The sequence below is a fragment of the Isoptericola sp. MSGPD8_1_ISO-PGPR-S23-394 genome, from assembly GCF_058072785.1.
In genome coordinates this window covers 3,735,905-3,943,748 of the sequence record NZ_CM176517.1, presented here as the reverse complement: position 1 = coordinate 3,943,748, position 207,844 = coordinate 3,735,905, and the positions used below count along the sequence as shown (strand labels likewise).

Sequence of the window (207,844 nt, the reverse complement as noted above, 5' to 3'; positions counted from 1 at the left end):
GGCTGTTCCTCCGGGCGGGGCGTGGTCAGGTCGATGGCGTTCGGCGGCAGTGTCCACACAGTTTTCCACACCCTGTGGAACCTGTGGACATCGGTGTGGACGACGACGGCGACCGGTCCTGCGTGTCGCCACCGTCACGCGGGGCGCAGTTGACCTGACAGGGTCCGACGGCGTAACGTCGGACAGCCGTTCCAGGTACTTTCGCGCGCCTTCCTGCGGGTGCGCAGCCTCGGGTCGGCCCGGTCGTCACACTGCCTGTGCGGGCGACGACCTGCAACCTGACCGACATCGTCGAGGAACTGACGGTGTGCCTCCCCGACGTTTCTTGGAGTACCTCGTGAGCAAGCGGACCTTCCAGCCGAACAACCGCCGTCGTGCGAAGACCCACGGCTTCCGGCTGCGCATGCGCACCCGTGCCGGCCGCGCGATCCTGGCGAACCGCCGTCGCAAGGGCCGCACCGAGCTCGCTGCCTGAGCCGTGCTCCCTGCGGCGCGTCGCATGCGCCGCTCCTTCGACTTCGAACGAGCGGTGCGCGGTGGCGCGCGCGCAGGGCGCTCGACCGTCGTCGTCCACATGGCCCGTACGCCCGACCGGGCGGACGGGCCGCTCGTGGGTCTGGTCGTGTCGAAGGCGGTCGGCAACGCCGTGCACCGCAACCTCGTGAAGCGTCGGCTGCGGGGTGCCGCAGCCGCGCACGTGGACGAGCTCCCCTCCGACGTGCTCGTGGTCCTGCGCGCCCTGCCGGCGGCCGCGGAGGCGGACTACGCGCGTCTCGAGCGCGACGTCGGACGCGGGATGCACAAGGCCCTCGCGCGCGCGACGGAGCGTGTCCGATGACCGGATCCCTCCTCGGCCGCAGCCGGGACCTCCTCAGTGCCGTGCCCACCGCCGTGCTGGTCGGTGCCATCCGCGTCTACCAGTCCGTGGTGTCGCCGATGACCGGCCCGACCTGCAAGTACTACCCCTCCTGCTCGCAGTACGCCCTTGTCGCCGTGCGCACGCACGGGCCGCTGCGGGGGACCGGTCTTGCTCTCTGGCGGATCCTGCGGTGCAACCCGTGGAGCCTCGGCGGCGTCGACGACGTCCCGCCTGCTCGGGATCGCGAGCACCGAGGCGCCCGCACGCACTGACTCTCCCCGGGAGCGCGCCACCCGGGACCCGCTTTCCGACAGAGGAGACAAATGGGCTTCTTCGACACCATCCTGTTCCCGATCCAATGGGTCGTGGCCTGGATCATGTACGGGTCCCACCAGCTGTTCACGACCCTGGGCTTCCAGGACGGCCCGGGCTTCGCCTGGGTGCTGTCGATCGTCGCTCTGGTGATCGTCATCCGGATCCTTCTGATCCCGTTGTTCTTCAAGCAGATCAAGGCTTCTCGTGGCATGCAGATGATGCAGCCCGAGCTGCAGGCGATCCAGAAGAAGTACAAGAACAAGAAGGACCCGTCGTCCCGTGAGGCCATGGGCCGCGAGACGATGGAGCTGTACCGCAAGCACGGCACGAACCCGATGGCGTCGTGCCTGCCGATCCTGCTGCAGTCCCCGATCTTCTTCGCGCTGTTCCGGGTGCTCTACAACCTGCAGCCGATCGCTGACGGTACCCAGGACCCGATCGGCCCCATCGACGCGTCGGTGGCCGCGGACATCGAGCACTCCTCGCTGTTCGGAGCACAGCTGTCCGACGTCTTCATGCAGACGGACGACTGGGGCGCGCGGATCACGATCCTCGTGCTGATCGTCGCCATGAGCGCCACGACGTTCTTCACGCAGCGCCAGCTGACGATGAAGAACATGCCGAAGGCGGCCCTCGAGGGCCCGATGGCGAACACGCAGAAGATGATGCTGTACGTCCTGCCGCTCATCTTCCTCATCTCGGGCGTCAACTTCCCGGTCGGTGTGCTGATCTACTGGACCATCACGAACCTGTGGTCGATGGGCCAGCAGTTCTACACGATCAAGCGCATGCCGGCTCCCGGGTCGGAGGCCGAGCGCGCCCTCAAGGAGAAGCAGGCCGCGAAGGCCGCCAAGAAGGGGATCGTGGCGGAGGAGCCGACGGAGATCGAACCGCCCAAGCCCACCGGTCAGCGGCAGCAGCCCGTGCGGAAGAACCGCCAGAAGAGGAAGAAGTGAGGTCTGCCATGACGAGCGACACGACGCCGGATAGCAAGACGTTGGTCGCGCGCCTCGAGGAGGAGGGCGAGGTCGCAGCCGACTACCTCGAGGAGCTGCTCGACATCGCCGACCTGGACGGCGACATCGATCTGGACATCCGCCACGACCGCGCGGCGGTCGAGATCGTGTCGGAGGACTCGCCTCGCTCCCTGGACGCGCTCGTCGGCCGGGACGGCGAGGTGCTCGAGGCGCTGCAGGACCTGACCCGACTCGCCGTCCAGGCCAGGACGGGGGAGCGGAGCCGTCTCATGCTCGACCTGGGCGGCTTCCGGGCCGCGAAGCGTGCGGAGCTCGAGGAGCTCGCCACAGAGGCGATCCGGCAGGTGCAGGAGAGCGGTAGCACGGTGGAGCTGGCGCCGATGAATGCCTTCGAGCGGAAGGTGGTGCACGACGCCGTCGCCGCGGCAGGTCTGGTCTCCGACTCGGCGGGCACCGGGCCGCACCGGCACGTCGTGGTGCACCCAGCCGCCGCTGAGGTGTCCGGCGACTGAGGCAGGTCCGCGTGACGAGGCCCGTTGTTTCACGTGAAACAACGGGCCTCGTCACGTTCTGAGGAGCGGTGGACAGCGGGGCGACGCCCCCGTGCAGATGACAAGATGGTGGACATGGTGGAGACGGACGACATGATCGGCACGAGCGCCGCGGTGCGCGCGTACTTCGGGGAGCACTACGAGGCGATCTCCCGGTTCCACGCGCGTCTCCGCGACGAGGGGGAGCTCCGAGGCCTGATCGGCCCTCGCGAGGTCGACCGGTTGTGGGAGCGACACATCCTCAACTCGGCGGCTGTGGTTCCGTTCCTCGAGAGCGCGACCTCGGTCGCTGACATCGGGTCGGGCGCAGGGCTCCCGGGCATCGTCATCGCGATTCTCCGTCCGGACGCGACCGTGCATCTGATCGAGCCGATGGAGCGGCGGACGACGTGGCTCGACGAGGTCGTGGCGGACCTGGGGCTGCGGAACGTCGAGGTCAAGCGTGGTCGGGCGGAGGAGTACGACGGTGCCCTCGAGGTCGATGCCGTGACGTCCCGCGCCGTGGCGGCGCTGTCCAAGCTGGCCAGGATCAGCCTGCCGTTGGTTCGGTCCGGTGGCGAGCTGGTGGTGCTGAAGGGTCGCAACGTCGACCGAGAGATCGAGCCGGCGCGCAAGGTGCTCCGAAAGCTGACCGTCGGGGAACCGGAGATCCTCGAGGGTGGGACGGTCGCCGGCGTCGAGTCGACGACCATCCTGCGGATGCGCCGCCGCTGAGAGGCGAGGCGCCACCCTCCTGCCCGACGCGCGCGGGTGGCGTTTCACGTGAAACATCTCCGCGTGCAGCGTGGCACGGCGGCGATGCGGGCCGGTCGGCAGCAGCCGAGTGTCAGCGGCGTCCACACCCGCCGGAGGCCGTAGAGTGAGCGCGGAACTGCATCGACGTGCGACGCGACGTGGAGGAACGATCCGTGAGCATGAGCGCCGACCACCCGGACACATCGTCGGGGACTGGTGGCTGGACCTCTCCCGAGAGCCGCCCCGACGACGTTTCACGTGAAACATCGAGTGCGGGGTGGGGTGCTTCGCTGCGGGACGACCGCGACCAGCACCGTGAAGCCCTCAAGTCCTCGGTACCCGAGGTGGACGAGGACACGCCGCTGGCCGCCCAGCTGGCCCTGGATGCTCGCCGACGGATCGAGCTGGACGGCCGGCGCTTCCCGCGGCCGGAGAGCACCCGGATCATCACGGTCGCCAACCAGAAGGGTGGCGTCGGCAAGACGACGACCACCGTCAACGTCGCGGCCGGCCTGGCACGTGCCGGCCTCAAGGTACTGGTCATCGACAACGACCCCCAGGGCAACGCCTCGACCGCACTCGGCCTGGAGCATCGGGCGGGGACGCCGTCGATCTACGAGGTGCTGGTCGAGAACGAACCGATCGAGTCCGCCGTGCAGGCGTGCCCGGACGTCGACGGACTCTGGGGCGTGCCGGCGACCATCGATCTGTCGGGTGCCGAGATCGAGCTCGTCTCGCTGGTCTCTCGCGAGACGCGGCTGCGCAAGGCTCTCGACCGGTACCTGGAGGACCGCGTGTCCCGGGGGGAGGAGCGGATCGACTACGTGTTCGTGGACTGCCCTCCGAGCCTCGGTCTCCTCACGGTGAACGCGTTCGTCACGGGGCGGGAGGTGCTGATCCCGATCCAGTGCGAGTACTACGCCCTGGAAGGGCTCAGCCAGCTGCTCAAGACGATCGAGCTCATCAAGGCTCATCTCAATCCGGAGCTCGTCGTCTCGACGATCCTCCTCACGATGTACGACGGGCGGACCAACCTGGCTCAGCAGGTCGCGGCCGAGGTCCGGCAGCACTTCCCGGACCAGACGCTGCGAACCACGGTCCCGCGCTCGGTGCGGATCTCCGAAGCGCCGTCGTACGGGCAGACCGTCATGACGTACGACCCCGGGTCGACGGGTGCGCTGGCCTACCTGGAGGCCGCACGCGAGATGGCCGAGCACACTGTTGAGCGCGCTGACCTGCGATGACGCGCGTAGCATCGTGGCAGCACCGTGGACCAGGACGGGCCGCGGGCAGGGAGGACCACCCGGGTGCGACCGGACGACACGAGGTCCCCCCGACACTCGGACGGAACCAGGAGGCTGGTGGATCATGAGCCAGAAGAAGCGAGGGCTGGGCCGCGGACTCGGCGCGCTCATCCCGCAGGGCCCCCCGCAGGAGAAGCCGGTCGATGTCTTCTTCCCGCAGCGCGACGAGAGCCAGGACTCGCCGGGTGCCGTCATGACGGCCGACGAGGAGAGTCACGACGCCGACGGCGGTGCGTCGAACGGAGCATCGGGTGCGGATCGGACGGCACGACGTTCCGCGTCCTGGGACTCGGCAATCGCCGGTGGTCGGCTGAGCATCAACGGGGGGAGCCGGTCGGGCGACGACGGGACCGACCCTGTCGCCGCGCTGGCCGGTCTCGCCGATCGCTGGGAGGCCGAGGCGAGCAGCGCCGGCGGCGCCGAGCAGACCATGGTCGGCAGGATCGAGATCACGGAGCGGGATGCTCCCGAGGACCTTGCCTCTGCTACCGAGACGGCGGGGGAGCCGGACCGCTCCACGGCGGTCCCTGCGGACAGGACCGACGCGGACTCGACGGAGGACGACGGTCTGGTGCCCGTGCCCGGCGCGCGGTTCGCGGAGGTGCCGGTCGACCAGATCCGTCCGAACACCCGGCAGCCTCGCACCGTCTTCGACGAAGGAGAGCTCGACGAGCTCATCGACTCCATCGGCGAGATCGGCGTGCTTCAACCCATCGTCGTTCGGCCTGACCCCGACGCCTCCGACGGCTTCGAGCTCATCATGGGTGAGCGCCGGTGGCGCGCGGCGCAGGAGGCCGGCCTGGCGACGATCCCGGCGATCATCCGCTCGACCGACGACTCGGACATGCTGCGGGACGCGCTGCTGGAGAACCTCCACCGGGCGGCCCTCAACCCGCTCGAGGAGGCAGCGGCGTATCGGCAGCTGCTCGACGACTTCGGGTGCACGCACGAGGAGCTGGCCGCCCGCATCGCGCGCTCGCGACCTCAGATCTCCAACACACTGCGTCTGCTCAAGTTGCCTCCACTGGTCCAGCGGAGGGTCGCGGCGGGGGTCCTCTCTGCCGGTCACGCGCGTGCGCTCCTCGGTCTGACCGACGGGGCGGAGATCGAGCGGCTCGCCCAGCGGATCGTGTCGGAAGGGCTCTCCGTCCGTGCCACGGAGGAGGTCGTCGCGCTGATCACCGAGGGCTCGGAGGAGAAGGCAGCCCCCCGCGCGCCGCGCGCCGGTCAGCGCAGCGAGGCGATGGACGAGCTGGCGATGCGGCTCTCCGACCGGTTCGAGACACGCGTTAAGGTGAACCTGGGCAAGACCAAGGGCAAGGTGACGGTCGAGTTCGCTTCGGTCGAAGACCTCAACCGCATCCTGTCCGTGATGGCACCCGAGGACCCAGGCTTCGGTCCGAGCTGAGTCGGCTCCGCACGCGAAGGCCCGGCATGTTCCACGTGAAACATGCCGGGCCTTCGTCGTCACCGTGAGGGAGTGCGGCCGATACCGGGGACGCCCGGGCTCAGCCTGACCCGCCAGCGCCTGACGGTGTTTCACGTGAAACAGTCTCGTCGGGGGCCGATGCTCGCCCGGGGACCGAGCGTTTCACGTGAAACACTCAGCGTCCGAGTGCCGCGGCCTCGGAACAACCCGAGAGACGACGACGGCGGCACCGGTCGTGAGGACCAGTGCCGCCGTCGTCAGGCTGGCGAGGAGAGAACCCCTCAGGAGAGGATGCCGTCGATCTCCTCGGCCAGCGCCCGCTTGGGACGCGCGCCGATGATCGACTTGACGACCTCGCCCCCGGAGAAGACGTTGAGCGTGGGAATCGACGTGATGCCGTAGGCCATCGTCGTGGCCTGGTTGGCGTCGGTGTCGAGCTTGACGATCTTCACCTTGCCCTCGTACTCCTCGGAGAGTTCCTCCAGGATCGGGGCGACCATGCGGCACGGGCCGCACCAGGTGGCCCAGAAGTCGACGAGGACGGGGACGTCGGACTCGAGAACCTCGGACTGGAAGGTGTCGTCGGTGACGGCGACAGTAGGCATGTGCGCTCCTTCGATGTGCGTGCGGGGTGGTCAGACGGCGTCGAGCGCTGCCGGGAGCTGCTCCGGGTCGGGCGCGGTTTCCAGGTCGGCCAGCTCGGAGAGGTAGCCCTGGGCGTCGAGCGCCGCGGCGCAGCCCGACCCGGCGGCGGTGATCGCCTGGCGGTAGGTGTGGTCGACGAGGTCGCCGCAGGCGAAGACGCCGGGGAGGTTGGTGCGCGTGGACCGTCCCTCGGCGAGGACGTATCCCTCGTCGTCGAGGTCGACCTGACCGGCCAGCAGCTCGCTGCGGGGATCGTGGCCGATCGCGACGAAGAGCCCGGTGACGTCGAGGTCGCGCTCAGCGCCGGTGACGGTGTCGCGCAGGCGCACGCCCGCGACCTTGTCCTCACCCTGGATGCCGACGACCTCGCTGTTCCAGGCGAAGTCGATCTTCGGGTCGGCGAGGGCCCGGTCCGCCATGATCTTCGAGGCACGCAGACCGTCACGTCGGTGGATGATCGTGACCTTCGCGGCAAAGCGGGTCAAGAAGGTCGCCTCCTCCATCGCGGAGTCGCCTCCGCCGACGACGGCGATGTGCTGGTCACGGAAGAAGAACCCGTCGCACGTGGCACACCAGGAGACGCCTCGGCCCGAGAGCTGCTTCTCCTTGGGCAGTCCGAGCTCGCGGTACGCGGAACCCGTGGCGAGGATGACGCTCCGGGTGCGGAACGTCTCGCCACCACCGGTGACGACGGTCTTGACGTCACCCGTGAGCTCCAGCGTCTCGGCGTCGTCCCAGAGCACGCGGGCACCGAACTTCTCCGCCTGCTCGCGCATGGCGTCCATGAGGTCGGGCCCCTGGATCCCGGGCGGGAAGCCTGGGAAGTTCTCAACCTCGGTCGTGTTCATCAGGGCACCGCCCGCGGTGACGGACCCCGCGACGACCACCGGCGCCAGGCCCGCGCGGGCGGCGTAGATCGCGGCGGTGTAGCCGGCGGGGCCGGAACCGACGATGACGATGTCGTGCACGGCGGCGTCCGGGCTGGCCGGGGGCGTCGGCTGGTCGGTCACATCTACTCCTGCGTCTCGATTCATGGCCGGTGCGGACCGGCATCTGGCGTCAACATCACCGGTCTCGGCAATGTTCCAGGGTCAGGACAGCGTGATCTCGTTGAGCTCGAGGCGGTAGCGGTCCGCCTCGTCGGTGCCCGGGAGCTCGGTGATCCACAGCACGAGCGAGTCCACGACCACGGGCTCGTCCAGCTCGATCGTGGTCTCCTCCGAGAAGGAGCCCTCACCGAGCAGGTCCCCGCCGGTCGGGTCGTCGAGGCTGGTCGAGCGGAGCTGCCAGGCCCCGCCCTCGCCGTTGGTGCTCAGGTCGACCTGGGAGACGGGGGCAGGATCCCGGAGCTCGACGCCGTAGCCGGCGCCCTCCTTGAACCCACCCCAGGCGGGGTTGTTGTGGTAGGTCAACGTGAACCAGAACGTCGACGGGTCGGCGTCGTAGGCGAGCTCGACCGCCTCGGGATGTTCACCTTCTTCGCCACCGAAGGGGTCGAGCTGCTCGCCCGACTCGATGATCGGCCGTACCTCGGGCTCCTCGGCCTCGGTGGGCTCGGGATCCGCGGTGTCGCCCTCCGTGCCGGAATCCTCCTCCCCGGAGCCCTCGGTCGCCTCCTGGGACGTCTGGGCCTCGGGCGGGGGTTCGGTGCTGATCGGGGTGAAGGCCTGCGTCATCGCCCAGATGGCCGCGAGCACGACACCGACCAGCAGCACGCCCAGGACGATCGGTGTGGGGTTGACGCCACGCTTCTTCGGGGCGGCCGTGGAGGCAAAGCCTCCGGTGCTCGGGCTCGCCTCCGACGGGGGGACGCCGGGACCGGCGGGCGGTGCCTGGCCGTACGCGCCGTTCGGGGAGTATCCGTCGGCCGCGGGCTGCCCAGGCTGCCCGGGGGGCGGGCCCGGGGGCTGCGCCGGGACCGGCGGCTGGCCGTAGGCGGCCGTCTGACCGTAGGGCGCGGCGGGGCCGGGAGGCGGGGGGACCGCACCGTGGGCGGTCTGCTGCCCGTAGGCAGCACCCGCCGCCGCACCCCCGGCGGCACCGAAGGCGCCGGCACGGGCGATGCGTCCGGTGGACGGCCGACGCACCGGTGGTGCCGGGGGAGGGGTACCGGGGCGCGAGCCGGACCCGGCCGGGCTGCCGGCGCCCAGCACCGACGACCTGACGGGACGTTCCGGCGGAGGCTGGACGAACTGGGGCAGAGCGGCCACGACGGACACCTGCCCCCATGGTTCCAGGGCGGCGACGACCTCTGCCGGGTCGGCGGGAGCCTCGCCCGCGTCGGAGAAGGTGCGGCGGACCAGGTCGTCGATCTCCTGGTCGACGTGCGGCACGAGCTCCGAGACCGGGGCGACGGCACCGTCCGGGCCGGTGCGGGCCGAGAGGGGGCGGACCGCGTCGGGAGCGATCCACGGCACCTCGAGGCTGTCGGCAGCCCACCGAGCGGTGAGAGCGTAGTAGCCGAGCGCCACCAGGCCGCGAGCGTCCGAGGCCGCGGCGTCGGCGTCGGACGGCTCGATCCCGGCGAGGCCGGCGTCGATGCCGAGACCCGTGACGACGACCCGGTGCCCGTCGACGCGGACGGCGTCGGGACGCAGTGCGCAGTGGTGCACGCCCCGCTGCCGGGCGGTCTCGAGGGCGGTCGCCGCCTCGCCCATGAGGGCGCGGGCCTGCTGGGCGTCGACGAGCCCGCGCGAGACGATCTCCGTGAGGGTCTCGCCGGCGAACGGCTCGGTGATGACGTAGGCGCGTTCGCTGGCACCCAGGTCGGCGGACCCGACGTCGAGCACGCGGCACAGGCGGGCGTCCGCGACGAGCGCGGCGCGGCGCGCGGCGTCGAGTGCCGAGGCAGCCTGGGGGCCGTCGACGAAGGTGACGCGGACCGGCCGGTCGAGGATCTGGTCGTGGGCCTCCCATGCTTCCGCCGACGCCAGGTCCGTGCTGGCAGGCCGGGTGAGCCGATAGCGATCGACCATGACGGTCCCGGGCTGGACGGTGCTCACCTGGACGCCTCCGTGGGGGTGTGGTGGGGGAGTGGGCTCCGGCCCGACGAGCCGGTGGTCCGTTCCATCGGACCATGGTAGAGGTCCGCGACCGTCATCCGCCGCTCCTGCCGACGCGCCGCAGGATCGGGGCGAGCGCGTCGTCGAGCTCGCGCACGCGCAGCAGCTTCAGCAGCCCGAGGTACACGACGGCCATCGTGGCGCCGGCCGCCGCGGTCACGAGGACGGCGTACGGCCACGTCGACGACGAGGTCCCGTCCATGAGGTGGACGACGAGCCAGCCGAGGGCACCGGCGACGACGGCGGACAGGGCGGCGCGGACGTACAGGCGCAGCACGCGGTGCCCGTCCATGCCGTGCAGCTTGCGGCTCATGCCGCGCACGCGCAGGAGGAGCGAGACCCACGTCGACAGGGCGAACGCACCGCCGGCGGCGATCGCCCAGGCCGTGACGGGGAGCGTCACGGTGGCGGCCCACAGGGCGACCACCAGGGAGACCGTCGCGATGATCTGGATGACGAACACGCTGCGGCCGTCCTCGAAGGCGAAGTACATGCGGCGCACCAGCACGGTGGCCCCGAGGGCGATGGCACCGACCGCCATCGCCCGCAGCACGGGCGCCACCGCCTCGACCTGGACCTCCGAGGCCGACGGGAGCAACGCCTTGGTCAGGGGGAAGGCGAGCACGACGAGCGCCGTCGCGGAGAACACCGAGAACACGCCGGCCGAGCGCAGACCGAGGGACATGTCGCGCCGCACACCGGGGAGGTCGCCGGCGGTGACTGCCGCGCTCATCCGGGGGAACAGCACCGTGACGATGGAGACCACCACGATCGAGTGCGGCAGCAGGTAGATCGTCATCGCGTTGGTGTACGCGGCGTTGCCGGCGGCCACCTCGCCGGCGGCTACGCCCGACTGTCCGGCGGCACCGACGACGTTGGTCAGGTAGATCACGCCGAGCTGCTCGAGGAGGACGGCGCCGACCGTCCATCCGACGACCTTGCCCGCCGACCGCAGGCCGATGCCGCGTAGGCCGAGCCGGAAGCCCCAGCGGAACCCGGCCCGGCGCAGCGCGGGAACCAGGATGAGCGCCTGGGCGGCGATGCCGAGGGTGGCGGTACCGGCCAGCAGGACGGTCTGCAGGGTGGTCCACCCCCCGACGTCGGTGATCCCCTCGGCGGGCGCGTCACCGAAGAGCAGCAGGAACGCACCGAACCCGATCAGGGAGACCACGTTGTTGGCGACGGGCGCCCATCCGTACGCCGCGAACCTCCCGTGGGCGCTGAGCACCTGACCGAGCAGGGTGTAGAGCCCGTAGAAGAAGAGCTGCGGCAGGCACCAGTAGGCGAAGACGACGGCGAGCTGGCGGGCCTCGGGCGTCCAGCTGTCGCTGAGGGTCATGACGTGCACGACGGCGGGGGCCGCCGCGACGAGGACGATCGTCCCGGAGAGCAGGCCCAGACCCGAGATGGTCAGCAGCTTGTCGAGCCGCTCCCGGGCGTTCGGCGCCTGCATCGACTTCATGATCTGCGGCACCAGGACGGCCTGGAGGAACCCGGCCGAGATGAGGGCGAACAGCATGTTCGGCAGCTTGTTGGCGATGTCGAACGCGTTGGCCGCGGTGCCGACGGTGCCGACGCACGCCACCAGCAGCATCGTGCGCACCAGTCCCGACGCGCGTGACGCCGTCGTGCCCAGGGACATGGCGAGCGACCCGCGACCCAGGCTGGCCTTACGGACCCCGGGCTCGGGGTGGTCGGCGGTCATGCCTCGGGATCCTCCGGTGTGGGCGGTGTCGGTCGGTGGGCGGGCGTCTCCTGCGTGATGGCGCTCTCCGCGTCCTCGGCGGTGGTGCGGCTGTCGGAGCGGCCCCGTCGGACGGTACGCCAGATACCCGCGACGAACAGCAGACCCACCGCGACGGCCATCACCGAGGTCCCGACGGTCTCCCAGCCGGCGCGGACCTGGACGGCGAACTCGGTGGGCGCGGTGACCGGTGCCCCGCTCGGCGCGAGGACCTGCACCTCCAGGTCGACGTCGCCCGAGCCGATGGCGCGCACCCGTACCTCGGCGTCGCGCGACTCCCCGGCAGGGACGACGACGGTCGGTGACGTCTCGACGATGAGGCGCGGGTCGTCGGGCTTCAGGGTCACCGTCACGGTCGCGTCGGTGGGCAGGTCGTTGCGGACGCGGACCGGCAGGTTCCCGGTGTCGCTGATGAGCAGCACGTCGGCGCGGCCGATCACCCGGATCCCGGAGAGGAGCTGGTCGGCGTTCTCCGCGGCGAGCGCTGCCGCGGCCCCGCGGGCGTCCGGGTCGTCGCGGTAGGCCACCGCGAGCGGGGCGACGAGGTCCCGGTCGACGGCGGCCGTCAGCTCGGCGGGGTCGGTGGCGACCGTGGCGAAGGCCATGAGGTCGTCGAGCGTGTCGACCAGGCTCCGCACGACGCCGGGCCGCAGCTCGGCGTCGTCGACCACGCGCTCCTCGAGCGCGGCGCGCGGCGCACCGGCCGGTTCCTCGTCGAGCACCGCGGTGAACGGCACGGTGTCCACCCACTCCTGGTCGGCGAGGGCGGAGGTGACGGCCGCGTAGGTCTCGACGTCCGGGGACCAGCCGCGCGGCATCGCCGCGACGGCGGAGACCCGCGTGCCGGACTCGGCCGCCGTGGTGGCGAGCACCGCCGTGTCGGCGAGCAGCCGCTGGGTGGCCGCCGCCGTCGTGGTCGTGCGGTCAGGGGACGTGCTCGCCGCGAGGGCGCCGCCCAGCGAGGCGTCGGCGACGACGACAGGCACGTCGCCGGCGGCGGTCGCCACGGTGTCGACGGCGGACGCCGCGACCCCCACGGCGGGCTCCAGGCCGTCGGTGACCAGGACCTGCTGCGCGCCGGTCGAGCGAGCGGCGGCCAGGGTCTCGAGGTCGGCGGTGCCCTGGGGCCAGGAGATCGGGACGCCCCACGTGGACGGCACGGACCAGGAGCCGGGCAGCAGCCCCGCGGACTCGGTCGCCGCCCGCAGGCCGCTGGGTTGGACGCCGGCGTGAGCCAGTGCGCCCAGGTCGGTGTCGTACGGGGGGAGGGTGACGACGTCGGCGGCCCCGGGCCGTTCGAGTCGTGCGGCCCAGGACGCGAGCTCGGCGTCGCCGGAGGTGGCCGCCGTCGCGACCATCGCCGGGTCGACGGCGAGCGAGAGGCCGGCGTCGCCGGCCGCCGTGAGCAGCCGGTCGGCGGCCCCGCCCTCCTCTGTACTGTCGAAAAGGGCGGCGTTGTACAACTCAGGGTCGGCCGGGTCCAGGGCCGGTCCGGTCACCGGGGCGACCACCGCGAGAGACACGGGGGCCGGGGCGCTCCGGCCAGCCCGTCCCGTCCCGCCGTCGGGGTCGTACATCAGGAACGAGTGCAGCACGTCGATCGTGCCGCCGTCGTCCATCACCTCCACCGAGAGCTGACGCGGCCCCCACGCCGCGTCGTCGCCGAGCTGGAGCGTGGAGATCCTCAGCTCGAACGTCACCTCCACCGACTCGCCGTCCGGGACGTCGTCCACGGGAAGGCTGAGCTGGCGTGCCGCGGTGCGCGACGAGTCGTCGTCCGCCCAGGTCGTCACGGTGGCGCGCGTCGAGACCTCGCGCCAGCCGACGCCCAGGTCGGCGCGCACGCCCGTGAGCCGTTCCCCGGAGTCGTTGGTGACGCGGACCGTCACGTCCTGCGTGTCGTCCGGCCCCACCACCGCGGGCGTCATGTCCACGATCTCCGCCGTGACGCCGTCGTCCTCCGCGGCGACCGCCCGTCCGTGCAGGGACGGCGCCGTCACGAGGGTGGCGCACACCAGCAGCGCGCACACGACCACGGCGAGGGCGCGGGGCAGTGCCGCCGCAGCACGGGGGACGATCACGCGGTGGCCCTCACTCGACGAGGTCGGGTCGGTGGGTGAGCGCCTGGATCGCCGCCACGGCGAGACGCTGCTCGTTCGGGTAGGCGAGCCGCTCCGGGAGCTCGGCGAGGAGCACCCAGCAGGCGTCCTCGGCCTCACCGTCGGGGTCCCCGGCCGCGGAGATCACGCCGCCCTCGGAGCGCAGCAGGAAGTGGTGGACCACCTTGTGGACGCGGCGGTCCTCCCCGCTGAACCAGTAGTCGATCATGCCGAGCTCGCCGCGGATGGTCCCGACGATGCCGGTCTCCTCCCGGATCTCGCGGACCGCAGCCTCCTCCGGTGTCTCGACGCCCTCGAGGTGACCCTTCGGCAGGCACATCTCGAGCCGTCCCCCGCGGTTGCGGCGCAGGATCACGGCGGCACGGTGACCCGAGGAGTGCCGGTCCACGACGAGACCGCCCGCGGAGGTCTCGTCCACCACGGGCAGATGACCAGCCGGGGAGGACCCGGAGCCGGACGGTACCTGGCTGCCATGCACGCGGGCAGGGTCGACCCGCAGGGGGTGTCCGCCGGGCGGGACGGGCACCGGCACGGGCGGACGCCCGTCGGGAGCGCCTGGCGCCGGTGCCGCAGAAGACATGGCCATACCCTACCGAGTTCGTCGGGGCACCCGGACGTCCCACCCGCTGCAGCACCTCCTCGGTCACACTGGTCATAATCAGGGCAAATCGTACGCCTGTGACCGGCCGGCACCCCGTCGACGCGGAAGCGGCGACGATCTGGGAGGATGGGACGTCGTGTCGACCCCTGCGAATCCCGCCCCCGCCCAGCTGCTGAGCCAGGCCCTGGACGTGCTCACCCGGATGGCCCCCGCGGCCCTGGAGCTCGGCGAGACCTTCGCCGCCGCCGGGCACGAGCTGGCCCTCGTGGGAGGCCCGGTGCGGGACGCGTTCCTGGGCCGCGCGAGCGCCGACCTCGACTTCGCGACGTCGGCGTCCCCGGACGAGACGCAGCGCCTCCTCGCGCGCTGGGGCGACGCGCACTGGGACATCGGCAAGGAGTTCGGCACCATCGGCGCGCGCCGGTCCGCGAGCGGCCCCGACGGCGCCGGGGACGTCGTCGTCGAGGTGACGACGTACCGCACCGACGAGTACGACCCCACCTCGCGCAAGCCGGTCGTCGCGTTCGGCGACTCGCTCGACGGCGACCTGTCCCGTCGCGACCTCACCGTCAACGCCATGGCCGTCCGGCTGCCCGACCTGACGTTCGTCGACCCCTTCGGCGGGCTCACCGACCTCGCCGCGCAGGTCCTGCGCACGCCGATCGTCCCCGAGCGGTCCTTCGACGACGACCCGCTGCGCATGCTGCGCGCCGCACGGTTCGCCGCCCAGCTCGGGTTCGTCGTCGAGCCGGCCACCCGTGCGGCGATCGTGGACATGGCGCCGCGGCTCGACATCGTCTCGGCGGAGCGGGTCCAGGCCGAGCTGTCCAAGCTGCTGTGCGCCCCGGACCCCCGCGCCGGGCTCGAGGTGCTGGTCGACACCGGGATGGCAGACCACGTGCTGCCCGAGCTGCCCGCGCTGCGCCTCGAGATCGACGAGCACCACCGGCACAAGGACGTCTACGAGCACTCGCTCATCGTGCTCGACCAGGCCATCGCCCAGGAGACCGGGCCCGACGGTGCGGTCCCGGCACCCGACCTCGTGCTGCGCCTGGCGGCGCTCCTGCACGACGTGGGCAAGCCGCCCACCCGCCGGTTCGAGCCCGGCGGCGGGGTCAGCTTCCACCACCACGAGGTGGTCGGGGCCAAGATGGTCGCCAAGCGGCTGCGGGCGCTGAAGTTCGAGAAGCAGGTCGTCAAGGACGTCGCCCGCCTCGTCGAGCTGCACCTGCGGTTCCACGGGTACGGCGACGGCGCCTGGAGCGACTCCGCGGTGCGTCGCTACGTCACCGACGCCGGGCCCCTGCTGGAGCGCCTGCACCGGCTGACCCGGGCCGACTGCACGACCCGCAACCGTCGCAAGGCCAAGCGGCTCGCCGACGCTTACACCGACCTCGAGGAACGGATCGCCCGGCTGCGCGAGCAGGAGGAGATCGACTCCATCCGGCCCGACCTGGACGGGACGCAGATCATGGCGATCCTCGGCATCCCGCCGGGCCGTGACGTCGGTGCCGCCTACCAGCACCTGCTCGCGCTGCGCATGGAGCACGGACCGCTCGGCAAGGAGCGCGCGACGGCGGAGCTCACCTCGTGGTGGGAGGCCCGCCAGGGCTGAGCGGGCCTCCCGGTCGTCAGTGCGCGGCGACCTCGGCCGGGGCGTCCGACTTCCGCAGCCGCGTGGCCAGCACGAGCGCCCCGACGACGACGACGGCCGCCACCGTGAAGGCGAGCTGCGCACCGCCGGCGGTGGCCTCGGCCTCCGTGGTGCCCTCGTCAAGCAACGACACCTTGCGCAGGGTCAGCAGCGCGACGAACAGCGCCGTGCCGGCCGCCCCCGCGAGCTGCTGGACCGTCGTGATCGCGGCGGAGCCGTGCGAGTACAGGGACGGCTTGAGCCCGGCCAGGGCCGACGTGAACGTCGGGGTGAAGATGAACGCCAGGCCCAGGCTGAGGACGAGGTGGCCCAGCACCACCCACCACATCGGCGACGTCGGCGACAGGTTCGCGAACAGCAGCATCGCGACGCCGACGGCTGTCACGCCGGGGACCGCGAGCGGCCGGGGACCGACCCGGTCGTAGAGGCGGCCGACGACCGGTCCGAGCAGACCCATCAGCAGCCCGCCCGGCAGCATGAGCAGACCGCTGGTCAGGGCGTCGAGGCCCATCGCCTCCTGCAGCACGAGCGGCAGGCCGATGATCATGCCGAACATCGCGATCATGCTGACCGCCATCACCGACAGGCCCACGCCGAAGCCCCGGGCACGGAAGACCCGCAGGTCCAGCAGCGCCGCGTCGGTCCGCTGCAGCACGAGCTGCCGCCACACGAAGAGGGCCAGGACCGCGGCGCCGCCGACCAGCGGCACCGCCGGGGAGACCGGCATGGCGTGCTGCGCCGCCTCACCCAGCGCGGACAGCCCGTAGACGAGCCCGCCGAACGCGCCGGCCGCGAGCAGCAGGGACAGCGGGTCGAGGCGGGTCTGGGCCCGGTCGGCGACGTCGCGGACCAGCAGCGCACCGAGGAGCAGCGCCACGGCGGCGATCGGGAGGACCACCCAGAAGACCTCGCGCCAGCCGAACGCCGTCACGATGCCGCCCGAGACGGTGGGACCGAGCGCCGGGGCGACGGCGATCACCAGCGAGACGTTGCCCATCACACGGCCACGACGGTGCGGCGGCACCGTGCTCATCACCGTCGTCATCAGCAGCGGCATCATGATCGCGGTGCCGGAGGCCTGCACCACCCGCGCGGCGACGAGCAGCCCGAAGACCGGGGCGATCGCCGCGAGGAACGTGCCCGTGGTGAACAGGGACATTGCCAGGATGAACGCGCCGCGGGTGCCGAGCCGCTGCAGCAGCCATCCGGTGGCCGGGATCACGACGGCCATCGTGAGCAGGAACCCGGTGGTCAGCCACTGCCCCGAGGACTCCGTGATGTCGAACTCGTCCATGACCGAGGGCAGCGCCACGCCCATCGTGGTCTCGTTGAGGATCACGACGAACGCGGACACCAGCAGCAGCGCGATGACCCGGACGTGCTCGCGGGGAAGCCGCTCGGCGGCGGCTGAGCTCGGACCGGGCGGAGCCTCGGTGGTGCGTGCAGACATGCGTCCCCTCCGGTTCGTCGAATGTAGCGACCGCGGGCGACGCTGCGCACGGACGGACCCGTCAGATCAAGGCGTCACCAGGTTGCGATATTCCGCCAGGGGATGCGACCTGTTTTCCGCGACGGACTCATCGGTCGGTCGTCGCGGGGCTCGCCGACACGTCTCCGGCCTCGGCCTCGGGGACGTTGCGCACCACGAGAATGCAGGTGTCGTCCTCGGTGTCGCCGTCGGCGCAGCCCTCGACGATCGCGTCGCGGACACCGACGGCGTCCATGCCCGTCTCGATCTCGCCCGCGCGGCGGTGCAGGTCCGCGAGCTGGAGGCGCAGCGAGCGGTCGCGCCGCTCCACCAGACCGTCGGTGAAGAGCAGCAGGGAGTCGCCCGCCCGCAGGCGGGCCACGGCCTCGGGGAGCTCCTCACCGATCGTCGGTGCGCCGACCGGCGTCGAGAGCGCGCCGTCGAGGAGCTCGACGCTGCCGTCGCGACGCAGGAGGAGCGGTGCCGGGTGGCCGGCCCGCGTGTACGTGACCTGGCGCGTCCCCTCCTTGTCCGGCGGGTCGAGGAGGGCGAAGACGCACGTGGCCATGTCGGCCATGCCGAGCCCGCGTACCAGGTCGTCCATCCCGGTGACCACCTCGGACGGCGACCGGCCGGACCACGCCTCGGACCTCAGCACGGAGCGGAGCTGCCCCATCGATGCCGCCGCGCGGATGTCGTGGCCGACGACGTCACCCACCGACACGGCGACCTGGCCGCTCGGCAGCGGGACGACGTCGTACCAGTCACCGCCCACGTCCGCGCTGGTCGATGCCGGGACGTACAGCGCCGCGCAGTCAAGACCGGGGGCCTCGACGATCTCGGGCAGCATGCTGCGCTGGAGGGTGACGGCCGCGTCGTGCTCGCGGCGGTAGAGGCGGGCGTTGTCCAGGGCCAGGCCGGACCGCGCGCCGAGCGCGACGATGTCGTGGACGTCGTCGGACGAGAAGGCGTCGACGTCGTCGGTGCTGACCACGACCAGCACGCCGATGACGCGGTCCCGGCCACGCAGCGGGACGACGATCGCCGAGCCCAGGCCGAGTCGCCGGAGCGCGGCCAGCTCGTCCGGCGTCGTCTGCGACGGCAGGACATCGACGTCGACGGCGAACGGGGCGGGGACGGTGTTCCGGTCCGCGGCGAGCATGTCGCTGATCTCGGGTGACTCGAACGCCCACCGCTGGGATCGTTCGAGCAGTGCGACGTCCCCGGCGCGGGCCTCGTCGCGGGCCGCGACGTGCACGAGACGCGGCCGGTCCTGGTCGTCGACCACCACGACCGCGCACCAGCTGCCGAAGTGCGGAGCGACGAGGTCGGGCAGCAGCGCGGCGCCCGCCTCCTCGTCGAAGAGGCTGACGAGCGCCTGGGTGATGCCCGCCAGCAGCGACAGCCGCTCGTTCTGCCGCTGGACGACGTCCAGCTCGAGCGCGCGTCGGCGGTCGTCGTGCACCCGGTCGGTGACGTCCGTCTGGATGCCGACGCGGTGGGTGACCTCCCCGGCCTCGTCAAGCACCGGGGAGATCACCACCTGGTTCCAGAACGGCGTGCCGTCCTTGCGGTAGTTCAGCAGCGTCTCGCCCACCGCCTCGCCGTCCTCGAGCGCCGACCGGATGCGCCGTGCCGAGGCGGGGTCCGTCCCCGCACCCTGGAGGAACCGGCAGTTGCGCCCGATCACCTCGTCCGCGGCGTAGCCGGTCGCCCGCGTGAACGCTGGGTTGACCCAGATCAACGGGTCGTCGGGTAGCGACGGGTCGGAGATCGTGAAGCTCAGGTGGCTCGCGACGGCGGCGCGCATCTGCAGACCGTCGGGCGGGGCGACGGGCCCGGCACCCTCCTGCAGGCCCCCGACCGGCAGCAGCACGACGAGGGCACGCCCCGCGAGACGGTCCGGTGCGCCGGTGAGCGGCAGGCCGACCGCCCACGAGACGGTGTCGTCGCCCTCGCGGGTGGAGCGCAGCGCGATCCCGTGACCGTCGCGCAAGGACGCCAGGACCGCCTCGGCGGCCGGTGTATCCCGGCCGGACAGCGGGACGACACCCGCCGCGGTGCACCAGGAGGCGAAGGAGACCGGCAGCCCCAGGCCGCGCGCCAGCCGGGCGGCGACGGGATTGGAGTCCACGACCTGCTGGGTCACCGTGTCGATCAGGAGCACGGCGCTGCCGGTCGGCACCCGCGTGGTGTCCGTGACCGTCGGCAGCAGGGTTCCCGCCGTGTCGAGGAGCGCCTCGGGAGTCGACGAGCTCAGGTCGTCCATGCTGTTCATCCCTCGCCCCGGTCCTGGCCGACGACGCGGCACCCTCCTGTGAGTGCTCATCATCCGGTGTGCGGCGGCGGCTGTCCAGCGTGACCCCGCACGGGAGGGAGCGCCGCAGGTCAGGGCCGTGCGGGCCGTGCGGGTCGAGGTGGTCGCGCGGCGGGTGCGACGTCGCGCGGCGTGCGCGCACCGCAGAACCACATCAGCGCCGCCACCCCCACGTACGCCAGCGCGAGGAGGACGAACAGCCCGCGGGACCATCCGTCGTCGGGCACGGCGAACGCCGCGAGCACGGCGGCACCGACGAACGCGGCGTTGTACATCACGTCGTAGAACGCGAAGGCGCGACCCCGGTAGTCGTCGTGCGTGTCACGCTGCACGATCGTGTCGACGGCGATCTTGGCGCTCTGCGCGGCGAGCCCGAGCAGGCCCGCACCCACCAGGACGACCGTGCGCGTCGGCGTCGTCGCCAGCAGCAGCTGCGACGCGGCGGCCAGCAGCAGCATGCACACGATCCACCCCTGCGGTCCCGTGCGCCGCGACAGCACCGGCGTGATCAGTACCGCGCCGGCACCGCCGGCCCCCGTCATCGCGATCACCAGGGCGAAGTTCGCCAGCCCGGCCGACGTGTCACCCGGCTCGGCGAGCAGGTTGCGCGAGATGAGGATCGCCGCGATGAACACCACCCCGTACAGGAACCGGTGCGCGGCCATGACGAGCAGCCCCTGACCCGGCGTGCGCCGCGCGACCAGGTAGCGGGCACCGTCCACCAGACCCCATGCGACCGCCACCAGCTCGGCGCCCAGCTTCCCCCGGGTCGGGTGCTCCGGACCGAGCTGGTCACGGCCCAGCCGCAACGCCAGGAGCGCGGCGACGCCGAACACGACCGCCGCGCACACCAGCGCCGCCGCGTCGTGCATCCGCCCCGGCGGCAGTCCGAGACCGAGGACGAACCCCACCCCGCCACCGAGGAACACCGCACCCGCGCCCAGCGTCGGGGTCAGCGAGTTCGCCGTGAGGAGGAGGGGCCCGTCGACCACCCGGGGGAGTCCCGCGCTGAGCGCCGCCAGCAGGAAGCGGTTCACGCTCAGGGCCGCCAGGCCGAGGACCACGACCCACGCCCCGCCCGCGCCCCCGAGACCGCCGGCCAGCATCACGGCCGCCATCGCGCCCGTCAGGACCAGCCGGACGGCATTGCCGACCGCGAGCACCTGGCGCCGGCGACACCGGTCCAGCAGGACACCCGCGAACGGACCGACCAGCGTGAACGGGGCCAGCGTGACCGCGAACGCCGCCGCGACCCCCGCGGCCGTGCCGGCGCGCTCCGGGGAGAAGAACAGCAACGACGCCAGACCGACCTGGAACATGCCGTCGCCGGCCTGCGAGACCAGACGGACGGCGAAGAGTCGTCGGAACCCGGGCAGCCGCAGCAGGGCGGCCAGGTCCCGCCCGGTCTCGGTGATGGCTCCCACGCGTGCAGCCTTTCACGTCGGCGTAGTGCTGGGCTGCGCGAGGTAGCGCTCGGACGGCCGAGGTAGCGCTCAGGTGCGCGAGGTAGCGCTGGGCTGCGCGAGGTAGCGCTCGGACGGCCGAGGTAGCGCTCAGGTGCGCGAGGTAGCGCTGGGGTGGGCGAGGTAGCGCTGGGGTGGGCGAGGTAGCGCTGGGGTGGGCGAGGTAGCGCTGGGGTGGGCGAGGTAGCGCTCCGGCCCTCGGAAGCCGAGCGTGCCCGACGGCGGAGGTACCGCCGTCGGGCACGGATGCGCTACGTCGTGCTGGGGTGCGCTACCTCGGCGCAACGTACGCTCGCAAGCTCGCTCCGGACTATCGCTCCATCTGGATGGTCGCGATCGTCCTGCGCTCGCAAGCTCGCTCCGGACTATCGCTCCACCTCACCGCGGATGAAGGCCTCCAGGTGCCGACGGCCCTCGGTGTCCTCCATCTGCACGGGCGGGGACTTCATGAAGTAGGTCGACGCCGACAGGATCGGGCCGCCGGTGCCGCGGTCCTTCGCGATCTTCGCGGCACGGATGGCGTCGATGATGATGCCCGCCGAGTTGGGGGAGTCCCACACCTCGAGCTTGTACTCGAGGCTGATCGGGGCCTCCCCGAACGCGCGACCCTCCAGGCGCACGTACGCCCACTTGCGGTCGTCGAGCCACGCGACGTAGTCCGACGGCCCGATGTGGACGTTGCGGTCCTCGGTCTTGCCACCGAGCGCACCGGTGAGGTTGGAGGTCACGGCCTGGGTCTTGGAGACCTTCTTGGACTCCAGGCGGTCGCGCTGCAGCATGTTCTTGAAGTCCATGTTGCCGCCGACGTTGAGCTGGTACGTACGGTCCAGCACCACGCCGCGGTCCTCGAACAGCTTGGCGAGCACACGGTGCGTGATCGTCGCGCCGACCTGCGACTTGATGTCGTCGCCGACGATCGGCATGCCGGCGTCCTCGAACTTCTTCGCCCACTCGGGGTCGGAGGCGATGAACACCGGGAGCGCGTTGACGAACGCCACGCCGGCGTCGATGGCGCACTGGGCGTAGAACTTGTCGGCCTCCTCGGAGCCCACCGGCAGGTAGGAGACGAGCACGTCGACGCGAGCGTCCTTGAGCGCCTGCACGACGTCGACCGGCTCGCCGTCCGACTCGTCGATCGTCGCGGCGTAGTAGTCGCCGAGACCGTCGAGCGTGGGGCCGCGCTGGACCATGACACCCGTGGGCGGCACGTCCGCGATCTTGATGGTGTTGTTCTCCGAGGCGTGGATCGCCTCGGCCAGGTCGAAGCCGACCTTCTTCGCGTCGACGTCGAACGCCGCCACGAACTCGAGGTCGCGCACGTGGTAGTCACCGAACTGCACGTGCATGAGACCCGGGACGGTGTCTGACGGGTCGGCGTCACGGTAGAAGTGCACACCCTGGACCAGGGACGATGCACAGTTTCCGACGCCGACGATGGCAACGCGGACGGAGGTCATCCTCGCTCCTTGTTTCTCGGGGCCGGGACGTCGTGCGTCCCGACGGTCTTGTCGCGGCTGCTCGCGCGGTCGCGCTCGGTCATGATGAGCCCGTCGAGCCAGCGCACCTCGCGCTCGACCTGCTCCAGCCCGTGCCGTTGCAGCTCGAGCGTGTACTCGTCGAGCCGTTCCCGGGTCCGGGCTGCGGACTCCCGGACCGCCTCCAACCGTTCGGTCAGCCGGGTGCGCCGGCCCTCGAGGATGCGGAGGCGGGTCTCGGCGTCCGTCTGCGCGAACAGCGCGAACCGGACGTCGAAGCTCTCGTCCTCCCAGGCCGCGGGGCCGGAGGAGGCGAGAGTGGTCTGGAGGTGCTCCTTGCCGTCGGCAGTGAGCCGGTACACGATACGCCCGCGACGCCCGGTCAGGGGCTTCGTGCCCGACGACGGACGGCCGGTGGCGCTCGACGCGCCGGCTCGGGCGGTGGCCCGCACGGCGGTGGTCGGGTCCGGGTCGACCGTCTCGATGAGCCCCCGTGTCACCAGCGACTTGAGCGCCGGGTAGAGGGTGCCGTAGGAGAAGGCCCGGAAGGACCCGAGGAGCAGGTTGAGCCGCTTGCGCAGCTCGTAGCCGTGCAGCGGCGCGGAGCTGAGCAGCCCCAGGATGGCCGTCTCGAGGACGTTCGAGCGACTGCGCATCCTGCTGCCCTCCTCCGCGTCGTCCGGCACGTGCCGGCCCGTCACCGGGGCCGACTGCTGACTCGTTGTATCGAGTCGATACATCGTGAGGATAGGACCTACCGGCCGGTGCGAGCAACGGGACGCACGTGTCCGCCGTCGGGGACGCAGATGTGAAGGCCTCGTGGAGCCCGCCGGAGGGGGATGGGGACGGTCGGCGAGGGACCGCGTCAGACCGGGCCGAGCCTGGACAGGCTCGTAGGTCGATCCCCTAGTGTTCCCTGTGGTCACTCGTGCCCGTAGGGGCGGGAAGGCTCCGAGGACCTCCGCTATCGAAAGGCAGGGACGTGGCGAGCAAGGGCAGGCGTCGCTTCTGGAACTACCCCCGCCGGGGTAAGAACCCGGTGCAGCGGTGGCTGCCCTCGTGGCGTGTCGTCGTGGGGTGCATGCTGGGCTGCCTCGCCCTGGGGGCGGGCGTGTTCTTCGCTGCCTGGACGTCGACCGAGATCCCGGACAACCTCGACGACGTCAACCACCAGGCCACCACCGTCTACTACGGCAACGGCAAGGAGATCGGCTCCTACTCGACGATCAAGCGTGAGATCGTCGACTACGACTCGCTGCCCTCCTACGTGGGCGACGCCGTCGTCGCCTCCGAGAACGAGTCGTTCTGGACCGATCCCGGCGTCGACATGAAGGGCATGGCGCGCGCGTTGTGGAACAACGCGACCAGCTCGGGCGGGACGCAGGGCGGCTCCACGCTCACGCAGCAGTACGTGGAGCGGTACTACCTGGGGAGCACCACCGACATCCTGGGCAAGGCGCAGGAGGCGATCATCGCCCTCAAGATCGCGCGCGACCAGCCCAAGGAGCTGGTGCTGGACCGGTACCTCAACACGATCTACTTCGGCCGCGGCGCCTACGGCGTCCAGGCGGCCGCGCAGGCCTACTTCGGCAAGGACGCCGCCGACCTGACGTACTCCGAGTCGGCGATGCTGGCCGGCATCATCCCCTCGCCGGTGAACTACGACCCCTCCGTGCAGCCCGACGTCACGCAGAAGCGGTGGGAACGCAGCATCAACCGCATGACTGACCAGGGCTACATCACCGAGGAGGAGCGGCAGTCCGCCGAGTTCCCCGAGTTCGTCGAGAAGGAGGAGAACTCCAACAGCCTCGGCGGCCAGAAGGGCTACATCATGAAGGCCGTCAAGGAGGAGCTCCTCGCCAACGGCCTCACCGAGGAGGAGATCGAGACCAAGGGTCTGCAGATCTACACCACGATCAAGCCGAAGCTGCAGCGCGAGGCCCGCGACATCGTCAAGGACCTGCCCGACGACGCCAGCAAGAAGGTCCGCGCCTCCATCGTCTCGATCGACCCGTCGAACGGCGACGTCGTCGCTCTCTACGGCGGCAAGAACTACATCAAGCAGTCGCTCAACACCGCGACGGACGACACCGTGCAGGCCGGCTCGACGTTCAAGCCCTTCACACTCATCGGTGCCCTCGAGAACGGGCACGAGCTCACCGAGACGTTCGACGGGAACTCGCCCGGGCACCTCGACCCGGAGGACCCGACGCGTGAGTGGCCCACGAACTTCGGCCTGCACAGCTACGGACAGATCGACCTCGTCAAGGCGACCGCGAACTCGGTGAACACCGCTTACGCCGCGCTCAACATCGAGGTGGGACCGGAGAAGACGGTCGACGTCGCACACCGTCTCGGGATCCGCGAGGAGACCCAGATCGATGCTGTACCGGCCAACGTGCTCGGCACCGCGGCGGTGTACCCGATCGACCTGGCCTCCGCCTACGCGACGATCGCCGCAGAGGGATACCACGTCGAGCCGCACGTCGTCGACCGTGTGGAGCACCGCGACGGTTCGCTGCGCTGGGAGCCGGAGTCGAACCCTGCGAAGCAGTTCGAGCGGGACGTGATGACTGCGGCCACGTACGCGATGACCCAGGTGGTCGAGCAAGGCTCGGGGCGTGCCGCGCTGGAGCTCACCGGACCCGACGGGACCCGGCGCCCGGTGGCCGGCAAGACCGGTACGTCGAACGACAACGTGACGGCCTGGTTCGCCGGCTTCACCCCTCAGCTCGCCACCGTGGTCAACCTGCGCCAGTACAAGAACGTCGACGTCGAGGAGGGCGTCCTCGGCGGTTCCGAACCGATCGACACGTTCGGCGGGTACAACGAGATCACCGGTAGCACGTGGCCGGCCGAGGCCTGGACCGACTTCATGCAGGTGGCGCTCGACGGCCAGGAGGTCGAGGAGTTCCCGCCGTACACGCCGCCGCGACCGTCCTACTCGCCGAGCCCCACGCCGTCGGAGTCCCCGGAGGTCGAGTGGGTCGAGCTGCCGGGCAACCTCGTCGGGATGGACGTCGCCCAGGCGACGACCCTGCTCCAGGGGATGGACCTCAAGGTGTCGACGGCCGCCATCGACGACGAGTCCCCCAAGGGGACCGTGGTCGAGGTGCGCAACGGCGGTGGGCGGATCCCGACCGGGTCGACGATCACGCTGGTGGTCTCGACAGGACAGTCCGCCGAGCCCGAGGCCGTGGCCGTGCCGAACGTGACCGGTCAGGCGCGCACCGCGGCCGAGCAGCAGCTCCGACGGGTCGGGCTCTCGTCGGCCGTCGCGGAGGAGTTCAGCGACCGGCCACGGGGCGAGGTCATCGGGACGGATCCGGGTGCCGGTGCCGAGGTGGAACCCGGCGCGACGGTGACGCTCGTCGTGTCGCGGGGCACCGAGGAGACGCAGGAGCCGGAGCCCGAGCCCACGGCGTCGGACGAGGAGGACGAGCCCGGTCCACCGCCGTCGACGGGGCCTCCGCAGGCTGACGACTGACGACCGAGCCGGCGGGTGACCGACGACACCGTCGGGCCCGCCGGCTCGGGTTCCCGCCGAGGTGCCCGGAACGGTACCCTGGTGGACTGGCCGTGCCTTCGACAGGCGCGGCCGACGCACGCAAGAACCCTCCTGCCACGGACAGACCGTGGCCGCTGAGACCAGAGGAGGTGGGTTGAACACATGCGTCAGTACGAACTGATGGTGATCCTGGACCCGGAGGTCGAGGAGCGCACCGTGGCCCCGTCGCTCGAGAAGCTGCTCACGGTCGTCAAGACCGACGGCGGCACCGTCGACAACGTGGACATCTGGGGCCGTCGCCGTATGGCCTACGAGATCAACAAGCGGGCCGAGGGCATCTACGCCGTCGTCGACTTCACGTCGACGCCGGACACCGCGAAGGAGCTGGACCGCCAGCTCGGCCTGAACGAGGCCGTGCTGCGTACCAAGATCCTGCGCCCCGCCGCTCGCTGAATCCGCTGAACCGAGACACCCCCGGTCCCGTGCGGTCCTCCTGTGGGAGGCTCGTGGTGGGATCTTCCCTGGACATCGAGTACAGCCGAATCTCGCGGACGAACGAAGGAGCTTGGCATGGCTGGTGAGACCGTCATCACGGTCGTCGGAAACCTGACTGCGGACCCGGAGCTGCGCTTCACCCCGTCGGGTGCTGCCGTTGCCAACTTCACGATCGCGTCCACGCCGCGCACGTTCGACAGGCAGTCGAACGAGTGGAAGGACGGGGAGGCGCTGTTCCTGCGCTGCTCCATCTGGCGTGAGGCCGCCGAGAACGTCGCCGAGTCGCTGACGAAGGGCATGCGCGTCATCGCGCAGGGCCGTCTGACGCAGCGGTCGTACGAGACCCGCGAGGGCGAGAAGCGAACCGTCGTCGAGCTGCAGGTGGACGAGATCGGCCCGGCCCTGAGGTTCGCCTCGGCCAAGGTCACTCGTGCCCAGCGCTCCGGTGGCGGCGGCTTCGGTGGTGGCGGGGGCTACGGCGGCAACGCCGGTGGCCCCGGTGGCCAGCCCGGCGGTGGCCAGGGTGGCGGTTTCGGTTCCTCCGGCGGCGGTCAGCAGCAGAACGACCCCTGGGCCACGGCCGGCCCGGCGTCGTCCGGCGGCGGGTTCTCGGACGAGCCCCCGTTCTGATCGCCGCTCACCCCCAGATCAATCCTTGTCCCGGCGGTACGCGCCGCCCGGGACGATCCTGAGTAAGGAGCACTCACCATGGCCAAGCCTGTGGTGCGCAAGCCGAAGAAGAAGGCCAACCCGCTGAAGGCGGCGAAGGTCGAGACGGTGGACTACAAGGACACCGCTCTGCTGCGCAAGTTCATCTCCGACCGTGGCAAGATCCGCGCCCGCCGGGTCACCGGCGTCTCCGTCCAGGAGCAGCGCCAGATCGCCAAGGCCGTCAAGAACGCCCGCGAGATGGCTCTCCTGCCGTACTCGTCGTCGGCCCGCTGACCGGAAAGGATCCAGATCATGGCAAAGCTGATCCTGACCCACGAGGTCACCGGTCTCGGTGAGCCCGGGGACGTCGTCGAGGTGAAGGACGGGTACGCCCGTAACTTCCTCATCCCGCGTTCGCTCGCCACCCCGTGGACCAAGGGCGCCGAGACCCAGGTCTCCGCGATCCGCAAGGCTCGCAAGTCCCGCGAGATCGCCACGCGCGAGGACGCCGAGGCCGCTGCGGCCTCGATCCAGTCGAAGGCGTACACCATCGAGGCGCACGCCGGCGACGCCGGTCGTCTCTTCGGTGCGGTCACGACGGCCGACATCGCCGCCGCGGTGCAGTCCGCCGGTGGCCCGTCGGTCGACAAGCGCAAGATCGAGATCGGCCAGCCGATCAAGTCGACCGGTGTCCACACCGTGTCGATCCGCCTCCACCCCGAGGTGTCGGCCAAGATCGAGCTCGAGGTCGTCGCCGGCTGACGCCGGTCCGATCATTTGAGGGCCCCGGTCCGCTCGCTCAGCGAGCAGGCCGGGGCCTTCTGCGTGCTGGGGGCGCCGCGCTTGTTCGGCACTTCGTGCCTTGTTCGGCAGTTCCAACTGCCGAACGTGACTCAAGGTGCCGAACGCGATCGGGGCTGTGGATAGCGGACTCGTGATTCGCGGCGCTGGGCCAGGCTGTGAGCATGCCGTCCGAGATCCTCGTGGCCCGTGAGCACCTGCCGACCGCGCTGCGCACCGCGCGCCGTGCCGGCGAGATCGAACGGATCCGCCGGGGTGCCTACCGCGTCGTCCCTGACGACGGCAGCCGTCGGCCCGACACCTGGTCGGCCGCGCGCCGGCTCCAGGTCGACCGGGCGCGCGCCCTGGGTCGCCAGCTCCGGACGGCGCACTGGTTCAGCCACCAGACGGCGGCGATGCTGCACGGGCTGCCGCTGTGGCGGCTGCCGTCCGAGACCCATCTCCTGCAGACCTATCGGGCGTCGTCCCGGGCGGCGGCGGACGTGCGCCGGCACTTCGTCGAGGTGCGCCCGTCCGACGGTGGCGAGGTGCTCGGTCTGCCGGTCACCACCCTCGAACGGACCGTGGCCGACTGCGCGACGACGCTGCCCCCGCTCGACGCCCTGGTCGTCGCCGACGCCGCCCTGGCGCGGGGGCTCGACCGTGACCGCAGCGTGCAGCTCGTCCTGGCGCGCTCGCGCGGGGTGCGGCGGGCGCTCCTCGTCCTCGACCTGGCGGACCCCGGTGCCGAGAGCCCGTGGGAGTCGTGGCTACGCTACGTGGGGCACTGGGCGGGCCTGCCGCGTCCCCGTACGCAGGTGCCGGTGAGCACGGCGATCGGAGACTTCCGCGTGGACCTGGGCTGGGAGGCTCACGGCGTGCTCGCCGAGTTCGACGGTCTCGTGAAGTACCGGGCCGGTGCGCTCGGTCCGGACCACGACCCAGATCGCGCGCGGATCGCCGAGAAGCGCCGGTCCGACGCGATCGCCGAGTCCACCGGCACCCGGCCGCTCCACGTGACGTCCCGGGACGCCCCCGACCCGCAGGCCGTGGCGGACCGCCTGGTGGCGCGCTTCCCTGCCGACATGCGGCGTGCGGCACGCAGGAATCCGCTGCTTCCCCGGCCGCGATGAGACCGGCACTCCTGCCTCGTTCGGCACTTGGTGCCTCGTTCGGCAGTTCCAACTGCCGAACGTGACCCAAGATGCCGAATGAGCACCGCTGTCAGACGCCGGTCACCATCCAGTGGTCGCCGCGGGCCCGCAGTCCCGTGGTGAGGGCGCGGGCCAGCATGAACACCCCGGCGAACGCCGCCCACAGCCAGGCGAGCCCGACGGCGCCCGCGGGCGCCCAGGCACGGACCGCCAACGCGCACGGTACGTAGAGGACCAGCGTGAGCATGCCGGCCCACGCGAGATAGCGGCCGTCGCCGGCCCCGATGAGGACACCGTCGAGCACGAACACCCAGCCGGCCATCGGCATGAAGACCCCGCACACGACCAGGCCCACGGTGATCGCGACCCGGACCTCCGGGTCGGGGGAGAACAACGGCGCGAACCACCACGAGGACACCGCCAACACGACGCCGATGGTGGCCCCGGCGCCGACGCCCCACTGCAGGCATCGCCGCAGCACGGCACGCACACGTTCGATATCGCCGGAGCCGAGTCCGTGACCGACCAGCGCCTGGGCCGCGATCGCCAGGGCGTCGAGGGCGAACGCCGCCAGCCCCCACAGGCTGTTGATCACCTGGTGCCCGGCGAGAGCCACCGCACCGAGCGACGTCGCGGTCCACACCGTCAGCAGGATCGCGAGGCGCAGCGAGACGGTGCGGACGAAGAGCGGGGCACCGGCGACGGCGTTGGCCCAGATCCCGGCGCGGTGCGGGCGCAGCGACGCCTCCCGGGTGCGGGCACCGGCGACCACGACGGCGGCGAGCACGACCGCCATCAGCAGCTGCGCCGTCGTCGTCGCCAGGGCGGAACCGGCGATCCCCATCCCGACGCCGTAGACGAGGGCGATCGAACCCACCGCGTTGAGGACCGCACCGCCCGAGGCCACCCACAGGGGGGTGCGGGTGTCCTGCAGGCCGCGCAGCACGCCCGTGGTCGCCAGGACCAGGAGCATCCCGGGGAGCCCGGGGGCGGACCACCGCAGGTAGGTCGTGGCGTGCAGGGCGATGTCGTCGGAGGCGCCCATCGCCGTGACGGCCCACGGCGCGGCGATCCACAGGAACGCCGCGAGGAGGATGCCGAGGCCCAGGGCGAGCCACATGCCGTCGACGCCGGACTGGAGCGCCTCGCGGTCGTGCCCGGCGCCGAGGCGACGAGCCACGGCGGCGGTGGTCGCGTAGGCGAGGAACACGCACAGGCCGACGAGGGTGATGAGGAGCGTCGACGCGAGCGAGAGGCCGGCGAGCTGGGCCGTGCCGAGGTGGCCGACGACGGCGCTGTCGACGAGCACGAACAGCGGCTCCGCGACGAGCGCACCGAGGGCGGGCCAGGCGAGCGCGAGGATCTCGCGGTCGATGCGGCGCAACTCACCCCACCTTTCTTCTCTCCACAGCCTGGGTACGACGTCGATGCAGGTCAGGGACCGATCCAGAGTTGTACACAGGAGATGTCCCCAGTTGTGCACAGGGTTGTCCACCACCGGTGCACAGGCCTGGGCAGTCCTCCACAACCCTGTCCACAGTTGTGTCCACAGTGTCTTTTGCGCGGTGTCCCGGGCGCGCCTAGCGTCGTCCCGGGTGTCAGAGGTGGACTGTAGAACAAGGTCGTGAGGACCGGTCGAGCTGCCCGGCTCGGGTGTGGTTCCGGTGCGAGCCGGGGGAGGTGGAGACATGTCGATCGAGGAGCTCGAAGCGGACTACGCGCCGTCACGAGGAGGCTTCGACCGCACCCCACCGCAGGACGTCGACGCCGAGATGAGCGTGCTCGGCGGCATGCTGCTGTCCAAGGACGCGATCGCCGACGTCGTCGAGCAGATCCGCGGCAACGACTTCTACCGCCCGGTGCACGAGGCGATCTACGACGCGATCATCGACCTGTACGGCCGCGGTGAGCCCGCCGACGCGATCACCGTGGTCGCCGAGCTCACGAAGCGCGGCGAGATCGGGCGGATCGGCGGCGCCTCCTACATCCACGACCTCATGGCCGGGGTGCCCACGGCGGCCAACGCCGGCTACTACGCGCGCATCGTGCAGGAGCGGGCCGTGCTCCGGCGGCTCGTCGAGGCCGGGACCAAGATCGTCCAGCTCGGGTACGCGACCGACGGTGGGGACGTCGACGCGGTCGTCAACAACGCCCAGGCCGAGATCTACGCCGTCACCGAGCGCAAGACGTCCGAGGACTACGCGCCGCTCGCCGACATCATCGGCGGGGCGATGGACGAGATCGAGGCCGCGGGGAACCGTGGTGAGGGCATGACCGGGGTGCCCACCGGGTTCGCCGACCTCGACCGGCTCACGAACGGGCTGCACCCCGGGCAGATGGTCGTCGTCGCAGCGCGACCGGCCATGGGCAAGTCGACGCTCGCCATCGACATCGCGCGGTCGGCGTCGATCAAGCACCAGAAGACGTCCGTGGTCTTCTCTCTCGAGATGAGCCGCAACGAGATCACGATGCGTCTGCTCTCCGCCGAGGCGCGCGTGCACCTGCAGAAGTTGCGCAACGGGTCGCTCGGCGACGACGACTGGCAGAAGCTGGCCAAGGTGATGGGCAAGGTCTCCGAGGCGCCGCTGTTCATCGACGATTCGCCCAACATGTCCCTCACCGAGATCCGCGCCAAGTGCCGGCGGCTGAAGCAGAAGCATGACCTCGAGCTCGTGGTCATCGACTACCTACAGCTCATGACGTCCGGCAAGAAGGTCGAGTCCCGCCAGCAGGAAGTCTCCGAGTTCTCGCGCGCGCTGAAGCTCCTCGCGAAGGAGATCGAGGTCCCGGTCATCGCCCTGTCCCAGCTGAATCGTGGTCCGGAGCAGCGGCAGGACAAGAAGCCGGCGATGTCGGATCTTCGTGAGTCGGGATCTATCGAACAAGATGCTGACATGGTTATTCTTCTGCACCGTGAAGATGCTTACGAGAAGGAATCGCCACGAGCTGGTGAGGCGGACCTGATCGTTGCGAAGCATCGTAATGGTCCGACGGACACAATTACTGTGGCATTCCAGGGGCACTACTCCCGGTTCGTTGACATGCAGGTGTGAGCCATTGTTGTTGTCGAGATGCAACCTAGTTTGACCGATCCTACGGCTAGTTAAACTGGCTGTAACGAGATTGACTCTTTGCTTGGACTTGACGGTAAGTGCCAGATGGCACGTATTTGTGCGCCAGGGTCCTGGCGGGGATGCTGTTTTCGATCCATCGCGAGCAAAGCTGACTACCCGCGGATGCGCTGCGGCAGGCTGTGGCCCCCGGGCGATGGACGGCCGCGCACGATCATCGGCGGCTGTCGTGACACCGGTGCAGTCCCACGACGGGCCGCGCATCGGCGCTGGACGACCGACGAATTACGCCTGGCGCCGTGATCAGGGAGGTACTCGTCAGGGGGGCCCGGGGGGAAGTTGCGCCGGCGCGGTGTCAAGGCGGTAATCGCCCAAGCTGTCGGACCAGCAGGCAGAACGTCGCAGGCGCGGCTGCGTGGACTGTGGGCCGCCGAGACTCGAAGCCGAGGCCTACAAGCGACGCGCCGTCGTCGAGCGGTCCTTCAACCTGCGCAAGCAATGGCGGGGCCTCGCCACCCGCAACGACAAGCGCCGCGACGTATCGAGCGGGCGCGGTACTTGGCGCGATCGGGGCCCGGCTGTGTGCATGGTGACCTGGGTCAGTACTCGCGCGGGTGCCACGTCGACACTTCTCCGCCGGGGGCACAGGCGATGAGGAGCCCGTCGTCAGAACTGATCTGCCAGGCCTCATAGTGGTCGTCGGGCTCGACGAGTAGCGCGATCTCGGTGAAGCGCAGGGTGAGGCTGCCTGCGAGCACACCGACCTCGAGCAGAGGCCGACCGAGGCATGCGAGCAGGGCCGTTGCGACGTGAGGATCGGTCCACTCATAGGTCGCGACTCGACCTTCAGCAGGGGAGACCACGCCGACGACGGACTGTTCGACATGGACCTCGTGGCGGACCGAGGCGACGTCTTCGCCCCAGAACGAGAGCCGGATGCCGTTGATCGCGATCGCGAACTGCGAGAGGGCCATCCCGCGCAAGCTGTCTTGCGCCATGCGGTCCGCGACCGAGCTATCCGAGATCACCCGAACAGCATCTCAGGCGCTCAGCACAAGCATCCCCATTGCCCCAGGAAGCGTGCGCGCATCGCGCAGTCTGGTGACAGGTCGACTAAGGCTCGCGATCGGTGCCCCCGCCCATGCCGCTGGTCGGTAGCTGTGGATGGCGGATGAGGTGGAATCGCAGGGCCTTGCGGCGGCGGCGGAGCTCTGGCCGCGCTCTCTTGGCCGCTGCCGCAATCTCCTGATCAAGGGTATCCAGCTCGCGGATGAGCTCAGTTCGCCGGCGGCCGTACCTCGATTTGCACACTGCGCTGCAGAACGCGCCTGGCCGCCCTGCGACGGGCAGCGGGCACATGTTGGTGCAGTACGGGTTCATGCAGCGCAGTGGTCGATGAAGCGGGTCGGTAACCACCTAGGGATCCTCCAGCCAGGAAGTATGTTGCTGACCAGCAGCTACGCCGCACAATACCTCAGTTGCGTGCGATTCCTTCCCTCACTGGTGGACGGTTCGCAGCACTAGGTGGACGGTTCGCAGCATCTAGCCGAGGAGTCGCAGGCAGTTCTGGGTGCGAAACATCTCTATCGCTCGGCGCGGATTGGGTCTAGGCTCGGGGGAGCCGCCCAATGGGTGGCCGAGCTGTGCGTGAGAACGCAGGAGGGGTGCCGCTGCTGTAACAGCGACACCCCGGTGACGGCTCTGATGTGTCCGTGGAAGACGAAGGGCCGTCGTGGCCAGTCTAGGGTGCGCGATGCCCGCCGTACATGGAGTACGCGCGGGCCATCTTCGCGTCCCAGACCCCCTGGTGCGGCCGCTTGATGGAGGTGTCGTGCGTGAGTGCGGTATGGACGATCCGAACAGATGGTGTCGAGCAGATCTGGGACTGGCGGGACGGCCCGCCCCCGGTACGCGCGCTTGAGCCTGCTCGACGCACGAGGGCCGACGCGATGTCGCGACATGCGCCGGTGCACATGCACTGCCAGACGACCGGCTCGGTGCTCCGTCTCGACTCGGGCCTGGAGTATGAGCAGGCGCGGCAATTGGACCGCGACCGCGTTGTCACGTGGATCGTCGCCCAACCACTGGAGCTGATTCTCGAGAACGGTGCCAGGCACGTCCCTGACCTTCTCGCTGAGCATCGGAGCGGGCGCGTCGTCATCTGGGACGTGCGTCCTGAGGCGCGTCAGGACGAGACGTTCCAACAACACGCGGAAGCCACGAGATCGGCATGTGAGGCGGTCGGGTGGCGCTATGCGGTCCAGGGCGGTGAGAGCATGCCGACGCGACTGAACCTTCTGTGGCTGGCCTCGTTCCGTCGCCCCCCAGGCTGGCCACACCACGCCGACCGGCATCGCCTTAGGCGCCTGGCCGCCTCGGGTGAGGCGAACGTCAGCGACCTGATCGGCCTAGACGATGGCGACGGCCACCTCACGGCGCTGATGTGGCATCTGGTGTGGTCCGGTGAGCTGCTACTCGATCTCGACGAGCCGATCACGTCCGAGACCATGGTGGGCGTAGGTGAGGTGGCCGATGCGTAGCAACCGGGTCGAGCTGACAGCTGGTGCCATGGTCCTGACCGATGACGGCACTGCCGTGGTGCTCCACATCGATCGGGCGGGAGTTGAGCTACGCGATGTACGCGGGGGAGTGAGCTTCGTCGATTGGCCGGACCTGCGCACCATGGAGCCCGTCGATGGAAGTGGCTCTGTTGGCGAGGTCGCGACCCTCGGGAGCTTTGCAGAGGTGTGGAACCGCGTGGACGAGGCGGCCAGGACCGAGGCGCTGCAGCGCCTCGGGATCGTGCAGGAGATCACCACGGGCTACCGACACGGCCACCGGGAGCTCGCCCTACCGGAGGAACCGTCCGAACTGTTCGATCCGGCCCTTGGGACTTCGCTCACCGAACGCTGTAGACGGATGGCCGCGCGGCTGTCGCATGAGTCGCAATCTTCCAGGGCTGCAGCACCCGCGAGCGTGGTGTCCGCCAGCACGGTGCGGCTGTGGCTGCGGAATTGGGAGACCGGAGGGTTGATCGGTCTGATGGATGGCCGGCGCGCCAAAGCCGTCGAGGTGTTCGCGACGATTCCACTGGAGTGGCGCCAAGCTGCCCAGGATGTGATCGCTGGCTTCGACGGTGATGTCTCGACCGTGAGCCTGCGCGAGGTTCACCGTCGAATCAAGGTGCAGTTGCGCGAGAATGGTCTGGATATCGCGGCTCCGCAGCGGGCGGCTGGTAAGTACCTCAGCCACCTGATGCGCTCGCGTGGGGGCAACACACGGGCGCAGCGATCCAACAAGTTGCGAGGTGTTGGGGGTACGGAATCTTTTCCCGCGATGGTGCCGGGCCAGGTGGTCGCGATCGACGTCACCCGAGCGGACGCGATGGTGTGGTGCCCGGTGCGGGGCGGCTCGTGCAGTGTCGAGATCATCTCGGCGATGGACATGGCTACCCGGGTGATCCTCGCGCTGCGAGTGGTGCCGTTGAGCGCGGACTCCCACGACGCCGCGATGCTCATGTACGACGCCATGCGTCCCTTCTCTCAGGTGGTCGAGGGCACCGAGGTCTCGGATTGGGCCTGGGCCGGCGTCCCGCAGAAGATCGATTTCTACACCGATGAGCCGGACGCGGATCCGGACTGCTCCGGCATCGAGGTGTCCTGCCCCAGGACCTGCCGGCACATGCACACCGCGCCGGGCCTGCAGGGCACGCACATGGTGCCGGGAGTGCGGCCCTCGTCGGTTCGATCCGACCATGGGTCGATCTTCGTGTCCCAAGTCTTCCGAGAGCTATTGGCCAGGTTCGGGATCGACTCGCCGTTGTCGCGTAAAGGCCGCCCGATCGACAACGGTATTCTTGAGCGCTATCACGAGACGCTCCAACGTGGGCTGCAGCAGTTGTCTGGCTACAAGGGGCGCAACGTCGCCGAGCGAGGCCGAAAGGTCGGAACCCCAGGCGGGCACAAAGCTGATCCACTCTTGACGGCGCCCGAGCTCGAACGGTGGCTGCGGCGTTGGATCGTGCTGGACTACCACCGCACACCCCACAGCGGACTGCGCATCCCTGGTGCGGAAGGCACCGACGTGCGCCCGATCGAGTTGTTCGATGCGCTCTTGAAGCTGACCGGCCGACTGCACGTTCCGCAGCGCCCCGACTTGATCTACGACTTCTTGCCGGTCCGGTGGGGTACCGTAAACTCAAGCGGAGTCGAATTCAATGACCTGGTGTACGACTGCCGAGAACTCGATGGATATCGCCATGCCCCCACGGGTATGTTCCGGGCCCAGGATCGGGCGATGCCGTTTCACTACGACCCGCACGACGTCACTCGGATCTGGTTCCGACATCCCGATACCGGCCGCATCGTCGAGGTCCCGTGGCGCAAGGCGCACCTAGTGGACGCCCCGCTGACGCAAGCGCTGGCTCGCGAGATTCGCGCCCTGGCGCAACGGCGCCCAACCGGCGCACGCCTGAATCGGAAGGTCGCTGAGGACGAGATCATCGCCGAGCTCGGCACGCTACTGGACGGCGTGGTTCCCAAGGCATGGCGCAAGCGGATCGGTGCAGCGCGGATGCGATTCCACGCTTCTCGTCGCGGCCACACCGAGGCCGAGGCCGCAAGTACCGTTGCAGACGCGGTGGCACACGCGGCAAGAGGAGACGATCTGACTCCGCAGGAGCCTCGGCGTGCGGAGGAGGCGGACGACTACTCGATCTGGGCGGAGTACTGGGACTTCGACCCGCCGCCTCCCTCGGCGGGGGATGCCGCATGAAGGCCGAGCTGTGGCACGAGCATGCGCGGGAGACTCGACGGCGGCGCCCGGTAATGATGACCGTCGAGCAGCTTCGCGGGTTGAGGCCGACGGCGCGCCGACGGGAGGTTCGGGACCGACGTCTCTGGATGCGGGGGCAGCAGTACGACTGGCCCCAGAAGGGCCGCGTCGAGAGGCTCCTGACTGAGTGCGTGGAAGACAATGAAGTACTCGGCCATGGGGCGAAGGACATCGTCGCCCTCGACGCTCTCAACGGGGTCGGCAAGTCCACCTTGGTGCGGTCGTGGGCGATGGGCCTGTACAAGGAGATCATCGGCACGGCGCTCCAGTCTCCTCAGGTTCCGGTGTGGGAACCACGTCCGGGGGTGCGGGCCAGTCATGTGCCCATCGTGTGGGTGAATCTCTCGTCAGCGACGACTATCAAGGATTTCAACACGGCGATCTTGGCGTACCTCGGATATCCGGTCGACGGCACGATCCGTGCGCTGAACCAGCGCATTTATCAGGCGATCGACCTGCATCGCGTCCGGGTGCTGATCGTCGACGACGCTCACCTGCTCAAGACCGGTGCTCAGCCGGGTCGCGACGTGCTCGACCACATCAAGCACGTGAACACGGAGTTGGGAGAGCGAGACGGCACGGTAGTCCTGGTGGGCGCGAGACTTGCCGATCACCCGATCCTTGAGGATCCGCAGATCCGCAATCGTCTGCGTTACGAGCGCATCAAGCCGATGGGTGTCGACACCGCCGAGGCGCGCGCAGCGTGGCAGGAGTTCCTGTACGGGATCGAGCAGGCCGTCCTTCCCTTTCTTCCGGCAGCGCAGCCGGGACTGCTCGCCGGCAGGCACGCCCCGCACATCTGGCGTCGCACCCAGGGATTCGTGGGCGACGTTGCTGAGCTCGTGACTCGTGCGGCCCTCAGTGCCGCCGAGGACGACCTGTGGACGATCACGCCCAAGCATGTCGAGGAAGCCGAGCTCAAGGAGCGGGCCAAGCGCGAGGCGCTTGACGTCGCACGGCGGGCTAGGAAGCCGCGGGCGCGGCGTTCGGCGGCGGCATGAGTCTGCTGCCCGTTCGGCCACAACCAGCGCCGGGGGAACACCTGCACTCGTTGGCCGAGCGGACCATCCGACTGAACACCGCGCAGCCGGCCGCGATGCGACTGCGCGCTCAGATCCGGCGAGAAGCACCCAGTGCGGCCTTCTACTCTGCGCTGTCCGCAGCCATCGGGACCGCGGGCCCGGTACTGCGTGACATGACCCTGGAGATCTACCCGAATTCCCTGGTGGGGCATGGGAATCGGCGCAACGCGACCGCGCGGACGTGGCGGCTGCCCGGGGTGCGCTGGTCGTGCCCGGCATGCACCGCACGCAGGGGCGTGTTCCTGCGGGACTGGCAGCTCGCGGTGCACCCGCTCTGCACCGGCTGTCCGAGGCTGCTGCAACTCTCTCCCCGAGATGGCACCTACGACGCCGGTCTGGTGCCTGACGATGACGCGCTCGGGGTGCAGGAGCGCATCGCGTATCACCTGCAGGTGCAGAGGAGCTCGACCACAGTGCTGCCGCACTTCCGGGCGGTCTACCGGCTCACCACGCTGTTGGCGACCACTGCGGACGATGACTGGCCGCCCGTGTCGGGGTGGGAAGCCGACGTGACTCGCGTAGCGGGGGAGAGGTACCGGGACTGGGCCAAACGTCCGCCACGCGACCCCGCCCAGGCCGTCCTCGTCCTGGAGGCGTGGCGCGGGATTGAGTCGCCCTCTCGTGGTGGGCGCCTCATGACTGAGGGGTGGCAGCGCCTGCGCGAGCACTCGAACCCTGCCGTGCGCGCGCTGGAGGACACCTGGCATACCGTCCTGCCACGCCCACCGGCGCCCTCGATGCGACTACCCGGAGCACCAGTCGAAAGAGCCTCCTGGGAAGAGGTCGAGCGTCTCGCCACCGACCTCGAGACGATGACGAGATCGTCCGGGTTAGGGCCGCAGCACGTACCGGCATGGCTCACCCTGGACGCCGAACGGTTCGCGCCGCCACCGGCCCAGTGGGCCTTGCGCGCAGAGCTCGCCGTCGTGACACGGGCGCTCCTGGCGAGCCCGGGACGGGCCAAGGCCTCGGCATTTCGTGCCAAGACCGAACTGGGGCTGCCCAGGGCACATCTTCCCGTGAGCCGATGGGTGCAGGAAGAACGGGGCATCACTCCAAAGAATGCTGAGCTGGTCCGCGACTTCGCGAGACGCCTGGTCACCGAGGACCTCGTGGACTATGCCGAACGGCGGCGGCATCTCGTCTGGGGAGCCGACTCGCGACGCCAGCTCCGCGCCGTGATGGACCTGTACGCCATCCCCGGAACCCTGACGGCCACGTGGGGATGGATGTGGATCTTCCTCACTCGCGGGCCACGCTCCACCCGTCGGGCTACCGATGCTGCCTGCGTGCTCGACGAGCGCCTTGATCCTGAGCAGCGGTACCTGCTGGCGGACGCAGCTCACGAGATCCTCGCCGAGGTCATCGATCCGACCGGGCTCACCGCCTCAGGTGCGCACGGGGCGCCTGACCGGGAGAGGGAATCGGCTTGAACGGGCTCCCCATCCAGTACGGGCCCGGCCACGGCCAGCCCGTCGATGACTGGCTGGAGCATCTCGCGCAGGACAACGGGATGACGAGCGCGCACCTATGCGCCACGCTGCGCCGCCACGGCGCCACCACCAGATTCCTGCCTGTTGCGCTGACAGAACCGACCGCGCGGACGCTGGTGGCCCTCACAGGCACCCTGATCGGCGCAGCCCGGGCCGCGACATTGAGCCGGTACGACGGAACAGGGGCACTCGATCTTTCAGGCTTCGACCCGACGCGGTGGACGACATGGCGACGTGTAGCGGCCCGCGGATGGGTCCACGCCACCGGCTCATCCGCATGCCCACGATGCCTGAACGACGACGGACTGTGGCACCTGGGATGGCGCCTGCCCACGACCACGATCTGCACGCGCCACCACGCCTACCTGATCGACGCGTGCCCGGACTGCGGCCGGCGCCTTCTCGACCATGCCCACACCCCGCTACGGCGCGCAGCCGGCACCCGCTGCCTCAACCCCATCACCGGCCGCGACGGCTGCCAACAGGACCTCCGCCTGGTGGACACCGAACCAGCGCCCAGCAAAGCAGTGGCACGACAACAACGCCACGACACCGCACTCGCCCGCAACGATGTCCAGGTGCTCGGCCGTCCCGTGCCTGGCAAGCAGTATTTGCAGGACTCTCGAGCGCTGGCGGTGCTCCTGCTACACCTGGCGCAGCGCCCCGGTGCCGAGCTCCTCGCCGGATGGTCCGAGCAGGTCCGCGCTGAGGCGGCGGGCCGGACGCGTTGGCACCTGTGCCCTCCGTCGGCGTCGCGGCTGCGTTCCGCGGTGCTCGACACCACCGATGAGCTTCTCACCCTGCCCAACGTGGAAGCTGCCACCGAGCAACTGGCCCCATGGGTGGAACTGGTCCCACCTGGGCCGGAATCGCGCCTCGGGTGGCTGGCCGATCACACCCGGATGACTCCCACGCTGACGCGCCTGGTCATGGCGACGCTCGCACCCCATCGACGAGTCAGCCACGCCCTAGCAGCACGCCCACGCCGCCTCGATCAGAGCACGATTCCCCAAGTCCTCCCCGCCGATCTCTACCACCAGCAGGCGGCCGGCCTGTTCACGACCCGGGAACACACCCCCCGCCTGTTCCTGTCGCTGTGCCTGGCCCGCAGATCCGGTGCCGGCACGTGGGCGGAGGCTGCCACGCTACTGGGCCTCGATCCAGATCTGGGGACCCGCACGGCACGAGCGGTCAGCGCCCGCAGCACCCTCGATCCCCACGCCCTGACCGAGGTCCTCGACCGAATAGCCGAGCTGCTGGGCATCGACTACTGCGCCCGGGAGGAAGTGATAGGCCGGCTCGCCCGACGTCGTGCCTGGTTCGAGGACTGGAGCGCCGAGCACCGTCCCGGCACCCGCGCCGAGTCCCATCGCTTCGCCGTCACGTGGCTGTGGGAGCACTGGGCCCACGCCCTGGTGACCACGAGTCCGGGCTGGCCAGCCCCGCCGGACCGGTTCGAGCGCGCGCTGTACCGGCAGTTCGCCACCTCGCTACGACAGCCCGCCACCGATGCACTCACCGACCTCGCACACCAGACCGTCCAGCAGGAGCAACGATGACCACACCCCCCGAAGGCCAACACGACAGGGACTCCTCGACCCCGTCGCACGGGTCGATCCTGCAGGACGGGTCTGTGCGCGATGACGTCGCCCGCGCGGTCGTACGGTTCGTCGCGGCCTACCGTCGCACCCACCGCAAGGGACCGACCTGGCGCGAAGTCGGCGAACACATGGGCTGGAGTCACGGTCAGGCGAGCTTCGCGATCAACCGCCTGCGTTGGGAGCGGATCCTGTACGCCACCCGCGAGCCGCGCTCCTTGCAGCTCCACGCGCGGATCACGCCGCGCAAGCGACCACGACGCAAGCCAGAGAGCCGTGACGAGCCCGAGCGGACTCCCGCAACTGAGCCGAAGGACCCGGCGCCATGAACGCGGGCGGAGAACCACAGCCCGACGAGAGCTTCACCGCAGTCGGCTCCGACTCGCGGCCCGCTCCGTTGCTCATCGTCGACCTCGACGGCGTCATCAGCCCGTACGGCACCAGCCCTCACGACGGACTGCGCCTTGCCCGAGTTGGCGGGCACCGCCTGCTCTACCGCCCAGACGTCATCGACGGACTCAACGCGCTACACCGCACGGGGACAGCCCACCTGCGGTGGCTGACCAGCTGGGGCAACGACGCCCGCACCCACGTGGCACCAGCGCTCGGCCTGGTCGACTTCCCTCTCCTGGCGGCCCTGGACCAGTCAGCCTCTCAGGGCCGGTGGCCCAAGCTCGACGCGATCCGGCGCCACGTCCCACCGGGAGGACGCTTCGCCTGGGTCGACGACGACCTGACGCCCGCCCACCAGCGCGAGACCCGCAGAACCTACGGGACGCGTTGCCTGCTACTGCGACCAGCGCCGACGGTCGGGCTGACCGCCGACGAACTGGCCCGAGCCCGTGGCTTCCTGGAGAACGCATGATTGCGCCGGGTTCACCGGATGTCGCCAGCCTCACCAAGAATCTGGCCGCCGCCATCTGGGCGGAGCTCGTTCTTGGACCACCCGCGCGGATCGAGCCTGCCTGGCACCGCGATGCTGCCTGTGGCGCAGACACCCGCTTCCATGCCCCGGACGGGACTGGCAGCCTGGCCGCGCTACGGCGAGTGTGCTCCGAGTGCCCGGTGGCCACCGACTGCCTGCGCGAAGCACTCCAGACCGAGAGATCTCGCTACGTCAGCGCCGTCGGCGTCCGTGCCGGACTGACCCCGAGCCAACGGGACCGCCTGCGTCGAGGGTGAGGACACCCGCGCACCAGGGCTGCCACAAGATGCTGGCCGGCAGCTGCCATGCGCGTGATGCTGGCAACGGGCCTCACGCCAGCGGGAAGAATGTGGATTCGCTGTGGGATCACCGTGGCTGTTATGAGCCATAGGCGTAGTGTCGATCCCATGGACGACAGCATCAGCGACCGGGCGCACGCGATTTCGATGCAGATAGACATCCACGATCTGGTGCGAGCGCTGAACGAGAACCTCGGGCCGACGATCACGCAGACGATCGCCGGCGCGAAGGACCGCACGATGCCGAGCAAGTGGGCCAAGACCGGCGGGCCGACGCCACGCCTTGACGCCCAACGCAGGCTCCGCCTGGGCTATCGGGTCTGGTGGACGCTACAGAGCCGCCAAGGCCCAGCCACAGCCCTTGCCTGGATCGTCGGCGCGAACCCCCGACTCGACGAGAACATCCCGCTCCAGTACATCGTCGAGGAACGCGCACCCGAAGTCCTCGGAGCAGCACTCGCCTTCGTCGAGGACGTCTACGCACCCTGACGGGGCATCGAGGGCTTGCGGGCAGGAGTCATGGCCCACCAACCGTTGCATCAGCCCCCGGTTGCCTCGGCTGCTGCCGTGTTCGCTGGCACGAGCGCCAGCCGCAAGCCCAGTACCGCGGCGAGTCGGAGGAGCGTGTCACGAGTCGGATTGCCCAGTCCACGCTCGATCCGGGAGACCTCCGCCTGCTGAACGGCAGCCAACTCAGCCAGTCGCACCTGCGTCAGGCCCGCGGCTTCGCGAGCCGCGCGCAGCTCGGCTCCAAGTGCGACCTGCGCCGCGAGTTCGGCATCGACCTGCTCACCTAGATTCGCTGCGATCCGGGCAGCGTCAGGGCTCCATGCCTGGCGAGAGCGGGACGCCAACTGCTCGTACGGACGGGTAGACATGTCTCGCCTCCTGCGGCACGAGAGGTTCGCGCCGACTCGGCGATCATGTCGCATAACACATAGAACTTGCCACCTGAACTAGGTGTGATGCCCAGTCACGTTGTTGTCTTGTACTACCGGTAGGTGGGTTGCTCGTCGACCTTGAACCAACCCTCGCTCCTGGCAACGCTCAAGAGAGAGTCGCGCGACTTCACACCATCACGTGCAGGCGGCGTGCCGTTGCTCGCGGGCGAGGTATGACCGTTGCGACGCTCAATCAAGGAGCTGAGCTGGGCGCCGCCCCCATTGGCTTCCACGGGGCGCGCGCTGAGCCAGCCAGACGCCGTCACGGTTTCAGCCGGCGCGTAGGACCGCTCGCTTGCGCTGCGGCGAAAGCTCTTCGAGGCCGGCTTCCAGCGTCGGCAGCAGTTGGGAAACGACTGCTCCCGATGCGACGCTCCACAGGGCGAACGACCACTCTGCACGCCCGAGGTCGTCGTCCTCGATGACCTTCACCTGCGCCCGCCACCAGGCGGCGTCGTGGGCGTGGGCGCGCGTCTGAGCGAGCAGTTCGGAGGGGTGGCCGCTCGACCCGAACGCCGTCGCCCCCGGCCGCTTGGTGTATCCCAGCCGCATTGGGGAGGCGGCGCCGATGATTGCGATCTCGGACGCGAGCCAGCAGTGTCCTGCGTGTGCGTGCAGCGCAGCGGCGGTGTTCTGCCAGGGGAACGTGCTGCCTTTGTGCCCTGCCTTGAAGGCCCGATGCTTGGCGATCGCGGCGTACGGGGAGCGAGCCTTGCCGAGCTGGCCGATGGCGTCGCTTCGCAGCCGGTCGGCGTCGCTCGAGGCGGCGAACCCTGTCTCCGACGCCGCGAAGAAACTGCGCGGTGCGAGCGCCGCAGCAACCTGGGCCGGCATCGACCGGACGGATGTCACGTTCGCGCATTGTCCGTCGAGTACGGCGGCGAGCAGGTCCCTCTCGAGTGGGCTACCTGGTGGCGGGAGGAGTCCCGTACTGAGGAAGGCTTCGGCTGCGCCATCGGACAGGTCAATCCCGTCGAGGTCTGCGGTGCGCCCGGCTGCGGCTTCGCATCGCGCCGCCAGCGCCAGCCAGGGCTTCTGGCGGGGTGTGCCGACTGTTTCTGCGAGGCTGGCGTACCACCACGCGGCGAATGCCTCGCGTTGGTTCAGTAGCTCGCGCAGCGCCCGCGTGTACAGCTCGTTGGTCGGGTCGGACGGATGCTGCGCGAGCAGCGCAGTCAGGCGCGCCCACGTCGGGTCGGTGTCTCCGTCCGCAACGTACGGGAGCTGCGGCAGAGCGACAATGTCTCGCCGGTCGAGCGCAGGCAAGAGTACGGCCAGCCCGGCATCCGAGCAGAGGGCTGCGATGACCTTGCGGGCTTCGCGGGGGCGACGTTGGAAGACACCGTCGGTGAGCAGCGCCCACGCGGCGAGGAACGATGCGGGCGGTGCACCCGAGGACAGTTCTTCCTCGATGCCGGCGGTGAGCGCGAAGATATCCCGGTCTTTCGCGTTGCCGCCGTAGAACCGGGCGGTGTTCAGCCAGTACGGCCGGCGAAGCAGCTCGCGCAGGACGGTGGTGCTATCGAAGCCGGGTACGCCTTCGCCGGCGTTCCGGTACAGGAACCGGGCGGCGAAGTACTCGCGCAGCGAGAGGACCTCGAACTCGAAGGTTCCGTCGACCTTGCTGGTCAGGGCCCGCAGGCGGTCGCTGGCGCCCTCGAACAGCGAGTCGACGACCGACACTGGGTTGCCATAGGTCATCTGGAAGTGCCGGATCGCCGCCTTGAGGTCTCCGACGCCCATCCGACTGTTAATCGGAGTCTGCTCGGTGTGGGCGTGCAGGTACCAGCCGAGGAAGGGGATGATCTCCAGCAGTTCGTCCTTGTGGTCGCGTACCGCCTTCGGGTGCTTGTTCGCTTCGCGGGCCAGCAGCAGGTCGACGTACTTGTCGTACAGGTCGGTCCGCTGGGTGGGGGTGGCGAAGCCCTGCTGGTGGATGAGGTCGAGCAGGATTGTGAGCTGCATGGGGTTGCCCGCCAGCTCGTCGATGTAGGGCTCCTGGCTCTTGTCCTTGAACCCATTCCGCAGCGTGCGTCCGTCCTTGCCGCGGATCCCGCGCACCGCGCACCACTTGCGCAGGTAAGTATCCCGTTGCTGGGTGGTCAACTGATTGAGAGAGATGACCTCGAAGTGCTTCGCGGATGGCTCGGGCAGTTCTCCGGCGCTCGGGCGCGTGGTGACAACCACCTGGGGTGGGACGAGGTAGGACGCAGCACGTGCGGCGAACTTGTCGATCGCGGCGACCACCCGGCCGCGCACTGCGGGGCTGCCGACCTCGTCCAAGCCGTCCAGTACGACGAGGCTCGGCACCCGGCTGAAGATCCCTTGGACGTCATCGGCCGTGACGGAGGCGCCGCCGCCCTCGTGGGTCATCAGGTCGGCTAGGAAGCACTCGACCGTGGCATGCGCTCCCTTACGCGCCTTGTTACGGCTGCGTCTTTGGTCGTCCGTGTCGCTCCACACATCGACGCCGCTCATCCAGCGTGCGTAGTCACTGAGGTCGAGCCGAACGGGGAAGCGCGGCTGGTGCGGGATAGGGAGCTTCGCTGGGCGCTGCGCCTGTGGCAGGAACGGGCTTCGGTGCACCTGGCACAGGTATTGGCTCAGGGTCGACTTTCCCTGCCCAGGGGCGCCGCGTACGAGGGTGAAGGGCGTAGTCGCGCTAGCCAGGTAGTCGGCCGCGCCGCCGAGTGAAGGAGACGCGAGAGCCTGGGCGGTCCGGATGGACGGGGTATGCACCCGATCGGCGGTGACATCGACGAATAGGTCCACCACCTGCTGCCGGTCGACGTCGGATTGGCTGAACTTGACCTGCCTGTCCTCTTCCCACTGTGAGGCAACGACCTTGCGGACGAGTTGGCGGGTGCCCTTGTCCTTGCTCGCGTCGGCGTGCTCAGTGATCAGGTACCGCACCAGGTCCCAGCCAGCCAGCATCTCTGCGTAGGCCCACTTGGTCGCTGTCGGAGCGTTGTCGACCCACCCGTTCAGTGCCTCGCGCCAGAAGCACGTCATCTCTTCGAAGCCGAACGTCTTCGCGTGGGCTTCCAGTTTCCTATTGAGTGTGTCGAACGTGCCGACACTGGGCTTCGCCGTGCTCGGGACGTTCGTGATCAGTGCATACCGGCGGACTCCTTCTGCGGCGAGACGGCGCAGGCTGTCCTCCTCGTCTCGCACGACCTGCTCGAGCCATGAGACCGGGTCCTTCTCCCTGCCGTTCACCGACCACTTGACCTGGTAGATCAGGAGCTGTCCAGTCTCGTCACGGCGCAGACCGTCGCGCCCGCCGTCGGCCTGGCGCAGGGCCATTGGGGTGAACCCAGGAAACTGGTCGGCGAGCAGCGCGCCGGCGAGCTGCTGGAAGTCGTGGTCACCGAGGCGCTCGAACAGGTACTTTTGCCGACTCTCAGGCACGGGTCCTCCCTTGGATCTTGCATGCTCGCGTCCCCGACGGTACCGGTCGCATCCGACAGACATGGCCTGTAGCGACACTGCTGAGACGGTGGACGCAACGACCCAGTTCGCTGGCTGCTGGGTCTCCCGGCACAGGTCTCGGGTGACCACGGACCCGCTCTCTTGCCTCGGCAGCACCTTCGCCCGCTCCGGACGTCTCTCGGCACTTGCACTCGTCGTCGTAGGCAAATTCATGGCCGATTACGCCCACACAGATTCGACCGCCCAACAGCAGCTGGACTACCTCTGCTACTACTCGCAGCCGACTCCGTCGCCGTCGCGGTCGAGGTGGCTGGCGTAGCCCGGGTCGCCACGGTGGACGGGAGCGGCGCCGGCGTCGCGGGCGGCGGTGCAGTTCTCGTAGTAGACGGACTCCACCTCCGGCTCTGGCTCTGGCTCAGGTTCGGGTTCCGGCTCGGGGGTGGGTGCGGGCTTCTCGGTCACCTTGACCTTCGGAGCGAGGCCGCCCTTGGGCAGGGGTTCGTCTTGGCACTTCGGCTTCGAGAGCACGCGCTCCATGGCGTCGTGCTCGGCCTGCGTGACCCACAGCTTGTAGGTCTTCTTCACCGCGATCTGGCGGGCGACGTACTGGCAGCGGAACGCCTTGTTCGACGGCAGCCACGTCGCGGCGTCACCGTCGCCCTTGGCCGCGTTGGCCGGCCCGTCAACGGCGAGGAGGTTCAGCGGGTCGTTCGCGAACTGGCGCCGGGCCTCCTCGCTGATCTGCTGGGCGCCCTTCTGCCACGCGTCCGACAGCGCGACGACGTGGTCGATCTGCACGGCCGTCGAGGTCGACTGCCCGCGCTGGAACGCGATCGCCGTCGCGGTGAACGGGTCGGCCAGGTTGCCCGTGAGCACGACACAGTCCTGAGTCCCAGGCTTGTAGGTTTCGTCGGTCAGGTCACGGGTCAGGATGTCGTTGCGGGTGTCGCACCCGTTGCGGTCCACGTCCGCCCACGCGGCGCCGAACTCGTCGCGGTCATAGCCCGTCTTCGGAGCACGCCCCTTGACCTCGAGGTCGTCCAGCGTCGCGAGGGCAGTGCCCTTGCCCGCCTTGATCTTCGTGCCGTCGTCGGCATTGGCGTCCGCGGCCTCATCGCTCGACTCTTCGGCGTCACCCTCGTCGGTCTCACCATTGGCGGCGGCGGACTCCGAGGTCTCGCTGTCCATCGTCGAGTTGTCCGTGGCCGCAATACTCGGCTCGGACAGCGCGCCCGTCGCGGAGTCTTCGAGGTCTGCGCAGCTCGACAGGCCGAGTGCCAGGATCGTGGCGAGCCCGATCGAGGACACGAGGTTCCTGCGAACGAGCGGTTCGACTGATGGGCGACTCACGATCGACGGCTCCCTGCGTTGGGTGTTGAGCCGATCAGTATGCCGGGGCCATCGCCCGAGCCGACCCGTATGCCCAGATTTCACCCGGTCGGATCTTGGGCTTCCGTACCTCCTTCGCCCGGTGCGCTGCTCGCCCCACGACCTCTCGGTCTGTCGCGATGAAGTCGTCCGTTGCAGTGGAGGGTTCCGACCTGGGCGCTGCGTCGGTCCAAGCACCGGGTCCGCGTGAACCATCGCGGTTCTGCTGCCGCAGCTGGGGGCCCGCTTGCTGCGGCTCCATGGGTCGGGCCTCGTCGCTTGCGTCTGCTACCAGCCGGTCCCGTCGATCTCGCAGAGCTGGTAGGCGTTGCCGAGGTCGTCGTAGATGGTCCCCGTGCGCAACGCGAGTGAGGTATCGCCAGGGCAAATACCAATCCCGGTGCCACTGAGCTCTGTCAGTACCAACGCGCGTTCGAGGTCGCCGGCCGACTGCCCTTCGGGACCTGCCGGCCCCGAAGGGCCAGGGGGACCCTGGAGCCCTGGCTCGCCGCGCGGCCCCTCGGGCCCGGGAGTCCCGGGAGAGGACTTGGCGGACGCGACCGCGTACCCCACGAAGCCCCCAGCCACGGGCCCGAGGGTCACCGAGCAGATGAGTGCAGCGATAGCGAGGCGCCGGCCGTCGGAAGGAGCCATATTGGGCACGCTAGCGATTGAACCGTGCGCATGGACGACGCCAGCCGGGTGAATCCGCAGCACCACGATCGTCACTCGAAGGTGCCGTCACAAGCACTCCGGGTCTGGTCAGGTCCGCTCGCGCTGCTTCTGCGGTCCAGGTGACGGCCGCTTTTGAACCAGGGCCGAATCAAGGGGCAGGCAGGGTCGGCACCGGGCGTTGCGCGCCGTCGAGGAGGTCGGTGCATGAGCACTCCGAACAACCGGCGCCGCGAGCCGGGAGACATTAGCGGTGAGGCCGTCCTCGTGTGGCTCGGCGCCGTGACCGTAACCGACGTCGTCCGAGGACCGGGTGCGCTCGGCGTCCACCTGGGCGCGCTCCTGCTCGGCCGGCTCGACAGGGGACCGCACCGCGGCCGTGTTTGCTCCCGTGTCCTCGGCGTCGAGGCCATCGCGGGTGCGCAGCTCTTCACTCATGTGCTGCTCAGCCCGGACGGCTTCGGGGTCCCCGTGAACCCACGCGCGGGCCACTGGTAGGTGGGCCCGATCTGCTCGGCACCCGCGCGATCCCACCAGTCCCCGCGGTGCACGCGCGCGAAGTCAGTACGGGCGGCGCGATGCTCGGTGTCCATGTCTGAGCGCAGCTCGCGTGCTCCCTGCTCGCTGGTGGCCTGCGCGCGCCGTAGGGCGTCCTCGTGGGCGCGGGCAAGGCGTTCACCCACCTGACCAGCAGCGGAGACCAAGACGCGCAACTGGCCCTCGAACGCTTCCTCGATGCCGTCTGATTCGTCGACCATCGCAGCTGTCCCTTCCTATCGTTCGGGGCCTCGGTCCGGGCATCGTGTGGTGGTCTGTCGTGTGCGCTGGGCTTCGACCTGGTTGGGCACCAGCGAGGGGAGGTTCCCCACATTCGGTACGACGCCGCTTGTAGGGGCAGCGCCCCATGCCGCGTGTGGGAGCGCTTCACCGGCCCCTCGGCGAACTCTTGCAGAGTAGACGTCCCTTGTGTAGTTTTTGCTCATTCATCGGACAGAGGTGTCCAGGGGTGATGAATCAACCTGAGGGATGAAGGTTTGCGTCAACGACTGGTCCAGCGGACCACTGGTGTTCTTGTCGGTGCTGGGCTGGTGAGCTCGGTGGGTCTGGTGGGTGTCGCCGGATCGGCGGGCAGCGCGTCGGCTGCCGAGGTTGCCTGCCTGTCGTCGGTAGCAGACGTCGACCTCGCGGTGGAAACCGCGGAAGCATGCGGTGCGGACGTGGAGGTCACGTCGTTGCGCACCGAGTGGGACACGGTGTATGCCTCGGCGGAGGGCGGGACGCGGGTCGATACGTCGGTGGGTGCGGTGCGCACGCAGGTCAATGGCGGCTGGTCGGCGATCGACACCTCGATCCGTCCGTCCGGGTCTGGTCGGTTGGAGGTCGTGGCGCCGGCGTTGCCGATCTCCTTCTCTGACGGGACACCGGGTCAGCCGTTGGCCACGATCGAGCGTGACGGGCAGGTGTTGGAGTTCGACGTGCCGTTCGAGCTGACCGAACCGGTGGTTGACGGTGATCAGGTGACCTACGCGGAGGTTTTGCCGGGGGTTGACCTGATCGCGTCGGTCGACCCGGACGGTACGGGCTTCTCGGAGGTGCTGCGGGTGGCTTCGCCGCAGGCGGCGGCGAACCCGGTGCTGGCCGAGCTGGACTTCCCTGTGGTGGTCTCTGAGGGGTTGGAGGTCGTACCGGCCGAGGGCGGGTTCACTGCCACGGATGCTGCGGGCGAGGCGGTGTTCACGAGTCCGGCGCCGTTGATGTGGGACTCGGGTGAGGCTGCCGGTTCGGTGGAGGGCGAGCCGGCGCCGGTCGGGACGCTCAGCTCGATCGATGACGCTACCGGCGAGACGGGCGGCGAGCAGGAGGACGGGCTCTCGGTCGATACAGGTGGGGTTGACCCGACGCGGGCACCTGCGCAGGACAGCGCGGTGGCGCAGATGCCAGTCGAGCTCTCGACGAACACGGTGACGGTAACTCCGGATGCGGACCTGTTGTCGGATCCGGAGACTGTGTGGCCGGTGTTCATCGATCCGTCGGTGTCGGGTTCGCGTCATGAATGGACGGCGATCCGCGCGGGCATCTCGTCGAACTACAAGTTCTCCGGTGACGAGGGGATGGGGTTCTGCGACGTGTCCACGAGGTCGTCGTGCGGTGAGGACTTCAAGAGTCGCCTGGTCTGGGAGTTTCACAACGTCGGTGGCGGCGTCATCCAGCCACTGGACAAGTCCGATCTGATCTCGGCGACGTTCAAGGCGTACGGCACGCATTCGTTTAGCTGCAACGAGTACTCGGTGCGTGCCTACATGGTCAAGAACATCGGGCCGGGCACGACGTGGTCGTCCAACACTGGCTGGACGGAGGGGAACTTTCAGCAGCGGCAGATGGTGGCGCACCGGTCGTCGTGCCCCTCGTCGAGCATGAAGCCTCACTGGGTCGAGTGGGACGTAATGAATGCTGCTGAGCACCTGGCCGATGAGGGCGGGTACCTGTCGATCGGGCTCAAGGCCGCCAAGGAAGACACGATGAGCCGGTGGAAGCGGTACAAGTGGGACGCGAAGCTGTCGATCAAGTACAACCAGGCGCCGAAGAAGCCATGGAACCTGGAGGTCCAGGCCTCAGGGGACAACGAGCCCCTGGCATGTGGTTCGAGCACATGGATGCGCGATACGACACCGACGATGCGGGCCAACATCGGAGACCCGGACGGCAACCGGGTGCACCACAACTTCAACGTCAAGACCTCCGGTGGATCGCTGGTCTACAACGGACCGACGTCGGGATCGTCGTACGCGAACGGTTCGCAGGTATCTCGCACGGTCCCCTCCGGCGAGGCGCTGGGCACCGGTAGCTACAAGTTTCAGGTCCAAGCCAAGGACACCGGCGGGCGGTGGGGTCCCTGGGCGTACTGCTCGTTCAAGATCGACGTGACCAGGCCCAACACACCGACGGTGACGCCGGTCGCGGGGCAGCCTGCGGTGTATGAGCCGAACGTCGAGACCGGCGGCATCGGTGTACGCGGCAAGTTCGCGATCGGCAACAACGGCTCGAGCGACGTGAAGTACTTCAAGTACTCCTGGGACGACGCCACGAACCTGAACAAGACGCTCAGCGGATCCTCGGGCACGATCGCCTACGACCCGACCACGCCGGGCCCGCACACGCTGCGGGTGAAGTCGATCGACCGGGCCGGCAATGCCAGCGACGTTCGCACCTACAAGGTCGACGTCTCACCGCCGCGTGAGGACGCGGCCTGGGAGCTGAACGAGGGCTCGGGCGCCACGGGCGGCGACTTCTTGCAGCGCCAGGACCTCGACCTGAGCAACACGGGCATGTGGATCGACGGGCCGTTCATCGGAGACAAGCCTGAGGATCGCGCGTTGCAGTTCGACAGCACGTCGGACACGGCACAGACGCTGGGCCCCGTGGTGCGCACAGATGGCAACTTCGTGGTGGGTGCGCACGTGCGGCTGGACTCGCTGGGTTCGTATGCGGCCGCGGTGAGCCAGGACGGTTCGCGCGATTCTGGGTTCAAGCTCGGGTATGCGCCGTCGAGCGGTTGTCCTGGCAGTGCGCCGGACGGGTGCTGGCGGTTCAGCATGCACGCCTCTGATGGTGGGTCGTTGGTCTCGGCGCATTCGGACTTCCAAGTCGTGACCGGCAAGTGGATGTACCTGGTGGGCTACTACGACCAGGATGCGGATGAGATCGCGGTCAAGGTGTGCGATCCGGCTCCGGTGGATGATGACCCGTTCGACGGGCAGGACCCGGTCCGGTTCGACACCGTGACGGCTGCGTTCACGACGCCGTGGTTCGCCAAGGGGGCGTTCCAGGTCGGGCGGGGCAAGCATCTGGGTGAGCACACCCAGTACTGGCCCGGCGCGGTGGACAACGTGCGGGTGTGGGAGGGCCAGAAGCTCGACGCGGATGACGCCAAGGTGCGCCGCATGTGTGAGGGCGCCCCAATGGTCTCGACGGTTCCTCGTGAGGACCCCAACGACCCGACGGAGCCGTGATGCGCCGCCAGCAACAACGTGATCTGACAGTGCACGGCACGGCTCGAACCGGGCGAGGTGGCCCGATGAAGGGAAGCATGATGGCGCCGAGAGCCCGGCGGGTCACAGCAGGAGCAGTCACCGGAGCGTTGGTCGCGACGTTGTTGGTCGCGATGCCGACAGCGGCCAGCTCGGAGGAGCTGACACGCGCAGAACTGGCGGAGCGTGCTTCGTGGAGCGAGGAGGAGCGCCGCGCCCACGGCGAGGACCTGCTGCCTGAGTTCGAGGACCTGGCCCAGGTGCCGTCGACCACGGTGAAGAACGCCGGTGCGCCGAGTGAGGTGGAGCCGATGCTGTCGGCGGCGCCGGGTGAGGTGTCGTGGCCCGGCAAGGGCGTGGCGCAGGTGGGCGTCGGTGCGGCCTCGGAGCGTGGCAAGGTCGGCGACCTGCCGGTCGCCGTCGGTCCGGCCGAGCGCGACAAGGGTGAGAAGGCCGGACGCACGTCGGACGGCGAAGCACCCAAGGCCGAGGTCTCGGAGCAGGTGCAGGTCGAGGTGTTCGGGCGCAAGGCTGCCCGCTCGGCGGGTGTGGCCGGTGTGCTGCTGCAGGTGCGAGACACTGCTGGTGAGGGCGGCCCGTCAAGCGCTTCGGAACGCTCCGGGCGGAGCCGGCAGCGGTGCAGGGTGTCGAGCTGAGCGTGGACTACTCCGACTTTGCTGACGCCTACGGTGGTGGCTGGTCGGACCGGTTGCGGCTGGTCGAGCTCCCGGAGTGTGCGCTCACGACGCCCGATGAGCCGGAGTGTGTGGTCGGGGAGCCGGTGGAGTCGGTCAACGACCCGCACGAGCAGACGGTCACAGCGACGCTGGTCGAGCCGACCTCAACGGTGATGGCGTTGGCCGCAGACACGTCGGGCTCTTCGGGGGACTGGTCGGCGACGTCGTTGTCGCCGTCGGCGTCGTGGGGCGTGGGGGGCAACACGGGCAACTTCTCGTGGTCGTACCCGTTGCGGGTCCCGCCCGCCCCGGCTGGTCCGCAGCCCGACCTGGCGCTGGGGTACTCCTCGGCGTCGCTGGACGGGCGCGTGGCCTCGGCGAACAACCAGTCGTCGTGGATCGGTGACGGTTGGGACATGTCGTCGGGCTACATCGAGCGCAAGTACGTGCCGTGTGGCAGCGATGACGGCGACGGTGCGAACAACTCCTCGCATCCGACCGGGGACCTGTGCTGGGACTCGGACAACGCCACGATGTTGTTCGGTGGCAAGGCGGTCGAGCTGGTCAAGGACAAGACCACGGGGGACTGGCTGGCCGAGGACGATGACGCGACCCGCATCGAGCGGCTGACCGGCGGGCAGAACGACGACAACGACGGTGAGTACTGGAAGGTCACCACGACCGACGGCTCGCAGTACTTCTTCGGTCGTGGGCAGCGTTCCGGGTCGGATGACACCCAGCTGAACTCGGCGTGGACGGTTCCGGTGTACGGCAACCACGATGGCGAGCCGTGCCATGCCTCAAGCTTCGCGGGGTCCTCGTGCCGGCAGGCGTGGCGCTGGAACCTGGACTACGTCGTGGACACCTCGGGCAACACGATGACGTACACCTACGGGGTCGAGACGAACCGGTACGGCAAGAACGACAACTCCTCCAGCGTGTCCTATGACCGCGGCGGGTGGCTGAAGTCCATCGAGTACGGCCAGCGCAAGGGATCCGAGACGCAGTCCAAGGCTCCTGTGCGGGTCGACTTCAGTGTCGCGGAACGGTGCCTGAAGACCTCGAGCCAGGACTGCGACACCCTCAACGACGACTCGGCCTCCGACTGGCCCGACGTGCCGGCAGACCTGATCTGCTCCTCGTCGAGCTCGTGCCCTGATGCGACCTCGCCGGCGTTCTTCACGCGCAAGCGGCTGACGACGGTCACCACGAAGGTCCTGCAGTCCGGGTCCTACCAGGCGGTGGACTCCTGGTCGTTGTCGCACACGTTCCCCGACCCGGGCGACTCTGAGGACCCGATCCTGTGGCTGGACAAGGTCACCCATGCGGGCAAGGTCGGCGCCACGACGACGCTGCCGGCGGTGGACTTCGGTGGCGTGCAGATGGCGAACCGGGTCGACCCCTCGGGCACCTTCATGCCGATGAACCGCTTCCGGCTCGCCACGATCCGCTCGGAGTCCGGGGCGATGACCACGGTCACCTACTCGGGCGAGGACTGCACCACCAACGACCTGCCCTCGGATCCAGCGACGAACACCCGCCGCTGCTTCCCGGTGCGCTGGACGCCCGAAGGATTGACCGAACCGATCACCGAGTACTTCCACAAGTACCTGGTCACCGCCGTGGTCGACGACCCGCGCGGGTTCCTGCCCGAGCAGGTCGAGACAACCTACGACTACATCGGGGGCGCCGCGTGGCGCTACAACGACGACCCGATGGTCAAGAAGAAGGACCGTACCTGGGGACAGTTCCGCGGGTACGCCACAGTCGACGTCACCCAGGGCGAGGCGGGTAGCTCGACGCCGGGCCGCACCCGAACCCGGTACTTCCGCGGCATGGACGGTGACCGCGACACCTCGGGTGGGACGAAGTCTCGAAGCGTGGACGGCATCACCGATCGTGATCAGTTCGCCGGGATGGTGCGCGAGCAGATCACCTACAACGGCACCGGCTCCACGGTCGTGGAGAAAGTGGCCAGCACCCCGTGGCGCTCGTCACTGAAGGCCACGGACGCTGACGGGCGCAAGGCCTACCAGGCGAGCACCAAGGAGATCGTGACCACCACGGTCGCGCCGAGTCTGCCCGACGGTCAGCGAGTGACCAAGAAGGTCAACACCTTCGACAGCTACGGCATGATCACCCACGTCGACGACCTCGGCGACACCAGCACCTCGGCCGACAACGAGTGCACCCGCATCACCTACAACCGCAACACGACCAAGCACATCATCAATGCCGTGCAGCGCACCGAGACCGTCGCGGTCAAGTGCGCCACCACGCCCTCGCGGCCGGCCGACGTCATCTCGGACACCCGAGACTGGTTCGACGGCTCCGGGTATGGCACAGCACCGACAAAGGGCCTGGTCACTCGCTCCGAGATGCTCAAGGCATACTCTGGCAGCACGCCCGCCTACGTCCCGGCCGCGCGGACCACATATGACGCGCTCGGCCGCGTCACGTCGGTCAAGGACGTCCTGGACCGCACCGCCAGCACCACTTACACCCCTGCCGGGGCAGGAGCGGTCACGTCGGTCCAGACCATGAGCCCCGACCCTGACGGGTCGGGGCCGCTGAGCGCGCACGTGACCACCACGGACATGAACCCGGCATGGGGTGTGCCCGTGAAGGTCACCGACCCCAACGGGAAGGTCACCCAGGCGACGTACGACGCGCTCGGACGCCTGACCAAGGTGTGGAAGCCCGGCCGGGACAAGGGCTCTGACACCCCGCACGTCGAGTACTCCTACACGGTGCGCTCCAACGGCAACAACGCGGTCACGACCAAGACCCTGGACGCGAACAACAACTACCGCACCTCGGTGGCAATCTACGACGGACTACTGCGCGAGCGGCAGACCCAGAGCGACGGCGCCAACCGCAACACCGGCGGCCGGGTCATCACCGGCACCGTGTACGACTCACGCGGGCTGGTGGAGTACGAGATCGCCGAGTGGGCCACGAGCGGGGCGCCGGCGACCACGGCAGTGGCTGCCACCGCTGCCGTGCCGACCCGCACACACTTCGACTACGACGGCGCCGGACGCGTCACCGATGAGATCTTCGAGGTCAACGAGGTCGAGCAGTGGCGCACGACCACCAGCTACGGCGGTGACCGAGTCACGGTCGACCCCCCGGCCGGTGGCACTCCGACCACCTCGATCTCCGATGCCCGCGGACGCACCACCACGCTGCGTCAGTACCTTGGAGGATCGCCCAGCGGTTCCCACCAGGACACCAGCTACGACTACGACAAGACCGGCAACCTCACCGAGGTCAGCGACGTCGAGGGCAACGAGTGGACGTATGAGTTCGACTTGCTTGGCCGTCAGATCGAGGCGACCGACCCGGACAAGGGCACCACGACGTCCACGTTCGACGACGCCGGACAGACGCTGACGACCACCGACGCGCGCGGTGAGACCCTCGCCTACGTCTACGACAACCTGGGGCGCAAGACCGAGCGACGTAGCGGCTCTGTTACGGGTGACCTGCTGGCCTCCTGGGAGTACGACACCGTCGCCAAGGGGCAGGTGACCTCGAGCACCCGGCACGTCGGCTCGGCCAAGTACGTCACCGAGGTCACGTCGTACGACGACGCTTACCACCCCTCCGGGCAGAGCGTGACTCTGCCCTCGGCCGAAGGAGCCCTGGCCGGCACCTACTCGGCGAGCCTGCACTACACCGACTCGGGCCACTACCGCGGTGCCGCGCTGCCAGACCTGGCGAACCTCAACGCCGAGAACGTCGTGACCTACTACGACGAGGCCGGCATGGCCGAATGGATGTCCGGCGGGGGTGGCAAGGGCGTCTACGTCGCGACCACCCGGTACACCTCGACCGGGCAGATCGAGGCGATGGACCTGGGCAACACCCGCTCCTTCGTCGTGACCAACGACTACGACCCCGGCACCCGTCGGCTGACCAGCATCAGCCTGGATCAGGAAGGTGTCTCCGGTACCGACCTGGCCGCGAGCTACACCTACGACGATGCGGGCAACGTCACCCGCATCAACAACAACGCCACCGCTGCTGGCGCCCCGGCGCGCGACACCCAGTGCTTCGACTACGACGGGCTGCGCCGCCTGACCTCGGCCTGGACCCCGTCCAGCGGGTCATGCGCTACCACCAAGTCCGTGGCGGGGCTCGGCGGGCCGGCCAAGTACTGGACCGACTACACCTACGACCCCATCGGCAACCGCACCCAGGTCACCGAGCACACCACTTCTGGTGCCACCACGGCGGACTACACCTACCCCGACGCCGGGCAGGCTCGACCCCACGCGGTCACCGAGGTCACCCAAGGCAGTGATGTCAGCACCTACACATACGACGAAGCTGGCAACACCACCGAGCGAGACCTCACAGGACAGACCGCACAGACCCTGACCTGGGACCCCGAGGGCGAGCTGACCGAGGTCACCCAATCGGGCAAGGCTGCGGCGAACTTCGTCTACACCGCCGACGGTGACCGACTGATCCGCAAGCAAGACGACACCACGACGGCCTATCTACCTGGCGGACAGGAGCTCACCCTGACGCCCGGTGGTACCAAGAAGGCGACGCGCTACTACTCCTTCGCCGGCCAGACCGTCGCAGTGCGCGACGGCACTGCCTTCGACGACGTGTCCACCCTGGTCGGGGACCACCACGGCACCGCCGGACTGTCCATCACCAACGTCAGCGCCACCACCACACACCGCTACAGCACACCGTTCGGCGACACCCGCGGCACCACCCCCGCCACATGGACCGGCGACCACGGCTTCCTCGACAAACCCGAAGACACCACCGGCCTGACCGCCATCGGAGCCCGCTACTACGACCCTGACCTGGGCAGGTTCATCTCCGTTGATCCGGTCATGGACCCTTCGGACCCCCAGCAGTGGCACGGATACGCCTATTCGAACAACAACCCCGTCACTTGGTCCGACCCCACAGGGATGTGGTGGGAAGCCCTCCCGGTCGACAACCGCGTCAAGGCCGGTCCTGTCACTGCGTCGCGGGACTCCGCAGATGGTCTCCTCGGCGGGCCTTCATGCCGCTACGCGTCCTGCGACGGGCTCGCAAATGGTGGTGAATTCGAAGACCCCTACTTCAGCAACGGAGCTGGCTACGAACTCCAGCAAGCCGTCACAAAGGCGCGCAACACTCGCTTCAATGAAGAACTAACACCTGGCACCCTGGAGACCTTGGCTGACATTGCTCAGGCTCAGGCATATACCGCACCGCAATGGGTGCACACGGGACTCGACACAGTTGGATTGGTGCCAGGTGTGGGCGAGCCGGCTGATCTCGTCAACTGTCTCCTTTACGGGTCAGGCGGCGACACGACCAACGCCGGAATCTCATGTGGCGGCGCGGTCACGGGCATCGGATCTGCGGCCACCGGTGGAAGACTCATTGCCAAGAGTGGTGCCGACGCTGCGCTCGGCAACATGCCCGCGCTTCCCAAGGAGCTCGCCGGAGGAAAAGCCGAGGTTGTCATCTATAAAGGAATCGATGACAGCGGAACCGAGGTCTATGCCGGAATCACCAACAACTTCGAAAAGCGATCGTATCAGCATCGCGACCGAGACTTCACTCCCGCGAAGATTAGCGACGAACTTCTTACGCGTGGTGAGGCTCGTTCAGTCGAGCAAGCGCTCATTGTCCGCGCCCGAGAGGGCGGGCTGAACTATCAGAATAAGAGAAACGAAATATCGCCGAAGCACGATTACTACCTCGACGCTGTAGTATGGGGAGAATCATGGCTCCAGCAGAGAGGGTTGTAGTGGTAGACACTCGCACCAACCTCAAGGTCCTCAAGCCGTCGCGCAAGAAGGTTCGGCGTGGCGACATGTTCCGCATGCAACTTCCGGATAACACCTACCTGTTTGGCAGGGTGATCGGCACGCCGGAAGACACTGACGCGCCACTAATCGGGCCTATATACTTCATATACATCTACTCCTACCGGTCCACCACAGGAGAATTGCCTGAGCCTGGCTATTTGAGCCCCAGTGCACTGCTGATCGCACCAGTATTCACCAACAGGCTAGCTTGGACCGATGGCGTATTTGAGACTATTTGGTCTGCAACGCTAACCGACGAGGATAAACTCAATCAGCACTGCTTCTGGACTCCCAATCCTGATCGCTACTACGACGAATTCGGGAATGAGTTGGCGGAACGCTCGGAGCCATGCGCGTTACTTGGCGTGACAAGCTATAGGACAATCGACGACCGCATCAGCAAGGCGCTTGGCATTCCGCCCTTCACGGGGCGGGGCTGACCTAACCTGACGTCCGCGAGGGATTTGATGTACCTCGGTTGCCACTAAACTTGGAGCATTTGACCCTCCTATCGCTGAAGCCAATTCGCCTGCATCTGCCCAGCTCGGGCACCGGCGCTGGCCGTCTGAGAGGCGGTAGGTGTTCTGCGGGGTGTACTCGTGCCCCTGCGGGCAGTGGGTCTTGGCGCGCTGGTGCTCGGCACCGTCCCTGCGCGCGAGGTCTCCGTTGCGTCGCAGGCGACGCGCGTGGATCCGGCAGAGTCCTGAGCGTGCCCCCGCCGAGTGCCTGCATCCCTCGACGGGGCAGGGCAGCGGTGTCCGGGGGCGCCGGTAGGACGCCTCGATTTCGGCAGCGAGTTCCGACGTGATCTGCCAGCGGGTGCCGGTCCTGGTGAGTCCTCGACGCCTGAGCGCCTTGCGGAGCGCCTCAGGGCTGATGTCGAGCCGCTCGGCCAACTCGCGCGGCGTCTTCACCTCGTCCATACCAGGCAGGGTGGTGCGCCCGTGATAGCGGATCCGGGCACCGCTGCTGGTTGTGGCCCGTACCGTCTTCACCAGGCATCGCGCGTCCAGCCGTGAATCGCTCAGAGTCGTGTTCGCGGAACGGTGCCCCGTGCGCCATCGGCACCGACGCTGCCGTCAGCGACACGCATCCGGTGGTGCTGCCACAATCGCCCCCGTGACTTCCTCGCCCCGCTTCCTGACCGTGAAGAACGTCGCCGACGAGCTCGCGATCACTCCCGCCCAGGTCTACACGCTCCTGCGCTCCGGAGATCTACCGGCGATTCAGGTCGGACCGAAGAAGGTCTGGCGCATCGAGCGCACCAAACTCGAGGAGTACATCGACGGCCAGTACGCCGCGGTGCGCGAGGCAGTTGAGCGCGGCGAGGTCGCCGAGGAGGAAGAGGACGAGTAGTGGCATACCCGTCTCGCCCCGTCCTTGAAGTCCTGGCACAATTCCGCGGCGACCTGAAGAACGGCTACAACCTGCACCAGCTGCGATGCTTCGATGGCTTCGTCGCCGAGCAATACACCGCCGGCCGCTCCCTGCGCGAGATCGGCGAACTGACCGGACGCACGCAGACCGCCGTGCGTCGCAGCCTCGACCGCACAGGGACGGCGCGCCGGGAGCGAGGCGCCCGGCGAATCAACGACGCGACGTAGGCAGAGCCGCCGGAAGACGTCCGCACAGCAGGGTGGACGGGTGAGCCGACTCGTGCCTCTTCGTGCCGCGTGCACTGAGATCGTCAACGTCGACAGGGGGCGCCGGGGCGCCAGGGCCCTCACTCCCGGCGGGTGTCAGCGCGCTTTGGTTGCGCGCATCCAGGTCATCTCGGTCCCGCTCAGCTTCGGTCGCCCGGCGGCGATCCATGCCGGTTCGTAGAGCTCGGTCAGTCCGCGCCAGTGCGGGTCTGCAGGGTCGCGGAGCTGCCAACCGAGCTCCTCGAGCCGCAGGTCTCCCTTGCGGCGGTTGCAGCCCCAGCAGGCAGTGACGAGGTTGTCCTCAGCCACGGGATCACCGCCGCCTGCGATGGACTGGACGTGATCCAGTGTGGCGGAGCGTGAGACGAAGGCGGGGTGCGTCTGGTCGGACTTCCAGTTCGGGTGCATGGGGAACTCGTCCGGGAAGAGCCTCGACAACAGCCGCATGACCGGGGTGAGGACGGTCTTCTCTCCGCAGTAGCGGCACTGGTAGCAGTCGCGCGCATAGATCCCCGCGATCACCGACGTCGTGGGTATTCGTTCTGGGCGCTGCGGCACAGGCTCGTACTGGATCTCTTGCAGCACCGACCGCGCGCCCTCGAGTTCGCGATCAGCCACGTGTTGCAGCGCTCTTTCGAGCGTCTCGGGGTAGGGGTCGTCAAGCTGGCGAGGGCGAGGCGGACGCGGTGCGTTCGCGGATCCCTGGTCCATCAGCCGGCTCTCCAAGCCACGGCATCGAGAAGACGCAGATCCGTCAGCCGAGCCATCACCTGGACCGCAGTGTCCTCGTCGGCGGCCAGCCGGGCGCACACTTCGGCGAGTGCCCGGGCGTTGCTCTCGTCGATGAGGTCCTCGCGGATAGCTGCCCAGTTCAGGCGTCGAGCGCCGAGGCTCGGGTGACGGCGAGCAGCCTCGACTGCAGCTGGCCCGTAGGCGGCCAGAAGCCTGCTGTCGAGGATCGGGACCAGAGCAGGGCGCTTGAGGTGCAGCACCTTGTGAACCTTGGCGATCGCCACGCCCCTCGGTGCTGCGGTACCGAAGTGTTCGTAGAGGGCGATGGCTGCCGTGTACAGCCCGTCATGCTCGGCGGGGTCCGCGTCTACCAAACTCGCGTCGGCAGGCACCGCGCTCCACGGGGCACTGCCGGCCCGCTCGACGAACCAGGCGCTCTCAACTTTCGAGATGCGGCTCGCGATGATGCGCGTTCGCGTCACCTCATCCGCGCTCAGAACGTCGGCCTGGCCTGAACCGCCCAGGTCGTACCTCGCGACGGTGCCGCCGTAGCGACGCGCGTACTCAGACAATTCCGTGAATGGGTCGGCGACCGTGGTCCCGGCGACTGTCATCTGCGACGGCATGCCACCACAGTGCCAGAACGACAGGTGCGCCGTCCGCATCTCTCGCCACGCTGCAGGGGCTTCGCCCTCGTTGAGGCCTGCACGGACGCCTTCCAGCAGCTATGCGGCGCCGAACCGGATCCGCGCTGCGGACGACTCGGCTCCCCCTCGCTGCCGACCGAGCCCGAACGTGTCAGGGCTGGGGCGCGTCTGTTTGCTCGACGCTGAACTGTCCTGCACGCAGCAGGCCCACTACTGGAGCCGGGACTTGGATGCGCGACGCTCCAGCGAAGACCGCTTCACGCAGGAACGGGTAGACAGCCATGATGCCGACTTTCTCGACGAACTCGGTCTTGAGCGCTCTCGAGATGTCCAGCTTCTGTTGGGCGGTGTATACCACCGCGGAGTCGGCCACCAGTTCGGCTTCGGCGGTGCGCACAGTCATGCGTGCACGCACCTCCATCGCGTTGTCGGCCTCGCCGAGCATGACCTGAAGTTGCTGGGCTGGCTCGCCTTGGTCGACTCGCCGGGCGGACGATTCGTAGGGGCGTACCTCGGTCAGTTCGACCAGGTCGACCAGCTCCAAGATCGTGTCGACGTCACGTGTGCTCACGCCGCGGCGCCGATGTTGGAGAAGATTCGGTCGGCGCCCGCGATGCGCTCCTGGGTGGTGTCGGGACCCATGTGGACCTCGAAGGTGTGCCCGATCGGCTGGAACGGCTCGGCCATCTCCACGGCACGGCGGGAGGTCTCAATCTGTCCAGCGATGCAGGCGTGGTCGGCGCGGGTGGGGTAGGCAAGTTCGTCGCCGATCGCGGCGAACGTGGAGGGATGCACCTCGCGCAGCCAGTCGAGCACCTCGCCCCACAGCCACAGGCCTCCGCCGGCGAAGAAGTAGGGGGTGGGGAATGGAGTCTTGGCCTGCCGGTCACCGCGCGTCCAGTTACCGACTGCTTGGGGGGTCACGCCTGTGCGTTCGGCGATGTCGCGGCGCGTGACGACGTCCTCAATGCAGCGCAGCACCGTGCCGCCCGCTTGCTCTACGGCGATGCGAGCGTTGGTCGCTGCGCCAAACCCGGTCTCCCCGAACCCGGACACGGTGACGGTGGTGGCCGGTCCGAACGCTGCGATGGAGGCGTCGGTCTGCTCGACGATGGCGTCCTCGACCTCGTCGGTGAGACCGGCGACCTCGAACGTGAACTCGTACTCTCGATCCGCCATAGGCCTAGTACCGCACCACCTAATAGGTGTTGTCAACATGAAACAGGGGTGCGGGGCGGAGATCACATCAGACCGTGGCGGTCCGGGCACTTCGCGGCGTCACGCTCCAGTCGCCGAGCGGCCGTACCAGGGCTGCGGGGGGTGCCATCGACCCGGAGCCATCCGCGCGTGATGGAGTCCTCGGTACACGGGCAGTAGATGCGGAACTTGTGGCCCTGCCTGCGCAACCGCCATCCCGCAGCCATCAGAGCTTTGACGACATCGAAGACCTCGCCGTCGATCTCGCGGCGCACCGAAGCGGCAGAATCGATCCAGTCACCTGAACCCACCGTGTCCACCCGTCTTCGAACACCGAACATTGCCGCAGGTCACACTACCGACCCGGTACCGACAGTTCCGCCCGCAGGTCGTGGGGAACGGGCAGCAGCCCATGCCAGCACCTCCAGCAAGTACTTCCCACCCGCGCAGTAGCCGCTGGGCCGCTGGGCCTGGCGAGCTGGGACCGGAGTGGGTGAAATCTGCGGGAGCGCATGCGAACACGACGCCAGCGGGACTTGACCCCGGCTCTCGGCTGTACCGTGACGAAGGGGGTCGATCCTGATGACAATGGTGTCCATGCCGGAGCAGGCAGCGGCAAATGACGAGGTCGTCGACCGTGGCGGGTACAGGCTCGCGCTGCGTCCGGTCTCGGCTGGGTGGCGGACAGCTGTTGCCGACGAGGCCGCGTCGTGGCTGCGTGAGAAGAGCATCGACCTGGACCTGACGCGCGACGCACGCGCCACGGTCGACGGGCGTCTGATTCGGGCGATGCACCACCGCAACAGCGGCATCGATGCCTTCCTGCTCTCGATGACCGAGACGAACGATGGCGGCACGTTCGTAACGACGGTCCTTGCCATCGACGACCCCGAGGACCCGTGGCTGATGGTCCGCGTGGCTCGGGACCGCCCTGGACTGGTCCCAGCGCCGCGCCTCGCCGGGCGACTACTCGAACGCATCGAGATGCATGATGGCGGGCACCCACTGGCGGCCTCGCCGCAGTTGGTGCACCCAGGAGCTCTCGATGACTTCGTCGGACGGCTGATCGACCCGAAGCGACGTGGAGTAGTGCTCGCGATCGGCTCCGGCGACACGATCACCCCGGCATTGATCACACCGAAACTCGCGGCGTGGACCCGCAACACCATTGGTCTCGCCGCGACCTTCGTGCTGACTCCCGATGCGACCACCGAGTTCGCCCGACTCGCCGGCTCGTACAGAGTGCCGGAAGGCACCATCCGCACCTTCCGGCGGGGCGTGGATCTGGCCGCGCCCTCCCTCTCTCGCACCCACCGCATGCTGTCACCGCGCACCGTTGCCAATAGCGAGGACTGGCGGGTGCGCAAGCTGCTCACCTCATTCGTCCGTACGCCCCTCAGCGTTCAAACTCTGCCGTCGAACTTGGCGCGTTGGGACCGGACCTTTGATCGGCTCCTGAATCGAGAGATGACCAGCCGGATCGTTGTGGCACGTCCACGCCCGTCGGGGCAGGCCGTCACGCAGGAGACGGCCGAGCTTGAACGGGTACGTATGGCGCTCGGCGTACCGGACCTGGCGGACACGACGCTTACGGACCTAGTGGAGGCGGCCACCGCGCCCGTAGTCGACCAGGCGGCCGTCGATGAGATCGACAACAAGCTCCAAGACCTGCAATCGGAGAAAGAGTCCCTCGAAGACGAGCTGGACACATCTCGGAAGGCCGAGTGGCAGGCGCGCCAGGAGGCAGTCGAAGCAGATGAACGCGCGTCTGAGGCCAGCTTCGCCCTGCGGAAACTGCAGCGTCTTCTTCGGGAACGCGATCTCGACCCGTGGTCCATGGCGACGGAGGCTGAGCAGCTCGCGCCCGATGCTCCCGGACCGCCAGGATCGTGGAGCGACCTGGCTGACCGGGCTGGCGAGTGGTCCGAGTTCGGAGTTCTCATCACGGCTGACGACCGCTGTGTGCGTGAGATGGACGCTATCGACGACGACGGTCGCGCACTGAACGCGGTCCACGACGCACTCTCCGCGCTGGCGGGGTATGTGCGGGCACGGCGTTCCGGTGATCACGAACAGGACTTCGGTCGATACCTGGAAGCGCAGCCTGCGGGATACGCCATGTACCCACCCGGCCGCTTCGCCCCGACGGAAACCGGATGGACCAAGCAGCACTACGGCCACGAGCGCGAGCGGCCGGTCCCCACATGGGTGAACTCAGCGGGCATCGCCACGATGAACGCGCACCTGCGGCTGACGAAGATTCCGAAGAAAGACCCGCGGGTCTACTTTCTCGAGGCGGTCGACCCTGACGGCCGTTTCGTCGTGATCGTTGGCTACATCGGTCCACATCTGACGAACCGCGCGACCTCTAGCCTGAACTAGCACGTCGCGGAGCCTGCCTCGGGTGCTCCGCGCCCGCAGAACGGCAGGTGCCACAGGTCGGAGCCACGTGTCCGTGCTGCAGTTCCACCGGGCGGCCCCAGATCCGATTGGCTGTCGCTCCAGCGATCAGTTCCGGTTCAGGCCGTGCCTCCGCGTGTCCAGGACGTGCTTGAAGTGACTCTCTGTCTGGTCGATCACGGGCGTCGGCGTCGCTGGGTCGAACACCCGCAGGATCGAGAACCGGAAGGTCGTCGGGTCGAGACCGCGCAGCTCGACGTTGCCGCCGTGACCGTTGGAGGCATAGGCGCCCCAGCGCTGACGGATGCTCTCGGCGCCGTCGGCCTTGCCGATGTACTGACGGCCGTCGCGTGTGTCGGTGATCAGGTAGATCCCCACCACGGAGGACAGCGCCGTGCGCCACGCGGCATAGCGGTGCTCTCGCATCACAGCCTGAAGCTGCGTGATCGAGGGCCAGCCGATCGAAGCCGGGGAACGGGACGGGCTGGGAGTCCGCGATCTCCAAGACCGGGTAGCCGGCAGCTGTGGGCCCGTTGAGTCGCCAGGTGCGTGGAGATCGCCAGCCGATGACGAGGCGTTCCTTGAGGTCCTCCATATGGTCGGACTGGACCAGGTCGAAGGTCCGTCGCTGGCCGTCGTTCGAGGTCTCGCCGCGGTGCTCGACTACCGACCACAGGCGGGCTTGGGTGCCACCTTCGGGGATGAAGACGATCCAGAAGCGAGGCGGGTTGGCCGGGAACTGGCGCGGGTTCGCGGATTGGCTGGCGGTGTACGCGAGGATCTCGTCGTCTGTCGAGTCCGCGTGGATGCCGCTGGTCGCGGTGTCGTCGTGCTCCTTGACGTAGGCGTGGCGTATCACCAGAGCGTCGGCCGGGCTGATGCCGGCAATGCGAAGGATGGGTTCGAGCGTCAGCGTCACGACGGGCCTCGTTTCCACACGTTTGGCGGTGGGTGTACGTCGACACATCTTCTCAATGGCGCTTCCGTGTCCTGACCAGGCCCGCCAGTTAGAGTGGTCTGCCCGGCTTCCGTGGAGTCCGCTGGACCCGGGGCTCAACACTCGAATGGACGGGCGACTCATCTGTCCCGGCGGGCTCCGCGTGGATTGGGCCGTTATGTGCCCACGACGTCGATTTCAGGGGGGTCAACGGTGAGCGGTCGCGCACCTGTCAGGGCTGGTGAGAGGGTGTCGTCGTGATCAGCGACGAGCCGCTGTACCCGTGGGCGACGTGTGGGCGGGAGGCGTTCGACCGTGCTGTTGAGCTGCTGCTCCAGCGCAAGCACCAGGGCGGTCCAGGGGTCGCGCAAGGCGTGGACGGGCGAGGTGGTGACGAGGGCATCGACGTCGATGTCACCGAGCCGGACGGCACCATTTCCACGATCTACCAACTCAAGTACTTCCCTGAGGGCTTCTCTGGCGGGTGGGCCAAGACCCGCCGAGCGCAGATCCGCAAGTCGTTCAACTCCGCAATGAAGCACGACCCAACAACGTGGGTGCTGGTGATCCCCGGCAAGCCGACACCGAAGGAACGCACCTGGGTCCGCAAGCTCAAGGGCGATCACAAGGCGCGCGTCGAAATCTTGGGCCGGGACGGGCTCGACCACCTGCTCGTCCAGGCGCCAGACATCCTTCGTGAGCTCACGAACGGGCCGCTCACCGAGGCACTGCGGATGGCTGGCAACGAGCACCTGGCGCTGAACACGGCTGCCGACCTGGAGAAGGTCGCCCGCGACTTCTCCCAGCGTGTGAACTCTCGCAGCGCCTTCTGGGGCTCGGACATGGTCCTGGGCGCGGACGGGTCAGTGACCCAGCGCCTGGTCGCCAAGCGCCCGGACGCGCACGAGAAGGAACCGCTATCCGTCATACCCCAGTTCAAGCCCAACGCTGCTGGTGAGGAAGCCAGGGCCAGGCTGGAAGAACTGCACAGTTTCGGAGGGGCCGGCCTGCGCATCAGCGCCGACGCCCTGGTGTCGGTGAAGATGGAAGGCCCGCAGTGGTTCAACCAGGACATGACCGACGTAGCCGAGGTTGGCTTCGGGCCGGTCAACATGTCCAGGGAGATTACCATCGAGCTGCGGGCGGTCACCGCCTCGGGTGCCACCCTGCAGAGCCTGGACGGGCGGTCTCGGATGAGCCGCGGAAGCGGTGGGAAGAAGCTGTGGGTCGAGCTTGCTTGTGGTCTGAGCTTTGAGTTCGTGATGCAGGACTCCGTGGAGAAGGGCTCCGCGACGGTCACCTCGAAGCTGGAGGGTCACCGCATCACGGACGTGGCAGAGGCATTGAAGTTCATGGACAGGTTCGTCCCGGGCAGAGAGCTCAGCCTTGAAGTATGGGCCGACGGCAAGCGCCAGTTCATGTTCCACATCCCCGACGCGGTGTTCAACGGTCTGAGCCCAGATGGGTACACACGCCAGCTGATCGAGGACCTGACGGTGGTGTCCCGACACTTCTCGGTCCCGCTGAAGTTGCCGAACGAGTTGACCTGGGCGGAGCGTGAAGAGATCCGCAAGGCCCGCCTGGTGGTCGACGGCAAGGTCATCGCCGAGCGCGACTTCGGGAACCTTGACGTGGTGCTCAGCGGCAAGACCGCAGACTCCATTGAGGACATGATCCAGTCCGAAGCCATGATGGTGGTGGTCGAGACCGAGGTGCACTACCTGGTCCAAGGACACAAGTTGCCTATCCGGGCCAAGATCTTCCACCCGCGGGCGCAGTACAACGAGCCCCAAGTGGTGCTCGACGCGCTGCAGTCCGGCACCGCCGAAGGGATGTCCGCACGCATCCGGGGCGTCGACGGCACACCCTTCCGGGTCTTCCTGGACGACCACCCGGACCGCGACCCGCACCGGCCACTGGCCGTGGAGCCACTGGGAATCATCGAACCCGAACTGTTGCGCCCCAGGTTCAGTGGAGGCTCTGGTGTGCCGTAGCAGCATGCGTAGCTCAAGGTGTGGGCGAGCCGCCGAACGCGTGGACGCCGTCGCCCAGTAGGTTAGTCGCCGTGATCTTCAAGGTAGCCGCAGAGTCCAGTTCGCCGTGGTGGGACACCAGTATCTTCGGCGTTGTCGTCGGCACGGTCCTGACCGGGCTGTTGGCATACGTGCTCGGTATGCAGAACGCTCGGATTCAACGCCGCGAGGCAGCGCTCCAACGAGACTTTGACCGGGTGGAAGCCCGTCGTGAAGGGCGCGGTGAAGCGGCTTCACGCCTCATCGCCGCGGCGCTCAAGAGTGCTGATGCGGCCGTGAGGTTCGAGGTCGAGCACGGCGGAGCCTCGCCTGGGGATGTTTTTCCCGAGGAGATGAGCGAGAACGATGTGGACCTCGCATTCGCGGAGTTCTCGATTCAGGTTCCCGATGCCACCGGTGCCGTTGGCAGCGCGCTGCGAGACAAGGTCTACATGCTGGCTTGGGGCTGGAACCCCACGGCTAGGGTGGCCGGAACCGCGACACACACGGATGTCCAGGATGCGGTTACTGTGCTTCGCGAGCACATGCGCGCACTGCTGGGAAACGACGTCTGAGCTCAGCCGATGACGGTGCCTTCGGCGCGCAGCCGCCTTGCCTCAGGGGTTCGCGATATCGCTCATGACGCGCATTGGCGCACCCGCATCCACGTCCGGCGAGGCTCGGGGGTTCGCCCTCTCGGACCCGCCAAGTCAGCCATACTGCCGTCATGGCAATCATATGGAGCAGGTTGCACAAGGTCCTTGGCATCGAGTCACCACGGCAGTTGGAAGCAGCCGACATCGCACGTGCCATCGACCAGAATCTTGCTGAGGATGCCGCACTGGACTCCAAGGCGCGCTGGCGAGTAGAGAACGCGGCGGACAGAGACAGGTCACAGACCGAGACCGCGAAGAACATCGCCGCGATGTCCAACACCGGCGGCGGAGGCGGTCTCAACTGGTCGTTGCAACACCGGGTTGGTCAGGTGGTCGAGAGTAGTTGGTCGAGTTTCTCGGCGGGGGTGGCCCAGCCGAGGGTTTGGCGGGGTCGGGTGTTGAGGGCGTCGGCGACGTCGTCAAGGTCGCTGGCGGGGTGGGCGGACAGGGCGGTGCCTTTGGCATAGTAGTCGCGCAGTACGCCGTTGGTGTTCTCGTTGCTGCCGCGTTGCCAGGGTGAGTGGGGGGACTGCTGCACGGTGACGTGTAGCCGGTAGTTACCGTCGCTACGGTATCCGTTGAGCGAGGCGTTGGTGGGTTTCGATCATGCCGCCAGACTTGGGAGATCACGGCGCGTCACCACCATGAGGTCTATTCAAGTGAGCTCGCGGTGTCGTTCGCGCAGCCGACCGGGTTTGACGCATATACTCCAGCGGATTCTCGAATTCTTCGACGAACCTGGCGACGACTGATCAGCTTGTCGCCTCGGCTGGCGTGGCCGCGATCGTTCGCTATGGCGAAGGTCCTCTAGGGCGCGGAGTATCAGTTCCCTCGAGCGGCGGCCATCAGGGGTGCAGAGTTCTCGATGATCGTCCGGTCTCCGGAGGAGCTGGTTGTCAGTCCGGTGTCCGCGGGGGCGAACGCGGAGCGAGCGAGCTCGGTCAGGACGATGGCGCGACTTTCGGTGTCTTCGGCCAGCGAAGAGGCCATCAGGGCATAGGTGTCCAGTGCTGCCATGCGTTGCTGGTAGGAGGACTCCATGTGCCGGTGCGCCCGGTAGTTCTTCGAGCAGAACGCTGCGGCGTAGGACAGCACGCCGATCGCCAAGGCCTTCGTGGCAAGCATGGCCCCGATCTCTTCCCAGGACTGAGGGTTGCCGCTTCGAGCGAGCGTCTCCGCGATTAGCCACGCGACGACCAGTGCCAGAAGACATCCGGCGACCGCCACACCCCGGAGCCAGCGGGTGGCCGCCTCGCCTTGGGCTTTGGCCTGCTGCTCATAGTGCTCAGCGAACCGGCCCACGCCGACGCGGTCAACGAGCTCCTTGGCCCGCGTTTCCAGGCGCTGAAACTCCTCCGCCGTGGTGGTTGCCTTCTGCTGGATTTGCGACGCTTCGAGCAGCCTCCGCCCCAGCTCGGTCGCGTCGCTGCGGAGCTGGGGGCGAACAACCTCCGCCAGTCGGTTGGCGCCGTTCTCGATCGCGCTCATCAGCTGGTGCCATGCCGGGTCGTGCGGGCCGTCAGGTTTGCGTGCTTGCAGCTTCTTGAACTCCGTGACGGCTCCACCGACTGTGGTGAACACGTCGGTTGCGGCCTGTCGAGCAGACTGGGACACCTCTGCCGTAGGTTCTTGGTCGAAGGCGTACAGGACGCCGCGGATCGCCTGGTACTTCTCGATGGTGAGCTTCGTGGTGGCGTCGTCGTGGCCGTCGGTGAAGACGTCAGCTACCGCAGGTATCGCCGACCAGTCTCCGTCTGTTACAAGGCCCATCTTCGCTCCTTCGTCAGGTCTCGATGAGGCGACGCTACTGCGGTCGGGGTCCCAACAGGCCCTCAAGGATGCGCTGGCGACGAGATCGCGCGTTCCGCCTGCCGACGGCGGGCGTGCAACCTACTTTGCGCACCCAACGCGACACGCCCGAGATCGCGCAAGGTAGGCAGGCGTGTTCACGCAATCTGCGCTGCACGTCGACAGTTGTGTCGACGTGCGGCGCAGATTGCGCAGACACGCCTGCCTACCTTGCACGAATTCGGGCGTGTCGTGGGCCGTGCGCAAAGTAGGTTGCATCGTGCCTGGTCAGCCGACCACCGCGGTCAACGATTCGAATTTCGCTATCTCAGCGCTGATACACGCTACTGTCCATGCTGAGTCCGCCGCCGAGGCCGGGCGCTTCAATGAAGGACCCGTGAACTCTCACGCCACCGCGCAGAAGCGGGTGGAACTGCTCCGACATCGGTTGACTCCTGATCGCCAAGACCACGGGCGGCGGCCCTACCTTGACGAAGGGCGCGAGCTTCAGAGCCACTCGCACACGGGCGCTACGGAACGAACTGCGCTGTGGCCAGTGACCTCACGGGCACGTGTCCGCGCAGTGATGGAGCACGGCCGGACGGCGGACTCAGTGCAGCTCGGTGGCCGCTCCGGGCATGCGCAGGACGCAGCGCTCGTTGTCCTGCATTTCGCACAGTAAGTCGTAGCCCTGGGCGGGGCTTAGGGGCTCATCCGATCTGAGGGTGTAGCAGCGGTAGCGTGACCGGGTCCGGAGATGGGTCGAGGTCCCCTGATGATGGGGGTTCTGACACCAACCCATCCAGAAGACCTCGACGTGAGTGACGCTACCTTCCACACCCCTGACCTGACCACGTTCTGCCGCCTGGACAAGCTCGGTCTCGTCGTGACCGGACAGCACCTGGAGCCCGACCGCGCGGTGCTGGAGTGCCGCGTCGTGACGCGCGAGGACGACGCGTTCTGCCGCGGGTGCGGTGCCGAGGGCGTCATGCGTGACACCGTCTCGCGGCTGCTGGCGCACGAGCCCTTCGGGTGGCGGCCGACGACGCTGCTGATCAGGGTGTGCCGCTATCGCTGCTCGGGCTGCGCCCGGGTGTGGCGTCAGGACACCACGGCGGCGGCGGAGCCGCGGGCGAAGCTGTCGCGGGCGGCGGTGCGCTGGGCCCTGGTCGGGCTCGTCGTTCAGCACCTGACCGTGGCGCGGGTAGCCGAGGCCCTCGCGGTGTCGTGGCACACCGCGAACGACGCCGTCCTGGCCGAGGGACGCCGCCTGCTGATCGACGACGAGGCCCGCTTCGACGGCGTCACCACTGTCGGCGTCGACGAGCACGTCTGGCGGCACACTCGCCGCGGGGACAAGTACGTCACCGTGGTCATCGACCTGACCCCGATCCGCAACGGCACCGGACCGGCCCGCCTGCTCGACATGGTCGAAGGGCGCTCCAAGAGCGCGTTCAAGACCTGGCTCGCCGCCCGCCCGAAGACCTGGCGCGACGGCGTCGAGGTGGTCGCGATGGACGGCTTCACCGGCTTCAAGACCGCTGCGGCCGAGGAGCTGCCCGACGCAGTCGCGGTGATGGACCCCTTCCACGTGGTGAGGTTGGCCGGTGACGCCCTGGACCGCTGCCGCCGCCGAGTCCAGCTCGATCTGCACGGCCACCGCGGCCGTGCCAAGGACCCGCTCTACCGCGCCCGGCGGACCCTGCACACCGGCGCCGACCTGCTCACCGACAAGCAGACGACCAGGATCGAGGCGCTGTTCGCGATCGAGGAGCACGTCGAGGTCGAGGCGACCTGGGGCATCTACCAGCGCATGATCACCGCCTACCGCCACCCCGACCGCGCACACGGCCGCGCCCTGATGACCGCCGTGATCGACTCCCTGACTCGCGGCGTCCCGGCCGTACTCACCGAGCTCGTCACCCTCGGCCGGACCCTCAAGAAGCGCGCCGCCGACGTCCTCGCATTCTTCGACCTGCCCGGCTCGAGCAACGGACCGACGGAGGCGATCAACGGCCGACTCGAACACCTGCGCGGCTCCGCCCTCGGCTTCCGCAACCTGACCCACTACATCGCCCGATCCCTGCTCGAGGCCGGAGGCTTCAGACCACTGCTACACCCTCAGATCGGATGAGTCCCATAACTCTCATCCTTCCGGGGAATGAGAACCTCCAACAGGCCCGTCACGAGACAATCGTGAGGAGAACACCACGGCAGCAGCCGAGCTCGGGATGATGACGGTGCTGTATCGCGACGCGGTCGGGCTGGAGATGCTTGCCCCAGTTCTCGGGTTCTCGCTCCTGTCCTGAGATTCGAGTGGGACCGTCGAACTCAGCAAACCTACCGATCACGTGACAACTGCGGCATTTCGCGCGACCGTCGCCGCTTCGATAAATTCACGCGGGTGCATCCGACGCGAGCACCCACCCGCTGATACTGTGGCCGCGGAGGTCGCAAGCATGGAAGTGGTATATCAGACCGGCGGAAACCGTGTTGTCCTGAATCCGGCGCTTCTCGTGATCGCATGCGATCCACGTGCGCTCGAACCGGTGATGGACTATACGCCCCCAGAGCAAGCGCTGTTCAGCTCCCTCCGCAACTTCACGTTCTACACGACGTGCCTGCGCGTCTATCCGCGCAAAGCACAAGACCGGGTCGTCATCCTCGCTCCCGACATCGTCGAGTCACAGACGGGCCTCGTGCAGGGGTATCGCAACGAGACAGCGAAGCGCTGGGGCCTTGCGGCCGCGAACGAGGCTGCGACCAACGTGGTCACGACGTATCAGATGGTCGGGATCGACGGTGCGTCGGATCCCGCGACCCTGGCAGCACAGCGAAACGCATTCCTGGACAACCCGCCCTCATGGTGGCCGTTCCAGCCCGGCTGGTACGAGGTCGTGCAGGTCGACGAGAATCAGAACGGCGCGATCCGCCCGGCCGCGAATCCGTTGTCGACACCGTATTTCGATCAGTTCCCGGGCGGCGCGCTCGACGCCGGGGCTCCGTGGCGATGGCTCGACATGCAGGGCGCGAACGACACGGTGTACGTCCACGCGTCGACCTGCTTCGAGTCCGTCCTGCACTGCTGGTCGTACCTGAACATCCTGTTCGGCGCGAAGCCGGAGCTCATGTCGACGGCCAGGGACAGTTCCATCGTGGTCATTGGGGCGGGAGTGAGCGGGCTGCTCTTCGCGGAACGCTTCATCGACGCGGGATACACGAACGTCACGCTGCTGGAGAAGACGAACCGCTTTGCTGGAAAGACGCATTCGTTGCAGGTGCCCGACCAGGGCGGCACGACGATCGCGGAGCTCGGCACCTGCTACCTGTCGCCGGCGTACGACGACATGGCGCAAGCGCTCTCGAGGTACACCGTGGGCAACGCCCGCGTGGCCGTCGCGCACGGGTCCGAACGAGGCATCGTGGTCGGCACGCCGCCGAACGAGACGGTCATGACTTTCAGTGAGTACGGACTCATGGTTGCCTGCCAGTACCTCGGCTACGGATGGCCGTGCAGCGCGGCAGACCAGGACCGCGCCTACGCTGACCTCGTGCTCGCCGCCGGGATCTACGTCGGTCTACGTCGCGAGATCTTCGGCTCCTTCGATGGCGTCATGCCGACCTCGAGGCCGGTGGGTGACCCGTACGGGGTCTTCTCGAAGACCTTCGCGCAGTTTCTCGACGACCACAAGATGGGCGCCCTCAAGGGCTATCTGATGTACGCCTATCAGGTGCAGGGATATGGCGATCTCGACAAGATCCCCGCGTACTACGGTCTCGTCTGGGTCATGCCGGACATGGCGTGGCCCTTCGGCGAGTCGAGCGGCGTCACGGCCTGGCAGAAGGGCTGGGAGGACGTCTGGGACCAGATCGTCCAGAAGTGCAACATGAACATCACGTTGAATGCGGACGTGGTCAGCATCCGCCGCTGACGACGGGACGCGGTCGACGGCGGCTACTCTCGGCGCATGCGCAACGCGACCCTGCGACGGATCGCGCGGAGCGTCGCCGTCGTCGCCGCGATCCTCGCGATCGCCGACGGCTTTCGCTGGGGCAACCGGTGGTACGTCTCGACGATGTTCGGCGGTGCCGCGAGCGGGGACGACATGGCGGCGGAGAAGCTTGCGGGTGCGCACGGCGCCCTGGTCGCCGGTCTGTGCTGGCTGAGCCTCGCGACCATTGCTGCTGCGGTGGGGTGGCAGCTCCGCGTCGTGCCCGTCCGGGCGGCACAGGACTGACCTCTCGCGGAGGTCTTCGAGCTCACCGGTCAGCGCGGACCTCGCGTGCACACGCTCGAGCGGCGGACCGCGAGCGTCGGGTCGAGCATCACCCGGTGTGTCGGGCGTCGTGATCCCTCGGTCAGTCTGGCCACCATGTTCTCGATCGCCAGCCGACCGACCTCCTCCTTCGGCGGACGCACCGCCGTGAGCGGGGGATCACCGAGCTCGGCGACCTCGTCGTCGTAGGCGACGATCGCGAGGTCGTCCGGTATCCCGACGCGGGCCTCGAGGCAGTACTGAGCGAAGCTCAGCGCGAACGGGTCGGAGTGCACGACCACTGCCGACGTCCCGGTGCGCCGGATGTCGCCGAGTGCCGCCGCGAGGAGGTCGGTCCGGCCGGGGCGGTCGAAGCCGTCGGTATGGCCGACGACCTGGTCTTCGGGTGCCAGCCGGAGCGTGCGCATCGCGTCGCGCCACCCCCGTCGGAGCGCACGTGAGGTCGTGGTGCCGGCGATTGACAGCAGCCCGATCCTGCGGTGCCCCTGCCGGTGGAGGTGCCACACCGCCGTCGCGGCCCCCGACGCATGGTCCGACGCCACCCACTCGAGGCTCCGGAAGGGGCTGATCTCCGGCGGCCGTCGGTCGGCGAGCAGGACGGGGATCTCGAGCCGGTCCAGCCAGTCCAGCAGCTCGGTGACACGCGGGCCGCGCATCGTCGGCGTGACGACGATGCCGTCGATGCCGGGGGTGTCGGCCAGACGGCGGCACTGGTGCAGATCCTCGTCGGGGTCGTAGGCGGTGGTGCGGATGACGAGCCGGACCTGCGCCCGGGCCGCGGCGGCGCGGGCACCGGCCACGACACGAGGGAAGTAGTAGTCGAGCTGCGGGACGACGAGGCCGATCGTCATCCGCGAACCGCGGCGGCCGGCCCCCGCGCCAGCCGGTAGCGGGTCGGTCCCTGTCGATGTGTCGGGAAGGGCCGCGCCACCGTGGACGCGCACGAGCAGGCCCCTGGCCGCCATCGCGTTGATGTCGCGCCGGACCGTCATGGCGGACACGCCCAGCCGGTCGGCGAGGGCGGCGACCGTCACGGTCCCGTGCGTGCGCAGGTCTCGCAGGATGTGCTCGCGGCGTGCCACGCCGAACCCGGGCCCGGAGCGTGCTGCGGCCATGCCAGGAAGCTCCTCACGGGATCTGGATGTTCGAGTGTGTTCATACCCACCTCGTCCGTGCGAAGCAACACCGCACGCGCGCGAGACTCGTCCACACGCCGACCGAGGAGGAGATCACTGTGTCAGAGCCGGTGGACGAGACCGTGGCCCGGTTCGGCCGGAGCGCGCTGGACTTCACTCCCTGGGCCTTCTGGACCGAGGCCGACGACGGGCAGCGGGAGACCCAGCGCGACCTGCAGGCAGGGCTGACCACCGGCCGCGGCTACGTGTTCGGCGAGGCGTGCTTCGTCTCCGCGCTGTCGTCGGTGACCAACGACGCCCTGTCGCTCGGCGACCGCACCTACGTCGCCGCGGGCGCCTACCTCAGCGGCACGCTGCGGACGGGGCGCGACTGCAGCATCAACCCGTACGCGGTGGTGCGCGGTGACGTCCGGCTCGGCGACGCCGTGCGCATCGGGGCGCACTCGTCCGTGCTCGGCTTCAACCACTCGATGGAGCCCGACGCCGAGGTGCACCGCCAGCCGCTGACGTCGGTCGGGATCACCATCGGTGACGACGTCTGGATCGGCTCGCACGTCGTCGTCCTCGACGGCGTCACGGTGGGGGACCAGGCCGTGCTCGCGGCGGGTGCGGTGGTCACCAAGGATGTGCCCGCGGGCGCGGTCGTGGGCGGCAACCCGGCACGGCACATCCGGTGGCGCGTGCCGCCGACGACGACGTCGGGACCGGCCGGAGGGCTCGCTCGGGCGGTCCGAGACCTCGCCGAGCGCGCGCGGGATCAGGCCGCCGCCGTCCTCGACCGGTGCTGGGACCCCGCCACCGGGCTGTTCGCGGACCAGCCCGGCGCGGCCCCCACGGTGCGTGCCCAGTGCGATGCCGTGGAGATCGCGGACCTGCTCCTCGACGGCCCTCCGCCGCAGCTTCCGGCGGCCGACCAGGTGGAGCGGCTGCGGTCGTGGCAGGACCCGGCGACCGGGATGGTGGGCGAGCTCGGGCGCGACGCCGAGGGCGTCGTCGTCCGCCCCGGCCCTGTGCCGCTCGCCCCGCGCGGGAACCTGTTCGACGCGGCGACGGGCTACCACGTGCTGTCCGTCGGCTACGCGCTCGACCTGCTGGGCAGCGGCTTCGCCCACCCGGTGGCAGTCGTGGCGAGCGCCGGGCCCGACGACGTCGTCGCCGGGCTGGAGCGTCAGAGCTGGGCGACCGGAGCCTGGTCGGCCGGCCACTGGGTCGACATCCTCGGCACCGCGATGCACTGGAACCACCGCCAAGGGGTCGACGGCGTCCGGGGAGCACGCGAAGCGCTCTGCGGATGGCTCGTGACACGGGTGGACCCCCGGACGGGCATGTGGGGCTCGGCCGACGGGCCGGGCGGCCTGCTCGAGGTGGTCAACGGGTACTACCGCGCCACGCGGGGCACGTTCGCCCAGCTCGGGCTGCCCGTCCCGCACGCGGAACGGGTGGTCGACACGGTGCTGGAGCACGCCGGGGACTCCCACCTGTTCCGGTCCGACCGCCAGAACGCGTGCAACGTGCTCGACGTCGCACACCCCCTCTGGCTCACCCGCCACTGCGGTCACCGTGGCGAGGAGGTCGCCGCGGTGGCGCGAGACCTCCTCGAGCAGGCGCTGCCGCGGTGGCGGGACGGTGAGGGGTTCGCCTTCCGGGCACCGCACCGCACGACCGCCGGTGTCGCCGCGACGGCCCCCAGCCTGCAGGGCACGGAGATGTGGTTGGCGATCCTGTGGCTCCTCGCGGACCTCGCCGGAGTCGCCGACGAGCTCGGCTACCGGCCGCGTGGCGTGCACCGGCCCGAGCCCGGGTCCGGCCCGCCGTCCGGCGACGGCGGCGCGTCACGGCCGGTGCGCGTCAGGTGAGCTCCAGCCCGCCGTCGAGGGTGAGGACCTGCCCGGTCATCCAGGTGGTGCCCGGGTCGGCGAGCCGGAGGATCCACTCGGCGACCTCGTCGGGCTCGCCGCGTCGGCCGAGCGGGATCTGCTGAGCCTCTGCCTCCTTGATCTGGCGCACGGTCGCGTCGGGCAGCCCCGCGGCGGCCAGCGCCTCGCTCTCGGTCGGCCCCGGCGCCAGCGCGTTGACGCGCACGCCCTCGGGTGCGAGCTCCAGGGCCCACGAGCGCGTCAGGTGCTCGACGGCGGCCTTGGAGGCGGCGTAGTGGGCAGCGCCGGGCAGCGGTCGGTGGCCGAAGGTGCTGGAGACGTTGACGATCGTGCCCCGCCGACGGCGCAGGTGCGGCAGGGCGGCGGCGGCCAGCACGCTGGGAGCGGTGACGTTCAGGGCGAACAGGTCGGTGATGCGGTCGGCCCGGGTCTCGGCCAGCGGCATCATCGCGGTGGCGCCGGCGTTGTTGACGAGCAGGTCGATGCGCCCCCAGCGGGACGCGGCGGCCTCGACCACCTCGCCGGGCCCCTCCGGGGATCGCAGGTCGGCGGGGTGGACGGTGATGCCGGGGTGCTGGGCCGCGGTCTCGGCCAACGCGTCGCGGCGCCGGCCGACGCCGAGGACGTGGGCTCCGGCGCGGGCGAGGGCGATCGCGGTGGCGCGCCCGATGCCTGATCCTGCGCCGGTGACGATCGCGACGCGGTCGGCGAAGCGACCCTGCTCGGCCTGATGAGGAGGTGCGGTGCTCAACTCGACTCCTTGTTCGATGTTCGTAGAACGTCGAACAAGTTACCATGGACCCATGCGGACAGCGCCCCACCCAGCAGCCGAGAACCTGGCGTTGCCCGAGGTCATGGCGGCGCTCAGCGACCCGCTGCGCATCGGGCTCGTCCGGGTGCTGGCCGACGACGGCGAACGGGGCTGGGGCGAGCTGCGGGTGCCGGTGGCCAAGTCGACGCTCAGTCACCATCTGCGGGTGCTGCGCGACGCAGGAGTGACCCGGACGCGCCAGGAGGGCACGCGCTGCTTCGTCCGGCTGCGTCGCGAGGACCTGGAGTCGCGCTTCCCCGGTCTGGTCGACGCGGTCCTGGCGGCAGCCGACGCCGACGGCGTGGGTGACGGCGTCGGGCTCGTGGCCCGCACCGTATGACCCACCGGAGCGGACGCCAGGTTGTCGCCATGACCAGTCTCGGTGCGAGGCCCGACGGCGCCGGTCCGGTGCGTGACCTCGGTGCGGACGCCGACCTCGACAACGTCAACGTCGTCAAGAACGACGACGTACCGGCCCGACGAGATCCCCGACCCCCACCCGGATCACCACCCCGGGTAGGGTGCCTGCGCCTCGGACCGCCGCTGCGGGAAGGCCGCCACCGTGAGGCGACGCAGTCCGGTCGCGAGCACGCGGTAGGCGCAGAACCCTCCCGCTCGGACCCTCGAAGTCGTCACGTCGACGGTCACGACCCGGCCGGGCGCTTCGAGCAAGCGGGTGAACGTCGAGCCGGTCGGCGCCCCGTCCGCACCAGCGCCCGGGCCGGTGTCTGCCTGCGTCCGTCGTCGCACCTGCCTGACCACGTCCGGGTCCAGGCCGTACTGGACGTGGCACATCGGGTCGATCATTCGGCGCCGATCGGCGAAGGCCGCACCGTAGTGCCGCTGCGGGTCGTGGGCCGCCAGGCCGGCCACGCCGCCGTTCCCCAGCTCGGGGGCACGCCGGATCAGGCTGTCCGGCCGCGCCAGGTCGCTCGCGGAGGCGTGCTGGACCAGCGCCTCGCAGACGGCGCCCTCGGCCGCGACGGCGGGGTCCTCGTGGCATGCGTACCCGAGCGCGACGACGTCCTGCTCCCGGTCGTCCGCGACGGCCAGCCGCACGGGGGCGCCGGACGGTGACGGGACGGCGAGGACGCGGACCGCCACAGGGGCGGCGTCGTCGCGCACCTGCGGCGGCAGCGCGACGGCGCGCAGGGCAGGCCCGTCGTCGTTCCACCAGCGGGCCACGGCGTCCTGGGCCAGCAGCCGCCCCGCGGCACGGTCCAGCGCCTCGCCCCGGTCCTGGCCCGCCTCGAGGCCGACGAGGTTGTGCCCGTTCGTCGCCGCCAGCCCGACGAGCCGGCTGGCGAGGTAGCCGGCGTGCACGAGGCTGAACGGGACCCAGCAGGGCGCCGTCGTCGCACCGAGGTGCTCGGTGCCCTGCAGCCACCAGGTCGGGGCACCGGGCGCGACCGGGCGGAAGGGGAAGCCGGGCAGGGTCTGCAGTGCTGGGTCGTGCGGCCGCCACTCCCCGACACCGAGCAGTCGCTCCCCGGCGTCGCGCAGCTCGCGGTCCGTCGCCCGGCGCAGGTCGCCCTGGCCGAGCCAGGCCCCGCACAGGTGCGCCAGACCGGACAGCACCGCGGCACGCTCGGCGTCCTGCCCGTCGAGCGCACCGGCCGGGGCGAGGAGATCGGGCTGCCAACGTGGGTCGACGCTCGCCAGGGTGGGCAGCTCGGCGTGCAGGTGCACGAAGGCTCGCGGGGCCCGCGTGTCCGGCGTGCGGCGCACCACCCGGCGGAGCAGCCCCGTCACCGGGTCGACGGCGGGTGGCGGCTCGACGATGTGCGGCTCCCAGCCGCCGGAGGTCCAGCGTTCGAGCACGCCGGGGGCGGGACCGGTCTCGGACGTGTCCGACGGCGGGTCGTGCCGAGGCGTCGAGGGCCAGCCGTGGACCACCTGCACCGGGTCTTCGACGAGCGCCTCCGCCTGGTCCGCGTCGGCGATCGTCGCGCGCAGGAGGTCGGACACCGTCCTGGCGAGCCCGGCGGCTGCACCGGCGTGCAGACGGAGGCGGTAGGTCGTCCCGGCGAACGTCCAGCGGACCACCCGCCCGGGCCCACCGCCTGCCCTGTCCGTGCGGTCGGGACGGCCGCCGTCCAGCTCGGCCGCGATGCGGTTCAGGTGTCGCACGCTCGTGGCGACCGCGTCGGCCCCGACCGGAGGCACGGCGGGCGCCGCCGGACCACCGCCGTCCGTGAGGGTGGCGAGCGCGGACCGTGCCGCCTCGCCGTCGAGGTCGTGCGGGCCGACGCCGAGCACCCACCGCCGGCCGTCGTCCCGGGCGACGACCACCCGCTCGTCGTCCAGCCGGTGCACCGCCAGGCTCATGCGTGCGGGACCGGGAAGTAGTTCAGCTCGGACTCTGCCAGGGCCGTGGTTCGCCAGCCGAGCTCCACCGCGAGGTCCTGCACCCGGCGACCACCGAGGAACGGGAACGCCGCCGGAGCGTTGCCGACGGTACCGGGCACGATCGCCCGCACGACCCGCATGCCGGTGGAGGCGACGTCGGGAGAGGTGATGTCGACGACGATCACCTCGTGCCCGGCGGCCTCCAGGGCGGCCTGGTAGGCGGCCGGTGTGCGCTCGGGCAGGGACGGCGTGTCGGCGAGGGTGCGGGTGACGGGCCGCTCCAGCAGGGGCGCCACCCGGGCGACGGCGCGCGGGTCGAGGTGCACCTGCTGCTGGACCATGAGGTCGTCGCAGTCGCGCATGTCCGGGCGGTACGAGTCGAGGTACCGGCGGTCGGCGCGCCACGGCTTGAACGATCGGCTGTTGAGCTCGCCGCGCCGCATGGCGTCCCAGTGGGCGCCGTCGGCGCGCAGCAGGTCGCGGCTGCCCTCCTGCAGGGTGCAGGCCTCGGTCCATGCCTTCGACGCCGCCGCCTCGGGCGTGTGCCGGCAGGCGAAGCCGACGTTGACGAGCGTGTCGACGTCGTTGTGCAGCACGCCGGCGGCCACCGGCACGTCGAACTCGTTGTCCAGCATGATCAGGCTGGGCCGCTGGCCGTGCTCGGCGGGGACGTCGTCCCACACCCGCGCCAGGTCTCCGGGGTCGGTGGCGTCGATCGGGTGGGCGTTGAGCCACCACACCATGGTCGCGTGGCGCTCGATGATCTCCTCGAGCGCGGAGGTGACCGCGTAGTCCAGGGTGGGCCCGGCGGCGATGCCCGCGAAGGGGCAGAAGTTGGTCACCGGGGCGGCGGAGTACCCGGCGGTGAACCAGTTGACGTACACCATGCTGGCGGGGACGAGGAGCTCCTCGCCGGTGGTCAGCGACCGCCCGGGCACCCAGTGCATCGCCAGGTCGGGCGTCATCCGGACGAACGGGAACCCCGGCGTGTCGTACTGCGCGTCGGAGTAGAGCACCAGCGACGCAGGGTCGAGGGCTCGCGTGCTGCGCCGGCGCAGGTTCGTGTAGCTGTCGAACGTGACCGGCAGCGTGTCGAGCAGGTTGCCGCAGTACCGTTCGGCGGCCTCGCCGACGGCGCTGGCCCGGGCCTGCACCGGGTCATCGAACGCCGACCCCTGGCAGGAGGTGTTGTTGGCCCAGCGCGAGACACGACGCATGTTGCACACGTCGCTCTGGGCGGTCGCCAGCGACGGCGGGAGGCTGGGGTGGTGCGTGACGTCCCGGGTTCGCTGCACCAGACCGGTCACCGGGTCGACGAGGTCGTCGATCGTGTGCGACCGCGAGCCGCTGAGCACGCGTGCGGGCAGCGGCAGCACCGGGTGCACGCTCACCGTGCCGTCGGTGGCGATCTGCCAGACCTGGTCGCCCACGGGGTCGCGTGGAGGGCCGTCGAGTCCTGCGCCACCGGGCCCGTCGGCGTCCCGCGGGTCCCCGTCACGTCCCCGCGAGGCCAGCAGCGCCAGGGCGGTGCGCAGCGCGTCGCCGAGATGACGGGGCGGGCTGCCGGCGTCGCCCCCGACGGCGGGGGACCGCAGCGCGCGGTGTGCCTCGGCGTCGTAGGCGGCAGCGGTGCGCCGGTCGGCGAGGTCCTCGTAGCTCGCGCCGAGGCCGGGTGTGACGAAGGGGCCGAGCCAGATGACGGACCGTGTCACCTCGAGGGCGACCCACGGGGTGCGGGCATCCGAGCAGAGCCGGTCCAGGGCGACGAGCGTGGCGTCGTCGCCGCCACGGACGGCGTACACGAGGAGCTCGCCGGTGCGGAAGGCCCGGTGGACCACCCGTTGCCAGTCGGTCGCGGGCACGGCGCGGACCGGGAGGTCCGGCTGTTCGGCCGCGCCGACGGCCTGGAGGGCGGCAACGACGTCCGGGTCGCCGGTCAGCAGCAGGTCACCGGGCCGGGCGTCCGCCCCGTCGAGGTCGTCGTCCGCGGGCGGGAGCTCGCCCAGGTCGATGCTGCGCGCACTGCTGGGGGTGAACGCGCCGTCGCGGTCCAGCACCTCCCGCAGCACGGCCGTGGCTTCGTCCCAGCCCTCCGGCAGGGCGGGGCTGGGCTGCCCGGTGGCCCAGGCGTCGACGACCTGCAGCACCTGGCCCGCCGGGACGTCGAGCACGAACGACGAGCCTGCGGGCGTGGTGACGAGGCAGCGGTCCGCCGGCAGCGGGCGGACCTCCACGCGGGGGGTGAGGGTGACCGAGGGGGACGGCACGGGTGGGGTCCTTTCGGGGCGGACGGCGGGGACGACGGCGCGGGGCGGGCAGGGCGGTTGCCCCCGGCACACGGCCGGGGGCAACCGTCATCTGGTCAGGACCAGGCGAACGCGGTCGAGACGTGACCGTGGTTGTTGGCGTTCGGCGCCAGGATCTGGTCCTCGGACCGCTCCGTCGCCACCTCGATGAGGGTGATCGTCTTCATGGGTGATCGTTCCTTCCTTCTTCTCGGAACGAGCCGACCGGGACGGCCGGCTCGGGTTCACCGGCGACGCTCTGAGCGAGCAGGCGCCGGTAGCTGGGTGAGCTCTGCAGCAGCTCGGTGTGGCGGCCGTCGGCGACGATGCGGCCGTCGGCGAGCAGCACGACCCGGTCGGCACGTCGGATCGTGGAGATGCGGTGGGCGATGACGAGCGTGGTGCGGCGCCACCGCGCGACGGTGTCGGCGAGGTCCTGCTCGCCGACGGCGTCGAGGTGCGCGGAGGCCTCGTCGAGGATGAGCACGGCCGGATCCCGCAGGAGCGCCTGCGCGACGGACAGGCGCTGGCGCTGCCCGCCTGACAGGGTCGAGCCGCGGTCGCCCACGGGGGTGTCGAGGCCGCCGGGCCGGTCGCGGAGCGTCTCGGCGAGTCCGGCGTCGTCGAGCGCCCGCCACAGGTCGGCGTCGGTGGCCGTGGGGGCTGCGAGCAGCAGGTTGCTACGGACGGTGCCGCGAAAGACGAACGGGTGCTGCGACACGAGCGCGACCCGGCGGCGCACCTCGTCGGCGGCCAGGGAGTCGATGCGTCGTCCGTCGAGCAGGATCTGGCCGGCCTGCGGCTCCCACAGGCGGGTGAGCAGCCGGGCGACGGTGGTCTTGCCGGCTCCGGAGCCTCCCACGACGGCGAGGTGCTGGCCCGCCTCGACCGCCAGGTCGAGCCCGTCGAGCACGACCGGCCCGTCGGTGTAGCCGAAGCGCACGCCGCTGAGCTGCAGGCGCCCGCGGGGGGACGACGGCGGGTCCGCGGACGCGCCGGGCACGTCGCCCCCGGACCGGGGCGCGTCGGGCACGGTCGCGGTGCGACCGGCCGTGGTCCTGGCCCGGTCGCCCTCGTCGACGAGATCGAGCACCCGCTGCGCCGCGGCGGACATCTCGCCGAGGCGTTGCACCATCGCGAAGGCGCCGGCCGCGGGAGCGACCGCCGCGGCGACCAGCACCGTCGCCGGCGGGATCAGCACGGCGGCGACCTCCCCGGCGAGGGAGCCCTGCACGAGGGAGGCGAGGAACAGCAGGCTCGTGGCCGCCACCACGAGGTCCGCGAGAGCCGACTCGCCGGCGGAGCGCAGGGCGAACCGGCGCTTCGCGACCTGGACAGCACGGGTGCCGGCCAGCACCTGGGCGCGGTGGTGTCGTGTCAGGTCGAGCGCGGCCAGCTCGCGTCGCGCCTGCGCCCCCTCGAAGGCGACAGCCTGGAGGCTGCCGAGCTCCCGGCGGATCTCTGTGCCCTGGCGCCGCTGCAAGCCCGCGAACAGCCACGGGACGGCGAGCAGGAGCCCTACGCCGGCGGTGACGATCAGGCCGCGCGGACCCACCATGGCCACCAGTGCCACCGAGACGAGCACCGGGGAGACGACGGCGTTGACGCCCGCGCCGAGGGTGTGGGCGTAGAACCACTCCAGGGTCTCGACGTCGTTCATCGCGGTCCCGGCGACCTCGCCCGCCCGGCGCCGTCCCGACCGGGCCGGGACGATCTGCTCCACCGCGTCGTAGACCCGCACCCGCAGCGCGTCGATCACGCGGTAGGCGAGCACGTGGCTGAGCCAGGACTCCACCCAGGTCAGCACGGCGACGGCGATCACGGCGGCCAGCAGCGCGACCAGCAGCACCCCCACCGGCGACGTGGACGAGGACGTCACGAGCGCGGCGACGGCGGTGCTGATCCCGGCAGCGGCGGCCGTGGCCAGCTGGAACCCGGTCATCGCGGCGGTCGAGCGCAGGAACAGCGAGCGTTCTCCGCGCACCTCACCGAGCAGGCGCAGGACGGGTCCCAGCAGGGTGCCGGTCGTGTCGGTCGTGGGTGCGGCGCTCATGCGGCGACCCCCTCGGACTGCGCGGCGTGGAGCCGCGCGAAGAGGCCGTCGGCAGCGACCAGCGCGTCGTAGGTGCCGTCCTCGACGACGCGGCCCCCGTCGAGCACCACGATCCGGTCCGCGTCACGGACCGCGCTCAGGCGGTGGGCGATGATCAGCAGGGTCTCGGCGTCGTCCGCGCCGCGCAGCGCCGTGAGCAGGCGGCGCTCGCGGTCCGCGTCGAGGGCGGAGGACGCCTCGTCGAGGACCAGCACGGCCGAGCGGCGCAGCAGCGCCCGGGCGATCGCCACCCGTTGGCGCTGACCACCCGAGAGCAGACCCCCGCCCTCACCGACGGGGGCGTCGAGACCTGCGCCGGTGGGCCCGACGAGCTCCGCGGCCTGCGCCTGCTCCAGCGCGGCGGCGAGCTCGGCGTCGTCGGCCGCGGGGGCCACGACCGTCAGGTTGTCGCGGACGGTGCCCGCGAACAGGACGGGCTCCTGGGAGACGAGCGTGACCGGGGGCATGCCGTCGGCGGCGCGTACGGCGACGGTGCCGGACTCGGGTGCGAGGAGACCGAGGACGAGGTTCGCGACGGTCGACTTGCCGGCGCCGGACGGGCCGACGACCGCCGTCGTCGACCCGGACCGCACGCGCAGGGTGAGGCCGTCCACGGCGGGCTCCTCGGCACCGGGGTAGCGGACCCGGACGTCGACCATCTCGACGGCGGCCTCCGGGTCCTGCGGCGCACCGATGGCCGTGCCGGCCGGGCGCGGGCGTGACGCTGCCGCCTGTGCCGGGTCGGCCAGCTGGTCCAGCAGCCGGGAGCCGGCCGAGACGCCGAGGTAGCCGGCGTGCCAGTGGTTGGCCAGGTCCCGGAACGGGCGGAACACCTCGAACCCGATGAGCGTCACCGCGAACAGGGAGGGTGCGGCAAGGTCGCCGGTCGTGACGCGCAGGACGCCGACGGCGAGCACCAGCGCCGGGCCGGCGACGAGCAGGAACCCCGTGAGACCGGACTCTGCCAGGGACAGGCGCAGCTGGCGCAGGGTGGACCGCAGCAGGCGTGCGCTGCCGGTGACGAGCTCCTCGCGCCGTCGGCCCGAGGCGCCGAGCAGCTTGAGCGTCTCCATCCCGCGCATCGAGTCCACGACGTCGGCGTGCATCCCGGCGTACGCGTCCCAGTGGTCGTCCCCGCGCGACCGCAGCGCCCGGTCCCACAACCGGGGCAGGAGTGGCACGACGACGGCGGTCAGCCCGGCGGCGAGTCCGACCACGGGGTCGATCGCGACCAGGATCGCCACGGCGGCCGCGGCCGTGACGGCCGTGACGAGCACCTGGGGCACGTAGCGGGTGACGTAGGGCTCGAGGTTCTCCACGCCGTCGACCAGCAGGGAGTGGCGCCCGCCGAGGTTCTCGGTGGGGCGGGCGAACGGGCCGCGGTCGGCGTCGGCGTCGAGCAGGGCCGCGCGCAGCCGCTGCTTGGTCCGGCCGGCGAGCGCGTGGGCGCACAGCTCGCGGAGCGCGGTGGCGGCGGGCCGGAGCAGGAGCGCCGTGGCGAGGAGCGCGAACGGGCCCGTCAGCGCGGCGAGGTCCTGGCCCGCCAGGATCCCGGCGAACAGGCGCGACATGGCGATCGCCTGGGCGATCGCCAGGGTGCTGAGCGCGAGCCCGACGGCGGCGCAGAGCAGCTGGCCGCCGGCGACGGACCGGGTGAGGCGGAGGAGGCGGAGGTGGATCATCCAACCCTGCTATCGTGAGAGTGAGAATCGTTCCCAACTTCGGACGGAGTCCTTTGTACACGATCGACCGTGGTGCGGGCCACAGATGACGGTGACCGAGACCTCGTTGGCGGCGGCGGCCGGGGCGACACGCCGACGGCACGGCGCGCTGCTGACCGTGCTGGTCGTGGCCCTGGCCGGCGTGTCGGTGGTCGCCGTCGGGATCGGCCCCGTCACGATCCCGCCGTCCGTCGTGACCGACGTCGTGCTGGGCCACCTGGGCAGGCGCGACCCCGGCGGGACGACCGCCACGCACGACTCGATCGTCTGGCTGATCCGGGTGCCCCGCGTGATCCTGGGCGCCGCCGTCGGGGCCGCGCTCGCCACCGCGGGCGTCGTCATCCAGGCGCTGGTGCGCAACCCGCTCGCCGACCCCTACCTGCTGGGCATCTCCTCCGGGGCCTCGGTCGGCGCGGCCGCCAGCATCCTGTTCGGCGTCGGGGGAGGGGTGCTCGCCGTGACGGGCAGCGCGTTCGTCGGTGCGCTGCTCGCCATCGTCCTCGTGCTCTCGGTGGCCCGGATCGGCGGCCGGCTGATCACGTCCCGACTGGTGTTCGCCGGGATCGCCGTCGGCTTCGCCCTGACGGCGCTGACCAACTTCCTCGTGTTCGCCAGCGAGTCCCGCGAGGGCGCCCGCGCGGTGATGTTCTGGACCCTCGGATCCCTCGCGCAGTCACGCTGGTCCGCGGTGCCCCTGGCCGTGCTCGCCGTCCTGGCCGGCGTGGTGATCTTCGTCGGCTGGGCGCGGCGCCTGGACGCGCTCGCCATCGGCGACGACACCGCGCTCGCGCTGGGCACCCACCCGGCGCGGTTCCGGTCCGCCGCGGTCGTCGTGGTCAGTCTCGTCGTGGCGGTCGCGGTGTCCGTCTCCGGGCTGATCGGGTTCGTCGGCCTCGTGGTCCCGCACATCGCGCGACGCCTCGTCGGCGGCAACCACCGGATCGTGCTCCCGATGTCCGCGGTTCTCGGCGCCCTGCTCCTCGTCTGCGCCGACGCGCTGGCGCGGACCGCCTTCGCCCCCCGTGAGCTGCCGCTCGGCATCCTCACCGCGCTGATCGGCACCCCGCTGCTCATCGCGCTCGTCCGCTCGTCCCTCACCCGCTGAGGACCGACCCATCCAGGAACGGAGACCCCTCATGTCCCCTGCCACCCTTCGCCGTCGCGGGCCTGCCGTGCTCGGTGCGCTCGCTCTGACCGCGCTCGCCGCCTGCTCGACGGACGCCGCCGCGGGCAGTGACGGCACCGACGCGACCGCGCCGTCCGCGGCGCCTGGGAGCACGGCCACCGAGTACCCGCTGACCGTCCAGAACTGTGGCGAGGAGCTCGAGATCACCACGGCACCGCAGGCGGTGCTCACCATCGGTACGTCCGCCGTCGCGCTGCTCGACGCGGCGGGAGCCTCAGACCGGATCGTGGCGCGTGCCGGCGAGTTCGGCGCGGAGCTGCCGGCCGACCTGGCCGACCCGCCGACCGAGGCACCCGTCCTCGACCCGTTCGACCCGACGATCGAGGTGATCGTCGGGGCCGAGGCGGACATCGTCGTCGGCTACGGGCTCTTCAACGCGGCGGTCGAGGACGTCGAAGCAGCCGGCCTGGCCAACGTCGTCATCGACGGCGAGTGCAGCCACGACGCAGCGCTGACCGAGAGGACCGACTTCGAGGCGGTCTTCGACGACGTCGAGCGGCTCGCGACCGTGTTCGACACCCAGGAGCAGGCCGCGCAGAACGTCGAGGCCCTGCGCGCCGAGCTCGACGACCTGACCACCTCGGCCGGTGAGCGGATGGTCGCCGACGAGACCGCCGCCGTCGTCTACTACTTCTCCGACGAGGCCACGATGTCCGCTCGCGGCGGCCAGGGCATCGCCGACGACGTGCTCGCCCGGGCCGGGTTCGAGAACGTCTACGGCGACGAGCCCTCGGTCTACCTGGAGGCGAACGTCGAGACGCTGCTCGACGCCGACCCCGACGTCGTGGTGCTGGCGTACGGCCTCTACGGGGAGAGCTACGACGACGCGCTCGCCACGTTCCTGGGCGAGCCCGGCGCCGAGGACCTCTCCGCCGTCCAGGAGGACCGCGTCGTCGGCGTGCCCGCCGCCGACCTCGCGCCGGACCCGGGCGCGGTGCGAGGTCTCGAAGCGGTGCTCGAGGGCACCGGCGCGCTGGAGGGGTGACGCCCTCGTGATCGGTACGCGAGGGCTGACCGTCCGGTACGGCCGGACGGTCGCCGTGGCGGACGCCGACCTGGTGGTCGCCGACGGCCGCACGCTCGGTCTCATCGGGCCCAACGGCTCCGGCAAGTCGACCATGCTGCGCACCATCCTCGGGGCGATCGACGGCGAGGGGACGGTGGCCGTCGACGACGACCTCGTGCGCGACCTGACGCCGCGGCAGCGAGCCGACCGGATCGCCGTGGTCGCGCAGGAGGAGCCGAGCGGGTTGCCGTCCACCGCCTGGGACTCGGTGCTGCTCGGCCGGTCGGCCCGGATGTCGGGGTGGAGCCGATACCGGCCCGACGACGAACGCGCGGCGCAGGAGGCGATGGACCGGGCCGGCGTGACCCACCTCGCGCACCGCCACGTCGACGACCTGTCCGGCGGTGAGCGGCAGCGGGTGCTCATCGCCCGCGCGCTCGCTCAGGGTTCCACCCACCTGTTGCTGGACGAGCCCACGAATCACCTCGACGTGCGGTACCAGCACGAGATCCTCGGCCTCGTCCACGGTCTCCCCCTGACCACCGTCACGGTCCTGCACGACCTCAACCTGGCAGCGCGCTACTGCGACGAGCTCGTCCTGCTGCAGGGCGGTCGCGTGGTGGCGGCGGGGGTGCCCGCCGACGTGCTGGTGCCGGAGGTGCTCGAGCCGGTGTACGAGATCTCCGTCCGCCGGCTCGACGTCGACGGCGTGCCGCAGCTCGTGTTCGGGCTCGGCGCGCCACGGCCGCAGGTCCTGTGACGCCCCGGAGCGGTGCGGCTCCCGTCCCCAGGTCCGGTGCCCGCCGACGTGTCGTCGCCCGGACCCGGGCCCGTCCGCACTAGCGTCGGCACGTCCGGAACCTGCCGGACCGACGAGGGAGGACGAACGATGGGTCTCTTCGGCCGCCGTGCAGCGCGCCACGACCGTCGCCCGGCCGGGGCGGACCGCGTCGCGGGTCGCGCCCCCGGCCCGCACGAGGCGCACGGGACGTCCCGGCTCTGGTCGGACGGGTTCGGCCGCGTGGGGACGCGGTCGCTGCAGGTCCTCGCGGTGATCGCGGTCGTCGCGGTCCTGGGGTTCGTGGGCACCCGGCTCACCCTGGTCGTGATCCCCGTGCTCATCGCGCTCGTGCTGGCGGCGGCGATCTCCCCGCTCGTCTCGCTGCTGCGCCGGCGTGGCGTGCCGTCCCTGCTCGCGACGTGGATCTCGCTCCTGACGCTGGTCGCCCTGCTGGCGGCGGTCGTGTGGCTGGTCGTGCGGGCCGTCGTCGACCAGTGGGACGAGCTCCAGCGCCAGGCCCTCGACGGGTTCGAGTCCCTGCAGACCTCCGTCCAGGGCCTGCCGTTCGAGATCTCCGAGGAGCAGATCACCTCGGTGCAGGAGTCCGCCGCGGGACTGCTGCAGTCCAGCGCGGTGGGGTCGGGGGCCATCGCGGGCGTCTCCCAGACCGCCGACTTCGTCACCGGCTTCTTCATCATGATCGTCGTCCTGTTCTTCTTCCTCAAGGACGGCCCGGCGATGTGGGAGTTCCTGCTGCGGCCGTTCGAGGGTCGGGCCCACGAGCGAGGGTGGCGCGTCGGCACTGCCACCGTGAGCACGCTCGGTGGGTACGTGCGGGGCACGGCGATCATCGCGGTCGTCGACGCGATCGGCATCGGTATCGGCCTCGCGATCATGGGCGTCCCCCTCGTCGTGCCGCTGTCGGTGCTGGTCTTCCTGCTGGCCTTCATCCCGCTGGTCGGTGCCACCCTGGCCGGCATCCTGGCGGCCCTGGTCGCGCTGGTCGCCGTCGGGCCGGTCGAGGCGCTCGTCGTCGTCGGGATCGTCGTCGCCGTGAACCAGCTGGAGGGCACGTTCCTCCAGCCCGTGGTCATGGGCCGGACGCTGCGCCTGCACCCGCTGGTCATCCTGTTCGCCCTGACCGCCGGCACGGTGCTCGTCGGCATCACCGGCGCCGTGCTCGCCGTCCCCGTCGCGGCATCGATCTGGCGCGCCATTCAGGTGTGGGACGGTCCGAACCTGCCGGCACGCTTCGCCCGGCAGAAGCGCACCGAAGAGGTGTGAGCTGTCGGCCACCGGACCACGGCGGACGGTGCACCCCGTGGAAGGAAGGGTGACGTGAGCCCCGCGAGCGACCCCCCGAGGCGGCGTCGCCAGGGGCGTCCGCCCACGGTGACGATCGCGGACGTCGCCCGGGCGGCCTCCGTGTCGACGGCCACGGTGTCCAACGTGATCAACGACGTGCCGCGGATGTCGCAGGCGACGAGGCAGCGCGTCCTGCAGGTGATGGACGACCTGGGCTACCGCCCCGACCCCACCGCGCGGAACCTGCGCGCCGGGCGCACCGACGTCGTCGGCCTGCTCGTGCCGGAGCTCGACCGGCCGTACTTCGGCCAGCTCGCGACGGCGATCGCCGACGGCGTCGAGGCCCGGGGCCGGCGCCTCGTGCTGCAGCGGTCCGGGACCGGCGCGAAGGAGGTCGAGGCGGCGGCGTTCGCCCGGCTGCGGATGTACGACGCGGTGATCATCAGCGTGGTGGGTCTCGACGCGGCCGAGCTGGAGCGGCTGAACTTCACCACGCCGGTGGTGCTGGTGGGGGAGCGGCCCGTGTCACGCGGGTTCGACCACGTGATGATGGACAACGTCGCCGGGGCGCGTCTCGCCGTCGAGCACCTGCTGGCGGGCGGTGCCCGGCGGGTGGCGCTCCTGGGCGGGGGACCGGGGGACGACCCGCAGGGCATGGTCGCCCAGCGGTACCGCGGCTGGCGGCGGGCGCACGAGGACCGGGACGTCGCGGCCGACCCGCGCCTCGTGATGACGGTCGAGGCGCTCGACCTCGAGGGCGGCCGGCAGGCGGTCCACGAGCTGGCACGGGCCGGCGTGCCGTTCGACGGCGTCTTCGCCGTCACCGACGTCGTGGCCTTCGGCGCGCTGCGGGGCCTGGCGGAGCTCGGGCTGCGGGTGCCCGACGACGTCCAGGTGGTGGGGTTCGACGACATCCTGGAGAGCCGGTACTGCGTCCCGTCGCTCACCACCGTCGACGCCGGACGGGACGCGATCGCGGCCGCCGTGCTCGACCTGCTGGACGCCCGCATGCGGGAGGTGCGGGAGGGCACCGCGGGGGCGGCCGGCGACGAGCGGGGGGCTCCGCGGGAGATCGTGGTGCCGGCGTCGCTGGTCCACCGCGAGTCCACGCGCGGCTGATCCCGCCGTGTGCGGCGCGACGCTTGACAGAGCCGCCTCGGCAGTTAATCGTTACACCACCGGTACGCGCAGCGCCGTGCGTACCCGGCCGCCGCCGTCCGACGAAAGGCACCCATGAGCACCGTCCGCGCCGTCATCGACCTCGACCTGCCCGGCCCGCGCATCTCGCGGCACGTCTACGGGCACTTCGCCGAGCACCTGGGCCGGTGCATCTACGGCGGCTTCTACGTCGGCGAGGACTCCGACGTCCCGAACGAGCGCGGCCTGCGCACCGACGTCGTCGAGGCCCTGCGGGCTCTGAGCATCCCGAACCTGCGCTGGCCGGGAGGGTGCTTCGCCGACGACTACCACTGGCGGGACGGCATCGGCCCGCGCGACGAGCGCCCGCGGATGGTCAACTCCCACTGGGGCGACGTCGTCGAGGACAACTCCTTCGGTACCCACGAGTTCATGGACCTGTGCGAGCTGCTCGGCACCGACGCCTACATCTCGGGCAACGTGGGTTCCGGCTCGGTGGCCGAGATGAGCGAGTGGATCGAGTACCTGACGCGCGCCGACGACTCGCCGATGGCGGACCTGCGACGCCGCAACGGCCGCGACGAGCCGTGGAAGGTGCCGTTCTTCGGCATCGGCAACGAGGCGTGGGGCTGCGGCGGCAACCTGCGCGTGGAGCAGTTCGCGTCGCTGGCGCGGCAGTACTCCACCTACGTGCGCAATCACGCAGGCAACGAGGTGTACCGGATCGCGGCGGGGGCCTCGGACGCCGACCTGCACTGGACCGAGGTGCTCATGCAGTCGTTCGACGCGCTCGACCGCCCCGAGGAGGCGGACGCCCCTGCCGGGCCGTTTCAAGCGGTCTCGCTGCACTACTACACGATGACCGGCCCGTGGGCGGACAAGGGCTCGGCGACCGAGTTCAGCGAGGACGAGTGGTACCTCGCGCTGGAGCGGGCCGGCTACATGGACCAGCTGCTCGCCCGGCACGGGCAGGTCATGGACCGCTACGACCCGCACCGGCGCGTGGGCCTCGCGGTGGACGAGTGGGGCACCTGGTGGAACGTGGAGCCCGGCACCAACCCGGGGTTCCTGTACCAGCAGAACACCCTGCGCGACGCGCTGGTGGCCAGCGTCCACCTCGACGCGTTCCACCGGCACGCCGACCGGGTGGTCATGGCGAACATCGCCCAGACCGTCAACGTGCTGCAGGCGATGCTGCTCACCGACCCGGAGTCGGGCGCGCTGGTCAGGACGCCGAGCTACCACGTGTTCGAGATGAACACCGGCCACCACGACGCCGACTCGCTCGACGTGCACCTGCAGGGCGTGCCCACCCGGCCCGGCGAGAAGGGCGAGCTGCCGCTGGTCTCGGCGTCGGCGTCCACCCGCGGCGACACCGCGCTGGTCTCGCTGTCCAACCTCGACGCCGACGCCGAGCGCACCGTCGTCCTCGACCTGCGCGGCCGCGACGTCGTCGGTCACCACGCCCGCGTCCTGACCGCCCCCGAGCTCGCGACGCACAACACCCCCGACGCGCCCGACGCCGTCGCCCCGGTCACGCTGGACGCTGTGCGCCCGCACGAGCGCGGTCTCGAGGTCACCCTTCCGGCGCACTCGTACACGACGGTCACCCTGGACCTGGCGGGAGCGGACGAGGGCTGAGCACCGCACAGGCCCGGGCGCTCCCCAGGATCGAGTTATATAATTTCGAGGAGCGGTTGTTGAAAGTTATATAACTCCCCATACTGGGGAGCATGGAGGCGCAAGAGGTGAGCCGGGCCATCGCCGGCGGGGAGACGCTGACCGTCGAGTTCAAGGGCGAGCGGCGTCAAGCCCTCTCGGACAAGGAGCTCGCCGAGGCGGCGGCTTGTCTGGCGAACGCAAGCGGCGGTGTGCTGTTCGTCGGCGTGGAGGACGACGGAAGGATCACGGGCGCTCGTGCGCGCAACGGATCCCGTACCGATCCGGTGCGCGTGCAGGCTGTCATCGCCAACAACACGATTCCCCCACTGGCGACGCGGGCGTCCGTCGTCGAGCTGGACGAAGGCCAGGTCTTGGTGATCGAGGTCGAACAGGTCGCGACACCGGTCGGGACCAGCCAGGGCAAGTACACGCGCCGGGGCCTTCGGAACGACGGAATGCCCCAGTGCATGCCCTACCCGCTCCACGAGATGCTCAGCACAGCGACGAGTGTCGGCGAGACCGACTATGCCGTCCTTCGCGTGCATGGCGTCACATGGGACGACCTCGATCCCGCAGAGTTCGACCGCTTCCGCCGCCTGGCGGGCAGCCAGTCGGGTGACAACCTTCTCGCGACGATGTCCGACGTCGAGATCACCCGGTCGCTCGGTGTCGTCGAGGCGGACGGGCCGACCCCGGCTCCTCTCATGGGTGCCCTGCTGCTCTTCGGGACCCGCGGTGCTCTCGCACGGTTCGTGCCCACGCATGAGGCCTTCTTCCAGGTCATGCGCGGTTCAGCGATCGAGATCAATGATGAGATCGGGGGGCCCCTGCTCGCCACCGCGGAGGAGCTCTTCTCTCGGTTCGCCGCATACAACTCCGAGGAGGAGATCGACGCCGGCCTCGTCCGCATCTCCTTGCCGCGTGTTCCCGAACGGGCTCTGCGCGAGGCCGTCGCCAACGCCCTCGTGCACCGGGACTTCACCATGATGGGCGCGATTCGCCTCCAGGTCGGCGACGATGCCGTCACCGTCTCGAGTCCCGGCTCATTTCCTCGAGGAGTGCGTGTCGAGAACCTTCTCGACAGCAGCCGGCCGCGCAGCAGGTCCCTCGCCGATGCGTTCAAGCGAGCCGGCGTCGTCGAGCGCACCGGCCGTGGGATCCCGCGCATGTTCGAGAGCGCGCTGCGCATCGGCCGTGACGCCCCCGATTTCTCCCGGAGCACGTCGGACGCCGTCGTCGTCACATTTCCCACCCGCGCGGCAGACGCATCACTCGCCCGGTTCGTGTTCGAGCAGGAATCGAGCCGGGGAACTCCCTTCCCGCTCGCTGATCTCCAGGTGCTGCACGAGCTCCGCCGGGAAGGTGATCTCAGTGTGCGCGGGGCGGCGCTCCTGCTGCAGAAGACGGAGACGGAGGCCAGAGATGCCCTGACCAGGATGCTCGAGGCAGGGCTGGTCGAGCCTCGTGGGGCTGGCCGGGGTCGCCGCTACCATCTGTCTGCCGCGACCTACCGCTCGCTCCGATCCGACCCCGACTACGTTCGCGTCCGGGGCTTCGACAGGATTCAGCAGCGTCAGATGGTGCTCACCTTTGTCCGTGCCCACGGGCGAATCACGCGCGGCATCACCGCAGAGCTCTGTGCGATCGCGCCGACCGAAGCGTCAGCGCTCCTGCGCGCCATGGTCGATGACGGGGAGCTGGAGCTGCGCGGTGAGCGCCGCGGCGCGCACTACGTCCTCACCGAGTCGAGCGACTGAGGCTCCGTACGAGGCCGACGACCTTCGTCCGGTCGCCGGGGCACGGACCCGGGCGCTCTCATCTTCTCCTCAGAATCACCTGTCAGACTGCCTCGTCAGCCCGACAGGAGGAGCAACATGTCCAAGCTCTCGAAGGCGTTCTCCCTGGCCAAGAAGGCGTACGACGCGCACCAGTCGTCCTCGCGGGGATCTGGTCCCACCGCGCGGTCCGGGCCGTCGGACTGGCGCTCGGTGCTGGAGAGCGCCGTCGGTGGCGGCTCCCGCCCGTCGGCCGCCCCGCCGTCGTCGTCCGCAGGGAATCCCCGCACGAACGTCCCCGACGCGGACCGGCAGGCCATCGCCCGCTACGACTACCTGATGCGCACGGCCGAGCCGCACGAGGTCGAGCAGGTCCACGCCGAGGCGTTCGAGCGCCTCACGCCGCAGCAGCGCGAGGCGGTGCTGCAGCGCATGCGGGCCGACCTGCCGGCGAACGAGCAGCCGCGGTCGGCGAGCGTGGCCGACCTGTCTCGGGCAGCCGGTCGGTCCGAGGCGCGCCGGCCGGGCTCCATGCGCGCGATCCTCGCCAAGGTCGGGACCGGTGGGGCCGTGGCGGGTGCCGCCGTCGGCGCCGTCGGGCTCCTGGGGGTGGTCGCGGCCGGCGCTGCGGTGAGCAGCGTCGCCGGGCCGCTCCTGGCGGAGGCGGGGAACCTGGGGGTCGACTTCGACTCGCTCGCCTCGGGGATCGACCTGGGTGCGCTCGACGTCGGTGCGCTCGACGTCGAGGGCCTCACCTCCCAGGTCGGCGACGCCGGGACGGAGGCGGTCTCGGGGATCGGCGACCAGGTCTCGGAGGCCGGTCAGTCGCTGTCCGACCTCGCGGGCGGGTTCGACGTGCGCGACCTGTTCTGACGCGGGCGGCTCACGAGCCGTCGACGAGCAGGTCGACGGTGACGAGCACGTAGTCCTCGTCGCGCAGGTCGTCGATGATCTTCGGCACGGCGTCCACCGTGGTCGGGTGGATGTCGTGCAGGAGCACGTTGCTGCCGTCCTGCACCTGGTTCGCCACCTGACGGCGGACGTCCCGCGCGTCACGGGACTCCCAGTCCCGGCTGTCGAGGCCCCACAGGACGACGTCGAGTCCGGTGCGCGTCGCGAGCGATCGGACACGGCCGTCGACGTCGCCGTACGGGGGTCGCAGCAGGAACGGGGTGAACCCGGTGGCGTCGGTGACGGCGTCCTGGGTGCGGCGCAGCTCGTCGCGCACCTCGGCGTCGTCGAGGGTCGTGAGCTGCGGGTGGTTCCAGGTGTGGTTGGCCACCAGGTGCCCGCCGTCGACGACGGCCTGCGCGACCTCGGGCCGGGCGGCGACGTTGTCGCCCACCATGAAGAAGGTGGCGGGGGCGTCCTTGCGCTCGAGGATCCGCAGCAGCCGTCGGGTGTCCGCCACCGGGCCGTCGTCGAAGGTCAGCGCGACGCACTGGTCCACCCGGCAGTCGACGCCGTCGTCCCGGGCGTCCGCGCGGCTCTCGTCGACGATCTGGTCCAGCCGGTCCGTCCACAGCGACTCCGTGGTGCCGAGCAGCGTGTCGCGCAGGGCGACGGCCTCGTCCGGGTCGACGGCCGCGACCCCGGCGTCGAGGACCGTCTCGGCCTCGGCCACCGCCTCCTCGAGCGGTCGGAGCGTGCTTGCCCCGACGGTCCCCTCGAGGTCGGTCACGGCATCTGCCGCCTCGGTGGTGGCGGTCCGGAGCTCGTCGTGGGCCCACTGCCGGCGGGCCTCGACGACGGCGTCGCGCGCCTCGGCCACGTCGTCCGCCGCGGCGTCGAGGTCGGAGGGTGCCGGGTCGGAGCTCTCGACCACCTCGACCTGCACCCGCGGCAACGTCTGCGGACGGAACGGGTTCGGCCGGGTGACCTCCTCGACGGTGCGCGTCGTGACGGGGTAGGTCACCTCGGCGTCGCGGAGCCTGCCGGCCTCGTCGAGCGCGTCGGCGAGCGGTGCGCGGACGGCGTCGTCGGCCACCTGGCCCTCGCTGTCCGTGAGCACCGGCCGGGCCGCCTCGATCGCGTCGTCGAGGGCATCGAGGCTCGCGGTGTAGTCGGCCTCGGCGCGGGCGCGGGACGTCTCGGCCTCCTGGGTGACGCGGGCCACCTCGGCCTCGTGCTCCGCCGCGGCGTCGACCCAGGCCCGGTGCTCCAGCACGCCGACGACGACGGCGCCCACCGCGAGGAGGAGGACGACCGCCGCGGCGATCCACCACGCCGCGCGGCGACCCCGGCCGGGCGGGCGTGCGGCCGGCAGCTGTTCAGGGTCGGGTCCCGACGTGCTCACAGGGCGATTCTCTGGCGTCCGAGCCGTTCGGGCCAGCCCGGACCTGTCACGGCACGAGCGTGGACTCCCAGTGCCACGGCTCGGGCTTGGACCCACCGGGCTGCGCCCAGTCCGGGTTGACCCAGCCGAGGGCGGGCGCGTGCTCGTGGAGCCATGTACCACGCTCGCCGGCGTAGGTCTCGGGGCAGAGGTCGACGGCCAGGCCCCAGCCGTGGTTCGAGGTCCCCGGCGTGGCGGCCAGGTACCCCTTGGCGGCCTTCGTGGCGACCTGCTGGTCGTAGGAGCGGTAGCCGTCGGTGACGCACATCGGCTCGCCGAACCGTGCGGTGTAGAGGTCGTTCAGCTCGGCCAGGGAGCGGGCGACGTCGGCGCGGACGAGCACGGCGCCGTCCCACGGCGCGCAGAGCTGGTCGCTGGGCAGGCGCCCGTTCGACCAGCCGTCCTGGACGGGGGTGTCGCACCCCGGCGGGTTCTCGGGCGTGGGCTCCGGGGCGGGCTGGATGGTGCGGTCCTTGCGGGGGACGCGCTCGTCCGTGCGGGACACGGCCAGGTCCCGGTCCACCGTCACCGCGGGCGCCTGCCGCGCTGCCGGCGCGGCGGCAGCCCCTGGAGCGGCCGCTGCTGCCGGAGCCGCCGGCGCGGCGGGCGCGGTCGGGGCGGCCTGGGCGACGGGTGCCGGTGCTCGCGTGGTCGTGGCGGCGTCGTCGGTGGTCGTGGTGCGGACGACCGGTCCGGCCTCGGCCAGGTAGGTGCCGCCGGTGGCGAGCACCAGGGCGGCGGCCGCGGTGAGGGACAGCGTGGCCCGGGGTGCCGCGGAGGAGCGTCGCCGGGGCTTCTCGGCGAGGTGGCGACCGCGGACGGGTTCGCGCCGGGACCGGCGGGTTCCGGCCGGGGCGGGACCCTGCTGTGCGTGCTTCATGCTGCCGGTCCAGAGGTCCGACGGCGGTGGTCCGGTGGTGCGGCTGCGCGCGGGCACGCGTCGTTCATCGGTGCTCTCCTGACGCCTGCGGGGTTAGCTGTCGGGTTCGGGTCGGAGACTGACCCGGCCGGCGGCGCCGGCTTCACCCCGAGGGCGCTCGTGACGCCCGTGAAGTGGGTCCCCCGTCCCTGTCTGGTCCTGGAGCAGCGGATGGTGACAGGGCTCGGCGGCCCATCCGTGCACCTCGCGGGCGCGAGGTGAGGAGACCATATCCCCTGCGTGCGTGATTGTCACGAATCTGTAACGGTGGTGGTCAGCACCATCGAGCCGCCGTCGAACCGCGACCGTCCGCTCCCTGCCGGGGACCGGTCCGGCAGTGTGACGGAGGTCTCTCTTGACCTCAACGATGGTCGAGGTCCTACGGTCGAACAGTTCCACCCCGCCACGGAAGGACGGATCCACGATGACCGGATACACGCTGCCTGACCTGCCCTACGACTACAGCGCGCTCGAGCCGCACATCAGCGGCAAGATCATGGAGCTCCACCACGACAAGCACCACGCCGCCTACGTCGCGGGGGCGAACACGGCGCTGGAGAAGCTGGCCGAGGCCCGCGAGTCCGGCGACCTCGCCACGGTGAACCTCCACGAGAAGAACCTCGCGTTCCACCTCGGCGGGCACACCAACCACACGATCTTCTGGCACAACCTCTCGCCCGAGGGCGGCGGCGAGCCCGAGGGCGAGCTGGCCGAGGCCATCAAGGACCAGTTCGGCTCCTTCGCCGCCTTCCAGGCCCACTTCGCCGCCACCGCGACCGGCATCCAGGGCTCCGGATGGGCCGTGCTCGGCTGGGACTCCCTCGGTCAGAAGCTGCTGATCTTCCAGCTCTTCGACCAGCAGGCCAACGTCCCGGTCGGCATCGTCCCGCTGCTCATGCTCGACATGTGGGAGCACGCCTTCTACCTCGACTACCTCAACGTCAAGGCCGACTACGTCAAGGCGTTCTGGAACATCGCCAACTGGCGCGACGTCGCCGCCCGCCTCGACCGCGCCCGCACCCAGACCGCAGGCTTCATCGCCTGAGGCCCACCCGTCGAGCGTCTCTGTTCCTCCCGGACCTACGGCTGATCTCGGAGGAATCGAGACGCTCGACCGGTCTTCGCCTCCCGAGGCCCAGCGAACCGGTGCCTGCCAACGACCAGGAGGCATGCACCGGTAGGCCCCCCGGCCCCGCGACGACACGGTGTCCGCACCCAACTGGTTCGGGCGCGGCTACGCCATCGCCTCGACCGTGCGGGTGGTGGCCGGGCCGGAGATCTCGATGTCGCGCAGCACCTCGGCGTCGGTCAGCGCCGTGCGCAGGTCGCGGCGGACCGCCGGGTCGTCCACCCGACCCTTGCGGGCGCGCGGGGCGGGCCTGCCGTCGTCGATCACGGCGGCGAGCGTCTCGGAGCTTGCTGCGTACGCTTCCTCGGCCTCGGCACGGGAGTCCTCTGCCGTGGCGTCCAGGCGCGCGACGTCACGCGGTGAGCGACGTGTCTCCGCAGAGGTGCACGGGCATGCCCAGACCGGCGAACAGCGCCGCCTTGGCAGTCAGCGCACGGTCGGCGGTCTCGGCGTCGGTGGCGTAGGCGACGTTGAGGTGGTTGGCCTTGTGCCGCGCCATGAACTGGTCGCGGCTGACGCCGTGCAGGACGGCGTGCATGATCGGCCACTCAGGGTTGGTGGCCTCCTTGCGGCGCCGGGTCTCATGCTCGGGCAGCTCGACCACGGAGGCGCGACCGAGGTCGACCTGGAGGATGCCGTCGGCGATGTAGACGCGGGACCACACGATCTCGCCCGGTCGGCAGACACCGTTGACGGTGGAACCGCCGGCAGGAAAGAACACCGGGTCCTGACGCCATCCCTCGGCTCCGGAATAGCCGCCGGCCAGGTGTGATGCGGGCACGGAACCGGAGATCTCGAAGACCCAGACGAAGCGCCCGTCGTACTCCTCGCCCCAACGGACGTCGTGCAGCGTGGTGGCAGGGTCGAGGCCCATCGCGGTCCAGATGCGATTGGTCACCAGAGCATCGACGGCGACACCTTCGTCCGCCTCGTTGAAGTGCGGCAGGGCACGACCTTCCCAGAGCACGCGCTGCCCGTCACGGGAGCGCACGGGGGGCCGCTGGACGTTGTTGAGCAGGCCCTCGGCCAGGTCCGACGCGGGCGAGAGATCCTTGAGTCCCTGCTGGTACTGGATCCCGACGGCGTCCAGGCCGAAGTCGTCCGCGATCCGCAGCGCGGCGATGTACATCTTGTGCTGCCATCGCAGCTGGGAGGCGGTGAGTTCCGTCTTCTCGTCGGTGCCGAGCCGGAACGTCATCCCGGCGTCCTCCAGCCAGCGCTGGACGGCGTCGGCCTCGGCGTCGGGGACCCGCTGCATCTCCGCCCAGAGCGCCGACTGGGACAGGCGCTCCTTGTAGATCCCGATGCGGTTGAGCAGCTCGTCGTCGAAGATCGCGTTGTACATGCCCATGCAGCCCTCGTCGAAGACGCCGATGATGGCCTTCTCGCGCAGGAGCTGGGCGGACAGGACCTCGCCGAGCTGCGTCTCGGGAGAGTCCGGCAGCGTGGGCAGCGGGTGCACGTGCGAGGTGTCGTGCTCGATGGTCCCCGTGGTGATCCACGAGCTGACGGAGTCCTGGAACCACTGGTCGCTACCGTCCACGGTCCACACCGTGGAGTACGGACGTCCCATCTTGGTCATGCCGGCGTTGAGTCCGAGCAGACCGACCAGCCCGGGCCAGTCACCGGCGAAGTTGGCGACGGTCAGGATCGGTCCCCGATGAGTGCGGAGGCCGGCGAGGACGTGATGGCTGTACTGCCACACGGCCTGCGCGACGACGAGAGGTGCGTCCGGGGGGATCGTGGCGAACACGTCGAGCCCCATGCGTTGGGAGCTGATGAAGCCGTGACCCGTGGCGGGGTCGATCCCGTTGGCCCGCGAGACCGTCCATCCGTGCCGGGCGAAGGTTTCCTCGACGATGCGTTCCAGCTCGACCTGGGTGGGCCAGCCGGCGACGTTGGCGGACTCGCGCAGGTCTCCGGAGGCGACGAGGTAGACCGTCCTCTCGGGAGCAGGTGACTCGGGCAGGAGGTCGGGGACGTCGTAGCTGGTGGTGCTCATGAGTGCTCCTTCGGGGCGTGCCGTGATGGTGGCGGGCGGCGCGAGTCAGCGCGACAACGCGTGCACGACGTCGCGCGTGGCGGGGTAGAGGTCGCGGTAGTGCGCGTACAGGCGGTCGTAGGTGTCCCGCTGGGACAGGTCGGGCTCGCAAGTGGCGGCCGGCGGGTTCCACCGGGAGGCGTCGACGTCGTCGACGAGCCCTGCGGCGAGCATGGCGGAGCCGTAGGAAGCGCCGATGGTGCTGGTCGGCAGGACCTGCCGCAAGCCCGTGACGTCCGAGACGATCTGGGTCCACAGGCCGCCACGGGTCCCGCCGCCGACGGCGACGACACGGTCGATACGGGCGCCGGCGGCCTGCATGGTCTCGATGTTGTGCCGGACGCCGAGGGCGGTGGCCTCGAGCGATGCCCGGTACAGGTCGCCGCGGGTGTGCTCGAGGGTGAGCCCGACGACCACGCCGCGTGCCTTCGGGTCGAGGAGCGGGGTCCGCTCACCGGCGAAGTAGGGGAGCATCAGCAGACCGTTCGCGCCAGACCCGGACACGGCTGCTTCGGCGGTCAGCGTCGTGTGGTCGGAGCCGGTCAGGTCGCACACCCAGGAGGTCAGCGCCCCGGAGGTCGCCAGTCCGCCGGCCAGGTTGTGTGCCCCGGGGAAGGCGCCGAGGGTGCCCCACATGCTGGGCGAGCGCATCGGCTCGTCGACGGTCGCGACGAGAAAGGTGGTGGTGCCGTACATGATCATCAGGTCACCGACGTTCTGGGCATCGACGCTCACCGCTTCGGACCACGCGTCGATGGTGCCGGTGGTGACGGGCGTGCCCGCGGGGACGCCGGCGATGGCGCGCTCCGTGGTGCCGGCCTGCTCGCCGGGCCATCGCAGCCGCGGCAGCGGGAGTCCGGGGGCGACGTGCTCGGCCCACTCGTCGATCCACGAGCGCGACCGCGGGTCGTACAGAGGCGTGCACTGCGACGCCGAGTGATGGTCGAGCACGTAGGCACCGGTGAGCCGGTGGACGAGATAGCTGGCCGGCATGAGCAGGTGGCGGGTGGCGGCGTAGGTCTCCGGTTCGACGTCGCGCAGCCAGGCGATCTTCGGTCCGGCGGCCTGCGACGAGAGGGCGGATCCGCAGCGACCCAGAATCGCGTCCGGACCGAGTGCGCTCTCGATGCGGACGATCTGCTCCGTGGCGCGTGTGTCGACGCCGTAGAGAATGGCGGGACGCAGCGGGGTGCCGTCCTGGTCAGCGGCGACCACGCACGGGCCCATCCCGGAGACGCCGAGGGCGGCGACCCTGGCGTCGGCGGGGAGGCCGTCACGGCTTTGCGTACCCGGTGCGAGGTCCGCGGTGAGCTCGGTGACGATCTCGACGAACTCCTGCCACCAGATGGCGGGGTCCATCTCCACGTGGCCGGGCGCCGGGCGCTCCACGGTGTGCTGTCGGGAAGCGGTGCGCAGGATCACCCCGTCGGCGGCGGTGAGGACCCCCTTGGTGCTCGAGGTGCCGACGTCGACCCCGACGAAGAGAGGAACTGACATGGCGACAGCATTGCAGTAATCGATTACAGTAGCAACCGAGCGCTGCGGGTCCGACGATGCCGTCGTTCAGCAGGTGGTCGGCGTCGCCTGCACCACGAGCTGGACCGGAGCGTCCTCGTCCCTCAGGCGCTGCAGGAGCAGCCGCGTGGCCGTCGTGCCGAGCTCGCGCGGTGCGAGCGGGACCATCACCAGGTCGCCGGTGCGCGAGGTGGCGAAAGGCAGCTCGCCGACGATCCCGATCCCGAGCGCCGGTCCGTCGCCCGCGCGGGCCCGGGCCCGGGCCTCCGCAGGTGAGGGGGCGGGCGCACCGTGCGCGGTCGCGAGAGCGCGGAGCGCGCCGACGCCGACCAGGTTGTTCGTGGCCACGATCGCGTCCGGGGGGTCTGGACGAGCCAGCAGCGACACCGCGGCGTCGAGGCCGCCGTCGACGCGGAAGTTGGCGTGCACCAGCAGCTCCTCGTCGGGGTGCCGGCCCGCGTCGCGCAGAGCGCGGCGCCAGCCCTCGGCGCGTTCGACGGCGGTACTCGTGGTGCGAGATCCGGTGACGCAGGCGATCCGCCGGAAGCCACGTCCCAGCAGCATGCTCGTCGCTCGACGGCCCAGCTCGCTGTTGTCGAATACCACCTGGTCGACGTCGCTGTCGACCTGACGGTCGAAGAGCACCACGGCCCTGCCGCGCTTGCGCAGTCCGTCGATGCGGGGGGCGCCGTCCGCCGGGGCGAGCACCACGCCGGCCATGTTCTCGTGCTCGGCGACCTCCAGGTACCGCGCCTCCTTGACCGGGTCGTCGTCGGTGTTGCACAGGACGACCGAGTACCCGGCCTCCCGGGCGACGTCCTCGACCCCGCGCGCCACCGCGGTGAAGAACGGGTTCTCGACGTCGGGCAGCACCAGGGCGACGACGTCGCTCGAGCGGCGGCGCAGGGACCGCGCCGTCCGGTCGGGCACGTAGCCGAGCTCGGCGACGGCGGCACGGACGGCGGCGACCGACTCCGCGCGCACGTTCTTTCCGTTGAGCACGCGCGAGACCGTGGCCGTGGAGACGCCGGCGCGACGAGCCACGTCGATGATGCGGGGCACGAGTCCTCCCGGGACGGTGGTGTGCGACCAGTCTGGACCACGAGTGGAGAGGCGGTGACCTGGGCGGACGTCGGCGGCTTGCAATCGCCAGTCTCGAGGTCTACGTTAACGGTTAACCGTTAGCAGTAATCGATTGCAGGACGAGGAGGTCCCATGAGCATCCGGGAAGGTGGGTTGGTGTCCGCGGCGTTCAGCGTCCGCCCCGCCCCGGCGCTCGGACAGCACGTCGTCGACCATCTCCGGCGGCTCATCATCACGGGTGAACTGCGGCCCGAGACCCACCTGGTCGAAGCACAGCTCTCCCGGGCCTTCGACGTCAGCCGGGGTCCGGTCCGTGATGCACTGCGTCAGCTCGAGACCGAGGGGCTCGTCGAGTCCCGCCGCCGCGGCGTCTTCGTCATCGGCCTGACGCTCGACGACATCGACGAGCTGTACGTGCTGCGACGGCTCCTCGAGATCGAAGCGGTCCGGCTGTGCCTCGCCCGCGACGACGTCGAGCACGCCGCCGCGCGGGCTGCCCTGGAACGGATGGACAGCGCGGCATCGGTCCAGGACGCCGAGGCGTTCGCCACGGCAGACCTGGACTTCCACTCCGCCTTCTACCTCGCCGCCGGACATCGCCGCCTGGAATCGATCTGGCAGCAGTACCGCCCCACCTTCGCCGGAATGCTCGCCGTGACGAACGCCGAGGACCAAGACCTGGCCCCGACGTTCGCCGACCACGTCGAGCTGCTCCGCGTGGTGGAGGTCGGTGACGAGCACCAGGCGCTCAAGCTGCTCGCCGACCACCTCGACGGTTCGCGCCGACGGATGCTCACCGCCTACACCCGGTTCGTCACCGAAGCCGTCACCTAGACCGGTCGCGCCCCGCGTGCGGGCGCGCCACCGGCTGACACCAGCCGGACAGATCTCCAGTACCGACAAGGGAGTTGTTACCCATGATCCGACGTACCCCGCGCACCCTCGCTCTGACCGGGACGATCGCAGCGACCGGACTGACGCTGGCCGCATGCTCCACCGGCGACTCCGCCGGCGAAGCGTCCTTCCCGGACGACGACGTCACCCTCATCGTCCAGGCCGCGGCCGGTGGCGGATCCGATCTGACGTCGCGAGCGCTGGCCACCGAGCTCGAACCGGTGCTCGGCCAGTCCGTGGTCGTCGAGAACCGTCCGGGGGCCGCCGGCTCCACCGCGATGCAGTTCGTCGCGGACCAGGACGCCGACGGCTACACGATCGGCTTCTCGCCGGTCGAGATCGCGATGCTCGGCCACGAAGGCTACGACGTCGACCCGGCCGACTACGACTTCCTGGGCCAGATCATGCTGGCTCCCGGGGTGCTCGTGGTGCCCGCCGACAGCCCGTACGACACGCTCGAGGAGTTCATCGACGCCGCTCAGGGCGAAACCCTCGCCGTGGCCAACTCCGGTGCAGGTTCGATCTGGGAGGCGGCGGCGCTCGGGCTCGCCGCTGACACCGGTGCGCAGCTCGAACCCGTCCCGTTCGACGGGGGCGGGCCCGCGCTGGCTGCCGCCGTCGGCAGTCAGGTCGACGCGGCCGTCGCCGGTGCCGGCGAGGTGTCGGCCGCCGTCGCGGACGAGCAGGTCAAGGCGCTCGCCGTCTTCCACGATGAGACGTACCCGGACCTCCCGGACGTACCGACCGCCGCCGAGGCCGGCTACGAGCTCGAGTTCGGTGGCTGGGGCGGCATCTATGCCCCCGCCGGCCTGCCCGACGAGGTGCGCGCGACGCTCGAGGCCGCCATCGAGGAGGCCGCGACGTCCGACGGGTTCGTCGAAACCGTCTCGGGCTCGGGCAACCTCCCCGTCTACAAGACCGCCGACGAGTTCACCGCGTTCGTCGACTCCGAGTACGACCGCTTCGGGACGTTGCTCGGGGACGACTGATGAACGACGCATGCACGACGCCCCCGAGCCCGGGAACCTCCGACCAGGATGTTCCCGGGCCCGGGGACGGGTGGAAGGAGCACGAGGTGTCGCAGGACCTCACCGCCGACGTCGACGGCGCCGCTGACCCTGTGCAGGACGCGGTCACGGACCGCAAGGACGCCGACGACCAGGCCTACGCGCCGCCGTCGGCCCGCCCGTCCCGGTGGCTGGAGCTGGTCGCCGCAGGGACCGCGCTCGTCCTCATGGGCGCACTGGCCCTTGAGGCGCGTCGGCTCGAGGTGCGCACCGAGACCGGAGGCATCGACCCCCGCTGGTGGCCCGAGCTGCTGGGCGTCACCGGCGCGGTCCTCGCCACCGCGCTCCTCGTCGTCGCCGCCGTCCGGACCGTCGACCGCGGTGACCTGGAGGCCACCACGCGCGGCGGCCTCCTCCGTCTCGTGGCCACCGTGGCGGTGACAGCGGTCTACCTGCTCCTCTGGCCCGTCGTCGGCTTCCTCGTGGCGACCGTGGCCTTTCTCCTGGCGCTCACCGCCCTCTTCGGCGGGCGCGGTTGGCGCACGCTGGTCCTCTTCCCCGTGCTGACGACGGCCGGCGTCTACCTGCTCTTCCACACGCTTCTCGAGGTGCCGCTGTGAACGTCGTCGTCGACGGGTTGACCCCGCTGCTGGACCCGACCGTGCTCGTCTGCCTGCTCGCCGGCCTGCTGGTCGGCACCCTGGTGGGTGCGTTCCCGGGGGTCACCGGATCCATGGCCGTCGCCCTGGCGGCCGGGTTCACCCTCACGCTCGAACCCGTCCAGGGTCTCGCGGTGCTGCTGACCATCTACGTGGGTGCGAACTACGGCGATCGTGTCCCGTCCATTCTTGTGAACACGCCCGGCACGCCCGCCGCGATCGCGACCACGCTGGACGGCTACCCTCTCGCCAAGCAGGGGAAGGCAGGGCTGGCCCTCGTCGCCTCGTCGATGGTGACCACCGGCGGCATCCTCGTGTCGATGGCGGTCTTCCTGGTGGCTGCCCGCCCGATCGCGCAGCTCGCGTTGGAGTTCGGGCCTGCCGAGATGTTCGCACTCGTGGTGTTCGGCATGACGGTGATGATCTCCATCTCGTCGCGATCGCTGCTCAAGGGAGTCATCGCCGGGATCGTCGGGCTGGCCGTGGCGACCGTTGGCCGGGACCCGATCACCGGTGACGAACGATTCGTGTACGGCTTGAACGATCTCAACTCGGGCCTGCCGTTCATCGCGGTCATCATCGGACTCTTCGGCATCGCCGAGCTGTTCGACCAGCTGCTCACCCACCGCGAGCACCATGTCAGGCCCCTGTCGGCCCTCGGCCGGTGGTGGCCCACCCGTGGCGAGGTCAAGAAGATGGGCAAGCCGTTCGCGCTGGGGTCGGTGGTCGGCACCGTGGTCGGCGTGGTCCCGGCGGCCGGCGGCGACATCGCCGGGCTGATCGGCTGGGACCGCGCGAAGCGGATGTCCGCCGAGCCCGAGAAGTTCGGCAAGGGCTCGCTCGAGGGCCTCGCCGCGGCGGACACCTCGTCGAGCGCGACGCTGGGCGGCTCGTTGACCACGACGATGGCGCTCGGGATTCCAGGTGACTCGGTCATGGCCGTCATGGTCGGGTCGATGGTCATCTGGGGGCTGCAGCCGGGACCGTCGCTGTTCGGCAACAACCCCGACCTGGTGATCACCATCGCGACGATCATGATCGTCGCGACGGTCCTGTCTCTCGCGATCAGCCTGGTGCGCATGCGGGGCATGGTGCGGCTGCTGGACCTGCCACGGCACTTCCTGTGGGCCGGCATCCTCGTCTTCTGTGTGGTGGGCACCTACACCACCACCAACAACATGTACACGGTCTGGGTGATGCTGGCCTCCGGCGTGGTGGGGGTGCTCATGAAGCGCACCGGCTTTCCTGCTGGACCCGTGGTCCTCGGCCTCTTGCTGGGCCCGCTCGCCGAGGCCAACCTGCGGCGGGCGCTGCTGATCGACGGGCCGACCACGCTGGTGACCCAGCCCATCGCCGCGGTGCTCCTGGTGCTCGCGCTCGTCGGCCTCGCAGCGCCGCTCGTGGCTCGTGCCCGCACGGCACGGGGCGAGCGTGCGGAGCGCGACGCGGCAGAGCGTTCGGGAGGGTCGCGATGACCACGGTCGACGACGCGGTCGTGCGCCGCTGGGTCTGCGTGGACGACCCCCGGTGGCGCCAGGCCCACGCCTCCACCGTGCTGACCGTCGGTCACGAGGTGCTGGCGGCGTGGTTCGCGGGGACACGTGAGGGAGCGCCCGACACCCGTGTCTGGCTGGCGCGGAGGAACGCCTCCGGTCGCTGGGGCGTGCCACGCATGGTGCTCGAGGCGGACGAGCCGCACTGGAACCCCGTGCTCGCCCGGGGACCTGATGGCGAGGTGTGGCTGTTCGTCAAGCGTGGAGCCACCATCTCGGCGTGGTCCACCTGGGTAGCCCGCTCGGACGACGGCGGCCGCAGCTGGTCCGACGCCGTCGAGCTCGTCCCCGGGGACTTCGGCGGCCGGGGCCCGGTGAAGAACCCGCCGGTCCTCCTCGAGGAGGGCGCCTGGCTGGCGCCCGGGTCCCTCGAACAGTGGCAGGATCCGCCTGCCTGGTACCCGTTCGTGGACCGGTCGACGGACGGCGGACGGACGTGGGCGCCGGTCCCGGTGCCGATGGACCGTGCCGCGCTGCGGGGCGCCGGCGCGATCCAGCCCGCGCTCTGGACGGGCTCCGACGGCGTGGTGCACGCGCTCCTGCGGACCACGGAGGGCGTCGCCTACCGGTCGTGGTCGGACGACGGCGGGCGCTCCTGGGCCACAGCGGTGCCGACGTCGTTGCCCAACAACAACTCCGGGCTGACCGTCGTCGGGCTGCCGGACGGGCGTGCTGCGTGCGTCCACAATCCTGTCTCCGGGGACTGGGCCCCGCGCTGCCCGCTCGTCGTGTCCGTGTCGGACGACGACGGACTCACCTGGAGCCAGGTCGTGGTCGTCGAGGACGGACGGACACCCGTCGCCGACCGACCCCTCCTCGAGCCCGAGCTGCCCGCCGCGGGCCATGGGTTCGACCCGGCCGACGGCGGCGTCGCCACCAGCGGCGTCGGCGAGTACTCCTACCCGTCAGCGGTCCTGACCGCCGAGGCGCTACTGATCACCTACACCTGGCAGCGTCGCGGCGTGGTCGAGGCGCGCGTCCCGCTCGATCTGCTGGACCCCTCGCCCGCACCAGTGACGACCTCCGCGGGCTCCGCCCGCCCTCTCCCCGGAAGGACACCATGACTGCACGAATCGTCAGTGCCGTCCCCGTCCCGTTCCTCGCGGACGGCACGGTCGACGGAGACACGTTCGACGCCACGCTCGAGGCGATCGCTCCCCACGTCGGCGGCGCGCTGATCGCCGGGACGACGGGTGAGTTCCCGGCCCTGGAGGACGACGAGCGCATCGACCTCTTCCGCCGCGCCGCGGCGGTGCTCGGCGCGGAACGTGTGATCGCCCACCTCGGGCACGCGAGCTCCCGCCAGGTGCTCCGGCTGGCTGACCGGACGGCCGAGATCGGCATCCACCGGTTCGCGCTCCTCACGCCCTACTACCTGCCGACGGACGGCGACGGTGTGGTGGACTTCTTCCGTGCCCTGACCGAAGCGCGGCCGGAGGCGCAGGTGTACGCCTACCTCTTCCCGGAGCGCACCGGGCTCCACGTCGAGCCCGGGACGCTCCGTCGGATCATGGCCCTGCCGGGCATGGTCGGGGTCAAGCTCTCGGGTGCCGCGGCAGCACGCCTCGCGGACTACGCGGCGGTCCTGGAGGACGGTCAGGAGCTCTACTCGGGGGACGACGGGACGCTCCCGCAGGTGCTCGCCGCCGGCGGGACGGGTGTCGTCTCCGGTGTCTCCAGCGCGTTCCCCGAGACGTTCGCCACGCTGGCGGCCGCGCTCGACGGGCAGGATCCGGATGCCGGCCGGCTGCAGGACGTCGTGCGCAGGATCGTGCCCCTCGTCGGGCCGACCGTGCCGCGGCTCAAAGAGGCCCTGGGTGCACGCTCGGGCGCTGCATGGCGCTCACGCATGAGCCTGCCGGCGGTCGACGAGGCGACCCGGTCGGACATCCGTGCCGTCGTGGCCGAGCACCGGTGAGCGCGTCGTCCGGGTCGCGTGTGGCCGTCGTGGGCAGCGCGAACATCGACACCGTGGTGACGGTGGACCGCCACCCTGGCGCAGGAGAGACGGTGCTCGGCGGTGACGCACGGCGTTCGCCGGGCGGCAAGGGTGCCAACCAGGCGGTCGCCGCCGCGCGCGCCGGAGGCGCCGACGTCGCCTTCGTCGCTGCCGTCGGCACCGACGACGGTGGTGACCTCCTGCTGGGGTCGTTGGCCGCTGCGGGCGTGGACGTCACGGCGGTCCGTCGCGTGCCCGGACCCACCGGGGCGGCGCTGATCTCGGTCACGCCGGCCGGGGAGAACGCGATCGTCGTCGCACCGTGCGCCAACGCGCGTCTGCGGATCGACGACGACGCGGAGCGGGTCGTCCGTGGGGCGGACGTCGTGCTCGCCCAGCTGGAGGTCCCCCTCGAGGTCGTCGCCGCCGCGGCCCGGGCCAGGCGCCCCGGGACGCCGCTGGTCCTCAACGCGGCACCCTCGCAGTCGCTGCCGGACGCGCTCTGGCAGCAGGTTGACATCCTCGTGGTCAACGAGCACGAGGCGTCGGATCTTGCTGCCGCCGGTGAGGATCGCGTCGACCCTGGGGTCCTCGCCACCAGGCTGCTCGACCGGGTTCCCGCCGTCGTCGTCACGCTCGGTGCTGCCGGCGCCCTGGTGGCCCGTCGCGGCCGAGGCGTGGTCGCCGTCCGGGGGTCCGCGGTGCACGTGGTCGACACGACGGGGGCGGGCGACACGTTCTGCGGTGTGCTGGCTGCCGGGCTCGCTCGCGGTGCCGACCTCGTCGCGGCAGTGCGACCGGCTGTTGTCGCCGGTTCCCTCGCGGTGACGAGGGTGGGAGCCCAGGAAGCCGTTCCGGGTCGCGCGGAGCTCACCGCAACCCTGGAGTCCTGAACCGGACGGGCGCCACCTGCTCCCGGTCGTACACCCCGGACACCGGGTGTGGTCCGACGAGCGAACCCAGCCACGAGGACCGACCGCGCAGCGATCGGCTGCTGATGACCGCGGCGCTGGCGATGGTCGTCCCCGCGACGGCGGCGGGCGGCAAGGTGGTGTTCGCCGCCGTCATGATCGGCTCCGGCGTCCGCTTCGTGGTCACCGGCATCTCGGAGTTCACGGCGCTGTAGGCCGCGCGCGGGTTCGTCCTCGAGGATGTCGACCAGCACTCGTCCCGGCTCGCGGTGCTGCGACGCGGTGCCGGCCTCGAGCCGCTGCGGGACGATCTGGAGGAGCAGGTCGAGGGGATCATCCGGTCGGCCGGGTGCGCCACGCGCTCTGAGAGGCCGCGTCCGGTCCGGGGCGCGCCCGTCCGTCGGTCGCCCTCCTCGACGGTCGCCATGGGTTCCGGGGTGTTCCGAGGATCTCGGATCAGCACGAACAGGACCAGGACGGCCATGACGGCGACACCCGACCCACATGGCTTGCTGTCACCCGGCGACGAAAGCGTCCTGGGCTGCTACGAGGACCTGCTCGGCGTGCGGACCGACGTCCTGGCTGGCGGTGGCGGCGTTCGAGACTCCCTCGCCGGCCCTGGCCGCGACGTCGGCAGGGACGCGCGAGAGACGGTCGGCGATCGTGTCCTGGTAGCGCGCGACCAGCAGGGCGATGCCGAGCGCGGCTCCCAGCTCGCGCGTGAGGCCGGTGATCGCGGACCCCACTCCTTGCTGCTCCCGTGGCAGGGAGGAGGTGATGGCCTCGGTCGACGGGGTCAGGCCCAGTCCTGCACCCAGCCGCATCGCGACCAGACCGGGCAGCACGCCGACGTAACCGCCGTCGGCCGAGACGAGGCCGGCCAGGAGCGCGAGGCCGACGGTGGCGATGCCGAGCCCTGTCACCATGGTGGTGCGAACCCCGGCACGGGAGGCGAAGCGGGAGTGCGAGTCCGGAGGCGAGCATCATCAGCAGCGCCATGGGCATCATCCCGAGGGTGGCGAGCAACGCGCGCCAGCCGAGGACCACCTGGAAGAACGAACGGGTAGAGCACGAGGGAGACGCCGCCCAGAACGCGATGCGGCGCCACCTGGCCGACGTCGGGGCCTCCTCCTGACGGTCCCCGGGACGGTCTCTTCTCAAGGGTGCCCCATGCCGCGTGCGGTGACACCGGCGGTCGGTGGACGGCTCGTCCAGGCCGGTGCGAGGATCCGGCCATGACGACGACGTTCCCGGCGACGGGCGGACCAGCGCCACTGCCGCCGTCGCCGCGCAAGTCGTCGAGGCGCGCGGGGCCTCCCGATCCGTTCCCGCGGGGTCGCCCGCCCGCCTCCTGGTTCAACCGGGTGCTGGCGGTGCTGCTCGACTCAGCGCTCGTGTCGTCCGTCGCGTGGTTCGCGACCGGCAGCGCGCCGTCGTTCGCGACCTTGCCGACGTGGGGGGGCACAGGACCCGCCGCTGGCGCCGGAAGCCGTCGCGTGGGTTGGCTGGACGATGCTCGGGCTCGCGGTGCTGCAGGCCTACACCGGCGCGACGCCGGGCAAGCGGGTGGCCCGGCTCGCGGTGGTCGACGCCGGGTCGGGCCGCCCGATCGGCCTGCTCGGCACCGTGCTGCGCTGGTTGGCGCACCTCCTCGACGCGATCCTCATGATCGGCTATCTGCGCGCCGCCTGGCACCCGGAGGGCCGGACGTTCGCCGACTCCCTGCTGGGGACCGTGGTCCAGCACACCGTCCGGCCGCGGCCGCACCGGTGGGTCGCGTGGTGCCGGCAACGGCGTGACCGGCACGCTCCGTGGCTGCGGTGGCCCTCCGTGGTGACGAGCGCCGTCGCGCTGGTGGTGTGCGCCGCCGCGGCGGCCGGGAGCCTGACGGCCGGCGGGGGTGCCGCGGAGCGCAGCGCGGACGGGACGACGTCGTGCGTCAGCACCGGGCCCTTCGCGGCGACGGCGATGGTCAGCAGTTCGGTGTCGAGCTCGTGGGCGTCCCGGCTGGGCGTCGAGCGCACGACGGAGCAGTCCTGGCGGGTCGCCGCCGGGTGGTCCACGGGCCTCGGCCTGGACGCTACGGACAACCCGACCGTGACGGTCGGCGAGGCGGTGCTGAGCGTGCGGTCGGCGGACGGGCGCTCGTACGAGGCCGACGCCCCGACGACGGAGTCCGATGTCGATCCACTGTGGTGGTCGATGCCCGACCAGGTCGCCGCGACGGATCTCGAGGTGCCGGAGGACGTCTCGGGCTGGGACGCCCGGGTCGTGCTGCTCGGCGACGACGGCGCCGTCCTCGCCGAGTGCACGGCGCCGGTCCCTGCCGTCGAGGCCGTCGGGAGCGCCTGATCTCGGTCCGAGCCGACCACGAGCGTCCCTGTTCGTCAGGAATCAGCGGTCGAATCCTGACGGACAGAGACGCTCGTGGCGGGTGAGGTCAGAGACCGGCTTCGGCCAGTCCTCGCTGCCAGTCGGCCAGGTCGTCGATCTTGTCCCCGAGGGCCTGCCCGGCGTCGTCGTCGCGCACGAGGGCGTCGGCGAGCTTCGCCGTCGTGCGGAGGGTGATGGCCGCCTTCCACGGCTTGTCCGCCTCGGCCGCGTCCTGGGCGCGGTCGAGCTTGCGGTCGATGAGCCGGACGGCGACCCGGTCACGTGCCGTGTCGGCCGGCAGCTCCTCGACCAGAGCGTCGACCTCGGACCAGGTGACGCAGTTGCCGCCGCCCTCGACGGCGCCCGCCGTCCACTGGACGCCGCGCAGCACGGAGGTGAGGAAGGTCGGGTCCGACCAGGACTCGTCGACGTGGCCCGCGCCCTGGTGCCAGGAGCGGCCGCCCTCGAAGTTCTGGCACCAGGCGATCGGATGGTCCTCACCCATGGTGCCGCCGTCGTACGTCGACTCGTCCAGGGTCATCAGCACGTGCACGTCGCCGCGCGGGTTGAGCGTGTAGTTGTACCACTCGTCCCAGCGCTCCCACTCGAGCGGGACGCCCTGCATGGAGGGGTGAGCGGGGCTCTCGACGCGCATGGTGGCGGTCTGCTGCTGCGGGTGCCCGGCGAACCGTGCCCCGCCGCCGATGAGCTGGGTGAACCAGCTCGAGGTGTGCATCGTGTCGGTGGCGGCGTGGATCCCGACGACGCCGCCACCGCCGTGCACGTAGCCCTGCAGGGCGGTGAGCTCGGCGTCGTCGAGCAGCCGCGGCTGATCGGGGTCGAGGTTGTTGGTGTTGTCCACCGGGGAGACGAACACGATCGAGCCGTACTGGGACAGGTCCTGCGCCGAGGTGAACGGCGTGGAGTCCATCGTGAGGTCGGGCTGGCCGGGGGAGCCTGGCCCCCACCAGCCGCCGGAGTCGTTCGGCGGGTCCCACACGTCGACGTCGAAGCCGTGCTCGGCGCCGAGGTCGATCAGGGCGTGGGTGGTCTCGTCGATGTGGGAGTGGCGGAACCCGAGGGTCTTGCCGACGACGAGGATCTCGTCGAGGTCGCCGTCCCCGCCGGCAGCCGTGGCCGGTGCGGCGGCGGCAGCCAGGCCGACGGCGGTGGCGGTCGCGGTGACCAGGGAGAGTGCACAACGGGTGGTGGACTGTCGGATTCTCATGACGCTCCTTCGCGCACGGGTCCATTCGTTGACCCGTTCAACTTAACCGCGCCGCGGCGTTCTGGCTACCACTCGGCAGAAGATGACGGACCTTCGGCAGAAGAGGCCCCTGGTCACCGCCGCCTCAGCGGATCCTGCGGCGGTAGGCCGCGATCGCCGCGACGTGGCCGCCGGCGACGACGCCGACGAGCCAGGCGAGGGCCACCCAGATGTCGTCGCCGACCGGCTCCTCGGCGAACAGCGCGCGGAGCGTGTCCACGACGGGCGTCACGGGCTGGTGCTCGGCGAACCAGGCGACCGGGCCCGGCATCGTGCCGGTCGGGACGAACGCCGAGCTGATGAACGGCAGGAAGATCAGCGGGTAGCTGAACGCGCTCGCACCGTCCACGGTCTTCGCCGACAGCCCGGCGACGACGGCGAGCCAGGTGAGGGCCAGCGTGAACAGCGTCAGGATCCCGCCGACGGCGAGCCAGGCGCCCACGGAGGCGCCGGTGCGGAAGCCCATGATCGACGCGACGCCGATCACGATCGCCACCGAGGCCAGGTTGGCGACCAGCGAGGTGAGGACGTGGCCCCACAGCACGCTCGACCGGGCGATCGGCATGGACTGGAACCGCTCGAAGATGCCGCCCTGCATGTCCAGGAACAGCCGGTACGCGGTGTACGCGATGCCGGAGGCGATCGTGATGAGCAGGATGCCGGGGAGCATGTAGTCGACGTACGACTCGCCGGAGCCGGTGTCGATGGCGCCGCCGAGCACGTAGACGAACAGCAGCATCAGGGCGATCGGGGTGACCGCGGTCGTGATGATCGTGTCGGGGCTGCGGCTGATGTGCCGCAGGGACCGGCCGGTGAGGACGCGGGTGTCGGTCAGGACGTGGGTGGTCATCAGGATTCCTTTCCGGCGTCGGTGCCGACGAGGGCGAGGAAGACGTCCTCGAGGGACGGCTGCTTCTCGACGTACTCGACCTGGGCGGGGGGCAGGAGCTGCTTGAGCTCGTCGAGGGTCCCGTGCTGGACGATCGTGCCCTCGTGCAGGATGGCGATGCGGTCGGCGAGCTGTTCGGCCTCGTCGAGGTGCTGGGTGGTCAGCAGCACGGTGGTGCCGCCCTCGGCCAGCTTCTTGACGCCCTTCCAGACGTCGATGCGGGCCTGCGGGTCCAGGCCGGTGGTGGGCTCGTCGAGGAAGACGACCGGCGGGTCGCCGATCAGGCTCATGGCGAGGTCGAGCCGGCGCCGCATACCGCCCGAGTACGTGCTTGCCCGGCGGGACCCGGCCTCGGTGAGGGAGAAACGGACCAGCAGGTCGTCGGCGATCGCCCCCGGGTCGTCCAGGTGTCGCAGCCGGGCGACGAGGACGAGGTTCTCCCGCCCGGTGAGGATCTCGTCGACGGCGGCGAACTGGCCGGTGAGGCTGATGGACTCGCGGACCTCGCCCGGGCTGGTGGCGACGTCGAACCCGTGGATCGTCGCCGTGCCGGCGTCGGCCTGCAGCAGGGTGGACAGGATCCGCACCAGCGTCGTCTTGCCGGCACCGTTCGAGCCGAGCAGGGCGACGATGCTCCCCGGCTCCACGTCGAGGTCGACGCCGCGCAGGACGTGCAGGTCCTTGAACGACTTCTGTATGCTCCGCGCGCGGATGGCGGGCCGCGGGGCCGTGTCGTGGGTCATGGGGTCTCCGTCTCGCGGGGTGGGTGGTGCCAGGGGGCTGGGTGGGGTCGTCTCAGGGGCGCCGGACGACGACGTCGCCGTAGCCGGTGCTGGCGTGGACCTCGGCCGTGGCCTCGTCGTCGACCGGACCCTCCGTGGGGGTGAGCTGGTTGCGCACGGAACCGTGCTCCGACGCGACGTCGAGGTAGGCGGCGGTGCCCTCGGGCACTCCGACCTCGATCGAGCCGTAGGAGGTGGCCAGCGTGACGACACCGGACTCGAGGCTGCCGACCCGGATGCCGCCGTGGGCGCCCTTGGCCGTGAGGCTGCCGCGCACGTGGTGCACGTCGATGTCACCGTTGGCTCCCTGGATGCCCAGCGAGCCGGAGACGGACCCGACCACGGTGGTGCCGTTGGTCGCGCGGATCGTGCCGTCTCCCCGGACCTCGTCCACCCGGACGGATCCGGCGGCCACCTTGACGGTGAGCGGTCCGTGGGCACGCCCGACGGTGACCGAGCCGGCCGCGACCTTGGCGTCGAGCCGGTCGACCTCGTCGATGCGGACGTCGCCGGCCGAGACCGCGATGCTGACGGTGCCGAAGGAACCCTCGGAGAAGAGGGTGCCGGTCTTGCCGCGCAGGTCGGACCCGGAGGGCAGCTCGACCGTGATGTCCGCGGTGCCGGCCGCGAACGGCAGGACCCACTGCTTCCAGGATCCGGGGTAGGTGATCGAGACCGTGTCGCCGTCGCGCTCGACGCGTACCTCCTCGGCGGCGCGCACGGAACCCGACTTGCCCGGGCTGGACGGCAGGACGGTGACGACGACGTCGTCGCGCTCGGACGCGACGACGTGGAGGTTCGCGAACGGCACGTCGACGACGACGGGAACGGGGTGGGGGGCGGGGAAAGTGGGCATGACAGAGCTCCCAAGGTGGTGTCAGAGTGATGGACGGTTGAGTGGTGGGGCGTGGTGCCCCGGTGGTACGGCGGTCAGCGGACCCAGCCGGTGGCCCGGCTGGTGCCGCGGTGCACCCTGGCCTGCGCCGCCGGACGGCCGGTGGACTGCTCGAGGGCGCCGGCGACGGTCCGTACGAGCCAGGTGTTGACGGAGATGCCCTCGCGGGCCGCGGCGGACTCGACCTGGGATTTGAGGTGGTCGGGGAGCCGCAGGGTGGTGCGGGTGGTGGCGCCGCTGTCGGCGTCGGGGAGGGGTGCGACCGGTGCAGCCTCCGGTGCGCTGGCGGTGGTGGGCCCGGCCGGGACGTCGATGACGAACTCGGGCGAGCCGCCCCGGAGCCGGACGTCCACCGAGCCGGGGGCGATCTCGGCGGAGATCTCGCCGGCGGCGTCGGAGAGCGCCTCGAGCAGCACGAGGCGAGCGGCGGAGTCGAGCGGCGCGGTGAGGCGGGAGGCGATCTCGCGCGCCTCGTCGCTGCCTGCGGAGGCGGCGGTGCGGAGCTGCTGCTGCAGCTGGTCGATGTAGCGGGTCAGGTCCATGGCCCCACTCTGACACCATTATGGTGTCAGAGCAAGAGGTGTGGTGCCATAAGTTTGTCAGAGTGGTGTCAGGGTGGCGCAGCGGACCGGATCGGCCCCGGCGCGGGCTTTCAGGCCGAGTCGCGCCAGACGACGGCGGTCGGCAGCGTGACGCTCGACGGTGTGCGGCCGGCGAGCTGCTCCAGCACCAAGGTGGCGGCGGCGCGACCCATCTCCGCCGCGGGCTGGTGCACCGTCGACAGCGGCGGGTTGCAGCGCATCGCCCAGGCGCTGTCGTCGAACCCCACGACTCCGACGTCGCCGGGCACCGTGCGACCGGCGGTGCGCAGCGCCTCGATCGCTCCGGCCGCGACGGCGTCGGAGGCCGCGAATACGCCGTCGAGCGCCGGCTCCCGCCGGAGCAGCTCGGTCATGGTGTCCACGCCGGCGCGGTAGGAGTAGAGCGGGTCGGCCACGACGAGGCGTTCATCGAACCGGTCGCCGAGCGCCTCGGTGAAGCCGGCGAGCCGGTCGGCGCCCGAGTCGCGGTCGAGCGCGCTGGCGAGCATGCCGATGCGCCGTCGGCCGGTCTCGACGAGCCGGGTCGTCAGAGCGTGCGCGGCTCTGCGGTTGTCGATACCCACGTACGGGATCGAGGGCCGCCCCTCGGGGTGGCCGACGAACGCGGCCGGCAGGCCGATCTGCTCGACGGCGTCGGCGACCTGGTCGTGCGACCGGGCCGAGACGAGGACGGCGCCGTCGACGAACCCGCCGCGCAGGTAGCCGGAGACGCGGGCGGCGTCGTCGTCGGAGTCGACGACGAGCACCACGAGCTGGTGGTCGGCCTCGGCGACGACCGCGTTGGTGCCGAGCAGGATCCCGCCGATGTTGGGGTCCTCGAGGAAGAGCTGGTGCGGCTCGTGGACGACGAACCCGATGGCCCAGGTCTTGCGCATCACGAGGTTGCGGGCGGCGTTGTTGCGCACGTACCCGACCTCGGCGATGGCGGCCTCGATGCGGGCGCGGGCCTCGGCGGAGACGTAGCCCGTCCCGTTGAGCGCGCGGGAGACGGTGCCGCGGGACACGCCGGCGTGGGCCGCGACGTCGTGCACCGTCGCTCGGACGCGCCCTGGTGAGCTCATGGGCACAGCGTATCCATCCGGACACAATTGTGTGCACGTGTACACACCAAGCCCGAGGTGCGGTACTGTCACCATGTGTGCACGTGCACACACATCTTCGAGGATGAGGAACAGGCGTCGACGTGGACCCCAGGACGAGCCGAGGGCGGCTCCCGCTCCCGCAGCGCGGCATCGCGTTCGGCGGTGACTACAACCCCGAGCAGTGGCCTCGCGAGACGTGGGCCGAGGACGCGCGTCTCATGCGCGAGGCCGGGGTCGACCTCGTGGCTGTCAACGTCTTCGGCTGGGCCGAGATCGAGCGCGAGACCGGCGTCTACCGCTTCGACGACCTCGACCACGTCATGGACCTGCTGCACGAGCACGGCATCGCGGTGAACCTCGGCACCGGCACGTCCACCCCGCCGCCCTGGCTCACCACGGCCCACCCCGAGGTGCTGCCCGTCACCCGCGACGGCGGCACCGTCAGCCCCGGCGGGCGGCAGGCCTGGTGCCCCAGCTCGCCCGTGCTGCGGGACCACGCCGAACGCCTCGTCCGGACGGTCGCCGAGCGGTACGGCGACCACCCGGCCCTCGCGCTCTGGCACGTGTCCAACGAGCTCGGCTGCCACAACGCGCTGTGCTACTGCGACGAGTCGGCGCGGGCCTTCCGGCGCTGGCTGGAACGCCGGTACGGCACCGTCGACGCGCTCAACGCGGCCTGGGGGACGAGCTTCTGGAGCCAGCGCTACGGCTCGTTCGACCAGGTGCTGCCGCCGCGGGCCACGGCGTCCCCCGAGAACCCCGGTCAGGTCCTGGACTTCCACCGCTTCAGCTCCGACGCCCTGCTCGACTGGTACCACGCCGAGGCCGCGATCCTGCGCGAGGCCACCACCGTGCCGGTCACCACCAACTTCATGGTGACGGCACACATCGACACCCAGGACTACCGGTCCTGGGCCCCGCACATGGACGTCGTCGCGAACGACCACTACCTGGACCACCGGCTGGCCGACCCGTGGGCCGAGCTCGCGTTCGCGGCCGACGCCACGCGCGGGCTGGCCGACGGCGCCCCGTGGATGCTCATGGAGGCCTCGCACGGGGCCGTGAACTGGCAGCCGCGCAACCTCGCCAAGCGGCCGGGCGAGCTCGAGCGCATGGTCCTCACCCACGTTGCGCGCGGCGCCGACGCCGTCTGCTTCTTCCAGTGGCGGGCCTCGCGGGCCGGCGCCGAGCGGTTCCACTCCGCGCTGCTGCCGCACGCGGGCACGGACTCCACGCAGTGGCGGGCCACGGTGCGCCTCGGTGCCCTGCTGGACTCGCTCGACGAGGTAGTCGGCACCACCGTGACCAGCGACGTCGCCCTGCTGTTCGACTGGCAGGCGTGGTGGGCCCTCGACGTGCCCGGTCAGCCCACCGGGGACGTGCGCTACCTCGACGAGGTGCACGCGATGCACGCCGCGCTGCGACGGGCCGGTGCGGGCGTCGACGTCGTGGGGCCGGCGGCCGACCTGTCCGGCTACCGCCTCGTCGTCGTCCCGACGCTCTACCTCGTCACCGACGAGGCCGCCCGGGCGCTCGAGCGCTACGTCGCGGCCGGGGGGCACGTGCTCGTCACCTACTTCTCCGGGATCGTCGACGCCGACGACCAGGTCCGCACGGGCGGCTACCCGGGAGCGTTCCGCGACGTGCTCGGCGTCCGCTCGGACGAGTTCTTCCCGCTCGACGCCGGTCAGCTCGTCACCCTCGACGACGGCCGCACCGCCGACGTCTGGACCGAGCGGGTCGAGGCCCGCGGGGCGTCCGTCGTCGCCCGGTTCGTCGACGGACCCGTCGCCGACGGCCCGGCCGTCACCCGGCACGAGCACGGCGCGGGTGTGGCGTGGTACGTCGCGACCCGCCTGGACGCGTCCGGGCGAGCGGCCCTGGTGGCCCGGGCGCTCGCCGACGCCCGGGTCGAGCCCGTCCTGCCGGGGACCCCGGCCACGGTGGACGCCGTCCGGCGGCACGGCGACGGGGCGTCCTACCTGTTCCTGATCAACCACGGCAGCACCGCGTTCACCGCCCCCGTCCCCGGCGCGGACCTGGTCACCGGCCGGGAGGCCGCGATGCACGAGGTGCCCGCGGGCGGCGTGGCCGTGGTCCGCGAGACGACGACGGGTCGACGCCGATCCGGTGAGGAGGCGACAGCATGAGCACGCAGACCACGGCCACGGGGCGCGACCCCGGGGCCACGGGACAGCCGCCGGGCAGGTCCCGTCGCCGCACCCGGCACGCCGGGGCCCTGACGGTGCTCGTCGTCCCGTTCTTCGTCCTGTTCACCCTGTTCTACCTGGTGCCCATCGGCTACGCGGTGTTCCGGTCGTTCCGCACGGTGGAGCGGGAGGGGACGTTCGGGCCGGCGACCGGGGTGTTCGGCGGGCTGACCCAGTACGAGCAGGTCTTCGCGTCCGAGGCGTTCTGGGCCTCGCTGGGCCGCGTGCTGCTGTTCGGCGTCGTCCAGGTGCCCGTCATGCTCGGGCTCGCCCTGGTCCTCGCGCTGCTCATCGACTCGCCGCTCGTGCGGGGCAAGCGGTTCTACCGGCTGGCGTTCTTCGCCCCGTACGCCGTGCCCGGCGTGATCGCGGCGATCATGTGGGGGTTCCTGTACTCGCCGAGCCTGTCGCCCTTCACCGCGGTGACGAGCAGCGTCCCGCTGCTCGGCGGCGGTCTGGTGCTGTGGGCGATCGCGAACGTCGTCACCTGGGTCTACGCGGGCTACAACATGCTGATCATCTATTCCGCGCTGCAGGCGATCCCGGGCGAGATCTACGAGGCGGCGCGCATCGACGGGGCCGGCCAGCTGCGCATCGCCTGGTCGGTGAAGATCCCGCTCGTCGTGCCCGCCCTGGTGCTGACCGGCGTGTTCTCCATCATCGGCACGCTGCAGCTGCTCACCGAGCCGCAGGTGTTCCGCTCCTTCACCACCTCGGTCAGCTCGACGTTCACCCCGAACCTCGTGGTGTACACGACCTCGACGGTGCCGAACTTCAACCTCGCCGCCGCCTTCTCGGTGGTGCTGGCGCTGCTCACGTTCGTGCTGTCGTTCGTGTTCCTGCGCCTGACGCAGAGGAAGGCCTTCCAGTGAGCATCCTGACCCGCACCGAGGGCTACGGCCCGACGACGGCACCCGACGCCCGCGGGGTGCGCGAGCGCCCGATGTCCCGCCTCGTGGCGTTCGTCATCATGGGCGCCTTCACCCTGTACTTCCTGGTGCCGATCTGGTGGCTGGCGGTGGCGTCCACCAAGTCGCGCGGCCAGTTCGCCTCCACCGCCGGACTGTGGTTCGCGGACTTCCACCTGTGGGACAACCTGACGTACCTGTTCACCTACGACGGCGGGGTGTACCTGCGCTGGCTCGGTAACGCCGTGATCTACGCGGGGGTGGGTGCGCTGCTGGGCACGCTGCTCGCCTCGATGTGCGGGTACGCGCTCGGCAAGTACGTGTTCCGCGGCCGCAACCTGCTGTTCAACGTGATCCTCGGCGGGGTGCTGGTGCCGGTCACGGCGCTCGCGCTGCCGCTGTTCCTCATCTTCAGCGCGGTGGACCTGACCAACACGTACTGGTCGGTGTTCCTGCCGAGCCTGGTGAGCCCGTTCGGCGTCTACCTCGCGCGGATCTACGCCGCGGCGAGCGTGCCCGACGAGCTGCTCGAGGCGGCCCGCCTCGACGGCTCGGGGGAGGTGCGCACGTTCCTCACCGTGTCGGTGCGGCTCATGGCGCCGGCGCTCGTGACCATCTTCCTGTTCCAGTTCGTCACCATCTGGAACAACTTCTTCCTGCCCCTGGTGATGCTCTCGAACGAGAAGCTCTACCCGGTCACCCTCGGCCTGTACGCGTGGAACTCCCAGACGAACGCCGTCCCGGAGCTGCGCACCGCCGTCATCGTCGGCGCGTTCGTGGCCATCGTCCCCCTCATCCTCGCCTTCCTCGGGCTGCAGCGCTTCTGGCGCGGCGGCCTCGCCGCCGGCGGCGTCAAGTCATGACGCCCGCCGCCCCGACCCGCACGATCCCGCCCCGTTCAAGGAGGAACACCATGAATCGCCACACCCTGGCCCGCTCCGGCGCGGCCGCCGTCGCCGGCACGCTCCTGCTCGCCGCCTGCTCCGGCGGCACCGACGACGGCGGGTCCGACGGCGCGGCCGACGCCTCGGCCTGCGAGCCGTCCGAGAGTCCGGTCGAGCTGACGTACACCGGCTGGGTCCCCGGGATGGAGGACGCCGTCGCGCTGTGGAACGAGGCCAACCCGGACATCCAGGTCACGTACAACACCGGCCCCGCGGGCAACGCGGGGACCTACCAGGACTTCTTCAACCAGCTCGAGGCCGACCAGGCACCCGACCTGGGCCAGATCGAGTACGACACCCTGCCGAACTTCCGCGTCCAGGACGGGCTGGTGAACATCGCCGACTGCGCCGGGGTGATGGACGCCGGCGAGCAGTTCGTGGACTGGACGTGGCAGCAGGTCACGTTCGGCGAGGAGGGCTCGGTCTACGCGATCCCGCAGGACACGGGCCCCATGGCGATGTTCTACCGGGCCGACCTGTTCGAGGAGGCGGGCATCGAGGTGCCCACCACCTGGGACGAGTACGCCGAGGCCGCGGCGGCCATCCGCGACGAGGGCGCGTACATCACGCACTTCCCGCGCACGGACGTCAACTGGTTCGCCGGGCTGGTCTGGCAGGCCGAGGGCCACTGGTTCGAGAACGACGGCGAGGCGTGGACGGTGGACCTCACCGGCCCGCAGTCGACCCAGGTGGCCGACTACTGGCAGGGCCTCATCGACGACGGCCTGGTGAAGGACACCGCCGGGTTCTCCGACGAGTGGAACAACGAGCTCAACACCGGGGAGCTGTGGACCTGGGTCAGCGCCGTGTGGGGCAGCAACTCCATCTCTTCGGGCGCCCCGGACACCGCGGGCGACTGGGCCGTCGCACCGATGCCGCAGTGGGAGCCGGGCGCGAACGCCGCCGGCAACTGGGGCGGGTCGAGCGTCGCGGTGCTCCAGGGCAGCGACCACCCGTACGAGGCGGCGCAGTTCGCACTGTGGCTGAACACGTCGGAAGAGTCGCTCACCGCGCTCAACCAGGGTGGCGGCCTCTACCCGGCGACCACCGCGGGCCTGGAGCTCCCGGCGCTCAAGGAAGGTCTGGAGTTCTACGGCGACCAGGCCATCTTCGACGTCTTCGCCGACGCCGCGGCCGCCACGGACCCGAGCTTCACCTGGGGCCCCACGATGGCGCAGACCTACAACGACGTGGCCGACGGGTTCGGCGCCGCGCTGAGTGGTTCGGGCTCCCTGCTCGACGCGCTGCAGGCCGGCGAGGACGCCACGATCAGCACCCTGGAGTCCCAGTCCATCCCGGTGGCTGAGTGACGTCGTCGGGCGACGTCCACCACCTCCGTGCCGCGGGCTCGAGCCTCGTGCTCGACGCCCGTGGCACGGGCGTGCCCGTGGTCGTGCACTGGGGCGCCGATCTCGGCGGGCTCGACCGGCACGCGCTGGTGGCGCTCGCGGACAGCCAGGTTCCCGCGGTCACGGCGAGCTCTCCCGACGTGCCGGTGCGCGCCACGCTGCTGCCGCTCGCCGCGGACGGCTGGCCCGGCCTGCCGGGCCTCGCCGGCTGGCGGCCCACCGCACCGCACGACGTCGCGGCCCGGCGCCCGGCGCCCCGGCAGATCCGCACGACGTCGGACGACGGCACGGTGGACGTGCTGCTGGCCGACCCGGCCGCCGGCCTGGAGATCACCGTCCGGCTGACCCTGCATCCCCAGGGTGTGCTCGAGAGCACGACGACGGTGATCAACCGCGGCGCGACGCCGTACGCCCTGGACCGGGTCGTGTCCACGCTGCCGCTGCCCGCCCGCGCGACGGAGGTCCTCGACCTGTCCGGACGCTGGGCGGGGGAGCGACGCCCGCAACGGGCCCCGCTGCGCGACGGCCTGTGGCAGCGTGAGACGCGGCACGGCCGGCCCGGGCACGACGCGCCCTTCGCCACGGTGGCCGGGACACCGGGCTTCGGGTTCCGCTCCGGGCAGGTGTGGGCCGTCCACCACGCGTGGAGCGGCGACACCTCCGTGCGCGTCGAGCGGCTGGCCTCCGAGCACGCCGTCGTCGGTGCGGGCGAGCTGTGGGGACCGGGCGACGTCGTCCTGGGCACGGGCGAGACGTACACCTCGCCGCGCACCCTCGCCGGGTGGTCCGACGCCGGCCTCGACGGCGTGTCCGAACGGTTCCACGCCTGGGTGCGAGCCCGGCCCGGGCGCGCCGCACGCCCGCGCCCCGTCACCCTCAACACGTGGGAGGCGGTCTACTTCGAGCAGGACCTGGACCGGCTGCGGGCGCTCGCCGACGCCGCCGCGCACGTCGGAGTGGAGCGGTTCGTGCTCGACGACGGATGGTTCCGCGGACGCCGCGACGACCGGCGCGGGCTGGGGGACTGGACGGTCGACGAGGCCGTCTGGCCCGACGGCCTGCACCCGCTCGTGCAGCACGTGACCGGCCTCGGCATGGAGTTCGGCCTGTGGGTGGAGCCGGAGATGGTCAACGCGGACTCCGACGTCGCGCGCCGGCACCCCGACTGGGTGCTGCGGGCGAACCCGGGGCGCGAGCCGCTGCCCTGGCGGCACCAGCAGGTGCTGGACCTCGCGCACCCGGACGCGTACGCGCACGTGCGCGACGCCGTCGTCGCCCTGCTGGACGAGTACCCGATCACCTCGCTCAAGTGGGACCAGAACCGCGACGTGCTCGACGCGCCGTCCCGCGGCCAGGTGCTCGCCACCCGGCGGCTCATGGACGAGCTGCGCGCGCGGTTCCCCGGGCTGGAGATCGAGTCGTGCTCGTCCGGCGGGGGCAAGGTCGACCTCGACGTGCTCGACCGGGCGGACCGCGTGTGGGCGTCCGACACCAACGACGCGCTCGAACGGCAGGCCGTGCAGCGCTGGACCGGGCTGCTCGTCCCGCCCGAGCTCGTCGGCTCGCACGTCGGCGACGCCCGCTCGCACACCACCGGCCGCACCCACGACCTGTCGCTGCGGCTGGTCACCGCCCTGTTCGGGCACAGCGGCACCGAGGCGGACCTGACGCGTACCGCCCCTGAGGACATCGTGGCCGTCGCCCGCTGGGTCCGGCTGGTCACGGAGCTCCGGCCGCTCGTCGCGACGGGCACCACGGTGCGCGCCGACACCGACGACGACTGCTGGGTGCACGGGCTCGTCGGGCCCGGCGCGCACGAGGCGGTCTTCGCCGTCGTCACCCGGGCGGCGTCGTCAGCCGCCGTGCCGCCGGCGCTGCTGCTGCCCGGGCTGGACCCGGAGGCCACGTACCGCGTCGAACGCGTCGACCTCGCCGGGCCGCCGCTCGTGGTCGGCGACGCCCCGCCGCCCTGGTGGACCGAGGGAATGGTCGAGCTGCCCGGCACGGTCCTGGCCGACGTGGGCCTGCCGCTGCCGCCGCTCGCCCCCGAGCAGGGGGTGCTCCTGCGGGTGAGGCGCTACCCGGCCGGCCCCGGCTCGTAGGCCGCCATGACGGGCGGTGTCCGCCGCCGCGGTCCGCTTGCCCGTGCGAGCCCACGGACCTCCTGGGCACGATGACGGCGCGCGCCGGACCGGGCGCGCTGGACGAGGGGAGCACCTGTGGACCTGGGCATCGAAGGGCGCGTCGCCGTCGTCACCGGAGCGGACTCCGGCATCGGCCTCGCGAGCGCGCACGAGCTGCTGCGCGAGGGCGCGCGCGTCGTCCTGACCGACACGGACACGGACCGGGTCCGCGCGGCGGCCGAGTCGCTGGACGTGCCGCGGGACTCGTGGGCGGCGGTCGGCGCGGATCTCACGCGGCCCGACGACGTCGCCGCGCTGGTGCGTGCCACCGAGGAGGCGTTCGGCCCGGCGGGCATCCTGGTGCACTCGGCGGGGATCCACGGGGCGCAGGGGCTGTTCCACGAGATCGACGACGACGGCTGGCTCGACACCCTGCAGGTCGACCTGCTCGCCGCGGTGCGGACGGTGCGGGCGCTGCTGCCGGGCATGCGGGCCGCCGGATGGGGCCGCGTCGTGCTGGTCTCGTCCGAGGACGGGGTGCAGCCGTACGTCGACGAGCTGCCGTACAGCGCGTCGAAGGCGGCGATCCTCAACCTCACCAAGGGGCTGTCCAAGACGTACGGCCGCGAGGGCGTGCTGGTCAACGCCGTCTCGCCCGCCTTCGTCGAGACGCCCATGACCGACGAGATGATGGACGCCCGCGCCGCCGAGCTCGGCGTCGACCGGGACGAGGCGATCCGCAGCTTCCTGGCCGAGGAACGGCCCTTCATCGAGCGGGACCACCGGGGGAGGCCCGAGGAGGTCGCCGCGGTGGTCGCGCTGCTCTGCTCCGCCCGCGCGAGCTACGTCGTCGGCTCGAACTACCGGGTCGACGGCGGCTCGGTCGCCACGATCTGAGGAGGCCACCATGGCGAAGGACCACTACGACTACCTGCTGCTCGGCGGCGGCATGGCCTCGGACGCCGCGGCGCGCGGCATCCGGGAGGTCGACCCGGCCGGCACCATCGGGATCGTCGGTCGTGAGGTCACGGAGCCGGTCACGCGGCCGGCCCTGTCCAAGAAGCTGTGGACGGACCCGGACTTCACGTTCGACCAGGTCTGGACCGGCACGGCCGAGGACACCGGGGCGGACCTGCTGCTCGGCGAGACCGTCGTCGCGCTCGACACGGACCGCCGCACGGTGAGCACGGCGTCGGGGCGGGAGATCGGCTACGGCAGGGCCCTGGTGGCGACCAGCGGCACGCCCGGGTCGGCCGACGTCGACGACTCGCACGGCACGGGCCGGGTCATCCCGTTTCGCAGCGTGCGCGACTACGAGCGGCTCCGCGGGCTCACCTCGCACGGCAGCCCGCACGTCGTGGTGGTGGGCGGCAGCTACATCGCCAGCGAGCTGGCGGCCGGGCTCACCGAGACCGACGCGCGGGTGACCCTCGTGTTCACGCAGGACACGCTCCTGGACCAGATGCTCCCCGCCGACCTCGCCGGGCGTGCGGAGCTGCTGTTCCGCACCCACGGGGTGGAGCTGGTGCGTGGTACCGGGGTGACGGGCGGCGAGGTCCAGGGACCTGACGGGCCGGTCCGCCTCGCGCTCTCGTCCGGCTACCAGGTCGAGGCCGACGTCGTCGTCCTGGGGCTGGGCATCTCGCTCGAGACCGGCTTCGCCGCCGAGGCCGGGCTGGAGACGGTCGACGACGGCGGCATCGTCGTGGACGAGCACCTGCGGTCGAGCGACCCCGCGGTGTGGGCCGCCGGGGACGTGGCGCACTACCCGGACCGGGTGCTCGGTGCGCGGCGGGTCGAGCACGTGGACCACGCGACGTCGTCGGGCCGGGCGGCCGGGCGCGACATGGCGGGCGCCGACGAGCCCTACACGCACACGCCGTTCTACTACTCGGTGCTGTTCGGTGTCCGGTACGAGGCGGTCGGCACCCTCGACGCGTCGCTGGAGATCGTCGAGGACCGCCAGGGTCCCGCCGACGACCCGCTGGCGCACGTCGTCGCCTACTTCGTGGAGCGGGAGTCCGCGGGTGCCGAGACGGCGCGGGTGCACGGCGTCCTGCTGTGGGGCGTCGAGGAGGGCAAGGACGCGACCGACGCGGCGCGCGAGGTGCTGGCCGCCGGGCTGGTCGACGTCAGCACGCTCCCCGGGCGGATCCGGCTGGGCTGACGGACGCCGAGGGCCCGGGCCGGACCTGGTCCTGTCCAGGTCGATCAGTCCTCAGGAGTGATCGTCCGGGCCGAGCCCTGGTGCCGCGCGAGGAGTGCGGCCCCGTCGGCGACCGCCACGTGCGAGAGCGGCGCGCGCGACGGGTCCGTGCTGCACAAGCCGAGAGCAGCGAGGTAGGACGCCTGCCACGGGGCGCCCTCGGTGCGCTCGAGCTGGGGCAGGCCGACGTCGTGGAGCGCCAGCCGCGACGAGACGGGCAGCGTGCCGCCGGACCGTGCCACGGCAGGCGGGCCGTCGGCGGGGGCCAGGACGAGGTCGCTCGGAGGGGCGAGCAGACCGGTACCGGCGGCTTTGAGGACGGCTTCCCGGCGGACCCAGGAGCGGGTGAGGGACGCCGGCGTCCAGCCTCCGGCCGGCCGCTCGCCGGGAGGGACGGTCCCGACGACGGCGTCGAGGTGTCGCTGGACCCTGGCGACGGACTCGACGTCCACGCCGACGGAGACGGTGCCCTGCGGGGCCGCAGTGACGATCGCGACGAGCACCCATGAGCCGGCATGCGAGATCGAGAAGGACGGGCCGCCAGCGACGAACGGTCTGCCCGGCGCCGGACCGTCGGCTGCCCCGATCCTCAGGTCGACCGACCTGCCGGAGGCACCGAGCACCTCTCCGAGGCCCGCACGGACGAGGGCCCGGGCCGTGGTGAATCGCTCGCGGTCGGAGCGCTGCCGGTAGGTGCTCGCCCTGCTCACCTCGATCGGTGACAGGAGGTCGCCGCCGCTGTTGATCGGGAGCGGCGGCGCGTACCAGACGGTGACCTCGATCTCGTCGGGCGGGCGGGAGCTCACCTCGACAGCGCGCCGGCTCGGCGAACGTCCAACTACCGCTTGGTGATCGTGACCTTGACGCTGTCGCCGATGTCCTTGCCGAGGCGCTTGCGCACCTTCGCGTTCAGCGACACCATGTGCCCGCCCGTGCCCGTGACCATCGCCCCGACGTTCTCGAGCTCGACGTCGTCGACGGTCGCGTCGACCTTGACCGTCTTGCCGGTGCCGAAGAACTCGGCAGAGCCGGGGATCTCGACACAGCTCCACGTGTCTCCCTTGACGTCGACGCCGATCGTGGTCTCGAAAGTCAGCTGCTCTGCGCTCATGAGGGACACGGTACCGGTCCTGACCTGGCCTGACATCCGCTGGCTTGCGGGCCGACCGCGGTCTCGACGTCGCCCGGACGCCCGGGGGCAACTCAGGAGACCGCCTGCCGGAGGGCCGTTGAGATGCTCAGGCTCTCACGGCGCGGCGCAAGCTCGGAGGGCAGCGATGACACACGCAACGACCGCAGGGCAGGACGCTGTCCCGCGCGGCCGACTCACCCGCGCGATCCGGCGCCACCACACGGCGTGCTTGACCGTGTTCGCCGTGATCGTCGTCGCGCACTGGGCCGAGCACCTCGTCCAGGCGTTCCAGATCTACGCCATGGACTGGCCGGTGGCCGAGGCCAGAGGGGTCGTCGGCCTGTGGTTCCCGTGGCTCATCGAGTCGGAGCTGCTGCACTACACGTACGCCATCGTGATGCTCGCGATGCTGTGGATGCTGCGTGACGGGTTCAGCGGTGCGGCGCGCCAGTGGTGGATGCTCGCGTTCTGGCTGCAGTTCTGGCACCACATCGAGCACCTCCTGCTGCTGCTCCAGGCGGCGCTCGGGTTCGCCATCGGCAGCGGACCCGTGCCGATGAGCCTGCTGCAGTTCTTCGTACCCCGGGTGGAGCTCCACCTCTTCTACAACACCATCGTGACCGCGCCGATGGTCGTCGCGATGTGCCTCCACCTGCGCGAGCGGGCGGGTGCTCGGCGATGAGGGTGTCGAGGAGGGCTCGCCGGCTGCTGTGGCTCGTCGTCTCCGTCGTCGCGCTGACGATCGGCGCCGGTACCGGCGCTGCGGCGCACACCAGCATCGACCTGCTCCACCCGGACGACGGCAGTCGGCTCGAGACGGCACCCGTGGAGCTGCTGGTCGAGTTCGGCGAGTCGTTGCCCTTGCGAGACACGCACGCCAGGCTCTCCCACGCGTCGGGCCGGACCGTCGTCGAGGGCCCGCTCACGGCCGACACCACGGACCTGGTCAGCGACGAGGGTGTCCTCGCGGTACCCCCGGAGCTCCCCGCCGGCAGCTACATCGTGACCGTGACGGCGCGTGGCACCGACGGGCACACCGTCTCGAACGCCTTCGCCTTCACGGTCGGGGACGCGCCGCTGGTCCGGGCGGAGGGCGTGACCTCACCGACCGACGCACCCGGGCTCGTCGTGCTGGCCGGGCTGGCGGGCTTCGTCACGTCGGCAGGCCTCGCCGCCCTCGGGTTCCTGTACGTCGCCTCGTGGTGCTGGCCGGGATCCACCCGTACCAGGCCGGCCCGCACGTTCCTCCGGACGGGGGTCGTACTCGTGGCCGTCGGATCGGTCGCAGACCTGGTGGCCCTCTGCTGGGCGCAGGGCGCCGGGCCGCCCGAGGTGCTCGGTTCCCAAGCCGGCCGGCTCCTGGCGCTGCGCGTCGTCGGTCTGGTGCTCGTCACGCTCGCCGCGGTCGCCTGGGCACGCGTCGACGCCGTGCCCGACGCCGTGCCCGGCGCCGTGCGCGGGAGTCGGCAGAACCTGCTAATCATGGCCGCCGTCCCGCTCCTCCTGGGCGTGGTCGGTGCCTCGCACGCCGCCGGCGACGCCTGGAGCCTCGTCACGCTGATCGGCGGGTGCGTCCACGCGGCGGCCATGGCCCTGTGGCTGGGCGGCATCGCGTGGCTGTGGTTGTCCGCCCGTGACGCGAGCACACCTCTCGCCGTCGCCGCGCGGTTCTCCAGGACGGCGTCCGCCTGCGCGGCCACGGCCGTCGGCACCGGCATCTTCCTCGCCTACCGCCTGACCGAGGGCGGGTCGTGGGACGTCCTGTCCTCGGTGTACGGGCTGGTCCTGCTGACCAAGGCCGCCCTGGTGGCGTTCCTGCTTCTTCTCGCGCGCCGGACGCATCGCGCGGTCCGGGACGCCGGCCACGCCGCGGAGGGCGGCACGGCCGACGAACCGGCCGCCGAGCACGCCCCAGCCACCGCCGGCGCACGGACCGCGACGGTGACGGAACGGGTCCAGCAGCGCTCCCGGCACAGGGTGGCCGCCGCGCTGCGCGCCGAGGCCACCGCCGGGACGGCGGTCCTCCTGGCCGCGGGGGTACTCACCGCCATCGGTCCTGGTGCGTGAGAAGAGCTCCGCGCCTCCATGCCTCGGACCGGCCGTCCGGCCGTTCGACCATCCCACCGACCTGATGAGAGTGAGCCATGGAAACCTCTGCAGCGACCGTTCCAGCGACCGCCCCCGAACCTGATCCGGCCCCTGACCCGAGACCGAGGGTCCTCCTCGGCGCTGCCGCGTCCGTCGCCGTCGGCTTCCTCGTCACCGCGTTCTGGTCGTACGAGTTCGTGGACGACGTGGTGGGCGGAGCCATCACGGGCCTCTTCCTGGGCGCGGACCACGCTGCCGACCCTGGCCTCGTCGGCGCGCTCGCGTTCGCGACCGTCGCCGGCCTGGCCGGCACCTTCACCGCCTGCAACATCGCGTGCTTCGCGTCGGTCGGTCCCCTCGCCGCCGAGGCGGGGTCCGCGGCGCCGTCCCGGACCGCGCTCGTCCGTCACGCTGCCACGCAGCTGGGGTGGCTCGCCCTCGGCATGTGCCTCGTCGCCGCCACGTACGGTGCGGTGGTCATCGCGCTCGGCGAGCGCTCGTTGATGCTCAGCGACGCGACGTTCGGCGGTCTGCCGGCCCGCCTGCTCCAGGCCTCCGTCATCAACGTCGCCCTCGGACTGGGGCTCGTCTACGTCGCCGTGCGGTACCTGAGAGGCAACCCCCTGCGCGGCCGTGCCGGGATCCTCGGGCTCGGTACCCTCCTCGGCCTCCTCGTCGTCGGCCGACCCTTCCCCATGTTCCGGGAGGTCCTCCAGGCAGCGGTCGAGTCGAACCCGTTCGCCGGCATCGGCATGCTGGTGCTCGTCGTGATCGGCAACGTGGCGATCGTCGCGGTCCTCTACCTGGGGTTCGTCGCTGCGGCCGGTCCGGCCCTCCAGCGCTACGTGGGCCGGCACCAGGGCGCGGTCCTGCGTGTCGGCGGCTATCTGCTGCTGGCGCTGGCGGCGTTCTCCGTCGCGTACTGGGGGTTGCGCGTCCCCGCCATGTTCGGCGTCGGGTGGTTCCCGGCCGTGTAGGCGAGGGCCGTGCACCAGTGCTGCCGAGACCCGCCCGCCCCGGCGGGTCTCGGCAGTGGTGGGCGGTCAGCCGCAGTCGTAGAGCGCGGAGTCGCCGTAGCTGGGGATGGGCAGGTCGTCGGTGGGCGAGAACTCCGTCCCGCCGTACTCCGCGGGAGGTACGAGCTCACAGCTCGCCTGGACCCAGTCGACCCGTTCCTGGGCCTCGACCCCGCCCATGCCCGCGATGCCCCCGACCCGGCCCGCACCGGGTGCGGCCGACAGCACGAAGCGGAGGGTCCCCGACTCCTTCCAGTCGTCGAGGGTCTCCACCGTCGGGACCGGGTCCGCCCCGAGGAACCCGCCCATCCCCGCGACGACCACGTCACTGTCGAGGATGAACTCGGAGGAGGCGAGGCCGCCGCCCTCCGTCAGCAGCGGCAGCGCCACGCCGTCGGCACGGGCACGTACGTGGGCCAGCACGGCAGCGTTCTCGGCAGACATCGTGCTGCCGGCGAATCCTCCGGCGCGCACCGGACCTGTGTGCTCGGGGTCGGTCAGGGCCGCCAGCTCGTCAGGGATCTCCGTGGGTGGCGGGCCCTCGTCGAACGGCACGGGCGGCATGGGGAGCCGGGCCAGGTCGACCGGGACGAGCACGCCGTCGCGCATCGACTCGAAGCGCTCGTTCACGGGCCCGGCCTTCGGGAAGCCTCCCGACGACGGGGACATCGCTGCCGACGCGACCGACCAGGAGACGGCGCCGACGAGGACCGTGGCGACGACGGCGACGAGGCCCTTCCCCGACCTCCTCGAGCGTGGCAGGGCGAGCGCTGCGAGGGTGACCAGCGCCAGGCCGGCGGCGACCCAGCCGACCCAGCCGTGCCAGGAGGGAAACCGGCCGGACAGCACGATCGCGGTGACCGCTGTGGTGACGACCCCGGCGGCCAGCACCGCCAGTGCGCGCCGGTCGCCGTCGCGCTGGGCGTCCCAGAGCCTGACGAGTCCTGCCCCGGCCACCGCACCGACGGCGGGCACCAGCAGGGAGACGTAGTACGGGTTGAAGATCCCCTGGGTGAAGCTGAGCACGGTGAAGCTGGTGACGAGCCACCCGCCCCACAGCACCCACCCGCCGGCGAGAGGGTACGGTGCCCACGGCTCCGCGTGCCAGGCGCGCAGATACGCTCCGGCGCCCACGTACGCGAGGACGACGGCGCACAACGGGAGCAACCACGCGATCTGCCCGCCGGTCTCCATCGAGAACAGGCGCCCCAGGCCGGCCTCGCCGCCGAAGAGCCCGACGACCGACAGCGGCACGTTGAGGCCCGAACCGCCGGCCGCCTGGCCCGAGCCGAACAACGCTCCGAAGCCGTTGTACCCGAAGACGAGCTCGAACGCGCTGTCCGAGACGGTGCCTCCCATGTACGGCTTCTCGCCCGGCCACAGGTCGCGCAGCGCCGACCACGAGAACGACACCAGCACGAGCACGGCGAAGGACCGGACCAGGTCACCGATCCGCGTACGCACGGAAGCACCTGCGACGCCGAAGACGACCGCCCCGGCGAACGCCGGCAGGACGATCCAGGCCTCCAGCATCTTGGTGTTGAATCCCAGTCCGATCAGGACGGCCGCGCCCACGAGCCAGGCGCGCCGCCGACGGTCGGTGTCCTGTCGCAGGCCGTGCGTCAACGCCCAGGCGGCGAGGACGAGGAAGAGGATCAGCAGCGTGTCGGTGTTGTTGTGGCGGTTGAGCACGACCGTCACCGGAGAGAACGCCATGACCGCTGCGGCGATCAGCGCAGCGCGCTCTCCTGCCCACAGGCGGACCGCCCGGTGCAGCACGAAGACGGTCAGGACTCCGGCGAGCACCTGGGGGAGGAACAGACCCCAGTCGTCGAACCCGAGCACCGAGGCGCTCGCGGCCTGCACCCACAGCGCCAGCGGCGGCTTGTCGACCGATACCATCCCGGCGGGGTCGGCGGCACCGAACAGGAAGTTCGTCGGGCTCTGCAGCATCGATCTGACCGCAGCGGCGTAGTACGTGTTCCCGAGGTCGGCCTCGGAGATCCTCCACGAGTACATCAGGGCCGCAGCGAGACAGATCAGCGTCAGGGCGACCCTGCTCCCGATGTCGCGCGGTGCCAGAGGGCCGACGGCCTCCGGAGGACGTACCCGGTCGGACGGGGTCAGAACGGCGGCCATCGTGGTCCCTTCGTCGTCGCTGTCGCGCTCACGTTCCCAACCACGGGGATCCCGGCCAACTCCCTGGTTGCCGGACGGCCGGGGCGCATGGCGACAGCACACGAGAAGAACGCGCGCGGTGCCCGCAGTCCTACGGTGATGCCGAGTCCCGACACACCGCTCGGGCAGCAGACACGGGAGGTCCGATGAATTCCGCAACGACCGTCGAGGAGCGGGGCCCGCTACCGCTCGACGCCGACTACGCCGCTGAGCGCGACCTCCCCGTGGAGCTCGTCACCTCCGCGGACGGCACCCGCATCGCGTACGAGAGGTCCGGTACCGGCCGACCCGTCGTCATCGTCGGTGGCGGCCTGAACGACCGCGCCATGTTCCGTCCGATGGCCGGGATCATGGCCGAGCGCTTCACCGTCTACAACTACGACCGACGCGGGCGGGGGGACAGCGATCTGGGGGACCCGGACGCGTGGACGCTCGACACGGAGGTCGAGGACCTGCGGGCGGTCATCGAGGCCGTCGGCGAGCCCTGCGACGTCTTCGGCAACTGCACGGGCGCCATGGTCGCGATCGAGGGAGCGGCAGCGGGTCTGGACATCCGGCGCATGGCGCTCTACGAGCCGCCCTACCGGTCGCCGGAGGCGACGACCGAGCAGCTCGCCGCGATCCGCCGACTCATCGACGAGGAGCGCCGCGGCGAGATCGTGGAGATGTTCGGCCGCGACATCGTCGGGTTCATCAGCCCGGAGAAGATGGAGTACTTCAAGCAGCATCCCGCGTGGGCGGCTTTCGAGTCGATGGCCTACTCGGCGTACTACGACGCCATCATCAGCCGCGACCACACCGGGATCCCGTTCGAGAAGCTCCCCGACGTCCAGGTCCCGACGGTCGTCATGCGCGGTGACGTCGGTGACGGCGGCATCCACGACGCCTGCGTCCAGATCGCCGACGGCATCCCCGACGCGCAGCTCCTCACGATGAGGGGCTGCGACCACCTCCTGGACCAGGCGGCCTGGTCCAGATACGTGATGGCTTTCCTCGAGAACGCCTGACGACCCGGCCCGACCTGCTGGGCGGCACCCGCCGCCGGTGCCGCCCGGCAGGCGGTCGCCCGCTGGGAGGCGCCGCGCACCGTCAGGTCTGCGTCGTGACCCGGACCGGGATGTGTTCCCAGGCTCTGAGGGTGTTGTTGGGCCGGGGCACGGCGTCGCCGGCCGGCTCCATCGTCTTGATCCGCCGTGCCATCGCCGTCAGCAGCGCCTCCGCCTCGAGTCGAGCGAAGCTCTGACCGAGGCACGCGTGCAGTCCGGTGCCGAAGCCGACGTGCCCCGCGGGGTCGCGGGTCACGTCGAAGGCGTCCGGGGCGTGCCACCGCCGGGGGTCGCGGTTGGCGGCACCGAGCAGCACCATGATCTTCTCGTGGGCGCCGATCGCGGTGCCGGCCAGGGACACGTCGCGAGTCGTGGTGCGGAAGAAGGACTGCACGGGAGTCGACCACCGGAGCGCCTCGTCGAGGGCCCGACGCCGTACCCCCTCGTCCTGACGGACCAGCTCCCACTGCTCAGGGTGGTTCGCCAGCGCGTAGAGGAGCGAACCGAGCGCGTGGACGGTCGTGTTCACCCCGGCGGCGAACAAGGACCGCACGACATCGGGTGCCTGCTCCGCCGTGATCTCCCCGCGGTCCGCGGCGGCCCAGATCATCTCACCGAGCCCACCCGGTTCCAGCGCCTCACGCCGGCAGCTCTCGTTCACCCACTCCGAGTGGGACCTCGCGGCGGGACCTGCCTCCCGCACCAACGCGTTGCGCGGGCCGAAGGCGTTGAAGAGGAAGTCGCTGAAGGCCATGAGCCGGTGCCGGTCGCCCTTGGCGATACCGACGGCGTTCGGGAAGGCCTCGAGCGGATAGGCCATGGCGAGCTCCGCCAGCGCGTCGAAGGTCGTGGTGCGTCCGAGCAGGCGGTCGACCAGCGTCTCTGCGTCCGCGAACCAGTCCTCGCGGAGCGTTCGCTGGGTCCGCGGGCCCAGGATGTCTGCCAGCACCCGGTGCGGTGCGTCGTGGTGCGGAGGGTCCGCCTCGAGAAGGATGCTCTTCTGGCGCCAGGGCTTGCCGGTGGCGAAGTTCGACAGACCGACACCGTGCGTCGAACCGAAGTCCTGCCAGTTGCGCAGCACACTCGTCACATGCTCGTGGCGCCCCGTCGCATAGCAGTCGTACCGGGCGAGCCGGACCACGTCGGCCGTCTCGCGCACCGCCACCTGGAACGGGGTCGGGTCGACGGTGCCGGCCTCGCCGTACGGGTCGGAGTCGATGGCCGGGACGGTCTGGGGTCGTGCCAGGGCGGATGACATCGGTACCTCGCTCACAGGTCCAGCACCACGAGCCCCTCACGGGCCCGGGACACGCAAGGGAACATCACGCCGACGTCGCCGTCGGTGAGGATGGTGTCGCGGTGATCCACCTCTCCGTGGAGCACCGGGGTCTCGCAGGCCCCGCAAGATCCCGCGCGGCACGACGACAGGATGTCGACCCCGGCGGTCTGTATCGCCTCGAGCAGCGAGGTCCTGCGCGGAACGGTGATCGTGGCTCCGGTACGCCGGAGCTCGGCTGTGAACGGCTCGTCGGTCTCGAGCGCCTTTGGACGGGCGAACGCCTCCGTCCGAAGGGTGTTGTCCGGCCACGACCGGGCGAGATCTCCGAGGACATCGCTCATGCCGGTGGGTCCGCACGCGTACACCCGCGCACCGTCCGTCAGGGGACCGACGGCCTCGGCAAGGTCCGGGCGGCCGTGGTCGCTCGTCGTGTGCACCTGCACGTGCTCCGCACGGGGCCCCGTCAGCAGGTCGTCCACGTAGGGCATCGATGCGGTGTCCCGCCCGATGTACACGAGCCGGAACGGGATGTCGAGGCCTACCGCGGCCTGGATCATCGGCAGGAACGGGGTGATCCCGATACCGCCGGCGACGAAGACGTAGCTCGTGGCAGGGACAAGGGGGAACGAGTTGCGGGGCGTGCCCACGCCCACGGCGTCACCCACCCGGAGCACGTCGTGGAGGTAGGCGGAACCGCCCGTCCCGTCGACGTCGCGCCGCACCGCGATCGTATACGTGCTGGGATCCCACCGGTCACCGCAGAGGCTGTAGGGCCGCACCATGCCGTTCGGCAGGGTCAGCGCCACGTGCGCCCCGGGCGTCCAGTCGGTGAGGCGTCCGAGGTCGGGACGGCGGAGCGTCAGCTCGACAGCGTCGACCGCGACCTGTCGTCTCTCGACCACGTCGAGCTGTCCTGCGCCGATGTGCATGGGAACGTCCGAGGTCCGATTCGGGGCTGAGGAGGAACCTCACCGAGGTTAGGTGGCCACCCGGCCGGAGACTTCTCGCGACTTGCGTCGAGTCTCGGCTCGTAGCGGCGCAAGCCAGGAGACGGCAAGACGGCGTGGGACCTCTAGCGTCACGGCATGGCCAGCACGGGGACTCCCAGGCGCGCCACGAGGAACCCTGTGGTGGGATCGTCCACGACCGTGCCCACCGAAGTCACCGGAACGAGGTCCGTCTCACCATGGTGAGCGGTCCGGAGGAAACTACAGATGGCATCCCGTCAGAAGGCCACAGTCCACCCGCCCGGCACCGACCCCCGACGCTGGAAGGCGCTCTTCGTCCTGTCCGCGCTCCAGTTCATGATCCTGCTGGACATGACCATCGTGAACGTCGCGCTCCCGGCGATCGAGGACGGCATGGCGTTCGACCAGACCGGCCTGACCTGGGTCGTGAACGGCTACGCCCTCGCGGCCGGCTCGCTGCTCATCCTCGGCGGCCGTCTCGCCGACTACTACGGGCGCCGCCGACTGCTGATCATCGGCGTCGTCGTCTTCGCCGTGTCCTCCGCGTTGTGCGGGCTCGCGACGCACCCGGCGATGATGATCGTCGGGCGGTTCGGCCAGGGTGCCGCCGAGGCCCTCGCCGCGCCGGCCTCGCTCGGGCTGATCGCACTGCTGTTCACCGACGCCAAGGAACGTTCCAAGGCCCTCGGGATCTGGGGCGGCCTCGTCGCACTCGGTGGCACCCTCGGGTACGTGTTCTCCGGCCTGCTGACGAACTTCACGTCGTGGCGCTGGATCTTCCTCATCAACTTGCCGGTGGCGCTCATCGCGCTCGTGGCGATTCCTGCACTGCTCGACGAGTCCCGGGCCACCGAGAAGCGGGGCAAGCTCGACGTCTGGGGTGCCGTGACCTCGACCACCGGCCTGATCGCGATCGTCTACGGGCTGCTGCAGGCTGCCGAGAACCCCTGGGGCTCGGGGGCCGTGGTCCTCCCGGTCGTGGCAGGGATCGCGCTGATCCTGACCATGCTCGTCATCGAGCGTCGCGTCGCGGACCCCCTTCTCCCTCGAGGGTTCTTCCACAACCGCACACGGTCGGTCGTCAACTTCACGAGTCTGTTCTTCATGGCGGCCTTCATCGGGTACACGTTCATGCTGACGCTCTTCGAGCAGGACGTCCTCGGCTACAGCCCGCTCCAGAGCGGGCTCGGATACCTGCCGCTCGGCATCGGCATCGGGATCGGCATCGGCGCGTCGTCCGTTCTCGTCCCCAAGATCGGCGTGAAGCCGGTCGTCGTCGCAGGGTTCATCGGGGCCGGTGTGGGACTCGGGCTCACGAGCTTCGTGTCCACCGAGAGCTCGTACCTTCTCGGGATCCTGCCCGGCATGCTCGTCTTCGCCGTCTTCGCCGGTGCCACCATGCCGGCCGCGACCAACGCCGCGCTGCACGGTGTCACGAAGCAGGACTCCGGTCTCGCGTCGGGGGTGCAGAGCACCGCGCAGCAGATCGGGGGTGCGCTCGGCCTGGCCGTGCTGGTCACGTTCGCCACACGCCGGTTCCTCAGCGACGTCACCGCGGGAGAACCGGTGGAGGTCGCGATGACCAATGGGTTCACCCTGGGCTTCACGATCGGTGCCGTCCTGATGCTCGTGGGCGGCGTGCTGCTGGCGATCTTCCTCGAGCGCGTCGACGGAGCCCTGCGCGACCCGATGGTCGAGGGCGTCGAGGCCGAGGTCGCGAACATGACGGGCGAGGGGGCCCCGAGGCCATGAGGATCGCGGTCACCGGGGCTGACGGGTTCATCGGCTCGCACCTCGTCGAAGGGCTCGTCCGCTCCGGGGCCGATGTCGTCGCCCTCGCGCAGTACAACTCGACGGGCGCCTGGGGCTGGCTCGAAGACGTCCCCGCCGACGTCCTCGGCAGTGTCCGCGTCGTCCTCGGCGACCTGCGGGACGCCGAGGTGATCGGACAGGCGCTCGCCTCCGCCGAGGTCGTGTATCACCTCGGGGCACTGATCGCCGTCCCCTACTCCTTCCACGCGCCTCGCTCGTACGTGGAGACGAACGTCCTCGGCACCCAGAACGTCCTGGACGCGATCCGCCGCCACGGGGGCCGCCTCGTGCACACCTCCACGAGCGAGGTGTACGGAAGCGCCGTCACGGTCCCCATCGCCGAGGACCACCCACTGCAGGCGCAGTCGCCCTACGCCGCGACCAAGATCGCCGCAGACAAGCTCGTCGAGTCCTACGTCGCGGCCTTCGACGTGCACGCCGTCACCATCCGTCCCTTCAACACGTTCGGACCACGCCAGTCGGCACGAGCGTTCATCCCCACCGTCATGTCGCAGGCCATGACGGGTCGGACCACCCTCTCCCTCGGGTCCTTGGCGCCACGCAGGGACCTGATGTTCGTCGGGGACACGGTGGCCGCGTTCCAGGCGGTCGGCGCCCTCGCCGCCGACCGCTGGAACGGCGCCACCCTGAATGCCGGGACCGGGACCTCGTGGCCCATGAGCCGGGTCGTCGAAGAGATCGCCCGGGTGGTCGGCGTCGACCTGGACGTCGTCGCGGACCCGTCGCGTGTCCGGCCCGCGGCCGCCGAGGTCCAGCACCTCGAGTGCGACAGCACCCGGCTGCGGAACGCGACCGGGTGGCAGCCCCGGGTGACGCTCCGGGAAGGGCTGGAGGCGACGCGCGACTGGATGGCCGATTCTCGCCGCCTGCTGTCGTACAAGCCGGACCTGTACCAGCTGTGAGTCGCTCTTCTCCCCGTGGAAAGGCCGATGAGATGGAAGCAGTGATCCTGGCCGGCGGCCGAGGAGTGCGCCTCCGCCCGTACACCACCCGGCTCCCCAAGCCGCTCGTGCCCATCGGGGAGGACCACGCGATCCTCGAGATCGTGCTCCATCAGCTCGCATACCAGGGGTTCAGCAAGGTGACCCTGGCGATCGGCCACTTCGGCCACCTGATCAGGTCCTTCGTCGGGGACGGCAGGCGGTGGGGGCTCGACATCGTGTACATCAACGAGTTCCAGCCGCTGGGCACGCTCGGGCCCGTCGTCGGCGCCCGCGACACGCTGCCGGAGAACTTCCTCGTCATGAACGGTGACGTGCTGACCGACATCGACACGATGAGGCTCCTGCGTGCGCACGTCTCCAACGCCGCCCCGCTGACGGTCGCGACGTACCGGAGGCAGGTCAAGGTCGACCTCGGGGTGATCGAGGCGGACCAGGGCAGCATCGTCGACTTCATCGAGAAGCCGACGTACGACTACCGCGTGTCGATGGGGGTGTACGCCGTGTCGCGGGACGCGCTCTCCCAGTACGGGCTGGGCGAGGCGCTCGGGTTCGACCGTTTCATCCTCGATCTCATCCGTGCCGGGCGGAACCCGTCGGAGTTCGTCCACGAGGGGTACTGGCTCGACATCGGCCGACCGGACGACTACGACCGCGCCAACGAAGAGTTCGGCCACATGCGCAGCTCGCTCCTCAAGGGCGCGTGATGCGCGCCGTCGTGGTCGGGTCGACGGGATTCGTCGGTGGGCACGTCCGCACGGGGCTGGCTCGCCGCGGCTGGCACGTGGCCGCCCTCGACCGCTCGAGCATCCCGGACGGCGACATCGTCGGGGCGCTCGCGGACATGTTGGCGGCATCCCCACCGGACCTGGTCGTCAACTGCACCGGCGCGACGGCCGGGTCCCGGGCCATGCTGTACCGGTCGAACGCCGACCTGGCACGCGACCTGGCCGGCACCGTCGCGGCAGCGGGCGGCCGGCCGCGGCTGCTGCACCTCGGCTCGGCCGCGGAGTACGGGGCGGCGTGCGGCTCCAGGCCTTGCGCCGAGGACGACGCTGCCGCGCCGCTGGCGGACTACGGCAGGTCGAAGCTCGCGGGGACCCACCACGTCCTGGCTGCGGTACCGTCCGCGACGGTGCTCCGGGCCACCACGGTGATCGGCGCCGGGTGCGGTGGGTTCGTGGGTGCGGTGTGCCGGCAGATCGCGGCCGGCGCGCCGGACGGGACCGTGGAGGTGGGGTCGCTGGCGGCGGCACGGGACCTCGTGGACGTGGAGGACGTCGTCTCGGCGGTCGACTCCGTGGCCCGTGCGCCGGCCGTCCACGGCGTCTACAACGTCGGGACGGGGGTGGCCGTCCCGCTCGACCACGTCGTCGCGCGCATCCGGGCCGTCACCGGGTTCCGCGGCCCTGTCGTGACCGGCCGCCGCCCGGGGTCCGGCCGGTCCGCGGCCGTCATGACCCATTGCTCCGACATCCGCAAGATCGGGCGGGAGGTCGGGTGGGCGCCCGTGACACCTCTCGACGCGTCGATCAGAGCGGTCTGGGACCAGGCGTGCGCGAGCGCGCCGACCGACGACTGAGGAGGAAGCACATGCCCGTCGCACTCGTCACCGGTGCCAACCGCGGGATCGGCCGTGCCACCGCGATCCGGCTGGCCGACCGCGGCTACGACGTCGTCGTCGCCGCACGGAGGCTGAGCGACGCGCGTGCCGCCGTGGACTCGTGGGCGCCATCCCAGGGCCGCGTCCTGCCGGTAGGCCTCGACGTCACCCGGCCGGAGGACGCCAGGGCCGCCGCGGACCTCGTCGAGGACGAGCTGGGCTGTCTGGACGTGCTCGTCAACAACGCCGGTGTCCTCCCTGAGGAGCGTCCGGGGCACCCTCGCGGGCGGCTCGACGTCGTCTCGTTCGACGAGGCGGTCCGCACCAACCTCCTGGGTGCCGTGCACGTGACCGACGCGTTCCTCCGGTTGCTCCGCGAGAGCTCTCAGGGTCGGATCGTCAACGTGTCCACGAGCTTGTCCTCGATGTCCCACCAGACAGATCCGGACTCGCCCTACTTCGCCACGGCCTGGCCCGGTTACCAGGCGTCGAAGGCCGGGCTCAACTCGTTCACGGTGTCGCTGGCGAAGCTGCTCAGCGGGACGTGCATCAAGGTCACCGCCGTGTGCCCTGGGTTCGTGCGGACCGAACTGACGCCAGGCAACGCCCGGGCGCGCCGGACGGCCGACCAGGGTGCCGACGTGGTCCTGCGGGCGGTCACCCTCCCTGACGACGCACCCTCCGGCCAGTTCATCGACGCGCGGGCCACGGTGCCCTGGTAGCGGTGGGACCGTCGTCCGGCGCGGCCCGACGGGTGGCGCGCAGGGTCCACCGGGCACGGTTGTTCCCCAGGTTCACGGGCAGGCGTCGTACGTCGAAGCCGTACGCGCCGACGTCCCGCGCCAGGCCCGCGAAGGAGTAGGACACGAGCCCGTGGTCGCGTCGGGTCCGTGCGTAGGTGGTCGCCGGCAGGGTGGCGAGCCTCGCCAGCGCTGTGCCCAGGAACCGACCCCGGCCGGCGAAGCGCACCAGCTGCCACACGTCGGCCAGTGGCGACGTCCGAGGATCGATGAGGTCGCCGACGAGGAGGACGCCCCGGGGCGGGAGCAGGCGAGCGGCGGCAGCCAGGAAGGTCTCGACCTCCGGAGCCGTCAGGTACTGCAGCACCGAGTGGGCCAGGACCAGGTCGACGGAGCCGGCCGGGAGCGTCTCGGTGTCCTCGGGGCCGATCACGGTCACCTCCGGTCGCTGCCGGAACGTCGTGGTCAGGTGCGCCCGGATGGCCGGGGCAGCTTCGCACAGGATCAGGTGCCGGGACGTGGCCACGACGCTCGGTGCGTGCAACGCGTCGCCCGGGCCGAAGTCCAGGACGACACCGCCCGGCGGCAGGTGCGCACGGAGGCTGGCCGCCAGGGCCGCGAAGTGCGCCGCCTTGTGGTCCCCGCCGAAGTACGCGCGCTGCCCGCGGTCCCACTCGTTCAGCCAGGGCGTCATCCGAATCTCGGCCATGACGGCAGCCAACGTCACCCGGAGGGCTGCGGCAACTCCCGGGCAGCGGCGCGCGGCCCCCACCCGCAGATCATGAGTCGTCCTCCCTCGAGCCCCTGGGTAGCGTCGCCTCGCGACCGAACGGGAGGGCCGATGACGCCACCGACGAAAGCACCGACCGTCGACGTGGTGGTGCCCGCGTACAACGAGGCGGACGTCCTGGACGCCAACGTCCGCACGCTGCACGCCTACCTGTCTCGCGCACTGCCCTGGGCCTTCGCGATCACGATCGCCGAGAGCGGCAGCTCGGACGGCACACCAGCCGTGGCGGCCGCCCTCTGCCGGCAGCTCGACGGTGTCCGCGTGCTCTCCGACCCGGCTCGGGGCCGCGGGCTCGCGCTGCGGAACGCGTGGATCTCCAGCGATGCCGTCGTGGTCGCGTACATCGACGCCGACCTGTCCATCGGCCTGGACGCCTTCCTGCCGCTGCTGTCACCTCTCCTGTCCGGTCACAGCGACCTCAGCGTGGGGAGCCGGCACCTCGCCGGATCGCACGTCGAACGGTCGGTGCACCGGGCACTCCTGTCCCGTTCGCTCAACCTGCTGCTCCGGGTCGTGCTCGGTGCGCGCTTCAGCGATGCGCAGTGCGGGTTCAAGGCGGGTCGCCGCGACGCGCTCGTGCAGGTCATGGAGGACGTGCAGGCCGACCACTGGTTCTTCGACACGGAGCTCCTCGTGCTCGCGCAGTCTGCCGGTCTGCGGATCCAGGAGGTCCCGGTCGACTGCCTGGACGACCCGCGCTCCTCCGTCGACGTGCTCCCGACCGTGGGCAGCTTCCTCCGAGAGATCCTCCGGATGGTGCGGAGCCGCCGGGTCCCCGGCGTACGCCACGAGGGGACAGTCGGTGCTTGACAGGGTGGTGGCCGGCGCGTGGCGGGCACCGTTCGTCCGGTTCGCCGTCGTGGGTGCCGTCACCGGCGCCATCCACCTGGGCGGGTTCGTCCTGCTGCGGACGTGGTGGGAGCCCGTCGTGGCGAACGCCGTCGCACTGACCGTCGCCACCGTCGTCAACACGGAGGGGAACCGGCGCATCTCCTTCACCGAGGAGAGGTCCGAGCCCGTCTGGCGGCAGCACGTCAAGGCGGCGGTGGCACTGCTGGCGAGCCTCGCCGTCGCCGCGGTCGCCTTCTCGGCCCTCGACCCGGGCCACCGGGTGCTCGAGGTGCTCGTCGTCGTGGGTGCCGACGCCACGTCGATCCTGGTCCGCTACCTGCTGCTCCGGCACTGGGTGTTCCCGCCGACCCGAGGAGGCGTCCTTGCTCGACCTGATCATCACGGCTGACGACTTCGGCATCAGCGAGGGCATCAGCCGGGGCATCCTGGCGTCGCACGAGCGCGGGGTCGTCACGGCTGCGTCGGTGATGGCGAACGGCCGCGCTCTGCGACGCGTCGTCGGCGAGGCCGCCGATCACCCGCGGCTGGCGCTCGGGGCGCACCTGGTGTTCGTGGGCGAGGACCCACCGCTGCTCACCCGCAGGGAGGTCCCGACACTCGTCGACCGGTCCGGAGCCCTGCCGGCGTCGTGGCGGCACCTCGCCGCACGCGTGCTGGCGGGGCGCGTGGACCCGGACGACGTCCGCGCCGAGGGTCGGGCACAGCTCGACCTGCTCCGGCACGACCTCGGGCTGAGCCTGACGCACGTCAACACGCACCAGCACGTGCACCTCCTGCCGGCGGTGGCACACGTCGTCATCGAACTGACGCTCGACGCCGGGGTCGGCTACGTGCGTGCGCCCTCGACGCGGTCGAGGTCACCGCGCGCCTCGGTGATCCGCCGGTGGAGCCGGCGCCTCGTCGCGGCCGCGGGTCGGGCCGGGCTCTCGACGAACGACGCGTTCGCAGGGCTCGACGAGGCAGGTCGCCTGACGACGGCCGACGTGCTCGGAGCCGTCGCCGGCTCCGGGCACGTCGGTGTCCTGGAGATCAACTGCCATCCCGGGCTCCCGACGTCCCAGGACCGCGAGCGCTACCGGTGGGACTACGCGTGGGAGCGCGAGGTGCGTGCGCTCACCGACCCCGGGCTCCTGGACGCGATCCGCCGCGGAAGGGCCAGGCTCGCGCGGCCCGGACGAGGTCCCCGCGTGTGATCGCACACCAGGAGAAATCCGGGCCGCACGGCCCACCTAGCATCCGAGGCATGAGCAACGACACCGGTCGTGCCACCGCCTCCGCGCAGGCGGTGTGGTTCGACATTTCCAGCCGCGACCCGCAGCAGACCCACGACTTCTACAGCCGGCTCTTCGGGTGGGACGTCCACCCGATGGACGGTGACGACTATGCCGTCGTCACCGCCGGTGACCAGCCGCCGTCCGGCGGGATCGGCCGAGCCTCCGACAGCTCGCCCTACGTCGGCCTCGTCCCCTACTTCCCCGTCGCGGACCTCGGGGCCGCGCTCGAGCGCGCGACGACGCTCGGCGCGACCGTCGTCATGGATCCCACGCCGACACCGATGGGGAAGATCGCCGCTGTCCGCGACCTCGAGGGCAACACCGTCGGGCTCAAGGAGTCCTGAACCACGACGGCCGACGACGGCCTCGTCCGACCGTCCCCGGCAGGCATCGGGGAGCACGTCCCGCCACACCAGGGCTGCGAGCACAGCGGCCCCGCCATCGCAACCGCAACGGAAGGCAAGGTCCCATGACTTCGACCGAAGCACCCGCGTGCCCGTACGTCCTCGACCCTCAGGGCCTCGACACGCACGGCGAGACACGTCACCTGCGTGAGCAGGGTCCGATCGCGCGCGTCGAGCTCCCCGACGGTGTGCTGGCATGGTCCGTGCACGACCACGACGTCGCCAAGGAGATGATGGGCAACCAGGAGCTGTTCTCCAAGGACCCGCGGCGCAACTGGCCCGACTTCATGGAGGGTCGGATCTCCGACGGCTGGCCGCTCATCACGTGGGCCGCGATGAACACACTCGCGACCAACGACGGTGCCGACCACTCCCGCCTGCGCAAGCTCCTTCTGCAGGCGTTCACCGGACGCCGGGTCGAGCTCATGCGAGGTCACATCGAGAAGCGCGTCACCGAGCTCCTCGACGGCATGGAGGCCGCCGGGCGTGACGGGGACGTCGTCGACCTCCGCGGCATGTTCTGCATGGAGCTGCCGACCCAGCTCATGTGCGACCTCTTCGGCGTGCCGGACGACCGTCGCGCCGACGTCCTGGCGGGCGGCCACAAGAACGTCGAGACCACGTTGAGCAACGAGGAGGCCGAGGCCAACCTCGGGCAGTGGCAGGACGCGATCGCCGAGCTCGTCCAGTACAAGAAGGCCCACCCTGGTGACGACCTCACCTCGGGCCTCATCGCGGCCAAGGAAGAGGACGGGTCCCGCCTGTCGGACGACGAGATGATCGGTACCCTGCACCTGCTGCTCGGTGCCGGCTCCGAGACCCTCGTCAACGGTCTGGCCCACTCGCTGCTCCACGTCCTCGAGGACGCAGAGCTGCGCCAGGGCCTTCGGGAGGGCACCGTCTCGTGGGACGACGTCTTCGACGAGACCCTTCGTGTCGAGTCCCCGGTCGCCCACCTGCCGTTTCGGTTCGCGGTCGAGGACTGCGAGATCGGCGGCGTGCAGATGAAGCGCGGGGACGTCATCCTCGTCGACTTCGCCGGGGTGGGTCGTGACCCGGCCGTCCACGGGGAGACCGCCGACGTGTTCGACGTCGACCGCGAGAACAAGCAGCACCTGTCGTTCGGTTTCGGCGTCCACTACTGCCTCGGCGCGCGGCTCGCCACGCTCGCCGCGAAGATCGGCCTGCCCGCCGTCATGGAGCGCTTCCCCGACATGGAGCTGGTCACGCCGCGTGAGAAGCTGGAGCCGCAGGGCAGCTTCGTCGTCAACGGCTACGCACGGATCCCGGTGCGGCTGGGGCTGCAGGTCGGCGCGCCGGCCTGACCGGACCGACGACCGGCCCGGAGGGGGCGCACGCCCTGGCGTGCGCCCCCTCCGCTCGTCCCCGGGTCCGCCGGGCCGTGCCCCGGACGCGCCGCTCGCTACCTGCGCGCGACACCGGCTCCGGCGGCGTCCCGCAGCAGCCGTGCGGCGTTGACCGGGTTGCGGATCATGGTCCCGTGGTCGCCCCGGACCATGCTCCCCGAGGATCCGGGGCCCCCGAGCGCCGTCCAGGCCTCGACGTCGTCGCGGCCCGCGAGCGGGTCACGGGTGCCCGCGACGGCGATCACCGGACACCGCAGGGAGAAGTCACGCGCCGGGACGATGGACTCGGCGACGCGGGAGTCGGCGCGCCACACCGACATGAACAGCGCCACCATCCACTCGTCGTCGAGCACCTCGGCGGGCGCGATCCCGAGCCGGCGGAACCGTGCGACGAACTCCTCGTCCGAGAGGTCGGCGATACCGGAGTGGTCCCACCGGCCGGGCGAGGCGGCGCCGCCCACGACCAGGGCGCGGACCTGGCCGCCGCCGGCCTCGACCCGACGGGCCATGTCTGCGGCCATCATGCCGCCGAGGCTGTACCCGAAGAGGACGAGGCCGTCCGGCTCCCGGTGCTCGAGCTCGGTGGCGAGCTGACCCCACAGGTCGTCCGACAGCGCGGAGAACGTCGTGTGTGCCGACTCCCGGTGGCGCCGGTCGCGCCCGGGGAGCTCCGGGACGTGCGTGTGGTGCCCGGCCAGCATGGGGAGCAGCGTCCGGTAGCTGCCCACACCACCACCGCCGTACGGGTAGAGGGCGAACCACGCGGGCTCGGACGTCGCCGCGGCCCGCGCCGTCAACTCATGGGCTGCTGTCATCGTGCGCCTACTTCTTCCGGGTTGCGGTGCTGGGGCGAGGTGCTGTGCGTGGAGCGTCGCGGTGCGGCGAAGAGATCGCCCAGCGCGGCCTCGTACTCGGCGAGGGTGCCGGTCACCGCGTGCGCGCGTGCACGTGTCCTCGGGGCGTGGAGCAGGCGGTTGACGACGCGCCGGAGCGAGGTCCGTAGGAGCTCGGCGTCGGCGGCGTGCGTCCCGCGGAGCTGCGTGACCCGGCGCACCTCGTCCTCGACGACTTCGGTCGCCCGGGCGCCCAGGGCTTCGAGCAGGGGACCGGCGGCCGCGGCGCGGCGCGCACGTTCCCACTCGTCGGCGTCGGCCACGGCGACGGCGTCGACGGCTGCGTCCCTCGCCCGGCCGCCGGCCGGACCGAGGTCGTGGAGACCGACGCGGTGGACGCTCGGGAGCCGGGTGACCTCGGCCGACACGTCCCGAGGACGTGCCAGGTCGACGTATACCTGGGGGCGTCCGTCGCGGGAGCGTGCTGCCGCCCGGGCCGCCGTGAGGTCGACCACCGGCGTCGGTGAGGACGTCGCCGAGACGATCACGTCCGCCCCTGCGAGGGCCTCGGTCAGGGGGCCCGAGGCGACGCGGCCGCCTACCTCGTCGGCGAGGACTTGGGCACGGAGAAGCGTCCGGTTCTGGATCACCACGTTCGCGTGGTGGCGCGCCGCTGCCCGCGCCGCGTCCCGGCCGACGATGCCGGCCCCCAGCACCAGCACGTCGGTCGCGGGCCCGATCCGGACGTGCGCCTCGGCGGCCTGCAACGCGCACTCCGCGAGCCCAGGGCCCGTGCCGGCGCCGTCGAGGGCACGGATCCGCCGACTGGTCCGCAAGGACTGCTGGACGAGGGTGTTGAGCTCGGCGTCGAGGAAGCCGTGGCCCTGCGCCCGGTTGAGGGCACCGCGGACCTGGTCGACGACGTGGGTCTCGCCCGGCGTCACCGACCGCCGCCCGCCGACGACGGCGAACAGGTGTGCGGCCGCAGCAGCGCCGCTCCGGGCGTGCAGCGCCCCGGCGCTCGCGGACCGCGCGGACCCGACGGCGGAGGCCCAGGCCCTCTCGACCGCGGTCACGGCGCGCCGGCAGTCCTCGGTGGACACGTAGACCTCCGTGCGCTGGCAGGTGCTGAGCACGAACGCCCCGTCCACCGTACCGGAGGACTGCAGAGCCCGGCAGAGGTGCTCTTCGGCGGCGGTGTCGAGCGCGAGGACGTCGAGGAGCTCCTCGGTGGCCGACCCGAGATCGGCTCCGACCAGCAGTACCGTCACCGGTGCTGCCCTCCGGTCGGGGCGAGCTCGACGACGGCCATGTACCGGCTGCCCGGCACGAGGTGTGTCCGGACGACCTCCAGGTCCGCACGCGCGGCGAGGTCCGCGAGCTCGCCCACCCCACGCTCCTTGCCGCCGGTGTAGGCGAGCATCCGCAGGTCCATCCGGGGGTCGACGGACTCGCCGTCGTGCCCCACTGCCTCGATGACGAGCAACCGGTCGGTGGCGGTCGTCGCGGCACGGCAGGTCCGCAGGATGCGCAGGCAGCTCTCGTCGTCCCAGTCGTGGAGGACGGCCGACAGGACGTAGGCGTCGCCACGCGCGGGGAGCGGTTCGAAGAACGACCCGACCACAACGTCCACCCGTTCGCGCAGGCCCGCCGAGTCGAACGCCGCCCGCGCCCGGGCGGCAGGCTCGTCCAGCTCGACGAGGACGCCCCGGAGGCCGGGGTGGGCGCGCAGGATCTTGGACAGCATGGCGCCGTTGCCGCCGGCGACGTCGACGACCGTGCGGTGCCGAGCCCACGGGTACGCTTCGACGATCCCTGCGTGGTCCGCCTCCACGTGGCGTTGCATGAGGGTGTCGAACGACGTCCGCAGGGTCGGGTCGGAGTCGAGGTCGTCCCAGAAGTCCTGACCGTACCGGGCCCGGTACGCCGAACCTCCCGTCGTGATCGTGTGCATCAGCTCGACGAACGCGAGGTCCCCTCGTCCGACGCTCCCGTGGACGTCCAGCCAGTCCCGCTTGCCTGCCGGGTGGTCCGACCTCAGCTGTCCACCGAGCTCCGTCAGGTCGAACGCTCCCGAGGGCGAGCGGTGGAGCAGCCCGAGCCAGACCCAGTGCAGCAGGAGCCGTTCGAGCGCAGGGGCGAAGGCGTCGCAGCGGTCGGCGATCGCCTCGGCGGTGGTCGCCCCCGCGGCGACGTGGTCGGCCACCCCGAGCGTGGCGCCGACCCTGATGGACATGGGCGTGGCGAGGTCCGCCATCGCCCTCAGTCCTGGTCCCTGCGTCATGGGCGCTCCTTGCTCCCGTTGGGTTCCTCGACCTGCTTCCCGGTCGCTGTGGACGCTAGGGCGGGACCGGGGGATCAACAAGGCTCGGCGGCGGATGGCGCAACCGGGGAGACCTCGGGACCGTCGACGCGGTCGTGCTCCCGACCGTCGCGAACGGCGGCTGCCCGGGCGGCGTCGGCGCGGAGCCGGCGCCTGTCGACCTTGCCGATGCCCGTGAGCGGAAGGGACGTCACGGCGAACACCTGCTTCGGCACCTTGAAGCGAGCCAGGCCCACCGCCTCCAGGTGCTGCACGACCTCGCCGTGCCCGACCGGACGACCGTCGCGCCCGACGACGAACGCGCACACCTCCTCGCCATAGGTGCGGTGCGGCATCGCGACGACCGCGCAGTCCTCGACCCCGGAGAGGCCGCGGAGCAGGTCCTCCACCTCGTCGGCTGCGACCTTCTCACCGCCGCGGTTGATGGTGTCGCCGGTGCGCCCCTTCACCACGATGCGGCCGTCCGGTCGCCGGACCACGAGGTCTCCCGTGACGTACCACCCGTCGGGGGTGAACGCGCGCCGGTTCACGTCGGGCGACCGGTAGTAGCCGTGCACCGTGTACGGGCCGCGGGTGGTCAGCGTCCCCACCTGCCCGTCCGGGAGCGGCGCGCCGTCGTCGTCCACCACCCGGAGCTCGTCGAAAGGGCTGATCGGCCGGCCCTGCGTCCCGCGGCGGACGTCGAGCGGGTCGCCGATCCTGGTCACGCACGTCAGCCCCTCGGACATGCCGTAGACCTGCTGGACGACGCACCCGGTGTGCCGCTCCGCCGCGGCGGCGAGCGAGGGCGCGAGGTGCGCGGCCCCGCTCTGCACGAGGACGAACGACGGCGCGGCGTCGGGGTGCTCGTCGAGGTGCTCGACCCAGCGCTGGAGGATGGCAGGGACGACGCTCGTGGCCGTCGCCCGGTGCCGGACGGCGAGCGTCAGGGCGGTCTCCGGGGCCGGGGACGGGCAGAGCACGACCGTCCCGCCCGCGACGAGAGTCCCCAGGACGCCCGGACCGGTGTTGGCGAAGCCGTGGCCCACGGGCAGCACGACCAGGTACCGGCTCGACCGGTCGAACCGGCTCGCCGCGCAGGCCGCGCGCAGCATGTGCCCGAGGTCGTTGTGGGTGCGTGGCACGACCTTCGACGCGCCGGTCGTCCCGCCGGAGGGGATCAGCACCGCGACGTCGTCCGCCGAGGCCGGACCGTCCTGGACCAGAGGCAGTGGCTGCCCGGCCCCCCGCGCGAGCCGGGCGAACGGGACCGAGCCCGGGAACCGGGGCGTGCCCACGACGACCACGTGGTCGAGGGACGCCACCTGGTCGCGCACCTGGTGACCCAGCGCCTCGTAGTCGAAGTCCCGGTAGGTGCCCATCGTCACGAGGGCGCGGGCGTCGCAGTGGCCAGCGAACGCCGTCAGCTCGTGCTCGCGGTGCTGCGGCAGCGCCCAGACCGGCACCGTACCGGCCGCGAAGCAGGCCAGCGTGGTCAGCACGGCCTCGGCGCGGTTGGGCAGCTGGACGACGACGCGGTCGCCGACGTCCAGCACGCCGCGCAGCCCGGCCGCGAGCGCCTCCACCTCCACGACGAGCTCGGCATAGGTCCAGGACCGGTCGCCGTCCACCAGCGCCTCGCGCGTGGCGCAGCATGTCGCGGCGTCGATCAGCAGCTCGAACAGCCGCACGTCGTCCCACGCCCCGTCGCGGCGGTAGGACCGGGCCAGCTGCGGGGGCCATCCGGGTGCGTCCTGCACCGGCAGGTCGACGGTCATGGGGGAGACCTCCTCGGTCCGGGTTCATCGCACGTCATGAGGTGCGTTCGGCGTACTCGTGTCGCGAGACTCGAGACAAGCGACTCGAACCTATGGAGCCGCGGGGCCGGTGGAGTCTTCGGAGTTGCTGGTAGCAGCCCTGCTCCGGCAACGGGCACGGACGGAAGGGACAGGTCCTTGAGCCATCGTCAGGACAACGAGAACGCCATCGCGATCGTGGGGATGAGCTGCCGGTTCGCCCCGAACCTCGACACGCCCGCGGCACTGTGGGACTTCCTCATGGAGTCCCGGACGGCGGTCCGGCCGATGCCGGAGAAGCGGTGGCGCGCCTACGCGGACGCGTCGCCGGAGGCCACGGCGGTGCTGCGCGCCACGACGTTGCTCGGCTCCTACCTGGACGACATCGAGGGGTTCGACGCCGAGTTCTTCGGCATCACCCCGAAGGAGGCCGCCTACCTCGATCCGCAGCAGCGGTTCATGCTGGAGCTGACGTGGGAGGCCCTGGTCGACGCGGGCATCCCTCCGACGTCGTTGCGCGGCTCGGACGCGGCGGTCTACGCCGCCGTCAACTCCACGGACTACGGCCGTCGTCTGCTCGAGGACATGACGCGTACCGGTCCGTACGCGGTCAACGGGACCACGGACTACGGGATCGCCAACCGGGTCTCCTACTTCCTGGACACCCGCGGTCCCAGCATGGCGGTGAACACGGCGTGCGCCGCCACCCTGACCGCTGTGCACGTCGCCTGCCAGGCCCTGCGTGGCGACGAGACGTCGGTCGCGATCGTCGGTGGGCTCAACATCATCTCCACGCCGGCCTTGAACGTCGCGCTGGAGGGGGCCGGTGCGCTGGCCCCGGACGGGCGCAGCAAGGCCTACGACGACGACGCCGACGGCTACGGGCGCGGCGAGGGTGCCGGTGTGCTCGTGCTCAAACGTCTGGCGGACGCGCAGCGCGACGGTGACCGGGTGCTCGCGCTCCTGCGCGGCAGCGGGGTCTTCCAGGACGGGCACTCCGACGGCATGATGGCACCCAACGCGGACGCCCAGGCCCACATGCTCCGGACGGTCTACGCCCGTGCCGGCGTCGACCCCACCACCGTCGGGTACGTCGAGGCCCACGGCACGGGCACTCCCACGGGGGACGCCGCCGAGCTCGCCGCGCTCTCGCAGGTGATCGGTGCCGGCCGGGAGGAGCCCTGCCTCGTCGGCTCGATCAAGCCGAACATCGGTCACGTCGAGGGCGGCTCCGGCATGGCCGGCATCATGAAGGTCGTCCTGGCGCTCCGGCACGGCGTCATCCCACCGAGCTTGCACACGCGTGCCACCACCAGGACCGAGTGGGGCAGCAACGGGCTGCGGTTGGCCGCCGAGCCGACCGGCTGGGCGCCCGGCACCACGCCCCGCCGTGCCGGGGTCTCGAACTACGGCGTGGGCGGCACGATCGCGCACGTCGTCCTCGAGGAGGCGCCCGTGCGCCCGGTGGCGGCTGCGGTCGCCCAGGGCGCACGGCCGGTGCTCGTCCCGCTCTCGTCGGCCACCCGTGCCGGGGTCCGGGACCTCGCGGATCGGACCGGTGCCTGGCTCGCCCGCCACGCCCCCGAGCTGGACGACGTCGCCGACACGCTGCGTTCGCGCAGGTCCCACCTTCCCGAGCGGATGGCGGTCGTCGCCGCCGACGTGGCCGGCCTCGTGGACGGGCTCGCCGCGGCGTCGGGCGGCGGGACGAGCCCGGACGTGGTCACCGGCCGGGTGGTGCCGGGGAGCGAGAACGGCGCCGTCTGGGTCTTCTCGGGGCACGGGTCGCAGTGGGAGGGGATGGGCCAGGACCTCCTCGACGTCGACCACGCCTTCACGGGCGTGATCGACCGCCTCGGCGACGTGTTCACCGACGAGCTCGGGTGGAGCCCGCGGGAGCTGCTCGAGCAGGGCGGGCCGTGGACCACCGCGCAGGTGCAGGCCCTCACGTTCGCGGTCCAGGCGGCCCTGGCGGCGACCTGGCGCGCCCACGACCTGGAGCCGGCTGCGGTGATCGGGCACTCCGTGGGTGAGATCGCGGCGGCGCACACCGCCGGGGTGCTGGACCTGGACGACGCCGCGCGCTTTGCCTGCCGGCGCGCCCGTGCGCTGGGGAAGGTCGCCGGCAACGGCGCGATGGCGATGGCGGGCCTCGGGTTCGCCGAGGCGAGCGAGCGGCTGGCCGGCGTGGACGGTGTGGTCGCCGCGATCGCGGCCGGTCCGCGGTCCACCGTGGTCTCCGGGGAGGCGGACTCGGTGGCCGCGGTCGTCCGCGACTGGGAGGACGACGGCGTCCCGATCCGTGCCGTCGCCACCGACGTCGCCTTCCACAGCCCGGAGGTCGACGACGTCCTGGCGGAGGTCGTGGAGGCGGCTGGTGACCTCGGGCCACGGCGCGCGGTGGTCTCCCTGTACAGCACGACCCTGGAGGACCCGCGCGACGAGGCCGTCCGCGACGCGGGCTACTGGGGCCGCAACCTGCGCGCCCCGGTGCGGTTCGCCGCGGCGGTCGACGCCGCCCTCGACGACGGCTTCCGCGTCTTCCTCGAGGTCTCCACCCACCCTGTCGTCTCCCACTCGGTGATGGAGGTCGCGCAGCACCGCGACGAGGAGGTCGCGGCCGTCGGCACCGTGCGCCGCGGCGCCGGCGCCCCCGGCGACGTGCTCCGCACCGCGGGCCGGCTCTACTGCGCCGGCGTGGTGCCCGCCTGGTCGGCCGACCGCACCCGGGAGCCGCTCGGTCTTCCCGGCGCCTCCTGGCAGCACCGGCCCTACTGGCTCTTCGAGGAGTCGGCGCAGGGACGGGGCGGCGCCGGGCACGACCCCGCCGCGCACGACCTGCTCGGCGGCAGCCACGCCGTGGGCGGCGTGCCGGCACGGCACGTCTGGCAGACCCGGCTGGACCTGGCGAGCCGGCCGTACCCGCTCGACCACGCCCTCGACGGGGTCGAGGTCACGCCGGCCGCCTCGATCCTCAACTCGTTCCTCAAGGCTTCCGACGCGGCCGGGGACGTCGTCCTGCGCAACATCGTGCTCCGGACGCCGCTGGCCGTGGAGCCGCCGCGCACGGTGCAGGTCGTCCGCGAGGGCCACGGCATGGCACTCTCCTCGAGGGTCGCGAACGACGACAGCGGCTCGGACGACAGCTGGATCCTGCACGCGAGCGCCGTGGTCGAGCCCGCGCGGGAAGGCCTCGTCGGGACGATCGACGCCGCCGGGCTCCGGTCGCGGCTCCCGCTGGGGGACTGGCAACGGCTCGACGAGATGTTCCACAACATGGGCGTGGGGGGCTACGCGTTCCCGTGGGGCCTGGACGACCTGCACCGGTCCGAGGACGAGCAGCTGGCGGTGCTGACGCTCGTCGACGACACCGACACCGACGCGGCGGCGTCCTGGGCCCACGTCATCGACGGGGCGCTGACGATCAGCGCGACGCTCGTCACACCGGTCGACGCGCAGAGCCTGTGGATGTCGCGGGCCATCGAGGACGTCGCCGTCGTCGGGGAGCCGCCGGCCCGTGTCGTCGTCCACACCCGCCGCTCCCCGGGGTCGCCGCACGACAGCGTCGACGTCGACGTCGCCGGCAGCGACGGGCAGGTCGTCGCCCGCGTGCACGGCCTCGCGTTCAGCTCGGTCGAGAAGGTGGAGGCGGCCAACCCCCAGGAGCTGGTGCACGAGGTCGTGTGGCGCGAGCCGGACGTGCCGTTCGGGACGGCGACGCCCGCGTGCGTCGCGGTCGTCGGCGACGGGCCCCGGGCGGCCGGCGTTGCCGACGCCCTGAACCGGGCGGGAGCGACGGCGAGCGTCACCACCGGGCCCGCGGCTGCCGACGTCGTCGTCGTGGTGGCCGCTCCCTCGACCATCACCTCGGCGGACTCCGCGGTCGGGCTGACCCAGCGCACGGCGGAAGCCGTGCTGGGGAGCATGGACCTCGCTCCGGAGGGCACGTCCCCGCGGGTGTGGCTCCTGACCGAGGGCGTGCGCGAGCCCCGCGGCGTCGACCAGGTCGCGCAGGCGGCCGCGTGGGGCCTGGGCCGGATCATCGCCGGTGAGCACCCGGAGGTCTGGGGCGGCGTCGTGGACGTCTCCTCGGTCGACGACGCCGCGGGCGCGGCGCTCGCGGCCGTGCTGGAGGGGGCCGCCGGCCAGGAGGACGTGATCCACGTGGCCAGCGACGGGACGGTCACCGTTCCGCGCCTCGCACGGATCACGCGGTCCGCCGACCGGGAGCCCCTGCGGTGCTCGCCGGCGGGATCCGTGCTCATCACCGGCGGGCTCGGTGCCCTGGGGCTCGAGGCGGCCCAGTGGCTCGTCGCCCGCGGCGCCCGCCGTCTCGTGCTCGTGGGCCGGCGCGGCCTGCCCCCGCGCCAGCACTGGGCAGGCCTCGCGGACCCCGACCTGCGGCGCGCGGCCGAGGCTGTGGAGGCCCTCGAGGCCGCCGGGGTGTCCGTGCAGGTGAGGTCGCTGGACGTGACGGATCCGGTCGCCGTCCGATCGTTCGTGGACGCGCACGACGCCGAGAACCCGCCGATCACCGGGATCGTCCACGCCGCCGGCGGTGTCGACGACGCCCTGGTGGACAACATGACGATCGAGGGGGTCCGGCACGTCCTCGGCGCGAAGTCGCTGGGTGCCTGGGCGCTGCACGAGGCGTTTCCGCCGGGAACCGTGGACTTCTTCGTCGCGTTCTCGTCCTGCGGGCAGCTCGCCCGCCTCTCCGGACAGGGGGCGTACGCCGCGGCGAACTCGTTCCTCGATGCGCTCGTCCAGGCCCGCGCGAACGCCGGCGAGGACGGTGCGGTGTCCCTGGCGTGGACCTCGTGGCGAGGGCTCGGCCTGTCCGCGGAGCTCACGACCACCATGGTCGAGGGCAACATGCGCGGGCTCGACGCCGTCTCGGCGAGCGAGGCGCTGCAGGCGTGGACCTTCGCCGACCGGTTCACCGGTGCCTACAAGGCCGTCCTCAGGAGCGTGCCGATCTCGCCGGGGCTCCCCGTGCCACCGATGTTCCGCGAGCTGGAGCACGACGCCGTCCCGGTCGAGGACCCGGACGTCTACCGGCTCGATCCCGCGCTGGCACCGGACCTGGCGCGTGCCGAGGTCACCGACGTCGTGCACTCCGTGGTGGCCGCCGAGCTGCGCCTGGAGAAGGAGGACCTCGGACACCGGCGTCCCCTCGTCGAGCTCGGCGTCGACTCGATCATGGCCGTCGCGTTGCGAGCACGGTTGCAGCGGCGCTTCGCGCTGGACTTCCCGCCCACGATCCTCTGGGCGAAGCCCACCGTGCACGACCTCGGTGAGTTCGTCCACGCGTCCCTGGACACCGTGGAGGAGGTCCTGGAGGGCGACGACGAACCGCACGAGCTGGCTGCCCCGCCCCTGGCGGGTTGACCGACGACCACCGCACGATCCGCAGAACCGGAAAGGACGTGACCATGACCGCCACCGCCGCACACGAGACCGACGCCGCCATGCCCGAGGAGTGGGCGCCGCTCGCCGACGTCCCTCGTCAGATCATCGAGGCCTGGGCCGCCCACGACGCCGACGCCTTCGCCGAGGTGTTCACCGAGGACGGCACCATGATCCTGCCGGGTGCCTTCGCCACGGGCAGGACCGCCATCCGGGAGTTCATGGAGCGGGCTTTCACCGGCCCCTACCAGGGCACCCAGGTGGTCGGTGCGCCCTTCCAGGTGCGCCGCCTGAGCGACGACATCGTGCTCATGCTGACGGACGGGGGTGTCGTGAAGGCCGGTTCCGAGACCGTCGCGGACACCGCCGCCGTCCGCGCCTCCTGGCTGCTCGTCCGTCGCGACCAAGGGTGGAAGCTGGCCGCCTATCAGAACAGTCCTCGCAATTGAGCGAGGTCGACCCCGGCGTCGGACCGGTCGTGCTCCACGGAGGACGGCCGGTCCGTACGCCTGCCGGCGGCGCCCCCGGCGAGCGGCTCACCGACTTCGGACGCCAGGTCGCCGGACACCCCGCACTCGTCTACCGCCCCCGGTCCGCCACCGAGCTCGCCGACGCGATCGCCGAGGCGACGGCTTGGGGGCACCGAGTCGTGCCGCGGGGGCTGGGCCACAGCGTCGACGGGCAGACCGTCGTCGACGGCTCGGCCCTGATCGACCTGAGCGGGCTGCGCCGCGTGCACCGCGTGACGGACACCTGGATCAGGGTGGACGCCGGCGCGACCTGGCGAGACGTTCTCGACGCGACGTTGCCGCGCCGTCGTGCGCCCGTCGTGGTGCCAGACTACCTCGGCCTGACGGTCGGCGGCACCCTCTCCGTGGGCGGGATCAGCGGGGCCAGTCACCGGTTCGGGACGGCCGCCGACCACGTCCTGCGCGCCACGGTGCTCGACGTGCACGGGAACTCCCACGACCTCACCGGCGGGGACCCGCTCCTCGACCGGGTGCTCTGCGGGCACGGGCGGCACGGCGTCCTCGTCACCGTCGACCTCAAGCTGCACGCGGTCCCGCGCCGGGTGCGGCGTTCGGACATCGTCACCAGGACGCTGCAGGACCATACGGACGTCCAGCGCAACCTGCTCACGGCCGGCTCCGTGCACTGGCTCGAGGGGTTCGCCGTCCGGGGCGTGGACGGGCTGCCGACCTTCACCACGCGCCTGTCCCGCTTCGAGGAGCTCGGTGGTCCGGACCTCGCGATGGATCGGACGCGGGGCTGGTCGGACGTGGGTGAGTTCTACGCGCGGGCGGACGGGACCGTCGCCGGCGAGCGCGCCGTCGGCCGGTGGCAGCACCACGCGCACCCCCGGTTGCAGTCGATCCTCCCGCTCGAGGCGGGTCGTGGCGTGGTGGAAGACCTGCTCGCCCGCAGCCCCGCCGACCTCCTGGGCCCCGGCGGTGCGGTCATGATCTACGTGACGGTCGCGGCCGCGCTGAAGCGCCTCGCGGTGCGGGGCGACCAGGGCGGGTACGCGCTCGTCGTCGGGTGGCAGCGGACGGCCCCACGGGACGACGACGACACCCTTCGACGGATGCAGGCGGCGAACCGACGTGTGGTCGAGCTCACCCGGGAGCTCGGTGGCGTGCTCTACGGTGCGGTCGTCGGTCGAGCCGTCGCGGGGGGGGGGAGGCGAGAGCGGGGCAGATGAGGAGTTGAAAGACGAGGGGTAGTGCGCGATCGTCGTGGCAACCGACGGACGACGGAGAGACGCGATGCGCCTGACGCCGATGCCTGCCCGCCTCACCACCGCCCGTCGAGACCTGCTGGGGGTGTCCGTCAGGATCCGCACCGCCGTCCTGGTTCTCCGGGAGGCCCGTCCGAAGGTCCTGGCGATCGGGGGGGTCCGGTTCCTGTCCGGCGCCCTCCTCAGCGGTGGCCTGGTGCTCTCACCGCACACGCTCGTCGGACTGCTGGCCTGGATCCTGATGACGGTCGCCGTCTACGTGCTCAACGGGGTGACCGACGTCGACACCGACCGGGTCAACGGCTCCCGGCGCCCTGTCGCCTCGGGCCGGCTGACCGTCCGGGCCGCTCGACGGGCGGTCTGGGTCTGCGGGTTCGCAGCCCTGGGACTGGGTCTGGTCGTCTCGTGGCCGCTGATACTCCACCTGGTCGTCGCACTGGCTCTCGGGGTCCGGTACTCGTCCGGCGCGAAGCCGGCCAAGGCCAGCTCACCAGCCGCGTTCGTCGTCGTCGTCGTGGGCGGGCTGGTCACGTACCACGCCGGCCTCGTCGCGTCCGGAGGGAGGGTCACGGCCCCCTTCGTCGTCTTCGCCGTCTGCCTCTCCCTCTGGATGGGCGTCGGTTCCCTCGTGAAGGATCTTCCCGACGTCGACGGGGATCGTGCCGCGAACCGATTCACGTTGGCCGTGAGCCGGGGCCCCGACGTGGCCGCGGACGTCGCCGCCGTCGCGGCAGCGACGATCGCGGCAGCCATGGCGTGGGCCGCCTTCGGACCGTTGCCGCTCGCCGAGCTCCTCCGGTGGCCGTCGGTCGTGCTCTGCCTGGGCACGCTGATCCTCGTAGTGACGTGCGCTACGGTGTCGCTGCGCGCACGTTGGCCGTACCGGGCCTTCATGTACACCCAGTTCGCAGCTCACGGACCACTGCTGCAGCTCTAGCGAGAGATCCACGGGGAGATGTTGTTAGGAGCGGATGACGCCGTCGGCCTGGCCGAGCTACGCGACTACGTCGATCGGTACCGACGAGAGATCCTCGCCACCTACACGGACCGCCTCCGCGCCGAGGACAACCCGCTCGGGCGGTTGGGCGAGGACGAGCTGCATCGTGTCGTCGGACCGTTGCTCGAGGTGCTCGTGCGTGCGGGCGTCGCTACGGACCCGGTGGGTGAGGAGGTCGGCCGGTCGCGCGCGATCCAGCGGATGAACCCGGTGTACTCGTTGCAAGGTGCCTCGATGCTGCACGACATCGTCGCCGACGTGATCGTGCGTGGATCGGTCGAGCTGGGCAGCCAGGGGCCGCACCTCGCACGTCTTCTGCGGGACCTGTCCGAGGTGATCCTCCGGAGGGTCGGAGACGCGGCGATCCCGTATGCGGGTGTCCTCCTGCAGCAGATCAGCGACGCGCACGTGGCAGAACGGCACCGCATCGCCCGCGACCTGCACGACCGTTCGGCCCACGCGCTGGCCCTCGCTTTCCAGCAGCTCGAGATCCGCCGCATCTGCGTCCGCCACGGTGACAGCGCCGGCGCGGAGGAGTGCCTGTCGGTGCTCCAGTCCCAGCTGCAGGATGCCTCGAGGATGATCCGGGACCTCGCGCAGGACCTGGGGAGCAGCCACACCACGGAGGGCCTCGCACCGGCCCTGCGCGAGTACGTCGACTGCCACGGCGCGGGACGTGTCAACCTCGAGATCGCCGATCCGGAGCAAGTCGCCTCCGTTCCACCGTGGGTGCGCGAGCAAGCGTTCCTGTCGATCCGGGAAGCCACGCGCAACGCCCTGCTGCACTCAGGGTCCGACGCCATCACCATCAGGATCGGGATCCGGTACAGCAATCTCGTGGCCGTGGTCCGCGACCACGGCACCGGCCTGTCCGACGTCTCCGCGGTGCGAGCACAGAAGAAGCCGGCGTCCTCGGGAACCGGCCTCCGGTCGATGATCGAACGGGTGGAACAACTCGGCGGGTCGGCGGTCATCGAGTCCGCGCCGGCCTCCGGCACGACCGTCGAGCTCGTCGTGCCGCTGCCATGAGCTCGTCGAACGGCGGTATCAGGGTGGTCGTCGCCGACGACCACGTCGTCTTCGCCGAGGGGCTGAGGTACATCCTGGAGGACGCCGGCTTCGCCGTCGTCGGGGTGGCAGGAGACTGTCGCGCCGCCGCGGTGCTCGTCCGGGACCAGCAGCCAGACCTCGCGGTCCTGGACGTGCACATGCCGGGTGGGTCTGCCACGGCGCTCGTACGCCGCGTCAAGGAGGACAGCCCGCGCACACGCATCGCGATGCTCTCGATGCAGGCCTCGTCGCGCCGTGTCGCCGAGCTCGAGGATCTCGGCATCGCCGCCTACCTGTCGAAGGTCGTCGACGCGGCCACGTTGTGTTCGGTGCTGACCGCCGCCGTCCACAGCTCAGGTGGCGGGACGATCCGCGTCGTCCCCGGAGTGGTGGACGCTCCGCACCCGCCCGTGGCCCTCCGGGCCGGGGACCGTGAGCTCCTGGAGCACATCGCGGCCGGGCGGAGCAACAAGTGGATCGCCCAGGAACTCTTCGTCTCGGAGGCGACGGTGAAGCGGCGCCTCGCGGAGGTCTACCGCGAGCTCGGTGCGTCGACTCGAGCCGGCGCGATCAGTCGCGCCCACCAGCTCGGTCTCATACGGCACGACCACGGCACGCCATGACCTCGTCGCGACGCCCGGGGGCGTTGTCGGCTGATGACGTGCCGCGGAGCGCTGTCAGGCGGCGATCGCTGCCCGGAACTGCCGCAGGTCCGCCACGAACGTGTGGGGAACCTCCATGGGTGCGAAGTGCCCGCCGTCGTGCTCGGCCCAGTGCACGAGCCTGCGGAAGCCCGGCTCGGCGAGCGTGCGGATCGGCGGGGCGGGGTCCTCGCGATAGACCCCCACGCCGAACGGCTTCTCCTGAACCGGCGGAGGCGGCGGGGGCACGGGGGACGTGGGGAGCAGCGCGGCGTTGTCCGCGTAGAAGTGGGCGGCCGAACCCGCCGTCTGCGTGTACCAGTAGATCGAGGCGTGCGTCAGGATCTGCTCGACGGAGAGGGCTCCCGGGCCACCCGACCATGCGTGGTACTTCTCCAGCAGCCAGGCCAGCAGGCCCACCGGCGAGTCGGTGAGCGCATAGGCGAGCGTCTGCGGCCGCGTCGCCTGGAGGGCCATGTAGGCGGAACCCTCCGTCATGAACGCGCCGAGTCGTTCGATCCGCGCGAGGCTCGTCGCGTCCAGGGAGGCGACGACACCGGGGTCGTCCGGCGGCGGGGGCGTCACGAGGAAGTTGACATGTCCTGCCTCCGCGGCGGGGTCCGTCGCGAGGAGCGTCTGCGTGATCCAGGCACCCAGGTCGCCCCCCTGGGCGATGTAACGCTCGTACCCGAGCCGATCCATGAGCTGCGCCCACGCTCCGGCCACCCGGGGGATGGTCCAGCCGCCGGCAGCCGGCTTGGCCGAGAAGCCGAAGCCGGGGATCTCGGGAAGCACGACGTGGAACGCGTCCTGCGGGCTGCCGCCGTGGGCCGTCGGGTCCGTCATCGCGTCGATCACGTCGATGAAGTCCGCCGCGCTGCCGGGCCAGCCGTGCGTGAGAACGATGGGGGTGGCGTCCTCGTGGGGCGAGCGGACGTGGAAGAAGTGCACCCGCACCCCGTCAATCTCCTCGACGAACTGCGGAAAGGCGTTGAGCCGCGCCTCCACGGCACGCCAGTCGAGCTCGAGCCAGCTCTGGGCCAGCTCTCGGACGCTGCTCACCTCAGGGCCGCGCTGTCCCGGGGACTGGTGCTCGTCGAGGCGACCGTCGTCGGGCCACCGCACTGCCCCCAGGCGGGTTCGGAGATCGTCGACTGCTGTGTCGGGAATGTCGATGGTGAACTGTTCCATCCCAGGCTCCTGATTTCGAGGGTGGGTGCCGCGCACGGGCTGGTGCCACGAACGGGCTCGTGCCAGGCACGCTAGGGCTTGCCGGGCACGCTGTGAACGGCCCGCATCGACCAGAGCAGGCTGGAAGTTCCGGCCGTCGGCGGTGGCGCACGTCATGAGAGTTGCCGGCGTGGGCGACCGGGCACCGTGGGGCGGTCAGTACGTCCTACTGCCCGGGAGGTCTCATGTCCGCCACCAGCCACGCGGTCGTCGTCGGGGGGAGCATCGCAGGTCTGCTCACCGCCCGCGTCCTCGCCGACCACGCCGACCAGGTCACCGTCCTCGAGCGGGACCTGACCGACGTGACCGACGTCCGCCGCGCCGTACCCCAGGGGCATCACATCCACGCGCTCCTCGCCCGGGGGCACGAGATCCTGGAGGACCTCCTGCCGGGATTCACCGACGACCTCCTCGGTCTCGGCGTGCCGATCCTGGACTTCGGCACGAGCGTCGCGTGGCACCGTGGCCCGGCGAGGTTCCAGCAGGGGCCGGCGGACATGATGTGCGTCGCCGCCGGCCTGCCGCTCCTCGAGAGCTACGTGCGGCGTCGTGTGCTCGAGCTGCCGAACGTCGCCCTCGAGCACGCCGACGTCGAGGGGCTGCTGCTCGACGCGACCGGACGCACCGTGGTCGGGGTGCGGACGGCGGACGGGCGTCTCGACGCCGACCTGGTGGTCGACGCCGCCGGCCGCGCGAGCCGGATGGACGCCTGGCTCGAGAGCCTCGGCTGCGGCACGGTCATCGACGAGTCCATCCAGATGGACCTCGTCTACACGAGCTGCGGGTTCGAGACCGCCCCGGATTTCGACCCGATCGGGGAGAACATCGCCATCGTCTCGACGATGACGCCGGAGCTGCCGCGAGGCATGATCTACGCGCGCCTGACTGACCGCTACGCCCTCTCCCTCAACGGGCTCGGCAAGCATGCGCCGCCGCGGGACTGGGCATCGTTCGTCGAGTTCGCGAAGTCGCTCCCGGTGCCGGACGTCCACCGGTCGGTCCTGTCCGCCCGGAGGATCGAGGACCCGCACTCCTTCCGCTTCCCGGCGAGCACGCGCAAGCGGTACGAGCGACTGGCCGGGATGCCCGAGGGCCTCGCCGTCGTCGGTGACGCCTTCGCACGGTTCAACCCCGTGTACGCGCAGGGAATGACCGTCGCTGCCATGGCCGCGCTCCGGCTGCGCACGCATCTCGAGGCCGGCGGACGGCTGGACGCGCGGCTCTTCGCCCGCCAGCTCAGCCGGGTCGTGGACACCCCGTGGACGCTCGCCGCCGGGGGCGACCTGGGGTTCCCGACCGTCCGCGGCCGGCGGACCGTCGCCACCAGCATGGCGAACCGGTACGTCACCCAGGTGCAACGTGGCGCGACGAAGGACCCGGTCGTCGCCAAGGCGTTCCTGCGGGTCGCCGGCCTGCTGGAGGAGCCGACGAGCCTGTTCAGGCCGGGGATCGTCGCCCGGTCGCTGGCGGCCTGACCCGACAGGGTCAGGCCCGAGGACCCATCGGGTCACGTCCTGACCCTCGCGGGCCAAAGGGTGCGTCTCGAATTTCCCACTCCCTGGTCACCACCCATCGTCGTTCGCAGGGGGCTCTTGACACCGGTTCGACCGACTGAGAGGCCAAGACATGACCGTCGGAACACTGCACCAGGGACGCGAAGGACTCCGGTCGACCCGGCCGGAGCTGGTGGTGGCACGCCCGACCGCGGCGTTGCCAGACCCTGACGAGGAGGCTTCGAACATCGGGGCGGCGGTCGACCAGGCGGTCCTCGCGATGCGGGCCGACCTCTTCTGCGGCGCCGGCATCGCGGACATCGCGAGCCAGACGTTCTACAGCAAGTTCCACTTCACGCGGGAATTCTCACGGATCGTCGGCACGACTCCCCGTCGGTTCCTGGCTGCGCTCCGGATGGAGCGAGCGAGCCAGATGCTCCTGACGACGGACCTGTCGATCGCTGACGCGGGCACGATGGTCGGCTACTCCAGCGTCGGCACGTTCAGCACGCGATTCTCGGCGCTGGTGGGGATGTCCCCCCGGCAGTGGCGAACGTGCGGCGGCCTGCCGCTGGCGCTCGAGACGATCGAGGGAACCGGCTCCGGACATCTCCGTGGTCAGGTCGCGCTCGGACCGGGCGCGGCGACCTCCGACTGCGACATCTTCGTGGGCGCCTTCGAGGACAGCATCGTGCAGGGTCCGCCGGTCGCCGCGGCCAGGCTCGACGGAGCGGGCGGCTTCCACCTCGCCGGGCTGCCGGAGGGGAGGTGGACCGTCGTCGTCCTCGGACGCGTGGCCCACCGAGGGGTCGGGGCCCACGTCGAGTGGCTGCGGGCGACATCCGTGATGCAGGTCTTCGCAGACCAGGGCACGAGGCAGCTGCCCACGCGGTTCCGGCTTCGGCCGGAGCGGCCGATCGACCCGCCGGTGCTCCTCGGTGGGACGCACGCCGAGCCTGCGTCGGTGCCGCAGGCCCAGCGCAACCGGGAATACCCGCTGGACATGGTCCTGCGCCACCGTTGAGCACATCGCCACGAAGGTGGCTCGCACGGTCTGCCGCGTATTGAACCACGACGCCTCGAAGGAGCTCCTGTGCCGTCCTTGAAGTCATTCGCCGCACCGGTCGCGGCACTGGCAGTCGCCGCCGTCGCCTGGTTGCCGTGGCAGCCGGGGCCGACGGCCGAGGCCGCCGGGGGTGCGGCGGAGGGGATCTCCTTCACGACGCACGACCTGCCGGACTCCGCCGGGAACCAGGAGCAGCGTCCGGTCGCGCCGGCGCTCGAGCACATCCAGCCCTGGATCTCCGCCGTCGGCGCCTCGGTCGGTTCTCTCGACCTGCGCGGGCTCGGGCGTCCGGGGGACGCGTGCCTCACCGATCCCCGCGACGACACCCTGAAGGTCTTCCCGGTCCCTGGCAGCGGCGGCCCGCAGTTCGAGCCGTTCGAGCTGCGGCCCGACGGCCTGCGCTACGACGCGACGATGGCACCCATCGGGTGCGTCCCCACCGATGTCGACCAGGACGGGCGTCCCGACGTCGTGGCCTACTACTGGGGCCGCTCGCCGGTCATCTTCCTGAACACCGGGCCCGGGACCGGTGACCCGTCCGCCGACTGGTTCACCCCCGTCGAGCTGGTCGAACCGATGCAGGTGTGGAACTCGACCGCGTTGAACATCGCCGACGTCGACGGTGACGGCGTCCTCGACATCGCGGTCGGCAACTACTTCCCGGACGGCAGCCGGGTGCTGGACCCGGCGGCGGACGACGACCCGCGCATGCAGATGCAGCACTCGATGGGCAACGCGCAGAACGCCGGTGAGAACCGGCTCTTCCTCGGGGCGGGCACCGACGCCGACGGCGTCCCGCGGTTCACGGACGTCTCCGAGAGGTGGCCCCAGGACTCCGCGAAGGCCTGGACCCTGGCGCTCGGTCTGCAGGACCTGTCCGGCAACGGCCTGCCGGACATGTACGTCGCCAACGACTTCGGTCCCGACCAGCTGCTGGTGAACACGTCCGTCCCGGGCGACGTGCGGTTCAGGGAGGTGCGCGGCGACCGCGACCTCACGACGGCCCGCTCGAAGGTGCTGGGCCACGGTTCGTTCAAGGGTATGGGGGTGGCGTACTCCTACGCACCTGGTGCCGACCTGCCCAGCATCCACGTCAGTAACATCACGACGACATGGGGCCTGCAAGAAGGAAACTTTGCCTTCTATCCGACCGGTCCGGGCTCGGACCTGCTCGAGGGCCGGCTCCCGTACGAGGACCGCGCCGCGGACGTGAACCTCGCCGTGAGCGGCTGGTCCTGGGACATCAAGCCGATCGACCCGACCAACTCCGGGCGCGACGGGTTCGTGCAGGCCACGGGAATGATCGTCGGCACCGAGGAGCTCTGGCCCCGGCTCCAGGAGATGGCGATGGGCAACGACCAGATCCTGTCCTCCCCGACGTCCTGGATGCGCATCGGCCCCGACGCCGACATCTCCGGCGACGAGCCCAACCGCCTCTGGGTCCCCGTCGGGGACGCGTACGCGGACGTCGGGTCGAGCGTCCCGTTCGACGATCGCACGGCCAGCCGCGGGTTCTCCGTCGCCGACGTCGACGGCGACGGTCGTCAGGACGTCATCGTCGCGAACCAGTGGGCCCGCTCCCAGGTGCACATCAACACGAGTGCGTCGGAGCACCCCAGCGTCACCCTGTCCGTCACGCGCCAGGCAGAGCACGGCCCCACGCCCGTGATCGGCGCCGTCGTCACGGTCGAGGGCCCCGGCTACTCACGGACGGCGCAGCTGTACCCGGCCAACGGGCACTCGGGCGTCTCGGGTACGGAGCTCCACTTCGCCCTCCCCGGCGACGCCGTGTCGGACGCGACCGCGACCGTCCGATGGGTCGACGCGGACGGCCAGCACGCCACGACGTTCGCCCTCACCGAGGGCGCCCAAGAGCTGAGGATCGATCGATGACCGACACCACGACCCCCACCCGGGGCAGGAGCGACGAGCTGGTGCTGGACGAGGCCCCGCCCCCGGCAGCACCACCACCCGCCACCGCGCCGCCGGCCGCCCCGGCACCGGGTGGCGCACCCCAGCGCGACCCCCGCAAGGCCGCGCTGCTGCGCTTCGCGATCTCGATCACCGCACTGACCGTCGTCGGGCACGTGTTCCTCGGATTCGAGCAGGCACCGATCGTCCCCATCGTGGCCGTCCTCGTCGCCTATGCGTGCAGCATCGGACTCGAGCTCGTCGACTCGTGGGCACGGGGGACCAGGGCGGGGTACGCCGGTGGGCCCCAGGAGATGCTCTACTTTCTGCTGCCGGCGCACATCGCGGCTCTGGCGTGCGCGATGCTGATCTACGGGCAGAACCTGGGTGTCTACCTGTTCGCGGTGGTCGTCGCCGTCGGGTCGAAGTACCTCTTCAGACTCCGTGTCAAGGGGCGCCTGCGCCACTACCTGAACCCGTCGAACTTCGGCATCTGCGTGACGCTCGTGCTGATGCCGACGGTCGGCTTCGTGCCGCCCTACATGTTCCTCAACAACACCGACACGTTCTTCGACTGGCTGATCCCGGTGGCCGTCGTCCTTGCCGGGACGCTGCTGAACTCGAAGCTGACCAAGCGCATGCCGCTCATCGCGGCCTGGGTCGGGGGGTACGTCGCCCAGGCGGTGATCCGGGACGTGTTCTTCGACGACAACGGCTGGGCGGCGCTCGGCATGATGACCGGGGTCGCGTTCGTGCTGTTCACCAACTACATGATCACCGATCCGGGGACCACGCCGGCCGAACCCTGGCGGCAGGTGGTGTTCGGCCTCACCACCGCCGCGGTGTACGGCGCCCTGATCGTCCTGGGCGTCGCGTACGCGATCTTCTTCGCCCTGGTGATCACGTGCGCCCTGCGCGGTGTCGCCCTGAAGGTGGGCGACATCCGCCGGACCCGCGCCGGTGCGGTCGGAGCCGAGGCGTGACGGCCCGGGCAGCGGTGCTGGATCGCGCGGCGACCCGGCTCCGCACCGCTCGGTCCCGCGTGATGACACCCTCGCGGAGCCAGGTGGACCCTCGACGCCGAGGGTTCCAGCCGTGGGTGGGGGGCAGCAGCATCGTCGAACCAGTGGGCAACGCCTTCCTCGACGGCTTCGAGACCGCTTGTCGCCGGCCCACACCCGCTGCCGTCCTCGAAGAGCTGGCGCGGACTCCGGAGCAGTGGCGCGGGTTCGCCGCGGAGGGCGCCGCCATGGCCACCACCGTCCGGTCGCGACTCGAGCCGTGGAACCGGGGTGTCCTCGACGAGCTGCTCCGGCGCGGCGACGAGCACACCTACCTCATGCACGTCGGCGTGGGGTGGGCGATGGCACGGCTGCCGAGGCGGTGGTGGCCGGACGTCGTCGGCCTCGACCGGGCCATGGTCCCGCTGGTTCTCGACGGGTTCGCGTTCCACGAGGTGTTCTTCTCCACGCGCAAGGTCCTCGACGCCCGTTCGACGGGCTTCCCGCTCGATGCCTGGCCAGGTGGCGCGCGGTCGGCGACGCAGCACCTCGCGCAGGGCGTCGGACGCGGCCTGTGGTTCGTTGCCGGAGGGTCAGAGGACAGTCTGGCCACGCTCGTCGGTCGCTTCGCCGAGGACCAGCACGCGTCGTTGTGGGCAGGGGTCGGCCTGGCGATGACCTATGCAGGCGGGCGTGACGCGGACGGTCTGCGAGCCGTGCTGGACGCTGCCGGCAGGCATCGTGCCTGGGTGCGTCAGGGGTGCGCGTTCGCGGTGGAGGCCCGCGCGCGGGCGTCGACGACGACGGCGCACACACGCCTGGCCGCCGAGGTCCTCTGTGGCCGGACGGTCGACGACGTCGTCTCGGTCGTCGACCGTCACCGCCCGCGCGTCCCGCGTGGCGGACCGGGCAACTGGCTCGCGTACGAGGGCTGGCGCGTGGGGTTGGCCGGTGAGCTGGGCGATGGCTGACACCGCGCGCACACTCGGGCCGGTCGAGACCGCCGGGGCTCTCGCCGCGCTCACCGGTGGAGCCAGGGTCGAGCACCTCGAGAGGCTCGCCGCGGCGCACCGGAACGGGTGCGTGATGAGGCTGCCGACGGGCCGGGTGCTCGTCACGTGCGACCCCTCGACGGTCAAGCACGTCCTGGTCGACCGGGCGGACCGGTACATCAAGGGGATGGGGCAGCTCCACGCACGGGAGATCATCGGCGACGGACTGCTCACTGCCGAGGGCGAGTCGTGGAGGGCGCAGCGCAGCGCCGCCAGGCCGTACCTGCGTGCCCGAGCCGTCCAGGAACGACTGCCGCACGTCGTCGAGGCCGCCCACGAGGCTGCTGACCGTCTCGGAGCCGCCGACTGGCGGCGCGTCGACCTGACGGTCGACCTGGCGTCCTACACGCTCACCTGCCTGGCACGCACCTTCGGATTCGGGGTACCCGACGGTCGACGCGTCCACGAGGCGTTCGACGTGATCCAGGACGAGGCGATCTTTCGCGCGGTCACGCAGGGCGCCGTCCCGACGTGGCTGCGTCCGCGGCGGGCGGCGGCCGTCGCCGCGGCGCTCGACGTCCTCCGCGCCGAGGCCTCGGCGGCCCTGGCAGGGACCGGGAGGACAGATGCCTGGTCGGGCATGGAGGGCATGATGTCGCTCTTCCTGGCCGGCTACGAGACGACCGCCAGCACGCTGGGCTGGGCTGCGGGCTTCGTCGCGCACGACGACGCACTGCAGGACGAGCTCGCCGCAGAGGGAGCGCGGATCTCTGACGCCGGCGTCGCGACGGTGGGGGACCTCGCCTCGCTCACCGTGGCGAACGCCGTGTTCCAGGACACCCTGCGGCTGCGTCCGCCGGTCTGGCTGATCAGCCGGCGGGCCGTCGCCGCGGACGTCGTCGCGGGCGTGAGACTGCGTCCCGGCGACGAGGTGCTGCTCCTGCCCGGCGCGGCGACGCCTGACCGTTCCTTCGAGCCGCGCCGGGCCGCGGCCGGTCAGGGGCCCGCGAACCCCTTCGCGTTCGGCGCAGGCCCGCGGTCGTGCCCGGGCGTGTCGCTCGCCGCGATGGAGGGCGCCGTCTGGCTGGCGGTCGTCGCGAGCAGGGTGCGGCTGCGCCCGGGCTCGCCGACGACGCCGCGTCCGCGGGCGCGCATGTCCCAGGCACCGGCGGGGGGCGCTGTCGTCGAGGTCCGTTCCCGCACCACGTCCGAACAGGTCCAGCCCACGGCAAGGAGCAGCGCATGAGACCCACCGACCCCATCGACCGACCACGGGTCGCGCCCCGCGGCGAGCGGCCCACGCTCACCCCCGCCCAGACCACGGCGCTCGAGGCCTACGCGGACACGGTCGTGCCCGGATGTCGCCGGTACGACGACGACATCGCGGTCGCCGGGGTGAGCGACACCCCGGGCGCCGTCGAGGCGGGCGCGCTCGAGGTGCTGACCGATCCCGCGACGGGCATCGAGGACGGCATCGGGGAGATGGCCGACCTGCTCGACGAGCGTGCGGTCTCCTGGGCGTCGTCGGACGACATCTCCGGCGTCTCGCGGTTCGCCGACCTGGCGTACCAGGACCGCCGACGCCTCGTCGCCGCGCTCACGGCACCGGACGAGCCTGCCCACGAGCTGTGGTTCCTCGTCGCGCTGTTCGCGACCATGGCCTACGACAGCGCACCGCACCTCGAGACCGCCGAGGCGGTCGCCACCGGCGCGCCGGGACTGACAGCGATGGGTTTCGCGCCCCCAACCGACGGCCGCTGGCAAGCGAGCGACCCCACGTACTCGGTGCCCATGGCCCGGCTCCACCCTGCGACCGACCCGAGGACAGGAAGCATCGCGTGAGCGACATCGAAGAGTTCGACGCCGTCGTCGTCGGCAGCGGCTTCGGCGGCTCCATCCCGGCGTTCCACCTCGCCCGAGGAGGTGCCAGCGTCCTCGTCCTCGAACGGGGCCCCCGACTCTCCGCGGACGAGTTCGACCAGTCCTTGCGGTTCGGGTCGTCGTCGACGCGCATCTTCGACTTCACGGCCGGCGACGGCATGAGCGTGCTCGCCGGGAACTGCGTGGGCGGCGGCAGCGTCGTGTACTTCGCCGCCATGCCGCGCGCACCGCGGTTCGTGTTCGACCGGACCGGGGCCGCCGGGCAGCGCCTGTGGCCCGACGAGGTCGACCGGGACAGCCTCGACCCGTGGTACGACCGTGTCGCCGAGGCCTTGCCGATCAGCACCCACGACTGGGACGAGGTGAGCAAGCCGGGCGGTCTGTGGGCCGCGATCTGCGACCACGGGGGCAGGACCGCGAACCCCCTGCCCTCCGCCGTCGACACGAGCCGGTGCACGAGCTGCAACTGGATGATGTCCGGCTGCGTCGAGGACGCCAAGCGATCGCTCCTGACCAACTACATCCCGGCGGCGGAGGAGCACGGCGCACAGATCCGGCCGCTCCACGAGGTCCAGACGGTGGAACGGGCGCCGGACGGCGGCTACGTCGTCTCGTACTCCCTGGTCGACCCCGTCGACTACCGGCTCACGACGGGGCACGGGAAGGTCCGCGCGCGGGTGGTGGTCCTCGCGGCCGGAGCCGGGGCCACCCCCGTCATCCTCCAGCGTTCCGAGCCCCTGCTCGGGACGATGCCGGACGCCGTCGGCAAGTACTTCTCGGGCAACGGCGAGCGCATCAACGTGGCCGTCATCGACGAGGACGCCGTCCGAGACCTCCTCCCCGAGGGCGCCACGGCCGGCGATCGACCCTACGGGGCGTTCCAGGTCGGTCGGGGGCCCGTGGTCGCCACCTGGGACCGGGTCGACGGGAGCCTGCCGGAGCACGAACGGTTCGCCATCGAGCAGCTCTACTTCCCACCCGGTCTCGGGACGATCCTCGCCCAGGCCCGCACGGCGGACGGCCTGCCGGGTTGGTTCGGCCTGGAGAAGAAGGAGCTGCTCCACCGCTGGCGGAACTGGATGATGCTGTTTGAGCTCGTGGAGGACGACAACGAGGGCGAGTTCGGCGCGCCGCCGCCGTCCGGCAACGCGGTGCGGCTGTCCCAGCAGCTCCTCGGACGGGGCACGCTGCGCTACCGCCCCCACGCGTCGACCGTGGCGGCCTGGCGTCGGGCCGACGAGACGATCAAGGAGCTGATCGAGAAGCCCGGGCTCGGCACCGTCGACCCGTGGACGAACGACCTCGTCGGTGCCTACACGGTGCATCCGCTCGGATCGTGCCGCATCGGTGCCGACCCGGCGTCGAGCGCACTCGACCACACGCACGAGCTGCGCGGCCACGAGGGCATCTTCGTGACCGACGGTTCGGCCGTCCCGACCGCCCTGACGGTGAACCCTTCCAACACCATCGCCGCTCTCGCCGAGCGTGCCGTCCCCTTCGTGATCGACCGACTCGTGCAGCGCGGCGCGGACGTCGCCTACGAGGCGGAGCTGCCCACCCGACGTCCCGTCCCCGCCTGAGGAGCCGACATGCAGTTCACCTTCAGCCAGCCGATCCCGCTGCCGCCGGCGCAGGTCGTCGCGCACATGTGCGAGGAGGCGTTCCAGGCGGAGAAGGCCGCACGCCTGGGCGCCCGGGACTTCGGCATGTCTCGTGAGGAGCTGACGACGGGCACGACCGTGCGGACGGAACGTCGGTTGCCGACCGTCGGGCTGCCCGAGTTCGTCAAGGCTCTCGTGCGTCCCGTCATGGTCGTCGTCGAGACCGAGCGGTGGGAGCACCCCGACGACGACGGCCGGCGGGGTGGTGCGTTCGAGATCGACGTCGACGGCGCGCCCGTGCGGTTCCGCGGGCGTGTCAGCGTCGACCCCGCCGAGGGAGGTTCACGGCTCACGTTCGACGGGACCCTGTCGTCCACCGTCCCGCTGTTCCGCGACAGGATCGAGGAGGCGTCGGCCGCGCTGGTCCGCGAGACCATGGAGATCGAGTGCGCGCTGCTCGAGGAGCGGTCCCGGGACGGGAGCGCTCCGCAGGCGGCCGGGGCCTGATGTCGGTGCGGTGCGCCCCTCAGGCCACCGCACCGACCGACGTGAGCTCCCGCCGGATCGCCCGGCGCCACCGTTCGTAGGCCGGCGTCGTCCCCTCGTCCTCCAGGACGGCGCAGCCGTCGGCGAGCTCGGCGAGCTGTGCGGGGGACAACCCCGTCAGGGCGGTCGTGGCGGCTCGTGTGTGCTCCGGGACCGTGCCGGACCCGTGCCGTGCCATGGCGGCCAGGGCCGCACCGAGCCGCACGTCCGACGCGTGCGGGCCGGCCAGCCGCGCCAGCGACCCGTAGTCGACGTCGGCGGTGGGGCCGGCGAACGTGGCGGCGAGTCCGACGCCGGCCCACACGTCGGCGCGCCGTTCCGGTGCGAACGTGTCGACGGTCGCGGCGGCGTGCGCCGGACGGGCGCCGTCGACGAACCAGACGGCCCGCCCCATCCCCTGGTCGACCGCACGGCCGAAGTAGCCGGGTGCGCCGAGGAACGGCCACGGGCGGGGCCGGGCGCCCGTCCCCACCCACCGGTGCCGGTGGAAGTAGGCGAGGTCGAACCCGTAGCCGTCGACGGCGAGCCACGACAGCGTGGGGTGGTAGCCGTCGAGATCGAGGTCGGGCAGGCCGCGGGACCAGAGCCGGCGGGGCAGCCGGGCCAGCGCGAAGCCGATGCCGATGTACGCCAGCAGGTGGTGCGGACGCGCCGGCCCCTCGATCAGTTCCCGCGTCCGTGCCCCTCCGGTGGTCGCGTCCAGGATCGTCGTGGCCATCACCGCCCCTTCGAACCCGAACCCGCGCAGCGGCTCGTCCATCAGGTCCACGCGCGCCGCGACGTCGGCCGGGGTGCTGGACTCGAGCGCCGACTCGAAGCCGACGACGACGGCCCGGGGGATCTGGTCGAGCGCCTTGCGGGCCGGTAGGTCCGCTCCCGGGAACCCCAGGCTCGAGGCGGTGACGGAGGAGATCGTCGGAGCGACGGCCAGCCTGAGCGCACCGGTGAAAGAGAAGGACATCGCGTCTCCTGAGGTCGGTGGATGCTGCCGCGACCTTAGGCGGCCACACGGGCGGGGGCCACGCCCCCGAGACCATCCCGCACGTGGGAAGGTGCCGGTCGGCGCAACCCGGGCGCCGCGGCGCCGACCGGCAATCAGGGAGAACTGCGCACCGCACCCCGGGTCGATGCTGGGGCTCGATCAGCAGTCCCGTGGTGGTCGCCGAGTCACCACCCGAGAGATGGAGCGATTCCAGTGACGTCCCAGCGCATCGCCATAGTGGGAGTCGGTCTGCGGTACCCGGACGCCGCGACCCCGGACGAGCTGTGGACCAACGTCCTCGCCGGGAGGCGCGCGTTCCGGACCATGCCGGCCGAGCGCACCAACCTGGCCGACTACTGGGACCCGGACCCGTCGGCACCGGACAAGTTCTACGCCGGCAAGGCCGCGGTGCTGCGGGACTACGAGTTCGACCGGGTGCGGAGGATGATCTCCGCGCGGACCATGACCTCCACGGACATGACGCACTGGCTCGCCCTGGACGTCGCGGCAGACGCCCTACGAGCGGCAGGGTTCGAGGGCGGGGAGGGACTGCCGCGGGAGTCCACCGCCGTCGTTCTGGGGAACACCCTGACCGGGGAGTTCTCGCGGGCGAACGTGATGCGCCTGCGCTGGCCCTACGTCCGGCGGACCGTGTCCGCCCAGCTTGAGGAGCGGGGCTGGGCGACCGAGGAGATCGACACGTTCGTCAGTGACCTGGAGCAGGCGTACAAGGCGCCGTTCCCGGCCGCCAACGAGGACATGCTCGCCGGTGGGCTCGCCAACACCATCGCCGGTCGCCTCTGCAACTACTTCGACCTCGGTGGTGGCGGCTACACCGTCGACGGTGCCTGCTCGTCCTCGCTGCTCTCGGTGATCAACGCGGCGAACGCCCTGCGGTCCGGCGACGCCGACGTCGTCCTGGCCGGGGGCGTCGACCTCTCCATCGACCCCTTCGAGCTGGTCGGCTTCAGCAAGACCGGTGCCCTCGCGACGTCCGAGATGCGGGTGTACGACCGAGGCTCCAACGGGTTCTGGCCCGGCGAAGGGTGCGGCATCGTCGTGCTGATGCGGGAGGACGACGCCCGCGCCCAGGGCCGCCCGGTGCTGGCGTGCCTCACCGGCTGGGGGATGTCGTCCGACGGCAAGGGGGGGATCACCCGGCCCGAGGAGAGCGGGCACCGCCGGGCGCTCGCCAACGCCTACGCACGCGCCGGCTACGAGGCCTCGACCGTCTCCTACTTCGAGGGACACGGGACGGGGACGGCCGTCGGCGACGCCACGGAGATCGCCGCCCTCGCCTCGACCCGTGAAGGGGTGGACGACCCGTGGCCGGCGGCGCTCGGCTCGATCAAGGCGAACATCGGTCATACCAAGGCGGCCGCCGGCGTGGCGGGTCTCATCAAGGCCGCCCTGTCCGTGCACCACCAGGTCGTCCCGCCCGCGAGCGGACACGTGGAGCCGCACCCCCTGCTGGCCGAGAACGCGCACGCGATCCACGTGCCGACGCAGGCGGGGTCCTACCACCCCGGGGTGCCCGTGCGGGCCGGGGTGTCGGCCATGGGGTTCGGCGGGATCAACACGCACATCGCGCTGGAGGGCCCCGGGGCGCCGGCCCCGACCGGGTCGGCGGTCACGGCAGACCCGGTCCGGCTCGTGTCCGGCCGCCAGGACGCCGAGCTCCTGCTGTTCTCCGCCGCGAGCCTCGAGGCGCTCGTCGAAGACGTCCGCGAGGTCATCTGCACGCTCGGGCGCGCGGCGATGTGCGAGCTCACCGACATGGCTGTCCACCTCCAGCAGCGCGGAGCGGTGGAGGGGTATCGCGTCGCGGTGGTCGCCCGCCACCCGGAGGAGGCCGTGGCGCGCCTGACCCGCGCCGTCGACCTCCTCACCGATACCGCCACCCCGCCGGGGCGTCTCGTGCGGGTCGACGAGGGGACGTGGTACGGGTACGGCACGGAACCGGGGCGGCTGGCGTTCGCGTTCCCCGGTCAGGGCGCCGGGCACGGGCGCCTCGGGCACGCGGTGCGCAGGTTCTGCCCCGAGGACGTGGACGACCCGGACGATGCGGCGGACGGCACCGCGGGACTGCAGCCCCGCGTGGTGCGCAGGTCCCTCCAGGGACTCGCGGCGCTCGCCCGGCTCGGTGTCGAGGCCGAGACCGCGATCGGGCACAGCCTCGGCGAGATCACCGCACTGGCGTGGGCCGGGGCGCTGACCGACGGCCAGGCGCTCGAGCTGGCCCGCGTCCGTGGGCGCGCCATGTTCGAGGAGATCCCCCGGGACGGCGCGATGGCCGTCGTCAGCGCCGGCGCCGACCGCACGCGCCTGTTCCTGGAGGGCACCGACGCCGAGGTCGCCGGGTACAACGCACCGGCCCTGACCGTGGTCGCGGGCTCGCGGACCGACGTGGACCTCGTCGTCGCGGCGGCCGGTCGCGCGGGAGCGGGGGTCACCGTGCTGGACGTCGAGCACGCCTTCCACACGTCGTGGTGCAGCGGGGCGGCGGCGGTGCTGCGAGAGCACCTCGCGGGAACGAGCCTCGGACCGCTGCGGCGTGACGTCGTCTCGCCGTCGTTGGCTGCGGCGGTCCCGGACGACCAGGACCTCCGGTCGTTCCTCGTCGACCAGATCACCCGGCCTGTCCGGTTCAGCGACGCGACCAAGCTGCTCAGTGGCCACGACCTCGTCGTGGAGGTCGGTCCAGGACGCACGGTCGGCGGGCTGGTGGCGGCCAACCTGCCCACCGTCCCCGCGGTGAGCATCGACACCGACGCCGGGTCGCTCGCCCCGTTCCTGGACGCCGTCGCCGCCACCTGGGCGCTCGGGCAGCGGATCGACACCGACGTGCTCGTCGACGGACGCGCGTACCGGCCGCTGGAACCGGGGCAGACGATGACCTTCCTCGCCAACCCCTGCGAGTCGGCACCGGATCTCGGGTTCGTCCCGACGGAGCCACGACCGGTGGCCGACGCCGGGGAAGAGGTCGGGGCGGCCGACCAGGGAGCGACGACCCTCGACGTGCTGCTGGCCGTCGTGGCCGAGAAGGTCGACCTGCCCCTGACGGTCCTCGGTCCCCGGACCAGTCCGCTCGACGACCTGCACCTGTCGTCCATCACGGTCGCGCAGATCACGAACGAGGTCGTCCGCTCGCTGGACCGAGGGCCGCTGAGCGGCGTCCCGTCGTTCGCGACCTCGTCCCTCGGCGAGATCGCGACGATGATCGACGAGATGGCCGACGTGGCCGTCCCGGTCGAGAAGGCGGCCGGTGCCGGGCCTTGGATCCGGACGTTCGGTGCGGAGTCGCGCACCGAGCACCTGCTGCCCGCCCCGGCACCCCGTGAGCCTGGCGTCTGGATCCTCGTCGGCGATCCCGCCGACACTGCGGCCCAAGGGGTCCGGGACCGGCTCGTCGAGCTCTCCGGCGTCGAGACGGGCGTGCTCGTGAGCACCGCGGGCCACGGTCCTGAGGCCGGCGCGGACGCGATCGAGGCCATGATCGCCGCGCTCGACGACGCCGGAAGCGTCCCGCTCGTCGTCCTGCAGCGTGGCGAGCACGGAGCGGCCGCGGCAGCCCGATCCCTGTACCTCGAGCAGATGTCACCCCGGGTGACGGTGCTGCACCTGCCGCCTGGCCCGGCCGGCCTCGACGGGGCGCTCGCGGACTCCTTGGCTGCCGACGTGGCACGCAACCAGGGGTTCGCCGAGGTCACCTACACGGCCGACGGCACCCGAGTCCACCGGACGTGGTCTGCGCTCGACCTGGCGCCTTCGCCGGAGAGCTACCTCGGGGACGGGGACGTGCTGCTCGTGACCGGTGGCGGCAAAGGGATCACCGCCGACTCGGCGCTCCGGATCGCCGAACGGTCCGGCTGCCGGCTGATGCTCCTGGGCCGGGCGCCCTCGACCGACCCCGCGGTGTCCGCCACGATCGAGCGGGCCCGGTCGGCTGGCGTCGAGCACGTCTACGTCAGCGCTGACGTCACTGACGCCGTGGACGTCGCCCGAGCCGTCCGGACGGGCGTCGAGGCCATCGGACCGGTCACCGCGGTGCTGCACGGAGCCGGTACCAACGAGCCGTCGCGTGCGAAGGACCTCACCCGTGACCAGCTGGACCGGACCATCGCCCCGAAGGTGCACGGGCTGCGGAACGTCCTCGCGTGCGTCGACGTCTCGCGGCTGCGGCTGCTGGTCGCGTTCGGCAGCATCATCGGCCGGGCGGGCCTGGAGGGCGAGGTCCACTACGCCACGGCGAACGACTGGCTGACGGAGGAGGTCCTGGCGTTCGAGCGCGCGCACCCGCACGTCAGGGTGCGCGCTGTCGAGTGGTCGGTCTGGTCCGGCGCCGGGATGGGGGAACGGCTCGGGGTGCTCGAGTCGCTGCGCCAGCGCGGCATCGAGCCGATCCCGGCCGACTGGGGCGTCGCGCTCGTCACGTCCTTGGTCGACGATGCCACGCTCCCGTCGCTCGTGGTCGTCGCCGGACGGACCGGCTCGTTCGCGACGATGCGGCACACGCCGCGCGAGCTGCCGCTGCTGAGGTTCCTCGAGCAGCCGCAGGTCCACTACGACGGCGTGGAGCTGGTCGTCGATGCGGAGCTCGCCGCCGGGACCGACCTGTACCTGCCGGACCACGTGCTCGACGGCGAGATGATCTTCCCCGCCGTGATGGGCATGGAGGCGATGGCGCAGGCCGCGGTGGCGCTGCGACCCGCGCTGCGGGACGGCCTCGCCTTCACACAGCTCGCCTTCGAACGGCCCGTCGTGGTCCCTGCGGACCGCTCGGAGACGATCCGGGTCGCCGCCCTCGTCGAGGACGACACCGTCCGCGTCGTGGTCCGCACGTCCTCCACCCAGTTCGCCGTCGACCACTTCAGCGCCGTTATCACGCCACCGCCCCCATCCACGGCGGGCGACGGAGCCGGGCCGGACGCGGCGACTCCCCTGGCGCTGGACCCGGGACGCGACCTGTACGGACCACTCATGTTCCAGGGGCCCCGATTCCAGCAGGTGCGCGGCTACCGGGTGGCGCTCGCCCGCAGGTCGGTCGCGGAGCTGAGCACCCGGCCGGGCGCGGAGTGGTTCTCGCTCGTCCATCCGCCGGAGCTCGTCCTGGCGGCGCCCGGGACCCGCGACGCGATGCTGCACGCGATCCAGTGCTGCGTCCCGGAGGCCGTCCTGCTTCCCGAGGGCGTGGACCTTGTGGTCCCCGCCCTGTCGACCGACGGCCGCGACGTGGTGTCGGAGGCACGCGAGGAGAGCCACGACGGCGACTCGTACACCTACGGGCTGGACTGCTTCGACGAGGCAGGCCCTGTCGAGCGGTGGTCCGGGCTCCGTCTCCGCGCGGTACGACGGCGGTCTCCGCGCACGATGCGCTGGAACCCGGCGATGACCGGCCCGTACCTGCAGCGCCGGGCCGAGGAGCTGTTCGGGGCGGGGATCGAGGTCGTCGTCGAGCCGCACGCCCCGACCGACTCGGCGAGCCGCGCCGACTACCGTGCCGTCACGGACCGGGCGCTGGCCCGCCTCCGGCCGCACGACCCGGTGCGGCGACGCGAGGACGGCCGGCTCCTGCTCGGCTCCGCCACGGAGGCGTCCGCGTCCCACCATGCCGAATTCACGATGGCCGTCGCCGGACCGGGGCGCGTGACGTGCGACACCGAGGCGGTCGTCGAGCGGTCCGACGGCACGTGGGAAGACCTTCTCGGCGCCGAGTGGCCCTTGGCCCGGGAGATCGCCACGTCCACCGACGGTGACCTGCACGAGGCCGCCACGCGGGTGTGGGGGGCGATGGAGTGCGTCCGCAAGGCGGGCCACCCCTCGATCCGGCTGGCGCTGACCTCCACCACCGACGATCGCGTGGTGATCGGTGCGGGTCCCTACCGGATCGCCACCTGGGTTCTGCCCACCGGGGGGCCGAGCACGATGTTCGCACTACTTGGAGGTCGCTGATGTCGTCCCGCTACTACGAGATCCGCCACGTCGTCGGTTTCGAGGAGACCAACCTCGTGGGGAACGTCTACTACGTCAACTACCTGCGCTGGCAGGGCCGCTGCCGGGAGATGTTCCTCAAGGACGAGGCGCCCACCGTCCTGCGAGAGGTCCAGGAGGACCTCAAGCTCTTCACCCTGAAGGTCGAGTGCGACTTCTTCAGCGAGTTGGCCGCCTTCGACGAGATCGCGATCAGGATGAGCCTGGTCGAGCTCGGGCCGAGCAGGATCGACTTCAGCTTCGACTACGTCAAGCTCGAGAGAGGCGTCGAGACCCTCGTCGGCAAGGGCCGGCAGAAGATCGTCTGCATGCGCGGCCCCAACCAGAACACCGTTCCGAGCCGGGTGCCGGCCGACCTGGTGGCCGCGCTCGAGCCCTACCGCGCCGCACCGGTGCCGGAGGCGGTCTGACGTGCACCAGGTGACACCTACGAGGCTCCGAAGGGTGATGTCGCGCTTCGCGACGGGCGTCACCGTGTTCACGACGTGCGGCGAGCACGCTCACGCCATGACCGCGAACGCGTTCACGTCGCTGTCGTGCGAACCGCCGCTGGTGCTCGGGTGCGTCGCGGAGACCGCGCGGATGCACGACCTGCTGGCACCTGGCTCGTGCCTGGGGGTCTCGATCCTGGCCGACGACCAGGAGCCGATCGCACGCCACTTCGCGGACCGCGCGCGGCCGCGCGGCTGGCGCCAGTTCGGTGACCTCTCGTGGTGGTGCGGGCAGGGCACCGGGGTGCCGTTGCTCGCCGGGGCGACGGCATGGCTCGAGTGCGAGGTGGAGGACGTCTACCCCGGCGGGGACCACGCCATCGTCGTCGCCCGGGTGCTCGGCTGCGGAGAGGGCGTCCCCGGGGCTCTCACCTTCTTCGACGGCGGGTTCGGCAGGCTGGGTGCGCCGGAGCCCGTCCCGACGACGACCTTGCAGGCTTCCGGCGTCGCCTGAGGGCCCCCACGCGGTGCGGCGACCGATCGTCGCCACGCCGCACGAGAGGCCCTCAGATGTCGGGTCGTGCCCTACCTCGCGCCGGTCCCCGAGGCCGCGATCGCGCCGGCGACGACGCTGACCTCGTGGGGGACGGGGCCGGAGACGAGGACGTCGCGCAGACTGCGCCGGAACTCGGCGAACTCGGGCAGCTCGCCGAGGACCTCCTCGACCGCCGGGTCGACGACATGGACGAACGTGCCCGTCCCCGCGACGTGCGCGGACAGGTAGGTCCCGGCGTGACCGCGGGACTCGAGCGCCGCGACGACCGCCCGGACTACCTCTTTGTTCGCCTCGACCGCGTCCTCGCGGACCTCGTACCTCATGGCTCTCAGCACGGTGTCTCCTCTTGTCGGTGCGGACTCTGATGCCGATGGCGTGGTGGGCACGGTCAGGCGATCTCTGCGCGCCGCCCGAGCGGCTCGCGGCCCGTGCCCGCCGGGCCGCGGTAGGCCTGCGCGACGTCGAGGTAGCCCCACGCCTCCGGTCCGATGGCGTGCAGCACCAGGTCCTCCGGGTGCCGACGGCGTGAGGCCAGCAGGGCCAGGTCGACCGCTTCGCCGCACACGATGTTGGGCGCGTGGAGGTCGCCAGCCTCGATGGTCTCGCCCGACGGGAGGCTCACGGCGAACCGGAAACCGCTCCGTGGCGGGTCGATCTCGCGGGCCTGGTAGCCGAACGGGATGGTTCGGTGGATGAACGGGACCAGGTGGCGGACGCGGTCCGTCCGGACGATCTCGGTGCCGACCGCGTCCGCGACGTCCTGGCCGTGCGCGAACAGCTCGAGCATGCCGGCCGCTGTCAGCACGGCTGTGGGCAGCGGGTTGACGAGCCACGGGACGACCTCGTCCGGTCGGCGCGAGCGCAGCGCGCGCTCGACGTCGCCGACAGCGGCGTCGAACCGCCCCAGCACGTCGGCGGGCGTTCCCCCGTTGAACGATGCCAGCGAGTGGTTTACCGCGGTGTCGAAACCGACCTCGGCGGCCGGTGCGGTCATCTCGGCGAACCGGTCGGCGTCCGAGGCAGCCGCGGCGGCGAGGTTGAACACGAACGCGAGGTGCGCGACCTGGTCGCGCACGCGCCACGGCTCGGCCGGGGTGATCAGCTCCCACTGGTCGTCGTCGAGCGGGGCGACGAGGTCGCGAAGCGTCGCGGACTCAAGCAGGAAGTCGTCGAGGATCTCGTGAGTGGACGTCATGGCCTGACCTCTCTTCGCAGTGACGGGTCCTTGGCCAGTCAACACACGTGGTCACACGTCGACATCTCTCGGGGTGCTGTCCGCATGCAGTGAGCCTGCTGGTCGAGGGGTGCCCGGGGCTAGTCTTGCTCGGGACGTGGCGTGCGGGTGGGAGGGTGAGGCGTGTGGGAATCGTGGCGCAGGACTGGTCCGACCTGCCGGACCCCGACCGGTGGGGAGACCTCGCGGACCGGGACCCGGACCAGCGTGAGGCCGTGCGCTCGTACCGAGGCGCCAGGATGATTCTCCTGGCGCTCGACGGCGAGGACCGGTTCACCGTCCCCCACTACGTGAGGACCGCCGCACGAGGCTTCAAGGATGACCTCGGGCACCAGGTCGCGACCTGCCTCGCCCCGCTCCTCGACCGTCCCAGTGGGTCCGTGGACCGTTCGGGCTCCGGGGGCGTACTGGCCGAGGTGGCCGACATCGCCGACGCGGTGGCCACCGTCGTTGGGCCACACGTCCGGACGGGCCCGGCGCGTGGTGCGGTGCTCCTCGGCGATGCATCGCTGGCGGGCAGCTACGGCGAGGGAGCCGAGAAGCACGCCTCGGCGGCCAGGCGGTGGCTGCTGGGCGTCGGGATCTGTGCCGCGACGGTCGCGTGCGCAGTCGCCTGGCTGCTGCTCGGGGGCGGCGCGACCGACACCGAGGTGGACGGGTGGGGCCGACTCGCCGTCACGCTCGCACCGGAGATGCTGGCGACCGCGCTCCTGATCTTCGCGATCTCGTTCTGCGCACGCGGCTATCGCGCGCACAAGAAAGCGCAGACGGTGTACGAGCGACGTATGGCCGACGTCAACACCTACGTGGCGTTGTGCTCCTCGGTACCCGAAGGTGTCGAGGGGCGTGCAGCGATCCTCACCGAGCTCGCGCGAGCCGTCTTGTCGCGCGACGAGGACGGCACCTCCTCCGCGCCGCCCGGCGGTGACGCCACCGCCGTCGAACACATGACGAGGCAGCCTCATCGGCCTGTCGACACCGGGAAGGGGTGAGGATGCGCATCTCCGAGCTGTCCGACGTGACCGGGGTCCCGGTGGCGACGGTCAAGTACTACCTGCGAGCGGGCCTCCTGACCCCCGGCGAGACCGTGAACGCCCGAGAGTTCGCGTACGAGGAGCATCACGTCTCGCGCCTGCGCCTGATCCGTGGACTGATCCACGTCCTCGGTGCGTCGATCACCCAGGTGCGCGACGTGCTGTCGATCATCGACGCTCCCGGCCTGGCCCCCTTGGAGGCGATGGGCAAGGCGACGTCAGCGCTCCCCGCAGTCGGCGAGAACGGTGACGAGCCGAGCGCGGCGGAGCCGCACCGCGCGATCGGGCTGCTCCAGCAACTCGACTTCCGATTCGAGCCGGACGCGCCCACGGTCCGCCAGCTCGACGCGGCGCTGGAGGTCGCTGAGAACGCCGGTATCACGCTCGACGACGAGCAGATCGCCGTCTACGGCGAGGCCGCTCGCCGGATCGCCAGGGCCGACTTCGCGCGCATCCCGTGGCAGGACGGGGAGCTCGCGACCACCTTCGCCGTTCTCGGCACCGCGCTGTATGAGCCCGTACTGCTCGGCCTCCGGCGCCTGGCGCACCACGAACTCGGCCTCGATCTCGAGTCGGAGCACGCGGCGTCCGGCGGAGCGTTGCCAGACGAGAGATGATGGGAAATGGCCGGGTCATTCCGTCCGACGGCGCAGCGCCCGGCCCTCGGCGACGGCGTCGGCCCTCTTGGCGGCCTTCTTGTCCCGGGCGCGGGTGTCGCGCGGCGGGAGCTGGATGGTCTCCTCGGCGGCGATGCCGCCCTGCAGCTCACGGCTGCGCTCCATCTCGGCGTCGAGCTCCGCACCGAACAGCAGGGCCAGGTTGGTGATCCACAGCCACAGCAGGAACACGATGACGCTACCGAGGGTGCCGTACGTCGACCCGTAGCTGCCGAAGTTGGCGACGTAGAACCCGAACGCGGCGGAGGCCAGCGCCCAGATGACGATCGCGACGGCCGCGCCGATGCTGACCCACCGGAACTTCGGCTGCTCGACGTTGGGTGTCAGGTGGTAGAGCAGCGCGATCACGATGATGACGAGCAGCAGCGCGACGGGCCACTTGGCGATGTTCCAGACCGTCAGCGCGACGTCGCTGAGCCCGACGGCGCTGCCGACGGCGGAGGCGACCGGCCCGGACAACACCAGGCTGGCCACGACCAGGATCACCAGCACGAGGACGACGGCGGTGATCACCAGCATGACCGGGCGCAGCTTCCAGAACGGACGGCCCTCCTCGACCTCGTACACGCGGTTCATCGCGCGGCTGAAGGCGGTGACGTAACCGGAGGCGGACCACAGGGCCAGCGCGACACCGAGGATCAGGGCGAGGCCCGCGCCGGTGGAGTTCGCGGCGTTCTCGACGAGCGGCTGGACGATCGACAGCGCGTCCTCGGGCAGGAAGTCGGAGACGGTGTTCATCACCGAGTTCACGGCCGCCTCGGCGTCGGCGACCAGCCCGAGCACGGAGACGAGGGCCAGGAGAGCCGGCGCGGACGCCAGCACGGCGTAGTAGGTGAGGGCGGCGGCGAGGTCGGTGCACTGGTCGTCGCTGAACTCGCGGAACGCTCCCTTGAGCGCGAGCTTCCAGTGCGGTCCCTTCATGTCGGGCGGGGAGTCGGGCTTGCTGGAGTCGCGGTGCGTCCGTTCGGTGCGCGACTCGTCGGTGTCAGCCATCGGCCCTCCAGGTGTCGTCGGTCCTGCTACCAGGCTCTGCGTCGCCGCGGATGTCCGCAACGCGAGATCGCCGCAGCGCCACGTCCCAGCGCGGGCGACGAGACGTCGTCGGTGCCTACGGTGGTCAGGAACCTCGACGGGACGGAGGTCCGGACGACACAGGGTGCCGACGACCGGGCGCACCGGCCGGAGCCGGAGCCGGGACGGGACAGCGAGACGGACGTGCAGCCAGGAGACACCCCGCCGGCCGCGGGCCAGACGAGCGCTCCGCAGGGCCACGACGAGCAGGGCCCGCGTCGCGCCACGCCCTGGGTGTGGCTCGTGGCGATCGGGCTGGTGGTGCTGCTGGCGGCGGCCTACTTCGTGGGGTACGGCATCGGCCTGTTCGACTGATCCGTGACGCCGAAAAGGTAGTCGCGACTGTTGACTACCTTTTCGGGGTCACCGATGATGACTACTCAAGCGTAGTCGTCGGAGGCGGATGCTCATGTCGTACACAGGCCGGGTCACCAGCCCCGAGTCCTTGGGTCGGATCCTCCAGCAGGCGAGGCTGCTCAACGGCTGGAGTCAGCGGGAGCTCGCGGCGCGCATCGGCACCACGCAGCGCTACATCTGGGAGATCGAGAGCGGGAAGCCCTCGATCTACACCGAACGGCTCTTCGCAGTCCTGCGGGAGACGGGGACCGAGCTCTCGGCGACGATCACCGAGCAGAGCACCGATGGTTGAGCTGGTGGTCGAGCTCTACGGGGTCACGATCGGGAGGCTGACCGGCGACGGGAGGACCTTCGACTTCGACGCCGACGCCGGCGCGATCGAGGAGTTCGGCCTCGACAGCCTGGTGATGTCGGTGGCGGTCCCGCTCGCGGTGGTGCCCGCGCGGGCACGCCGAGGGCGCCGGCAGAACTTCTTCCGTGAGCTGCTGCCCGAGGGTCGGATGCTGACACGTCTCGCGCAGCAGGCTGGGACCTCGGAGCACGACGTGGTCGCGCTGCTGCGGGCGTACGGACGCGACGTCGCTGGTGCTCTGCAGATCTGGGATCCAGAAATGCCCGGAGAGCCCAGGACGCCGGCGGTGGAACCGCTGACTCCTCGCGGGGTCGCCGACCTTCTGAGCGACGTGGTCTCGTTCCCCCTGGCGAACAAACCGCAAGGCGGCAAGACGTCGTTGGCGGGAGTCCAGGACAAGGTGGTCCTGGTCCGGACCAACACAGGATGGGCGCGCGCGCTGGACGGATACCCGTCGACCCACATCCTCAAGCCCGCTTCGCGGGACCACCCCACGATCATCTACGACGAGGAGTACGGCGCGAGGATCGCTCGCGCCCTCGGCCTGACAGACTTCGACACCCGCATCACGGAGTTCGACGGCGTGCCCGCCCTCGTCGTCGAACGCTATGACCGCGAAGGCGGCGCGGGCGACAGCCCGCCGCAGCGGATCCACCAGGAGGACTTCAACCAGGTGCTCGGCACACAGGGGGACCAGAAGTATCAGCGGTACGGCGGCAAGGCCTCGTTCCTTCGGGTAGCCCGGGAGCTCACCACGCTGGGAGATCGACGGTCCGTCCGTCGTCTGGCACGCATGACGGTGCTCTCGGCGGCGATCGGCAACCTCGACCTGCATGCCAAGAACCTGGCGCTTCGCCATCCCCGTGACGGGTCCGTCCAGCTCGCACCGGCATACGACGTCGTGCCACAAGCGCACCTGCCGAACGACGGCGAGCTCGCTCTCGCCGTGGATCGCGTCTACCGGCACGCAGCGATCACGCGGGCCCACCTGGTGGCAGAGATCCACTCATGGGGTGTGCGCGACGCCGACCACGTCGTCGACGAGAGCCTGGCGGCGGTGCTCGAGACCGTCTCCGTCGAGACGCCGGACCCGCGGGCGCACCCAGGCCTGGTCGACGACATCGTGCGGTTCGCGGCCAATCTTCGCGCCGGACGCGAGGCCGGCCACCACTGATCGTGGTGGTGGCTGCGGCTGCCCTTTCCAAGGTATAGCGCACGGGGGGTCTTGCGGCAAGACCCCCCGTGAGGCGCAGAATCTCAGGTCTCCGCCCCGCCTCCCGTGCCGCCAAGGCCGACACCGCGCTCGTCGCCGACGACGATCGGCACTTCGCCGCGATCGCCGCGACCCTCGCCACGTCGCGCGCGGACCTCACCGAGCGGCTCGACGCCGCACGCCGGACGCCCGCGGGTTCCGGGCAGGCGGCGATGGACCGCGACCAGGAGATCCACCGGCTGACCGCCCGCCTGCGAACCTTCCGGCGGTTCGGCCTCGACCTCTGCCTCGGCCGCATGGTGCCCGCCGACGGCGGCGAGCCGGTCTACGTGGGCCGCCTCGGCCTGACGGACGCGGCCGGGCGGCGCCTGCTGGTCGACTGGCGCTCGCCGGCCGCCGAGCCGTTCTTCGGGGCGACCCACGCCGACCCGATGGGGCTGGCGAGCCGCCGCCGCTACCACTGGTCGGACGGCGGGGTCAGCGACTACTGGGACGAGGTCTTCCGCCCCGCCGGAGCGCCCGACGGCGACGGGATCGCCCGGCACCCCGCGCTCGACGACCAGTCGGCGTTCATCGCCGGCCTCGGCGCCGAGCGCTCCGACCGCATGCGCGACGTCCTGGGCACCATCCAGGCCGACCAGGACGCGATCATCCGTGCGGGATCCCAGGGCACCCTGGTGGTCGACGGCGGTCCGGGCACCGGCAAGACGGTGGTCGCCCTGCACCGCACGGCGTACCTGCTGTACGCGGACCCGCGGCTCGGCCACCGCCGCGGTGGGGTGCTGTTCGTCGGTCCCCACCGGCCCTACCTGGCGTACGTCTCCGACGTGCTGCCCAGCCTGGGGGAGGAGGACGTGCAGACGTGTCTCCTGACGGACCTCGTCCCGGAGGGCGCGACGGCGGCTCCGGAGGCCGACCCCGAGGTCGCGCGGCTGAAGGCTGACGCCCGCATGGTGGCGGCGATCGAGCCGGCCGTGCGGCTCTACGAGAACCCTCCGACGGAGGGTCTGCTGGTCGAGACGCCCTCGGCCGACGTCTGGCTCGGCGTCGAGGACTGGGCGGAGGCGTTCGACGCGGCCGAGCCCGGCACCCCGCACAACGAGGCCCGCGACCAGGTCTGGGAGGCGCTGCTGCGCATCGGCGTCGACCAGCTCCGCGACGAGCTGGATGTCGAGGTGAACCTCGACAGGCCGGACGACGTCTGGGGCGGTGCCGCCGACGACGCGGCGGACGACGAGTTCGACGCCTACGGGCGCGCCGCCGCCGACCCCGACGCCGCCTCCCGGCGGGCGCTCGCGGAGAACCGCGATCTGGTGCGCGCCTTCGGCCGGGCGTGGCCGCTGCTGGAGCCGACCGACGTCGTCGGCGACCTGTGGGAGGTGCCCGCCTACCTGCGGATGTGCGCGCCGTGGCTGGCGCCGGACGAGGTCGCGGCGTTGCAGTGCCCGGACGCCCGGACGCCCGGACGCCCGGGCGTGGACCGTGGCCGACCTGCCCCTGCTCGACGCGGCCCGCCGACGGATCGGGGACCCGAAGGCGGCATGCCGTCGCCGACGGCAGGAGGAGTTCGACGCCGCGGAGCGGGCGCGCATGGCCGACGTGGTCGACGACCTGATCGCGACGGACGACTCGGACATGGGCGTGATGTCGATGCTGCGCGGCCAGGACCTGCGGTCCGCGCTGGTCGACACGTCGGCGGTCCCGGCGGCCGACCCGGACACGCTGGCCGGTCCGTTCGCGCACGTCGTGGTGGACGAGGCGCAGGAGCTCACCGACGCCGAGTGGCAGATGCTGCTGGCGCGCTGTCCCTCGCGGAGCCTGACGGTGGTGGGGGACCGGGCGCAGGCGCGGCACGGGTTCACGGAGTCCTGGACCGAGCGGCTGGAGCGCGTGGGCCTGGACCGGGTCGGGCTCGCCTCGCTGACGATCAACTACCGCACGCCGCGTGAGGTCATGGCCGCGGCGGAGCCGGTGATCCGGGCTGCGATCCCGGACGCCAACGTGCCGACGTCCGTGCGCGGCGCCGGCCCCGTGGTCCACGGCACGACGGCGGAGCTGGAGCGGGTGCTCGACGGCTGGCTCGCCGAGCACCCCGGCGTCGCCTGCGTGATCGGCGCGGTCGGCCTCGCCCCGCGGGAGCGGGTCCAGGTGCTGTCGCCCGAGCTGGCCAAGGGCCTCGAGTTCGACCTCGTCGTCCTGGTGGAGCCGGAACGGTTCGGGGACGGCATCGAGGGAGCGGTGGACCGGTACGTCGCCATGACGCGCGCGACGCAGCGGCTCGTGGTACTCACCGGCGGCTGAGGCCTGGGTGCGCCGCCAGCGCCTCGCTGAGTACCCGGCCCTCGGCACCAGCCGGCGGTGAGATGCCGAGCAGCGCGGCCACGGTGGGCGCGACGTCGACGTGCCGGGGGTCCGACGGCGCCCGGCCCGGCGCGATCCCGGCACCGGCCAGCGCGAACGCCACCTGCAGCTCGGCGCGTGTCCCGTGCCGGCCGGCGGCGCGGCGGGGCGTGGAGCCGAACGACCAGCCGGGCCGCGGCTCGACGACGAGCTCGCCGTAGCGGGGGCTCATCCGCATCCGGGCCTGCTCGTCCTTGCCGTGGACGGCCCGCACCTGCGGGAGCGCCTCGAGCGCCGCGCGGATCGCCGCGACGGCTCCGCGGTCGCCGGCCGCGCGGCCGATCAGGTGCAGGCTCGCGACCCCGCCGACGACGGCGACGACGTCGGTCCGGCGTCGTGGCGCCTCCCCGGGACCCAGGATCTCGGCCCGGTAGCCGGCCCGTCTGATCGCGGTGCGGGCCGCCCGGCCGAAGCCCCGGTCGAACGTCGTCATGCCGTGGTCGCCCAGCAGCACGAACGCGGTGCGGGCGGCGATGCCGGCGTCCTCGACCGCCGCCGCGAGGCGGCCCACCTGCGCGTCGATGTCCTGCAGCGCGGCCGGGATGCCGGGGTGCCGGTCGCCGCCCGCGTGGCCGAGGGCGTCGAGGACGTCGCAGTACACCGCGAGGAGCTGCGGCAGCCTGCTCAGGGTCGCGGGCCTGCCCGCGCTGTCGACGGGCTCACCGCGCAGCACCGCGACCGCGTCGTCGACACGTCGCGCGCAGTCGCCTCCCGGCCGGGTGTACAGACCGCCGGGATCGCCGAACGCGGTGCCGTGGTCCTGCAGCACGGGCCACTGGACGCACAGCACGGTGCCGCCCTGCTCGCGCACGGCCTCCGCCAGGGTGGGCACGGCGACGTCGCGCTGCTGCCCACGGGCGACGCGGCCCTCCGGGTCGTACCAGAACGCCGAGTTGAGGTGGCGCTCCGGCCAGGCACCGGTGGCGATCGAGGTCCACGACGGGTTGGTGATGCTCGGCATCACGCCCGTCCCGGTGGTGAGGCTCCCGCGGCGCAGGAGGGAGTCCAGGTGCGGCGTCGGCAGGCTGTCGAGCAGGGGGAGGTAGCCGGCGTCGAACCCGTCCAGGGCGAGGAGCACGACGTGGTCGGCCCTCGGCTCGGGTGCGGCGGTCGGGTCCATGCCGTCCATGGTCCTCGGACCGGCGCTCGCCGGCTCGCCGGCACGAGGAGGACTGCCCCCGGCTTCCGCCGAAGATCTCGTGACAGGATGAGAACCCTTCTCATTCAGTCAGCCCCGGGCTCCGCTCGGCACGAAGGGAGACCGATGCGCAGCGACCTCCGCAAGGTGCCCGTGGTCGTCCTGGCCGGGCACCTGGGCGCCGGCAAGACCACGCTGCTCAACCACCTGCTGACCCGGCCCGGTGCTCAGGTCGGCGTGGTCGTCAACGACTTCGGGGACATCGCCGTCGACGCCGGCCTGGTCACCGGCCAGATCGACGAGCCCGCCGCGATCTCCGGCGGGTGCATGTGCTGCCTGCCGGACGCCGGGGGCCTCGACGACGCGCTGGAGGTCCTCACCGCACCACGCCGGGGCCTCGACGTCGTCATCGTCGAGGCGAGCGGGATCGCCGACCCGGCCACGCTGGCCCGGCTCGTCCGGTTCAGCGGCGTCGAGCGGGTGCGCACCGGCGGCGTGGTCGACGTCGTCGACGCCGTCGAGCACTTCGACACCGTGGACACCGGCGCGGACCCGCCGGTCCGCCACGGCGCGGCCGGCCTCGTCGTGGTGAACAAGCTCGACCTGCTGGCACCGGACGAGCGCGAGGCCAGGTTCACCCGTGTCCGTGACCGGGTGCTCCGACGCAACCCCCGGGCGCACGTGGTGGCGACGGACCACGGCCGCATCGACCCCGACCTCGTCTACGACGCCGCACAGGACGTCGACCGACCCGACCAGCTCCCGCTCGCCGCGCTGCTGCGCGAGTCCCGGACGCAGGACCACGTGCACGCCGACGCCGTGAGCGTCCCGGCGCACGGCCCGGTCAGCCCCAGCCAGCTCGTCGACCTCCTGGAGCTGCCGCCGGCCGGTGTCTACCGGATCAAGGGGCGGGTCGCAGTGCGCACCACCCGTGACGTGCGCACCTACCTGGTGAACGTCGTCGGACGGTCGGTGCACGTCGCGCCCTCGGTCCCGTCGCCCGGAGAGGAGGGCCTGGTCGCGATCGGGATGCACCTGGACGTCGCCGCCGTCCGCGAACGGGTCACCGACGCGCTGTCGACGAGCGACGTCCCGGACGCGCGAGGGTTCTCGCGGCTGCAGAGGCACCGCCGGCTCAGCCGTTGACGGGCGGGCCCGGGAACGATGCCGCGCCCGCGGCGCGCGTCGGGCAAGATATGACCGGTCGTGAAGCAGCCGCGACCGCTCGAGCAGTCAGTGAAGGTGACCGTGAACGACCAATTGACTCATGGCGGCGTCCGCATCGACCCGTCCCGTGCGCACTGGGTGATGTGGGGCGAGATCGACGGAGCCGTCCAGAAGCAGGTGGAGGCCGACGTGGCCGACCACCTTCGCCGGACGGGCGAAGAACCCCTCACGGTGGATCTCGCCGGAGTGACGTTCATCGATTCGGGAGGCCTGCGCCTGCTCTACACCGCGGCAGAGGCGAAGCCGACGCCACCGCGCCTGGTCGGCGCTCCGACGAAGGTCGTCGACCTGCTGAAGATCACTGGCGTCGATACGATATTCGTCCTCGACTCCTGAGGAGGACGAACGTGGTGCACCAGACTCTTCCCGAGGCGCGAGCTCCCCGAGGGTTCCGTGAGGTGCGTTCCTGGCCCCTGCTGGCGGTGGAAGAGCTGGCGGGTCTCCGCGACGACCTCGGCGCCGTGATACCCGGGAGGCCGGGGGCGAGACTGGAGGACGTGCCGGAGTCCGTGATCCTGGTCGCCAGCGAGCTGGCGACCAACGCCCTGAGCTATGCGGGCGAACCAGCACTCGTGCGGCTGTCGGCGTGTGACGGCGAGTACCTGCTCGAGGTGGTCGACCGGGCGCCCGACCGCGTGCCCGAGCGGGTCGCGGACCGCCCCTCGGGCCAGGGAGGTTTCGGTCTGTTGCTCGCCGCCCGGCTCGCCGACGCGATCGGGTGGTACCGCACCGCGACGGCCAAGCACGTGTGGGCCCGGTTCACCGTGCGCTCCGGTGTGCACACCCGCGACCAGGCCGAGCTGGCCGTCTGACCGACCCCGTGCGGACCTCCCGCACCCGCCCCCTCGCGGACGGCTGTCCCGAGCGGTCTGCCGGTCCCGTCGGCGCGGCTGCGTGCACGGCCGACCCGTCCTAGCGTCGGAGGATGAGCCACAAGAACGACGGAGCCCGTCGCGAGGCGGCCGGCAGCACGAGCGCCAAGATCCTCTACCGTCCCTTCGGCCTGGTCGGGTCGATCGTCGGCGGCATCGTGGCGGGGCAGGTGTTCCGGCAGGTGTACAAGCGGGTGGCCCCCGGCCACCCGGACGACCCGCCGACACCGCTGCAGTCGGAGTACCCGCTCAAGGAGCTCGTCCTCGCCTCGATGCTGCAGGGCGCCGTCTTCTCCGTGGTCAAGGCCCTCATCGACCGTGGCGGCGCGCGCGCCTTCCAGCGGTGGACGGGGGAGTGGCCGGGCGACTGACGCGCCGGTACGAGCAGGGACACGGCACCGACCGGGCGGGATAGGTTGCTGGTGATGCGTCACCCCTCCACCTCGCCCGACGGGCCGATCACCCGGGTACCGGGCATGCGCGCGCTGCTGACCATGTCCGCGCTCGGGTTCGCCGGCTATGCGCTGCTCCTGCCCGTCGCCCCGCTGTGGGCGGTGCACGGCGGCGCGGACTCCGGCGGGGCGGGTCTCGTCAACGCCGTCCTCATGCTGGCCACGGTGCTGACCCAGACGATGATGCCGACCGCGCTGCGGCGTGTCGGCTGGCGCCCCACGATGGTCGCCGGCGTGCTGTTGCTGGGCCTGCCCTCCGCGCTGTTCGTGCTGACCGACGCGCTGCCGTGGCTGCTCGTGCTCTCGGCCGTGCGGGGGATGGGGTTCGCCGTCCTCACCGTCTGCGGGTCGAGCGCCGTGGCCGCTCTCGTGGACGGGCCGCGGCACGGTCGGGCGATCGGCCTGTACGGGTTGTCGATCGCGATCCCGCAGCTCCTGCTGGTGCCGGGCTCCGCCTGGATCGCCGAGACGCTCGACTTTCCCGTCGTGTTCGCCCTCGGGGCGCTGCCGGCGCTCGCCGTCCCGGCGGCGGCCGTGCTGGGGCGCCGCCTGCAGCGAGCGGCGGCCGAGCACGCCGAGCACGACGTCGCAGAGGAGGGCAGACCTCCGAGCGCGCGCCGGCGCGGCCTGCTCGGCCTCGTGCTGCCGTCCCTCGTCCTGCTGGCGGTCACCACGCCGGGCGGGGCGCTGCTGACCTTCACCCCGCAGTTCGCCGGCAGCGCCGCGGTGGCCGTGGTCGGCCTGCTCGGGTTCACGGCGGCGACGGCGTTCTCGCGCTGGGCGGTGGGTGGCCCGGCGGACCGGCACGGCCCGCGCGTCTTCCTGGCACCGCTGCTCGGCCTGTGCGCGGCCGGGCTCGTCGTCTGCGCCTGGGCGATCGCCGACGGCGGTCCGCGGGCGGTCGCCCTGGTGCTCGGGATGACGGTCGTGGGCCTGTCCTACGGCAGCCTGCAGAACCTCACGCTCGTGGAGGCGTTCGCCGCGGTGCCGCGCCGTTCCCACCCGACCGCCAGCACGGTGTGGAACATCGGGTTCGACGCGGGCACCGGCCTCGGGTCGCTCGTCGTCGGGTTCGTCGCGTCGGGCACGAGCTTCACTGCCGGTCTCGCGACGACCGCCGTGCTCTGCGTGGTGGTGGCGATCGCGGTCCTCGTGGCGAACGGGACCCGCGTCCGGACGGGCCGGACGGCATGAGCGCCGACTGGCTCGCCGTCGTCGGCTCCGTCGTGGTGTGCGCCTTCTGGACGACGTGGTTCGTGGTGTCGCTGCGCACCGACCGCCGCCGGTTGCGCAACGGGTTCCTCCTCATCGCGTCCGTGTACTCCGCCGGGGGCGTGCTGGCACAGCTGGCGGCGCTCGTGCCGTACGGGACCGCCGTCCTGGACTGGGCCGACCTCGCGGTGGTCACCGTGCTCGGGCTGTTCCTTCTCGCCCTGCCCGTGCTCCTGGTGGTCAACGGGCTGACGATGGTGCGTCGTGAGCGGCGGTCCCTCGCCAACCTCCTCTCGCTCGCGGCAGGGCTCGCGATGCTGGTCGTGCCGGCGGTCATCGTGGCGCCGGTCGTGCTGCGGGCGCCGTGGGCGATCGGGATCGCGCTCGCGGTGGGGATGACGACCGCCTGGCTCGGGTTCGTCTTCCTGGGGTTCGTCGCGCAGACCGTGCTCTACCGCAGGGCGGTCGCCCGGGTGCGTGCTAACGGCGTGATCGTCCTGGGCAGCCGCACGGCCGGTGGCCGCGTGCCCCCGCTGCTGGCCGCCCGGCTGCGCGCGGGCGCCGACGCCGCTCGGCGGCTCGGCACCGACGGCCGTCCCGTGCCGATCGTCCCGTCGGGCGGCCAGGGTGCCGACGAGGACCGGCCCGAGGGCGTGGCGATGGCGGAGTGGCTGGTGGCCGAGGGTGTTCCGCGCGACGTGATCCTCGTCGAGGACCGCGCCCGCACCACGCGGGAGAACCTGACCCTCGGGTCGGCCCTGCTCGACGGCGCGGGGCTGACCGGTCCGTACCTGGTGGCGACGAACAGCTACCACGCACCGCGGGCCGCGATGGAGGCGATGGACCTGGGGCTCGACGTGCACGCGATCGGTGCGCCGACGGCGGGGTACTTCTACCCCAGCGCGTACCTGCGCGAGTTCGTGGCCGTGCTGCGCCGGCGGCCGGTGGTCCACGTCGTGGTGGTGGCGGGCATCGTCCTGGTGAGCGGCCTCGCGAGCGTCCTGACCGTCGCCGCGTCGTAGCGAGATCGCCCCTCAAGCCGTCCGGGCGCCGAGCCAGGGCTCGAGGACGTCCTGGCTCCCGAGCCAGCGCAGCCCGCCGTCACCGATCTCCTCGCCCGTGGTGAGTGCCTCGCCGAACGCGTCCAGGATGCGGTCGCGGACCATGCGCGACTCGTCCGGGTCGCCCGCGCCGACGACGAGGATGCGTGTCACGGGCGGCCGGTTGCCGGCGACCTCCTGCCAGGTGCCGAGGTCGGCGACGCACAGGGCTCCGCCGGCGCCGTCCCACAGGCACACCGAGTCCGGTCGGTCCGGGACGTGGAAGACGCCGCGGCTGCGGACGGGCCCGGTGCCCAGGTGCTCGATCTGCTCGAGGAGGCGCTCGGGGTGGAAGGGGCGCCGGGACTTCAGCAGCAGGCTCCAGCTGCGGTCCTGCGGGTCCTTCGTCGCCTGGCGCCCGCCGCGGGCACCGAGCGGGTGGGCCCGGCCCTCGGCGGCGACCGTGTCGTGGCTGCGGGCGGCGAGCTGGGCGACGTCGAGCTCGTGCACGCCGTCGATGCGCTGGCTGTCGCCGGCGCGCAGGCGGTCCACCAGCCCGGCGCCGGTGGGGTCGTCGCCGGTGGTGACGACGACGTCGACCTGCTCGAGCTGGGCGGCGAGCGCCTCGCCGAGCGGTCGCTCGTCGTCCTCGGTCAGGGCGAGTCCACGCTCGTCCACGAGGTCGTCGCCGAGGAGGTCGGACTCGACCCGGTCGAGGTCCACGACGGCCGTGGTGGCGGTGAACCGCAACGACTCGAGGATCTCGCCGCGGGCGGTGTAGGTGGCCAGCGCGCGGGCGACGGGCAGCGGCTCGGCGGTCACGGGCAGGGCGAGGACGAGGTCCGTCCAGCGACCGCTCTCGGCGAGCCGCGCGAGCGTGGGCACGGCGTCCTCGCGGACGCTGCAGGACACGCAGGCGTGCTCCAGCTCGACGGTGACGTCCTCGACCACGCCGGTCGCGTCGACGACCACGCGCCGCAGCGCGCCGTCGTCGGGCAGCAGGTCGTGGCGGACCACGACGGCGCCCGGCGACGTGAGCGTCAGGCTCGCGGCGGTGGTGTCGCGCAGGACGGGGTCGGTGCTGACGAGCACGCTGAGCGCGGGCAGGTGGGCGTTCGCGGGCTGGTCCGGTCGGGAATGCACAGCGCCTCCTCGTGTTGAGAATGATAATCGTCTCTGGCACACTCTAGCCCCTAGATGAGAACTGTTCTCAAGCGTCGCCCTGTCGCAGGACGTCGCGCCGGAAAGGAAGCCATGTCCGCCCGCTGTCAGGTGCTCGGCACCGTCCCGGGGTTCGGCCACTCGATCTCGCACTCGCACGTGCGGACCAAGCGGCGGTTCAACCCCAACATCCAGAAGAAGCGCTACTGGGTCCCGTCGCTCGGTCGCACCGTCACCCTGCGCGTGAGCGCCAAGGGCATCAAGACGATCGACCGTGACGGGATCGACGTCGTCGTCGCTCGCATCCTGGCTCGAGGGGAGAAGGTCTGATGGCGTCCAAGGCCGATCTGCGACCGATCATCAAACTGCGCTCCACCGCGGGCACCGGCTTCACGTATGTGACTCGCAAGAACCGCCGCAACAGCCCCGACCGGTTGGTGCTGCGCAAGTACGACCCCGTCGTGCGCCGGCACGTCGAGTTCAAGGAGACCCGCTGATGGCCAAGAAGTCGAAGATCGCCGCGAACGAGCGGCGGCGCGAGGTCGTCGCCCGGTACGCCGAGCGGCGCGCCGAGCTCAAGCGGGTCATCGCGTCACCGTCGTCCACGCACGAGGAGCGCGCCACCGCCGTGCTGGAGCTGCAGCGCCAGCCGCGCGACGCCAGCGCCACCCGGCTGCGCAACCGCGACGCCGCCGACGGCCGCCCCCGCGGCTACGTCGGCAAGTTCGGGCTCTCGCGCATCCGGATGCGTCAGATGGCGCACCGCGGCGAGCTGCCCGGCGTGACCAAGTCGAGCTGGTGAGGAGACCCATGAAGAAGAACATCCACCCGACCTACGGGCCGGTCGTGTTCCGCGACAACAGCACGGAGTTCGCGTTCCTGACGCGATCGACCCTGGCCGGCGAGACGCCGTCCGGCCCCGGCCGGCCGGCACGCACGATCGAGTGGGAGGACGGCAACACCTACCCGGTGATCGACGTCGACATCTCGAGTGCGAGCCACCCGTTCTGGACGGGCGCCGCGCGCGTCGTGGACACCGCGGGTCGCGTCGAGAAGTTCCGCCGCCGCTACGGTGCCGGTCCTGCTGCCGGCGCCGCCGCGGACGGAGGTGCGCGATGAAGGTCCGCGCCTCCCTGCGATCCCTGAAGGACAAGCCCGGCGCCAAGGTCGTCCGGCGCCGTGGCAAGACCTACGTCATCAACAAGCAGAACCCGCGCTGGAAGGCGCGCCAAGGCTGAGGAGCACCCATGGCAGTCCCGAAGCGCAAGATGTCCCGCTCGCGCACCCGCAGCCGCCGGGCGCAGTGGAAGGCCGTCGAACCGGCGCTCGTGCCGGTCGTGGTCGGCGGGGAACGGGTCCAGGTGCCGCCGCGTCTCGCCCGTGCGGTGCGGGAAGGGCGGATCGACCCGCGCTGATGCCGACGGCCCTCTGACTCCCGTCAGGGGGCCGTCGTCGTCCGGTGCTCGAGGCGCTGGACCTGGACGCTGACCAGGGCGAGGTGCTCGGGCCGCTCTCGCCGTGCCGACCCGGCACGCGCCGCCCGCCGTGGTGCAGCGAGGCTGGACCCGCCCTACGTTGGGGGGACCCGACGACCAGGAGGTTCAGCCATGACCGCAGGCGGCATCATCACGGCCATCATCATCGGGGCCATCATCGGCGCGCTCGGACGGCTGGTGGTCCGGGGACGCCAGAACATCTCGATCATCGCGACGATCCTCGTCGGCATCGTGGCCGCGCTGGTCGGGACATGGATCGCGAGCCTGATCGGTGTCGAGGACACGGGCGGCATCGACTGGATCGAGCTGGCCTTCCAGGTCGGCCTGGCCGCGATCGGTGTCTCCCTCGTGGCCGGCGCCTCCGGCAGGAAGGTGTGACCGACGAGCGTGACGACCCCCGACCACGAGGAGAGATCGTCGCCGGCTCCGTCACCGGGAGCCCTCGCGAGCCCTACCGCACGGCCGGGGGCGCGGTGGAGTCCCGGACGACCAGGGCGTGGTCGGTCGGCTTGCGGCGTGGGCGTGCCGCGGCGGGCCGGAGGGCGAGCTCGAACGCGGTCGAGCCCATCTCCGACATGGGCAGCCGCGCGGTGGTGAGCGCGGGCGCGAGGTCCTGGGCGACCTGGATGTCGTCGAACCCAGTCACCGACATGTCGCGCGGGACGGCCAGACCACGCTCCCGCAGGACCGACAGGACACCCGTCGCCATCGCGTCGTTGAGGGCGAGCACGGCGGTGGTGGCGGGATGGCGCTCGAGCACCTGGGCGGTGGCGTGCTGGCCGCCCTCGCGGGTGAAGGGCCCGTAGACCACGGGCAGCTCGCCGGGGTCGAGGCCGGCCGCTTCGAGGGCGCTGCGGATCCCCCGCAGCCGGTCGGCCACCGTGTTCAGGTGGCGGGGCCCGGCGACGGCGGCGAGCCGGCGGTGCCCGAGCCCGAGCACGTGCGCCGCGACGCTGGCCGCCGCGGCGCTGTTGTCCGGGAGCACGGCGTCGCAGCGCACGTGGTGGCGCCCGATGACGACGGCCCGGCCGCCGGCGTCCTGGTAGGCCTCGAGCTCCCGCGCGACATCGTTCTCCATCGCGGGGTCGACGTACCCTGAGCCCGCGACGACGATCGCGCCGACCCGGTGGGCCCGCATGAGGCGGAGCTGTGCCGCCTCGGCCCGCGCGTCGCGCTCCGTGTGGCTGATCTGGACGCTCCACCCCTGCGCGGCGGCCGCGCTGATGACACCGCTCGCGATCTCCGAGAAGTACGGGTCGCCGATCTCGTACACGAGCAGCCCGGCGATGGACGTCGCGCCCCCGGCCAGCGTGCGGGCGTGCGGGTTGGGCACGTAGCCCAGGGTCGCGGCGACCTCCCGGACGTGCGCGGCGACGGCCGCCGAGACGCCGCCGCGCCCGGACAGCGACCGGGAGGCGGTGGCGATCGACACCCCGGCCCGCTCCGCCACGTCGACGAGCCGGGGCTGCGGGCGCCCGCCCACGCCGTCGGGCCTAGGCACCCCGGCCCCGCAGGCGTCGCGACGATCGAGCGTTGATGGGGTCGATGATCACCCGGACGTGACGCTTGCCACATTTCATCTCTGTAGCGTACGGTGGTGAAAGCGCTTACCGGAAGCGCTTACGCAAACCGGTCGCTCAGACGGCTGCTCACTACGACGAAGTAGGGAGATGTACCCATGTCCACACGGTTGTACCCACGGACCACCCGCCCCACCGCCAGGCGCCGCGCTCTCGCGGCCGCCGCCGGGATCGCCGCCACAGCCCTGGTGGCCGCAGGCTGCTCCGGCGGCGCGTCGGGCGAGTCCGGCGAGGGGGAGGGCGAGTCGGACGACCCGATCGTCGTCGGCATCTCCCTGCCGCTCACCGGCGACTTCTCCGAACCCGGCAAGGGCGTGCAGCGCGGGTACGAGGCCTGGGCGCAGTTCGTCAACGAGGACGGCGGGCTGCTCGGGCGCCAGGTCGAGCTGAAGATCCTCGACGACCAGTCCAGCGCCGACCGCGTCGTCCAGGACTACGAGGCGCTCATCGCCCAGGACGAGGTCGACCTCGTGTTCGGCCCGTTCTCCACCCGGCTCGTGGTCCCCAGCGCCCGCGTCGCCGAGGAGTACGGGATGCTCTTCGTCGAACCCGCCGGCGCCGCTGCCGAGGTCTTCGAGCAGGGCTTCGAGAACCTCTTCTACGCCGCCCCGGCCGTCGCGGACGACCACTACAACTATCTCGCCGAGTACATCCTCGACATGCCGGAGGGTGAACGCCCCGAGACCGTCGCGGTCGCCTCGATGGACGACCCGTTCGCCCAGGGCACGGCCTACGGGCTGCGTGACAAGCTCGCCGACGGCGGGCTCGAGATCGTCGTCGACGAGGTCTACCCGCCCAACACGACCGACTTCTCGCCCATCGCCGCGAAGATCGACGACTCCGGGGCGGACATGGTCATCGGCGGCACGCAGTACCAGGACGCCGTGAACCTCATCGTCGCGCTGCAGCAGCTCGACTACCAGCCGGAGCTCGCCGCGTTCTCGACCGCCCCGACCAACCCCGAGTTCGCCTCCGCGATCGGCGACCAGACGGAGGGGATCCTCTCGCCGACCGGCTACACGGAGACCGCGAGCTACGAGTCGAACGTCGACTTCGTCGACCGGTACACCGAGCTGCACGGGAACCCGCCGGGCGAGGACGAGGCGAACGCCTACACGACGGGCCAGGTGGTCGCCGCGGCCGTCGAGGCGGTCGGCTGCGCCGAGCAGGGCGAGTGCCAGCAGGAGCTGGTGTCGTGGCTGCACTCGAACGAGGTCGACACCGTCGTGGGCCCGCTGAGCTGGGACGAGACGGGCAAGCCGCAGGGCGCCCACCTCATCCAGCAGTACGTCGACGGCGAGATCCAGATCGTCCTGCCGGACGACGCGATGGAGACCGAGCTCGTCTTCCCGAAGCCGGAGTGGTGAGTCCGTGACCGGGACGCTCCTCTTCCAGAGCCTCGTGCTCGGCGTGCTGCTGGGAGGGCTCTACGCCCTCCTGGCAGCGGGCCTGACCCTGTACTTCGGCGTGATGCGCGTGGTGATGATCGCCCACTCGGCCTTCCTCATCCTGGCCGCCTACCTGGCCTGGTACTTCCACGAGCAGACCGGCATGGACCCGCTGCTGTCGCTGGTCGTGACGGTGCCGCTGTTCTTCGCGGTCGGCGTCGGCATGCAGCGGCTGCTCATCACGCGGCTCCGGCCGGTGACGCTCACCATGATGTCGGTCCTGCTGACGTTCGCCGTCGCGCTCTTCATCGAGGGCATGATCGGCTTCGTCTGGAGCGGGACCCAGCGCCGGATCCAGCTGCCCTACTCGGGCGACAGCATCGAGTTCTTCGGTGCGCAGGTCGCCGTCGTCAAGCTGGTCGCGTTCGCTCTCGCCGCCCTCTCGCTCGGGCTGCTGTACCTGCTGCTCAAGCGCAGCCGGTTCGGCCAGGCGCTCCGCGCGACGATCCAGCACAAGGACGCCGCACAGCTCGTCGGGATCCGCACCGACCGGGTCGCGGGCTACGGGTTCGGCCTGGGGCTCGCGACGGCGGCGATCGGCGGCACCGCCCTGTCCCTCGACGCGACGATCTACCCGTCGCTGCACTGGCACTGGATCGGCCCGCTCATGGCGATCATCGTCGTCGGCGGTCTGGGGTCGATCCCGGGTGCCGCCGTCGCCGCCATGGTGCTCGGCATCGGCCAGAGCATGCTCCAGGTGCCGCTCGGCACCACGTGGGCGCAGACCATCTTCTACGTCGCCCTCTTCGCGACGCTGATGCTGCGGCCCCAGGGATTCTTCGGAGGTCGCCTTGCCCAACGCTTCTGACACCCGGCCCGCCCAGCGCACCACCACCACCCGCCCGACGGCCGGCGTCACGGCGCCGCGACGGCGCACGGGACGCCTGGTGCGGATCGCCGCGCTCGTCGTCGGCGCCGCGCTCGTCCTCGCCTTCCCGACGGTGGCGCCCAACGCCTACATCCTGTCCGCCGGGATCGTGGTGCTCAGCTACGCGTGCACCGCGACCGCCTGGAACTTCATGGGCGGGTTCACCGGCTACGTCTCGCTCGGCCACGCGGCCTTCTTCGGTCTCGGCGCCTACGGCACCGGCCTGCTGATCCGCGACGTCGGCCTGTCGAGCTTCGTCGCCTGGATCGTCGCGGGAGCGTTCGTCCTCCTCGTGACCATCCCCGTGGGCATCGCCGCGCTGCGGGTACGCGGCGCGTCGTTCGTCATCGTGTCCATCTCGTTCGTCCTTATCCTGCTGCTGGTCTTCCAGGCCTGGGGCTCCTTCACGGGGGGCTCGGACGGTCTCGTCGTCCCGCGCCCCTTCCCCGACCTGCTCCGGCCCGAGCACCACGAGGTCTTCTTCTACCTGTTCGCCGCCCTCCTGGCGGTCATGCTGGCGGCCTGGTGGGTCATCGACCGGTCGCGGTTCGGCACCGGGCTCAAGGCCGTGCGGGAGGACGAGGACAAGGCCCAGTCGCTGGGTGTGCCGACACGCAACTACAAGCTGGTGGCCTACGTCGTCTCGGCGACGTTCACCGGTCTCGCCGGGGGCATGTACGCGCTCTGGTTCGGCGACCTGGACCCGATCTTCCAGTTCTCGATCATGCTCGGCGCCTACATGGTGCTCATGGCCCTGCTCGGCGGCGTGCGGCACCTGTTCGGGCCGCTCCTGGGTGCGCTCATCGTCGGCACCGGGCTGGAGTACTTCAAGCTCGAGTTCGGCGACACCCAGTTCCACCTCGTGGCGACCGCGCTGCTGCTCGGGATCGTCGTGCTGTTCATGCCGGACGGCATCATCCCGGCGGTGAGCGCCCTGTTCAAGCGGTTCGGTCCGCAGGACTCCTCCATCCGGGAGGAGACGGCCGCCGAGCTCCTCGAGCGCAACCGTGCGGCTGCCGACAGTGCCGCCGAGGACGACGCCGCCGGTCCGTCGGGCGGCACGGCGCCGGCCGCCACGAGTCCGGGTCCATCGGGTCCGGGCAGCCATCCCACCGCCACCGAGGAGGACGGCCGATGACCACCGCCGCACCGCCCCGCACGCGCAACCTCGAGACCGTCGGGCTCACGAAGTCCTTCGGCGGCGTGCACGCCGTGCGGGACGCCACCGTGACGTTCCACCACGGCAAGATCAACGCCCTGATCGGGCCCAACGGGTCCGGGAAGACGACGTTCTTCAACTGCGTGACCGGCATGATCAAGCCGGACGCCGGCACGGTCACCTTCCACGGGCACGACATCACCCGCAAGGCGCCGCACCGGATCGCCCGGGCGGGGATCGGGCGCAGCTTCCAGCTGTGCCGGATCTTCCCCCGGATGACCGTGCTGGACAACATGCTGGTGGCCGTCCGCCGCTCCCGGTTGAGCGAGCTGCTCCAGGGGGCGCGCAACCCGGAGGAGATCGACAAGGCCCGCGCGCTCCTCACCCGGGTCGGCATCGACCACCTGGAGAACATCGAGGCGCGCAACCTGTCCTACGGCCAGCAGAAGCTCCTCGAGCTCGCCGGGGTCCTCATGGGTGATCCGGACACGATCATGCTCGACGAGCCCGCTGGCGGGGTGAACCCGGCACTCATCGGCCGGATCGCCACGCTGGTCCAGGAGCTCAACGCCGAGGGGCGCACGTTCCTCGTCGTCGAGCACAACATGGAGCTGGTCATGGGCCTGTCCGACCACGTCATCGTGTTCGACCGGGGCCGGCCCATCGCCGAGGGCACGCCCGCCGTCGTGCAGTCCGACCCGCGAGTCCTGGAGGCCTACCTTGGTGTCTGATCAGACCCCCCACGGGGGGACGGAGCTCCTGCTGGAGCTGGACGACATCCAGGCCGGCTACGGCCGCGCCGCGATGGTGCTGCGTGGGCTGACCATCAAGGTCCCGGCCTCGACGGTCGTGTGCCTCGTCGGTCCGAACGGGGCCGGCAAGTCGACCGTGCTGAAGGTCGCGAGCGGCCTGCTGAAGCCGCGGTCGGGTCGCGTCCTGGTGGGAGGCCAGGACGTCACCGGGCGGGGCCCGCAGGAGATGCTCTCCACCGGCCTGGCGCACGTGCTCCAGGGGCACAGCGTCTTCCGCGAGATGACGGTCGCGGAGAACGTCATGCTCGGGGCCTACACGGTCCGCGACAAGGAGAAGGTCGCGGAGCGGGTGGCGTTCGTGCAGGATCTCTTCCCCATCGTCGGCGAGCGGTGGAAGCAGCTCGCCGGCCTGCTGTCCGGAGGGCAGCAGAAGCAGGTCGAGTTCGCGCGCTCGCTCATGGTCAGCCCGCGGGTGGTGCTCCTCGACGAACCGTCGATGGGGCTCGACCCCAAGACCACGGCGACGGTGTTCGAGCAGGTCGTGCGCATGCGGGACGCC

General features: G+C 71.1%; 182 protein-coding genes, 2 pseudogenes and 1 riboswitch (1 of these 185 only partly in view). Of the genes and pseudogenes, 122 read left to right on the top strand and 62 right to left on the bottom strand.

The features are described 5' to 3' along the window. Positions 1 to 337: 337 nt before the first annotated feature. The 8 genes from rpmH (at position 338) to AC3RJ8_RS18060 (ending at position 6,149) form a co-directional block, all read left to right on the top strand. Positions 338 to 475: a 50S ribosomal protein L34 gene (rpmH, locus tag AC3RJ8_RS18095; RefSeq protein WP_106265963.1), complete on the top strand. Its 138-nt coding sequence runs from the start codon at positions 338 to 340 to the stop codon at positions 473 to 475. Between the two features lie 3 nt (positions 476 to 478). After that, positions 479 to 838: a ribonuclease P protein component gene (rnpA, locus tag AC3RJ8_RS18090; RefSeq protein ID WP_489713934.1), complete on the top strand. Its 360-nt coding sequence runs from the start codon at positions 479 to 481 to the stop codon at positions 836 to 838. After that, positions 835 to 1,131: a membrane protein insertion efficiency factor YidD gene (yidD, locus tag AC3RJ8_RS18085; protein WP_489713933.1), complete on the top strand. Its 297-nt coding sequence runs from the start codon at positions 835 to 837 to the stop codon at positions 1,129 to 1,131. The genes rnpA and yidD overlap by 4 nt, the downstream gene beginning before the upstream one ends. 51 nt (positions 1,132 to 1,182) lie before the next feature. Continuing rightward, positions 1,183 to 2,130 (top strand): membrane protein insertase YidC, encoded by a 948-nt coding sequence (yidC, locus tag AC3RJ8_RS18080; protein WP_489713932.1) that lies wholly within the window; start codon positions 1,183 to 1,185, stop codon positions 2,128 to 2,130. An 8-nt stretch (positions 2,131 to 2,138) separates the two neighbouring features. Next, complete coding sequence (locus AC3RJ8_RS18075; protein WP_489713931.1) at positions 2,139 to 2,663, top strand: Jag family protein; 525 nt, start codon at positions 2,139 to 2,141, stop codon at positions 2,661 to 2,663. A 114-nt stretch (positions 2,664 to 2,777) separates the two neighbouring features. Further along, positions 2,778 to 3,416, top strand: coding sequence for a 16S rRNA (guanine(527)-N(7))-methyltransferase RsmG (rsmG, locus tag AC3RJ8_RS18070; RefSeq protein WP_489713930.1), 639 nt, complete (start codon positions 2,778 to 2,780; stop codon positions 3,414 to 3,416). A gap of 200 nt (positions 3,417 to 3,616) precedes the next feature. After that, entirely contained in the window at positions 3,617 to 4,681 is a 1,065-nt protein-coding gene (locus AC3RJ8_RS18065; protein WP_489713929.1) for a ParA family protein, read from the top strand. Positions 4,682 to 4,805: 124 nt separating this feature from the next. Beyond that, the gene (locus AC3RJ8_RS18060) at positions 4,806 to 6,149 is read left to right on the top strand and encodes a ParB/RepB/Spo0J family partition protein (protein ID WP_489713928.1); all 1,344 of its coding nucleotides are present in this window, start codon (positions 4,806 to 4,808) and stop codon (positions 6,147 to 6,149) included. A gap of 302 nt (positions 6,150 to 6,451) precedes the next feature. Here AC3RJ8_RS18060 and trxA read toward each other — a convergent pair whose 3' ends face one another. The 6 genes from trxA to AC3RJ8_RS18030 all read right to left on the bottom strand — a co-directional run bounded on the left by trxA (position 6,452) and on the right by AC3RJ8_RS18030 (position 14,321). Continuing rightward, a complete protein-coding gene (trxA, locus tag AC3RJ8_RS18055) occupies positions 6,452 to 6,775 on the bottom strand; it encodes a thioredoxin (protein ID WP_489713927.1) in 324 nt (107 codons plus the stop codon). A 30-nt stretch (positions 6,776 to 6,805) separates the two neighbouring features. Beyond that, positions 6,806 to 7,825, bottom strand: coding sequence for a thioredoxin-disulfide reductase (gene trxB, locus AC3RJ8_RS18050; protein ID WP_489713926.1), 1,020 nt, complete (start codon positions 7,823 to 7,825; stop codon positions 6,806 to 6,808). Positions 7,826 to 7,906: 81 nt separating this feature from the next. Further along, positions 7,907 to 9,817 carry a protein kinase family protein gene (locus tag AC3RJ8_RS18045; RefSeq protein ID WP_489713925.1) on the bottom strand — a complete coding sequence of 637 codons (1,911 nt, stop codon included), beginning with the start codon at positions 9,815 to 9,817 and terminating at the stop codon, positions 7,907 to 7,909. Positions 9,818 to 9,911: 94 nt separating this feature from the next. Then, positions 9,912 to 11,582: a murein biosynthesis integral membrane protein MurJ gene (gene murJ / locus AC3RJ8_RS18040; RefSeq protein ID WP_489713924.1), complete on the bottom strand. Its 1,671-nt coding sequence runs from the start codon at positions 11,580 to 11,582 to the stop codon at positions 9,912 to 9,914. Further along, entirely contained in the window at positions 11,579 to 13,702 is a 2,124-nt protein-coding gene (locus AC3RJ8_RS18035; RefSeq protein WP_489713923.1) for a DUF6049 family protein, read from the bottom strand. The genes murJ and AC3RJ8_RS18035 overlap by 4 nt, the downstream gene beginning before the upstream one ends. Positions 13,703 to 13,712: 10 nt before the next feature. Then, the gene (locus tag AC3RJ8_RS18030; protein ID WP_489713922.1) at positions 13,713 to 14,321 is read right to left on the bottom strand and encodes an NUDIX hydrolase; all 609 of its coding nucleotides are present in this window, start codon (positions 14,319 to 14,321) and stop codon (positions 13,713 to 13,715) included. 157 nt (positions 14,322 to 14,478) lie between these two features. Between AC3RJ8_RS18030 and AC3RJ8_RS18025 the strand changes: the two genes are divergently transcribed. After that, positions 14,479 to 15,957 (top strand): CCA tRNA nucleotidyltransferase, encoded by a 1,479-nt coding sequence (locus AC3RJ8_RS18025; protein WP_489713921.1) that lies wholly within the window; start codon positions 14,479 to 14,481, stop codon positions 15,955 to 15,957. A gap of 16 nt (positions 15,958 to 15,973) precedes the next feature. On the opposite strand, the gene AC3RJ8_RS18020 is transcribed toward AC3RJ8_RS18025, so the two are convergent. The 5 genes from AC3RJ8_RS18020 to AC3RJ8_RS18000 all read right to left on the bottom strand — a co-directional run bounded on the left by AC3RJ8_RS18020 (position 15,974) and on the right by AC3RJ8_RS18000 (position 23,375). Next, positions 15,974 to 17,446 (bottom strand): MDR family MFS transporter, encoded by a 1,473-nt coding sequence (locus tag AC3RJ8_RS18020; protein ID WP_489713920.1) that lies wholly within the window; start codon positions 17,444 to 17,446, stop codon positions 15,974 to 15,976. 127 nt (positions 17,447 to 17,573) lie between these two features. Then, positions 17,574 to 19,733: a SpoIIE family protein phosphatase gene (locus AC3RJ8_RS18015; protein ID WP_489713919.1), complete on the bottom strand. Its 2,160-nt coding sequence runs from the start codon at positions 19,731 to 19,733 to the stop codon at positions 17,574 to 17,576. Positions 19,734 to 19,852: 119 nt separating this feature from the next. Then, the gene (locus AC3RJ8_RS18010) at positions 19,853 to 21,205 is read right to left on the bottom strand and encodes an MFS transporter (RefSeq protein ID WP_489713918.1); all 1,353 of its coding nucleotides are present in this window, start codon (positions 21,203 to 21,205) and stop codon (positions 19,853 to 19,855) included. A gap of 404 nt (positions 21,206 to 21,609) precedes the next feature. After that, positions 21,610 to 22,701: an inositol-3-phosphate synthase gene (locus AC3RJ8_RS18005; protein WP_489713917.1), complete on the bottom strand. Its 1,092-nt coding sequence runs from the start codon at positions 22,699 to 22,701 to the stop codon at positions 21,610 to 21,612. Then, positions 22,698 to 23,375: a PadR family transcriptional regulator gene (locus AC3RJ8_RS18000; protein ID WP_489713916.1), complete on the bottom strand. Its 678-nt coding sequence runs from the start codon at positions 23,373 to 23,375 to the stop codon at positions 22,698 to 22,700. Before AC3RJ8_RS18000 ends, AC3RJ8_RS18005 begins: the two co-directional genes overlap by 4 nt. A gap of 326 nt (positions 23,376 to 23,701) precedes the next feature. On the opposite strand from AC3RJ8_RS18000, the gene AC3RJ8_RS17995 reads away from it, so the two are divergent. The 6 genes from AC3RJ8_RS17995 (at position 23,702) to AC3RJ8_RS17970 (ending at position 29,286) form a co-directional block, all read left to right on the top strand. Continuing rightward, positions 23,702 to 26,206 carry a transglycosylase domain-containing protein gene (locus AC3RJ8_RS17995; protein ID WP_489713915.1) on the top strand — a complete coding sequence of 835 codons (2,505 nt, stop codon included), beginning with the start codon at positions 23,702 to 23,704 and terminating at the stop codon, positions 26,204 to 26,206. Between the two features lie 183 nt (positions 26,207 to 26,389). Further along, positions 26,390 to 26,680 carry a 30S ribosomal protein S6 gene (gene rpsF, locus AC3RJ8_RS17990; protein ID WP_407319906.1) on the top strand — a complete coding sequence of 97 codons (291 nt, stop codon included), beginning with the start codon at positions 26,390 to 26,392 and terminating at the stop codon, positions 26,678 to 26,680. 117 nt (positions 26,681 to 26,797) lie between these two features. Continuing rightward, complete coding sequence (locus AC3RJ8_RS17985) at positions 26,798 to 27,352, top strand: single-stranded DNA-binding protein (protein ID WP_407319905.1); 555 nt, start codon at positions 26,798 to 26,800, stop codon at positions 27,350 to 27,352. Positions 27,353 to 27,430: 78 nt separating this feature from the next. After that, the gene (gene rpsR / locus AC3RJ8_RS17980) at positions 27,431 to 27,667 is read left to right on the top strand and encodes a 30S ribosomal protein S18 (RefSeq protein ID WP_106265817.1); all 237 of its coding nucleotides are present in this window, start codon (positions 27,431 to 27,433) and stop codon (positions 27,665 to 27,667) included. An 18-nt stretch (positions 27,668 to 27,685) separates the two neighbouring features. Then, positions 27,686 to 28,135, top strand: a complete 450-nt coding sequence (rplI, locus tag AC3RJ8_RS17975; RefSeq protein ID WP_489713914.1) for a 50S ribosomal protein L9 — start codon at positions 27,686 to 27,688, stop codon at positions 28,133 to 28,135. Positions 28,136 to 28,338: 203 nt separating this feature from the next. Further along, complete coding sequence (locus tag AC3RJ8_RS17970; protein WP_489713913.1) at positions 28,339 to 29,286, top strand: hypothetical protein; 948 nt, start codon at positions 28,339 to 28,341, stop codon at positions 29,284 to 29,286. A 91-nt stretch (positions 29,287 to 29,377) separates the two neighbouring features. Here AC3RJ8_RS17970 and AC3RJ8_RS17965 read toward each other — a convergent pair whose 3' ends face one another. After that, positions 29,378 to 30,691 (bottom strand): MATE family efflux transporter, encoded by a 1,314-nt coding sequence (locus AC3RJ8_RS17965; RefSeq protein ID WP_489713912.1) that lies wholly within the window; start codon positions 30,689 to 30,691, stop codon positions 29,378 to 29,380. 304 nt (positions 30,692 to 30,995) lie between these two features. Between AC3RJ8_RS17965 and dnaB the strand changes: the two genes are divergently transcribed. Then, positions 30,996 to 32,360 carry a replicative DNA helicase gene (gene dnaB / locus AC3RJ8_RS17960; RefSeq protein ID WP_489713911.1) on the top strand — a complete coding sequence of 455 codons (1,365 nt, stop codon included), beginning with the start codon at positions 30,996 to 30,998 and terminating at the stop codon, positions 32,358 to 32,360. A 617-nt stretch (positions 32,361 to 32,977) separates the two neighbouring features. On the opposite strand, the gene AC3RJ8_RS17955 is transcribed toward dnaB, so the two are convergent. Next, the gene (locus AC3RJ8_RS17955) at positions 32,978 to 33,406 is read right to left on the bottom strand and encodes a DUF6188 family protein (RefSeq protein ID WP_489713910.1); all 429 of its coding nucleotides are present in this window, start codon (positions 33,404 to 33,406) and stop codon (positions 32,978 to 32,980) included. 807 nt (positions 33,407 to 34,213) lie between these two features. On the opposite strand from AC3RJ8_RS17955, the gene AC3RJ8_RS17950 reads away from it, so the two are divergent. The 9 genes from AC3RJ8_RS17950 (at position 34,214) to AC3RJ8_RS17910 (ending at position 43,097) form a co-directional block, all read left to right on the top strand. Next, positions 34,214 to 34,918 carry a TnsA-like heteromeric transposase endonuclease subunit gene (locus AC3RJ8_RS17950; RefSeq protein WP_489713909.1) on the top strand — a complete coding sequence of 235 codons (705 nt, stop codon included), beginning with the start codon at positions 34,214 to 34,216 and terminating at the stop codon, positions 34,916 to 34,918. Between the two features lie 28 nt (positions 34,919 to 34,946). Continuing rightward, positions 34,947 to 37,151: a Mu transposase C-terminal domain-containing protein gene (locus tag AC3RJ8_RS17945; protein WP_489713908.1), complete on the top strand. Its 2,205-nt coding sequence runs from the start codon at positions 34,947 to 34,949 to the stop codon at positions 37,149 to 37,151. After that, positions 37,148 to 38,212 carry a TniB family NTP-binding protein gene (locus AC3RJ8_RS17940; RefSeq protein WP_489713907.1) on the top strand — a complete coding sequence of 355 codons (1,065 nt, stop codon included), beginning with the start codon at positions 37,148 to 37,150 and terminating at the stop codon, positions 38,210 to 38,212. The genes AC3RJ8_RS17945 and AC3RJ8_RS17940 overlap by 4 nt, the downstream gene beginning before the upstream one ends. After that, on the top strand, positions 38,209 to 39,726 hold the full coding sequence (locus tag AC3RJ8_RS17935) for a TniQ family protein (RefSeq protein WP_489713906.1): 1,518 nt from the start codon (positions 38,209 to 38,211) through the stop codon (positions 39,724 to 39,726). The genes AC3RJ8_RS17940 and AC3RJ8_RS17935 overlap by 4 nt, the downstream gene beginning before the upstream one ends. Next, entirely contained in the window at positions 39,723 to 41,345 is a 1,623-nt protein-coding gene (locus AC3RJ8_RS17930; protein WP_489713905.1) for a TniQ family protein, read from the top strand. Before AC3RJ8_RS17935 ends, AC3RJ8_RS17930 begins: the two co-directional genes overlap by 4 nt. Continuing rightward, complete coding sequence (locus tag AC3RJ8_RS17925; protein ID WP_489713904.1) at positions 41,342 to 41,713, top strand: hypothetical protein; 372 nt, start codon at positions 41,342 to 41,344, stop codon at positions 41,711 to 41,713. Before AC3RJ8_RS17930 ends, AC3RJ8_RS17925 begins: the two co-directional genes overlap by 4 nt. Next, the gene (locus AC3RJ8_RS17920) at positions 41,710 to 42,249 is read left to right on the top strand and encodes an HAD domain-containing protein (RefSeq protein ID WP_489713903.1); all 540 of its coding nucleotides are present in this window, start codon (positions 41,710 to 41,712) and stop codon (positions 42,247 to 42,249) included. The genes AC3RJ8_RS17925 and AC3RJ8_RS17920 overlap by 4 nt, the downstream gene beginning before the upstream one ends. Further along, positions 42,246 to 42,566 (top strand): WhiB family transcriptional regulator, encoded by a 321-nt coding sequence (locus AC3RJ8_RS17915; RefSeq protein WP_489713902.1) that lies wholly within the window; start codon positions 42,246 to 42,248, stop codon positions 42,564 to 42,566. Before AC3RJ8_RS17920 ends, AC3RJ8_RS17915 begins: the two co-directional genes overlap by 4 nt. A gap of 150 nt (positions 42,567 to 42,716) precedes the next feature. After that, on the top strand, positions 42,717 to 43,097 hold the full coding sequence (locus tag AC3RJ8_RS17910) for a hypothetical protein (RefSeq protein ID WP_489713901.1): 381 nt from the start codon (positions 42,717 to 42,719) through the stop codon (positions 43,095 to 43,097). 50 nt (positions 43,098 to 43,147) lie between these two features. Here the strand turns inward: AC3RJ8_RS17910 and AC3RJ8_RS17905 are convergent, their stop codons facing one another. From AC3RJ8_RS17905 to AC3RJ8_RS17885, 5 genes are all read right to left on the bottom strand, one after another. Beyond that, a complete protein-coding gene (locus AC3RJ8_RS17905) occupies positions 43,148 to 43,486 on the bottom strand; it encodes a helix-turn-helix transcriptional regulator (RefSeq protein ID WP_489713900.1) in 339 nt (112 codons plus the stop codon). Positions 43,487 to 43,819: 333 nt separating this feature from the next. Further along, positions 43,820 to 46,960: an NACHT domain-containing protein gene (locus AC3RJ8_RS17900; protein WP_489713899.1), complete on the bottom strand. Its 3,141-nt coding sequence runs from the start codon at positions 46,958 to 46,960 to the stop codon at positions 43,820 to 43,822. A 291-nt stretch (positions 46,961 to 47,251) separates the two neighbouring features. Then, on the bottom strand, positions 47,252 to 48,415 hold the full coding sequence (locus AC3RJ8_RS17895; RefSeq protein ID WP_489713898.1) for a GmrSD restriction endonuclease domain-containing protein: 1,164 nt from the start codon (positions 48,413 to 48,415) through the stop codon (positions 47,252 to 47,254). A gap of 696 nt (positions 48,416 to 49,111) precedes the next feature. Next, the gene (locus AC3RJ8_RS17890; protein ID WP_489713897.1) at positions 49,112 to 49,459 is read right to left on the bottom strand and encodes a hypothetical protein; all 348 of its coding nucleotides are present in this window, start codon (positions 49,457 to 49,459) and stop codon (positions 49,112 to 49,114) included. Next, a complete protein-coding gene (locus AC3RJ8_RS17885; RefSeq protein ID WP_489713896.1) occupies positions 49,456 to 49,779 on the bottom strand; it encodes a hypothetical protein in 324 nt (107 codons plus the stop codon). Before AC3RJ8_RS17885 ends, AC3RJ8_RS17890 begins: the two co-directional genes overlap by 4 nt. A 330-nt stretch (positions 49,780 to 50,109) precedes the next feature. Between AC3RJ8_RS17885 and AC3RJ8_RS17880 the strand changes: the two genes are divergently transcribed. The 6 genes from AC3RJ8_RS17880 (at position 50,110) to AC3RJ8_RS17855 (ending at position 61,161) form a co-directional block, all read left to right on the top strand. Further along, a complete protein-coding gene (locus AC3RJ8_RS17880; RefSeq protein ID WP_489713895.1) occupies positions 50,110 to 53,031 on the top strand; it encodes a hypothetical protein in 2,922 nt (973 codons plus the stop codon). Next, a complete protein-coding gene (locus AC3RJ8_RS17875) occupies positions 53,031 to 53,705 on the top strand; it encodes a hypothetical protein (protein ID WP_489713894.1) in 675 nt (224 codons plus the stop codon). Before AC3RJ8_RS17880 ends, AC3RJ8_RS17875 begins: the two co-directional genes overlap by 1 nt. A 2-nt stretch (positions 53,706 to 53,707) precedes the next feature. Further along, entirely contained in the window at positions 53,708 to 59,497 is a 5,790-nt protein-coding gene (locus AC3RJ8_RS17870) for an RHS repeat-associated core domain-containing protein (protein ID WP_489713893.1), read from the top strand. Then, on the top strand, positions 59,473 to 59,997 hold the full coding sequence (locus AC3RJ8_RS17865) for an immunity 26/phosphotriesterase HocA family protein (protein WP_489713892.1): 525 nt from the start codon (positions 59,473 to 59,475) through the stop codon (positions 59,995 to 59,997). Before AC3RJ8_RS17870 ends, AC3RJ8_RS17865 begins: the two co-directional genes overlap by 25 nt. A gap of 679 nt (positions 59,998 to 60,676) precedes the next feature. Beyond that, complete coding sequence (locus tag AC3RJ8_RS17860) at positions 60,677 to 60,913, top strand: helix-turn-helix domain-containing protein (protein ID WP_489713891.1); 237 nt, start codon at positions 60,677 to 60,679, stop codon at positions 60,911 to 60,913. Further along, positions 60,913 to 61,161, top strand: coding sequence for a helix-turn-helix domain-containing protein (locus AC3RJ8_RS17855; RefSeq protein ID WP_489713890.1), 249 nt, complete (start codon positions 60,913 to 60,915; stop codon positions 61,159 to 61,161). Before AC3RJ8_RS17860 ends, AC3RJ8_RS17855 begins: the two co-directional genes overlap by 1 nt. 135 nt (positions 61,162 to 61,296) lie before the next feature. On the opposite strand, the gene AC3RJ8_RS17850 is transcribed toward AC3RJ8_RS17855, so the two are convergent. From AC3RJ8_RS17850 to AC3RJ8_RS17835, 4 genes are all read right to left on the bottom strand, one after another. Next, a complete protein-coding gene (locus AC3RJ8_RS17850; protein WP_489713889.1) occupies positions 61,297 to 61,818 on the bottom strand; it encodes an HNH endonuclease in 522 nt (173 codons plus the stop codon). A 92-nt stretch (positions 61,819 to 61,910) separates the two neighbouring features. Further along, positions 61,911 to 62,558, bottom strand: a complete 648-nt coding sequence (locus AC3RJ8_RS17845) for a DUF6308 family protein (RefSeq protein WP_489713888.1) — start codon at positions 62,556 to 62,558, stop codon at positions 61,911 to 61,913. 172 nt (positions 62,559 to 62,730) lie between these two features. Then, complete coding sequence (locus AC3RJ8_RS17840; RefSeq protein WP_489713887.1) at positions 62,731 to 63,150, bottom strand: hypothetical protein; 420 nt, start codon at positions 63,148 to 63,150, stop codon at positions 62,731 to 62,733. Beyond that, complete coding sequence (locus AC3RJ8_RS17835) at positions 63,147 to 63,758, bottom strand: hypothetical protein (protein WP_489713886.1); 612 nt, start codon at positions 63,756 to 63,758, stop codon at positions 63,147 to 63,149. The genes AC3RJ8_RS17840 and AC3RJ8_RS17835 overlap by 4 nt, the downstream gene beginning before the upstream one ends. Positions 63,759 to 64,373: 615 nt before the next feature. Between AC3RJ8_RS17835 and AC3RJ8_RS17830 the strand changes: the two genes are divergently transcribed. Further along, positions 64,374 to 66,158: a hypothetical protein gene (locus AC3RJ8_RS17830; RefSeq protein WP_489713885.1), complete on the top strand. Its 1,785-nt coding sequence runs from the start codon at positions 64,374 to 64,376 to the stop codon at positions 66,156 to 66,158. A gap of 126 nt (positions 66,159 to 66,284) precedes the next feature. On the opposite strand, the gene AC3RJ8_RS17825 is transcribed toward AC3RJ8_RS17830, so the two are convergent. Beyond that, positions 66,285 to 66,602 carry a GIY-YIG nuclease family protein gene (locus AC3RJ8_RS17825; protein WP_489715667.1) on the bottom strand — a complete coding sequence of 106 codons (318 nt, stop codon included), beginning with the start codon at positions 66,600 to 66,602 and terminating at the stop codon, positions 66,285 to 66,287. Between the two features lie 16 nt (positions 66,603 to 66,618). Between AC3RJ8_RS17825 and AC3RJ8_RS17820 the strand changes: the two genes are divergently transcribed. From AC3RJ8_RS17820 to AC3RJ8_RS17810, 3 genes are all read left to right on the top strand, one after another. Further along, entirely contained in the window at positions 66,619 to 67,170 is a 552-nt protein-coding gene (locus AC3RJ8_RS17820; RefSeq protein ID WP_489713884.1) for a hypothetical protein, read from the top strand. 200 nt (positions 67,171 to 67,370) lie between these two features. Next, a complete protein-coding gene (locus tag AC3RJ8_RS17815; protein ID WP_489713883.1) occupies positions 67,371 to 69,107 on the top strand; it encodes a hypothetical protein in 1,737 nt (578 codons plus the stop codon). A 71-nt stretch (positions 69,108 to 69,178) separates the two neighbouring features. Then, entirely contained in the window at positions 69,179 to 69,700 is a 522-nt protein-coding gene (locus AC3RJ8_RS17810; protein ID WP_489713882.1) for a hypothetical protein, read from the top strand. Positions 69,701 to 70,106: 406 nt separating this feature from the next. On the opposite strand, the pseudogene AC3RJ8_RS17805 reads toward AC3RJ8_RS17810, so the two are convergent. Further along, positions 70,107 to 70,307, bottom strand: a pseudogene (locus tag AC3RJ8_RS17805) (transposase); the annotation flags it as partial. A gap of 296 nt (positions 70,308 to 70,603) precedes the next feature. Beyond that, positions 70,604 to 71,551, bottom strand: a complete 948-nt coding sequence (locus AC3RJ8_RS17800; RefSeq protein ID WP_489713881.1) for a hypothetical protein — start codon at positions 71,549 to 71,551, stop codon at positions 70,604 to 70,606. An 835-nt stretch (positions 71,552 to 72,386) separates the two neighbouring features. On the opposite strand from AC3RJ8_RS17800, the gene AC3RJ8_RS17795 reads away from it, so the two are divergent. The 3 genes from AC3RJ8_RS17795 to AC3RJ8_RS17785 all read left to right on the top strand — a co-directional run bounded on the left by AC3RJ8_RS17795 (position 72,387) and on the right by AC3RJ8_RS17785 (position 75,807). Then, the gene (locus AC3RJ8_RS17795) at positions 72,387 to 73,703 is read left to right on the top strand and encodes an ISL3 family transposase (protein WP_489713880.1); all 1,317 of its coding nucleotides are present in this window, start codon (positions 72,387 to 72,389) and stop codon (positions 73,701 to 73,703) included. 325 nt (positions 73,704 to 74,028) lie between these two features. Further along, the gene (locus tag AC3RJ8_RS17790) at positions 74,029 to 75,501 is read left to right on the top strand and encodes an NAD(P)-binding protein (protein WP_489713879.1); all 1,473 of its coding nucleotides are present in this window, start codon (positions 74,029 to 74,031) and stop codon (positions 75,499 to 75,501) included. A gap of 36 nt (positions 75,502 to 75,537) precedes the next feature. Next, positions 75,538 to 75,807, top strand: a complete 270-nt coding sequence (locus AC3RJ8_RS17785) for a hypothetical protein (protein WP_489713878.1) — start codon at positions 75,538 to 75,540, stop codon at positions 75,805 to 75,807. A gap of 29 nt (positions 75,808 to 75,836) precedes the next feature. Here AC3RJ8_RS17785 and AC3RJ8_RS17780 read toward each other — a convergent pair whose 3' ends face one another. Continuing rightward, positions 75,837 to 76,961: a LacI family DNA-binding transcriptional regulator gene (locus tag AC3RJ8_RS17780; RefSeq protein WP_489713877.1), complete on the bottom strand. Its 1,125-nt coding sequence runs from the start codon at positions 76,959 to 76,961 to the stop codon at positions 75,837 to 75,839. Positions 76,962 to 77,080: 119 nt separating this feature from the next. On the opposite strand from AC3RJ8_RS17780, the gene AC3RJ8_RS17775 reads away from it, so the two are divergent. Next, a complete protein-coding gene (locus AC3RJ8_RS17775; RefSeq protein WP_489713876.1) occupies positions 77,081 to 78,838 on the top strand; it encodes an acyltransferase in 1,758 nt (585 codons plus the stop codon). Here the strand turns inward: AC3RJ8_RS17775 and AC3RJ8_RS17770 are convergent. After that, positions 78,831 to 79,610: an SDR family NAD(P)-dependent oxidoreductase gene (locus AC3RJ8_RS17770; protein WP_489713875.1), complete on the bottom strand. Its 780-nt coding sequence runs from the start codon at positions 79,608 to 79,610 to the stop codon at positions 78,831 to 78,833. The genes AC3RJ8_RS17775 and AC3RJ8_RS17770 overlap by 8 nt on opposite strands. A 52-nt stretch (positions 79,611 to 79,662) precedes the next feature. Between AC3RJ8_RS17770 and AC3RJ8_RS17765 the strand changes: the two genes are divergently transcribed. Then, positions 79,663 to 80,010, top strand: coding sequence for an ArsR/SmtB family transcription factor (locus tag AC3RJ8_RS17765; RefSeq protein WP_489713874.1), 348 nt, complete (start codon positions 79,663 to 79,665; stop codon positions 80,008 to 80,010). Positions 80,011 to 80,174: 164 nt separating this feature from the next. Here the strand turns inward: AC3RJ8_RS17765 and AC3RJ8_RS17760 are convergent, their stop codons facing one another. The 4 genes from AC3RJ8_RS17760 to AC3RJ8_RS17745 form a co-directional block, all read right to left on the bottom strand. Further along, positions 80,175 to 81,998, bottom strand: a complete 1,824-nt coding sequence (locus AC3RJ8_RS17760; RefSeq protein ID WP_489713873.1) for a YcaO-like family protein — start codon at positions 81,996 to 81,998, stop codon at positions 80,175 to 80,177. Next, on the bottom strand, positions 81,995 to 84,286 hold the full coding sequence (locus tag AC3RJ8_RS17755; protein ID WP_489713872.1) for a YcaO-like family protein: 2,292 nt from the start codon (positions 84,284 to 84,286) through the stop codon (positions 81,995 to 81,997). The genes AC3RJ8_RS17760 and AC3RJ8_RS17755 overlap by 4 nt, the downstream gene beginning before the upstream one ends. A 202-nt stretch (positions 84,287 to 84,488) precedes the next feature. After that, on the bottom strand, positions 84,489 to 86,357 hold the full coding sequence (locus AC3RJ8_RS17750) for an ABC transporter ATP-binding protein (RefSeq protein ID WP_489713871.1): 1,869 nt from the start codon (positions 86,355 to 86,357) through the stop codon (positions 84,489 to 84,491). Further along, positions 86,354 to 88,078, bottom strand: coding sequence for an ABC transporter ATP-binding protein/permease (locus tag AC3RJ8_RS17745; protein WP_489713870.1), 1,725 nt, complete (start codon positions 88,076 to 88,078; stop codon positions 86,354 to 86,356). The genes AC3RJ8_RS17750 and AC3RJ8_RS17745 overlap by 4 nt, the downstream gene beginning before the upstream one ends. 85 nt (positions 88,079 to 88,163) lie before the next feature. Here AC3RJ8_RS17745 and AC3RJ8_RS17740 point away from each other — a divergent pair, with 85 nt between their 5' ends. The 8 genes from AC3RJ8_RS17740 to AC3RJ8_RS17705 all read left to right on the top strand — a co-directional run bounded on the left by AC3RJ8_RS17740 (position 88,164) and on the right by AC3RJ8_RS17705 (position 97,842). Further along, positions 88,164 to 89,222 carry a FecCD family ABC transporter permease gene (locus AC3RJ8_RS17740; RefSeq protein WP_489713869.1) on the top strand — a complete coding sequence of 353 codons (1,059 nt, stop codon included), beginning with the start codon at positions 88,164 to 88,166 and terminating at the stop codon, positions 89,220 to 89,222. A 31-nt stretch (positions 89,223 to 89,253) separates the two neighbouring features. Further along, a complete protein-coding gene (locus AC3RJ8_RS17735; protein ID WP_489713868.1) occupies positions 89,254 to 90,288 on the top strand; it encodes an ABC transporter substrate-binding protein in 1,035 nt (344 codons plus the stop codon). A 7-nt stretch (positions 90,289 to 90,295) separates the two neighbouring features. Further along, a complete protein-coding gene (locus AC3RJ8_RS17730; RefSeq protein ID WP_489713867.1) occupies positions 90,296 to 91,069 on the top strand; it encodes an ABC transporter ATP-binding protein in 774 nt (257 codons plus the stop codon). Between the two features lie 129 nt (positions 91,070 to 91,198). Then, the gene (locus AC3RJ8_RS17725; protein WP_489713866.1) at positions 91,199 to 92,374 is read left to right on the top strand and encodes an AI-2E family transporter; all 1,176 of its coding nucleotides are present in this window, start codon (positions 91,199 to 91,201) and stop codon (positions 92,372 to 92,374) included. A gap of 54 nt (positions 92,375 to 92,428) precedes the next feature. Continuing rightward, positions 92,429 to 93,514, top strand: a complete 1,086-nt coding sequence (locus AC3RJ8_RS17720; RefSeq protein ID WP_489713865.1) for a LacI family DNA-binding transcriptional regulator — start codon at positions 92,429 to 92,431, stop codon at positions 93,512 to 93,514. A 114-nt stretch (positions 93,515 to 93,628) separates the two neighbouring features. Continuing rightward, positions 93,629 to 95,173 carry an alpha-N-arabinofuranosidase gene (locus tag AC3RJ8_RS17715; RefSeq protein WP_489713864.1) on the top strand — a complete coding sequence of 515 codons (1,545 nt, stop codon included), beginning with the start codon at positions 93,629 to 93,631 and terminating at the stop codon, positions 95,171 to 95,173. 92 nt (positions 95,174 to 95,265) lie between these two features. Then, a complete protein-coding gene (locus tag AC3RJ8_RS17710; RefSeq protein WP_489713863.1) occupies positions 95,266 to 96,951 on the top strand; it encodes an RNA/DNA-binding domain-containing protein in 1,686 nt (561 codons plus the stop codon). Positions 96,952 to 97,068: 117 nt separating this feature from the next. Continuing rightward, the gene (locus AC3RJ8_RS17705; protein ID WP_489713862.1) at positions 97,069 to 97,842 is read left to right on the top strand and encodes a cation-transporting ATPase; all 774 of its coding nucleotides are present in this window, start codon (positions 97,069 to 97,071) and stop codon (positions 97,840 to 97,842) included. 10 nt (positions 97,843 to 97,852) lie between these two features. Here AC3RJ8_RS17705 and AC3RJ8_RS17700 read toward each other — a convergent pair whose 3' ends face one another. Continuing rightward, positions 97,853 to 99,265, bottom strand: coding sequence for a polysaccharide deacetylase family protein (locus AC3RJ8_RS17700; protein ID WP_489713861.1), 1,413 nt, complete (start codon positions 99,263 to 99,265; stop codon positions 97,853 to 97,855). A 46-nt stretch (positions 99,266 to 99,311) separates the two neighbouring features. After that, a complete protein-coding gene (locus AC3RJ8_RS17695) occupies positions 99,312 to 100,241 on the bottom strand; it encodes a M15 family metallopeptidase (protein ID WP_489713860.1) in 930 nt (309 codons plus the stop codon). An 11-nt stretch (positions 100,242 to 100,252) separates the two neighbouring features. Continuing rightward, positions 100,253 to 100,403, bottom strand: a riboswitch (cyclic di-AMP (ydaO/yuaA leader). Positions 100,404 to 100,647: 244 nt separating this feature from the next. Here AC3RJ8_RS17695 and AC3RJ8_RS17690 point away from each other — a divergent pair. Further along, positions 100,648 to 101,268, top strand: coding sequence for a superoxide dismutase (locus AC3RJ8_RS17690; RefSeq protein WP_489713859.1), 621 nt, complete (start codon positions 100,648 to 100,650; stop codon positions 101,266 to 101,268). A gap of 189 nt (positions 101,269 to 101,457) precedes the next feature. Here the strand turns inward: AC3RJ8_RS17690 and AC3RJ8_RS17685 are convergent, their stop codons facing one another. The 4 genes from AC3RJ8_RS17685 to AC3RJ8_RS17670 form a co-directional block, all read right to left on the bottom strand. Beyond that, positions 101,458 to 101,619, bottom strand: a complete 162-nt coding sequence (locus tag AC3RJ8_RS17685; protein ID WP_489713858.1) for a hypothetical protein — start codon at positions 101,617 to 101,619, stop codon at positions 101,458 to 101,460. Positions 101,620 to 101,704: 85 nt separating this feature from the next. After that, positions 101,705 to 103,354 (bottom strand): fucose isomerase, encoded by a 1,650-nt coding sequence (locus AC3RJ8_RS17680; RefSeq protein ID WP_489713857.1) that lies wholly within the window; start codon positions 103,352 to 103,354, stop codon positions 101,705 to 101,707. Positions 103,355 to 103,399: 45 nt separating this feature from the next. Then, on the bottom strand, positions 103,400 to 104,890 hold the full coding sequence (locus AC3RJ8_RS17675) for an FGGY-family carbohydrate kinase (protein ID WP_489713856.1): 1,491 nt from the start codon (positions 104,888 to 104,890) through the stop codon (positions 103,400 to 103,402). Between the two features lie 66 nt (positions 104,891 to 104,956). Beyond that, the gene (locus tag AC3RJ8_RS17670; protein WP_489713855.1) at positions 104,957 to 105,970 is read right to left on the bottom strand and encodes a LacI family DNA-binding transcriptional regulator; all 1,014 of its coding nucleotides are present in this window, start codon (positions 105,968 to 105,970) and stop codon (positions 104,957 to 104,959) included. Positions 105,971 to 106,123: 153 nt separating this feature from the next. Here AC3RJ8_RS17670 and AC3RJ8_RS17665 point away from each other — a divergent pair, with 153 nt between their 5' ends. From AC3RJ8_RS17665 to AC3RJ8_RS17630, 8 genes are all read left to right on the top strand, one after another. Beyond that, entirely contained in the window at positions 106,124 to 106,825 is a 702-nt protein-coding gene (locus AC3RJ8_RS17665; protein WP_489713854.1) for a GntR family transcriptional regulator, read from the top strand. Between the two features lie 83 nt (positions 106,826 to 106,908). Then, positions 106,909 to 107,874 carry a Bug family tripartite tricarboxylate transporter substrate binding protein gene (locus AC3RJ8_RS17660; protein WP_489713853.1) on the top strand — a complete coding sequence of 322 codons (966 nt, stop codon included), beginning with the start codon at positions 106,909 to 106,911 and terminating at the stop codon, positions 107,872 to 107,874. 86 nt (positions 107,875 to 107,960) lie between these two features. Beyond that, on the top strand, positions 107,961 to 108,512 hold the full coding sequence (locus AC3RJ8_RS17655; protein ID WP_489713852.1) for a tripartite tricarboxylate transporter TctB family protein: 552 nt from the start codon (positions 107,961 to 107,963) through the stop codon (positions 108,510 to 108,512). Next, positions 108,509 to 110,026, top strand: a complete 1,518-nt coding sequence (locus tag AC3RJ8_RS17650; protein ID WP_489713851.1) for a tripartite tricarboxylate transporter permease — start codon at positions 108,509 to 108,511, stop codon at positions 110,024 to 110,026. Before AC3RJ8_RS17655 ends, AC3RJ8_RS17650 begins: the two co-directional genes overlap by 4 nt. Further along, positions 110,023 to 111,168: a sialidase family protein gene (locus AC3RJ8_RS17645; protein WP_489713850.1), complete on the top strand. Its 1,146-nt coding sequence runs from the start codon at positions 110,023 to 110,025 to the stop codon at positions 111,166 to 111,168. Before AC3RJ8_RS17650 ends, AC3RJ8_RS17645 begins: the two co-directional genes overlap by 4 nt. Beyond that, complete coding sequence (locus AC3RJ8_RS17640) at positions 111,165 to 112,022, top strand: dihydrodipicolinate synthase family protein (protein WP_489713849.1); 858 nt, start codon at positions 111,165 to 111,167, stop codon at positions 112,020 to 112,022. The genes AC3RJ8_RS17645 and AC3RJ8_RS17640 overlap by 4 nt, the downstream gene beginning before the upstream one ends. Further along, complete coding sequence (locus AC3RJ8_RS17635) at positions 112,019 to 112,936, top strand: ribokinase (RefSeq protein WP_489713848.1); 918 nt, start codon at positions 112,019 to 112,021, stop codon at positions 112,934 to 112,936. The genes AC3RJ8_RS17640 and AC3RJ8_RS17635 overlap by 4 nt, the downstream gene beginning before the upstream one ends. 104 nt (positions 112,937 to 113,040) lie before the next feature. Next, a complete protein-coding gene (locus tag AC3RJ8_RS17630) occupies positions 113,041 to 113,169 on the top strand; it encodes a hypothetical protein (RefSeq protein WP_489713847.1) in 129 nt (42 codons plus the stop codon). Between the two features lie 300 nt (positions 113,170 to 113,469). Here the strand turns inward: AC3RJ8_RS17630 and AC3RJ8_RS17625 are convergent, their stop codons facing one another. Beyond that, positions 113,470 to 113,880 carry a hypothetical protein gene (locus AC3RJ8_RS17625; protein ID WP_489713846.1) on the bottom strand — a complete coding sequence of 137 codons (411 nt, stop codon included), beginning with the start codon at positions 113,878 to 113,880 and terminating at the stop codon, positions 113,470 to 113,472. A gap of 71 nt (positions 113,881 to 113,951) precedes the next feature. On the opposite strand from AC3RJ8_RS17625, the gene AC3RJ8_RS17620 reads away from it, so the two are divergent. Further along, on the top strand, positions 113,952 to 114,089 hold the full coding sequence (locus AC3RJ8_RS17620; protein ID WP_489713845.1) for a hypothetical protein: 138 nt from the start codon (positions 113,952 to 113,954) through the stop codon (positions 114,087 to 114,089). A gap of 185 nt (positions 114,090 to 114,274) precedes the next feature. Further along, entirely contained in the window at positions 114,275 to 115,306 is a 1,032-nt protein-coding gene (locus tag AC3RJ8_RS17615; protein ID WP_489715666.1) for an RDD family protein, read from the top strand. Between the two features lie 88 nt (positions 115,307 to 115,394). Here AC3RJ8_RS17615 and AC3RJ8_RS17610 read toward each other — a convergent pair whose 3' ends face one another. From AC3RJ8_RS17610 to AC3RJ8_RS17585, 6 genes are all read right to left on the bottom strand, one after another. Further along, entirely contained in the window at positions 115,395 to 116,555 is a 1,161-nt protein-coding gene (locus AC3RJ8_RS17610) for a ThuA domain-containing protein (protein ID WP_489713844.1), read from the bottom strand. 124 nt (positions 116,556 to 116,679) lie between these two features. Further along, complete coding sequence (locus AC3RJ8_RS17605; RefSeq protein WP_489713843.1) at positions 116,680 to 117,444, bottom strand: ABC transporter permease; 765 nt, start codon at positions 117,442 to 117,444, stop codon at positions 116,680 to 116,682. Beyond that, positions 117,444 to 118,226, bottom strand: a complete 783-nt coding sequence (locus tag AC3RJ8_RS17600) for an ABC transporter ATP-binding protein (protein WP_489713842.1) — start codon at positions 118,224 to 118,226, stop codon at positions 117,444 to 117,446. The genes AC3RJ8_RS17605 and AC3RJ8_RS17600 overlap by 1 nt, the downstream gene beginning before the upstream one ends. Positions 118,227 to 118,278: 52 nt before the next feature. Then, positions 118,279 to 119,121, bottom strand: coding sequence for a DUF4097 family beta strand repeat-containing protein (locus tag AC3RJ8_RS17595; protein ID WP_489713841.1), 843 nt, complete (start codon positions 119,119 to 119,121; stop codon positions 118,279 to 118,281). Positions 119,122 to 119,195: 74 nt separating this feature from the next. Next, complete coding sequence (locus AC3RJ8_RS17590; RefSeq protein WP_489713840.1) at positions 119,196 to 119,702, bottom strand: histidine kinase; 507 nt, start codon at positions 119,700 to 119,702, stop codon at positions 119,196 to 119,198. Positions 119,703 to 119,812: 110 nt separating this feature from the next. Next, the gene (locus tag AC3RJ8_RS17585) at positions 119,813 to 120,823 is read right to left on the bottom strand and encodes a LacI family DNA-binding transcriptional regulator (RefSeq protein WP_489713839.1); all 1,011 of its coding nucleotides are present in this window, start codon (positions 120,821 to 120,823) and stop codon (positions 119,813 to 119,815) included. Between the two features lie 122 nt (positions 120,824 to 120,945). Between AC3RJ8_RS17585 and AC3RJ8_RS17580 the strand changes: the two genes are divergently transcribed. The 7 genes from AC3RJ8_RS17580 (at position 120,946) to AC3RJ8_RS17550 (ending at position 130,545) form a co-directional block, all read left to right on the top strand. Next, on the top strand, positions 120,946 to 122,994 hold the full coding sequence (locus AC3RJ8_RS17580) for a beta-galactosidase (RefSeq protein WP_489713838.1): 2,049 nt from the start codon (positions 120,946 to 120,948) through the stop codon (positions 122,992 to 122,994). Then, complete coding sequence (locus AC3RJ8_RS17575; RefSeq protein WP_489713837.1) at positions 122,991 to 123,926, top strand: carbohydrate ABC transporter permease; 936 nt, start codon at positions 122,991 to 122,993, stop codon at positions 123,924 to 123,926. The genes AC3RJ8_RS17580 and AC3RJ8_RS17575 overlap by 4 nt, the downstream gene beginning before the upstream one ends. After that, positions 123,923 to 124,825 (top strand): carbohydrate ABC transporter permease, encoded by a 903-nt coding sequence (locus AC3RJ8_RS17570; RefSeq protein WP_489713836.1) that lies wholly within the window; start codon positions 123,923 to 123,925, stop codon positions 124,823 to 124,825. The genes AC3RJ8_RS17575 and AC3RJ8_RS17570 overlap by 4 nt, the downstream gene beginning before the upstream one ends. Before the next feature lie 50 nt (positions 124,826 to 124,875). Next, positions 124,876 to 126,216, top strand: coding sequence for an ABC transporter substrate-binding protein (locus AC3RJ8_RS17565; protein WP_489713835.1), 1,341 nt, complete (start codon positions 124,876 to 124,878; stop codon positions 126,214 to 126,216). Then, a complete protein-coding gene (locus AC3RJ8_RS17560) occupies positions 126,213 to 128,357 on the top strand; it encodes an alpha-galactosidase (RefSeq protein WP_489713834.1) in 2,145 nt (714 codons plus the stop codon). Before AC3RJ8_RS17565 ends, AC3RJ8_RS17560 begins: the two co-directional genes overlap by 4 nt. A 117-nt stretch (positions 128,358 to 128,474) precedes the next feature. Then, positions 128,475 to 129,275: an SDR family NAD(P)-dependent oxidoreductase gene (locus AC3RJ8_RS17555; protein ID WP_489713833.1), complete on the top strand. Its 801-nt coding sequence runs from the start codon at positions 128,475 to 128,477 to the stop codon at positions 129,273 to 129,275. A gap of 10 nt (positions 129,276 to 129,285) precedes the next feature. Continuing rightward, on the top strand, positions 129,286 to 130,545 hold the full coding sequence (locus AC3RJ8_RS17550; protein WP_489713832.1) for an NAD(P)/FAD-dependent oxidoreductase: 1,260 nt from the start codon (positions 129,286 to 129,288) through the stop codon (positions 130,543 to 130,545). A 44-nt stretch (positions 130,546 to 130,589) separates the two neighbouring features. On the opposite strand, the gene AC3RJ8_RS17545 is transcribed toward AC3RJ8_RS17550, so the two are convergent. Together AC3RJ8_RS17545 and AC3RJ8_RS17540 are read right to left on the bottom strand one after the other, a co-directional pair. Further along, a complete protein-coding gene (locus AC3RJ8_RS17545; RefSeq protein ID WP_489713831.1) occupies positions 130,590 to 131,390 on the bottom strand; it encodes a 4'-phosphopantetheinyl transferase family protein in 801 nt (266 codons plus the stop codon). Between the two features lie 32 nt (positions 131,391 to 131,422). Then, complete coding sequence (locus tag AC3RJ8_RS17540; protein WP_489713830.1) at positions 131,423 to 131,695, bottom strand: DUF1905 domain-containing protein; 273 nt, start codon at positions 131,693 to 131,695, stop codon at positions 131,423 to 131,425. Positions 131,696 to 131,960: 265 nt separating this feature from the next. On the opposite strand from AC3RJ8_RS17540, the gene AC3RJ8_RS17535 reads away from it, so the two are divergent. From AC3RJ8_RS17535 to AC3RJ8_RS17525, 3 genes are all read left to right on the top strand, one after another. After that, complete coding sequence (locus AC3RJ8_RS17535) at positions 131,961 to 132,398, top strand: hypothetical protein (protein WP_489713829.1); 438 nt, start codon at positions 131,961 to 131,963, stop codon at positions 132,396 to 132,398. Beyond that, positions 132,395 to 133,783 (top strand): copper resistance CopC/CopD family protein, encoded by a 1,389-nt coding sequence (locus tag AC3RJ8_RS17530; RefSeq protein WP_489713828.1) that lies wholly within the window; start codon positions 132,395 to 132,397, stop codon positions 133,781 to 133,783. Before AC3RJ8_RS17535 ends, AC3RJ8_RS17530 begins: the two co-directional genes overlap by 4 nt. A gap of 77 nt (positions 133,784 to 133,860) precedes the next feature. Continuing rightward, positions 133,861 to 134,781, top strand: a complete 921-nt coding sequence (locus AC3RJ8_RS17525) for a hypothetical protein (RefSeq protein ID WP_489713827.1) — start codon at positions 133,861 to 133,863, stop codon at positions 134,779 to 134,781. A 66-nt stretch (positions 134,782 to 134,847) separates the two neighbouring features. On the opposite strand, the gene AC3RJ8_RS17520 is transcribed toward AC3RJ8_RS17525, so the two are convergent. Then, entirely contained in the window at positions 134,848 to 136,959 is a 2,112-nt protein-coding gene (locus tag AC3RJ8_RS17520) for an ArnT family glycosyltransferase (protein WP_489713826.1), read from the bottom strand. Positions 136,960 to 137,144: 185 nt separating this feature from the next. On the opposite strand from AC3RJ8_RS17520, the gene AC3RJ8_RS17515 reads away from it, so the two are divergent. After that, the gene (locus AC3RJ8_RS17515; RefSeq protein ID WP_489713825.1) at positions 137,145 to 138,005 is read left to right on the top strand and encodes an alpha/beta fold hydrolase; all 861 of its coding nucleotides are present in this window, start codon (positions 137,145 to 137,147) and stop codon (positions 138,003 to 138,005) included. Between the two features lie 82 nt (positions 138,006 to 138,087). Here the strand turns inward: AC3RJ8_RS17515 and AC3RJ8_RS17510 are convergent, their stop codons facing one another. Together AC3RJ8_RS17510 and AC3RJ8_RS17505 are read right to left on the bottom strand one after the other, a co-directional pair. Next, positions 138,088 to 139,302 carry a cytochrome P450 gene (locus tag AC3RJ8_RS17510; protein WP_489713824.1) on the bottom strand — a complete coding sequence of 405 codons (1,215 nt, stop codon included), beginning with the start codon at positions 139,300 to 139,302 and terminating at the stop codon, positions 138,088 to 138,090. 11 nt (positions 139,303 to 139,313) lie between these two features. Then, positions 139,314 to 140,225, bottom strand: coding sequence for a PDR/VanB family oxidoreductase (locus AC3RJ8_RS17505; RefSeq protein ID WP_489713823.1), 912 nt, complete (start codon positions 140,223 to 140,225; stop codon positions 139,314 to 139,316). Positions 140,226 to 140,537: 312 nt separating this feature from the next. On the opposite strand from AC3RJ8_RS17505, the gene AC3RJ8_RS17500 reads away from it, so the two are divergent. The 5 genes from AC3RJ8_RS17500 to AC3RJ8_RS17480 are packed head-to-tail and all read left to right on the top strand — an operon-like array spanning position 140,538 to position 145,390. Beyond that, positions 140,538 to 142,043, top strand: coding sequence for an MFS transporter (locus AC3RJ8_RS17500; protein WP_489713822.1), 1,506 nt, complete (start codon positions 140,538 to 140,540; stop codon positions 142,041 to 142,043). Further along, the gene (locus AC3RJ8_RS17495; RefSeq protein WP_489713821.1) at positions 142,040 to 143,026 is read left to right on the top strand and encodes a GDP-mannose 4,6-dehydratase; all 987 of its coding nucleotides are present in this window, start codon (positions 142,040 to 142,042) and stop codon (positions 143,024 to 143,026) included. Before AC3RJ8_RS17500 ends, AC3RJ8_RS17495 begins: the two co-directional genes overlap by 4 nt. Before the next feature lie 32 nt (positions 143,027 to 143,058). Then, positions 143,059 to 143,772: a sugar phosphate nucleotidyltransferase gene (locus AC3RJ8_RS17490; RefSeq protein WP_489713820.1), complete on the top strand. Its 714-nt coding sequence runs from the start codon at positions 143,059 to 143,061 to the stop codon at positions 143,770 to 143,772. Continuing rightward, entirely contained in the window at positions 143,772 to 144,647 is an 876-nt protein-coding gene (locus tag AC3RJ8_RS17485; protein WP_489713819.1) for an NAD-dependent epimerase/dehydratase family protein, read from the top strand. The genes AC3RJ8_RS17490 and AC3RJ8_RS17485 overlap by 1 nt, the downstream gene beginning before the upstream one ends. An 11-nt stretch (positions 144,648 to 144,658) precedes the next feature. Next, on the top strand, positions 144,659 to 145,390 hold the full coding sequence (locus AC3RJ8_RS17480; protein ID WP_489713818.1) for an SDR family NAD(P)-dependent oxidoreductase: 732 nt from the start codon (positions 144,659 to 144,661) through the stop codon (positions 145,388 to 145,390). On the opposite strand, the gene AC3RJ8_RS17475 is transcribed toward AC3RJ8_RS17480, so the two are convergent. Continuing rightward, positions 145,359 to 146,117: a class I SAM-dependent methyltransferase gene (locus tag AC3RJ8_RS17475; protein ID WP_489713817.1), complete on the bottom strand. Its 759-nt coding sequence runs from the start codon at positions 146,115 to 146,117 to the stop codon at positions 145,359 to 145,361. The genes AC3RJ8_RS17480 and AC3RJ8_RS17475 overlap by 32 nt on opposite strands. Before the next feature lie 132 nt (positions 146,118 to 146,249). Between AC3RJ8_RS17475 and AC3RJ8_RS17470 the strand changes: the two genes are divergently transcribed. The 5 genes from AC3RJ8_RS17470 (at position 146,250) to AC3RJ8_RS17450 (ending at position 150,053) form a co-directional block, all read left to right on the top strand. After that, positions 146,250 to 147,008, top strand: a complete 759-nt coding sequence (locus tag AC3RJ8_RS17470) for a glycosyltransferase (RefSeq protein ID WP_489713816.1) — start codon at positions 146,250 to 146,252, stop codon at positions 147,006 to 147,008. Next, complete coding sequence (locus AC3RJ8_RS17465; RefSeq protein WP_489713815.1) at positions 147,001 to 147,438, top strand: GtrA family protein; 438 nt, start codon at positions 147,001 to 147,003, stop codon at positions 147,436 to 147,438. Before AC3RJ8_RS17470 ends, AC3RJ8_RS17465 begins: the two co-directional genes overlap by 8 nt. Next, entirely contained in the window at positions 147,413 to 148,243 is an 831-nt protein-coding gene (locus tag AC3RJ8_RS17460; RefSeq protein WP_489713814.1) for a carbohydrate deacetylase, read from the top strand. The genes AC3RJ8_RS17465 and AC3RJ8_RS17460 overlap by 26 nt, the downstream gene beginning before the upstream one ends. Positions 148,244 to 148,293: 50 nt before the next feature. Then, a complete protein-coding gene (locus AC3RJ8_RS17455; RefSeq protein WP_489713813.1) occupies positions 148,294 to 148,668 on the top strand; it encodes a VOC family protein in 375 nt (124 codons plus the stop codon). 125 nt (positions 148,669 to 148,793) lie between these two features. Further along, positions 148,794 to 150,053, top strand: a complete 1,260-nt coding sequence (locus AC3RJ8_RS17450) for a cytochrome P450 family protein (protein WP_489713812.1) — start codon at positions 148,794 to 148,796, stop codon at positions 150,051 to 150,053. A gap of 98 nt (positions 150,054 to 150,151) precedes the next feature. On the opposite strand, the gene AC3RJ8_RS17445 is transcribed toward AC3RJ8_RS17450, so the two are convergent. The 4 genes from AC3RJ8_RS17445 to AC3RJ8_RS17430 all read right to left on the bottom strand — a co-directional run bounded on the left by AC3RJ8_RS17445 (position 150,152) and on the right by AC3RJ8_RS17430 (position 155,008). Then, on the bottom strand, positions 150,152 to 150,910 hold the full coding sequence (locus AC3RJ8_RS17445; RefSeq protein ID WP_489713811.1) for a thioesterase II family protein: 759 nt from the start codon (positions 150,908 to 150,910) through the stop codon (positions 150,152 to 150,154). After that, positions 150,907 to 152,199: an NAD(P)-binding domain-containing protein gene (locus AC3RJ8_RS17440; protein ID WP_489713810.1), complete on the bottom strand. Its 1,293-nt coding sequence runs from the start codon at positions 152,197 to 152,199 to the stop codon at positions 150,907 to 150,909. The genes AC3RJ8_RS17445 and AC3RJ8_RS17440 overlap by 4 nt, the downstream gene beginning before the upstream one ends. Next, positions 152,196 to 153,212, bottom strand: coding sequence for a methyltransferase (locus AC3RJ8_RS17435; protein WP_489713809.1), 1,017 nt, complete (start codon positions 153,210 to 153,212; stop codon positions 152,196 to 152,198). The genes AC3RJ8_RS17440 and AC3RJ8_RS17435 overlap by 4 nt, the downstream gene beginning before the upstream one ends. 74 nt (positions 153,213 to 153,286) lie before the next feature. Continuing rightward, positions 153,287 to 155,008 (bottom strand): (2,3-dihydroxybenzoyl)adenylate synthase, encoded by a 1,722-nt coding sequence (locus AC3RJ8_RS17430; RefSeq protein ID WP_489713808.1) that lies wholly within the window; start codon positions 155,006 to 155,008, stop codon positions 153,287 to 153,289. A gap of 177 nt (positions 155,009 to 155,185) precedes the next feature. Between AC3RJ8_RS17430 and AC3RJ8_RS17425 the strand changes: the two genes are divergently transcribed. The 6 genes from AC3RJ8_RS17425 to AC3RJ8_RS17400 all read left to right on the top strand — a co-directional run bounded on the left by AC3RJ8_RS17425 (position 155,186) and on the right by AC3RJ8_RS17400 (position 164,843). Then, positions 155,186 to 160,417: a type I polyketide synthase gene (locus AC3RJ8_RS17425; protein ID WP_489713807.1), complete on the top strand. Its 5,232-nt coding sequence runs from the start codon at positions 155,186 to 155,188 to the stop codon at positions 160,415 to 160,417. Positions 160,418 to 160,461: 44 nt separating this feature from the next. Next, positions 160,462 to 160,884, top strand: coding sequence for an SgcJ/EcaC family oxidoreductase (locus tag AC3RJ8_RS17420; protein WP_407319807.1), 423 nt, complete (start codon positions 160,462 to 160,464; stop codon positions 160,882 to 160,884). Further along, a complete protein-coding gene (locus AC3RJ8_RS17415; RefSeq protein WP_489713806.1) occupies positions 160,881 to 162,137 on the top strand; it encodes an FAD-binding protein in 1,257 nt (418 codons plus the stop codon). Before AC3RJ8_RS17420 ends, AC3RJ8_RS17415 begins: the two co-directional genes overlap by 4 nt. A 64-nt stretch (positions 162,138 to 162,201) precedes the next feature. Further along, the gene (locus AC3RJ8_RS17410) at positions 162,202 to 163,110 is read left to right on the top strand and encodes a UbiA family prenyltransferase (RefSeq protein WP_489713805.1); all 909 of its coding nucleotides are present in this window, start codon (positions 162,202 to 162,204) and stop codon (positions 163,108 to 163,110) included. An 18-nt stretch (positions 163,111 to 163,128) separates the two neighbouring features. Continuing rightward, entirely contained in the window at positions 163,129 to 164,199 is a 1,071-nt protein-coding gene (locus tag AC3RJ8_RS17405) for a sensor histidine kinase (protein WP_489713804.1), read from the top strand. Next, positions 164,196 to 164,843, top strand: a complete 648-nt coding sequence (locus AC3RJ8_RS17400; protein WP_489713803.1) for a response regulator transcription factor — start codon at positions 164,196 to 164,198, stop codon at positions 164,841 to 164,843. The genes AC3RJ8_RS17405 and AC3RJ8_RS17400 overlap by 4 nt, the downstream gene beginning before the upstream one ends. Before the next feature lie 54 nt (positions 164,844 to 164,897). On the opposite strand, the gene AC3RJ8_RS17395 is transcribed toward AC3RJ8_RS17400, so the two are convergent. Then, positions 164,898 to 166,052, bottom strand: a complete 1,155-nt coding sequence (locus tag AC3RJ8_RS17395) for an epoxide hydrolase family protein (RefSeq protein ID WP_489713802.1) — start codon at positions 166,050 to 166,052, stop codon at positions 164,898 to 164,900. Between the two features lie 224 nt (positions 166,053 to 166,276). Between AC3RJ8_RS17395 and AC3RJ8_RS17390 the strand changes: the two genes are divergently transcribed. The 9 genes from AC3RJ8_RS17390 to AC3RJ8_RS17350 all read left to right on the top strand — a co-directional run bounded on the left by AC3RJ8_RS17390 (position 166,277) and on the right by AC3RJ8_RS17350 (position 176,543). Continuing rightward, positions 166,277 to 167,566, top strand: a complete 1,290-nt coding sequence (locus AC3RJ8_RS17390; RefSeq protein WP_489713801.1) for an FAD-dependent oxidoreductase — start codon at positions 166,277 to 166,279, stop codon at positions 167,564 to 167,566. 214 nt (positions 167,567 to 167,780) lie between these two features. Then, positions 167,781 to 168,608, top strand: coding sequence for a helix-turn-helix domain-containing protein (locus AC3RJ8_RS17385; protein WP_489713800.1), 828 nt, complete (start codon positions 167,781 to 167,783; stop codon positions 168,606 to 168,608). Positions 168,609 to 168,677: 69 nt separating this feature from the next. After that, positions 168,678 to 170,543, top strand: coding sequence for a CRTAC1 family protein (locus AC3RJ8_RS17380; protein WP_489713799.1), 1,866 nt, complete (start codon positions 168,678 to 168,680; stop codon positions 170,541 to 170,543). After that, a complete protein-coding gene (locus AC3RJ8_RS17375) occupies positions 170,540 to 171,544 on the top strand; it encodes a hypothetical protein (protein WP_489713798.1) in 1,005 nt (334 codons plus the stop codon). Before AC3RJ8_RS17380 ends, AC3RJ8_RS17375 begins: the two co-directional genes overlap by 4 nt. Next, a complete protein-coding gene (locus AC3RJ8_RS17370; protein ID WP_489713797.1) occupies positions 171,466 to 172,533 on the top strand; it encodes a DUF1702 family protein in 1,068 nt (355 codons plus the stop codon). Before AC3RJ8_RS17375 ends, AC3RJ8_RS17370 begins: the two co-directional genes overlap by 79 nt. Continuing rightward, entirely contained in the window at positions 172,526 to 173,800 is a 1,275-nt protein-coding gene (locus AC3RJ8_RS17365) for a cytochrome P450 (RefSeq protein ID WP_489713796.1), read from the top strand. The genes AC3RJ8_RS17370 and AC3RJ8_RS17365 overlap by 8 nt, the downstream gene beginning before the upstream one ends. Then, positions 173,797 to 174,396 carry a DUF5987 family protein gene (locus AC3RJ8_RS17360; protein WP_489713795.1) on the top strand — a complete coding sequence of 200 codons (600 nt, stop codon included), beginning with the start codon at positions 173,797 to 173,799 and terminating at the stop codon, positions 174,394 to 174,396. Before AC3RJ8_RS17365 ends, AC3RJ8_RS17360 begins: the two co-directional genes overlap by 4 nt. After that, on the top strand, positions 174,393 to 176,015 hold the full coding sequence (locus AC3RJ8_RS17355) for an FAD-dependent oxidoreductase (RefSeq protein ID WP_489713794.1): 1,623 nt from the start codon (positions 174,393 to 174,395) through the stop codon (positions 176,013 to 176,015). Before AC3RJ8_RS17360 ends, AC3RJ8_RS17355 begins: the two co-directional genes overlap by 4 nt. Positions 176,016 to 176,024: 9 nt before the next feature. Continuing rightward, complete coding sequence (locus tag AC3RJ8_RS17350; RefSeq protein WP_489713793.1) at positions 176,025 to 176,543, top strand: DUF2505 domain-containing protein; 519 nt, start codon at positions 176,025 to 176,027, stop codon at positions 176,541 to 176,543. A 19-nt stretch (positions 176,544 to 176,562) separates the two neighbouring features. Here the strand turns inward: AC3RJ8_RS17350 and AC3RJ8_RS17345 are convergent, their stop codons facing one another. After that, entirely contained in the window at positions 176,563 to 177,543 is a 981-nt protein-coding gene (locus tag AC3RJ8_RS17345; protein WP_489713792.1) for a DUF1702 family protein, read from the bottom strand. 234 nt (positions 177,544 to 177,777) lie between these two features. Here AC3RJ8_RS17345 and AC3RJ8_RS17340 point away from each other — a divergent pair, with 234 nt between their 5' ends. The 3 genes from AC3RJ8_RS17340 to AC3RJ8_RS17330 are packed head-to-tail and all read left to right on the top strand — an operon-like array spanning position 177,778 to position 184,500. Then, positions 177,778 to 183,516: an SDR family NAD(P)-dependent oxidoreductase gene (locus tag AC3RJ8_RS17340; RefSeq protein ID WP_489713791.1), complete on the top strand. Its 5,739-nt coding sequence runs from the start codon at positions 177,778 to 177,780 to the stop codon at positions 183,514 to 183,516. Beyond that, positions 183,516 to 183,965, top strand: coding sequence for an acyl-CoA thioesterase (locus AC3RJ8_RS17335; RefSeq protein ID WP_489713790.1), 450 nt, complete (start codon positions 183,516 to 183,518; stop codon positions 183,963 to 183,965). The genes AC3RJ8_RS17340 and AC3RJ8_RS17335 overlap by 1 nt, the downstream gene beginning before the upstream one ends. Before the next feature lie 37 nt (positions 183,966 to 184,002). Then, positions 184,003 to 184,500: a flavin reductase family protein gene (locus tag AC3RJ8_RS17330; protein ID WP_489715665.1), complete on the top strand. Its 498-nt coding sequence runs from the start codon at positions 184,003 to 184,005 to the stop codon at positions 184,498 to 184,500. 71 nt (positions 184,501 to 184,571) lie between these two features. Here the strand turns inward: AC3RJ8_RS17330 and AC3RJ8_RS17325 are convergent, their stop codons facing one another. Next, a complete protein-coding gene (locus AC3RJ8_RS17325) occupies positions 184,572 to 184,865 on the bottom strand; it encodes a hypothetical protein (RefSeq protein WP_489713789.1) in 294 nt (97 codons plus the stop codon). 65 nt (positions 184,866 to 184,930) lie between these two features. Beyond that, entirely contained in the window at positions 184,931 to 185,737 is an 807-nt protein-coding gene (locus tag AC3RJ8_RS17320; RefSeq protein ID WP_489713788.1) for a maleylpyruvate isomerase family mycothiol-dependent enzyme, read from the bottom strand. Positions 185,738 to 185,901: 164 nt separating this feature from the next. Between AC3RJ8_RS17320 and AC3RJ8_RS17315 the strand changes: the two genes are divergently transcribed. Both AC3RJ8_RS17315 and AC3RJ8_RS17310 read left to right on the top strand, forming a co-directional pair. Next, the gene (locus tag AC3RJ8_RS17315) at positions 185,902 to 186,768 is read left to right on the top strand and encodes a hypothetical protein (protein WP_489713787.1); all 867 of its coding nucleotides are present in this window, start codon (positions 185,902 to 185,904) and stop codon (positions 186,766 to 186,768) included. 2 nt (positions 186,769 to 186,770) lie between these two features. Next, complete coding sequence (locus AC3RJ8_RS17310; protein ID WP_489713786.1) at positions 186,771 to 187,427, top strand: MerR family transcriptional regulator; 657 nt, start codon at positions 186,771 to 186,773, stop codon at positions 187,425 to 187,427. Between the two features lie 15 nt (positions 187,428 to 187,442). On the opposite strand, the gene AC3RJ8_RS17305 is transcribed toward AC3RJ8_RS17310, so the two are convergent. After that, positions 187,443 to 188,480 carry a YihY/virulence factor BrkB family protein gene (locus tag AC3RJ8_RS17305; RefSeq protein WP_489713785.1) on the bottom strand — a complete coding sequence of 346 codons (1,038 nt, stop codon included), beginning with the start codon at positions 188,478 to 188,480 and terminating at the stop codon, positions 187,443 to 187,445. A 120-nt stretch (positions 188,481 to 188,600) separates the two neighbouring features. On the opposite strand from AC3RJ8_RS17305, the gene AC3RJ8_RS17300 reads away from it, so the two are divergent. The 4 genes and pseudogenes from AC3RJ8_RS17300 to helR all read left to right on the top strand — a co-directional run bounded on the left by AC3RJ8_RS17300 (position 188,601) and on the right by helR (position 192,781). After that, the gene (locus AC3RJ8_RS17300) at positions 188,601 to 188,873 is read left to right on the top strand and encodes a DUF6480 family protein (RefSeq protein ID WP_489713784.1); all 273 of its coding nucleotides are present in this window, start codon (positions 188,601 to 188,603) and stop codon (positions 188,871 to 188,873) included. Positions 188,874 to 188,967: 94 nt separating this feature from the next. Then, complete coding sequence (locus AC3RJ8_RS17295; RefSeq protein WP_106264080.1) at positions 188,968 to 189,207, top strand: helix-turn-helix domain-containing protein; 240 nt, start codon at positions 188,968 to 188,970, stop codon at positions 189,205 to 189,207. Continuing rightward, positions 189,200 to 190,441 (top strand): type II toxin-antitoxin system HipA family toxin, encoded by a 1,242-nt coding sequence (locus tag AC3RJ8_RS17290; RefSeq protein ID WP_489713783.1) that lies wholly within the window; start codon positions 189,200 to 189,202, stop codon positions 190,439 to 190,441. Before AC3RJ8_RS17295 ends, AC3RJ8_RS17290 begins: the two co-directional genes overlap by 8 nt. 68 nt (positions 190,442 to 190,509) lie before the next feature. Then, a pseudogene (gene helR, locus AC3RJ8_RS17285) lies at positions 190,510 to 192,781 on the top strand (RNA polymerase recycling motor ATPase HelR). On the opposite strand, the gene AC3RJ8_RS17280 reads toward helR, so the two are convergent. Beyond that, the gene (locus tag AC3RJ8_RS17280) at positions 192,768 to 194,000 is read right to left on the bottom strand and encodes an alkaline phosphatase family protein (protein WP_489713782.1); all 1,233 of its coding nucleotides are present in this window, start codon (positions 193,998 to 194,000) and stop codon (positions 192,768 to 192,770) included. The pseudogene helR and the gene AC3RJ8_RS17280 sit on opposite strands and share 14 nt — an antisense overlap. Positions 194,001 to 194,144: 144 nt before the next feature. Between AC3RJ8_RS17280 and AC3RJ8_RS17275 the strand changes: the two genes are divergently transcribed. The 6 genes from AC3RJ8_RS17275 (at position 194,145) to AC3RJ8_RS17250 (ending at position 198,803) form a co-directional block, all read left to right on the top strand. After that, positions 194,145 to 195,164, top strand: a complete 1,020-nt coding sequence (locus AC3RJ8_RS17275) for a CobW family GTP-binding protein (RefSeq protein ID WP_489713781.1) — start codon at positions 194,145 to 194,147, stop codon at positions 195,162 to 195,164. Positions 195,165 to 195,224: 60 nt separating this feature from the next. Further along, positions 195,225 to 195,581, top strand: a complete 357-nt coding sequence (locus tag AC3RJ8_RS17270; protein ID WP_489713780.1) for an STAS domain-containing protein — start codon at positions 195,225 to 195,227, stop codon at positions 195,579 to 195,581. Between the two features lie 62 nt (positions 195,582 to 195,643). After that, positions 195,644 to 196,057 (top strand): ATP-binding protein, encoded by a 414-nt coding sequence (locus AC3RJ8_RS17265; RefSeq protein ID WP_489713779.1) that lies wholly within the window; start codon positions 195,644 to 195,646, stop codon positions 196,055 to 196,057. Positions 196,058 to 196,170: 113 nt separating this feature from the next. Then, positions 196,171 to 196,488, top strand: coding sequence for a DUF4235 domain-containing protein (locus tag AC3RJ8_RS17260; protein WP_489713778.1), 318 nt, complete (start codon positions 196,171 to 196,173; stop codon positions 196,486 to 196,488). A 54-nt stretch (positions 196,489 to 196,542) separates the two neighbouring features. Continuing rightward, a complete protein-coding gene (locus AC3RJ8_RS17255) occupies positions 196,543 to 197,763 on the top strand; it encodes an MFS transporter (RefSeq protein WP_489713777.1) in 1,221 nt (406 codons plus the stop codon). Next, entirely contained in the window at positions 197,760 to 198,803 is a 1,044-nt protein-coding gene (locus tag AC3RJ8_RS17250; protein WP_489713776.1) for a YdcF family protein, read from the top strand. Before AC3RJ8_RS17255 ends, AC3RJ8_RS17250 begins: the two co-directional genes overlap by 4 nt. A 12-nt stretch (positions 198,804 to 198,815) precedes the next feature. Here AC3RJ8_RS17250 and AC3RJ8_RS17245 read toward each other — a convergent pair whose 3' ends face one another. Continuing rightward, positions 198,816 to 199,964, bottom strand: a complete 1,149-nt coding sequence (locus AC3RJ8_RS17245) for a GTP-binding protein (protein WP_489713775.1) — start codon at positions 199,962 to 199,964, stop codon at positions 198,816 to 198,818. 111 nt (positions 199,965 to 200,075) lie between these two features. Between AC3RJ8_RS17245 and rpmB the strand changes: the two genes are divergently transcribed. From rpmB to AC3RJ8_RS17210, 7 genes are all read left to right on the top strand, one after another. After that, positions 200,076 to 200,312, top strand: a complete 237-nt coding sequence (gene rpmB, locus AC3RJ8_RS17240) for a 50S ribosomal protein L28 (protein ID WP_171781800.1) — start codon at positions 200,076 to 200,078, stop codon at positions 200,310 to 200,312. After that, positions 200,312 to 200,479: a 50S ribosomal protein L33 gene (gene rpmG, locus AC3RJ8_RS17235; protein WP_407319772.1), complete on the top strand. Its 168-nt coding sequence runs from the start codon at positions 200,312 to 200,314 to the stop codon at positions 200,477 to 200,479. Before rpmB ends, rpmG begins: the two co-directional genes overlap by 1 nt. Beyond that, positions 200,479 to 200,784, top strand: coding sequence for a 30S ribosomal protein S14 (gene rpsN / locus AC3RJ8_RS17230; protein ID WP_489713774.1), 306 nt, complete (start codon positions 200,479 to 200,481; stop codon positions 200,782 to 200,784). The genes rpmG and rpsN overlap by 1 nt, the downstream gene beginning before the upstream one ends. 8 nt (positions 200,785 to 200,792) lie before the next feature. Then, on the top strand, positions 200,793 to 201,101 hold the full coding sequence (locus AC3RJ8_RS17225) for a type B 50S ribosomal protein L31 (protein ID WP_489713773.1): 309 nt from the start codon (positions 200,793 to 200,795) through the stop codon (positions 201,099 to 201,101). Beyond that, the gene (gene ykgO / locus AC3RJ8_RS17220) at positions 201,098 to 201,220 is read left to right on the top strand and encodes a type B 50S ribosomal protein L36 (RefSeq protein WP_171781804.1); all 123 of its coding nucleotides are present in this window, start codon (positions 201,098 to 201,100) and stop codon (positions 201,218 to 201,220) included. Before AC3RJ8_RS17225 ends, ykgO begins: the two co-directional genes overlap by 4 nt. 9 nt (positions 201,221 to 201,229) lie before the next feature. Continuing rightward, entirely contained in the window at positions 201,230 to 201,397 is a 168-nt protein-coding gene (gene rpmF / locus AC3RJ8_RS17215) for a 50S ribosomal protein L32 (protein ID WP_407319769.1), read from the top strand. Between the two features lie 192 nt (positions 201,398 to 201,589). Continuing rightward, positions 201,590 to 201,856 (top strand): GlsB/YeaQ/YmgE family stress response membrane protein, encoded by a 267-nt coding sequence (locus AC3RJ8_RS17210; protein ID WP_489713772.1) that lies wholly within the window; start codon positions 201,590 to 201,592, stop codon positions 201,854 to 201,856. A gap of 73 nt (positions 201,857 to 201,929) precedes the next feature. On the opposite strand, the gene AC3RJ8_RS17205 is transcribed toward AC3RJ8_RS17210, so the two are convergent. Next, positions 201,930 to 202,961, bottom strand: a complete 1,032-nt coding sequence (locus tag AC3RJ8_RS17205) for a LacI family DNA-binding transcriptional regulator (protein ID WP_489713771.1) — start codon at positions 202,959 to 202,961, stop codon at positions 201,930 to 201,932. A gap of 195 nt (positions 202,962 to 203,156) precedes the next feature. Here AC3RJ8_RS17205 and AC3RJ8_RS17200 point away from each other — a divergent pair, with 195 nt between their 5' ends. The 5 genes in view from AC3RJ8_RS17200 to AC3RJ8_RS17180 are tightly spaced (at most 4 nt apart) and all read left to right on the top strand, a layout consistent with a single transcriptional unit that may run on beyond the window. Then, a complete protein-coding gene (locus AC3RJ8_RS17200) occupies positions 203,157 to 204,425 on the top strand; it encodes an amino acid ABC transporter substrate-binding protein (protein WP_489713770.1) in 1,269 nt (422 codons plus the stop codon). Positions 204,426 to 204,429: 4 nt separating this feature from the next. Continuing rightward, positions 204,430 to 205,314 carry a branched-chain amino acid ABC transporter permease gene (locus AC3RJ8_RS17195; RefSeq protein ID WP_489713769.1) on the top strand — a complete coding sequence of 295 codons (885 nt, stop codon included), beginning with the start codon at positions 204,430 to 204,432 and terminating at the stop codon, positions 205,312 to 205,314. Then, positions 205,298 to 206,512: a branched-chain amino acid ABC transporter permease gene (locus AC3RJ8_RS17190; RefSeq protein ID WP_489713768.1), complete on the top strand. Its 1,215-nt coding sequence runs from the start codon at positions 205,298 to 205,300 to the stop codon at positions 206,510 to 206,512. Before AC3RJ8_RS17195 ends, AC3RJ8_RS17190 begins: the two co-directional genes overlap by 17 nt. Beyond that, entirely contained in the window at positions 206,509 to 207,264 is a 756-nt protein-coding gene (locus AC3RJ8_RS17185; RefSeq protein WP_489713767.1) for an ABC transporter ATP-binding protein, read from the top strand. Before AC3RJ8_RS17190 ends, AC3RJ8_RS17185 begins: the two co-directional genes overlap by 4 nt. Then, positions 207,257 to 207,844: the 5' portion of an ABC transporter ATP-binding protein gene (locus AC3RJ8_RS17180; RefSeq protein WP_489713766.1), read on the top strand. It continues 201 nt past the right edge of the window; 588 of the gene's 789 nt are visible here — the first part of the coding sequence; the start codon lies at positions 207,257 to 207,259; its stop codon lies beyond the right edge, outside the window. The genes AC3RJ8_RS17185 and AC3RJ8_RS17180 overlap by 8 nt, the downstream gene beginning before the upstream one ends.

What these genes read in the sequence shown, in the direction of transcription:
- yidD (WP_489713933.1), top strand. Translation starts at nt 835, where the DNA reads ATGACCGGATCCCTCCTCGGCCGCAGCCGGGACCTCCTCAGTGCCGTG.
- yidC (WP_489713932.1), top strand. Translation starts at nt 1,183, where the DNA reads ATGGGCTTCTTCGACACCATCCTGTTCCCGATCCAATGGGTCGTGGCC.
- AC3RJ8_RS18075 (WP_489713931.1), top strand. Translation starts at nt 2,139, where the DNA reads ATGACGAGCGACACGACGCCGGATAGCAAGACGTTGGTCGCGCGCCTC.
- rsmG (WP_489713930.1), top strand. Translation starts at nt 2,778, where the DNA reads ATGGTGGAGACGGACGACATGATCGGCACGAGCGCCGCGGTGCGCGCG.
- AC3RJ8_RS18065 (WP_489713929.1), top strand. Translation starts at nt 3,617, where the DNA reads ATGAGCGCCGACCACCCGGACACATCGTCGGGGACTGGTGGCTGGACC.
- AC3RJ8_RS18060 (WP_489713928.1), top strand. Translation starts at nt 4,806, where the DNA reads ATGAGCCAGAAGAAGCGAGGGCTGGGCCGCGGACTCGGCGCGCTCATC.
- trxA (WP_489713927.1), bottom strand. Translation starts at nt 6,775, where the DNA reads ATGCCTACTGTCGCCGTCACCGACGACACCTTCCAGTCCGAGGTTCTC.
- murJ (WP_489713924.1), bottom strand. Translation starts at nt 11,582, where the DNA reads ATGACCGCCGACCACCCCGAGCCCGGGGTCCGTAAGGCCAGCCTGGGT.
- AC3RJ8_RS18030 (WP_489713922.1), bottom strand. Translation starts at nt 14,321, where the DNA reads ATGTCTTCTGCGGCACCGGCGCCAGGCGCTCCCGACGGGCGTCCGCCC.
- AC3RJ8_RS18020 (WP_489713920.1), bottom strand. Translation starts at nt 17,446, where the DNA reads ATGTCTGCACGCACCACCGAGGCTCCGCCCGGTCCGAGCTCAGCCGCC.
- AC3RJ8_RS18015 (WP_489713919.1), bottom strand. Translation starts at nt 19,733, where the DNA reads ATGGACGACCTGAGCTCGTCGACTCCCGAGGCGCTCCTCGACACGGCG.
- AC3RJ8_RS18005 (WP_489713917.1), bottom strand. Translation starts at nt 22,701, where the DNA reads ATGACCTCCGTCCGCGTTGCCATCGTCGGCGTCGGAAACTGTGCATCG.
- AC3RJ8_RS18000 (WP_489713916.1), bottom strand. Translation starts at nt 23,375, where the DNA reads ATGCGCAGTCGCTCGAACGTCCTCGAGACGGCCATCCTGGGGCTGCTC.
- rpsF (WP_407319906.1), top strand. Translation starts at nt 26,390, where the DNA reads ATGCGTCAGTACGAACTGATGGTGATCCTGGACCCGGAGGTCGAGGAG.
- AC3RJ8_RS17985 (WP_407319905.1), top strand. Translation starts at nt 26,798, where the DNA reads ATGGCTGGTGAGACCGTCATCACGGTCGTCGGAAACCTGACTGCGGAC.
- rpsR (WP_106265817.1), top strand. Translation starts at nt 27,431, where the DNA reads ATGGCCAAGCCTGTGGTGCGCAAGCCGAAGAAGAAGGCCAACCCGCTG.
- rplI (WP_489713914.1), top strand. Translation starts at nt 27,686, where the DNA reads ATGGCAAAGCTGATCCTGACCCACGAGGTCACCGGTCTCGGTGAGCCC.
- AC3RJ8_RS17970 (WP_489713913.1), top strand. Translation starts at nt 28,339, where the DNA reads ATGCCGTCCGAGATCCTCGTGGCCCGTGAGCACCTGCCGACCGCGCTG.
- dnaB (WP_489713911.1), top strand. Translation starts at nt 30,996, where the DNA reads ATGTCGATCGAGGAGCTCGAAGCGGACTACGCGCCGTCACGAGGAGGC.
- AC3RJ8_RS17945 (WP_489713908.1), top strand. Translation starts at nt 34,947, where the DNA reads ATGGTCCTGACCGATGACGGCACTGCCGTGGTGCTCCACATCGATCGG.
- AC3RJ8_RS17940 (WP_489713907.1), top strand. Translation starts at nt 37,148, where the DNA reads ATGAAGGCCGAGCTGTGGCACGAGCATGCGCGGGAGACTCGACGGCGG.
- AC3RJ8_RS17935 (WP_489713906.1), top strand. Translation starts at nt 38,209, where the DNA reads ATGAGTCTGCTGCCCGTTCGGCCACAACCAGCGCCGGGGGAACACCTG.
- AC3RJ8_RS17925 (WP_489713904.1), top strand. Translation starts at nt 41,342, where the DNA reads ATGACCACACCCCCCGAAGGCCAACACGACAGGGACTCCTCGACCCCG.
- AC3RJ8_RS17920 (WP_489713903.1), top strand. Translation starts at nt 41,710, where the DNA reads ATGAACGCGGGCGGAGAACCACAGCCCGACGAGAGCTTCACCGCAGTC.
- AC3RJ8_RS17915 (WP_489713902.1), top strand. Translation starts at nt 42,246, where the DNA reads ATGATTGCGCCGGGTTCACCGGATGTCGCCAGCCTCACCAAGAATCTG.
- AC3RJ8_RS17910 (WP_489713901.1), top strand. Translation starts at nt 42,717, where the DNA reads ATGGACGACAGCATCAGCGACCGGGCGCACGCGATTTCGATGCAGATA.
- AC3RJ8_RS17905 (WP_489713900.1), bottom strand. Translation starts at nt 43,486, where the DNA reads ATGTCTACCCGTCCGTACGAGCAGTTGGCGTCCCGCTCTCGCCAGGCA.
- AC3RJ8_RS17890 (WP_489713897.1), bottom strand. Translation starts at nt 49,459, where the DNA reads ATGAGTGAAGAGCTGCGCACCCGCGATGGCCTCGACGCCGAGGACACG.
- AC3RJ8_RS17885 (WP_489713896.1), bottom strand. Translation starts at nt 49,779, where the DNA reads ATGGTCGACGAATCAGACGGCATCGAGGAAGCGTTCGAGGGCCAGTTG.
- AC3RJ8_RS17875 (WP_489713894.1), top strand. Translation starts at nt 53,031, where the DNA reads ATGCGCCGCCAGCAACAACGTGATCTGACAGTGCACGGCACGGCTCGA.
- AC3RJ8_RS17865 (WP_489713892.1), top strand. Translation starts at nt 59,473, where the DNA reads ATGGCTCCAGCAGAGAGGGTTGTAGTGGTAGACACTCGCACCAACCTC.
- AC3RJ8_RS17845 (WP_489713888.1), bottom strand. Translation starts at nt 62,558, where the DNA reads ATGCCGTCGCAGATGACAGTCGCCGGGACCACGGTCGCCGACCCATTC.
- AC3RJ8_RS17835 (WP_489713886.1), bottom strand. Translation starts at nt 63,758, where the DNA reads ATGGCGGATCGAGAGTACGAGTTCACGTTCGAGGTCGCCGGTCTCACC.
- AC3RJ8_RS17830 (WP_489713885.1), top strand. Translation starts at nt 64,374, where the DNA reads ATGCCGGAGCAGGCAGCGGCAAATGACGAGGTCGTCGACCGTGGCGGG.
- AC3RJ8_RS17825 (WP_489715667.1), bottom strand. Translation starts at nt 66,602, where the DNA reads ATGCGAGAGCACCGCTATGCCGCGTGGCGCACGGCGCTGTCCTCCGTG.
- AC3RJ8_RS17800 (WP_489713881.1), bottom strand. Translation starts at nt 71,551, where the DNA reads ATGGGCCTTGTAACAGACGGAGACTGGTCGGCGATACCTGCGGTAGCT.
- AC3RJ8_RS17790 (WP_489713879.1), top strand. Translation starts at nt 74,029, where the DNA reads ATGGAAGTGGTATATCAGACCGGCGGAAACCGTGTTGTCCTGAATCCG.
- AC3RJ8_RS17785 (WP_489713878.1), top strand. Translation starts at nt 75,538, where the DNA reads ATGCGCAACGCGACCCTGCGACGGATCGCGCGGAGCGTCGCCGTCGTC.
- AC3RJ8_RS17780 (WP_489713877.1), bottom strand. Translation starts at nt 76,961, where the DNA reads ATGGCCGCAGCACGCTCCGGGCCCGGGTTCGGCGTGGCACGCCGCGAG.
- AC3RJ8_RS17765 (WP_489713874.1), top strand. Translation starts at nt 79,663, where the DNA reads ATGCGGACAGCGCCCCACCCAGCAGCCGAGAACCTGGCGTTGCCCGAG.
- AC3RJ8_RS17760 (WP_489713873.1), bottom strand. Translation starts at nt 81,998, where the DNA reads ATGAGCCTGGCGGTGCACCGGCTGGACGACGAGCGGGTGGTCGTCGCC.
- AC3RJ8_RS17750 (WP_489713871.1), bottom strand. Translation starts at nt 86,357, where the DNA reads ATGAGCGCCGCACCCACGACCGACACGACCGGCACCCTGCTGGGACCC.
- AC3RJ8_RS17745 (WP_489713870.1), bottom strand. Translation starts at nt 88,078, where the DNA reads ATGATCCACCTCCGCCTCCTCCGCCTCACCCGGTCCGTCGCCGGCGGC.
- AC3RJ8_RS17740 (WP_489713869.1), top strand. Translation starts at nt 88,164, where the DNA reads ATGACGGTGACCGAGACCTCGTTGGCGGCGGCGGCCGGGGCGACACGC.
- AC3RJ8_RS17735 (WP_489713868.1), top strand. Translation starts at nt 89,254, where the DNA reads ATGTCCCCTGCCACCCTTCGCCGTCGCGGGCCTGCCGTGCTCGGTGCG.
- AC3RJ8_RS17725 (WP_489713866.1), top strand. Translation starts at nt 91,199, where the DNA reads ATGGGTCTCTTCGGCCGCCGTGCAGCGCGCCACGACCGTCGCCCGGCC.
- AC3RJ8_RS17715 (WP_489713864.1), top strand. Translation starts at nt 93,629, where the DNA reads ATGAGCACCGTCCGCGCCGTCATCGACCTCGACCTGCCCGGCCCGCGC.
- AC3RJ8_RS17710 (WP_489713863.1), top strand. Translation starts at nt 95,266, where the DNA reads ATGGAGGCGCAAGAGGTGAGCCGGGCCATCGCCGGCGGGGAGACGCTG.
- AC3RJ8_RS17705 (WP_489713862.1), top strand. Translation starts at nt 97,069, where the DNA reads ATGTCCAAGCTCTCGAAGGCGTTCTCCCTGGCCAAGAAGGCGTACGAC.
- AC3RJ8_RS17690 (WP_489713859.1), top strand. Translation starts at nt 100,648, where the DNA reads ATGACCGGATACACGCTGCCTGACCTGCCCTACGACTACAGCGCGCTC.
- AC3RJ8_RS17680 (WP_489713857.1), bottom strand. Translation starts at nt 103,354, where the DNA reads ATGAGCACCACCAGCTACGACGTCCCCGACCTCCTGCCCGAGTCACCT.
- AC3RJ8_RS17675 (WP_489713856.1), bottom strand. Translation starts at nt 104,890, where the DNA reads ATGTCAGTTCCTCTCTTCGTCGGGGTCGACGTCGGCACCTCGAGCACC.
- AC3RJ8_RS17665 (WP_489713854.1), top strand. Translation starts at nt 106,124, where the DNA reads ATGAGCATCCGGGAAGGTGGGTTGGTGTCCGCGGCGTTCAGCGTCCGC.
- AC3RJ8_RS17660 (WP_489713853.1), top strand. Translation starts at nt 106,909, where the DNA reads ATGATCCGACGTACCCCGCGCACCCTCGCTCTGACCGGGACGATCGCA.
- AC3RJ8_RS17645 (WP_489713850.1), top strand. Translation starts at nt 110,023, where the DNA reads ATGACCACGGTCGACGACGCGGTCGTGCGCCGCTGGGTCTGCGTGGAC.
- AC3RJ8_RS17640 (WP_489713849.1), top strand. Translation starts at nt 111,165, where the DNA reads ATGACTGCACGAATCGTCAGTGCCGTCCCCGTCCCGTTCCTCGCGGAC.
- AC3RJ8_RS17630 (WP_489713847.1), top strand. Translation starts at nt 113,041, where the DNA reads ATGACCGCGGCGCTGGCGATGGTCGTCCCCGCGACGGCGGCGGGCGGC.
- AC3RJ8_RS17625 (WP_489713846.1), bottom strand. Translation starts at nt 113,880, where the DNA reads ATGGTGACAGGGCTCGGCATCGCCACCGTCGGCCTCGCGCTCCTGGCC.
- AC3RJ8_RS17620 (WP_489713845.1), top strand. Translation starts at nt 113,952, where the DNA reads ATGGGCATCATCCCGAGGGTGGCGAGCAACGCGCGCCAGCCGAGGACC.
- AC3RJ8_RS17610 (WP_489713844.1), bottom strand. Translation starts at nt 116,555, where the DNA reads ATGAGAATCCGACAGTCCACCACCCGTTGTGCACTCTCCCTGGTCACC.
- AC3RJ8_RS17605 (WP_489713843.1), bottom strand. Translation starts at nt 117,444, where the DNA reads ATGACCACCCACGTCCTGACCGACACCCGCGTCCTCACCGGCCGGTCC.
- AC3RJ8_RS17600 (WP_489713842.1), bottom strand. Translation starts at nt 118,226, where the DNA reads ATGACCCACGACACGGCCCCGCGGCCCGCCATCCGCGCGCGGAGCATA.
- AC3RJ8_RS17595 (WP_489713841.1), bottom strand. Translation starts at nt 119,121, where the DNA reads ATGCCCACTTTCCCCGCCCCCCACCCCGTTCCCGTCGTCGTCGACGTG.
- AC3RJ8_RS17590 (WP_489713840.1), bottom strand. Translation starts at nt 119,702, where the DNA reads ATGGACCTGACCCGCTACATCGACCAGCTGCAGCAGCAGCTCCGCACC.
- AC3RJ8_RS17585 (WP_489713839.1), bottom strand. Translation starts at nt 120,823, where the DNA reads ATGAGCTCACCAGGGCGCGTCCGAGCGACGGTGCACGACGTCGCGGCC.
- AC3RJ8_RS17575 (WP_489713837.1), top strand. Translation starts at nt 122,991, where the DNA reads ATGAGCACGCAGACCACGGCCACGGGGCGCGACCCCGGGGCCACGGGA.
- AC3RJ8_RS17565 (WP_489713835.1), top strand. Translation starts at nt 124,876, where the DNA reads ATGAATCGCCACACCCTGGCCCGCTCCGGCGCGGCCGCCGTCGCCGGC.
- AC3RJ8_RS17550 (WP_489713832.1), top strand. Translation starts at nt 129,286, where the DNA reads ATGGCGAAGGACCACTACGACTACCTGCTGCTCGGCGGCGGCATGGCC.
- AC3RJ8_RS17540 (WP_489713830.1), bottom strand. Translation starts at nt 131,695, where the DNA reads ATGAGCGCAGAGCAGCTGACTTTCGAGACCACGATCGGCGTCGACGTC.
- AC3RJ8_RS17530 (WP_489713828.1), top strand. Translation starts at nt 132,395, where the DNA reads ATGAGGGTGTCGAGGAGGGCTCGCCGGCTGCTGTGGCTCGTCGTCTCC.
- AC3RJ8_RS17525 (WP_489713827.1), top strand. Translation starts at nt 133,861, where the DNA reads ATGGAAACCTCTGCAGCGACCGTTCCAGCGACCGCCCCCGAACCTGAT.
- AC3RJ8_RS17520 (WP_489713826.1), bottom strand. Translation starts at nt 136,959, where the DNA reads ATGGCCGCCGTTCTGACCCCGTCCGACCGGGTACGTCCTCCGGAGGCC.
- AC3RJ8_RS17515 (WP_489713825.1), top strand. Translation starts at nt 137,145, where the DNA reads ATGAATTCCGCAACGACCGTCGAGGAGCGGGGCCCGCTACCGCTCGAC.
- AC3RJ8_RS17510 (WP_489713824.1), bottom strand. Translation starts at nt 139,302, where the DNA reads ATGTCATCCGCCCTGGCACGACCCCAGACCGTCCCGGCCATCGACTCC.
- AC3RJ8_RS17500 (WP_489713822.1), top strand. Translation starts at nt 140,538, where the DNA reads ATGGCATCCCGTCAGAAGGCCACAGTCCACCCGCCCGGCACCGACCCC.
- AC3RJ8_RS17495 (WP_489713821.1), top strand. Translation starts at nt 142,040, where the DNA reads ATGAGGATCGCGGTCACCGGGGCTGACGGGTTCATCGGCTCGCACCTC.
- AC3RJ8_RS17490 (WP_489713820.1), top strand. Translation starts at nt 143,059, where the DNA reads ATGGAAGCAGTGATCCTGGCCGGCGGCCGAGGAGTGCGCCTCCGCCCG.
- AC3RJ8_RS17485 (WP_489713819.1), top strand. Translation starts at nt 143,772, where the DNA reads ATGCGCGCCGTCGTGGTCGGGTCGACGGGATTCGTCGGTGGGCACGTC.
- AC3RJ8_RS17480 (WP_489713818.1), top strand. Translation starts at nt 144,659, where the DNA reads ATGCCCGTCGCACTCGTCACCGGTGCCAACCGCGGGATCGGCCGTGCC.
- AC3RJ8_RS17475 (WP_489713817.1), bottom strand. Translation starts at nt 146,117, where the DNA reads ATGGCCGAGATTCGGATGACGCCCTGGCTGAACGAGTGGGACCGCGGG.
- AC3RJ8_RS17470 (WP_489713816.1), top strand. Translation starts at nt 146,250, where the DNA reads ATGACGCCACCGACGAAAGCACCGACCGTCGACGTGGTGGTGCCCGCG.
- AC3RJ8_RS17455 (WP_489713813.1), top strand. Translation starts at nt 148,294, where the DNA reads ATGAGCAACGACACCGGTCGTGCCACCGCCTCCGCGCAGGCGGTGTGG.
- AC3RJ8_RS17450 (WP_489713812.1), top strand. Translation starts at nt 148,794, where the DNA reads ATGACTTCGACCGAAGCACCCGCGTGCCCGTACGTCCTCGACCCTCAG.
- AC3RJ8_RS17445 (WP_489713811.1), bottom strand. Translation starts at nt 150,910, where the DNA reads ATGACAGCAGCCCATGAGTTGACGGCGCGGGCCGCGGCGACGTCCGAG.
- AC3RJ8_RS17435 (WP_489713809.1), bottom strand. Translation starts at nt 153,212, where the DNA reads ATGACGCAGGGACCAGGACTGAGGGCGATGGCGGACCTCGCCACGCCC.
- AC3RJ8_RS17430 (WP_489713808.1), bottom strand. Translation starts at nt 155,008, where the DNA reads ATGACCGTCGACCTGCCGGTGCAGGACGCACCCGGATGGCCCCCGCAG.
- AC3RJ8_RS17420 (WP_407319807.1), top strand. Translation starts at nt 160,462, where the DNA reads ATGACCGCCACCGCCGCACACGAGACCGACGCCGCCATGCCCGAGGAG.
- AC3RJ8_RS17410 (WP_489713805.1), top strand. Translation starts at nt 162,202, where the DNA reads ATGCGCCTGACGCCGATGCCTGCCCGCCTCACCACCGCCCGTCGAGAC.
- AC3RJ8_RS17405 (WP_489713804.1), top strand. Translation starts at nt 163,129, where the DNA reads ATGTTGTTAGGAGCGGATGACGCCGTCGGCCTGGCCGAGCTACGCGAC.
- AC3RJ8_RS17400 (WP_489713803.1), top strand. Translation starts at nt 164,196, where the DNA reads ATGAGCTCGTCGAACGGCGGTATCAGGGTGGTCGTCGCCGACGACCAC.
- AC3RJ8_RS17395 (WP_489713802.1), bottom strand. Translation starts at nt 166,052, where the DNA reads ATGGAACAGTTCACCATCGACATTCCCGACACAGCAGTCGACGATCTC.
- AC3RJ8_RS17390 (WP_489713801.1), top strand. Translation starts at nt 166,277, where the DNA reads ATGTCCGCCACCAGCCACGCGGTCGTCGTCGGGGGGAGCATCGCAGGT.
- AC3RJ8_RS17375 (WP_489713798.1), top strand. Translation starts at nt 170,540, where the DNA reads ATGACCGACACCACGACCCCCACCCGGGGCAGGAGCGACGAGCTGGTG.
- AC3RJ8_RS17365 (WP_489713796.1), top strand. Translation starts at nt 172,526, where the DNA reads ATGGCTGACACCGCGCGCACACTCGGGCCGGTCGAGACCGCCGGGGCT.
- AC3RJ8_RS17360 (WP_489713795.1), top strand. Translation starts at nt 173,797, where the DNA reads ATGAGACCCACCGACCCCATCGACCGACCACGGGTCGCGCCCCGCGGC.
- AC3RJ8_RS17350 (WP_489713793.1), top strand. Translation starts at nt 176,025, where the DNA reads ATGCAGTTCACCTTCAGCCAGCCGATCCCGCTGCCGCCGGCGCAGGTC.
- AC3RJ8_RS17345 (WP_489713792.1), bottom strand. Translation starts at nt 177,543, where the DNA reads ATGTCCTTCTCTTTCACCGGTGCGCTCAGGCTGGCCGTCGCTCCGACG.
- AC3RJ8_RS17335 (WP_489713790.1), top strand. Translation starts at nt 183,516, where the DNA reads ATGTCGTCCCGCTACTACGAGATCCGCCACGTCGTCGGTTTCGAGGAG.
- AC3RJ8_RS17330 (WP_489715665.1), top strand. Translation starts at nt 184,003, where the DNA reads ATGTCGCGCTTCGCGACGGGCGTCACCGTGTTCACGACGTGCGGCGAG.
- AC3RJ8_RS17325 (WP_489713789.1), bottom strand. Translation starts at nt 184,865, where the DNA reads ATGAGGTACGAGGTCCGCGAGGACGCGGTCGAGGCGAACAAAGAGGTA.
- AC3RJ8_RS17320 (WP_489713788.1), bottom strand. Translation starts at nt 185,737, where the DNA reads ATGACGTCCACTCACGAGATCCTCGACGACTTCCTGCTTGAGTCCGCG.
- AC3RJ8_RS17310 (WP_489713786.1), top strand. Translation starts at nt 186,771, where the DNA reads ATGCGCATCTCCGAGCTGTCCGACGTGACCGGGGTCCCGGTGGCGACG.
- AC3RJ8_RS17305 (WP_489713785.1), bottom strand. Translation starts at nt 188,480, where the DNA reads ATGGCTGACACCGACGAGTCGCGCACCGAACGGACGCACCGCGACTCC.
- AC3RJ8_RS17295 (WP_106264080.1), top strand. Translation starts at nt 188,968, where the DNA reads ATGTCGTACACAGGCCGGGTCACCAGCCCCGAGTCCTTGGGTCGGATC.
- AC3RJ8_RS17290 (WP_489713783.1), top strand. Translation starts at nt 189,200, where the DNA reads ATGGTTGAGCTGGTGGTCGAGCTCTACGGGGTCACGATCGGGAGGCTG.
- AC3RJ8_RS17280 (WP_489713782.1), bottom strand. Translation starts at nt 194,000, where the DNA reads ATGGACCCGACCGCCGCACCCGAGCCGAGGGCCGACCACGTCGTGCTC.
- AC3RJ8_RS17275 (WP_489713781.1), top strand. Translation starts at nt 194,145, where the DNA reads ATGCGCAGCGACCTCCGCAAGGTGCCCGTGGTCGTCCTGGCCGGGCAC.
- AC3RJ8_RS17260 (WP_489713778.1), top strand. Translation starts at nt 196,171, where the DNA reads ATGAGCCACAAGAACGACGGAGCCCGTCGCGAGGCGGCCGGCAGCACG.
- AC3RJ8_RS17255 (WP_489713777.1), top strand. Translation starts at nt 196,543, where the DNA reads ATGCGTCACCCCTCCACCTCGCCCGACGGGCCGATCACCCGGGTACCG.
- AC3RJ8_RS17250 (WP_489713776.1), top strand. Translation starts at nt 197,760, where the DNA reads ATGAGCGCCGACTGGCTCGCCGTCGTCGGCTCCGTCGTGGTGTGCGCC.
- rpmB (WP_171781800.1), top strand. Translation starts at nt 200,076, where the DNA reads ATGTCCGCCCGCTGTCAGGTGCTCGGCACCGTCCCGGGGTTCGGCCAC.
- rpmG (WP_407319772.1), top strand. Translation starts at nt 200,312, where the DNA reads ATGGCGTCCAAGGCCGATCTGCGACCGATCATCAAACTGCGCTCCACC.
- rpsN (WP_489713774.1), top strand. Translation starts at nt 200,479, where the DNA reads ATGGCCAAGAAGTCGAAGATCGCCGCGAACGAGCGGCGGCGCGAGGTC.
- AC3RJ8_RS17225 (WP_489713773.1), top strand. Translation starts at nt 200,793, where the DNA reads ATGAAGAAGAACATCCACCCGACCTACGGGCCGGTCGTGTTCCGCGAC.
- ykgO (WP_171781804.1), top strand. Translation starts at nt 201,098, where the DNA reads ATGAAGGTCCGCGCCTCCCTGCGATCCCTGAAGGACAAGCCCGGCGCC.
- rpmF (WP_407319769.1), top strand. Translation starts at nt 201,230, where the DNA reads ATGGCAGTCCCGAAGCGCAAGATGTCCCGCTCGCGCACCCGCAGCCGC.
- AC3RJ8_RS17210 (WP_489713772.1), top strand. Translation starts at nt 201,590, where the DNA reads ATGACCGCAGGCGGCATCATCACGGCCATCATCATCGGGGCCATCATC.
- AC3RJ8_RS17200 (WP_489713770.1), top strand. Translation starts at nt 203,157, where the DNA reads ATGTCCACACGGTTGTACCCACGGACCACCCGCCCCACCGCCAGGCGC.
- AC3RJ8_RS17185 (WP_489713767.1), top strand. Translation starts at nt 206,509, where the DNA reads ATGACCACCGCCGCACCGCCCCGCACGCGCAACCTCGAGACCGTCGGG.